The following is a 230686-nucleotide window of genomic DNA, read 5'->3' as shown; positions in this document are numbered from 1 at the left end:
CCATACAAGTATTTGTAATAGTTTGGTTCTCAAATCGAATAAGAAACATATCTTCATTACTATTCATATTAATTTACCCCTCAAATAACAAGGACAATTATAGATAGCATAGTAAATGAAATTAGAAAACATTATAAACAAAAAAAATAATTAGGCATTTATTAAAGGTTTTTATTATAGATTAATAAAAAAAATTTCTTAAAATTTCATACCTAATTTATAAATACTATAAAAATTATTCTCATTTCAAATAATATATTCTAAATAAAATTCAAAATTGAATTAATTTAGAAGAAATGAAGCTTAAAAATAGCAACCATATTTTTTAAGCTTCTTGAACTAAAGTAAGATTATTTTATGCTCAGAAGGCTATTGATTCACTATTTTTCAACACGATATTAATAGCATATAAAGAATTACTAGATTTACTTGAAAAATCAACAGATAATATAATATCATTAAAGATATATATCTGAAATAGCTTTAATATCTCATCGATCTCAATTTTTTTAATTACTTTACCGTGGATATCAAATAAATTTACAATATTATTTTCTTTATCTTTAATACTAAATTTATTGAATATAGAAATAGAAATTTCATCACAAAACAATTCGATATAATTATAAACCATACAAGTTTGTGTAATAGATTGATTCTCAAATGGAGTAAGAAACATTTCTACATTACTTAACATTACCATCCATTCTTTAAATAAAGTCAAAAATTTATGCTTATACCATTAATTCAAAAAATCACTCTATAAGGGAAAATGATTAATTTTATTAGGTATAACTTTTCCAGTTATAGGATCTACTCCTTGCGGTTTAGGCGAAGCATTATTTTGATATTTTACATAACCATTTGGATATCCAGGACTTACACCTTTGGGCTTTGTAGAATCCATAATTCTAACAGCATGTACCTGCCGATTAATACCGCCATTACCTTCAGTATATGTAAACCCAGTAATTTTTTTTGTTATTTCATTATTTTTGCAACAATTATGACAACTTTCAATTGTAACTGAAGATGTGTCCGATATAATTTTAAACTTTAAATCTATGAAATTATCTCTGTATTTTAAAATAAATATAATAACCTTTATATTTTAAATATCATCAAGCTACTAAGTGAACTCCTAGTTCACTTAGCAATCAAAACGAAACTCTGTGTTAATTTACTTTCTACTAATAAAATAGTTATTCGTCCAAAATTTTCCTTTAGCAAATACTTCTATACTTGTGTATTTTTCAGAATTTTTTTTATTCCTATTAGTACTTTCTATTTTTCTTGCTCCTTTTTAAATGTACATTATTCTGATTGATATAATAAGAATACAATAGTTCATTCTATTTTTGTAAATGTATCTTTAAAAATGAATTTATCAGTAATACAAATTTTCTTATTGGAACCTTATATTTTATATTAAATAATTTTTATTTTTGATAAAAAGTGAATAATACATCTCCATTATCTTGATCATAAGTAAAATCAACAGAAAACATTTTGTTTGGAAAATCATTTTTTAGTTTTAAATCAATACTCTTTTTTAGTTTTTCAGCTAAAAACAATGCATGGTCAATAAATTCATCTGATTCTGGAAAATAAGATGAAATTAATACTAAATTCATCCAATATTCAATTTCACTACATGAAGTTTTTTCTTTTAATAATCTATTGAAGTATTCTTCTTTAAAATGATTTTTTAGAAAAATCATTTCATCAATAATTATAAATTCTGGGAAAATAAGGTCACTAAAAAAAATTAAGAAATCCGATGGAATTTTATAGTGATCAATTATAGTAGTTAAATAATCATTTACATCCATAAATTTATTTATACTTTTCCATAAGTCAAAATCTTTAAATTCAATTTTATTTTTCATTACTTAGGGTATTCTCCTGGATTAGGTTTTCTATAAGTAGGCTTATGAAGGTGTAATTCTCCTGTTTTAGGGTTCTGATTAAATTTTAAAGCTTCTTTTATGTTAGGTCTTGGGACATCACCATGATCTTTGCCAGAACCCCTATACTGTTTCCAAGTTCCATCACCAAAATGAGTTGTGTATTGTCCCTGCGCACCTGGTTTTTCAATTATGGAGTGAGGTGCTCCATTTGCTTCTGGTGCTGGATTAGGAGGTGCATTTTTTTGCTTCTTCGGAACTCCTGAACAAGCATTATGAACCAAATACCCATCATTCGATACAAAATAATTATGATGATCTTCAACCTCAAAATTATATACCATTTGTTTTTGGCGTTTAAATTTTGCACCAATAACATAATGAGTACTACCAGAAGTAGTGACTAGTTGCTTCCCGGGGGTAAGAAGAAATGCTGGAGTATAACCTTCACCTACAACATAATATGGATGTTCCGCTGTACTTGTAATATTTGCATAGCCAACATCGACAGTAACTTCATCTTAACTACTAAAATCATTCCGACTATCTATAGTTTACTGAAGATGAATCTGATAAATTTCATATTTTAAGCCTATGAAATTACCTTCTCATTTTGGAATCACTGTTATTACTTCTCCTTCTGTATTTGTAAAAGCTTCAATTTATTTATCTACATCTAAAATTCATTCAAATTTATTCAAAATGAAATGTTCACATTTAAAAATAAAATTATCACCACTTTGCACTTCGATATTAAATTCAATTAATTTATCACTACACTCAAAATATTTAATTTCATTAATTTGATCACTTAATCCCCATTCTAAATTTCTAGAAATTATTAAGTCATTAAAATTTTTGAAAATAATTTGACATTCTTTTGGATTATTTTCAAAAATATTTAAGAATAATATTAATTCCCCTTTTTCCCAAATAATTTCAATCTTATTTAATATTGAATCATGAAAACAACTTAAATCATCCATATTTATTCCAACCCTATAGGTAAGTGAGCCCCAAGTGAATCTTTAGGAACTTTTAAACCATTTATATCTAATCTAATCCCTTTTAAATCATTCACATGCGAATGAGGATTTTTATTATTATGGGTGAAAGCATTCTTTGTATCCTATTTTTGGATCTACGTAAGCCCCTTCCCTTATAAAAGTTTAGATTTCCATTATATTTTTTTCTTCAATATTAAACTTTTTAAATAATTGATTAAAAAAATTTTCATTTTCTAAATTTAAATTAAAAATAAAATTTAAAGTGCATAAATCGTCATCTTCATATGTATCTTCTGGATAACAATTTTTAATAGCGTTAATTAAAATATCATAAAAAATATCTTTATTTTCTTGTGAATCTTTACTTAAAAATTTTTCAATATTAGAAATATAAACAGTGATTTTTTCTTTTTCAAACCAACTTAGGTCTGACATAAAATCAACTAATCCATCCCAATTTTTTCCCATATATACTGGTAAATCAAAAACTTCTTTAAAATATTCAAAAAGATCTAATTTATTATTTACAAAATTTCCATCAATGAAAAATTCAAATTTCTTTTTTTTATAAAGATTATTCTTAACTTTTTCCTTTTTATTATTTTTAAAAAATTTAACTTTTGTTATCATTAATTAACCTCTTTTAATTAATAGGCGTAAAGGAATCATAGTGATCTTTTGTATAATGTGTTTTTCCAGTTTTAGAATCTATAACTATTTTTTCCGAGTCTCTCTTAATTCCATTTGATGGCTTTGGATTTACATCATAAATTTTGTAGTCTCCTTCTGGAAGTTTAGCATCTTTATTTTGAAAATTATGAGATTTATGAATTTTAGGTGGCGCACCATTTTGTTTTTTAACCGTTTCTAATACATCATAAGCTTTATCGGGTACATCAGGATTTCTTTGTGATCCTGGAGCACTACTTTTAGGACCATCTCCCCAGAAGCTTCATTAAACAAAACATTCGCCATACAACCAATTGCAATAGAACTAGTATAAATTCCTATATGTGCTAATTGTAATTCTGGTGTTGCTAAACTTAATTCAAATTAGTTATTTAATATTTAATCAACTACTAAAATTTCAATTTCTACATTAAATTGTTTAGCGTAAATTTTTATTACTTCAAAATCATTTGAATATATTTCATAATATGAACCATCAAAGGGTCTAATTTCAAGAAATCCGTATTCAAGATCTGGAATTAAATTTTCTTCAGAATCAAATAGTCTTGTCCATTTTTCAATTTTTTTATTACTTTCAATACAAATAAAAATTCCAAAAATAAATTGATATCTATCTTCTAATTTTGATATCAAATCACTTGAATTACAAAAATAAATTGGTCCTGTATTTTTAGATATTTCGAGCCAACCTTCAGGATATGTCCGAATATCAAATAAATACCATGAACAATTTTTATTTAAATCATTTATCAAATTAATTAAAATAGTAATTTGATTTTTAGTTCCACATATATCTGACTTATCTATTTCATTAGAATTTATTCTTACAAAATATTTAGCATAATTTTTTCTTATCATGTTGTACTGAATAATTCACTACTTCCACAAAATTATAAGTATTATATTAAAATACAAATGAATTTAAAAAATTACTTGTATATATTAAAAAAAATTTGCTAAAACCTCAATTATATTCAACAATAATTGATCCTAAATCCAAAATTAACTCATATTTAAGCGAAATATTATTATCTATTTCTGATCTGATATAACCAGAACAAATTACCTTATTTGAATTATTTAATTCCATTTTAATTAAAAGAATTTCCTCGAAATTTTTATATGACAAATTAAAAAAATTTGTAGTTAAATTTTTTCTTACATTTGAAATATATTCTAAAAATTCGTTTTTAAAATCATAAAAATACAAAGAACCTTTAAATTCGCAAATTGTAAATTGTAAAAAATATTTTGTTACTTCATCTTCACTAGTAAAATCATTACAACTTTCTATTGTTACCGAAGATGAATCAGATAAAATTTTATATCTTAAGCCCATGAAATTACCTTCTCATTTTGGAATTACTGTAATAACTTTTCCTTCTGTATTTGTAAAAGCTTCAACTTGATCATTAATATTTTGCGTAGCTCCATTTCTAGCTGGTTTTTTAACACCATTTTGAATTACATCTTTAACCACAGATGGAGGAACACCTCTTCCTTGCATTCTATCTAATGCGTGCCCAGAATAATCGATGCCATCTATACTAGTCGGTTTATTAGTACCATCAGCAACTTCAATAGGATTTCCTCTTCTACCCACTGGTGTAGATGCTGGTTTATCTCCAGATGAATTATCAGAAGCACTTCCAGTCGCCGCATTCAGTAATATCCCAGTCATACACCCAAGGCCAAGAGTTGCAGTACCTAACCCTGCACCAGTCATTGAAGCTGTAGAAGGAGTTGCTAATAATGAAATACCCGACGTCGGCGGAGCTGCTAATATCGAACCTCCAGTTAATACCCCCCCTATTACAAATGCTGAGAAACCTCCTACAGTAAGTCCAGCACACAACCCCATCTCAGGACTACTAATGGCAGAATTTAGTCTTTCTGCGATATTTGATAAATCTAATCCATATTTTTTTACAGAATTATTTAAATTGTTAAACAAAGAATTGGATTTTAGGGATGTTCTTTGAGAGCCTTTAAAATTACTACTCGAAAAGTTATTCTTACCTCCAAGCCCGCCTGAATTTCCTGGGTTTTTGGACATATCATGACCACGCCCACTTACTTTTCCGCTTGCCGCATCTTTGAATTTATCTTTTAAATTGTCCCAACTTAATTTCCCACTCGGATCATTAAATGCAATAGGATTGTTTCCAGCATATTGAAATAAATTGGCTTCTTTAACTCTTTCAAACATTAAATCAAAATTTTGGCCAATAAATAAATCAGGAGATAACCACAATCCACGCGCAGGATCGTAAGCACGCACACCCATATTGTGTAATCCAGTAGATGCAGAAAATATCCCTTTTGCAAAGGATTTTGAGCCGCGCATACCTTGTTTATCAATATCATTTAAACTATCTAAATTAATTATTTCATAAGATTTTGTATCCCAATTTTCCCGCATATTACTTTGTGGATTTAAATATAATTGGGTTTCAGCTCTTTTATTATCTGTTTGAAATTGATTTAAAACATTATTCGTTAATAAAGGAATTCCTCTATTCAAACCAAAAGGTTCGCTGGCATTTTTTTCAATAATTTTATGTGAACCGATATCTAAAACCTGAGTAACACTTCCCACTAAATCTTTTAAAACAAGTTCTTTTCTTGTTTGCATTTCTTGTTTACTTAAAGATTCAGGATTTGTTGCATTTAGTGCTGGATATCTTGTAATTAATCTTAATGAAGCAAAACTACCCACTTGGATATCAAAATGAATTTCATCTCGTTCAAAACTAATTCCATTAGAAAATTGAACATTTCTTGGCAACTTCGTAATTTCGGTTTCGTAAGTTTTTTTCTTACTATCTGAAGCAAGAATTTCATTCAACGTAACAGAATCAAACTCTGCAAGTTGATTGCCCTTTTCATCGCTCATTTTTAAATTAAGCAATTCAGCTGCTTCAATCTGATTTTTACTATTTTCAAATGCAGAAAAAACTCCTGATAATTGTCCGCGTCCACTCCAAGCATATTTTTGCATTGGAATTTGTTGTGGATTAGTCCAGTTTTCCTCAGTTTGATTACTATTTTTGCTTTTTGTAAAAACGGCAAGAGTTGGAGAAACACCAAATTCACGATAACCAATGGCATCATGGGAAAATTTTGAAATTGCAGATTGATTTCCTGATCTAGATGTTACTGACTGTAATACACCAAGCTGCTTTTGGTTTGAATAATGATAATTTTCTTCTAGAGTATCAAAACCGTCACTCAATCTATCCTTAACAAAATTTCCAGATCTAACAATTTTCTCTATTTTTCCACCAACGGAATATGCATAATCAATTTTACCCCAACCAATTGAATTATTAGTAAATCCTTCACTTGATTTTAAGCGCCCTTGTTGGTCATAAGTAAACTTTGAATTGCCAGCTAATGAAATAGATTTATCTACAAATGTAGAAAAGTCTTTCGTTTCTATTGGAAATAAATCATTATTATATTTCCAACGGGTATGAAAATATCCGCTGTTAGCTGTATTTGTTTCATTACATAAATTATCTACGTTTTCAGTAGCTTTACCAGCCCAAAACGCAATTGGAATTTCTTTCCTTTTGTGCCAGCAAGATTTTAATTTTAAATTATTTTCTAAATAAACAGTACTTAAGTAGCCTTCAGAATCATAATTTAAACCTTGAATAGGGACACTTTGTTCTTTTCCATCTTTAAGGAAACTTAATTTATCAATTTGTGAAATTCCATTTAAATATTGGACGGCATAACCAGTAAAGTATTTGTCTTCCAATTTATTTAAATGTTCTCTAGAAAAACCACCTCTTGATTTTAACTGTACTACATTTCCAGCAAAATCTGATACTTGATAAGATTGATAAACACTTATACTTTTTCTTTCTTTAATTAAACCAGTTGGAGAGCCTTTTGTTTTATAAAGAAACAATTCTAATTCATCAGTTGAAATTTGACCTTCACTATTATAAGCATAATTTCTTATACTTTCATTTTGCCCTAATTCATTTATTGAATTTATTTTTATTATTATTGGTAAACCAATATCTTCAGCTCTATTTTTATTTTTTAATGATCCATAAGTATATTCAATAACTTCTTTGGCATGCGTTCCTTTTGCTCTTTCAAACCGAGTGTGTTCTTCTTTAACTAAATTTCCTAATCCATCGTAGTTAAATTGTTTGTAAAGAATAGAAGATTCAAGCATATTACAATTGCCAATATTTGTACCAACTGGACAAATTGCATTTTGTGTTAAGCGACCAAAATTGTCATAGAAAAATTGTGACACACCTAAAAAGTTATTTGTTTGTGCAATAACTTTATTATTTGCGGCATAAAGCTGTTCAGCAATTAAACCATCGTTATTAGTAACTTTTATAATTCGACTTAAAGCATCATAGGTTACATTTGTAATCAATGTTTCATTACTTACATTCCCTTGATTGTCTAAACCAATTTGTTTCGTTACAACTTGCCCAATATCATTTAATATTGTTTTTGTTCTTCTTCCTTCAGGAGAGATAGATTCAACATAGTCCACACCTTGGTTGAAACTTTGTTTAATTCCTTCATCAAACTCTTGATTTTTAATTTCCCCATTGGCATAAAATTCGTAAATTGATTTAACTTTAAATGTATTTTTATTTGGCAATTCATTGGCTAAAACATTTTGGAAACTAATTTCAGAATTTAAATATTCTTTATAAACTTTTCCTAAAGAATTTATACTTGCTTTATTTGCTAGAGAAAATCTATCAACACCTATTTTAGATGCTGAATACAAAACTTCATCTGCACCTGAAAGCCAATTTTTTGCAACTAATGTTAGTTCTTGATCTATGCTATTTCTGCGATAAGTATTTATATACCCTGGATTCACCTTATGGTTACTAAACTTTCCAACCGTTTGTTCAGTAAAAGATGAAGCTGTTGTAAATTGCGGCAACAATTTATCAAATTCATTAATGTGTTCTAAATTTTCTTCTAGTGTTAAACCATTTTGAAACTCTAATTTAGGAAATGCATATTCATATTTTTCAAAAATATGCGTTGAATTATCAGTGTTTAATTGATTATTATTACCTGCTCCACCTAATCCAAATACTTTCTTTAACCAATTTATAAAAATATCCCAAGACTTCTGTGCTATATGCACAATTTTTAACTGTGGTTCGCTGGCTTGATTTTTACTATAAGAAACAACTCTTCCAAAACTATCATATATAAACTCTGAAATATTATTTTTAGAATTAGATAATTTAACTATATTACCAAATTCATTATATTGTGCCTCAGTTGTGATATCATTATGTGTTTGGATACTGTTTAAATTTCCATTAGAATTATTCCAATGAAATATAGAATATTCACCTGTTTCTTGTTTTAATTTTGTGAGACGACCAAATTGGTCATAAGTTGCAGATTCTTGTAAAACTAAATCACCAGCTTGATTGGCTTCCCAATTTTCAATCGGCAAGCCTGTTTGAAAATCATATTCAATTTTTTTAGTAATTGTTTTTACATTTCCAAGTGAAGAAGATACCTGTTCTAAAGAAACTTGATCACAATATATTTTTAAATTTTCTGGGTGCGATAGCGGACAAAAATAAGTGTAATTAGTAACTTTATCTTCCCCATTAAGCAATGAAGAATTTTTTTGTTGCGTTGTAATAAGTCTACCAAGTTCATCATAGACATGCGTTACTTTACTATGTATTTTTTGATAAGTTAAATAATTTTCACCACTTTTTTCTGATTCTTCAGTAATATTTAAAACATTTGCCAATTCTGGTTTTTTATCTTGCAAAGAAGGATTACTTGGATATTCACTTGCAGAAAAAAATCTTAAATCAAAATTATTATTTTCTAATGTATAATTTTCTTTGGTATTAATTAACCCTGTCGCAAAAGAAATAGAATCTAAAGCCGCACCAGATTTTTGATAATAAGAAAAACCAGCTAAGTCAGTACACCATTGAGTATTTTCAGCAGTTAAAGATGGATTTAAACATTGCTGCAACATTTCATGTTGAATCACATTTTTTTCAGATTGTAAGCGATAATCAACAAATCCAGAGAATTTTTCAACTTCACTTAAGCGTACACCTGATAAAAATCTTTTTTCTTGTAAGGTACCTAATTGCGTTTCATCACCAACATTTTGTTTTCTTACCAGTGAAAAACCTAGATACTTATTTAAGTAACTATCAAATCTAGGCAAGCGATATGCATAACGAGTCATTCTTGTGGGGTTAATCCCATCTGAGAAACCTATTTGTTTTAGTAAAGGCAAGACAACAGGCATGATAGGTTGTTGCATTTCAAGCTGTTTCACTTCAACATCTTGTTCTGTTGTAATTGCTTCTTGATTTTCTAACACAGAAGATGTGTAGTTAAAGCTTAAAAATCTACCATCTGCACTAACCACTGAGTGCAAATGATTTGGAAAGGAACGACTCGCAAGTTCAATAATTGCGTTACCGTGTGTAGCAGGTGTGGCAGCAAAAATTTGTTGCTTGCCAGTTCCTGTTAACTGGACAACAGCAGCATATTCTGGATTAAATTTTTTAATATTTTCAATGTATATTTCTGTTAAGGGTTTTCCTAAACCGTGATTAATTAAAAAACGGCTATGTTTAAAATTAATACTTGGTAAGCCTGTACCAGTAAAATCACCAATAAGCATTTTTGAAGCTTTGATACCGCCAAGGTAACGGTATAGTCCTAAGTTTACTTTTTCAAAAAAGCTACTTTGATTTTCACCTTTTGCAAAATTACCTGTATTAAGTAATAAATAAATACTATTTCCATGATTAATAAGCAAATCAGAAAGTCCATCGGCATTCCAATCAACAATTGCGTAGTCATCTTGAAGCGTTGATTGCAAGTTATAATCTAATTTAACTTTTAATCTTTTTGTGATTATTTCATACCTATTTTCTTTAGCATCAACTAATTTCATTCCTTTATTTATTAAAATAAAGGCATTTTTATTACCGATACAAAGAAAATCACTCCGCCCTTGTCCAGTTAAATTTAAAGTTTTCCACTTTCTAGGGTCTAAACCACATTGTCTGATAAAATCGTAGTCATCGCGACTGAGTCGCGCATAGCGTTTAAAAATCAATTCGCCTTTTTCATTAAATTTTCGGTCATTTAATAAAATAATAGGATTGGCGCCATTGGAACTATAAATATCAGTCGTTCCTGTTCCCATTAAGTCCACAAACTGCAAATCTTTTAAATTTTTACTGTATTGAGTATATGCTTCTAGTCTTACTTTTATTTTTTGGGTAGTTACCAGTCCTCCATTTGCTTCTGCGGCAAAAACTTTAGTAGGGTCAAATGAAGTTAACCAAAATGAATCACTGCCTGCCTGATATAACATTTGTGATTTACCTGTGCTTAGTAAATCTGCAAATTTAAAATAGTTGTCTGAAAAGCTTGGAAAAGATCTATCAAACTTTTCATTCACGCTGCTTAATTCATTACTAACAGTTGAGTTACTTCCTCGATAGCTAAAAATTGTTTTTGGATAGGCACTTTTTCCATCACTACCGAATTCTTGCATGGAATAAAGTCTAGGAAAGGCGACTTTTGCAGAATCTTCATATTGAAAAACATATTTGCGTAATAAATGAGTATTTTTTAATGCAGAAATTTCAGAAACTCTACCAAATAAAATTTGTGGAATGCCACCATAAAAATGCAAATTTTTAAAAGTATTTTCTTGATATTGAATTTGTAGCTCAACATCATCTGAGTAAATTCTTTTTAACATTGGCTTTGCATACAAATTTGGAATGTTTGTATTACTTAAACCAAATTCAGTAGGTTGGCCTGTTGGCTTTTCGTATTCATAAAATATTTCTTGTTTACCACGGAAAGTAGAGTGTTTACTTATTAACCATTCAATGGCTTCCCCACTCGCAGTCATACTGATAGCTTCTGGAGTCAAACCAAAATGAAAAATATCCCCTGTAGATTTATAAAAAACAAATCCATTTTCATGGCATTTTAATATATCTCTTCCTGAATTTAAAGAAGTCATCCAAACACCTGGAGACTGTGGTATTAATTTTGTCCCATTAATATTTAAATTGTCTGCCATTGACTGCGTACATAAATTACGGGTTAAAAATTGTGTTTGTCCTCTTTTTAAATCTAAAGAAACTTTCATTAAAGAAAAATTCCAAAACGCTCCAGCATCACCATAGGCATGCGTTGGTGAGTAATTGAGACTTAAATTCATGCTTAATTGTTTTAATGCAGGAGCTGCAATAGGAATGCTATAACCAACTTCACCTAAATCGCTAACAGTCCAATCTAATTGCCTCGCCCCAAAAGTACCAGGAGCTGATGGTTTTGATAGAGTAGGTGCTGAAAATACTTCAGCAAATGCTATATTTGAATATAAATGTGAGAATAAAATAAGAATAATAAATTTAATATAATTATTTAATTTTTGCATATTCGTCCTTGAAATTAAAAAAGCCCTTTCTCTAAAAAGGGCGTGTATCGTTGTTATTCTGAATAAATAATATCGATTTCAATTCCTTCAATGGAACTTTGCTTATCTGGTGTTCTTTTTAAATTTTTAATTTTATCTTTTTCATGCTGCGCATATACAAACGTATACTTACCTAACAAAGGAAAGCCTGCAAATGACTTATAAACCGTATTATTTGCTATAGTACAATTTGACGAATCTAATGAAGAAGAATTAATACATTCGTAAATTTGTCTTGTTAAGTTACCAATTTGAAAATTTTGGGTCAAAGTATCAGTCATATGACCTGTTAATGGCTGCCAAAACACTTCACTTGGTGCAGGAGAACTGGTTGGATCATCTTTCAAATTTTCTATCCAATCAAAGCTTGCAACTTTTAAAATTGATTTTGATTGCGAATTAATATCTTTATCTTTATTGAATAAGGAAATTGATGTTAGTTCATTCTTTGCATTAACATATTTCAACTGAGAATTGTCTTTTGTAATTCCTTTTGTGTGAATAGCAAAGACATTTGTGCACATGATATTTTGCAATTGTTCAGCAGAAAATAAATATTTCATTGATCTGCTATAATTTTTTAGTTTATTTGGATTATTATTTAACACATGCATAAACCGATCGTACATTTTTTGTGAAAATGTTGAATAATTGCTATTGCATTGAAATAAATCAGCAGATTTTTCTGCATTTAAACCATCATGTAAGACATAAGCAATGCTCTCTGTTTCATCAAAAGGCATGTCTATATATTTTTTGTTTTTTAGGTTTTTCTGAATAATATTTACTGTCATTCCTAAAATTCTTGCACGATAATATTCATCAACAAACTTTCTTGGGAAGAATCCTTTGTCAATTAAAAACTGCTCATCAATATTAACAAGCATTCTTCCCGATTCGTTTAATTCATTGAGTAACAAATTATCTTTATGTTGTTGCAATTCTGTTACTTCATCATCGTCATCATCTTTAGTTTTTCTCAATTCAGAAGAGTAAATTTTAAAAGTCATGCCCTTTTTAATTTTTGCAAACTTTTTTTCAGTTCTAAAGTCAAAGTTTTCTTTTAAGCTCTTTAAATAATTTAAACAAACCAAACCATCTTCAAAACTAGCAAGATAACTACAAAACACTTTAACTTTTGAAAGGTCGTATAACACGTTAAAGTCTAAGGTATAGTTGGGATTCATTTGTAACAATCTATTTGATGCGACAAATACCATTTGTCTAGATAATTCATTTAAATCTTTTAGATATTCAAGCTCATTTTGAAAGCTATTTGTATTTACTTTTAAAGAAGTAATAAGATATTTTGTTAAATCATGCGATTTAACTTTTTGTTCTGTTTGCAAAATGGAAATATCATTATTTTCAATTTGTTTTTTATTAATTTCTAAATTTTGTTGCGCAATAATGACATTTGTTTTTGCGGCTAAATTTTGTGTTTCTTGTGACTTTATTTTTAAATCAATACTTTTAATTGGATAATAATAAAAAGCATTTAAATTATTAGAATAAAAATTTGCAAAGGCAAATTCGGAAGAAATTAAATCTTGAGCTTTACTTGCAACTAACTGTTCAAAACTTTGGCTTAAGCCTAATTGTTTTGCTAGATTTTTATTTGTTTGCTGTAAACTTTGAATTTGATCGGCTAATTGCACCCGTTTTTCGTTAACAACCCTGTCGAATTCAATTTGATCGTCATTGATAGATTTTGTAATTTGTAATCTTTGCATTTGCAATTGTTCAAACTCAGAACGTACTTGCAACAATCTATCAAATTGTGGACGAATTCCATTTTCCATTTCCGATAAACGATTTGCACAAAAGCCATCTTGCGATTGAATAAGTTGATCTTTGCTGGATTCGGATAATTCTAATACTCGTTCTAACAATATTTTATCCGCATGCATTTTAAGCATTGCTTCAGTTTGAGATGAGTCTACCCTTAACGTTGAAAAGTAAGAATGAATACTTTCAGTGCTATTGTTTTCTGTTAATTTTGATCTATCAAGACCTAGTTCATTTATTAAATCGCGAAATTTTTCAACATTATCTTTGCATTCATCTCTATCATATACGTAACTAGTTCCTCCAGTACAAGCACCTCTATCTCGAACGTCGCAACGCCTACTTACGGTTTTATAAATAGCTTTACATTCTTTCCCTGGTTTAAAATTTCTTAAAAAATCATCTAATTTTTTATTCCGAATTTGAGTACGAGACTCTGCAATTACAGCTGCTTGACAGGTTGGAGTGATATTTGGATTATTTTTTAATCCTGCCTGTAAAGCGTTATAAATTTCATTTTCGCTTTTCCCATGCATATTAGGCATAATATTTTTAATATCACAACCAGTTTTACCAATTTGTCGATAAATATTACTTAATGATTGCGCGTCTTTAAGACATTCGTTTGTCCAATCATTTTTTACAGTAATCATTCTTTCATTAATTAGCCTATTTTGTAGTCCATATCTTCCGCCATGACAAGCATTAACATCAGTCGAACCGCAATATTCTATTTTATAATTGTTAATTGCTGTTGATTTATCGTTTTCGTATCTATCTAAAATTCCTTTTAGCTTTTCTAACGACTTCAAGCTTGAATGTTGCGTGACATAATTTCTAAATAAATTACTTTGCTCTATTTCTAAATTCTTTTTTTCTTCTTTATAAGATTCTGCAATAATTTCTGAAGTTTGTTTATTGAATTCAGCTAAGGTAATTTCTTCTCTGACTTTATTTTGTTGTTTTAATAGCAACTCTTTTTCTGCTTTTAAATTAACAACGGCGTTAGAAAGTTCAACTTGCTTATTTCCAAAATCAATTTTTTCAATAAAACGAATTTGATCGAGCCTTTGTTTGATATTTTGGAATGTTTTTTGAAAAGAATTTAACTTTTCATCTAGCTTTAAGGGATTTAAGTACCCATAATTTAAAGAATGATAAGATTCTCCATTTGCTTTTAAATGCATATTTTTTAAGCTAGGATTTGTTTCTAGATAATCAACGCAAACAGCTTCTTCCCAAAAATAATTATTTAAATAGTCTTCTTTAGTAATTGGTGTTTCAATTTCTTTTCCAGACGTACAGATAAGACGTTTTAAGTCAACATCATAGGCTTTGGCTTGTATTTTTTTTGCTTCTGCACAAACAGGAATTAGGTGGGAAGAAATATTTTTGCCATCACAAAATGAAGTATTTTTATAATCTAGCTCAGTAGCTTCGTTGGCATATTTATTTGCCATAAGTAAATCATAAGCAATGACATACTTTAAAGGAACTAAATTATTAGTACTTGATGAATTTCCTAAATAAATTTTATCAATGATATTTTGCAAATTTTCATTTGGCATATTCACAGGCATGTTTAATTCATTTGCCGAAAAACTTCCATCCCAACGAAAATGAGCGCGTTCATAATAACCTATAGCTAGTAATGAATTAGCAAGTGTTAATGTATTTGCATAATAAGTTTCTTTTTGTTGTATTTCTCCAGTATCAAACAAATAAACATCTGCACCATCTACTTTTGCTTTTAATTTATTTGCACTATTTAAAGTTGCTTTTTCTACTGTAGTTACTTTTCTTGCAATTGTTGCAGAACGAATTAAGCCATTTAGTTTTGCAAAACGACTATTTTTTAGTTGCTCAAGGTCACGCCAGTTTGTTTGTTCAAAAGAATCATCAGCAGAATCATTTGTAATATTTAAATTTTCTTGATTGAAAGGGGTAAATGGAATTTGCTGAAGTACATTCATCATCAGTGCATTGGTTAAATAAATTTCAGGATAGTAACAACCATGAATTGAAGTTATATTTGATGCCTTATCAGAAACTAATGCGCTAGTTTGTTCTAAAATTTTAAAAATAGGAATTGTATTTCTGTTTTCGACACTCAATAAATTTTCTTGCTTAAAGTCTTTAATTAAAGTTCCTAACTCAGAAGTTAAATTAGAGTGTGTGATAGGACAGTTTTTTGTTCTGTAATCAATTTGTTCTTTGCTTATTTTATCTATACTTGAAATATTTTGAAATGAACTATTTGCAGAATAACTGCTAATTGCATTTACTTTATTATTTTCGTACTCTTGAACATTTTGTTCCGAGTTTTTATTACATGATACAAATGCTATCCCTAGCAATAAATGATATATTTTTTTTCGCATTTTCAACTCCTTTGAAAATTAATTTTTAATACCCCAACAATTTATTGTTTTATCTGTTTTTAAAATACCGCATGCCATTTTCTTTCCTAAAGAAATTGAAGTGTAAGAATTATTTTTTTGCACTTGATATGGCATGTGGTTTAAAAAAGCTAAAGATCTTTCTTCAAAGACATTTTCCAAGTCTTTACCAAAACAATAGGTTTCATTATTTTTGTTTAAGAAACAGGTAGTATGCTCACTTGTTGTAACACTAACTACATTCTGAGTTTCGGGTACTTCATAAGGTAAATGGATACTGTTATTTTGATAAGGGTCTGCAATATTTTGTTTTCCTACTTGACCAAAAGAGTTCTCTCCCCAGCAGTATAATTTATTTTTATTTACAGTTTCGTCTAAGGTTACACCACAAAAATGTTTGTTTCCTGCGACTATGGTTTTTAGTTTTAAATCTTTTATTTTATGAAGTGTTGTTTTAGACATAGAAGCTATTAAGGTAGAACCCATCTCACCAAATTCATTGGAGCCAAAACAATAAATTTCATTTGAAACAGACAATCCACAAGTCGTTCTGCCACTTAATGCGAGATCTTTAAATTGAATTTTTAATGGATTTATAATTGGTTTAAATTCTACTGCATATTTTGTAGAGCGAAATGACCCTATTCCTAATTGTCCAAATGCGTTATTTCCTGAGCAATAAATTTGTCCATTATCTTTTTGAATAGCGCAAACATGGCTATCTCCTACTGCTATTTTTAAACTTGAATTTGGTAAATTTACTTTTTTAAATTTAAATTTTTCTGCAAATAATGGAGTTTTTTTATTAAATGCACAGTAAGTATTATTTGCATTTTCACCAGTTATTCCACATACCGCAAATTCACCAGAACTTACTTGAATGAATTCTTCTTTACTTACCCAAGGAAACTGAACTGTTGTGTTCCAAGGATGGGTTAAATGATTATCATTACTTTTTTTAGCACTTCCACAAAGTGCGCGAGTGCCTTTTAAGCTTAATCCACAGTAAAAATCATCACCTAAACTAATTTCTTTAAAGTAATTTTTTTCTGTAAAGCCCCAACATTCTAATTCTTGCTGTTGAGTTAGTCCACATAATGTTCTGGAATTTCCTGCTAAACTTACATAACTTTTATTTATGATATCTGAATTTTTATCAAATTGCTTTGGCAAATATTGAATAGAATAACGAAAACCATTTTCTTCTTTAATGGCTTCATTCCCTAATTTATAGCCAAGTTGGCCAAAAGTATTATCGCCAAAGCAATATGTTTTATTTGTATCTGTTGTCCCACAAGTTGCATTTGGGGTTGTTACTATACTTTTGAATTGACTATTATTAAATTCGCTATCGGTTGGGTGGGTAACTAAAACGGAAACATCAGAATACTTTTTTACATTTGGATTTACGCCTAATTGACCAAACTTATTCTCACCCCAGCATTCAATTTTCCTTTGTTTATTTATGGCGCATGTGTGATTAACTGCGGATGATACCGCATAATAATGGTTTGCACCCATTCCTTTTAAAATTAAGGGATTGTATTCAGGATAATCATCATTTTCTTGTTCTGTAAAATTTTTACCGTAACAATAAATTTGTCCAAACTTTCCAGAGGAATCTTCACCTTCATTTTCAATTGCACAAAAATAATCATTTCCAGCTGAAATGGCAAAATATTCATCTTCATCTGAACTAATTTGTGAAGGATAGTAAGAAGGAAGTTCTAAGTTAGCATAACCAAGTTGTCCAAATTGATTACTGCCCCAACCCCATACCTTACCGCTATTGTCTAAAGCATAGGAATTATTTTTGCCAACTGCTAAGTTAGTAAATAACTCAGAAGAATATACTTTGACTGGGAAGAAAGAATTTTGTTGATCGCCAGTACCAAGCTGCCCTTCTTCATTATTACCCCAACAATAAATAGCGGAATCATTCAAACCAATTGCACAATAATGTTTTTCCCCAGCGGCTGCTGTTTTGTATTGACCTATTAATTTTTGTGTATTGGGTGGTAATTTATTTGGATCAGAATGCAGATTGTAACATAATAAATTATTGTTGTTAGCTATTAAGCATATTGAGCTATTATTTGAAAATAAACTGCTAAATTTTTCTTCATGATTATTCCACACAACACTGCGCTTCGATCTTTTCATGCTTGTTTCATTAGCATTTGTTTCATAAATGCAAAATAGAGATGCAAATGCTAATAAATAATTCAATTTTTGAACCATAAAAACTCACTTTTGAAATGAAAATCAATATAAAATGTGATTTTGCATATTAAATACACATTAATTTATTTTTATATTTAAAATTTATTAATTAGTCAAAAATATTTTTTTATTTTTCTAAATTGACAAAATTTAATTAAATAGTTACTTAAATATTTGTTGGTTATTTATAATTTGCTATAGGTTTAATCATATATGAAAAAATTAGTAAAATTTCTTCTCCCTACCTTCGTCATTATTCCTTGTAGTGTTTTTGCCAATAACGAGTCATTAACTTCGCAAATTAATGAACTTGAAGATGATATTTATACTCTGCAATCAGAAGTTGTTACCTATACAAGCCGAATGAAAATTAAAAAAGAAAGGGAAGAAAAACAAGAAAAAACCTTAAAGTCCCTTGATGACAAAATTAAAGAAATTACTGAAAATGAAAAAAAAGTTGAAGAGGCTTTAAAAGCAATAGAACAAAATAATAACAAAACTAAAAATATGTAAAAGGAGTTCATTATGCAAATAATAAAAAAAGGCTTTGCAACCCTACTAGCAGTTACGGTAACAAGTACTGCAATAGCAAATACACAAGAAACTTGCACAGCTGATGTCAATTTTCTAAAAAACCAAGTTAAACTTTTAGATACTTCTGTTAAAAATTTAACAGGATTTATGGTAAGTGGGAAAGACAAAGCACAGCTAGCTACTATTAACGAACTTAAAATAAAGGTAGAGGCATTAAGTCAAAACTATCAAAACTTACTTAGCAAAGTTCAAAACCATCCTTCAAATGACGCTGATTATATAACTGTAGGCACGAAAAGAATTCCTAATCCTTGTAATTCATTTGGAGTATATAAGGTTAGTAAGGAAGTTACATACTTAGATATAAATGATATATATTGCACAATTAAAATAGAGTCTAAAGATTCAGAAACAAGTGATCGTAATTGTAAGATTGTTGATAAATTTCATTCGAATTTCATCTTATCTCTAGAACATAGTGATAATCCTTATCCGAAAATACATCCTTGCAATAATTATCCACAAACTAGTGTAGAGAAAAAATCGGTTAGTTATTCCAGAATACGAACTTTTCTTCTTAAACCACGTGATTAATTTATAAAAATAGATATTTATAGAAATTTTTGCAAAGAATATAGATATCTAATCTTAAAAATATTCGACTGATTAGCATTAATTTTTTATATATTGCCTTTAAAAAATGAGTAAAATAATTCGCTTATAAAAAGCTTAAATAATGAATTAAATATATAAAAATAAAGCATTTTATAAAATATAACTTCTATTCAATAACTACAAAATTAAGAAAATTTAAAATTAATTTATTTTATTAATAATTAATTTTTCATACCCCAACAATTTATTGTTTTATCTGTTTTTAAAATACCGCACGCCATTTTCTTTCCTAAAGAAATTGAAGTGTAAGAATTATTTTTTTGCACTTGATATGGCATGTGGTTTAAGAACGCTAATGATCTTTCTTCAAGGACATTTTCCAAGTCTTTGCCAAAACAATAGGTTTCATTGTTTTTATTTAAGAAACAGGTTGTGTGCTCACTTGTTGTAACACTAACTACATTCTGAGTATTAGGTACTTCATAAGGTAAATGGATACTGTTATTTTGATAAGGGTCTACAATATTTTGTTTTCCTACTTGACCAAAAGAGTTGTCTCCCCAGCAGTATAATTTATTTTTATTAACTGTTTCATCTAATGTTACACCACAAAAATGTTTATTTCCTGCGACAATAGTTTTTAATTTTAAGTCTTTTATTTTATGAAGTGTTGTTTTAGACATAGAAGCTATTAAGGTAGATCCCATCTCACCAAATTCATTAGAGCCAAAGCAATAAACTTCATTTGTCACTGACAATCCACACGTTGTTCTGCCACTTAATGAGAGATCTTTAAATTGAATTTTTAATGGATTTATAATTGGTTTAAAATCTGCTGCATATTTTGTAGAGCGAAATGACCCTATTCCTAATTGTCCAAATGCATTATTTCCTGAGCAATAAATTTGTCCATTACTTTTTTGAATAGCGCAAACATGACTATCCCCTACAGCTATTTTTAGACTTGAATTGGGTAAATTTACTTTTTTAAATTTAAATTTATCTGCAAAAAATGGAGTTTTTTTATTAAATGCACAGTAAGTATTATTTGCATTTTCCCCAGTTATTCCACATACTGCAAATTCACCAGAACTTACTTGTATGAATTCTTCTTTGCTTACCCAAGGAAACTGAACTGTTGTATTCCAAGGATGGGTTAAATGATTATCATTACTTTTTTTAGCACTTCCACAAAGTGCGCGAGTGCCTTTTAAGCTTAATCCACAGTAAAAATCATCACCTAAACTAATTTCTTTAAAGTAATTTTTTTCTGTAAAGCCCCAACATTCTAATTCTTGCTGTTGAGTTAGTCCACATAATGTTCTGGAATTTCCTGCTAAACTTACATAACTTTTATTTATGATATCTGAATTTTTATCCAATTTCTTTGGAAAATATTGAATAGAATAACGAAAACCATTTTCTTCTTTTATAGCTTCATTCCCTAATTTATAGCCAAGCTGGCCAAAAGTATTATCGCCAAAACAATAGGTTTTATTTGTATCTGTTGTTCCGCAAGTTGCATTTGGGGTTGTTACTATACTTTTAAATTGGCTATTATTAAATTCGTTGTCTGTTGGGTGAGTAACTAATAATGGTCTTAGGACATATGCATTACTTAAAGGATTTAAACCTACTTGTCCATACTTATTTTCACCCCAACACTCAATTTTTCTTTGTTTATTTATGGCACATGTGTGATACATTGAAGAACTTATGGAATAGTAATTATTATTACTTAATTTTATAAATTCGTTTGCTGCTTCTAGTAAAGTTTCGTCGGTTTCAACTTGCGAGTAACCTTTCCCTAAACAATATATTTTTCCATATTTCCCAAAACTATCAGCTCCATCTTCTGAAATACTACAAAAAAAGTCGTCTCCAGCTGTAATTAAAAAATATTTATCGTCATCATTGCTAATTTGATAGGGGTAATAGGCGTTTAAATCATAATTAAAGTAGCCAAGTTGGCCAAATTTATTGCTACCCCAGCCCCAAATTTTTCCAGAGTCATCTAAGGCAAAAGTATTATTAAAACCTAATGCAAAATGTGTGAAGTTAGTGCTAGTAAAAACTTTTGTAGGTTGTGATAAATTTTCAGTACCACCTGTTGCAAGCTGACCATTTTCATTACTACCCCAACAGTAAGTTGAATTATCTTCTGCTCCTAATCCACAAACATGTCTTTCCCCCACAGTTACTTTTTTAAACTTTCCAATATTTTTTTGTTGCTCTGGAGGCAATTTTAATTGATTTGCATATAAACTAAAACATTCAAAATTGTTAGTATCTGTTTTTGTTAAACATAAAGATTGATTATTCATAGTAAGGGTTTTAAAAAACTGATCAGGTAAATTCCATACAACGCTTCGTTTGCTTCTTTTGAATGTCTGCTCCGTACCTTGCGCATGAATTGAAATTGATACTTGAAAACAACACATTGCTAAAAGTGGGAAATATTTTAAGTACATAAAGAATTACTCACCTATAAAATAAGATTACAAAATTAAATTTGCACACTATCAATGCACAGTGTTGTTTATTTATTATTATTATTTAATTTAGTCAAAATTTATTTTTAAATTTTAAAATTGACAAAATTTATATAAATTGATACTTGAAATTTTGATTTTTTTTAAACTTTATATATTAAGGTAATATTATAAATGAAATTATTAAAAATTATTTTTATTTCTTTGGCTGCAAGTGTGGTAATGCCAATTTATGCTGAAGAACAAGACATTATTTACCAATTAAACCAATTGGAAGATGATGTTTATAGACTACAGTCAGAGTATGTTACTGCCAGTGACTTACTCCATAAAGATCGCAAAAAACAAAATACACGATCTATGGAAATTGAAGATTTAAAAGATAAAATTAGAATTCTTCATTTTAAATATAAAAATCTTGAAAAAAAACTGCAAGAACTTGAAGCAAAAAATAATTAATTATTAAAACTAAGTAAGGTACTTATTATGAAAAAATATGGAAAAATATTAACTTATCTAAGCTCACTCGCTGTAATATCCCAAGCAACAGCGACAGACAATAATGCTACTTGTACTGAAGATATTACAAACCTAAAAAAACAAGTTACTTTGTTGCAAAATGGTTTGCATAATTTAAACGCATTTAGAGTTGTCGGGCGCGATTCCGTTTTTAATGAATTAAAAACAAAACTTGAAACTTTAACTATGAACTATGAATTACTTGAAAGAAGAGTAGACAGCTTAGCTAAAAACGATAATTTTACATTGAGTAATCCTTGTGATCAATGGTCTAGAATGCCAGGGGTCACTAAGCTTGAATTCACAAATACTGATTATTTTGTAGGCACAACTAGCTACCATTCTATTCCAATAGATACTACAACCAATTATAATGCTTATGCTGTTTGTTTTTATGATGATGTAAAGTATAAAGGTGGGAATAAATCAAAAATATTTATCAATAACAAGCGTTCCTATGATGTAATACCAAATAGTAATTATGAAAATTTTTCATGTGCAGGTGGTGCTGGAACAGAAATTTCTAGTGGCAGCTATTTATCAATCGTTAAACAAAATGTTACGTTTGATAGTAAGTATTTAGAACGTACAACTGATATTAGAAGTTGTTATCATATGTATTCTGGACTTCGTGGTCCAGCTTGTAAAAAAGATCAAGTCACAACAGAAAAAAACAATGAAAAATTGAAAATAAATCCAAATGCAATTTCTTATTATAAAAATTTAAATAATTATTCTAATTACATTTTTTTAAATGATCCATATAGATATTTTAAAAGTTCTTCTATTTCTAAACAAGGAAGCTCTAACGGCGAAAAATTTAATATAAAATCAGTTAAGAGGTTAGGAAATTTTACCGTTGAACAAGTTGCAATAAATAATTTTAGTTACTTTGATCAACATAGTAGTTATGATGAATTTTCTGATGTAGACTTTCAAGTTGAATTACCAAAAAAATGTTTAGAAAAATTCAAAGCAAATAGTTATAGTATAATTAATCGTTCATCAGAAAATATTTCATTAGATTATTCCCAAATAGGATATTTAGAAACAGGTTCGTCAAATAATATTGATCTAAAAATTTATGTAGATAAATATTCATCTAAATTAAATGTGTATTTAGTACCTTTAAAATATTAATATTATTAGTGGTTAAAAAATTTAATTTGTCTGCTTGTATTTATTATATTTAATTGATATTAAATATTATGCAATATTAAGTAAAAATAGTGAAATTTTCTTAAAAATGTAAATTTAATGAAATAATATACTTAAAAGAAAATTTTAATCACTGATCCTGCCCCATTTGAAGTTGTCACTTTTAAAAATGCAATAATATAAACATTTAAAATCTAAAATTTTTAACTAAATAAAATAATTTACATTCCAAAATAAATCTTTTTTGGCCAGTTTTTTATCAACATTGTTCAGTTTCTGGTCATTACCACACATTCCATTTTTTTTAATTTATGCTCCTTTTCCTTTTACTTGAAAGGAGTCCTAATGGAATTCGAATTGCTTGATATTAAAAATGATTATGTCTTTAAACGCATTTTTGGGGAGAAAGAAGATGTTTTAATCCACTTTTTAAATAGTGTGTTAAATTATCCAGAAGATGAAAAAATTATTTCCTTAACTTACCTAAATACTGAAATAAATAAAGATCAAGAAGACGATAAGGAAACTAGGCTAGATGTATTAGCAAAACTTAATAATGAAAGTTTTGTGAATATTGAAATTCAAGTGCAAAATACCTATGAGTATGAAAAACGTTGTTTATACTACTGGGCCAAACTTTATGAACAACAATTAACTAGTGGAAAAAAATATAAAACTTTAAAGCCAGCTATCTGTATTCATATTTTAAACTTTAATTTTTTTAAAGATAAAGATTATTTTATGACAAAAATTAAACCGTTAGATACCGAAACAAGAAAAGTTTTTTCCCAAGATTTCCAACTTTACTTTTTAGAAGTTCCCAAAATCCCAGATAAGTATTATAATGAACTCGATAAATGGATGCACTTTTTTAAAGGTGCTTCAAAGGAGACCATCATGGCTATGCAAACACCTGAAATTGAAAAAGCTTTTTCTACTCTTGAATATATCAGCCAAGATCCCATTGCTAGAGCTAAATACGAAGCTAGAAGGAAATATGAACTGGACTACAACACCGATATGGATGGAGCTAGGGAAGAGGGAGTAAAGATTGGTTTTACAAAAGGTTTTCAAAATGGGAAAAATGAGGGAGAGCAACTAGGTTTTACTAAAGGAAAAACTGAAGGAGTTCAGATTGGTGAGTACAAAAGAAATAAAGAAATTGTTTTAAACCTTTTAGCAAATGATTTTTCAATTGAAATGATCAGTAAAATAACAGATCTACCCATTTCTGAAATAGAGAAACTAAAGAATAGTTAGTTTCTCTAAATTACTTGCTTTAAAATATTAGAATATAAAGTTATAACTTTTTTAAAGGTGCTTCAAAGGAGACCGTCATGGCTATGCAAACACCTGAAATTGAAAAAGCATTTAGTACACTTGAATATATCAGCCAAGATCCCATTGCTAGGGCTAAGTACGAAGCCAGAAGAAAATATGAGCTAGATTACAACACCGATATGGATGGAGCTAGGGAAGAGGGTTTTACTAAAGGTTTTCAAAATGGAAAAAATGAGGGAGAGCAATTAGGTTTTGTTAAAGGAATTAATAATCGAAATAAAGAAATTGTTTTAAACCTTTTAGCAAATGATTTTTCAATTGAAATGATTAGTAAAATAATAGATCTACCCATTTCTGAAATAGAGAAACTAAAGAATACATAGTTTCTCTACATTATTTACTTTAAAATATTAGAATATAAAGTTATAATTTTTTTAAAGGTATTTCAAAATTCAAACTTTGATTAAAATGTTTCCTAGATAATATCCATTTCTTTATTTAAACTAAAATATATTTTTAATACACGATAATTAAAAAATCCCTAGATAAAAATCTAGGGATTACTTTATAAAATATTTGCTAAAGTTGTAGAAAATACTTATTTAGAAATAATAAAAGAAATTTTAGTTCTAATATCCTTATCTTTACTTTCGTCTTTACTACTTACTACAATATCTTTATTAGCAATTTTTTCAGGTAAAGTGATGTGTCCAATAATAGAATCACCTTTATAGCTGCTGCCAAATGCATTTTCTGCGACAGTAAATTGAATTTTACCATTATTTACTGTCACTAAAACTTTATTTTCCAAATTTTTAGAAAGACCTTGTGATAATGCTGTTTGCACTTCAGAATCAGTGATAGATTCACTTGTTAATTGATATTTTGCATCGTAAATTGCAAATCTATAACTATTTGAACTAGCTTTATCAGATGCTTTTAATCTAATTTCTTCAACGATATTAGAATTGTTATCAACTAATGCAGCTTTATCTATCGTTTTCAACTCACCAATTTTAAAACCAAATTTAGATTGAATAGATGGATCAAATTTTGAACGAATTGTTACAAAGTGAACATTTTCTTGTCCTGATGCTTTACGCGGTGTTGCTTCTTTACTTGCACAAACTTTGTATTCATTATTATCTGATTTAACATCTAAACTATTATCAACACTAACAATTTCAAGAGCATCTTTAAAATTATTTAGTGGTTTAGAAATATCAGCTAATTTAAAGTTAAAAGACATCAAGTAAGCACAATTTGTATTTCCGTCAATAGGTAAAACTTGTTGTCCACTAACTAATTTAGGACCTGTTTTATTATATCTAAAATCTGGAGATTCAATTTCTACAGTTGGTTTATTACCAACATAGAACTTCAGTTCGCCTATTGGGTTATTATTATTTGAGCTTTCGCTTAACTCTAAAGCAACTTTTTTAGGTTCAAATTCAGTAGTAATACCAGTAAGATTAATTTGTAATAAGTTATTAAATGCTAGCGCGCCTTCTGTATTGTCAGATAAACTGAAACCATTTATGCTGCTCTGTGAAGAAGTAAATTCAGTATTTAATATTGATCCTAGGTTTAATTTTCTGTTTTTGTCATAATTAGCAGTAACATTAATTTTTTCGCCATCAAAAAACTCAAATTGAACATTTGTTGATGCAGTGAATAAGTTAGCAGGAAGTACATCTAGTTTATCTGAAGAATAAAGAACATTGCCATTAATCTTGCCGTCAAGTAAAGATACTGCTTTTACTTTTCTTTTTTGAGTCAATTCAATAGTTTTATTAAGTTTTTCATTTAATACTAATTTTAATTTTACATTTTCTGACAATTTAGCAGGAATTGCTACTTTAAAAACAGTTACTTTTGCTTTATCATCTATTCTAGATTCTATTTTAACTTCTTTATTATCAATAAAAGCTTTAATTATCTTAACATCACTTAGGTATTCAGCTTTTTCAGATTTTAATTGATTAGAATTTGCAAATGCAATTACAAATTCATCCGAAAACTCACCTTTAGAAGCTGCAAAAGAAATTTCTTGCTTTAATTTTTGAGTTGGATTATTTGGATCAGACAGTTTATTCATTTCATTTAATTCGCTTACTAATACACCTGGATATTTACTATCTGCAACTTTACTAGAATCATATTTTGTAACATTAAATGCAATTATTTCAGCTTTTTGATCAACCTCTACACTAGCTTGCTGTGAATAACTATGATTTAAAACAGAAACAACTGCTTTATCTCCTGCTTTAGCAGCTATTTTTCTTGTTGGATTATAAGAAGCTATTGCCAATAAATTATTATCTTCATTTTCTTTTACAGCACAAATTTGATTTAAATGTTCATTCAAAGTGAATTTATTTTGTGATTCTTTGTCTAAAGCAATTGAAACATTAGAGCTTGAATGTTGAGCGTGATTAGTAATGTCAGTAACATTACCTTTGTCATCAACTGATGTAATTGCATAGGAAGTACAACCACCTAACGGAATTTTACCATTAAAGACTACTTTAAGGTTATTGATAGGACGTGGTTGTTGCTTATTTTCAGAGGCAGCATTTGGCTTAGCAGATTCATTATTTTTATTATCATTAGTTTTACTTTTGCAAGAAACTAAAGCAAAAGATACAAGACCTAAACCAATTGCAGTAAGTTTTACTGATTTTTTATACATACTTTTCTCCAGAATAAAAAAAAAAGAACGTTAACGAAAACATCATTGCAAGTTCACGAATTGGTAATCTATGCAATTCGGCAAACTATAGATCATATTTTTTCAAATTGTCAAAAAATACAAAATTCAAAACATAACTTAAAACTTCATTATATTTTTAAAAATTTAATAAAATTAATTAGTTAATTTTTTTTATGGGAATGAAAAAACATAAAATTGGTTAGCTAAAAGATTTTTTTTCTATATTTTTAAATTTTACTAAAGTACATAAATTATAATTAAATAGAAAATTTATTTTATTTGTAATCTTATAAGTATTAATATTTTAATTTTTTATTAATAATATCTAAATTTTAAATTACTAAAATACACAGGTATTTTTGAACTAGTTCAGTAAAATTTGTACTTTTTACTTTTTTCTTAAATTTTATGATTTAAATTTCCATTATAATAATGGATAAACTATATAATTAATTTAAATATAAATAATTATAAATATTTTTAACTATTTTATATTAAATTTTGTTATAGTTTTAAATGAATTTAATTATTGAATTTATAAAAAATATAAAATTGTATGGAAATTTTTAAAACAGTAAGCACTTGCTATAAATTTAATCATTTTTTATTTTTTTTTAAACATTAACATTTAAATTGTTAAAATTACTAATTTTTATAAAATTTTAATATATAAATTTAAAAACAGAGGCAAGAAAATAAAAAATACTCTTTATAAATGTATAAAATACAATCCAACCCAATTAGGAGTGTTGGGTTGGAAGCTATTGCTTAAATATTAATTATTTTGTCCAAGAGTTTGGATAGTATCATAGTTATGATAGTGCTCACTTACACCTTGATCTACGCTAAATGCTTCTAATTTACTGCCTACTAAATCAATTTTAGTTTGATTTGGAACTGAATTAAAGTAGCTTTCATATTTGATAATATGATTGAAGGTTGCAGCATCATTTGTTAAATCAAAATTTAAAGCCGCAGAGCTTGCAACAGCAACATCTACTGAAGCTTTTTGATTTAAGTTAGAAGAAGCCATATCAGCTCTATTTAACATTAACTTTCTAAATGTATCAGTCTGTTGAGTAGATGCTGAGTTGTTATCAACTAAGAAGTAATAAGAAGCTGTATTCCCCTCATCAGCATGTGTATATGTAAACTTGCCCTGAATTTTAGCATAATTTAATTGAGCTTTTTCAAATTTACCACTACTCCATTTATAGAATGGCAAAATACTTACTTCACTGTTGTTAGCAAATGTATGTTTATTTTGGCCATTTTCAAAGAGCATAGTTAAAATTGGCATTCTAACATCAATTACATTTAAAGCGACTTCGTTAGACTTTAAGTCCTGGAATTCAGCAACTAATTTTTTAGCACCTAACGCTTCTGTCTCAGAAGGGCAGTAAATATTATTTTGTCTAAGGGTTGTAGATGTTTTTCCATTAATATTAACTATCTTTGGATCAATTCTATTTGTATCAGTCTTTAGATTAGTATGCTCAGAAAGAACAAAATTATTTACTAGTAAAGTTTCATGCTTTCCATCAACAAGCTCTTTTTCTAATTTACCTTTTACTTCTTTATGTCTAAAAACTTTAAATTCAGACACTAATTTAACACAACCATATTTGTAGCGTTCATTAGCATTTTTTGAATCAGCTCCAACAAACAAATCAGGCGTCCAACTATCATTAGTGTTTTTTGTTAGTTTTGGTAATGTATAATCTTTTTCATCAATACTATAAAAATATGGTTTAGTTTCAAGAACCAATTTGAATGGAGAAATTACAAAGTGACGTATAATTTGACCGTTAGCATTTGCACCTTTAATAGTTTTATCAATAGCAACTATGTTGTTATTACCATCAAATTTTACAGTACAGCTTTCATTGTATGCTTTATTTAAACTATCACGTTGCGCTTCAAAGTTAGCTTTATATTCGTTATAGTTAGCTCCATACAAAGCTTTGTCAGCCTCAAAATTTTCAGGTTTATTTAAATTATCTAAAGTTGGTGCTGTGAGAGCTTTTATTCTAATGAACTCAGCAGAATTTATAGCTGTTTTTGAAGTTAAATAAGCAGTGTAATCAGCACTATTACCTATTTTTGATTTTTCTTGATTATATTCGTTATTTTCTCGAGTATATTGATCGAAAGCAGCTTGGTTAGAGCCATCTGCAGCAAGAGTAACAACAGCTGGTGCTGTAAGAGCTTTAATTCTATTAAACTCAACATCAGTAATAGCATTTTTTGAAGTTAAATAAGCAGTGTAATCAGCACTATTTCCTATTTTTGCTTTATCTTTTTCAAAACCATTTTTTGCTTCATTATATTGAGTAAGTGCTAGCTGATAATTGGTAATTTTGTCTTTATTCTTATTATAGTCTTGTTCAGTTAAAAAAGGAGCTAAAGATTTTGTACCGCAAGTATAGTTCAATCTTTTATTTGCTGGAAGATTTTCAATTTCTTCTTTAGTCAATTGATTTTCATTCAAGTTTCTAGTGTACTCAGGTTGTATAATCAAATGATATTTATTTGTTGTTTCTTGATACGCAGGAGCATTTTGGGTATTGATCCAGAATGCACGTTCACTTTTATCTAACTTAGACAATTTAGCTAACGCCTCTGCGTCTAGATCTTCATAATTTGAAATAGAAGTACCATTATATACAGCATTTACAACACTATTTAAAGTTGATGAAATTTTCACTGAACTATCAATATTAGCTTCTAAATTTTTCTTTATATCAAATTTTAATTTAAGATATTTGCGCTCACTTGCAGGTAGATCAGCAATATTCACAAATTCTTTGCTATTTGAATATCTTAACTCTACATGAAAGGATTGTTTACCAAACACGTTAGTGTTTAATTGTGTTACTCTATATTCAACCGGAATTGCTTTTTCAATTTTAATGTAAACAGGAATACGAAGAGTAGTTGTTCCATCAATCAATTTTAGTCTGATTTCATGTTCAATAAAAGTTAATAAACTTGGATCTTTAATATAGTCATGTGGAATTTTTGAAGAATCAATTCTCCAAGTGTGATTTTTTTGATCCGCTACTAGAGCTTCAGGAATTTCTTTTCCAGAATGTTTATCATACAATGCTATGGATTCAACTGAATTTTTATCTATAGTTGTAGCACTATTAAAACTAACACCAGTACGTTGTTCATGTGTTGTATAATCTCTAGTTGCTTTTTTACCAAAAATTCTAAATGCACCAGATTGAGTGCCGGCCGGAATTGGAATATAGTGCTTGTTGCCTTCAATTCCTACAATATTGATTTCAGGATCAATAATTTTAATTTCAGCTTCTGTAGTTTTGTCAAAAACTCCTTCAACAACCAATTTAATTTTATCACCAACTATAGCTGCTTTAAATGTATTAATATCTCTAAAGTCTGCATTATCTGCATTATCTTTATTGTTATTATGAACAGAATGAAGTTTGTTTAGTTCTTCTTTTTTAAGTACACAAATTGTACTGCCTTTGATAATTGCAATTTTTTGTGACTCGCCATCTAATTTATAATGTATTTTTTTATTTATTGAGTTTCCATCTTCGTCATAAAAAGCAGCCGCATTATTTAAAACAATTTCTTTACTATTCAAGTCTTTAACAACTACTTCAAAGGGAACACAGCTGTTTGAAGGAAGACCTGGGCCTAAAATTCTTATTTCAGGTTGTGTATTACGACCAACTTTATACTTAGCTTGGTATACATTTCCGTCTTTATCCTTAACTGTTCCATCAAAACCAATAATAAAATGTGGAACTTCTTTACCATCTGGAGTTGTTATTTTTGTATCATTATTTGTGCTTGGAATAATAGTGCCGTTCTTCCCATCAACACCATTACCACCATCTTTACCTTTACATCCCGTTAATGCAATGCTTGCCATACCCAAGCCAAGTGCAGTGAGTTTTAAAGTTTTTTGAACTGTCATGTATTTTTCTCCTAAAAAAAACAAAATACTTAAAGCAAAAGATATAAATTGCTGTAATTGCAAAGTAACGGATGCGTATATTTGCAATTTTGTATGTATAAGCGAAATGAAATTAATTTGTCAAAAAAAATGCATATAAATTATAATTAATTTTACATATTTTATCATAATTTTTAATTTTAATATCTAAAAAAATAATAGTTTATTAATTTGGTTTCCATTTCAGTCTGTTATCTTAATAATTTTAATATTTTATTTTTAACTTAAATTTAATTTTTTAATAAGATAAAAATTTTTTAAAAATGTATTTTAAATTAATAAAATTAATATTTTAAATATACAAATATTAATTATGAATTATTTTTATGCAATTTTTTAAAATATTGAATTACAAAATTTATAGATAATAATTAGTTTTAAAATATTTTTTTAGATAAAAGGGGTTAAGTAGTTTGCAACTTGTTGATTTTGATTTGCTCCTGGGGAGTTATTAATTCCATTTGTAATATTATTTACGGCTTGACTGACTTGATTATTATTGCTTCCCGAAACAGAATTTATATTGCCAATTGTATTGAATAAAAGAGTTATTTGCGCATTTGTTAAAGTACCGCCAGCACGAAGTATATTAATCAAATCAAGAATTTGCAAAAGTAAATATAAGTCTAAAAACATTTGCTGTTGAAAAGACATTTCACTAGTTAAACTAGTTTGTGGAATTGTTTTCATAGTGTTAATAGCAAGCACCATTTGAGCAAATACAGTTGGAGTTGGTGTTGGTAATACGGAAGAAGCTAAACTAATAGAATTACTATTTGAATTGTTTCCACTTGTTGATTGTACGGCTGATTTAATTAAAATATCAACTAAAATAACTCCACCAATTGCTGCGTAACAAGCTGCTAACATAGAAACAGCAGTATAATTTAACGGATCACCAGCTAAAATTGTTTGTAATTTTGTTTGTGCTGCTGTGTAGTCGCCATTTTGCATGTCGTATTCTGCTTGTTCCTGTAAACTTTTTTGTGTGGAATATCGGGCTAAAATATTGCCTGAACAACCAACTAAATTTACAGAAAAACAAAATATTGTAACAAAAATAATTTTTTGTTTCATAGTTCAAAACCTAAAGAAACAAAGTACACTTTTTGTCCAACTAACCCAGATTGATTAGCTATATCTCTTGTGTAAACCCCTGCTTCTAAACGAAATAAAAATAAATTTAAAACGAATCCGTAACTTGGCCAACCCTGCAAATACCCAACGCCCACTCCGAATATTCTGGTAATCAAAGCTTTGCAGCCCATATATATTTTTTTAGGCAAATCTTCACCATAAACATTAGTAATGTCGCGATAATCAACTGCACAATGAAGAGCATTGGTAAAGTCATGCACGGCAAAACCCAAACCTGCGTTATATGTTTGCAACCAAGGTGGAAGGCCACTATTAAATGTTGTATTTCCTACATCGGCGACAACACCTGCCAACCGAATGTCAAAGTTTTTTGTACGTTGTTGAAGAGTAAAACCTATATCTGTTGCTAAAGCATTTCCTGTTAATAAAGCGTTACTTAATTTTGTAGAAGCAGTAGATGGATTTAAGACATCGTTCACAGAAAGAGTTGTGTTTACTTCTGCATTGTAAATATATTTTGGCCCTATCCCAATTGCGAGGTGATCACCAAATGCAGTGCTCATGGTTGTTGCAACACCAGCAAAACCATTATCTTGAACCACTAATTGCGGTACACCAACTGTCCCAAACCGCTTTCCGTTGGTAAATAATTTATTTGCAGCAAAACCAGCTATTCCAAATTCAGAAGTTATCACCCCTGCTGCGTTACTTAAACCGATATAATTTGGATACTTAAATAAATCGCTTGCTGCATTGTTAATTAAGCTTGATGTTGAACCTGCACTACTTGTTGATTTTAGCAGATCTGCGCCAGTTTTAATTGTTCCCTCAGCAACGCTAAAAGTACTGCGCAAAAAAATCCAACGAAAATGCCCTTCCCCAAATGCAGGTAAACTTGGATTGGAAAACATCACCCCTTCTTGAGTTGCACGGGTTAGCGAAGCTCCGCCGCTAGCCAGATCAAACGGATTTTGATAGATTGGCTCAGATTTTTTTAAACTTGAATTATTTTGACCTATTGCTTTTAAAGGAACAAATAGATAAAAAACAAAAATAATTCCTATGGATATTTGGAAAAAAAAATGCTGTCTTGCAAGTTGTAACGGTTTCATTGTTTTTTCTATTTTCCAATAAACTAAGAATAAAAATGTCACCCAAAAAAGATCGGTTAAAACTTTTAAAACGAAATAAACAAAGGGTTTTTTATGACGCAAACCAAAGGAAAACAAAAAAATAGAAGTCCATTGGCAAGTATTACTGCATATCAAGGCATTCTTCCGAAAATTGCGGATTCAGTTTTTCTAGCTTGTGGTGCAAGGATTTCTGGTGCTGTTACGTTAGAAAACAATTGTAGCGTTTGGTTTAATGCGGTTGTCCGTGGAGATGTGCATACTATTTTTGTTGGAGAAAATACAAATATCCAAGATGGAGCTATCATTCATTGTACCTTTCAAAAATATCCTACTTCTATAGCCAAAAATGTAAGTATAGGTCATTTGGCTACAATCCATGGTTGTACAATTGAAGAAGGATGCCTTATTGGAATGGGTGCTATTGTAATGGATGGTGCGGTTATTGGAGCGCAATCGATAGTTGGTGCGGGCGCCATTGTCACGCAAGGAGTAAAAATTCCTCCCAGAAGTTTGGTTTTAGGTTCTCCTGCAAAAGTTGTTCGTAAAGTAACAGACGAAGAGTTTGAAAAAATATTTGCAACCACCATGCGTTACTTAGATTATGCAAAAGGCTACGATTACTCTCTATCCTAACAAGGTTTTTATTTATGGATAAATTATTACCAAGCAAATTAGGAAAATTAAAAATTATCTGCTCGTTACCTTTATTTTCCGACTCTATTTGCATAAAGAAACAATCCGCAGCAGAACACGGTTACACTCAAATTATTTTAAGTATGATCCTAGCTCCCCATTTAAACTTAACAATACAAGAACAATGTGAATTTATTGAGCTGTCAATTTTTGCAGAACTTCCAAAAACTTTACTTGGTGATCCTAGTTATCATTTGCGAAAAAATCATCCCAAGGTAAAAGAAATATATAATCAAATCCGTGGAAAAATTTGGCAAGAGACAGAGCAGTCACTGGGCATAGAAACAACTCGCAATAGTGAATTATTTGGCTTGCATGAACTTGTCGATGCTTTTGCTTCAAAACTATATATAGAAAAAGAGTGTTTACTTGGCAATCAATACTTTGCAGCAGAAAGACATAAAACTCATTATGATGAAAAACGCAAACAAGTTTTTGCAGGCCAGTCCTTAGCTAAAAAGCATCCTTGTCAGGAAACCATGAACGCACCTGCAAGAAGACTTGAATGGAAAAAAGCGGTGGACTTATTGGATGAGTTATTTTATGAGGCCAATAAAGGATTACAAGAAGATGGTATATCTGGTTTTTCGGGAACTTTTTTAGGAATGGTCGAAAAGCTAAAAGAGCACTATCGTTATAAAGGGTGGAGTTATCATTTTCAGGAAAGTGTTGGAGAGCATACTTTTCAAGTGGTTTTTTTGTGCAGGCTTCTAGCTGCAAAATTAAACATCCCAGAAGCTCAAAGAATTCAATTGTACCATGCAGCGGCTTTGCATGACCTCGCAGAAGCTTATTCAAGTGACCTCATTTACCCAATAAAAATTAGAGAAAAAGAAGTGGATAAGCTGCATAGAGAAATTGAAGAAGATATTCTACAGACCATTTGTAAACGCTTTCAATTAGCTTGGCCAACTGATAGGCATTTGCTGGCTATAGTGGATATTTGTGACAGATTTTCTTCCCAAATTTACTTTGATAGGGAAACTCGCAGTGGAAATACCCACTTCAACGTCCCCAATTCTTCTATGGAATTTGTCCGAGACCTCTATGGCAATGAATTTCCAACCTTATTTCATGAGCTTGATAACTTATGGCTCGAATATGTAAGCAGTTTATCTTAAAGCCTGAAGTAAAATCTCTCTAAAAATTTTAGCATCCCTACTTGCAAAGCCTTTACAGAAGGGATATACGTCTTGCACTCAAGGTGCTGTGGCGGAGCGGCTACGCAAACGATTGCAAATCGTTTATACATCGGTTCAAATCCGATCGGCACCTCCATGTCTATTAAAAATTCCCCAATGTAAAAAATTAAAATAACTCATAAAAAACAAAAAATTATTTTTTTTAAAATTCTTCCTATTGCGTATTTCTTTTTTAAAAAATTTCTATATAAAAAAATGATTTATATTTTTTGCTTAATTACAAAAAATATAAAAATTTTAGAAGAAATAAATAACAATATGGAGGTTGTATATTTATGGTCTTTTTTCAAAGCATGCCTAGAATCAATAAAAATTTAATTAAGAAACATATTCTTACCCTTGAATCGATTAAAAATTCGAAAGGCATTGTTGATGAATTAGTAAAAAACTCTTCTTTTGCACTAGTGTGTTTGTTTTTAAAATTTGTACGTGAAGATTATTTTACTTATGGAGAACTTTCTAGTTTTAAAATATTTTTTGAAGAAAAACGCTTAGATTACATCAATTTTTTAATTAAATGCCAAGAAACAAAGCATAATATTCAGCAATGCCTTCTTCATCAAGAAGACAATTTCATAAAATACAATTCTATTATCGGACATTTATTTGCTGATTTTAAAATAGATCATTCTCTTGAACATGATCATGAAAAAAATAAATTTACAACAATAATTGACCAAGATATTCTTTGTCTCAATCAAGAAAATAAATATAGTAAATTTTACTTTTTTCAAGAAAATAGTAGCGAAAATTTTTATGCTGTTTTTCTTTATAATCAATATCAAAAAATAAATATTATTTTATACAATCCGCGGATTGGTTTAAAGAAATTTATAGGTAATGAACTTGATTTATTTAAAGAAACATTTGATAAACTTCTGAAAAAAGGAAAAAATAATTACACATCTTACAGTATCAAAATTTATAAAGAAGTATTAAAAGAACAAACTGTACCTTCTATAGATTCTCAAACATTTTATAAAATTTTAGAAAACTCGGCTGCTAAATTTACTCAATTTATTGCAGATAAAAATTATATTAATATTGCAAATCATATTAAAGAAGAATTAACTATTTGTGATTCTATAAAGAAGATAAATCATTTAAATACAAAAGACCTTTCAATATTTAATTTTTTTATAAATAAAAAATGTGAGCTTATTCATAAGATTAAAAATAATTTAGATATTATTTATGAAAAAAGTTTTTGGATCATTTTTTTAATCCATTTTTATTCATTAACCCCAGAATTAAAAGAAGAAAAATTATGCAATTTAGACCCATTTTTAGGAAAAGAGAATATCTATGATTTTTTAGTTAATTTTTACAATAAAAAATGTTCAATATCGCATTATCAAAGTAAAAAAATAATTTGTCTAATAATTATTCATACCTATAAAAAAATAATGTTATCTCCAAATAGAATTCCTTATTTTTCTAATTTAGTAAGTATACAGTTAAGTGAAAAACAAATTGAAGAGGAAAAAAGGCGTACAATTAATATACCAAAAAATATTGAAAAAACATTGACAGATTGGCATAAAATTAATGTTATTTTTAATGAACGGCATGTTTCAAAACGTTTTAATGGTACTTTTCAAGCCATGATAGGTTTTGAAAATATTGGAAAAGTTCATATTCCTGTGGGTGCAAAAAAAGTTCCTACAATTCAGCAGTTTGAAAATCACTTTTTAACCTCTACAAATTGTAATGATATAAATTTTATAAAATACGCTAGTGAAATACTTAACCTAAATATATTTGAATACTTTAATCACTTTTTTGATTTCCCAACGGAATCTCTCCAATATTGCTATAACTCAACAAATAGTAATATTTTTCTCCAAAAGTCTTGTCCAAACTTATATGATATTGCTTTGGTGTATTATCTTGACGAAATAAGAACGAGTAATGGACAGAAAAAACTGTATAACCCAATTTTCTTTACTGTCACGTTTGCTATAGAACTAAAAAATATTGAATGTCGAGTTTTAAATTTTCAGGCTGGTTTTTTAAATACTATGATTTTTTCAGAAGAAAGTGAAAAATTTCAAGAATTATTAAGAAGAAAACTGCTCGAAAATAAATGATTTAATATACATATCAGAACGTTTATCGGCTAAAAAATTATAAGCAGTTGCTTCTGTACCAGCGGCATCGGCATTAGTAAACGCATGTGTACTTAGTCCATGTGCTATAAAAGTATAATCAGCATTACAGGCATTCATTTCGTGTTGAAAAGCAACGATATCTTCTTGCGGCACCATAGGATCTCTTGCTCCATGGAGAACAAGAAGTTTTGGCATTTTTTTCTGGGGTTGAACTCTATGTTTAGTAGATAATAACCCATGCACAGATATAGCACCATGTAAATCATCGACCATGCGTGCAAGTTTTAAAGAGCACACACCTCCAAAACAATAACCAATACTAAATAATTTATTTAGATGGATATTTGAATTGCGCTTTAATAACTCAAAAGGAGCAAGCAAACGACTCATAAAAATATCTTCATGGTCAACTACAGCATGCATAAGTTTACCCGACTCTTCAAAAGTGTTACCAATTTGCTGTTCACCATACATATCTGCAACCAATACCACCATTCCCATTTGCGAAAGTTTTTCGGCTACTTTTTTTTGTCTTGGGTTTAATCCCCAAAAATCGGTATACATAACAACACCAGGTAGTTTTAACCCTTGTGCTTTAGGTTCAACTAAATAACCTCGACATGTGACATCTTGCACTCGATATTCAATATCTTGTGTTTTCACCCTACCCTCCCTGGTTCAAAAAACTAAAACAAACTAAAAATCTATTACATCTAATAAAAACCTATACATACTGAAAATCAATTATTTCAAATTCACGCACACCTGCTGGAGCTTCCACTACAACGATTTCACCTCTTGTTTTATTTAATAACTCTTGTCCTAAAGGGGATTTCCAACTTATTTTTTTTAAATTTAAGTCAGCCTCATCTTCCCCAACAATTTGGTAAGTAAACAATTTACCTTCCGCGTTTTCTAATTTTACAGTAGCACCAAATAAAACTTTTTCACCCGTTTGTTCTTTTGGATCAACAACTCTTGCTGCAGATATACGTTTATCTAAGAAACGTAACCGTCTATCAATTTCACGCAAACGTTTTTTACCATATTGGTATTCTGCATTTTCAGAACGATCCCCTAATTTTGCAGCAGCAGATACCTCTTGCACTACTATGGGACGTTCTTTTTTTGCTAGAAGATGAAATTCATCGGTGAGTTTTTTATATCCAGCAGGTGTTATTAAATTAACAGATTTTGTAGAAACTTGTTCAGTATTTTTCTTCATTATAAAAACTTTTATTTCCGAAAATTAGAGACTCCATAAGGAGCATATTCCACAGGAACCCAAGCGAATCCTTTTCCTTCTTTACGAATATGACCTATCCCAGGAAAAGGCAAATGCGCTCCACTTAACCATATTTTATTTTTAGCTGCGTTTGTAAATAATCCAACTCTTTGAGCAATAGCTTTTTTCCCATCGTTATCAAAAACAACACCTATTTTTGGATTGGGAAATTGGGTAGAATAACTATGAATGATATCTCCAATCACAATTAATGAATCATTCCCAGAAGAAATTTGATAGCTTGTATGTCCCGGAGTGTGACCATAAGTTGGCACAGCAGTAAATCCTTTTACCAATGTATCTTTAGGACCAAATGGTTTAAATTTATTATTCTCCCGATAAACTTTGACTGCATCGACAGCCATTTTAATAAAAGACTTAAATTCTTCTGGAGCCGTTTGATACATTTTTTCATTTAACCAAAAATCAGCTTCTGCCTGTGAAGGACTGACAGTGGCATTTGGAAAATTCATCTTCCCATCTGAACTCGTCAAGCCACAAACATGATCACCATGCATATGCGTGATATAAATAGTTTCTATTTGGTCAGGGCTGTAACCTGCTGCTTTAATGCTATCTATTAAATTTCCGCCACCTGGTCCAAAACACTTCGCAGCTCCTGCATCGACTAAAACTAAATTGCTACCTGTATTTACTAAATAAGCACTAATTGGAGTGATTACTTCTGTACCTGTAATAAATACTTTTTCTAACAATTTTCTCAGCTCAGGTGCTGTTACTCCTTTAAAAATTTGTGTGTGTTCTAGTTTTAGATTTCCATCATATAAAGCAGTTACTTCAAAATCACCAATTGCAAGACGAAAGTAGCCTGGTACTTGAGTTTTTATTTGTGCAGGAGCTGCAAAACAATTTTGCCAAAATGATCCAGGAATAGAAAAGAAGGGAGGAAAAAAAAGAAAACAAAGAGCAAAATAACGCACTGAGTGAAGTAGTTTTTTCAATTTCCATAAATTTACTTGCATAAGTTGCCACCTCGATAGAATTATTGAATTTCTTTGGGCTTTTTAACATAAAAAAAGGATTGAATCTAATTTTTTAAATAAAAGTTGAAATATAAAAATAATTCGAAATTTTAAGCAAAAAAAAACTCTCTAGAAAAACTAGAGAGTTTTTTGCATTTAAACTGCTAAGAGTAAAAATTACTCAATGCATTTACCAACTGCACCAGAACCAACTGTACGTCCACCTTCACGTAAGCAAAAAAAAACTCTCTAGAAAAACTAGAGAGTTTTTTGCATTTAAACTGCTAAGAGTAAAAATTACTCAATGCATTTACCAACTGCACCAGAACCAACTGTACGTCCACCTTCACGGATAGCGAAGCGTAGACCTGGTTCCATTGCTACTGGAGTAATGAGTTCAACAGTGATTTCAACGTTATCACCAGGAACAACCATTTCCACGTTTGCTGGCAAGTCAACAACACCAGTCACGTCAGTAGTACGGAAGTAGAATTGAGGACGGTAACCTTTGAAGAAAGGTTTATGGCGTCCACCTTCGTCCTTATTAAGAACGTAGATTTGCGCAGTAAACTTTTTGAAAGGTTTGATAGAACCTGGCTTAGAAAGAACTTGTCCGCGCTCAACGTCTTCACGTTTTGTACCACGAAGAAGAACACCAACGTTGTCACCAGCTTGGCCTTGGTCAAGAACCTTACGGAACATTTCAACACCAGTACAAATAGTCTTAGATGTTGGTTTGATTCCAACGATTTCAAGCTCTTCACCAACACGGCAAATACCTTGTTCAATACGACCAGTACAAACTGTACCACGACCAGAAATTGAGAACACGTCTTCAATTGGCATAAGGAATGGTTTGTCAATTGGACGTGGTGGCTCTTGAATAAAGGAGTCAACAGCAGCCATAAGATCTAGAATGCATTTTGCATTATTAGCATCGCCTGGATTTTGAAGCGCGCCTAAAGCAGAACCGCGAATTACAGGAGTGTCGTCACCTGGGAAATTGTACTTAGTTAAAAGTTCACGAATTTCCATTTCAACAAGATCAGTTAATTCAGGGTCAGCAATGTCGCATTTATTTAAGAATACAACGATGTATGGAACGTTCACCTGACGAGCAAGCAAAATGTGCTCACGAGTTTGTGGCATTGGACCATCTGTCGCAGCACAAACAAGGATAGCACCGTCCATTTGCGCAGCACCAGTAATCATGTTTTTTACATAGTCCGCGTGACCAGGACAGTCCACGTGTGCATAGTGACGGTTTGCAGTTTCATACTCAATGTGGGAAGCGTTAATGGTAATACCACGAGCTTTTTCTTCTGGCGCTTTGTCGATTTCATCAAATTTAGTAGCAGTTTTACCTTGACTTGTAGCGAGAACAGCAGAAATAGCAGCTGTAAGAGTGGTCTTACCGTGGTCAACGTGACCAATGGTACCGATGTTCATATGAGGCTTGGAACGCTCAAATTTTTCCTTTGCCACGGTATAATCCTCCAGTGTAGGCAACAAAAATAAAAACAAACAAAAAAAAATCATGTGTAGGATAAGCACAGAAAGAACAACTTGTAAAGTGGTTCTTGCTCCTGTGAAGGGCATAGATACAAACATTCCAAAAAAAATGCAATCATCTTTTAAGGTCAAAGAATTAAAATTTTCTGAAGAAGTTAGCTACAATTTAAGACAAGTTCTAAAGGTGAGGCAATCCAATGTTTTTATTAATCTAGCATGTTGTTTTCCATTCCAATAAGCTCTTCCAAAATTGTCTCATTGTCTTCTGCCCTTGTTTTCAACAACCTCTCTCTAAACTGATTGTAGCGCAACTCTCCATCCGCATCCTCAAATGAGAAGTCCGCTAAGTCTGAATATCTTTGTTGATTGTGAAAATCACTAAATTCTATTTTTGGAACAGATATAACTGGCAATGTGGAAGGAAAGGTAAATTCCAAAGGTATAATTTTTATAGCTCTAAGTGCTGCTATTATACACACACCTATCACTACAAAACATAATGTATTGGTCTGCAAAGAACGAATCTCTAAAAAAAATGGGACAAGTATAAATAAAAAGCATGCAGAAATACCTTGCAAAGCTATATAAGTAAGAACATAGAGATAGTCATCTTCCCAGTTTTTTAAATTTATTGGTAATAATAAGAAGATAGCCTGGACAATCACGGCAATAAAAACTCCAACATACATTATAATGTAATCAATTGTTTTTATGAGCATAGCATTGTCCTAATAAATGATTTATGTACATATCGGTTTTAACCTTGTGATGTTGGGAGGATTTTTTTTCCGATCCTTGTTCCAGAAAAATGTCATATTAATTTCATTACTTGTTCATAATTACGGAGATTGAAATGAATATTTATACTATTCCGTTTTGTCCCTTTTGCTTTCGTGTTAAATTAACAACGCAAATTAAAAATATTTCTCCAAGCGAAGTAAGTTTCCATGAAATTGAGTTAAAAAACCCACCAGAAAAATTTCACAAGCTGAATCCTAATAAAACAGTGCCCACCGTAGAAATATCTTCTGAACAAGGGCTGGCAGAAAGTCTTGTGATTATGGAATATTTAGATGAAACCTTTGCATCTAAATATCCCATATTTGGGGAAAATTCCACTGAAAAAGCATTGAATAAATATTTGATTGAAAGAGTAAATAACGAAGTTACAGGATACTTAATGGCATGTTTTTTTTCATGTCAAAGTAAAGTTAAATTTACCAAAGCATTAGATAAACTTCATTTAGCTTATGAAAATTTAGAAAAATTATTACCCAAAAATTTAGTGTTCTTTGGTGGAAATCAATTAAATGCAGTTGATATTAGCTTTGCACCTTTTTATTGTTACTTTTTTATTGCCCAAAAAATAAGAAATGAAATATTTTTACCAAAAAAAGATACAAAATCATTCAAATATTTTAATGCCTTAATAAATGATCCCCATATTAAAAAATTAATTTTAGACAACGAGCTTTTTAACAAACATATTGAAGAGTGTGTTTCTGCCAAAGAAGAAATTCAAAAAATTAAAAATTCTTCTAGAGCATTAATATCAGACTTACATACTGCAGTAGAACAATTAAATCATAAACTAAAAACAACTTATCATAAAAATATAACATGGTATTTAGAATCCAATACAAGTGGACCATATATTATTACACATTTTAAATTTTCTAATTATCATCAAGCATTAAATGCAATTGAATACTTATGTGACTTGCAAGAAACTTCAGATCACCATACAAATTTTAGACTTGATAATTTTAGTGAATTAGCTGTAGAGATCTGTACGCATCAACCCAAATGGGGTGTTACTGAAATGGATCTTGCATTTGCAGAAGTTCTTTCAACCCATATTTCTAATTAGGAGTTTTCATGTCTGAAACAAAAAACACATTTTTGGCATTTATTGGAGGAAGCGGTTTATACGACTTACCTGGAATAGAAAATGTCCAAGAAAAAGAAATTGAGACTCCTTTTGGCAAACCATCCGATAATATAATTACAGGTGAAATAGATGGACGCCCTATCGCTTTTTTACCTAGACATGGTAGAGGGCATCGTTTTCTTCCAAGTGAAGTAAATTACCGTGCTAATATTTATGCCTTAAAAAAACTTGGAGTGACGCATATTATTAGTGTTAGTGCTGTGGGAGGGCTTCAAGAAATAACAGCTCCTGGTACTGCTGTGATTCCAACTCAAATACTCGATCAAACAACAGGACTTCGCCAACGCACATTTTTTGGTAATGGTGTTGTTGGGCATGTTAGTTTTGCTGATCCTTATTGCCCTGAATTGCAAAAATATATTCATGCAGCATGTTTAGCTGAAAAAGTTCCTACCCATTTTGGTGGATCATTAGTTTGCATAGAAGGTCCTCGTTTTAGTACACGTGCGGAAAGTCATTACTTTCGTTCCAAAGAAGCAGTTATAATTGGCATGACTGCAATGCCAGAAGCAATATTAGCACGCGAAGCTGAAATTCCATATGCTACTTTAGCTTTTGTAACTGACTACGATTGCTGGAAGGAAGAAGAAGAACCAGTTACCGTTGAAGCTGTTATTGCAATGCTCAATAAAAATGTACAAGCCTCTAAAAAAATTGCTTTGGAAATTCATAAATCTTTACCAAAACAAACAGAAAATCCAATTTTTTCTGCTGCAAAAAATTCAATCATGACAAACATTAAATTAATTCCAGAAGAAACCAAGAAAAAACTAGAGCTACTCTATGGGAAATATTGGAAATAAAAATTGCTTCATGCAGAAAGGTAACAAATGGGAAATTCATTAGAGGCAATTAAATATGCAAATGGTAAATTGGAAATATTAAATCAGTTACTTTTGCCAGAGCAATTTATTTATGAAGATTGTAGCGATAGTGTTAAAGGTTGGAACGCTATACAGCAAATGAAAGTGCGTGGAGCTCCTGCTATTGCTATTACAGCTGCGCTGTGTTTAGCATGTGAAGTTAATCACATAAAACAACAAATGTCTCTACAAAGTTTGAAACAATTTATTTTTGATAAATTAGATTACTTGTGCACAAGTCGTCCTACTGCTGTTAATTTATTTAAAATGGCTGAACAAATGAAGTTTTTAATAAATAAACAAACAGATATGAAATATTCTGAACTTGCAAATTCAGAACAACTTGCGCAATTTTTTATTGATCAAGCAATTGGACTACTTGCCAAAGATATTGCTGATAATAAGGCAATTGGAAACTTTGGAGCTGATTGTTTTTCTCATTTAAATTCTGTTAAAATATTAACTCATTGCAATACAGGTTCTTTAGCCACAGCAGGATACGGAACAGCCCTTGGCGTCATCAGAAGCTTATTTGCCCAAAATAAACTTGCACATGCTTATGCAACAGAAACCAGACCCTATAATCAAGGTGCTCGCCTAACAGCCTTTGAATTAGTATATGAAAAAATTCCTGCTACTTTAATTACTGATTCCATGGCTGCTTTTTTAATGATTGAAAAAGGGGTCGATGCTATAATTGTTGGTGCAGATAGAGTGGTGGCAAATGGTGATACTGCAAACAAAATTGGAACATATCAACTAGCAATTGCCGCTCATTATCATAATATACCATTTTATGTAGCTGCGCCAAGTACATCTATTGATTGTACTAAATTAACAGGAAAAGAAATATTAATCGAACAACGACCTGCGCATGAATTAACTCATCTGCATGGAAAACAAATATCAGCCCCTGGAATTTCAGTTTGGAATCCTTCTTTTGATATTACTCCTGCTAAATTAATTACAGGAATTATTACTGAATTTGGAGTGATACATAAAACAGATCAAGAATTTAAAATCTCGAATTTCTTGAATGCAAAAATTTAAATTTAAAAAGGTAACAAAATGGACTTAAACGTGCAAAACAAAGAACTCCTTTCTCCATTGGGGGATGAGCCACATGCATTTGCTAAATTTGTCATCAATGCAAAACAATATCCAGCTTCTATTATAGAAGAAATTGCAATTGGCCAAACTCTTGGAGCCTGGGAAGAACAATTTGTTAAAAGAAGTGTACTCATTGAAAAAGTTGCCAAAATTGTTACTTATGAGAGAACTGAAAACTCTCATATAGTAACTTTAGCTTTTCCGCATAATATTTGGCACGGAAAATTGTCTTGGCTTTTAACAATTTTGTATGGAAAAATGAGCTTTTATGAAAATATTCAATTGAATTCTGTTTGGTTTTCTAGCGATTGTTTTTCCAAAAATATTTTACAAGGCCCAAAATGGAATGCTAACGCATTAAAAGAAAAAGTTGGAGCAAATTTATTGCATCCATTATTAATGGGAATTTTAAAACCCAATGTCGCAATGGCTGATGAACAAATTTGTTCCTTTTATCAAGAAGCTGCCCAAGCAGGACTGCATATTTTAAAGGATGATGAAATTAGACATGATGAATCTTTTTCAAATACTTTAAAAAGAGTTGAACAAGTTTCTAATGTAGCAGAAAAAAATGGGTTAAAAACCTTGTATGCAGTCCATTTTCAATTTTGTGCATTCAGTTTCAAAGAACAAATCGTGCAATTACATAATGCTGGTGCCCAAGCGCTCCTCATAAATACTTGGACAAGTGGTATTGATTTTCTTCAACAACTCAGAACGTTAACGCATCTTCCAATTTTATCGCATCCTGCTTTAGTTGGAGCATTTGGAATACGTGAATCGTCAAGTACAATTCATCCACGTGTTACTTTAGCTCAATTAATTCGTGCAGCAGGTGCAGATCTAAGTCTATTTCCAAGCCCTTATGGTAAGTTAGGACTAGAAAAATCATTAGCTTTGGATATTGCACATTCTTGTCAATTAAAAAACGAAAATTGGGAAATCAATTCGACAATTCCTGTGCCTAGCGCCGGAATAAAACCTGAGCATGCAAAGGAAGCTAAAAAAGATTTTGGGAAAGATTTTGTTTTAAATGCAGGTACAGGTATATTTGCTAATCACAAGGGAATAACATCCACGATTAAGCTATTTAGAGAAGAGTTAGATAAGCAATGAGACAATATAGGAAAATAATAAAAGATGCTTCTTTTTACCCTTTATCGTTGTTTGAGCACATCGAACTAAATAAAATGTGTGAAGTAGCAAAACGTTTAGATCTTCGCCATGCTATTCCCGCAACAAGCAGTAACTTTAGTATCCGCACAAAACATGTGGAACAATTTTTGATTACCAAATCAGGAATTCATAAAAGAAATTTAAATCCATCACAATTTATTAGAACTCATTTAACAGGCAGTGCTATTCATCCTTTAGCACCAAAACCAAGCGATGAGACATTATTACATGCTTTAATATACAAAAATTTAGAGTATGTTAATGCTGTCATTCATTGTCATGCAATAGAATTTGAACATATTCAATTACAAAAAAACTGCGTCAGTAGTGATGAAAATAATAATTGTGAAAACTTTGGTTTCTATATTTTTCCAGGACATGAATTATTAAAAGCATTAGGTTACAAAGATCATAACACTGCATATTATTTGCCCGTGATAAAAAACAATCAAGATATGGAAAAAATTTCCCAACTTATTGCTGAACAATTTTTTAATCAGCAGAAAAAAATTCCTATCTGTGCATTTTTGCTTGAAAATCATGGAATATATTGTTTTGGCAATTCTGTGCGACAAACCGAATTACGTTTAGAAGCCCTTTTACATTTATCTGCCTACCTAAAGTAGATTATTGGAAAACCGAAAACTGCATAGAACTTTTTTGAAGAATAAATTCATTCAAAGGATTTTATGTCAAATTTAGCAGCAACAAAAATTAAATATCCTCTTACTGCTAAAATTGCGACAGCTTTAATTTTTATAATTCTAGTTGTGATAGGTTCTTTTGCTTATTATGAAATTTCTGAAAATAGAGAGGAAATGGAAGTTTACGAAAAGAAAAATAACTTTTCTTCATTTACCTCTGCTATCCCTGTATTAGAAAATGCCCTTTGGGAAATAGATTTTAAAACAATTAATTCAACATTAAATCAATTAATGAAAAATCCAAACGTTATTTCTGCTTCATTATTTTCTGAACAAGGATATTCTATTTCTTATTTGGTAAGAGGCACAAAAAAAGAGCCTCTTAATGTAGTTATTGAAGATTTAATTCCAAAGGAAGAAAAAGAAAAGTTATTTAAAATTGAGTATAATAATAAAAACAGTATTTTACTGCAAATTGATGATAGAAAAAATGAAAAATTTATTTTAGCGTATCCTCTGTTCTTTAAAAATTCAAAAAAAGAAAAATATGCTAATTTAAAAGTTGGATATTTGGTCATGACTTATTCAACTAAACATATTTCTTTAGCATCAAAAGAATTATTAATAAAATATACAATATTATTCTCTATTTTAGGAATTGTTTTAGTCATAACTAGCTTTTTAGTAGTTAATAATTTAATAATCAGCCCTATAAAAGAACTTGAACGAGCGAGTTTGGAAATTGCAAATAATCGACTATTTGAAACTGAATTTAAAAATAGATTTTTTGGGAATGATGAAATTGAAAGTTTAAAAGTCAATTTTAATTTCATGGTTAAACAAATTATTCAACTTATTAAAGATGAAAAAGAACAGCAAAGAATGGCTAACGAATTAGAAACTACTAAAATAGTACAAAAATCATTTATTCCAAAAGCAAATAATTTAAGAGTAAGCTACTTTGAAATATCAGCATTTTTCCAATCAGCTTCTGAGTGTGGTGGAGACTGGTGGCATTTTTATCCTTTAAGTAACAAAAGAATTTTAATTATGCTTGGAGACGTTACAGGACACGGTACTCCAAGCGCCATGTTAACCGCTGCAGTAAAGGGGTATTGTGATTCCCTTTATTCTCGGGATATCAATGAACCTTCAACCATTTTAGAAGAGCTCGATGTCATTGTAAGAAGTATAGGCGGAGAAGAGAGAATGATGACTATGTTTAGTGCAATCATTGATCCCCTTAAACAAAAATTATTATACTCAAATGCTGCTCAAAACTTCCCTTTTTTAATTAATAAGGATTCGAATACCTCTTCTCCATCTACTCTTTTAGGAAATGGAAAACGTTTAGGATACATTAGTCCCGACAATTCAAATAAGCAGCATCCATTTAAAGTGCATACAATTGATTTTAAAGTAGATAATATTATATTTTTATACTCTGATGGTTTAACAGAAGCTAAAAACTCTAATAAAAGAGAATATTCTGAACGTCGACTTATGAAAAAGTTAAAAAGTATAAATACCTTAAATACCAATGATATTGTGAATACAATTCAGTTGGATTTAATAGAGTTTACACAAGGGAACAGATTTGAAGATGATGTTACTTTTGTGGCCTGCAAATTTTGTGCGACTGAAGCTGCTGGATACTCAAATGAAATTATAAAATATTTTTCCGAACGCAATCAACCATCAGCTGATGCGCAACTGGAAAAAGTTTCCTAGTCTAAAATTTAACATCTGGTAGGTAATTTTTACCAGCAGCGGTAAAAATTTGCCTAATTAAAAAGCATAAATATTTCATAATGAAGAAAACAACCAAAAGGAGTCTTTATGCTTGATGATGCTGAATTTAATTTTGATATTAATGATATCTTAAAAAATCAAATGAACTATTGTGATATAGAAATTAATTCTCCGATTACGGATGAAGATTTACGTTATGCGCAGTTAGAAGATCTTATTTTCAGGGAATATAAAAATGAATTTAGTAACTTCAAAGCAATTCCAGTTTGTCTCAACCCAGAACTTTCCCGGAATTCCACTTTCTGATCCTTTGCACAATATTCAAGGACATTTGTTACCTTCTGCCCCAAACAAATCAATTATTGAGCGCATCATTCAATTAAAAAAAGAAATCGCTAATTTTGAAAATTTTTACTCTTTTGTTACTGGTATTAATGATATACTAGGAAAAGATGAACTTTTAATTATTAAAGAAACTTTTCCAAATATTTCACATATTGGGAATTTTGGGGTGGGATACAATCATCTTGATGTTCCGTTTGCTACTCAAATTGGGATTAGAATTACTAACTCTCCTGGTGTATTAGCTGAAGCTACAGCTGATATTGCAATGACCTTAATTCTATGTGTTTCCCGCAGAATTGGCGAAGGATTTTCAATAATAAAAGAAAGTGGTCAATTTTCTGGTTGGAGTCCAACATTTCTTTTAGGTACCAGCTTAAAAAATAAGAATTTAGGAATTGTAGGATTAGGTCAAATTGGCCAAGCATTAGCAAAACGCGCGCAAGCATTTGGCTTAAATTGTTATGCCCTAAACCATAAAAATACAAAAGCAAACAACTCTGAAAAAAGTAACAATATTAATTTATTGGATGAAGGAGATTTTTTTAAAACTGTAGATATTGTTTCCTTAAATTGCCCTTTAAATTCTCAAACAGTAAACTGGCTAAATAAAGAAAGAATAGCAAAAATAAAACCAAATGGGATTGTGATAAATACAGCCAGAGGAGAGCTTATCGACGAAAAAGCTTTGGCAGAAGCTTTAAATCAAAATCATCTTTTCGGAGCTGGAATTGATGTTTTTTGTAATGAACCTATTTTATCTGAGTCTTTGAAATGTGCAAAAAATCTTTTTGTACTCCCACATTTAGGGAGTGCGACGGTTGAAACCAGAAACGCTATGGGAAATATAGTGTACGAAGCGATTAAAGCACATCAATTAGAAAAAATAGAGCAGCGTCCGCATGGACCGCTACCTTATCAAATCAACTCATTGTTATAATTTCAATGCTAATTCTAAACCAGCCCTTGTTGTATAACGGGTTCTGCCTATCCCAAATCCTATGCTCATACTTTGATTTTCATAGCCAATTCGACCTTCACCACCACCATCATAATCAGCTTGTTGTTTTTGATTGGCTACAATACCAGACAAACCACGCACACCAATAAAAAATCCTTCACTTTTTGAAGTGGTCAAGTAAGCCCCAGCTAATACATATCCTGTGCTAATTGAATAAACATCATCATTTACCAACTGATTGGCATTTAATCCAATTTCATATTTCACATGGTCATGCGGATAGAATTGAACACCTGATACTAAACCATACGAAAAATAGGGGGCAATTTCATCTTTCATGAAAATATCGCGTGCAATTCTAGAACCCACAAAAAAAGAATAATTTGGAATTTCTTTTTTTGCTTCAACAGGTTTATTTATTTCAATATAGACCTTTTTTTCAACAATTTTTTCGACAGGTTTTTCTATTTCAATTGTTCTAATTTCTGGTGATAATTTATTAGTTGTCAGAATTAAAATATGAACTTTTTTACCAAGAACATGGTTTCTACCCATAGATAATTCTTCTGTGACTGCTAATTTAAAGCGATCGGCTTGTGTGTCTAAAAAGGCACGAGCAGCAGCAAGACGTTTTTGTGCCAATATTTCATTCTTTTTGACATCACCAATTTGGTTTGCAGATGAAATGATATATATCAGCTTTATAACATCATTTTCAGGTATTTTTTGTAAACATTTTTCTAAACCTGTTTTTTGTTTTATTTCAAACTTTCCTAAATCAAATTCTATCTCACATTTATATTTCTTAGTTTCATCGACATTTTTTGCGTAAATATTGTTACTTAACAAAGATACAAAAAATAATAAAAATTTCATTTTCATTTTAATCACCATTTCTTTTTATTTATTAGAAAATATTTCAACTTATTTTTAAAACCTTCCTGTAATTTTTTCCTTTAATGGTAAATGTTCTCCAAAGTCTTCATCAAAACATTTTTTTACTAATTTACTATCTATCCTTGAATAAAAACAAGTATTAATTGAAGTCGAATTTCCAAATAATTTTTGGTATTTACTAATTTCTATTTTCATAAACTTTTTTGCATTACGTAACTGATTATTATTTTCAGAATTATTATTATCTACAAGCCAAAATTCATATTTACTATCTGCATTCAATAATGAAAATTTCGTATATACAGAACTATGCCCATGAGTGATTTGATCAGAAAAATATCTTGAAAACAAAATAGCATGCATTTCATTACTTCCATCATTTTCAAGAATATCTTGACTATATTGATCTAATTTAGTGTAAGTTCTTAAATTATCACTACTTATATAGTTACTAATGTAATATCTATTTTTGTAAATTGACTGTTCTGGGAAGTGAAATGAATATTTACTTTTCATATTATCTTCAATATGAATTATAAAAACTTCATTATATGTTGAATCTTTATGTTTAAAAAATTCAATATTAATTATTTTATTATCTACATTTTGTAATTGTTTATTATTAACACACTGATTAATCCTGTTTTTAGATCTTAAAAAATCCCTGCTTTTTATATTCTCATAAATTGAAGATATTTCAACAAGATATGGTTCATTACTAGCTTCTATATAATTAATATATTCTGATTTGTTATTTACATTATTTAGACAATTTATATCATTAGTATTCAATCCGGGAAAAGGTTCTAAAGAAGCATAAATAGATTTTTGCAATGAAATTGATTCAATTTGTTTTTCTTTATTCGTTAATTCTTCATTCAATTTAGTAATTTTATCGGTTTTAATTTTTCTTAATTTTAATAATTCACTAACTATTAATTCGTATAGTTCTATTGACGAATAATTGCTACTAAATTGATATATAGTATCTTGCAAATATTTAAAATCGTCATTTTTATAGATATTTTTGTTTTTATCATCACTAATAATATCATTTTTAATTAAATAATTTATCATAATTTTTTTAAAATCATTTTCAAATTTAGATTTTAGATTCTTTTCAAAATCGGTTAATTTAAAAGTATTATATTCATTGCTTGGAACACCTATTTTGTTTAAGATATCAGTCCTACAATTATCTTTAATTTCCAAAATAATTTCTTTAATTTTATCATTTAAAATAGTTATAAAATTAGTTTCACTAATATCATTTCTAAGTTGATCATCTGTTTTTTCAGGAAATAGTTTCTTTCCATCTATACTTATTTCTTTTAGTATTTTTATAAATTTATTTTTTTCAGCTAGTTTTTCAGCTTCATTCTTCTTTTCTATATTTGTATTTATTTTTTTAATATTCTCATTAATTTCTTCAATAACTTCTGAAATATTACTATTAATAATTTTATCAGTAATATTTTCTTTACTTTTCGTAACTTTATTAGAATCAGCTAATAAATTAGTTGATTCTAATAAGTCATAAATTTTTGGTGTGACTTGAGCGTTTATTTTATTTTTATATGTGACATTAAAGTAATATTGAAAGTAAGAAGTTAATTTAACAAATAAATTATCAAAATTATTATTTTTATCTTCCTCAGATAGATTGTAGTTATTATAACTTTTAGATTCTATAGATTGAATCAAGTCATCTAAAAGAGCAATTAAATCATTAAAACTACTATCATTTTTTAATTCAAAATTATTTTTTAGCATTAATTTCGTTTTATTTATAAATTCTTTAATTTTATCATAGTACTTAGTTTTTAGAGTATTTGAATTTTTAAAATTCTCATTTAACTCCACTATTTTTTTATTTAATTCATCCTTTTCCAGCATAAGTTCAGTTATTTTCTTTTCAAACTCATTAATTTGTTGATTTGGAACTTCTTGCTTAGGAAGATTTACTGTTTCATTAGCTTTAGGCAGCTTTCTTTTATTATCAACAGCGTTTCCACAACTTATAAAAAATGGTACCATTAGTGAAAAAATACTTAAATTACAAATAGTTAGTTTCATATTAATCCTTTTGTTAAATTTTGCTAGTTTTTTAATCAACTAAACTGAGTTTTGATATATATATAAATTATAAAAATCAACAAAATATTTAAAAATAATTAAATTATTATTAAATATTTAAATTTTACTTAATATTATTTTATATTTAAATACTTTAAATATATATCTATCAGAAAATATTAGATTAAATCAATAATTGTTATATTACATTTATTGGTTAGCTATTTATCATCTTCTTTTATTTTTTTACTAGTATGTATATTAAATTTGATAATAATATTTTCATATGAAGTAATAGTATTTAGCTCCTCAAAAGAGGCTTAAATGCTATTGAAAATTTTCGCTTATTAACTTAACTTTTTAATATTGCTTATTTTTTTAAGAATTTAGGCTTTTTTGTTCTTACCAATAAATTCTTTTTTCTTATATAAACCATAATCATATAATTGCCAAATAAACTTACAGACAAAAAAGAGGTTGAACATAAATGGGATCTAAAAGATAAAACCTTCTGGTTATATAAAAGCTTTATTTATGAGCAAACCCTATGGTGCTTCTCAAATAGCTTCTTAAAATTATCTTGAACTTCTATCTGGAAGACTTGGAAGTCTTTCCGCATTTAACTTTTTGGTTGGGTATCCTTAAATAGCAAAATATAATTATTCTTTTTCATTTAAGCTATCATTCAGAAATATCTTAAAAGAAATTGAAAAGGAGCTTTGCATCGATTTGGACTCAATATAAAGAAAGGCTAGGATTATGGCAAAAAGGAGCTTTGCCTTATCAGTTTTATAAAATGAAAATCAAAATGACTTTGTTATTTGTTTCTCTGTTTTTAGTAAATCAATCAACTGCTTTTGCGTACTCTTTTTCTAGTCCAAAAGAATATCCAATAAAATGGAATAACCTTATCGCTGAAAATCCTTCCCCTTTGGCAAAAGAGTTTGTGCGCTCGGCCGAAATCATAAATAAAAGACTTATGCACGGGAATATTCCCTATCCCTCAAAAAAAATATCTTTAAATTGGGAAAAAGGTTACAACCATGCTGAAGATAAATTTGTCTTTATGCGCAAATATGGTGTAGATTGCACTCGCTTACTCCGTTACCTTTATATAAATATGTTGCATTTGCCCTATAATTCAAAATTTAGTACAGCACCAATAATTAGCAAAACTTTTACAAATAATAACCCTGAAAGCACGTCTCAATTAAAAAACTTTGATCAAGTCCCTAAGACCAAGCAAGGCTTTAAACCCCAAACAGGTGATATTTTAGCTTTCCCAGGACACACTATTGCTGTATTAGACCCTGAAAACTGTATTGCTATTCAATCGAGCATATGGCTATGTAAAAAATCAGAAAAAGGATTTTGCGTCGATTATGACTATGGTGAATCTGCAGGAGTTTCTATTTATCATCTAGCTAGTGAACGATTTTGCAAAAACGGAATATGGAAGGGAATGGATAATAATAAGTTAAAGTTTACTATTGGTTGGAGACATAAAGCCTTCAATACATGGATTTTAACCCTTCCAAAAGAAGCCAAACCAGGAGAGACAATTTTAATTTCAGGAAAGAATCTTGCTAACAAATATATTTACTTCACTGGCAGTAAAACTCCTGTAAAAGCAAGGCAGATCAAAAGATCCTCAATTTACTTAAAAGATCATCAAATCCAGACTGTAAAAATAACAGTTCCAAATAATGCAACAACTGGAAAATTAAAAGTTTTTTGGGGTACTGGCAAACCTTCTCCTGAAAAAACTGTAGAATCCCAAGCTGCATTAAATATTTTAAATCGCGATAACCATTTGGTAAGTATCCATTCAGAAACGTTTGTTGATTAAAATTTTGGGACTTGGACTACAATACTGAGACCTTTAGAAGTACTAAAACCATCACGACATGCATAAGCATGTCTTTGGTGCCCATCAAAACAAAGTAAGTCACCTGCTTCTACAATAAAAAATTCACTTTCAACCATTATTTCAAAAGCACCTGTAAAACAATAAAAATACTCTTCTGTTCCAGGAGAATGCGGTGAACCAGGAAAACGTTCTTTTTCATTTAAAGTATACTCTTGCAAAATTAAATATCTAGAACTTTCAGGTGTTAATTGTAAAACATCTACAAATTTAGATACTGTATCATTTTGATCAATTAATTTTTTTGGTACTTTAGCCGCATCACTATTTTTATATAGTACTGCAGTTGGGATAGGTTTTTGCAACAAAGCTGACATTTGCACTCCTAAACCTTGTGCAATACCAACCAAAACTTGCAAAGTTGGATTTCCTTCCCCTCTTTCTAAGCTTGCAATTGTACTTCTTGGAACACCTGAACGTTCAGATAATTGTTCCTGACTCAATCCATATTCCCGCCGAAAGTTTTTCATATGCACAGCAATGTACTGGCCAAAGCTTTCGGGTTTTTCTGGTGTGTCATTTTTATACATAATTAATTACTCCAAAAATATAATTTTCTTATTCATTTGATACGTTTAGAATTTTTTTTAGCCAAATTACATAAATATAAACCTCTTCAGAAAAATAGATAGGCATTTTATGCATGATAAGCCTATACAAAAAACCACTGAAGAAGGTATATATTCAATATGTTTGGAATGACAACAAGGAACGTAGCCATGCTGAAACATAAATCATTTTTTTTCATCAGCCTTTATAGTATTTTATGCATAAGCTGTGTATCTACTTATAAATCTAAAAAAAATCAGGCATCCAAAAATCAAAATTACGTAAATCCAACTAAAATTCAAGTCGATTGGAAAAATTTATATGAGGAAAATCAATCGTCTCAAATTAGATCTTTTCTAACATATTCAAAAGAAACAAAATCAGAACTAACGCAAGATGATATTCCCTATGCAGTTGATGGTATACAAGCAAGCTGGAATTATAAATATGCAAAAGCAAAAGATAAGTATGATTTTATGCGCAAATATGGAGTAGATTGCACAAGGTTTCTTTGGCACTTATATAGTGAAAAAATGAAGCTTCCATTTAATTCGAGCCAAAAAAATGCACCAATATTAAGTCATACTTTTGCAAAAAATAAGAAAACAAAAGAATTAAAATATTTTGTGCCAATAAAAAAAGAAAATGGAAGTTTTATCCCAAGAACGGGTGACATTTTGGCATTCCCAGGACATGCACTCGCAGTATTAGATCCAAAAAAATGTATTGCAATTCAGTCTGCATCTTGGGTTTGTCGGAAAATGTCTTATCATGGTTACTGCTTAGATGCAGCAAAAGGAAAAGATGCTGGAGTCACAATCTATAAACTCATGAATAGAGGTGATTGTGAAAATGGCAAGTGGAAACAACTTGATTCACCAAAAAATAAATTTACAGCTGGTTGGCGACATAAATCTATGAATACTTGGATAGAAGATTTGCCAAAAGAAGCTTCTCCGCAATCAACAATTAAACTTATAGGATATAATATTGCAAATAGATATATTTATTTTCCTGGAGTAACGCATCCACAAAAAACTTCTCATTTATTAGCTTCAACAAAAGATAGTTTAGGTAATAAATTAGATATAGTTAAAATTAAAGTACCAAGTAATGCACGGACAGGATCTTTAAAAATATATTGGGGAAATCATCATAAACCAGACCAACTTCATACAGTATCTACTGAACAAATTTTAAAAATTGATCATAGTAAATATATAAGCTCTAACCATTAATAATACCTTGTTGAAAGAAATTAAATAATGAATATTTTTCGTAAAAAATTTTCTATTGCCTTTACCTCTTTTTCAATTCTAATGAGCAATAATATATACGCAAATGAACAATTTAATTTAAGAGTCATCCTTGCACCAGGCACAGCATTTTTAGCAAAAGTTTGTCATCCTACATGCTCAGGTATTCTCGGTGTTGGAAGCTCTGTAGATTTATCAGTAAAATTAGGTGAAATTATTTGTGTCCAAGTTAAAGGTTTTTTATGGGATCATGATTTTTATTTTAAATTGAAGAATAAAGAATCTACTGAAATCATAGCATGGGGATCAACATTCCATCCGCAACTTATTTATTCACCACAATTAGTAAAAATATTTGATGAAAATAATCTAAGTACAGATATGAATTGTCGAAAATTCTATCTTTATAAAATTTATGAAATGTTCCCAGACTGAATCATATAATTTTTAAAATTTATTTGACAAAGTTTTCTATTTTTTGGTAATCTTTAAATGCAACAGAGAATATTTTCAATAGATAAAGTTTAATTTTCTAGATACTATTTTTGATTTATCATATTTATATTTAAATTAATTAAAATTAACTTATAAGAATTTATTAAAAATTGCATAGACATAATTTCAATTACTAGAAAGGGATTCTGAATGTCTTTTCTACTAACTATTCTTACAGGTTTCAATACTGAAGAATTTACTGAAAATAAACTCCAACTTCTTCTGACAGGAGAAGAATCTTATGTTATCAATAGTCAAGAAGTAGCAAAAGAATTCTATTTAGGACATAATATTACTCGCAGTTCATTAGTTGAAATATATACTGGTAAAAGACCAGACAATACTTTTATTCGATATCACTCTCCTTGGAGTAATTATAATTATCATAGAAACTTATTTAAAGAATATAATTGGAAAGAAGTAACAATTTCTGTTTCAAATAAACAATTAAAGTTGATAAAAGGAAAAGTAGACAATGAATTGTTAGTAGAACATATCCTTGAAAATAAAACGGATAGAATGCAAAAAATGACTCCACGCTTTGTCCATACTTTCGAAAATGTTTTTACTACAAAATGGACTAAAGAGCAGTCACTTGCAAAAGCAATAAATTTAGGTATAACTTTAGGAATAAAAGAATCAAATTTAGCTTCAGAATATTCTTTTACTGAAACTTTTACAGTTGGCAAAGAAGAATCTAAAACAAATTCAGAAAAAGTATCAATAGAATCGGGAGGAATGTTTGAAGTCCCTGCTAAAACGTGTACTAAAATTTCTATGTATGGAAAATCAGCTAAGATTAAAGCAGTTATTGAATACATTGTAACTTTATCAGGAAATATAGTAGTTACCTATGATAAACCTTATTTTGGGCATTATTTTTGGGCTTTCGAAGTAAATAAATTTTTGCATTACTTTAATATCCCTAATAAAAAAATAATAACTCAAGAAATTGAACTGAGTTATTTATTTAATACATATAATAAAATTGAGGATTTACCAGAAAGCAAATGTGCTAAACTCAAAAAAATTAATTGATATCTATTTCACCTTCAGTGGATCTAAATTTAATACCATGTAACCTATCACTAGCATTACTCTTTAAGACTACATTGGTAGTATTTTTCTTAATTCCGTAAGTCAAACCCCAAGTGTTATTAGTAACATTTATAGTAAAATAGCCAATAATTGCTCCATTTGCAGAAATAGAAAAATCCATACCGTCATCATAGTCTGCATTGTTTGCCTTCCACTGACCCCAAAAATTTATTTTTCCATTTGAAGATTTTGCGATTGTTTGATTTGCAGAAGAATCATCATTTGTGTTCATTTGATATGAATGTGTTTTTGTTACTACAATATCATATCCTGTATTATTTACTAATTTGAAAGAAGAACTTAAATGATCCCAAGCGAATGCTGTTTGCATAAGTGCTAATGAGCCACCAAAAGCTACTAACTTCAAACTGAAATTTTTCATTAAAATCCCTCCTGAAATTCATTATATTGCTTAAAATATAATTATATCTTTTTTTTTATTCTATTCTATGAAGTTATTTTGACATTTCAAAATTTTCAATTATGTAATACAATTCGCTCTTCTAATTTCTCCCTCGTTTTATTTTTTGCATTTTAAAAAAGATATATTTAATGTTATTAATTTTTTTTATTTTAAATTAAAAGTTATAAAATAAATTTATAGAAGAATAACAAATTTATTTGGTATTCTATAGGTCACACTTAAAAATATTTTACCATATAATAATTAAATACTTACTAAAATTTTTCTTTTATTTTTTAAAATTCTAAATTTTCATTTTAATTTTCTTTAGAAAAAATATATTTGCATAATTTTATTTTCTTTGTAAAAATAATATTGATCTGCTTCATACAGTTTATTTTGAAAATATACTTTCAATTTTTATTAATTATCAATTTATTAAGAAAAATGTTAGGAGAATTATAATGAAAAATTTAACTATTTTAAAAAATTGTTTTGCTTTTTTTGCCTTAGGATTTTCTTTTTCTACTTTAGCAAACTGCCCTAATATAGAGGATATCAAGCAAAAAAATGATGGAACTCACTATGTTCATAATAAAACAGGCCTTTGGCAACAGTTCATAAATTATCAATCTTTTCATGGGTTAAATAAAGATAAAAAAGCGCTAAGTTTATATTATTTGTTTGGGATGAAAAAAGACACTATAGAAAATAATTTTTATCAAGTGATTTGTATTTATCGTTTAGTAGATGAAGATAATAAATATATAGTATTGATATCACCAAAAAGTAATTTTAAAATTCAGATAAAAAGTAATTCAATGCAGCAAAACGAATGGAAAATGTTACAACCAACGAAAGCTGTTTGTATCCCTAATTATTCGACATCAAATAATCAGGAAAATAATTTCAATCAATGTGAATTTGAAGAGATCCCCTGAGTTGATTCTAATTTTCCTGCATATTTAAACATATCACTAGCTTTGATATAGCTACTATTTTCTGCTACATTATTAAATCTTTCTAGCATTTCATTAATTGTCATACTATAGCTACTATCATTTGTTTTTCTTATCTCATCAAAAATAGATGAAATTTGCTTTAGTTCTTCATTATATTCCGCAAGTGATTTTTTATCACTTGAATTATTTTGCTGCTTTTTTGTTATTTTGTCTAAAATTGTTTGTCGAACATAATTTATACTCATATAAAAAAGAGCAAATGTATTTCTTCTTAATTCAGGTTTTTCTTGATTTATTATATTCAATGCGGTTTTTAGATCAAAATTTTGAACAGTAATAAATAAATCAAATACTTTATCCTTATTAACCTCAAGATGATTATCTTCAGAAGTAGCCTCTAAAATAGATTTTTCTATTTCATCAAAATTCCTTCCTAAATTTAAAGTAACTGATTTTTCATTTTTTAAGAAATAACCATTATTTTTGATAATCATCTGATTTAATTTATTATATTTTTCAAATACATAATCAGCATCTGCAAAATGTTTTCCTCCTGCAGCTCTTAACGAGTTTAGTAATAAGTTGACCCCAACTGTTTTAGGTTGAACTAAAATACCTACTGAAACATAATTAGCTTCTCTAAAACGATTTATTCTTTCTAGAATAGGTTCTGCACCAGCTCCAACTTCATCAAGTAAAATATCTTCATTTAAATAAAGACTCTCCATCATAAAATTTAACTGTAAATAACGATTAATATGAACATTTAAATCCCAAGGTCCAAGTTGTGAAAAAACATAGTTAGACTGAGCCGCAATAGCACGACTTATTCTTCCTATATTTTCTTTAGTTAGTATTGTATTATTAATTCCATTATTAGGAGAATTAATAATAATTTTTTCTCGTTTTGTATCACATTCGATATTAATACCAAATTTCCCGTAATTTTCATTTAAATTTTTATTTAAAAACTTACAAACTTCATCCCTATGATATATTACCCATTTTTGTTTCTTTGCAGTGGCATTAAATAAGTTTAATGCATTAAATACATAAACAAGTTGAACAGATCCAGGTAAGCTAGCTATAAATTCTCTTTCTTCATCCAAATCAACACTTCTTGTTTTTATATTTTTTAACTTTTGGAGTAATTCATAATTAGTAAGACTTCTATTTAATTCTTCTAATGCTTTAGATTTTCCTGAAGCAGGGGCTCCAATAATCTGAATTACCATTTCTTTATTTTTTGCGTAAGATACCGAACTAAAAAAAGACAAACAAATAAATATAAAGAGTGGACAATTTATTTTTATTTTATAATTTTCAATTTTTTTACAAAACACAATACAACCTCTAAATTAAATGAAAAATACAAATTCATATCTCGGTATTATAATAAACATATACATTTGTTTAATAATAATTATTTGACCAATTATTTAAATTAAATTGTTTTGTCAACTAATTTTAGGATAGATTTTTTAAATTATGCAACTATTAAGAAACAATAATTTTATTTTGAATATATTGAAAAATATCATTTAAATTAGAAAAATAAGGATGAATTAAGTTTTTTGCTTCTTCTGGAAGATAATTACCTCTTTTTAACCAAATTCCATGCAAGCCAGCATTTTGCGCTCCCAAAGCATCATCTAACAAGGAATCCCCAATATGAATTGCATGACTTGGATCTACTTTTAAACAAGTACAAGCATAATGATAAATTGAAGGATCGGGCTTTGTTTTTTGCACTGTATCAGAACTAATAATAACGTCAAAACAAGATTCTACTTGCAACGCTCTTAACATTCCATTAATTCTATTTCCCCAATTCGTTATTACTCCTGTTGCAATTGATATTTGATTGATTTTTCTTTCTTTAAATGCATGTAAAATATTTTTTGTATCCAAATATAATTGGACTCCAATCGCATTGGATACGGAACTTTGTAACAAAGTTCCTGACGCATCAAGGAACACAGCATATTTTACTTGCTGTATTTTTGTGGGGATTTGCATATTTTTTATCTCTTTTATAAAATAGTTTCTTGAACTATTTGATTTATAATACTTGCAGAACTTCTATTTTCTGATAACGAACGAAAATTAACGATACAACGATGCCTTAAGACAGGGGGAGCAACTTCAGCAATATGCTCAAACTGAACTTCTGATTTTCCTCTAATTAAAGCAAGTGCTTTTGCTGAAATTAACAATGCTTGAGTCGCACGTGGACTGGCACCAAAATCAAGATAATCTTTTGCAACCGAAAGTTTTGATTCCTGTGGGCGAGTATTTCTTACTATCCTAACAATTCCTTTGAGCAGGGCATCTGTAATTTGTACTTTTTCAACTATTTCTCTTGAGTTTAAAAGGATTTCTGCTACCTCTAAAGAGGGTAAATCTTCCATCCTTTTTGGCAAAGTAGCGACTTTTACCTCTGCATCAAAGTCTGGATAAGGAATTTCTAGATTTAGTAAAAATCTATCTAATTGAGCTTCTGGTAAAGGAAAAGTTCCTTCATTTTCTATAGGATTTTGAGTGGCAAACACATAAAATGGCTTTGGCAATGGACGAGAAATTCCTCCAATAGTTACTTGCCTTTCCTGCATGGCTTCTAACAAAGCGGATTGAGTCCGTGGTGAGGCTCTATTTATTTCATCTGCCAAAATAAAAGGAGAAAAGATTGATCCTGGTGAGAATGCTATTTTTTTTAAGTCAGGATTTTCTTCGTCAAAATGAATTGTATCACCACCTAATATATCAAAAGGCGTTAAATCTGGAGTAAATTGAATTCTTTTGTATTTGTTACCTAATGCTGCAGCTAGATTTCTAACGAGAGTTGTTTTTGCTACTCCAGGGGCTCCAGTTAATAAGGCATGTTCATTGCAAATTACTGCTATAACAACATGCTCTATGATTTCACTTTGCCCAAAAACTTTGTTATTCAGCATTTCTATAAGTTTTTGAGATGCATTCGATGTTTCTTGAAAATCTGGCATGGATAGTAACCTCTTCTTTCATTAAAAGGACTTTTTTAAGCTTATCCTTTCAATCTAAAAAGTGAAAGCCAAGAAAAGTTACAGTAAGCCTTCTAAAAATGAAAGATATTGTTTTTTAAAGGTTAAATGCTTCATTTAAACCTATTAGTCAAAGAAATCATTACTTAAGGAGTGATAAACTATGGTCTTTACGTTAACGGATAAGACTCTTGTTATTGGGGCTGGTGCTTTTGGCACCGCTATAGCTTCTTGTATACATACACCATTAAACCTAGTGACTATTATAGCAAGAGAAGAAGCACACTTTAATCAACTCAAAGCTCACAGCACTCTTAAAAATTGTAAATTTGAAACTTTCGCTGATTTTAAAACACCATTGAGCGAATTTAAACTTATTATTTTAGCTATTCCATGCCAGAGCATTAGAAATGTTAGCGAATGGATGCTTGAGCACTGGAAAAAAACAGAAATAGAACCATCAACTGAAAGAAAAATAAATATCATTTCCGCAGCAAAAGGAATTGAACAATCCAGTTTATTGCTTCCATCACAAATATTAGAATCTATTTGGGGTGATTATGCAGCGATTGGAGCATTAAGTGGACCAAGCTTTGCAAAAGAAATGTTACAAGGTTTACCAACAAGTGTTGTTATAGCTTCAAAAGACAAAAAATTACTTGATATTTCTTCGCAGCTTTTACATAGCCCCTACTTTCGTGTTTATGATTCAAAAGATATCATTGGCGTTGAAATAGCTGGAGCATTAAAAAATGTAATTGCTATGGTGACTGGAGCTGTTGATGGACTAAATTTAGGAAATAATGCACGAGCAGCTGTTATAACTAGAGGATTGGCAGAAATTGTGCATATTGGTGTAAAAATGGGTGCAGACCCAGTTACCTTTTTAGGACTGAGTGGTGTTGGAGATCTTATTCTTACTTGTACGGGAGATCTGTCGCGAAATCGACAAGTTGGACTCAAACTTGCAGAAGGGAAAACAAAAGAAAACATTTTCGCTGAATCAGAGCAGGTTATAGAGGGAATAGCAACAACAATAAGCGCAAATGAATTAAGTAAAAAACTTGGTATAGAAACAACAATTATTAACATTGCATATCGTGTACTGTATGAAAATGTTCCTATTCAATATGCAGTTCGTTTACTTATTGAAAGGCAACAAAGTTCTGAATTTAAATGGTGAAAGTAATTTTAATTCTTAAACGAAAGTTTTCCTTATGCATTTTTTTTCTACTGAAGCCGGATTAGTTGAGAGTGTTTCTGAACTGATAAAAAACCCTAATTTAACTAAAATAATTATTGCAAATTCAGAAGCAGAAGCTCAAGAATATGAATCATACTTAAGATCTCTCACTTTTGATTATTTTAATTATAGGGATATTATTTATATCCCAGGATATTCACAAACAGGAGTATTTCGCTTTGAGTCAGCAAAAAAAATTATTGCAAAAAGAATAGAGTCTTGTTACTCTTTATCCATACATAATCCACGTATAATTATTTGCAGCGTTGCTGGTTTTATTAGAAATTTTCCTTCATTAAATTGGTTAAATAATAACAAATACGAAATTAAAATTGGTGAAGATCTAGATCCAGATTTGTTGGTTGAGCAATTAAACCAATTGGCTTATTTGCAAGTACAGCGAGTTGAAGATGTTGGAGAATTTTGTGTTCGAGGGTCAATTATAGATTTTTGGACACCAGGTGAAAAAACTCCTTCAAGAATTGAAATTTTTGGTGATACGGTTGATAAAATTCGTTCGTTTCGTGCAAATGATCAACGTTCATTTCAAACTTTACAATCAATAACTATTTTACCATCTAGAGAATTTGTTTGGCCTTATCCAAGTCAAATGGAAAAAGCAGTAGAAAAATTTAATTCCGCAATTTTAGCTCAGAAAGTAATGGGTGTAGGAAGAGCTAACTTATTAGAAGATTTAAAAGCTAATGTAACTTTTGCTGGAATAGATGATATTTTTTATATGTTTACTTTAGAGCAGTTTCCTGCATTCCATGAATTTATAACAAAATATTTCGCCGAAAAAAATCAAAATATTTCTTGTGTATTTAATATTTCGCCTCAAATACTACTAAAATCTGTTGCCGAAATTGAAAAATTATATGAAAACTCTTATCAAGCAGCATTTGGAAAAAATTATCCTGTTGGAACAGTTGAACATGTCTTTCCTAACTTATCCCTAGGAAAAAAATATTTTGTTGAAAGTAATCTTATAAAATCAAATTATCTACTTCCTGCTGAACTTCAAAATGAACTACAGTCAATTGAGAAAACAAAATTGTCAGTAAGATTAGATAAAATTCAATATTTACTAAATAATTCAAAGATAAGTAATGTTCTATTTTTAGCAAATAATAATGAAAGTTTTTTAGAATTTTATGGAATTGCAACAAAATATCTAGCAATAAAAGACACTGATGTAACTATTAACTTAACAAATTTTTCATGTAAAAACCTCTTATCAACTAATATAAGCTGGAGTAAGATAGTTGACAATATTTATGCTAGTATTTTAAATGCAAAAGAAGGTTTTTATTTACCAGAAACTAAAACATTAGCTATTTCCGAAACTTGGATAAGAGGAATAGCAGCTACAGAACATTTTGAAACCTTTACTGAAGAAGAAAATTCGAAAAGTTCTAAAGAAAACTCAGAAGCCTTTTTATCTGCTCAATATTCTGATTTTATTGAAGGAGATCTTGTCGTTCATGTTCAACATGGAATTGCACGTTTTCGTGGATTAATGACAATAAAAATCCTCGATATAACAGGTGATTTCCTTGTTTTAGAGTATGCTGAAAACGATAAAATATATGTTCCTGTTCACAAATTAAATTTGATTCAAAAATATATTGGAGCATCTGATAATACTTCTCTTGACAGTCTAAAAGGCTCCTCTTGGGAAAAAAGAAAAGCAAAAGCAAAAGTTGATGTAGAAAAACTTGCGAAAGAATTAATGGAACACCAAGCTAAAAGAGCAATGACACCAGGGCATGCATTTGCAAAAATTGATGAAGACTATATTGCTTTTGAAGATGCTTTTCCGTTTGACGAAACTCCAGATCAAAAGAGAGCAATTAAAGAAATTATGTCTGATATGACAAAACCCAAAGCCATGGATCGTTTGCTTTGTGGAGATGTTGGTTTTGGTAAAACGGAAGTAGCCATGCGTGCAGCTTTTCGCTGTTTATTAGAAGGCAAACAAGTTGCTTGGCTTGTTCCAACTACTGTTCTTGCTCACCAACATTATCGTTCTCTAAAGGAACGGTTTGCTGAATTTGCTGCTAACATAACAATTCTTGATCGTTCTGTTACTTCAGCAAGTAAAGTACTAGAAAAAATAAAATCAGGTGCCATTGATATTTTGATAGGCACACATCGTATTCTTTCTAAGGATATTGAATTTAAAGATCTTGGTTTATTAATTGTTGATGAAGAACAACGTTTTGGAGTCTTGCAAAAAGAAAAAATAAAGGCAATGTCTTATGGGATAGACGTGCTTACTATGACTGCAACACCCATTCCAAGAACTCTTCAAATGGCTATGGTAGGCCTGAGGGATCTTAGTTTGTTAACTACTCCTCCAAAATCTCGCTTGGCAACTAAAACATTTGTGTGTCCTTTTGATGAAAGTATTATTGCTGAGAGCATTCAATTTGAATTGAATAGAGGTGGACAAGTTTTTTATGTCCATAATAGAGTTGAAGAACTTGAATCGGTCCATGAATTTCTAACAAAACTTATTCCAAATGCAAAAATTTGCATTGGACATGGCAAAATGACTCAAAAAGATTTGGAAAAAACAATTATTGATTTTCTTGATGGAAAATATCAAATTCTTCTTTGTACAACAATCATTGAATCAGGCATTGATATGCCAAATGTGAATACTATTATTGTTCAAAATGCGGACTTCTTTGGACTCGCTCAGCTTTATCAATTGCGTGGACGGGTAGGTAGAAGATCAACTAGAGGTTATGCCTATTTCTTAACATCCCTGAATGCTAAAGAAGATCAAGAAGGAATGAAACGCCTTGAAATACTAAAGGAACATCAAGAATTAGGAAGCGGTTTTATTATTGCTAGTCATGATATGGAAATGCGTGGTTCTGGAAACATTTTAGGTGATGAACAAAGTGGAAAAGTTAGTGATATAGGATTAGAAACATATCTACAAATGCTTGACGATGCTATTAAAAATTTAGGCGGTGTTAAAGTAACAACTCAAACAGATGTAGAAATTCAAATTCCATTAGTTGCTCAAATTCCAGAAAATTATATTGAGAATTCGAAAGAACGTTTAAAAACATACCGTCGCTTTTTTGGTGCCCGCCAAGAGAGCGCATTGCAAAACCTTATCATGGAATGCGAAGATCGATTTGGAACGTTACCTGTTGAAGTGAAAAACTTAGCAGAGATTGCTAGAATTAGAAGATGGTTACTTTTACTAGGAGCTACTTCTTTTGCTGTCGGCGATGATGCTACTGAAATTCGTTTAGGCAAAAATGTTTTACAACCTAATGGTGAGGATGAAAACAGTGAATTGCTATTCAAACGAATTCTTGATGTTTGTAATAGGAAGACTAAAGGAATGCGTATCACTCCAGATGGTCGACTATTATTAGCTATTAGAAAAAAGAATTTCCAACAGGATAGCTTCACGACTGTGTCAGAAATTAAAAGAATTTTAAGTCTCCTTGCAGGAGAAGCTTATGAGGAAAAATCTTAATATTGTTAAAATATCAACAATAAAATGTTTCTTTGTCATATTTTTAAGTTTTTCCCTTCCTGTTTTTGCCGAAATACCAAAAAGTCTTTTAGAACCTCAGCTCCCTATTTTGTCTTCAGGACCGCCTTTAAATATTCAAGCAGCTTATGACAAAGAAGTATTGCTTGAAGTCACACCAGGGGATGATTTTTCATCGCAAAATTCCAATATTGTATGGTCTATTAATAATAAAAAAATATGCACTGGATTATACTGCCCTATCATTTTAAAAGAAAATGAGTACCAAGACAAAGCTCCAGTTTTACAAATTATTACCTATAATGAATTTGGAGGAACAACCTATACTTATGAATTTGATATTCGCTCGAAAGAAGGATTTGATCCAAAAGAATTAAATAAATTAATGGATTACGTTAAACCTAAACAAAATAAAAATGATTCATTTTCTTCTCAACAAGTATCAGCAATTTACGGTAAAGGAACACTAATTCAAAGCGATTACATTCTTTATATAGGCTCATTAACAAGAAATTTTACTTGGAATGACGGAATATTCCAAACAGATAATCTAGACACTTTAAAAATTTCTGATTCTGAATCAGGAGTAATATTTTTGTTACCATCATCTAATTTAAGCATAGAAACAACGCAAAGCGACGAACAAATGCGAACAGCGAGATTAAACTATGGTGGGTTAAGAGTTAAAGCTTCGGGGAATAGAAATGATACCGATGCAAATACTGAAAATTTCACAAATAAAATGAATATTTATACTGCAGAAGTAAATATTTTAGTTCCTAGAGGTTCCGATGTTGTTATTACAAGAGATAAAGAAAATGGAAAATTATTTACAAGACTTTTAGTTTTCAGTGGTGATGTCACACTTATTCCAAACATTACTAAATCTGATGAGAATCAAAAAAATAATGACAATAGTATTAAATTAACACCCGGCCTAGAATTTACAATTTTTGAAGATGGCTCTGTGTTACCTTTATCCACTCCAAAAAGTTCAACAATTGATAATTTCATAGCTTTAACTACCACTCAAGAAGAATTAAAACAACGATATGAAATTAAAAATATTGATGGCATGGGGGAAATTTTAGATAGATTAGATAGAGCTGCTAAATTAGCTGATAATGAAGAATATTTTGAACTACTGAACTTACTCACTCCAATTCAAAATCAAATGGATAAAGATATTAGAATTCCATACTATCTAGGTTTTGCTAAAAAAGGATTATATCAAAATCAAGATGCAAAAAAATATTTTCAATATGCAGAAAAAATGGATCCAAATTATCCTATGGCACATTGGCAATTAGGATTGATATATCTGGAAGAAAAAAACTATCAAAAGGCTGAAAATGAATTTTTACTTGCAAAAAAGAATATCCCACCTGAAAGTAAAATTTCCCATGAATATGAATATTATGTTGGTGTCCCATATTATTTTAATAACAAATTAATATTTGCTAAAAATGCATTTCAAACCGCAGTTTGGGATACAGAACTCGATCCTTCATTACGCCAATCTGCAGCAGAATTCTTGAAAAAAATTAATATAGAAAAACCCTGGACTTTAATTGTACCTTTAGGAATTCAATATGATTCTAATGCTTTATCATTAGCTCAAAATCAATCCTTACCTAATCAATATAGTGATAAAAGTGTTATCCGTTCAATTGCTGGTGGTATTTATAGCTATGATACAATAAAAGAATCTAACTCAACAGGTTGGTTTTTAGGTGGTGGTGGAAAATTATTTTATGTTAAAAATTTAACTAACGGTTACAGCAATCTAGATGCTATCGTCATGGAAGGTAGTATTTATGAAAGTTATCGCTGGGAAAAAGATGAAATAAAAAAAGAAACAGATTCAGTACGTATTTATCAAACTGGCGGTGCAATATTTGTTGATAATACTCAAGATACTTTATATTTTTTAGGTGGTGGAGTTTATAAAAATCTAGAATTAAATGCAGGAGTTCAAATAGATGTATCTAGTAGAACCAGTTCCAATCAACGCAGCGGTTTAGTTTATAATCAATATTATTTGATGGGCTTAGGGCAAATTGAAAAATTTGTTCTAGACTTAAATTTACAAGGTCAAGAAATTCTCATGTTTAATACTTCAGATACAGTAGGAAGTTCGCTTGAACTTATAGCTACACCAGCAGCTACATATGCAATTGACTCTAAATTAAGTCTAAAATTTGGAAATACCTTTGATTTTCTCTTTACCTTTATTTCTCCTATCCAAAGTAAATATAAATTTACTCCTACTGCAGCCGCAAATTATTTTATTTTAGATTGGCTAATAGGAACCTTTAGTGCATATTATGAATATACTAGGGTTGTGCCAGATAATTCTGATATCTTTCGCCCAGGATTATCTCTTATGGTTACAGGAATTTTTTAAGGAAAAAATGCTTTTAAAAAATAAATTAAGAACGAATTTTTATTCTCAAGTAGAATCATTTAATTTTGCTGATTATCAAATGACTTCAAGATTACACAAATTAAATACTCAAGTTAATCTTGAATCAAATATTTATGTCAAGAGGGATGATGAATTAGGATTTGGTGTTAGCGGCTCAAAAATAAGGAAATATTTATCATTAATACCATATTTAAAGCAAAATAATTTTGATGAAGTAATTATTTTAGGTGGATTAAATTCTAATAATGTATTAAGTGCCATTCAATTACTCATTGAGAAAAACATTAAACCAATAATTTTTCTTAGTAATAAAATTAAACAAGATTCATTAATTGGAAATGCTTTTTTTACTTCATTATTTTTGAATGAAACCAATATTATATATACTAATAATAAAGAGGAAGAAATTCTTAATTATCAAAAAAATATGCTTAAAAAAGGAAAAAAAGTATTTATTTTACCTGAAGGAGCAAATACGGCAGAGTCCTTACCTGGATCATTAACACTGCCTTATGACATTTTAAAAAATGAAGATAAATATAATATTAATTTTCAGCATATCTTTATAGATTCAGGTACAGGTTTGATGGCAATTTCAATTATTATTGCATTTTTATATATCAAAAAAGACACTCTTGTTCACGTCCTTCTTATTGCTGGCACAGAACCCTATTTTAAAGAATTATTGAATTATTATTTAAAAATTTTTAATAATTTATTTCAACAAAACATTACCTTAAATAGTAATTTTATTCTATACACACCTACTAATGCTAAATCTTTTGGTTCAACAAATAGTAAAATTTTTGAATTTATAACCAAAAATTGTAGACATAATGGGTTCCTTTTAGATCCTATTTATAGCGGAAAACTTTTTTATGAAAGTTTCAAAATTATTAATGAAAAAAATTTAAAAGAAAATATTTTAATTATACACTCTGGTGGTTCACTAACTTTAACAGGATTTCAGAATAAATTATTAAAAAATATTAAGTTATAAAACAAAACGAAACTTAGTAACAGGTTCCTTTTTATTTTGTTTAAAATTACATTTTCTCAACCATGTACAATCGATAGTTGGTTTAAAATATTGCGAAAAAACTTCTTGTTGTGATTGTGATTGTGAAAAATTTGCATAAACTAATTGAAAAAGAAAAACATTAATAAATAAAAAAATATATTTTACATATTTCATAGAATGCCTCTATATTATATAATTGTTATTATTTTAATACAAAGGCAACATAACTTCTTTAAATAAATTTGACAACACTTATTCTTCTATGTCTGCTATTGGGATTTTAACATTATAGGAACAAGCTGTATTATATGCATAAGCAATAGCCTTAATTTGATCATTCGTATATTTTAAATCTTTTGCCGCATTAATAATAGCTTGTGCCGCACCAACTTGATTGGTGGATTCAACAGTTTTTGATAATCCACTTAAAAAAACTTTATCCATAGCTTGCCCGCCTATTTTATCACGTGCAACTAAATTACAAGAAGACCAATATTGTCCAGAAGAATGATTGTCACCTGTATGAGTAACATCTTGAGGATATTTTCTCCCGATATGCCAATTTGATACTCTTCCTGGCCAAAATGGATTGTGACCATCCCAACGCATGACCCAATTGTATTGAGGATCGCTTGGTTTCCATTGATTCTCTGGAATATCGCGCACATATCCTGCAGCTAGATAATCTCCAGTTCCCTCGCCTAATCCATTTTCAGAATCGTTTTCTGTGCTCCCGTGCGTTAACCAATCATGAATGCCGTGCCCTAATTCATGTATAACAACCATAAGATCTTCTGCATCATCTACTCCACCTTGCCCAAACGCTAGTTTTCCAGATGATTCACTATAATGAGAATTATCATCACCACTTAATCCATGCGGATCATAACGAACTCCACCTGAGTATTGATAAGGCATGACACTAACTTTTAAAGTTTCATTAACGTAACGAAGATAATTATCTATATGATAGAAAGCATTTACAGCATCAAAATATTTACTAGTCCTAGTATAATTAAACACATTATCTGTCTTTACAGGACAAGCATTGTCATTAGGTGATTCAAAATCATCGCAAACTGCATATTTACTTACTAATGAATAATTATTATTTGCAAAAGAAACATCTGGTAATGTTACAGTTACTCTTGCATTTGTTAGTTCTGGAGTATCTTTAGGCTGTTGACGTGAATCTTTTGAATTTGGATTGTCATTATTATCCGCATATCCAGAATCTCCATAATTGTGCCTTGTTGCTGACAGAGGATCTACTTTATATACATTTGCAGTCGCACTATAATTTCTAATTTTATTTTCAGCTCTTAATACCCGCCCTTGTGCAGAATCAATTAAAATATCCCAATCCCCAGATGTCTTGGCTGGAATTAATTTAAAATGCCAGGCTTCATGTATATTATTTTGGATATCTTTAAAAATAACATAATTTGCTTTTGTGAATTTAGTTGAATCTATTTTCAAATAATTTAATGCAATTTTTAAAGCTTGTTCTTGAGTTATACTTGTCAAACTATCAAGTAAAATTTTATGCTCTTCCAAGTTACCAGTTACTGTATTACTAGCAACAAAAGTAACCCTTCCTTTATTATTTACTGTAACAGCTATTGAACTTCCATAAACTGGCACATTATGAACTTGTTGAATAAATCTTACGACAGTAAATTCTTTGTCAGTTCTAACAAATTGCAAGGAAAGATTTTCAATAGTATTTTGATCTAGACCAAATTTTGCAGCATTAGATTTTAAATATTCTTTTGCAATCCAAACAAATTCATTTTTATTATTTTCTGCTTTACCATTAATTTTATTACTTATTATAAAATTTGGCTCCGAAATGATTACTGCAACCCCATCATTTCTATATAAACCATCAGCCCCTTGTGATAAAGGTAAGCTTTTTTCTACCCCAATAGTCAAACTTTCATTTAATTCATTTGTGTTTTTATCTTTACTAGCAAATGCATTTAAAGAAAAAACGAGGGCAACTGATAAACTAACAGATCTTAAAGACAGTTTAATATTAGTCAATTGAGAACTCCTTAATAAATTAAGAGAACTTGAATACACAAAGTTTCAAGTAAAAAAGCTATGCATAAACAGAAATTAATTAATTTTCCTAAAATATCATAACCAGAATTTGAACTCAATAGTGTTATAAATATTTATAATTTTAAATTTTAATAATTAATAACAATTTTTTGATAAATTAATAAAAATATATAATTAATATTTTAAACTTTTCTAATATTACTTATAATGAAAATAATATTTATTTTATTTTTTACGAACGATTTTTTAAAATATTTTTTAATTTATTAAAAACATAAAGTTAGATTAAAAAAGTATTTTTTGCATTAGGGCATGAAGTAATTAAATTATTCCACTGAGAAGTCAAAATAAGTTTCAGGAAATGGCTCATTGCGTAATGTAAAATGCCACCATTCTTCTTTATAATTATTAAAACCACACGAATCCATAATATTTTTTAAATAAAAACGTTTTTCTTGTTGCTCTTTGGTAATAAGATTATTTTCATAATGTGAAGCAACATCAAATAAATCAAATGAAGATCCAAAATCTTCAGTTCCATCATTTAAGTAATACATTTTCATTCCATCAGAATATTTTCTTTCTTCAGGAACAATTTTACTTATTTTTTTATCATTTTTAATTAATGAAATATCTACAGTGCTACCACGTGAATGCCCTGATTTAGAAGCAACATAACCCAAATCAAATACCTTAGCTTTGTCTACTCTTGGATAAAACCAAGATTTTTTTTCTTGCTCTTTTAAATCCTTGCTCCATTTAATAAAGAAATTTACTGCGGTTTGAGGTCTATAAGCATCATAAACAACTATCGAATAATTATTATTATTAAACTTTTGTTGAGCACATTTTAATGCTACAGCTGCTTCTTTTGTCAAAATAACTTCAGCTTTTTTATATCCAGGTACTCTTTGATTTGTGAAATTATTTGTCGAAAAATATCTAAGATCACTTTTTATTGTAGGATCAATGTCTTTTAAATAAACAAACCCTTTTTCAAGCGCATTTGTTTGTAAATTTACAAAAAAAAGGTTAAATACTGTAAAAAAACATATTTTCTTTTTCATTCTCATCTCCTTAAAGTAAATACTAGATATCTTAATATTAAAAATAAGATATCTAGTATTTACTTTATAAAAATTAAAAAAGAAATAAAATTTTTATTGACAACTTAAGCTACTTGAATCACCTACAAGTCTAAGTTTCATAAGGCCGGCAATTATTACATTATTAGGACAATTCAATAGTTGAGGAATTAAAAAACCAAAATCTTTTTCAACTTGCCCACTCATTTTTAAGTTGAGTCCTAAATCTAAATGCCAAGGTAATTTAGGATCCGAAGGGGTTTCTACAAACCCATTTAAATCAAATTTAATATCCTCAGATTCAAATTTTGTGGTTGGACTAATTTGTATTTTTTTTCCATTCCAATCAAAATCAACATTTGCAGTTGTAAAGTTTTGTAAAGGTATATTAAGTGCTTCATTAGCTGTATTTAAATAAGATTCCTTTAAACTTAATTTTACAACAGCTCTTCCTTTTTCTTCATAAGTTATAGTACCAAAAAGCCTACCACCAATTTTTGTTTTTGCAATAATTGGAGTGATTAAAGCTAGTTCTGGCTTTTCATTTAATCTAATTACATTAAGTAATTGAGAAAAAATCGAGTCAAGTTTAAAATTTTTAGCTTGCATATCTAGATATTTTAAACTGGCTTCGCCAGATAGAGTAGAAAAAAGAGGAAGTACAACTTTTGCAATTATCGTACCATCTCTTTGTTCAATATTCATATTTAAGGTTATATTACCAATCAAAAGAGGTAACAGAGAAAGTCTAGCCGTGATATTTCTGATAACTAATTCGTCGTTATGATCTAGTTTGTTTTCTAATTCTAAACCTCTAATTTCTACTCCAGTGACCCAATATGGTTTTAAAGAAATCATAGAAAAAGTTAGTGGTATTTTTTGCGTATTTAATTGATTTTGAACTTGTATAACAATATTTTCTTTTAATAAAGAATAGGGAAAAGTATGATAAAGTATCACAATAAAAGCAAATAAACTAACAAAAATATAACTAATTATTTTTTTTTTATTCATATAAGTCAAAACACCTTAAAAAGTTATTTATTTTCTTTATCATTAGGAATTATAGCCTCAACGGTTAATAAAACTTCAAAATATAATTTAGCTTCAGTAATAGAAATTAATCTATATTTAGTAACTTTTAATTTATTTGGAAGCTGTTCAAGCCCATTAATAAACTCCATCATTTTTTTCAAACTAATATTTGATAATTTAAAATCAATGCTTTCTTTTTGGAAATTTTCAGCCAATGGATTTTGATTAGGAAATTTTGTTATTGTTGGTTTAGATGGAAAGCCAGAAACTTGAATTCCAAGATCTTTTGCCTTTTGATCTACAATAGATATCATATTTAAATTAGCATTAGCTGAAGAAATACCACTCGTTATCTCCTCATATTTAGTTTGAACAGATATATAAGCAGGTTTAATTTCTCTTAAAGCATTAGAATTTGTATATGCACTGGAAAGCTTTGATTGCAATGAATATAGTCCTAAAAAATAAAGACATATTAATCCAATAAAAAAGAAAATTGCTACCACTAATGTAGAAACAATAATAAAAGATCTTCTTTCATGATTTAAACGATAAAATTGTTCAATTAAGTAATCTAATCTGGTATTGTTTTCCCCAAATATTAATGTTTTCATTGTTTGAGAAAATTGATTTATGGATTCTGCATATTTTTTACTTGCCATTTTATCCTTCTCCAACATTCACAGCAGCAGAAACCGCAAAATGAATTATTTTTTTATCTGAACCAAGTTTATTGGATTGTGATTTTTTTGTAACTTGGGATAATTCTTTCATTTTAGATAGTTTATCAATAATTTTATTTAAATTCTCAGGACTATTCGTTTCTGCTTCAATATAGAGTTGATCATCTTGTATTCTAAATTCTGAGACTTCGAAATAAAGTTCTTTTGGAATTGCTCTTGATACCTGACTCATTACATTTAACGCTAATGATGGACTTGCAGAGGAATAATTTTCTACAATTTTTTCTTTGTCTTTCATATTTTGTTTTAAAAAATTAATAGCTTCATTACCATAGTTTTTAAAATCCCAATCTTTCTTACTAGAAATAGCTCTTAATGAATATGGTTCACCATTTGCCATAGAAATAACATCTTTTCGAAATTGAGCTTTTAGTGTATCAATTTCTTGATTATATAAAATGGAGCGGATAAAGTAGCTAATAAATAAACAGACAAGAACAATAGCAGCTGCACTTGCATATAAAAATATTTGTTTAATTAATTTATCATAATTACTAATCTGTGCAAATTCACCTTTTCTTAAATTTACTTTTGAAGCAATTCCAATAACAGGTAAACCGCGCATAGATATGGCTAAAGCTTGTGAAAAAGTAGCTAAACTATCTACTCCCCCATAGTCAGAATGCTCATCATCTTCAAACATAAAGTTTTCTTTTTTAATTCTTATATTAGAAACTGGTACTTTTAATATTATATGAAGGTAATCTTTTATTCCTTTTATTTTACTAGATCCTCCAGAAATAAATACTGTTTGAATTTGAATATTCTCTTTTACCTGAAATGATTGAATTGTTCTGAGAATCTCTATCCCCAATTCAGAAATTGCGTCAGCAAGTATTATAGACACCAAGTTTCGTTTACTATTTGCATCTTCGCTAGCAACTGTTTCCATAGAACTAACATAATGTTTAAGAATTTCTGCTTCTGGATATTCAATATTCAGCTTTTGTTTTAAAACCTGATTAAAGTAATCTCCAGCAATACTGATTATTCTGGTATAAAGAACTTTTTTATCAGCTAAAAATGTTAAAGTTGTTTTGCTATGTCCTATATTTATAATTAGACTTGCAGTTATATTAGTTTGTTGTTGGTTGGTATTATCATCTATATGTTCTGGCAATTCAGGATCTTTATCTAAAAAGCTAAGCATATTTAAATATGTTAAATTATCAATATCTAGTACTTTAACTCGAAGATGTTCTTTTTCAATAATTTCTAAAATGTCACGTATGACATCTTTTTTTACTAGAACTGCTAAAACAGATGATCTATTTTTTGTATAATCTATTATTTGATAATCTAGAATAGTTTCTTCAATAGCAAAAGGGCTACTACTTTCTAACTCATTTTCTAAAAAACCGACAATGTCTCGTTTACGAATATTTTGGAAATCTACTTTGCGTATCGAAACATTTTTGGCATCAATAGCAGCAAAAACAAGGTCAAATTCTATATTGTACTCTTTTATTAGCGCGTCAATTGCTTGTGTTTGAGCTTCTTTTTCACTAAGCCCTTCTTTATATTCAATTTTTTTTTCAATCAGCTGATGCACGAGATAATTTTTGTAATCATTAATTATTTTATAATCATTCCATATAATTACAGCCTTAATCGAGTAAGTCCCAATATCTAGGCCAAGAATCTTTTGCATTATTCTGGTATCTCCATAATAGATAACACTTTCAATAAGTTTCAAACTTTTGTCTGAATCTTTAAGTCAAATAACCCATCTTCCATAAAATAACCTTTAGCTCTCCATCAGAAACTCCGATTTCATATTAAGAGTCAAACCTTTGTTGGAGAAATTATGCAGGTTAGAGCAAAGAGCTCAAAAAATAACAAGCCCATAACAAAACAAAAGACTATCTCCCGCATGATTTTTTTAGCAAAATTACGCCGCAAAGCGTCATCTCATCATAATTCCGTTAACGCTTTAAAAAAAGTCAACAAATACATATTTGTCCAAGATTTTGAAAAAGCTGAAAATCTTCTCAAAAAATTGTCCCTTACTTACCCTAATGATTATGAAATTCTTTTCAGAAGAGTAGAAGTTTCATCCAAAAGGGACACCCTTTTGGAACTCTTACACGACTTAAAAAAATTGAGCAAAGATCATCCCAAATCTATGGCTATAGAATTTGCGATCTTATTAGGAAGTATAAGGATTTCTTCAAAAAATGAAATAGAAAAAGAAAAAAGACAATCTTTTAAAGTGCATTATGAGAATTTACAACGCGAAAACGAAATGTATGTGCAAACTAAAACACCTTTAGTAAACATTCTTTCAAATAAAAAAATACGCATTAATAGAAATCTAGACATTCCAGATGATTATATCCCAGAAGAAGAGGATGTTAATAAACAAATATTGTCTAATGATAATAAAGAATTGGATGCAAGTAAAAAGCAAATGAAAGAAGACTACTATCACAAAGCTTTAGAACTTAAGATGAATTATCCAGAAAACTATGCTGCTTGGTATCTTGCTGGTTGTGCTTTAGAGAGCGTAGGTAGAGTAACAGAAGCAATAGAACATTGGAAAAATGCTTTCAAGCTGAATGAGAATTCTATTTGTGTGTTGGCAACTCTAACAGAACTTCAGCAAATGGGTGCTTTATCAGATCAGCATGTAAATTTTGCTGAAAGATTTGAAGCCTTAGATAAAAACTTAGTACACGGACATTTTGAGACACATACAGCACTTTATCATGAATTTATCCAATTAAATGACCATAAAAATGCTATCAATGCTTTAAAAAGTCTCGCCGACTGGTTACAAAGACAATATAATGAAGTTCCTGTAGAGATTGAAATTTTATGTTTGTTAGGGGCTATGCAAGCCTATAAAATGGCAAATAATATTCCAGCTTCAGAGGCATGCCGAGCGGAAGTTGAAAATATAGTAATAGCTTGTAAAAAATCTCCTCGTGATATGAATCAAATTTATTTTATTGCTCAATTGTGTGATGAATATGGATTAAAGGCTGTTGCAAGAATTTGTTACTTTGCCGTCCTGATAACAAAAGACTCGCCTCCAGATCTAGTTATGCAAACTGCTTCTTTGTGCGTTAGCACTTCTCCTTCTGAAGGTTTAATGGAATGCTTAAAAGTTGCATACAAAAATTTAAATGGTAGCCCAGAAATAAGATTTTGTATTTTACTTTGTGGACTTAAAATTGCTAATATTGATATAAATAACTATATGGCATTAAAGAATAAAATAAGGGAAAGCATTGCAAGTGAAATTCCTAAAGAAGAAATTTTATTAAAGTTAGAAGAAATAAATAATATTTATCAATTTGACCCTGAAATTCATTACTATCTTGGAGAAATTTATTCAAGAATAGGTAACAATAAAGAAGCTAAAAAATACTTTCAATATATGTTTAACTCTGACTTTTATAACTCAGACGGAATATTAAGATATATATTTTTCTTACTAAAAATTAAGGATTATAATACTGCAAGAGAAATTGCTCAAGAAAGTTTACAAATTTCATCTTTAACTGAACAACAAACCAATGAAATGCACTGGAGTATTGCTGCTACTTTTTATTCTGAAGGTGAGTATCAAAATTCTTTTGATGAAATACAAAAGTCTTTATCAAGCGATCCATGGAATCATTCTTACTTAATTCTGTTACTTAGATCTTCCCTCAATCTAAGTAACAACGTTTTCATAAAAGAGAGTGATACAATAATTAAAAATCTTGAAGAGATAATTTTACAAACTGCTATTACCTTAAATCCTCAACGTGATCAATTAATTGAAAATATTATAAAATTTGGACTTGATTGTTTACAAAATAATTATTCTGAATACGCTTGGAATTTAGCAAAATGCGCTATATTAATTAGTGAAAAATTTTCAGAATCTCTATTACAATTTATTGCTAAAGCTGGAGCAAGCTATAATTCTCGAATTTCTGTGCAAGAGCTCCTAAACCTTAAACACAAAGGCAATAAAGAATTTAACTTTGGCTTACTTTCTGCATGTATAGCTCAAATTTACAGTCTCACTGGCAATTGGCCTCTTGTTGATGAATGGTTATTAATTGCAAAAAATAACCAAAGCCCTGCTGCAAAATTAACTAAACAAAAGTTATTTGAGTTAGAAGCTTTAAGTATAATAATGAAAGGAACTGACTACAAAAAAGCTCAAACATTATTAGAAGCCGCCATTGACTCATACGATAATATTCAAAAAGTGCCACTCGATACAAAAGTTTTACATGGTTACATTCTTGTGACACAAGGTCAGTTTTCAGCTGGTATTGAAAAAATGCAAAATAATATAAGTACAAACGCTTCTATCCAAAGTCTTTATTTTTTAATAAAAGGTTTAGAGCGCGCTGGACAACTAAACAATGCGACAAAAGAGTCCTTGTCACAAATTTTTCATATTTTCCCTACAAATACCTTTGAACAAAAAATGATTGAAGAAATATTCATTACTGTGGGGTCAAAAAATAATACCAGCCCTGTTGGATTAGCCTGCTAAACATTTGACTTAATGAAATTAAAAAGGAATATTCTAATCTTGTAGTGATTACTGGGTTAATTCATTTTCCGCAGGTAATTTTATAATGAAAAAAAAACAAGAACTTCCTAAAGTTCAAGAAAAATCTTCAGAGATTAAGAGGATCAGAAATAAAATTACAATTTCGGGTGATTGGTGGAACGACAAAACACATGTCTTATTAGATATGGATGGCACTTTAATTAATCAACCAGGAGCTTTATTTCATAATTTATTTGCTCTTGGAGTCCTTTTCAGAATGCGCAGTTTTGGTTCTATTTCACAGTTAATTAAAGCAGCCCAGAAGACGAAAGAAATTCTTTTGTCCTCACATTCTTTTGCTACAAATGAAGAAGCCTTTTTTGAAACTCTTGCTAGTGAATTAAATACAAGTAGACTAAAAATTGAGCGTTTCGTAAGCAAATTTTTTGACTCTGATTATCCATTTATTTGTTTATTTTTACATTCCGATCCCTTTGCTAGAAAATTAGTAGATTTATTACATACATCTAACAGACATATTACTTTAGCAACCAACGCAGTATTTGGTAGAAGAGAAATTGAGTTACGTTTAAAAGCAAGTGATTTATACTTACATGATTTTGACTTGGTAACATCTTGGGATGTAATGAAAACAACTAAACCACATACCAAATTTTTTAATGACACATTAAAAAAAATTGGAGCTATTCCTGAAAGAACGGTTATGATTGGCAACGATCCTTATTATGATCTTCCTGCACATACCTTAGGAATTCAAACGTTACTAGTTGGAAATAAATTAACATTAAAAGATATTGTAGAATCTTTAGAAGAAAATATAAAACAAAATAAAAAATAAAAAAAGCGGTAATAATCATTACCGCTTTTAATAAAATGAGATAAATTTAATTATTTCATTCTAACTACGTCATCACGACGATTTTTTGCCCAAGCTTCTTCTGATTGACCTTGCACAACTGGACGCTCTTTACCATAACTAATTGTCTCAATAGTATTTTGAACACCATTTGCAATTAAGAAATTTTTAAGAGTTTCAGCACGTCTTGCACCTAAAGACATATTGTATTCAGTTGAACCACGATCATCTGTGTTACCCTGAATTTGAATTTGGATATTAGGTGACGCTTTTAAAGCCTCAGCTATTTGCATAGCAGCTTCTTTTTGATCTCCACGAATATCAAACTTATTAAAATCAAAGTAAATTGTTTTAAAGTTGGATTCTGGATTTTCTGTTTTAACTTGTGCAGCAGGCTCAGCAGCAACTTCTACTGGCTTAGGCTTTTCAGCTGGTTCTGCTTTTTTAGTACTGTTACAGCCGACAGTAACAACAGCTAAAGAAAATGCAGCTGTAGCTAGGAAAATCTTGGATACTTTCATTGGAAACTCCACAGTTAACGTTAAACTAACGACCAAATAAACTCTTAGAAATGAAGTTATAAACGAAGAAACTAATAAAAATCAAACCATTTTTTCTTTAATTCAAACATAAAAAAAGTCAATAAAAGGGTTCAGTTTAAATTGTGACTAACTTAATTGTTCTTTGGCTTCGTTGCAATCTTTTTTTTCAAAGTCCAAAAACCTTCTATTGCTCTACTAGATTTTTTGATATATGGAATCTCCTTACCATAAATCCTATGGTATTGACCTTATTAGGAGTAATCCCTATGACAGCCGAAACTATCGTTATCCAAGCTACTAAGCGCGGAGATGCATCTAAAGGAACCGTTCGCAAGCAACGCCATAGCGGGCTTGTACCAGGAATCCTTTACAAAAAAGGCGTTTCAACTAAAATTGAAATTGCTACTTCCAATTTACCTAAAGGACACACTCGTTCTACTGTTCTAAAACTTGTTTTAGACGGAGTTGAAAAAACTGTTCTTATGCGTGAAGTTCAAGTTAACCCATTGAATGACAAACCAATTCACTTTGATTTTCAAGAAGTTGAAGCAAATGACAAGGTTCGCATTCACGTTCCGTTAAACTTCATTGGTTTAACACGTGAACAAGAAAAAGAAGGCGCTTTTAGCATTCGTACTCGGTACTTAGAAGTTAAGGCTCCATTAGCTAAACTTCCAAAAGTAATTGACGTTGATGTTAGTGGCTTAAAAGTAGAGCAATCTGTTCATTTACATGATCTTACTCTTGATAAAGAAGTATCTGTAAGAACAGGTAAAGGCCAAAACCTAGCTCTTGCATCTCTTGTTAAGATCTAATTAAACAGTGTTTATTTTAGTTGGCCTTGGCAATCCTGGCTATCAATATGAACAAACAAGACACAACATCGGCTTTCTGCTGCTAGATCAAATAGCGGCTGAAGCCGGTGTTTTTGTTTCACAGCAAAAATTTGGTTCGCTGACAGCCCGTGCAAACTGGCAAGGATATGATGTTTTCTTAATGAAACCGCAAGAATACATGAATGTTTCGGGCAATAATGTGCAACAAGCACTAGCCTTTTTTAAAGTTCCTCCACAAAATCTCATAGTTATATTTGATGATTTAGATCAGCCCCATGGAGCCGTAAAAACACGCTTTGGGGGTGGACATGGCGGCCATAACGGCATTAGAAGCATCTTAGAACGGACAGGTACAGATCAATTCCACAGAATTAAAGTTGGAATAGGGAAACCTGAGCATAAAAGCGCTGTATCCAATTGGGTGCTAAGTAAATTTTCAACCGATGAGTTCACAATTTTGGATAAAGAAAGCTTTCCGACAGCAAAAAATAGAATTGCTGACATAATGCGCCAAATAACAAAAAAATCTAGTAAGTAAACTTATTAAAAACTTGAATTAGTTTCGCATGCAATAAATATCTTAATAGCATAAGTAAAGAGTTGTAAAAATACTATTTAAATTTTATTTTTGTAACAATTTTATCAAAATTGATTTTATAATTTATTGAATTCATTTAGTAGAATTTTCATTTCTAATAGGGGAATAAATCAATTTACTAAGAAGAAAATAAAGCTTAACTATTTAAAATCTCAATACCTCTTTTATTTGGTGCAACAAGAAGCCCAGAAGTAACAAGATTAAATACCTCTAATTCTCTAACGATAGACCGAATACAAATTAGCTCTGTATTTGTATGATCAAAAAGTTTTTTTACATAAATATTCATATTTTTTTCTGAAAATATTTTTGCTATTTTTTTTAATACAATATCGATATTCATATCAAAAATTGACATTTCTCCAAAATTTTTAATTGTTAAATTTCTTAACAGTCTGTAATCAATAATATCATATAATCCTTTTTCAACTATTTCCTGATAATTTTCTTCCGCTGCTAATCGCATTTTTTCAATTTTAGCAACATGAATATCAATAGAATTCCATTTTTCAATAAACTTTCTTTTGTCTCTTAAGTAACTATGCCAAGTTTGAACTGTCTCTAAAATAGATCTTTCAACAGCATAATCAGCACTTGGCGAACATCCGTAACCTAATAAAGGTCTATTTGTTCCTTCTATTTTCTTACTAAAACAAGCTATAGCAGGAATATTAAAATCTGTAGTCATATCAATTAAAGTAAATGAATTTCCTACTTCGCTTTCGCAATCTGCTAAAATGGATTGTAAATTTTCAGGCAATGTTTCTTTATTAATTATTCTTAAATTACAAGAATTACTCTTACAAAATGTTTTTAAAAGCAAGAGAGAATGTGCGTCTCTTTCTATTAATTCATTGAGGGAGTGTAAAACAGCTTCATTATATGTTGAACCTGCTGCTGTTCCAGAGTTAGAATATGCGCCATCTAACTTAAAAAAGGGAAAATTACCTTTTTGCGCACGATCCCCTCCTGGAGTATCTAAAATGACACTAGGGACAATCAAATTTTCACTTGTATTAAATCCATTAAATATATCCCACAAAAGAGGTTCCTGAATTTCCTTACACTTTTCTACTATATTCTCAGGAAAACAATTCCAATTTTGCATAGCTTCTTGAATTGGAATAAAAACAGTTGTATCACAATTTACAAAAAATCCCTTACTAATTAAATGTTCAAAAGACTCGAACATTGCACTGGCAATACTTTGAATCTCATTTTTTCCTTTACCGTAACCATAAGAATTAAAACTTCTAGATTTTTCAATTAAGCATTCATACGAAATAATCTTTTCACCTAGAGAATTTAATTCTATTTGAAATTTATTATCTTTGAAAAATGTAAACAGATTTTCAACAGCTTTGCTCGGAGCTATTTCTCTTTCAGGTGTTTTTTCAGCAGAATTATTTTCATTAGTATCTGTAAAAAATATTTTAGGTAACACTTCTTCTCTTAAAGTATCAAACATTTTTTCTTTTCTTGTTACTGGGAAATCAGTAAAATAATAACTATTTTCATTCTTAGGAAGATAAAATGCAAGCAATGACGCTCTTGTTTTAGAAAAATCAAATGCACCCAAATCTCCGTGAATCAAATTACCATGCATTAACATGGTATCTCCTTTTCTTGGAAGAAAAATTTTTCTAATGCAAGATTTAAATTTATAATCTTTTAAATCTTCTTCGTAAGCTGATTCATAAAATCTATAATTATTTAAAACACTCATATTTGAATCAGATATTCTTTCAAAAAGAGATGGATAAGTTCTCAAATGCGACTTTGGATAGTAATACATAGGACTACTCAACGGGGTAACATCTTCTAGTGCTATCCAAATACTTACTAATTTATTTTTTGGATGACACGATATCTGCAAAGAATCATAAAAAGGAACTTGTTTATTAGCGCGAATATATAATTTTGAAGAAGCCAAAATCACATCATCATTTATATATTTTTCAACAATATTAATTAATTTACTAGAAGTTAATAATTCTCTAATTTCCGGTAACATCAAATCACCTTGATCCAAAGCCATTAAAGAAGCATATTTATTCTTGGTATGTTCTTTTATTTTAGTAACAATACTATCACATTCATCATTATTAAATAAGGACTTTTGAATAAGATATCCATTTTTCTTCATTTTAAATTACCTTAAAATTTATAATTTTAAAAAATAAATAAACAGCTTCTAAAAAATTAAAAAAATCTATCAAAGAAGTTGTAATTCAAAAAAACTAATGGTACAATACATTTGTCTTAAATAATAATAACTTGAATAAATGAAAGGAATACTATGGGACAAAATCACTTAGAAGAATTTCGCGGTTTAGGTTTAAAAAATGGGACAGAGACTTCATTTACTATTGAAACTATAGAGAAGTTAAAAGAACTTGGTTTTGAAATAGATGATGAATCTGAATCTAAATAAATATAGACAATAACTTATTGCAAAAGAGACTGATACTAAAACTTTAGTTTCAGTCTCTTCTATTAACCAAAAAACAATTTAAAAACTGTTTATTATTTTTTGATTTTATTAGATTTATATTTAAAAATTCAATTTTAAATATAAATTATTTCAAAATTTTGTTACTTTTACGTTTTAAAATAGGAGTCATATAAAGTCTAAATTGTTCAGGGTTCATTCCCGCTCTTTCCCGCTCAAATGCTTTTTTTTGCAAAGGTTTAAGAGATTCATAAAATTCTGAAACTAAGACGATAAAGTCATCGTCAGATAAAGTTTCTTTAATAGACATTTCTTTCTTTTTAACTATCTCTTTTTTCTTAGTTACCTTTTCAATTTTTTCTAAATCGTTTTTTTTATTCTCAATTATTTCAACATCTACATTTTTTTTATATTCTGAGGAATCAAACAAGGTTTCAACAGGAATTCTTTTATTAACCGTTTTTTTCACTACTGTTTCTTTTTTTAGTTCAATTTTTCTCTCTAGTTTATCTAATTTTTCCTGCTTTAAAGCTTTTTCTTTCCTAATTTTTGTCAATTGATCAGGAGGTGGTTCTGGAAATAAAGTTTCAGATTTTCTAGCTTTATATAAAGAATTTATAGTTTTTGCAGCATGTAAATTTTCTTCATGTGTAAGACTCATAAGTTTTTCACTTATTGCTTGTTCTAACTCAAAAGCTTCTTTTGCTTGTTCAGACATTTGCCAACAGTATACGATTGAGCTGGCTTTTGATTCTGATGAATTGCTAGAATTATCTAACATTTTATTTTTTAGCTCAGAAAGTTTGATATTTGGAGGAGCAATATTCCACCCTAAAACTCCATGATCATACAAAGATGGCACACTAGCAAGGATTTCTTTATGAAAACTACTAATATTTTTTGTATCAATAGGAATGGAACCCCAATTACTTATATTAAATTCTATCCCTTCTTGTTTTGAATATTCAAGAAAAAGATAATTTAATATTTTTTTAATACTTGCCTTACGCCCCATAGATTGAATTACAACTGGATTTATACTTATGAATGAAGCTTTCAACGAGTTACTATTAAAATTAGCCTTTTCCATTAAGTATAAAGTTTGTATGGGTTGCGAGAGGGTCATTGATAGCCAAATACCATCTACATCATTTTCAACCTGAGCATGTCTAATAAAAGAAAAACTGCCTGACTTTGCCAAACTTATTTGTTTATTTTTTTTAGCATGCTTTACTTCAAATAAATTATAAGGAGTTACCCAAATTTCTTCTAGCTGCTTGCAGGCTTCAAGCACATCCTTTTGTGTACCGGATAGATACTTATTTATCTGAAACTTAAGTGTTAAATCGTCTTTTTTCAAAGAAAAGATTTTTGACAAGGCTTCATGCCAAATGCCAAATAATAGCACTATATTTTTCGCATTTATTTTGGAGGGAGCTGTTACGACCTTCCCAAGACGTTTAGCTACAAGTGAATCAAACCATGCTTCTTTTGTACCTAAACTCAATAAAAGACCTTCAACCCACCAAGCAGGTGCAAGTAATCTTTTTTTTAACGCATATATTTTAGAATCAGAAATTAATTGTGAATCATCATTAAACTTCACAACTTGAGTTTCTGTACACTCTTCTTTAATCATTTGCGGCAAAACTTTTACCTGTTTCAAATGCGTTTTACCAGACTCAGCATAGAATACTTTTTTGAATTCCGGAGTTAGGCGAGAGGAATGAACCGCAACACTATTTTTTTGCAGATCAAAAGACATAGGTTTACTATTTTCCCAAATTGTTGAAGCCGTTATTTACGTGCTTGAATATAACCTGGTAACATATTTTTCACAACAGAAGCAATAGTCTTAACAGTTTGATCAAATTCAATTTCTATCTCCATATCTGCCTTATATTCTTGCAAAATAGTGTTGCTATATGTATGAGGAATAATCATTATTTCTATTTCAGAATCTCCAGCAGGTAAGCCATTTATATTTGCAATGGTCAGACTAATTCCAGCCACAGCAATACTGCCTTTTAAAATCACCCAATGCGAAAATTCTTGTGGAATATTAATTTTAAGTTTCCAAAATTCATCATCATATTTTTCAAAGAATGTAATCTTACAAAGAGCATCGACATGACCAGAAACATGATGCCCACCTAGTGAATCACCAAGAAGCAAGGCTGGCTCCAAATTTAAAGACGAACCAATTTCTAACTTTCCTAAATTTGTGAGAGCGAGGCTTTGGTATCCAACATCGACAGTAAAGTAACTTGTATTATTTTTTGAATAAGACTCAATCACCGTTAAACAACATCCGTTACAAGCGACACTCGCCCCTTGAGCAAAAAAAGACATCTGCAAACTAGATGAAATAGTTAGTTTTAATGAGTTTTCACTTTTAAAAAGAAATTCTACTTTTCCCAAATCCCGGATAATTCCAGTAAACATAAAAACTCCAAATTTTTTAAAACCATGTACAATTAAAATATTCAGTTCAATTTTCTTTTTCAAGATCAATTTTAAAATTATTCTTATTTTGTGCTTTTTCAGTTAACATTTTTAATTCGCAAACAAAGTCCTCTGGACTGGAAAATGCTCGATATACCGAGGCGAATCTTACGTAAGCAACAGGATCCAGTTTTAACAAAGCTTCTAAAACAAGCTCACCTATTTTGTATGAAGTCACTTCTCTTTCTTCAAATGAATGGCATGTGCTCTCTACCCAATCAGAGATAACATCTAAACTTTTTGAACTAACAGAACGCTTTTGACAAGCAATGCTCATACTCTTTAGAAGCTTTTCGCGATTAAAAAGCTCCCTTGTTCCATCTCTTTTTATAACATACAAAGGCTGTTCTTCAGAACGTTCAAATGTAGTGAAACGATATCCACAAGAGACGCATTCTCTTCGTCTTCTTACCGTTCTTCCATCCCGACTTTCTCTGCTTTCTAAAACTTTGCTTTCAGGATTTTGGCACTGAAGACACTTCATAGAGTAATTATCCTAAATGAGGAGAAACATAACCCTTATGTTGAAGAGAATCACTGTAAAGAGGATACTTTTTACATAGGCCAGTAACCATTTCTTTTGCTTTATCTAATAATGAATCATCATTTTTTAAAGCGTAAGCAATTGCTGTTCCTAATATTCTCATATCTTCTGCAACTAACCCTCTTGTAGTAACAGCAGGTGTTCCAATTCGAATACCGCTAGTAACCATAGGTTTGCGAGGATCATTGGGTACACTATTTTTATTTACCGTTAAATCAATTTTTGCAAGTCTCTCTTCAGCATCTTTTCCACTCAGTGGAGAATTTTTTAAATTAATAAGTATTAAATGGTTATCTGTACCACCAGAAACAAGTTCGACCCCATTTTCAAGTAGTGTATCAGCAAGAACTCTTGCATTTACAACAATTTGTTCAGCATATAATTTAAATGCAGGATTTAAAGCTTCTCCAAACGCTACTGCTTTTGCACCTATTACATGCATTAGAGGACCACCCTGCAACCCTGGGAAAATAGCCTTATCAATTGCTTTTGCAAAAGATTCTTTACAAAGTATAACTCCGCCTCTTGGTCCACGTAAGGTTTTATGTGTTGTTGTCGTTACAAAATCAGCAAAAGGAATAGGACTTTGGTGTTGTCCCCCTGCCACTAATCCAGCAATATGTGCCATATCTACCATAAATAATGCGCCAACTTCGTCAGCAATTTTTTTAAACTTCGCAAAATCAATTGCTCTAGGATAAGCACTCGCACCAGCTATTATTAATTTCGGTTTACATTCATGCGCTTTTTTAGCTACGTCTTCATAGTTAATATACCCGTTCTCATCTACCCCATATGCTTCTGCTTTATAATACATACCAGAAATATTTACTGGAGATCCGTGAGTTAAATGTCCACCATGAGATAAATTCATTCCTAAGAATGTGTCACCCGGCTTTAACACTGCTAAAAAAACTGCTTGGTTTGCTTGTGCTCCACTATGCGGTTGAACATTAGCATGCTCAGCTCCATAGATTTTTTTGATTCTATCAATGGCAATTTGTTCAACTTCATCATTAAATTCACAACCACCATAATATCTTCTTCCAGGATAACCTTCTGCATATTTGTTAGACAAAACGCTACTCAACGCAGCTAAAACGGCTGGACTGGCAACATTTTCTGATGCTATAAGTTCCAAACCATCATTCAAACGTTGACTCTCTTTTCCAAAAAGTTTTGCAATTTCTGGATCAGAGTTTATTAGTTCAGCTCGTTCTAAAGAGAGAAATTGATTCATTGAGATAGCCTCTTTTCTATTGCACTTACTTTACTGATACGACTTCTATGGCGACCTTCTTCACATTCTGTTGCCAGCCAAATTTTAACAAAGTCGATTGCTCTTTGATAATTTACTATTCTGGATCCTAAACACATAACATTAGAATCATTATGTGCTCTACTCATACGTGCTGTAAACTCATCATTGACAACAGCCGCTCTCACACCTGGAAATTTATTTGCCGTAATACACATTCCAATGCCGGTACCACAGATTAAAATTCCACGATCGCATCGACCACTTGAAACTTCAGAAGCCACAATATCCGCATAATCTGGATAATCAACAGAAGCAGAAGAATCTGCAGCTACTCCATAATCAAGAACTTGATGATTAGTGAGAGTCAAGAAATCAATTACATAACTTTTAAGTTCTCTACCAGCATGATCTGCCGCAATAGCTATTTTCATGTTCTTTCCTTTTTCTCTAAATAATTAAGCCAAGAAAATTAGATTTTAAAAACAAAAAAAAAGGCACCAAATAGGTGCCTTTTTTTAGACTTTGCTTTTATAGCTTTGCCACGATAAATTTCACAGCATCGCCAACAGTTTTTAGGCGCTCGGATTCTTCATCAGAAATATTTACACCAAACACTTCTTCAATTTCCATAAGAAGCTCAACGATGTCTAGGGAGTCAGCACCAAGATCTTCTTGAAAGCGAGAAGCTGTAGTTATATTTTTTTCCTCTATATTCAACTTTTCTGCTACGATCTTAATTAACTTCATTTCCATTTGCTTTGCATCAAGCTGCGTATCCATTGTATTACCCCAAAAGAAGAATTTAATCTAAAAAAGAGGAAACTTGTTATGATATTAACAAATACCTCTGCTAAGGCTTCTTTAACAAAGAGGAATGATAAAAGCAATGCACAATTTAGAGTAACTTTTGAACATCACATTTTTTGTTCTATAGTATATTGAGTTATGAATTCTAAGAATCTATTATTGGGCGTAAGGAGCACATCATGAAAATAGTCTTAGCCTTTGATAAATTCAAAGGAACCTTTACGGCTCGCCAAGTTTGTGAATTAGTTGCTGATGGAATTAGAAACCGAAATCCTAAAATAGAAATCATTCAGCGCCCTATGGCTGATGGCGGTGAGGGAAGCGCTGCTTTAATAGCTGGACATATAGGAATGGAATCTCTTAGAATTGAAGTCTCTGATCTTCTCGGAAGACAAACGGAAGCTAACATTTATTGGCAAAATGCAAGACGACTTGCAGTTCTTGAGTCTGCAGAAGTCTTAGGAAATTCTAAATCTCTTGCGACAGAAGAAGTGTTACTTGAATCAAATACATGGGGATTTGGCCGATTATTGCAAAAAACTTTTCCCTTAAGACCTCTAGAAGTTTGGTTATGCATAGGTGGCACTTTGACCGCTGATGCCGGCTGGGGAATAGCTAGTGCATTTGGTTTGTCAGCATATGATGAGCAGGGAAACAGGCTTAGACCTTGTATAAGCAATATGTCCAAAATTCGTTCATTTAAAAAAGAAGAACTTCCTGAATATGTAAAAAAATGTAGAATTCATGCATTATGTGATGTTAATGCCCCTGCTAAAGGACCTGGAGTTACATTAAGCTCATTTTTAAAGCAAAAAGGAGCTAGAGATTCTTCAATTCCTTATATTGAAAAACAAATTTATCACTTTTGGAATGTACTCAAACATGATTGTCCGCATATTCCTAAATTAGAAGATGCTTTTACAGGAGCAGGTGGGGGAATTTGTATAGGAATGTCAGCTGTATTTCCAAATTTAAAAATAGAAATGGGTTCAAAGAAAATAGCGAAAGCAATTGCCCTTGCCCCAAGCTTCTCTGGTTCAGACTTAATTGTTTGTGGTGAAGGCAGTTTGGATGACTTAACTTTATACGGAAAAGCAGTGAGTACAGTTTCTCAACTGGCTTTAAAAAATGATCATAAACTGATTGGTATTTTTGGCAACGTAACAAAAAATAAACTTGAACTTAAATCTAAATTAGGATTGGCAGAAATAATAACTATTGTAGAAGATGGACATAGCGGTTTCACTGCAAATGAATTAATGAAAAATTCTAAGATAAAATTATATCATATAGGCCAAGAAATAGCTGATAAACTGAATTATAAATAATTGGTAAAAAAATATTTGACAATAATTTAATCCTTTCAAATTCAAGATGCAAGAAAAGCTTTTACTGGTTTTCAAGATATGCCAAACATATTAAATACAAAAGATAAAATTTTTTAACTGAAAAACTTATTTCTATAAATAATGAAAATAAAGTCAAAGTAAAAAATTATTCGTCCTGAAAACTCAAAAAAGTTCTTCCTGCATTTGTTTATTTTCATGTTGGAGGTTGGGTATTTGGCGAATTTAAAGGTTATGAAAGATTTATAATAGACCTTGTAAAAAATTCTGAAGCTGTTGGTATTTTTGTTGAATACTCTTTATCACCAGAAGCAAAATTTGGTATTGATATTGATATTGATATTGATATTGATATTGATATTGATATTGAAGAAGCTTATGAAGTTTATGCCTTTGAGACAGAATCTTATCAAAAATATTCATCTGGGTATTTATTGACAAAAGAATTAATACAATGGTTTTGGAATAATTATTAAGATAATTCAGAAAAATTAAAGAGTTTATACGCATCTCCATTACGGGCAAGTAGTAAAGAACTAGAAAATTTACCATTTACATTAATTCAAGCAGCAGAATTTGATTTTTAAGAGATGAAGGCGAGAAATATGAAAGAAAATTAAATTCAGCTAAAGTTCCTGTTGTTACATTTAGATATAATGGAATGATCTTAAATGCTTTGAAAAATATTCCAAGCGCAAATTCAGCACATATACATGGTGCATCAGTATTAAAGAAACACTTGAATTGATTTTCATTCACTGTAATTTGAGAAAAAAACGATCTTTTCTGAAATGAGGCCACATCCCTTTGTCGCCTGTAGAATACGAAATAAGAAAGGCTTTGCCGTAAATATTTTTTTCATCAATCATACCCCAAAATCGACTATCAAAAGAATTATCTCGATTATCTCCAAGAAAAAATAATTTTCCTGGTGGTACAATCCAAGTCTTCTTTTCCATAAATGTCACACCCTCATTTTTTTTCTTTAAAATTAAAAATGATTTTTGGGATAAGTTTGTTTCTTTAATTAGATTATAATCATTAAAATCATCAGCACTACCAGTATCAGTTAGAATTTCTCGATTATTTTCTATTGTTTCCTGAACGGGAATTCCATTAACTTGTAATATTCCTTTAATAAATTCAACTTTATCATTTTCTACCGCAACGATTCTTTTAATTAAAACTTGCCCTCCCTCTTGGGGAGGGCCTTGAAACACAACAATTTCTCCACGCTGTGGTTTGACCCAACTAAATAAGCGTGTTTCCATAAACGGAAGCATGAATCCATAAGCCATTTTATTAACAACAACATGGTCGCCAATTTTTAAGGTAGGAAGCATCGAACCTGAGGGTATAACGTACCAATTTATAAAAGAAGAACGAAAGACAAAGATACAAATCAGAATTATAAATATTTCTTTGAAATCTTTGATATATTTCACTCTAGTTTCGCCAAGGTAAAAGTTATTCTCTGGATTTTAGTTTATCTTCATTATCTTTAATAAAATTACGGATTTCGTCTTGCTTGTCTAGTAAACGAACCCATTGTTCTTTGTACAGCGTTACTGGAAAACGCCCTAGACCATAAACAGATAGTCCTCCCTTTTCAGCTACTTTAAAACTTATTTCTCTGGAAGAAGCTCCTTTTTTTTCGCTTTTTAATGCAGCATTTTCAGCTCTTAATCTTTCAAGCTCAACTCTCAAATCTTCTTGACTTTGCATAACATTTACCCCTTGATAGGAAGACGTTCAAAAACCTAGTTAACATACCATTAGTGAATAATAAAAAAAACCCTCTTGACACCATTAGTATAATACAGTTTAAGGGACTGCTGGCATGGGTTCAGAAAGACTAACTCTTTTGTTGCAAAATGCATTAATAATATTGCTACACTTGCAACCTACTAAAACGCTTGTACTTTTTAAGCTTTGAATGATTCTTTCTCAATTCTCGCCTGAGTGTAATTAGCTTTAAGTAGCTAACCCCTTCTTATCCTTACTTTTTTGGGAAGCAAATGACAAATACCAATACACCCACAGCAGAAGAGTCTTCTATTTTTAACCTATTGCCAGAAGTAGTACGTAAAAACCTTGAATCTCAAGGAATTACTAAGCCTACTCCTATTCAACAAGCGACATATGAACCTGTTCTACAAGGAAAAGATGTTATTGCTCAAAGCCGCACTGGCTCTGGCAAAACCCTTGCCTTTGGATTACCCGCTTTTTCTCGTCTGCAAAAACCACAGACTGGTGGGAAGCCAAGAATTCTTGTTCTTACTCCTACTCGTGAACTTGCTCAACAAGTTGCAGATGTATTCGAAACAAACTTCAAACCCCTAGGATTTAAAGTTTTAGCGGTAACAGGCGGTAAAAGCTACAGATTTCAAACTTCTGTTATCCAAAGAGGCGTAGACGCCATTGTTGCTACTCCAGGTCGTCTGAACGATTTATTAGAACAAGGTATTGTAAGCCTTACAGGCGTTGAAATCCTTGTTTTAGACGAAATGGATGAAATGCTAGATTTTGGTTTTGCTGAAGATATTATAAAAATTAAAACAGCAATTGGAAAAAAAGCTCAAACTCTTTTATTTTCAGCTACTTTCCCACCAAAAGTAACTAATATAGCTAGACAAATGGTTTCTAATCCATTTGAAGTTAAAGTTGCTAGCACTGATACTAGTACCGGACAAATAGATCATGGTTTTATTGAAGTAAAAATGGGTAGAAACCTTGATGCCTTACTTGGACTTCTTATTTATCATGATCCTGAGCATGCAATTATCTTTTGCAAAACAAGAGAAGAAACACGCAATATCCATAATGCCTTGCTTGAAAGAGGTTTTGCCGCTGGTGTTTTAAATGGTGAAATGACACAAAATGACCGTAGCTTGACTATGGATCGTTTTAAAAACAGACAACTTAGAATATTAGTTGCAACTGATGTTGCTGCTCGCGGTATAGATATTTCTGGTTTATCGCACGTCATAAATTATACAGTACCAACCAACGTGGAAACTTATACACACCGCGCGGGTCGCACAGGAAGAGCTGGGGCTACAGGAAAAGCATGGACTATTATTACCCATGTTGAACGTAGAGAATTTCAGTTTGTATGCAGCAAAATTAAAATCAATCCGGTACGTTTAGAATTGCCTAGCGCAAAGAAAATTGCGACTCAATTCTTTAATAATATGCTCTTTCGTATAAACGAAGACTCGGTTGTTATTCCTGATTATATTCACCAATCAGTTAACCAAGTTCTCGAAAGTCTTGAAGAAAACAAATTAAAAGAAGTATTATCAACACTACTAAAATCAGAAGCAGCTAGACAACTTGGAAAAAGCCTACAGGTTGAAGATATCGCTCCTACATTTAAAACTGAGTTTGGTGCTAACGTTGAAGCTCCTAAATTTGGTGGTGATAGAAATCGCTCTGGAAGAGGTGGTTTTGGACGCAATGACAGAGGATCCAGAGGTTCAAGCAAATCAAATGGTCGTCCTTCTGAAAGAGGTGGTAGATTTGGGAATGGCTCTGGACGTTTTGGCGATCAAAAAAAATCAGGTGGTCATAAACCAGAAAGACAAAATGGATTTGGTGGCCGTGGTGCTATAAAAAAATCAGCTGACTCAGGGAATAAAAGAAGTTATCCAATAGCTTAAAATATTGTCTTCCTTTTCTTGGAAAAATCTCATTTTGTTGAGTATATAAACAGAATGAATGTAAGCTTGGGGCTCATTATAAAAAGTTTTCATTTATAATGAGCCCTAAATTATTGGAGATTTCCTTGTGAATGAAAACCAAATTGAAACTAAAAAAGACCTTAGCTTTCTTGCGGATGGCTGGAGGTCTTTACTTTTAGATGAGTTTTCAAAACCTTATATTGAAAATATTAGGCAACTTCTGCGCAGTGAAACTAGTCAAGGTTTTGAATATTTTCCACCAAAAGAAAAAATATTTAGAGCTTTAAAACTTGTAGATTATTGTGAAACTAAAGTCGTAATAATTGGTCAAGACCCATATCATGGCAAAGGACAAGCTAATGGTCTTGCTTTTGCAGTTGAAAAAGGTGTGACTCTTCCACCATCACTAAATAATATATTTAAAGAGATTCAATCTGACATAGGAAAACGTCCAACCGATTCTTGTCTTGAACATTGGGCTAAACAAGGTGTTTTATTATTAAATACTGTTCTAACAGTTAGAGCAAACCAAGCCTTTTCCCACAGAGAAAAAGGTTGGGAAGTATTTACCGATAAAATTATTTCCCTTTTAAATGAAAAAAACTCACCTATTATCTTTCTATTATGGGGTTCAGCAGCTCAAGCAAAAGAAAAAATGATCACAAATAAAATTCATAAAATTTTAAAGTCGGCACATCCTTCCCCGTTATCGGCGCATAGAGGTTTTTTTGGCTGTAAACATTTTTCAACAGTTAATGAAATTTTACGTTCCTTGGGTCAAAATGAGATTAGCTGGACAACTTAGCAGTTTTAACGGAGACTTTGTATGTTTAAAGAAAAAAAGAATAATTTTGATGGGAAAAAATACTATGAAGTTTCCATTAGTGGTAAACAATTATTATTAAATTCTTTTTTAAATAAAGACACAGCTTTTACTCTTGAAGAGAGAAGAGAATTTAAATTAGATGGTCTTATCCCTAATGTCGTAGAAACTTTGGATGAACAGGTAGTTCGAGTTTATGGTCAATATTTAAAAAAAGAAACTGATATTGAAAGAAATATCTTTCTTACACAATTGTATGATAGAAATGAAACTTTATTTTTTCGTTTATTGCAAGAACATTTAATTGAAATGGTTCCTGTTTTTTATACGCCAACTGTTGGAGATGTTGTTCAACAATTCAATCAAAATTTTAGAAGACCTAGAGGGCTATTTATATCTTATCCACAAATGTCTCAAATTGAAGATATACTTAATAATATTCCAGATGCTTATGATGTCCGCGCTGTATGTGTAACAGATTCTGAAGCTATTTTAGGAATAGGAGATCAAGGTGTAGGTGGAATTGTAATTTCTATAGCTAAACTAGCTATGTATACTTTATGTGCTGGTTTTCATCCTACTAAAGTTTTACCAATAGTCCTTGATGTAGGAACAAACAACAAAGAACTTTTACAAAATCCTCTTTATCTTGGTTGGCGACATGAACGCATTAGAGGTGAACAATACGACGATTTTATTGATGCATTTGTTTCAGCATTGCGAAAAAGATTTTCAAATATTTATTTACATTGGGAAGATTTTGGAAGACAAACAGCAAGAAAAAACTTGGATCGTTATAAAGATGAGATGTGCACTTTCAATGATGATATGCAAGGAACTGCCGCAGTTACTTTAGGTGCAATACTAGCCGGTCTAAAAGTAAATGGTACCAAAATGCGTGATCAAAAAGTCGTGATACATGGTGCTGGTACAGCTGGATGTTGTATAGCTGATCAAATTGTTGCAGCTATGGTGTCGGATGGACTTTCTGAACAAGAAGCTCTATCACGCATGTACTTGATTGACATGCACGGAATGCTCCACGCTAATATGGATCATCTTGAGTATTTTCAAAAAAAATATGCGCAACCCGTAGAAGTATATGAAAACTGGGATAGAGTTAAAGGTAAAATTATTTCTCTTTCTGAAGTTGTAAAAAATGTAAAGCCTACAATTTTAATTGGAACATCTACACAGACTGGTGCTTTTACAGAAGAAATTGTAAAAATGATGGCTTCATATTGTGAACGTCCTATTATTTTTCCATTATCTAATCCAACATCGCGTTGTGAAGCTCTACCCGCAAATTTAATAGAATGGACAAATGGAAAAGTTCTAGTTGCAACTGGCAGTCCATTTCAAGATGTGCGTTACAATGGTAAAGTTTTTCCAATAGGACAATGCAATAATGCATTTGTATTTCCCGGCCTTGGTTTAGGAGTTGTTGCTTCAAAAGCCACTCGTGTTAATAATGAAATGCTAGTTGCTTGCGCTAAAGTAATCAGCGAGTGCGCTCAAATAAATCGAGATCCAAACTTATCTTTACTCCCATCTTTAACAGATATTGCTGAAGTTTCGTATAAAATAGCTCATGCAACTTCTTTAGCTGCACAAAACTCAGGGGTTGCACCAAAAACTTCTGAACAAGAGATTCATGAAAATATTCACGCAAATATTTGGAAAACAGGTTATGTGAAATATATTCATAAAGATTCATCAAACTAATACCAACCTAGCTCACAACCTTTAGCTTTTGTAAAAAAGATGTTAACATCAAATATTACTATACTTTAGAGCTAAAGGTAATGAATGTTCATTGATGTATTATTTATATATTTTGCTGCTGCATTATTAGGAGGACTCGTTTCTACTTCACCTCCGGGTCCTTTAAATATTCAGTTGATAATCCTTTATTTAAAAAAACAAAAGAAAAACTTATTTGCCTTTCAATCGGGAATAATTTTGACTGATGCTATAGTTTGTTTTTTTGCATATTTAATGGCAGATCAAACTGTACATGCTGAATTTATTCTTAATTTTCAAAAAAAACATTCCATTTTTTTGAACATCATATTTATAATATTTATCTTAACTCTTGGATTTACTTTTGTAATTAATTCGAGAAGAAATGCTGTTAATTTAGAAAACAATTTATCATCTACTGATAAAATAATAGTAAGTGAGACAAATCTAATTAGCTCCTTTTTTAAGGGAATAGTTGGAACCTTGACGATACCTTCTTTGCTACCATTCTGGTATCTTTGGTGGATAGGACAAGATATTTCAGATGATTATCCGGTAGAATATTTGATACTACCAATATTTTTGGGAGTTTATATTGGTGACATTGCTATTTTTAAACTATATAGACTCCTTGCCTACGGTCTTAATAAAAAATTTATGCAAATTAAAATTCACAAAATTGAAGCTTTTGTTGGGTATTTACTTATCCTTTCTGCTGCAATATTACTTTTTAAAACAATGTACTTTTAAATTGGAAAAAACCAATGAACTTATCAAATGCATTTTTGGTGTTACTATCGAAAGTTTTAATTATATTTTTTAAAAGTAGGACTATAAAGCATATCCTTAAATTGAGTGTAGAGGAAAAAAAGAAGTTTTTACTCAAAATATTAAATGAAAACCAACGTTATATTGATATAGAAAAAGAAGAATATTCAGATAATAACTCATTAAAATTCATTCAAAATTACAATCAATTACCATGTACGATAGAAACTAGAAAGAAACGCGCTGACTTACTTGAGAAAAACGGTTTTAGAGACAAAGAAGTTTTGTTAATGGGGGACGATGATTTAGTTTCTGTGGAGTTGGCTTTACGAAATTTTAAACATGTAACTGTTTTAGATTGTGATAAAAATCTTTTAAACAAACTAAAAATACTTACTAGTGAAGCAAAGTTTCCAATTAACTTTTTTCATATCGATTTAAATCATGGAATTCCTAATTATTTATATAAGTTATTTGATGTTATTTGTTTTGACCCACCCCAAAATAGCAAAGATTTAGATATCTTTCTCCACTCGACATTTAAAGCAATCAAATATAGCAATTCTTCCTTTTTTATGATGGTCAATTCTTCTGCAATAGGAGAAAAAGAACTATCTAAAATTATAAAATTTATAAATAATAGCGGGTTTTATGAGCATAATAAAATAGAATTCTTCAATTGCTATCCTTTAAATAAAGGACAATCCATTTTATTATCTTTTATTTCCTTCTTTTTTAAATCTATTAAAAAAAATAAAAATTTCATAAATTGTAGATACTATTTTACGGACTGCTATGAATTTAAGTCTACGGTTAATCTTGAAATTAGCAAAGATAACTATGATTTAAAAACTCATGATGAAAATATTTCAAGTAAATATATCAAAGACATATCCATTCCTATTTATACTATTTCTAGACCATAATTTGGCATTCTAGATTCAAAAAATATCTTAAAGGAAATTGCAAAACTTTATTAAAATAAATTACAATCATGAAATTCAATTAGAGTTGCTAATTTAGTTTCTCTAGAAAGGAATATACCTTGAATCAAAATTTAAAATCCATCGCTATCATTGTCCAAAGATGTGGACAACAAATTCAAGCTGGTGCGGAAGTATATGCTTTTAACTTAGCGAAGGCATTAGCAGAAAAAGGTTTGCTTGTAGATGTTCTTACTAGCAAAAGTGACGACTATATAAAATGGAACAATAATTTACCAAATATTGAAGAAGTAAAAACGTCAGGGCTAAGTTTTACCATAAAACGCTTTCCAGTAATTCACTCAAGACAAAGATACTTGTTTGCAATAGTTAAGAGAACAATAAAATATTTAAAAAAAATTAATAACAGTTTATATGCATTATTTGCTCCATTACTTGATTATATTTTTTTAAGGTCGCAAGGGCCTTGGTGTCCAGAACTTTGGAATTACTTAAGAAAAAATCAACAAAAGTATAATTTGCTTATAGTAAAATCATATTTGTATGCTCCAAATGTTTATGCATTAAAAGAAAATATTAAGATTAAGAAATTATTTATTGTTACAGCACATAATGAACCAGAATTTAAATTAGCATTTGTAGATAAAATGTTATCTAGTTCTAATATCTTAGCATTTGTTTCAAAAGCAGAAAAAAGTCTTTGTAATGAAATATGGCCTTTAAGTGCAACTAAGAATTCTATAATTTTACCACCTGGATTTCAAAATTTAAATTTACAAACAGAGCAACAAGTGAGATCAGAAATCATTAAATTAATAAATTCTGATTTTTTTCTATACCTAGGCAGAATTGATAAAAATAAAAATATTGATTTTATTTTAAATCATACTCCTCATAATTGTTTAGTAGTATTTGCAGGAGATTTAAAATATCAAATACCAAATGACCCAAGATTTATATACATTGGGAGGGTAAATGAAAAAGAAAAAGAGTTGTTACTAAAAAAAGCAATTGCTCTATTAATTGCATCTAGGTATGAAGCTTATTCTATTGTGACAGCTGAAGCCATAAAATTAAACTGTATAGTTTTAGCTCTTAAAGGATGCCCACCTATTGATGAATTAATTAATGAATATGGTGGAATATTGTGTGAAGAACAAGACTTTTCTAATAAAATGTTGTCACTTTTAAATAAAGATAACAGCGGAATTTTTCTTCAAAGCGATAAAATATCTCATGATAAAAGTTGGAGAAAAAATGCTGATATTGTAGAAAATATATTATTAGAAAGAATTTGAAATGAAAATTTATAAGATATCAAATTATTTTCTTCTTTTAAATATTGCTCTTGCTTTTTTATTTATTAGAATTCCATATATCATAAACATTCCAAGCTTAAAATTTTTTATTTTAGGATGTTTTTTTCTTGGTTTTATTTTTGGTCTATATTATTGCATAATTAAATATACAAAATTTTCATTATCTTTGCTTCTATTATTTTTATGCATTTTTTCTCATGCATTTTGTAATTTTTATCAACCATCACTTAGATCTGAAATTTCAATTCAAAATTACTCATTTACAAATATTATCACATCTGACTTTTTATTTACTCAAACCAGACTTTATCTAATGTATTTTATTTTTTTTATTTTTCCTGTTGCTACATTTTTCAATAGCCAGAAAGAATATCTAAATAATAAATATTTAAATTTTTTCTTTATAGAGTTTTTCATTATAGTTATATTAAATTCAATTGTTTCTATTTATCAAAGTACAGTAAATATTCATTTTCTTGCAGAAGAGAGTTTAACATCAATAGAAGCATTTAGAGCTCCTGCTCTTTTAGATGACTCTGGTGTTGCTTCTTTTTTCTTTGCAATCTTCTCAGGAACATTTTTATCTTTTTTCTTTCTATTAAAATCAAGTAAATTTATAAAATATACTCATTTTATTCTTTTTTTATTAACAGCTATTAGTGGAATTTTAAATAATTCAAGATCTTTTTATTTAGGAATATTAGCAATTATATTTTCTATTTTTATCATTAATTTAATCTATTATATTAAAAATTTCAATTTTAAATCCTTTATAAAAATCGCAATTACATATAGTTTCATTACTTTAATTTTATATCTATTTTATACATTTTCAAATACTACTTCAATAGTCAGAATTAAAAATTTTATTCACAATAATACCAACGATTTAAATTTCAACTCTCTATATAGCGCTTTAGATTTTGAAAGATTTAAACATTTAAAAATCCTAATAGAAAATCTAAAAGATCATATTTATACAGGAACTGGAGTTGGTTCTTTCCTAGGGTATATAGATTTTTATAGCAAAAAACTTAACTTTACTAACGTCACACCTGATGTTCCAACAAATTTGCCTTTTGCTCTTCTATCTGAACTAGGAATCATAGTAGGAGGATCAATTCTTCTAATAACGACAATTACTTTTATTATTGGAGCAAGTTATATATTAAAGAACATTGAATATCCTCAAATAAATAATACGAAATTGAATATTATTTTAAATTTCTCTATCCTAGCCAGTATTCCTTTTTTTGTTCTTTCTTTAACATCATATATGCTGTTTGTCCCGAGTCTAGCCTTTATTGCTTGCTTTTTTCTTAGTTCACCAATCCTGATATTGAATAAAAATCAACAACAAAAATTCTTTGCTATTCTATCTTTTTTATTTTTAATTTTAAGTGTGTATTTGGTTAGTATCTGTTTTTATTTAGGATATACATCGTCTTCTATACCACAATTTAAGTGGCTCGAAAGAGGAATTCCTCAATTTCCTGTAACTATTGGTCAGCTTCCACAAACTAGAGGAGACACTAATAGAAAGAGGACGTATTTCTCTTCAATATTATCACCTTCGCAATATTTATTTGTACCTGCCAATGCTGAACAAGGAAGATGGTTGAAAGAAAATACTGAAATTTTGGTGAAATTTCAAAATTTTAGGATATACATTGGTCCAGAAACTCGTCACTTCCCTGTCACTATAAAAGCAATATTTTATTCAAAAAATGGTTTTTCCTCTTCTAAGATTTATAATATAAACGAAGCTGGATGGGTTTATTTATCTCTACCAGATAATTTGGAAATTAAGTCTTGTTTAGAAAATATAGATGAACATTCTTTTTGTTATGTACGAGTCAATGTATCCCCTAGTTGGAAACCAAATTTTCTAAATTCTATTGGATTTTACCTAGAAGATAGATACACTCAATAAGTTAGATCTGGAGACACTTTGAATAAAAAAATAGTTTTACAAAATTCAATAACTTTACTAGGCAAACGGGGTCTAAAGTATTTGTGCTTTGCTATACTTGCGGCTATCGGAATAGCTGTTGTTGAATTAAGTATTTCAATAATTATACAGCTACTACTTGGTAGCTTTAATTTCATTTCGACTCCAAATAAGATATTTAATTATGAAATTCCCAAAATATCCTTAAATAAAGTTACAATATTGCTCTTAGTAGTAGCAATTGTAAGGTTTGCCGTTCAACTTACAACTACACAAACAGCTGCTTTTTTAAAGGACTATATCCTTTTAAAATTAAAAAGAAATTATGTATATAGAATTTTATTTGATGAAAATATTAAAGACAAAAACCCTTCTACAATCAACTTTACCTTAGCTGAAGTTTTTACTAAATCATCAGAATTTGTTTTAAATTTTACACATTTTATTTTTATGTTCATGCAAAGTCTTTTTATATTTTTTCTACTTTTCTTAGTAGCTTGGAAAGAAGCTATAGTAGCAACAACTGGAATAAGTATAATTGGAATAACAATAATATATATAAATAAAAAAGTTTCTTTATTTGCAAAACAAGTGCCCAATGAGCAAAAAATAGTAAATGAAGGCATTGAAAAAATTGCAAGAAACTTTTTGTTTATCAAACTTATGCGAAAAAGAGAAGATGAGTTTAATGTAACCAGTAATGCACTAAAGAACTATTCTACCAAATCCGTAAGTGCAAATTTCTTTAGTAATCTAAGCGCACAAACTGGTCCTTTCTTAGGAATATTTCTTTTAGTTTTTATAATAATCATAAGTTATAGCGTTTGGCATACTAATTCTGTTGTACTTTTATCATTTATTTATTTACTAGCAAGATTTGTACAAAGTCTTTCAATTTTATCTGGTTACTTTGGAAATGCAGTTATTTATTATCCACAGTATAAATTATCATTAGACTCTATTAATTCAGAAGATTTTTTCCATATTTCAAAAGAAAATAATTCAAAAATTAGTTTTTTTGGGCCTATAAAAAATACAAAATCATCAGAAAATCAAAAACAAAATTCTATTACCGTTTCTGATAAAATTGATTCTCCAGATATTACAATCAAGGAAGTAACATTTTCTTATCCAAACTCAAATCCTTTATTTAAAAATCTTAATTTAAATATATCAAAAGGAGCTCAAATAGGATTAATTGGTTCAAGTGGTACTGGAAAGTCAACTATTTTGATGCTTATGACAGGAATATTAAAACCAAATGAAGGAGAAGTTATCATTGGAGGACTTCCTGCTTGGGAATATATTTCAAGAAATGAAACAAGAATTGGATATGTAGGACCTGAACCTTTCTTAATAAAAGGGACTTTAAAAGAAAATTTAAGTTATGGTCTTTCTAGAAAAGTTTCAGATAATGAAATTATAGAAGCGCTTCAACTTGTTTCATTATCTGATATTTTAAATGAAAAAGGTTTGGATTATATGTTAGACGAAAACTTTGCGGGTTTATCAGCTGGACAAAAGCAAAGGATCTGTCTTGCAAGAAGTATTTTGAATAAACCTTCTTTAATGATATTAGACGAAGCAACAGCAAATTTAGATGAAACTAACGAACTATTAATTGCAAAAGTTCTAAGTAACATTAAAAATTCTTGCACAACAATTATAGTATCTCATCGCTATGGAATACTCACATATGCAGATGAAATTATTGATATCAAAAATATAATTAAATAATTTTTACTTCTACTTCGATTTATTAATATTAAATGTAGTTCTATTTTCATCATCTAAGTTGCTATAAGATCTATTTTGAGTTTTATCTTCATTTATCCAATTCTGGGTATTTGAATTTGAACTAATACTTGCAGAGTTATTACCAAAAATATAAATTTTTTCTAATATATTTTTATACTTTAAATCAACTTCTGAATTCCAAGTATAAGCCACCAAGGCATAAACTCTATCAGACCGCCATTTTGCTTTTGCACTTTGCTGTAATATTTTCTTCGTAAATAGATCATCTTTTTCAGCAATAATGCGACTGTACCAATAATAATTTCTTAATATCAAAGAGACATAGCTTCTTGTTTCTTTAAATGGCATGTAATCACAAAATAACATCATATTATTTTCCGGAACCCTTTCTCTCCATTTATCAAGATTAGATGCTCCAGCATTATAGGAAGCTAAAACGTATTCTATTCTTCCATCATATCTTTTTAATAATCGACTTAAATATGATACACCTATTTCAATATTTGTTTCTGGATCATATAAGTGATTTGATGATATTTTTCTTTTTATTGATTTGGCAGTACTTGGTAAAATTTGCATAAGTCCGCGTGCATTTGCCATTGAACGCGCATAAGTATCAAATGCACTTTCTTGACGTATTAAAGAAAGAACAAATATAGGATCAAGATCTTCAGAATTTTCAGAAATTTCTTTTAGATAAGGTTTTGGAAAATGTAAATTTAAAAGTGTCCTACTTACCGGATAATTTTTAACATTTTTTCCATATCTACCAAGCATAAAAATTGAATAACGGTAATTTCTAACTGAGTTTTGTGCTAAAGCCCAATATAGCAACATATTTGGATTTGAAACTGAACTAGTTCTTCCTACATAACCTGCCCATTCAGTAGCTGCAGAAATGTCATTTCTAGCTTTAAATAAATCAAAAATAAATGCTTCTAAATTATCATCACTCCATCCAGAAGAATCACGAGCTTGTAAAGTAATTTCCTCGTCAGGAACTAAATTATTTATTGGATCGATACCTAATTGTTGAGAAGCAAAGATTGCCGGTAATGAAATGGGATTTTCTTTAATTAAGCGTTGCCAATATGGATTTTCTTTTGGAGTTGATTTTGATTTTTGATAAATAGCACCCAACCAAAATAAGCTCCTTGAACTTTCAATGGGATCTTTTTCTAATAAGGTTTTTTCGAGTGCTTCTTTCGCTAAATTAGGATGGCCTGAAATTAATCTAAGTAATCCAATGCGCAAATGAATTTTTTCAGTTGGATCCATATTTGGAATCAAGCACTTTTGAATTTTTGTATATATTCTTTCAATATCATTATAAACGGATTTATTGGGTAAAAATGCTTCTAAGCGTAATAAAAGTGCTGAATTGGCACCAGCATAAGAACAGTCTTGTAAATAATCTAAAGCAGAAGCAGTTAATTTTTGTGCTTGTGTTAAATTTGCTGGTTCCATTAACGAAAATGCTTCAGAAAAACTCATCCCACGATAATTGGCAATATCAAGTTTTTGCTTATTTAAAAGGGTACGATAATTTTGTTGAATTGGAATTTTGTTAACAGAAGCTGATTCTTCATTATTTTTTCTTTCAATCCACCATGCAGCACATGGTAAAGTTTGCTCATTTAATGGAAATTGAGTTTTAAAATTCCCCACAAGAGCTTCACAATTTCTTGCTAATTGTGTTTTTTCTTTTTGAGATAAATTTCTCATTACCCAATCGGACAATACACGTGCATTTTCATTATAAACAGCTAAATTTTTAAATTGTGCTTCATTAATTAATTGACTTTCTTTTGGCGGTAAATAATCTTTTAAATTAGACAAGTAAAAATTGTCATTTTTTCTTTTAATACTTGAGAGCATTTGTTTTTGTTCTGGTAAAGTTAATTCTAAATTTTCAGTTAAGATTGTGTTACTTGAACAAGAAACCTGAAGTAATGCAAAGGGTACTATAATCAATGCACAAAAAATAAAAATATTCTTTTTTTTTATTTTGATAAACATTTACTAAAACCCCTATCTTGCTGTCTATGTATCGACATTGTTAATTATGACTTGAGAGTAAATTATTGCAAAGGGGTTGTTGAGATTATTCTACTTTATCCCGTAAAACTGGGCAAGTCATACAACGCGGCCCTCCACCACCCCTTGATAATTCACTTCCTTCCACTGTTACTACAATTGGAGAATCGTTTTGCAATAGTGAAGGATGTTTAGTTACATCTTTTGCTGATATAATTTTAAATCCACTTGATTCACAAGCTCTTAAAGTATGCTCATGAATATAACTAATCACTTTACCTGGAGCAAAAGAAAACAAATTCGCACCACTATTCCATTGTTCTCGTTGTTGATGAAGCGGCTCATCTCCTCCACATGGGATAGGATCCATTCTAACTCCCACACTTCTTAATCCCAATAGCAAATCTTCAACTTCTTTAAACTTTTTATCTCCATCGGGTTTAACTCTTATTCTTACTACTCTTGCGCGTTCTCTTCCTAAAACATAAGGAGAATAAACTACAGCTTGTTCTTTGTTTACTACAGTAAAAATCATATCTAAATGAATAGTACTTCTTTCTCTTGGCAAGATGACACATAAAATATTAAAAGGTTCTAAATTACCATCTTCAGCTCTCGCTTTTAGTAAAGATTCTACTAGCGTATCCACTGCTTTTGGGGTTGTTCTTTCACTGATTCCTATCAATAACAAATCTTCATTTATGACAAGAACATCCCCACCTTCTATTGTAAATTCATTATCACTTTGTTTTTCAGTTGCATCTAGTAATAACCCATGTCCCTTTAAATTAGGATGATATTCATAGATAGTACGCATAATGATTGATTCAGCATAGCGTACTGGACTTGCCATTTTTGAGGCAATAACTCTACTTCCTACAACCATACTAGTATCTCGCATGAAATACATATTTGGTAGCGGAACTAATGAAAATGATTTATTAGAAAGCCAAGCTTCTAAGGTGTTCCTTTTTAATGGAATTCCAGTTAATAATGCATGCGATAACTCTTGAATGGGATAATTCATTAATTCATCTTTTAACTCAAGACATCCTTGAAATGATAATATTTTATTTAAAAGTTTGTCTTTTGCTGCTTTATTTTCAAGAATATCTTTTAAATAATCTGAAACCTCTATAACTTCTGCAACAAGATTTAATACTGATTTTAATTGCGTATGTCCTGCAACAATATTTTTATAATAAATAATATCATTATATAATAGTTCATAAGCATTTTTTGGTGTCATCAGCTCAACTTCTTGACCTGGTGAATGCAAAAAAACTTTTCGTAGTTTTCCAATTTCTGAATGGACTCCAATTTTACTTTTAAATTTTGAACTCTGTACTATTTTTTCATTTTTAGACAGAGAATCCCAAAAATGAAAATTACTCCCCTGAAATTCATTCAGCACTTCTTTCACCACTAAACTCCTTGACCAAATGCATTCATAATGACAAAAATACATTCTAACCGTTAACATAGATCACATAGGTATGATCAAGTCACAATTGAAAAATTAGAGGAGTACCTCAATGTCCTTTAAAAAAAATGTAGCCATATTTGGCGCAGGAAAAATAGGCAAATTAGTAGTCAATTTACTCTCCAACTGTAATGATTATGAAATTACAGTTTATGATACAAACAAGGAAAATGCTAAAAAAGCAGCATACAATCAAATATCAGGAAAAATACTTGATAATGTTAACTATGATGCAGCAGACTTTATGGACACCAAAAGTATCGAAAGAGCTTTACAGAATAAAAATTATGTTTTGAGTTGCGCACCATTTTATTGCAATAAAGGAATAGCAGAAGTAGCTCGTAAATTAAAAGTCCATTACTTAGATCTCACTGAAGATGTCAAAACAACAGCAGCAATCAAAGAACTTGCTAAAAACGCCCATAATGCATTTATACCACAGTGCGGTTTAGCTCCAGGATTTATTACAATAGTTGCTCATGACTTAGCTAAAGAATTTGATTTAATAAATAGCGTTAAAATGCGAGTTGGAGCCCTCCCTAAGTTTCCACATAACAAGTTAAAATATAACCTTACTTGGAGCACAGAAGGTCTAATCAATGAATATTGTAATCCATGTGAAGTCTTACATAATGGTAAACTCGAATTAGTTCCTCCACTTGAAGGCTTAGAAACCCTTAGTATTGATGGTGATGAGTATGAAGCTTTTAATACGTCCGGTGGTCTAGGCACATTAGCGGAATCACTTGTTCATAAAGTAAAACATATGGATTACAAATCTATCCGTTATCCAGGGCATAGAGAAATATTGCAAATACTCCTCCACGACTTAAAATTTATCGAAGATAGAGAGGGCTTAAAGAAAATATTTGAAAGAGCATTGCCTCATACAACTCAAGATGTTGTGATTATTTTTGTAACAGTAACTGGTGAAAAAAATAATCAATATAGTCAAAAGAGTTATGCAAAGAAAATTTATCATTCTAACATAGGAGAAGAGCATTGGGGGGCTATACAAATTACCACAGCAGCAGGGATATGTGCCGTTTTAGACTTGCATGCCAATGCTGAGTTACCAAATTCAGGCTTCATAAGACAAGAAGAGATTAGTTATGATAAGTTTATAAAGAACCGTTTTGGAAAATACTATTCTTAACATAGCTTCTTTCATTAGGGTTCATTAATTTTATGGAGTTATGAAAAAATGTTCCCTGATGAATTAAAAGATATTCCAATTTTTGAAAAAATTTTTTGTAATCGTACATTAAATATGAAATCAATTAAAGCAATTGGCTTCGACATGGACTATACCTTAGCTCTATACAAACCTGAAACATTTGAAAAACTTGCTTATAACGAAACATTAAAAAAACTAGTTGAAATAGGATATTCAAAAGAAATTCTGAATTGGGAATTCGATCATAAGTATATGATAAGAGGATTAGTAATTGATAAAATTAAAGGTAATGTGCTAAAAATGGATAGACATAGATATGTGAAAGTTGCATATCATGGTTTTAAAGAACTTACACGCGAAGAACGTAGAAAATTATATGATGTAGAAAATGTTATTACATATGAAGAACCCAATTTTGCGTTAATAGATACACTTTTTTCTTTAGCTGAAGCATTTTTGTTTATTCAATTAGTAGATTTTAAAGACAAAAGTGATAAATTAAATCATAAAAACTATTCTGACATATATCTTGATGTAAGAAAAAGTATTGATTTATGTCACAGAGACGGAAGCATTAAAAATAAAGTATCAGAAAATCCAGGAAAATATATCAAAAAAGATCCAAATTTAGTCCCCATTTTACATGATTTAAAACAATCTGGAAGAAAAATATTTATTGTTACAAATAGTTTATGGGATTACACCAGTACTGTCATGAATTATGTTTGCTCTATTAATAAATCTAATGAAAATAAAAAATGGTTAGATTTATTTGATTTAGTAATTACAGGTTCTCAAAAACCTTCTTTTTTTATGAGTAAAAATCCTATTTACTCTGTTGAACTCGATTCATTTTCTTTAAAAAATATTGACCTTCTAACTTTAAGTAAAAAAGGCGCCATAGAGTGTAAAGTATTTCAAGGCGGACATTTTAAATTACTTTATGATATTTTAGGAATAAAAACTGGATCTGAAATTTTATATATTGGCGACCATATCTATGGAGATATATTAAGAAGTAAAAAAGAAATTGGTTGGAGAACAATGCTTGTAATTGAAGAACTAGAACAAGAGATTAAAGAAATTCAAAATCTAAAAGACCAATATATTCTCTGTGATTCTTTAAATAAAAAAAGAGTTCATCTTGAAAATGAATTTGAACGTCATCAAATATTAGAAAAAGAATCAAACAATGAAAAAAAAGAAGAGATTGCAAAAAAAATAAAAAAAATAGGTTATGATTTACTTAAGCTTAAAGAACTAGAGAAAAAAGAAATTAAAAATTATCATCACAATCTTCATCCAATATGGGGAGAACTGATGAAAACAGGAAGACAAAATTCCCGTTTTGCAGCACAAGTTGAAACATATGCTTGTTTATATACAAGTAAGTTAACAAATCTAGTTCATTATGGACCACATAAAAACTTTAGAGCTGTACGAGATTTTATGCCGCATGATTTAAATGAATAATCTTATTAATTTAATGATGTCAATTTTGAGCCCGTACTTTTTTGGAAAGTTATCCAAGCCAGATCTAAAGATCCTCTTGCATTTGCTAAATTTGCCCTAGCATTCGTTTGATCATTTGCTGCGGTAATTAAATCAGTAGCAGTCACCTGTCCATTATCAAAACGAGCCTTCATTTGCGAATATACATCTTGAGCATATTGCACTGATACTTTTGCTGAATCTAATACCTGAATTGCATTTTGCAGTTGAAGATAACTATTTGTGATATCAATTCTTGCATTTAAATTTAAATTTTCTAAGTTGTATTTTGCTTTTTGCTCAGCTGCAACAGCACCACTTATTTGTGCTTGTCTTACACCCCAATCAAGTAAAACCCAAGAAAGCTGAATGCCATAACTAAATTGATCTTGAATGCTTGAAGCACTGTAAGTCTGTCCTGATATTGTTGCATCTTTTGCCATAAAATTTCTGGTATAGTTTGCAACAAAATTTAAAGATGGTAAGTATGTTGTATATGAATAATTTTTACCTTGCTTTGCAGCTTCAACATTTTCTTTTGCGGCTAAAAGATCATTTCTTCTTGCTAGCCCAGGATACAAAATATTTTCTAATGAAGGTAATTTTTGTGACTTCATTTCCCATACAGATTTTTCACTACTTGTTACTGAAATTGCGCTACTATTTTTTATACCAATAGCTTCAGCAAGGGTAATTAAAGCTACTTTATAAGTTGTTTGAGCTTGTAACACACTTGTTTTTGAGTTTTCAAAATCCAATTTAAATTTAAGTAAATCAGCATTTGTCAATCTTCCAGCATTAAACTGCGCATTTCCGTCATTCAATTGTTTTTCAGAAACTTCCATAGCTGATTTGGCAGCTTTTAATAACTGATCTGCTTTTTGCAGGTTAATAAAAGCTTGTGCTCCATAAAATCTTGCATCGATTCGACTTTGAATTCTACTTTGTAAAGCCGCTCTCGTTAGTGCGGATGCTTGCTGTAAAGAATAGAACATAGGCAATAAACCTATGATAGGTTGAGTAACCGATAATGTACCAGTAGAACTGGTTGTATCAGGAAAACCGTAGGCCATTGCAGCACTATTTCCAACAAGCGGATTTACATCACTACTATTTTGCATATAATTGCCACTAATTGAGACAGTTGGTAACATCCCTCTAAACACAGCATCTTCTTTTGCTTCTGTTGCATAAAACTCTTGTTGTGCCATTTTTGCTGTAAATGAATAAACTTCAGCCATATTCATGGATGCTTCTAAAGTTAATACTGGTTGACTAGTATCATTAGGATTAGTATTTGCTTGAAATTGGATAGTAGAATTTTTTGTCGGGACTGAAGATTCAACTTTTTCTTGTGAAAAAATTTTACTAGAGATACTTACATTAAGTCCCAACAATACTAGGAAAAGGGGATTCGTAATATTAAGATTCTGTACTTTATTTTTTTTCATTTTCACCTTCCAAATTCATAAATAATTACTTGTAACTTAAGAACGCTAGAATTTCAAGTTAACAAAATATACAAAAAATGCAGAACAGTTTTACTGACAACTTACCTTGTTACTTTTTCTAGAGATATAAGATTTTCTTATTATAAATCAAAAAAATAGAGATGAATTATTACTGTACTTCAGATATTTTATTAGCATTTTGCATTGTTTCATCATGCGATTTTACAGTCTTTTGTAAGGCTTCATAACTCCTATGCGCAATAATCATGTTAGTTAAATTTCGCATAGGATTCACATTACTTCCCTCTAAATATCCTTGCGTGACTTCCCCTTCAGGCTTTTTTAAATTTTCAGGTGGACCATTATGAATCCATAAACTTTCACCAAGTCTTTCAAGAAGAGTTGCATCTTTAAAAGCAATCACTTTTAATTTATCAATAAATTTTTTTCCAACATAAATTTCTCCAGTCGGTAAAATACTTATCTCTTTTCCATTCAAACCAGTAATCGCACCATTTTCCCCTTGCACAACTGCGCCACTTTTTGAAATTAAAATACCATCATTACTTACACTAAACCCCCCATCTCGAGTTAACCTTTCCCCGAATGGAGTCATTACTTCAAAAAAACCATCACCTTGAATTGCGACATTCATTGAATTACCCGTTTTTATCATTGGTCCTTGCGAATGTGCTGTTCTAATCTCACTTAAAGTCACATAAGCCATTTCATTTCCTTTTAAAGGCCAAAGCTCTTGCATATTAATTTTAAAAGGTGCAGGAGGATGTGGGGTTGCATAACTTGGCCAAGGATTTGCCTCTTGTGCTTGATAACAAATTTCATCTTCTTTAAATGCAGTTGTATTGGTATTTGCTAAATTATTTGAAATAATTTCCATCATTCTTTCTTGTAAAACCCCTCCAGACAATGGAGAGTATACATTTTTAAGCATAATTTTTTCCTATTAAAAAAGTTATCTAATTAAAATTTTAGCTGATAAAAAAAAAAACTAACACTGAATTTTTTCACCAAAGTTAAAATAATAACATTACAAAATTTGCACTATGTACTAAATTTATCTAGATATAAATTTTTTAATTTTTCCAACGAATGAGGCTCTTTTTTAATTACACCATCAAAAAAATCTAGTTCATTATTTACAAAAATACCATTTGTTGAAACAAAAACAGGTACATTAATCAATAATTTCTTTATTTTTTCTAGGAATTTTAATTGAATAATATCTTTGCATATATTGTCATAATAATAATCTACAACAACACACTTTATGTTTTTAATTAAATAAGGATTTAAAGATACATAATCTATTGCTAATTCAGGATCAGTAAAACATAATACCTTAGCATCGTTTACACTCATCTCCCAAAATTTATGATATATATCCTCATCATCTATAAAAATAATAACATTTTCTTTTTCTGTATTTGAATAATTTTGTTTATTTTCTAGAAAATTATTGCTTATTTGTTCTGAATTTTCAATTTTTTCTTCGTTAGTTGAAAAAAAGGAATTTTCAGTATAATTTGGATTTATTAAAGAATATAAAAACTTTAAAAATTGAAATCTTGACATAGGTTTTGCTATAAAAAAATCAGACTTCACAGATATGGATCTTTCTAAATCACATTTGAAAAATCTATTTGTGTGAATACAAATTTTTGCAAGTGAACCATTTTTCCTTAACTCTGAAACAAAATCAAATCCATTTAAATCATCTAATCCTAAATCAATATCACAAATAATATATTCTGGATTTAATTCAATATAAGCAGAATAAGCTTCCTCATAATTACTATAAGAGTACAATTCAAAATATTGCCTTAAATTTTCATTTGCAATTAATGTATAAAAATTCTTCACATAAACTTCATCATCTTCAAGAATAAGTATTTTATATTTTTTTTCTAAATCAATATAAGATATTTCATTTAAGAGATTATTTTCTATAATATTAGATTTGTTTTCATATTCTATCAAAGAAATATTATAATGTGAATCAAAATTACTTTCAAAGTATTGTGCTTTTGCAGGAAAAAACAAATCATTTTTACAATCAGAAATTAGATTTTTTCTGTGCGGTATTTTTATAAAAAATTTAACTCCTTCTTCTTTTGATGATTGAAAAAAAATGTCCCCTCCATGTTGTTGCACAATTTCTTTTGCTATACCTAGTCCAATTCCTGTTCCTCTTTTTTTTCCTTTAGTAAAAAAAAGATCAAATATCTTGTCTTTGTATTCATCCTCTATATATGAATTGGTATTAGCTATACAAATTTCAATGTATAGTTGGCCTAAATCGAAATACTCACGAGTAGAAAACTGAATAACTCCTTTACCATTCATTGCTTCTATAGCATTAGTAATAATATTTGAAAGAACTCTTTCCATTTTTTGAATATCAACATTAACAAAATATTGATGTTTAAAATCATATAATAGTTCAATATTTGTTTTACATTGTACTTCAAAACAGTTTTTTATTACTGCATAAATTAATTTATAAAAACTTGTTTCTACTATATTTGGTTGACCTTCTGTACGAAAATGAAGAAGATCTGATAACATATTTTCAACTTTTAAAATATCTTTTTCTATAGCTCTGCCTGTATCTTTAATATACTGACGTATTTCATCATAACTAGAAAGTCTTAACATAACATGTAAAGCATTTTTTATATGTGCAAAAGGGTGTCTTAAATCATGTGCTAACATTTGTATTGTATTAGATATTGCCCGCATCATATGCATTTGTTTTAATTGCTCTTGGGCATTATTTAACTCTAAATATACTGAATTAATATTTTTATAAATTAAATCTAACTCTAAATAATTGACAAATTTATCATACTGCTCTTTACTTGAAGAAATACTTTTTAAATTTTCTGAAAGAGTCATTATGGGAATAAACATTTCTTCATAATTTTTTTTGCTTTGTCTTCTAACATATAGAAAAGTTAATACTGGAAAAAGAATTATCAAAAATAAAATAAGAAGATTTAAAAAATAATTAATTTTTTGAATAAAAGTAATACTAAGAATATTTTCAATATCTTTTCCTTGCATTGGTAAAGTAGTCAAAAAATATAGTTCACCATTTCTAAATATAAGTGAATATTTTTTATTAATTACAAATTTGCCTTTAACTGAAAATGCATTTCCATTAAAAATAATAATTCTATCATCTACTTGATCGTAAATATAAATTGAAGAAAAATATAAACTTTTCTCAATAGAAGAAAGCATTTTTTTTACAAATAATACATCTCCAATTATTAGTGCTGATGAAATTTCAGGAACATAACCTCGAACTAATTTTTGAGTTCTTCCAAAATAAACATCATACGCATATAAAGAAAGAATAATTAAAATTATACAAAAAGAAATGATAGAAAAAATTAATCCTTTTCTAGCAGAACGCTTTAGTATTTCTTCTGAAATCGGTCTCAACTTCAATTTTATTTCCTAAAAATAAATATTACTTTTTAACTTCAATATTTTGTAAATATAGAGTTATTCCTCCAAATTGCCTTCCAATAGATTTAATCTTCTCTTTCTTATAGTATACAATACTAGGTATCTCAAAAAGTGGAATTAATATCCTTTGTTCATAAAAGTATCTGGAAATATTTTTTAACCTTTCATTTAAAATATCTCTACTAGGTGCTTCTTTAGTTTCTTCTAATAAGACTTCTATAAGATCATCTTTTAAAAAAGAGTTTTGTGAAGGAGATCCTTTTTTATACTTTGTAAAATTTAAAATAGGATCATAATAATCACCTTCAGTGGAATGAATATAGAACGGTGCATTTAAAAATTCAATAGAAAAGGGATCCCAAATATTTTTGTTGTTTTCAATGAATAAAATATTAATACCAACATTTTCAAGTTGCTTTTTTAAAATATTTCTATATTCAGCTCCTAAATATGATAGATCTTCAGAATATGGAATCAAAAATACATTTTTTTTGTTCTTTGTAATCAATGTTATCACTTTTTTAGCTTCATTTATATTTTGACTTTCTTTTATATTTATCCTTCCTAAACTAGATGATAATAATATTTCATATAAGGGATTTGTCGGAATATAAGTTTTTTTAACTAATTCTTCTCTTGAAATAGCCAAAGCAATTGCACGCCTAAATTCTTTAGAACGACCATATTCAGAATTAAAATTAAATTCTATAACTCTTCTATACATTGGTACTAAAAGTCTTTCTTTAACATACTTATTACTTTTAGATGCTAAAAAATCTTTAATTGTGATATCTGGTTCAATTTTTCTTTCTTGCTGAAACAATACTTCTTCAGCTGCATTTGGATAATTTTTTTTATTATTTAACAACAAAGTAACAGATTTTTCTTTTTTATTAAAATCAACTACTTTATACGCTCCTAACCCAATTGGCCACTCTTTCCATGTTATATAATCTTCTTTTAATTCTTCTTTTGGAACTAATGCAAAAGAAAAATGCGTGAACGTATATAAAAATGAAGGATTAGCTTTTGCTGGTACTAAAGCAATAGTTAAATCATCAATTATTTTTACACCCTCAACAAGACCTGATTCAAATTTTTGCCCTTTTGATATTTTTTTAGTTCCTTTAATATTTAAATGAAAAGTGTTTCCAATACTGGGTTTAAAAACAAAAAAATATCTTAAAATACTAAACTCAAGATCTTTTGCATTAACTTTTCTTTTATTATGAAAATAAAGATTATCCTTTAATTTCAATTTATAGTGTTTATTTTTATAGTCCCAACGAAAAGTATCAAGAATATCTGATTTTAATTCAGCATTATGATCGATATAAAATAAAGAATCTAGAACAGCAGGATAAAAACTGCCACTGCAAGCTAGATCAGAATTTTCATCCCACGGCTTATCTGCCCTATTACCGCAGTAGTAAATGAGTCTTTTTCTGTCATCCTGTTTAGCAATTGCTAAGCAATTAACGAAAGCAAAGCATAAAACAAGTTTAAGATAACACATAGTTTTGCCTTAATTAGATTACTTAAATACACTGCATATGCAGCCAGGTAGAATTTGTTTTAGAATAACAATAAAGTCAAATTTTGATTGCATATCATTTAATAACTAAACAAAAAGTGTTTTTTGTTTTTTAAAATAAATATTTTTATTAAAAAAAATATTTAAATATTCTAAATTATCTATATGTTAATTGATTTATCTGACTGTCTAGAAAGACTAAAAGTGGATAGAAAAATGAGCATGGCAACTGAGGCAATAGCCAAAATAAAAATACCGATTGGTAAAAGGGTACCATTTTCAATTATTCCGATAATTCCAGTGGCAATTCCAGCGGCGGTGAGCTGAATAGATCCAATAGTCCCAGTTACCATTCCTGCATGTTTAGGAAATAAAGAAATTGCATTAGCTGATGAAAAAGGCATAAGCAAACCATTTCCAATTGTTATTATAAAAACCGGAATCATTAAAGCGAGTAAATGTTCCCAATGAATAAAATAATGCAAGATTAGGAGTGATGCTCCTAAAAAATTTAATACCAATCCAATAAAAATAATTTGGAAACTCGTTCTTTTAATTGAAAGTCTTCTTCCTAGTAAAGAAGCAAACATATAAGGAAACGATGCTGCACAAAATGCGTATCCAACAACAGTTGGGGGATATCCAAATTTTTTCAATAAAAATGGACTTGCAGCCAAGAAAGCAAAGTAAGAAGCATTAGAAGCTTTCATAAAAAATGTTAACGCAAAAAATTTTCTATTCGTAATTATTTTCCGAAATATTTTAAAATCAAACGCACTCCCTTCAGCTATGTTACTGTGTTTAGGATAAGAAGGAATAATTGGTAAACAGAGAAGAAAAATTATAAAAACTCCGTAACCAGCTAAAATTAAAAAATTTGATTGCCAATTATAAATAGTCTCAATATGCCCACCTACAACAGGCGCAATTGCTGGTGAAAACGCTACTAAAGGAATTGTGATTGAAAGCACTTTTGCCATTTCTTTTGCATCGAATAAGTCTGCAACAATTGCTTGACCTATTGTCATTCCAGCACAAGCGCCTAATGCCTGAAAAATTCTAAATATAATTAATTGATAAATACTCTGCGAAAAGTAACAACCCAAAGATGATAAAATAAAAATTATCATAAAAATTATTAGAATTTTTTTTCGTCCAAATTTATCTGATAAAGCACCACAAAATATTTGACAAAAAGCCATTGTTATTAAAAAAGCAGTCATTGTATATTGTGCCCAAAAGGCTTCTATTTTAAAGTACTCAGCAATAGCAGGGAGTGATGGCAGATATATATCTGAAGCAACAAAACCAATAGCACAAATAATAATTATTGCAAAAATAAATACTATTTTACGAAATTTACTAAGCTCATTTTTTTTTATTTCAGTATGACTTACTAAAGCCTCATTATTCATATTACTTTCATCCTATAATTGTACTTATAGCACCTTATAGTCAATAAAAATAAAATCACCCAATTGAGCAATACCTTCACATTTTAGTTTCTTTAAAAGAAGGTGCGAAGAAGAAACTAAAGAAGGAAGATCAAATTTTCCAAATAACATTGGACTTAAAGTAAGTAAAAGGTTGTTTACTAAATTTTGCTCCCAAAAAGAGGCATTTAATTTTCCACCACCAAGTAATCCATATTTTGTTTTTTTATTTTTTACAAGATATTCTATTAGGCCAGAAATATTTCCTTTATAGAAAGTAATTTTTTCATTTTTTATAATTATTTCTTTAATAGATAAATCAGGATTAGAGTTTATATTAAAATCTACCACATGAAATAAAGATTTTGGAATTTCTTTTTGGCCCCAAAAAGGATGGGAGAAATTACATGTACCAGAAAGCGTAAAGACTATCCATTCGGGCTCTGTCCCTTTTTCTGAGTTTTTACTAACTCTAAAAGCACCTTTTTCAACTTCAATACTTTTAGAACTAATAAACACACAATCATTTAATGCAACAGCTTGTTTTAGTCTTTCGAAATCAGCAGAACAAAGCATGCCAATTTTATTTCTTTCACTTGTAGATTCAGAAGCATGACTAGCAATTTTTCCGTCAACAGAAATAGCCATAATATTAGTAATATTAATTTGATTAAGTATGGTTTTTTGCAAATTTCTAGACCTTTAATTCAGGCCACAAAACATTTCCACCCATTTTTTTTACTTTGATTGCTATAGGATCATCTTCTAAGGCTGTGAGTATTTCAACTCCATCACCAACAATAGCAATAGTATGTTCAAACTGCGCCGATGCTTTGCCGTCTAATGTTTTTGCAGTCCAACCATCCTTTAACATTTTCATTCGCCAATCACCTGCATTTATCATTGGTTCTATTGTGAAAATCATACCACGGACAATTTTCAAACCAGTTCCAGCCTTTCCATAATGTGGGACTTGTAAATCAGGTTCATGAAAAACTTTGCCTATGCCATGACCAACAAAATCACGTACAACGCTACAACCTTCTTTTTCTGCAAAATTTTGGATTGCACTACCAACATCGCCTAATCTATTTCCATGTTTAGCAGCAATTATACCTCGTACTAAACTTTCTTCAGCCACTTCTGTTACTTTAATTCGCTCAGCTGAAATATGTTCACCTACATAAAAAGTTCTTGAACAATCACCAAAATAACCATCTAAAGTAACAGTAACATCAATATTTACAATATCACCTTCTTGCAATATTTCTTTTTCACTTGGTATTCCATGACAAATAACATCATTAATACTGGTACAGACTGATTTTGGATAACCCTTATAATTTAAAGGACTAGGGTATGCTCCGTTTTCAACAATAAAATTGTGAACAGCCTGATTAATGGCTTCAGTACTAATCCCAGGTTTAACAAGTTCACCTGCATAGCGTAAGGTTTGCGCCGCCAGTCTTCCAGCAGCACGCATTTTTAGAATGTCATCTTGAGATTTTAACTTAGGCACTGAATAGCTTCTCCAAATAAATTAAGATAGATTTTGTATTAAACTTAAAAGTGAATCTAAATCACTTGTTCCAAAACAATGGGATGTGTCCAAAGTTTTTTTAGCTAAACCTTGAAGAACTTTACCTGGACCAATCTCTATCCAATAAGCTTCTGGATATTTAAAATTTATAGCATTTAAGGATTGAGTCCACAGAACAGGATGTGCAATTTGTTTTACTAAAATATCTTTAGAATATGAACTTGCAGAATGCAGTTTAGCATCAACATTTGCAACAATTTCAGTGTTAAATAAATTTAGTTGAATATTTTGTAAAAATATTCGCATTTCTTCAGCAGCTGGCTGCATAAGAGAAGAGTGAAAAGGAGCGCTAACTGGCAAAGCTTTTGCTTTACCCAATTTTTTCTCTGCTATTACTTCGCAAGCTTTTTCTACACCTGTTTTATGCCCACTTAACACTAATTGACCTGGTGAATTAAAATTAACCACTTCAACAATATGTTCTGGTTTGGAAAGTTCTTTACACAAAGCTTCAACTTCGATTCCATTATTTCCAAGGTAAGCAGCCATAGCTCCAACTCCAACTGGAACAGCGCGTTGCATAGCCTGCCCTCTAAAATGAACGGACTTCAGTGCATCTGAAAAAGAAATTGCACCAATACTTACCAACGCAGAATATTCTCCCAAACTGTGGCCAGCAACTATAGCAGGTTTTAATTCCACTCTTTCTTTTAAAGCTTTTAACACACTAGTACTTACAGTTAATATGGCTGGTTGAGTAAATTCAGTTAAATTTAATTTATTTTCTGAATCTTCAAAGCAAAGTTTTTCCATGCTGAACCCAAGAGTATCTGAAGCTTCTTGGAATACCAGTTTAACCTCTTTAAATTCTTGATAAATATCTTTTGCCATCCCAACTATTTGGCTTCCTTGTCCGGGAAACATAAAAATTTTATCCATCATAGTTCCTTTCCTTGAAAATGCTTTAAATTTACAGCACTGCTCTTGAATAGCAAACTCTTTAACATGTCTCTACTACTAAATTTAGAAGTCTTACTCCCAAAAGAGCTCCTGCAGAATATATGTTTTACATTGACCATTCATATATTTGAGAGTTATACAGACTCGTTTAAGGTTGATTTTTTGTGGAAAGGTTACAACATGTTTGACTTAGTCACCCAAGGTTTTAAAGATGCAAGTCTCAAATTAAAAGGACAAGCAAGGCTTACAGACGAAAACATTGCTCCTGCTCTGGACGCAGTCAAAAGATCCTTGCTCGATGCGGACGTTGACCTCAAAGTTACAAAAGAATTCATTGAAAATATTCGTCAAAAAGCTTTAGATGAAGTTGTTTCAGTAAAAACAAAATCAGGCCAAAAAGTATCAGCTGGTGATCATTTTATAAAAACATGCCACGATGAACTCGTGGATTTTTTAGGTGGAAATCAAACTGACATAATAAAAAATACAAAAGGTCCTACAGTAATTTTGTTGGTGGGATTACAAGGGGCTGGTAAAACAACACATGCTGCTAAACTAGCAAAACTTTTAGCTGAAAAACATAAAATGCGTCCCCTACTCGTAGCTGCCGATGTTTATCGCCCTGCTGCAAGAGATCAATTAAAAATACTTGGGGAAAAAATTAATATTCCAGTATTTACTTTAGAATCTAGCAATGCTGTAGAAATCGCACAAAAGGGTATTGAACATGCAAGAAATGAATGGCTCGATTTAGTCATTATCGATACAGCAGGTCGTCTAGCAATTGATAACAATTTAATGAGTGAACTTGAAAATATAAAATCTGCTGTTAATCCACAAAATATCTTGCTTGTCATTGATTCCATGATTGGACAAGATGCTGTAAGAACAGCTTCTGCATTTGATTTACGCTTGCAATTGTCTGGAGTCATCTTAACTAAACTGGATGGAGATACGCGTGGAGGTGCTGCGCTATCTGTAAAAAAAGTCACTGGGAAAAATATTTTATTTGTTGGTACTGGGGAAACTCTTGATAAACTTGAAGAGTTCAGACCAGAAGGAATGGCAGGACGCATATTAGGGATGGGTGATGTTGTTGGGTTGATGGACGACTTCACAAAAGTTTTAGATATGGAAAAAGCCGAAAAAAGCGCGAATCGTTTAATGGAAGGCCATTTTGATTTTAATGATTTTTTAGAAATGATAGGAACGATTGGCAAAATGGGGCCAATTAAAGATGTTTTAGCAAAAACTCCAATCGCTTCCCAAATATCAGATAAAGATATGGATAAGGTAAATGATAGAGATATCGTTCGCAAAGGGGCAATAGTCCAATCCATGACTGCTAAGGAAAGAGAAAATCCAGACTTATTAATTATTCAAAAATCACAAACTGCACGTAGTCGGATAGCCAGAATTGCAAAAGGTTCGGCTCATACTGAAAAAGACGTAAAAGATCTTGTGGATCAGTTCATGCAAATGCGCCAAATGATGCAAATGTTTAGCGGTTTTGGCGGCTTAGGTGGTGGTGGAATGCTATCTAAAATTCCAGGGCTTGGTCAAATCAATCAAATGGCAAAAATGGCTAAAATGGCTAAAATGATGGGCGGCGCTGGTGGCGGAGGCTTAGGGGCTATGGGCGGTGCAGGAATGGGAGGACTCAATAGCCTATTTGGAGGTGGAGGAATGCCTCAAACGGGTGGTGGAGGACTCAGTTCTGCTGACCTAGCAGAATTAAATAGAATGAAAAAAAGAAAAAAAGAAGAAAAATTAAAGAAACAGAAAAAACGTTAATCATATTGTATTAAAAGATAGGAATAGAACCATGTTTGGCTTGAAAAATAAATTTTTATTAAACTCCTCTACACCTATAACTCCGGAAGCTTTATTTGCTAAATATATGCCTAAACCACAGGTAGAATATCCAAATGTTGGTGAAAAAAATGAGGCATTTTTAAAAAAAGTTTATATTCAAACATGGGGCTGCCAAATGAATGTTGCAGACTCAGAAAGAATGTTAGGTTTACTAGGAAGACTCAATTATCGTCCTACCGAAGCTGTTGAGGAAGCTGATTTTGTCCTACTTAATACATGCCATATTCGTGAAAAAGCAAGACACAAGGTTGTTAGCCGACTTGGAGAAATTAAACCTCTTAAAGAAACAAATCCAAATTTAATTATTGCAGTTTCAGGTTGTGTTGCCCAAGCAGAGTCAGATGCGCTAGCTAAAGAAGTACCTTATATTGATATGATTTTTGGTCCAGATCAAATTGAAGATCTTCCTAATCTTCTTGAAAAGGTTATTGAAAAATCAGAGAAAGAAAAAAAAGAAAAAGAAGTCTTTCATAAAACAAAGGAAATTCCTTTTATTTTAACTAAATTTGATAACAAAGAAGAAGGCTATTCTATCCCTATTGATGTTGTTCCTCCTTATTATGATGAAAACAAAAATGAAGTAACTAGATATGTTAACATTATTAAAGGTTGTAATAACTTTTGTACTTTCTGTGTTGTTCCTTATACCAGAGGCAGAGAAAAAAGTAGGCCTGAAAAAGAAATTATTGATGAGGTAAATTATTTAGTTGATAAAGGTGTAAAAGAAATTATTTTATTGGGTCAAAATGTTAATTCATATGGATTAGACTTAATAGGAGCAAAGGATATTCATTCATCAAATGGAAAATTACCTTTTGCCGATCTACTTTATACAGTAAGCGCTGTTCCAGGTGTGGAACGCATTCGCTTCACTACTTCTAATCCGCATGATTTCACACCACAACTAGCTAAAGCTTTTGCCGAATTACCTAAAGTAACAAACTCATTCCATCTAGCAGTCCAATCAGGAAGTGATAGAATTTTAGATAGAATGAATCGCCAATATACTCGTGCAGAATATTTTGAAAGAGTTAAATGGATTCGAGATGTGCGCCCAGAAATTGCTTTTAGCACTGATATTATTGTTGGTTTTCCCGGTGAAACAGAACAAGATTTTGAAGATACCTTAAGTCTTGTTCAAGAAATGCAATTTGCTTTTATTTTTGCTTTTAAATATTCTATTCGCAAGGGAACACCTGCTACTCGATTCAAAGAACAAGTTCCTGAAGATGTTAAAGATAAAAGACTCCAAAAATTATTAGATTTGCAACGCAAAGAAACAGAGAGACAAAATCAAGCAGAAATAAATCGTGTTAGAGAAGTATTGGTATTATATAAAAATAGAAAAGATGAGCATTCTTGGTATGGAAGAACTTATGAAGGTCGGTTGGTAAAAATTCATTCCCCAAGAAATATTGTTGGAAAACTTGTACAAGTTAAAATAACAAATGCCAATATAACTGCCCTAGAAGGTCATTTAATTTAATTATTTAATAAATTTTTATTTGTTCTGATCAGGATACATTATGTCCAGAAAATGTTTTCAACCAAAAGAATTGTTTGCTAGTCAACCTTGGGGATTTTCTCAAGTTGTTGTTGCTGAAAAAAATAAACTTGTTCATATCTCTGGAAAAGTTGCATGGAATTCTGAAGGTCAATGTTTAGCACAAACATTAGAAGGTCAATTTAAGCAAGTAATGCAAAATATTTTTCACGCCTTGCATTCAGTGAATGCCACAGCGGAAAATATTCAAATGCTAAGACTTTATATTCCCAATTTCCAGCCAGGAAAAGATGCAAATTTAATAAGTAAGTTGTTGATAGATACATTTGGACCTGAAAATCAACCCGCGTCCACATGGTTGGGTGTTCAAGCGCTAGCTCAACCAGAATATTTAATTGAAATAGATTGTGTTGCTGCTATTAATTAAATATTTTCCTTTTGCTAAAATATTTTTTATTTTTAATATAAAATTATGTCATTTCTTAAACACGTTCAAAGTTTGTATTTATTGACTCCAACTACTTAAAATTCTAAAATAATATAATAAATTAAGTTTTTTAAAATTTTATTTTTTTTTGTATAAAATAACCTGCTCAGAATTTTTGAGGTAACAAGAATGCTATTTTTTAAAGTAAAAAAAAAATTATATTACTAACATTATTATTCTCTATAATAAATTTTATTTTTAATAATAGATGTTTCTCTGAAGAAATTCATGATTTTAAAATTGTTACTGAAACATTACCCTTCTTAACCTTTATAGGAAAGGATGGAAGAATTGAAGGAATTTTAGCAGATAGAATCAACAAATTAAGAAAAAACCTAAAAATTAAAGCTGAAATAGAATTACTTCCTTGGTCAAGAGCCTACATTATTGCACAAAAAGAAAATGGAACTATGATATATCCCATTGCCAAAACCCCTGAAAGAGAAAAATTATTTAAATTTTGTTGCATTTTGTACAAAGCAAAAACCTTTCTTTTTAAACTAAAAGAAAGAAGTGATATCAATATAAAAACATTAGAAGATGCAAAAAAATATTCTATTGGTGTGATTAGAGATGATATAAAACATAAAATGTTAGAAAATCTAAAATTTTCTAACTTAGAATTATCAGCCTCGCAAGAAGTAAACTTTAAAAAACTAATAGGAAAAAGAGAAGACTTAATTATAGCAAATGAATTTGTTTTAAAGTCTCAACTTCAAGAATTTAATATCAATGAAAATCAATTAGAAAAGGCATATGAAGTAAAAGAAGCAGACCCAAATAGATATATCGCCTTTAATTTAAATGTAGAAGATAATTCAATTGAAAAAATAAGAAGTGCTTTGAAAAAAATATATAACCCTGATTTAGATTGATAATTTAATATACTAAAATAAGATCAGAAACAGAACGCTCATGAATTTTAAAACAATCATTTTCATCTTGAGGATAATTTCTATTTAATACTTTTCCATTAAAATAAAAAACTGATGAATGCCCTCCATCAAGATTTATTGCATTATTACAACCTTTTTGCAGCATAACTGAAGTTAATTCAGGTATACTTAACCCAAAGGATTTTCCAAGTAGCTCATCATTTCCAGAAACAACCAATAACAATATATTATTGTTCTTTAATTGACAAATTGCCGTTCGGGCATAGGAATTTAGATAAAATTTTGTTCTTGGATAATCATCTTGAATTTTTCCAGCTTGAATTAATATTGGATTTCCACTCACAATATAGTCCATTTTTTCTAATTTATCTTCTATCTTTGCAGAAGAAAAGGTTTTTATTTCCAGCTCTAAAGCATCACCAACTTTTATAGGAGGTAATTTAACTGCATCAGAAAGATAAACAACAAAACCATTTTTAGGAATTTTAATACCTATACCTTTAGCAGATATTTTTTCTATTTTAATAATTTTACTATTATCGCTATAAAGTAACATTCCTGATTTATAAATAGGAACAGGATTTTTCCAAATATCTGTGAAAACTGTTATATTGGAATTTAATGGATATCTATTAAAATTATTAAATAAAATATTATTACCCAATAGTTTTATATAATTTAAGTTTTTGATTTTATCAATATAAAAAAAATCTTGATTTTTAGACCAAGCAACTACTCCATTTTCATTAGGATATGTACCAAACCAATTCTTATTTATTTTTAAATTTCTTGCAGGAAAGGCATTATAAGGATCATAAATATTTGGATAACAGGTATTCATGTTATAACTTGGCAATTGTATTCCTTTTGCCTTTTCATAAATAGAAAAAAAACCAGCATTGATTGCTAATATTGCTGATTTTTCTTTTGCCCAATTTGACACTCTATAGCTTGAATCAATAGAATTAAATGGTTTTACAAGTTCTAAATTAAATTTTTTTTGCGGTAATTCTGCCGAAAAAATTTGTGCAGAATTTTGTCCAATAATTTTTTCTTGTGTAATAATTAAGCCATTATAATTTTGCGTATTTATTTTTTCAAGAAAAATTTCAGAATTTCTATTTATAGTATTGCAACTTTGCAGGAAAGAAATTAGAATCAGTAAGTAATAATTTTTTTTCATCATAACCTAACACTACTTAATTTTTATTTTAAACATAAATACTGACGATAAAAAAGTGATTAAAGAAACAATAAAATAAGCTATGGATATTTCTAAGACTGATTTTACTTTTATATAACTTAATAAAATAGTTACTAATCCAGAAAAAGCATAAGATATGATTCCATAATTTGCACTTACTATACCAGCTTTATTTTCAAACGGAGCAAACATTCTACTCACTAAGAAAGGATATAGAAATCCTGATGAAAATGCAAATAAACTTGAAATAAGCATAAGTAGAATAATAGAGAAAGGATACAAAACAGAAAAAATTAAAACAAATATTCCAAAAAATAATAATACTTTAGAAACAAGTTTAATTACTTTATCACCTTCGAAATACTTCACAGCAAAGTTACTTACATAAGCTCCTAATATATAGATAACACCTACAACAAGAGCCAAATATGAAAAATATATTTGAGACTTCTTGGCAATGACTTGAATAAAAAAAGGAGCCATTAGGGTAAAGACAAAAAGCCCTAAATTGGTAGCAGAAACTATTAATGTACTGCCAAGAAAATCTTTATTCCGTAAAATAATAATTGAATTTCTTAGAATTCCATTTATTGAAAAAGGCTCATACTTGTTTAAGGTTTCTTTTATAAAGAAAAGAATAAATATACAACCAATAAAGCCATAAACAGTTAAAAATAAAAAACAAAGTCGCCATCCACCTAATGCATCTAGATAGCCACCAATTACAGGAGCTATAATTGGAGCAACTCCCCAAATTAAGCCAATCCAGGCACTGGCTTTCATCAAAGAAACACCTTCATATAAATCAACAGAAATTGCTTTTGAAAGCACTGCAATAGAAGCAGAACCAAGACCTTGAAAAAAACGACTGATTATTAAAACATAAATATTATCTGCTTTATAGCTAAAATAGCTAGCAACAGTAAAAATAAACATACCAATAAAAAGGGTTTTTTTCCTACCCAAATTATCTGAAATAGCACCATATAAATATTGACCAAGACCTAAAGCAACAAGAAATAATGATATAGTCAACTGAACGTTACTTTCAGTTGTTTGCAAATTTTTCATTATATTTGGTAATGAAGGAGAATAAATATCTATTGCAGCTTGAGAAATAGGTACTAAAAACAGCACAGTAGCAAAAATAAGTCTATGAGAATTTTGCATACTTTTTGTCATAAAAATCCAAATATTAATTCTAAAATATTAATCAATCCTTAAAGAACGAGGGAATATTTCTAAATCATCATCATATAAAGGATTCCCTGATAAACTTAATTCAAATAAGCTTCTTAAATCTTTTAAACATTTTATATTTTTAATTCTGTTTTTTCTTAAATCCAATTTGGTTAAATTTGATAAATATTGCAAAGGTTCTACAGAATAAATTTGATTCTCTGCTAATTCTAATTGCGTTAAATTTTTAAGACTTTCAAATGAATCTATATTATCTAACATATTTTTATTTGCGGATAATTTTTTTAATTGACTTAATTTCTTTAAACAACTCATGTCACTAATATCATTTTCAGAAACATTAAGTTCTTGTAGGTTTTTTAATTCACAAATTTCATCAATTTTACGTATTTTATTCTTTTTCAATGACAATTTTTTCAAATTAGTTAAATTTTCTAAGCCATGTAGAATTATAATTTTATTATCATCTAGTATGACTTCCTCTAAATTAACAAAAGTTGGTAAAAAAGAGATATTGACTAAATTAAAACCCTTCATTGAAATTTTTTTTAATTTAGATAAAAAACAAACATCGTCCAGGTTAGTTAATGGTTGGTAATCTATATTAAGTTCAACAATATTGGGTAAATATTTGAAAAATGAACTTTCTATAACTTGCACCTTAGCTTCAGGAAAAGCGCTTAAATCTAGACTTTTTAATTGTTCTAAAGCACTAGCTACTATATTTATATCTTTTGATCTAGTAATCCTAAAAAGGGATTTTTTACTAAATTCATGTTCTGGTGATATATTTTCTTGCTTCAAATAATCTATTAAACTAACAAATTCCATATCAGCATCTCCACAAAATGCATCAATTAAAATATTTCTTTTTAATGTTTGCATATTGACCATTTTTTTCAATTTGATCAAGAAATTCATTAAACTTTTCTATTAACTTTAAATCTTTTTTTCTTGCAGCCATTGCTAGATCTCCCTTTTCATTTGAGAAAAGAGTATAAAAATCTATTTTCATTTCCTTTTTTGCTTGAGCGATGAAAACATTATCTTCAACAAAAGCAGTTGTTCTTTTTTGGACTACAGCATTCACTTCATCACTTTCCGTATCAAATTGCAAATGTGTAGCCTTCTTTAAATAACTTTTTAAAAATAAAGTTGCAGCACTTCCTGTGTGAGTCGCAATTTTTGTTCCCACTGAATCAAGATCACTAAATGTTTTATATTTTTCTCTATTTTCAGGAGTGTTTAATAATGCTGCTGATACAATAACTGTATAGACAGGTTTTGAAAATAAAACCGCTTTTTGCCGTTCTTCTGTTATAGTCAATCCAGAAGCAATAAAATCACATTTACCTGTTAATAAAGAAGGAATCAATCCATCTAAAGTTGTATCCATCATGACTAATTTAAGCTTATATTTTTTTGCAAATTCTTGCATAATATCTACGTCAAAACCTTTCCAATTTCCTTTATTATCTTTCACTTCAAATGGAATAAAGCCCGCTTGGGAGCAAACTTTTAATACTCCAGATTTTTGAATTTTAGTAAAACTCAAGTCGTTGTCTTGGCCTAAAGCAGTCGTGACATAAATTAATAAAACAAACAAATACATAATTTTATACATAAAAACATCCTATCTAGGCAGTTTGATCAAGCTCTAATTAAAAAGGAAAGTCAATAATATCAGCGTATTAACTAAACTTATAACTATTGATGCAAAAAAATTATAAAAATGAAAAGAGAAAAAGAAATCTATTTATTGATGATGATGATGATGGTAAGAATGATGTGCGGTAGATGTTGCTTTAGGTAAGCTATTAAAATTTAAAGTAGATATTTTAAACACTTGAAATACTTGGCTAATCCTCATCTTTGCACCCTTTAAAAAAGTTTGCTTTAATTGGTAATTATGTTTAAAACAGATATTACCTACGTATGAACCTACCAAACATCATATAATTTTGGCAAGCTGTTTTTACTTAAAAGTTTAGGAATTTTTATGCAAGATACTAAAATTATTCAATTTGCAAGTGATAACTATGTAGGAGCACATCCTGACATTGCAGCAACGATAATGGCCTCATTAGAAAGCACTGAAATCCCTTATGGCTCAGATTCTTATTCAAAAATGGCAAAGACTGAATTCCAAAAGCATTTCAAGCAAGATTGTGAAATATTTTTTGTTGGGACAGGAACAGCAGCAAATGTTGTAGCCTTGAAAAGTGTTTTACGCAGTTTCGAAGCTGTAATTTGTACAGATATAGCACATATAAATACCGCGGAAGGTGGAGCTCTTGAAAACTTTATTGGAGCAAAAATTTTCACTACCCCAACTCATGCAACAGACGGAAAATTAACTGTAAGTAATTTAAAACAAGCATTCCTAAATTTTCGAACCAGCCACTTTAATAAACCCAAAGCAGTCTCAATTACTCAATCTACAGAATTAGGTACAGTTTATACTTGTCAAGAAATTAAAGACATCTGTGATTTTGCGCATGCAAATGGTTTAATTGTACATATGGATGGCGCACGTATTGCTAATGCAGCTGCTTTTTTAAACAAAACGTTTAAAGAAATGGTTGTTGACACTGGGATAGATATTCTCTCTTTTGGTGCAACAAAAAACGGAGCCATTATGGCTGAAGCTATTGTTGTTTTTAATAAACATTTAGCCCTTGATATGCCCTACATTCAAAAGCAGTCAATGCAATTATTTTCTAAAATGCGATTTATTCCAGCCCAGTTTATTCCATATTTTAAAAATAATCTATGGCTAAATAATGCTATTAATGCTAACGAAAAATCTTATTATATAGCTAAAGAATTAAAATCTACTAAGCTCTTCAAAATTCTTAACAAGGTTGAAACAAATCAAATTTTTATCGAATTACCTACAAAACTTAAGGATGAATTGGCTAAAAATTATTTATTTTACATTACTAATGAAAATTTTGAGAAAAACACTTGTACTATTAGAATCATTACTTCATTTAATACTTCAGATACAGATGTCCAAAAACTTGTTGCAGATTTTAAACAAGCTGAATACAACTTTCTTCTCTCTCACTCTTCTTGACTCTTCTATGCTTTCCCAAGTCCTTGAAAAATTGCATTAATTATCTTAAAATAAAGATAAATATATTTTTAAGGTAAAATTTATGCTAGCGGCGCCTAAACTAGAAAATGAAGAAGCAAGAATTAAAGAATTATATGATTATGGAATATTAGATACACCTCCAGAATTTAATTTAGATGAAATAGTTTTTATAGCTTCTTACATTTGTCAAACACCAATAAGCCTAATTAGCATTATTGATAGAGAAAGACAGTGGTTTAAAGCAAATCTTGGATTAAATGCAACAGAAACTTCAAGAGATATTTCTTTTTGTGGCCATGCCATTCACCAAGATGAAGTTTTTATTATAGAAAATACTGAAAACGATGAACGCTTTAAAGATAATCCCTTAGTAACAGCAGATCCTAAAATTAAATTTTATGCTGGTTCTCCCTTAATTACGAGCAAAGGTTACAAACTTGGGACACTTTGTGTAATTGACCATAAACCAAATAAATTAAATAATGATCAAGAACGTATTTTGAAATCCCTTGCAAAACTTGTAATTCAAAATTTTGAAATGAAGAAATTATTTAAAAAAATTCAAACTGATGAAAAAAATCTTATTCAACATGCTAAAATGCTGTCACTAGGAGAAATGGCTTCTGGAATTGCGCATGAGATAAATAATCCTTTAATGATTATTACTGGAAAAACACATCTGATGAAGGAATATATTAGAGAAAATCCAACTTTAGATGGAACTTATTTGTTAAGTGAAATAGATAAAATTGAGATGACAAAAGATAGAATTAAAGAAATTATTACCAATTTAAGACTTTTTGCAAAAAATTCTGAAAAAGAACCTCTTCAACCATATTCTATTTTAGGTTTATTAAATGAAACCTTATTACTTTGTAAGGAAAAAATTAAAAATAGAAGCATAGAAATTAAATTGGATAATGTAGAAAGTATGAAAAACATATATGTAAATTGCAAACCTAATCATATACGCCAAGCATTTTTAAATTTACTTTTAAATGCTTACGATGCTCTTGAATCAGTAGAAAATAAAATAATAAATATTTCTTTTCAAGTCTTACCGGATAGAATTAAAATAAGTTTTATTGATAATGGAGTAGGTATTTCAAAGGAGAACAGAGAAAATTTAATGAAACCATTTTTTACTACCAAAGAAGTAGGCAAAGGAATAGGCTTAGGTTTGTGTTCTACCAAAGGAATAATAGAAGAGCATAAAGGTTTATTTTACTTAGATACCATTGTTCAAAATACCTGTTTTGTTATTGAATTGCCTAGAAAAAATGAAAAACTTTAATTCAATATTTTTAAATATACAGTAACCTCTTCTCTATCGTGATAAAGCTGCTGAGCTTGCAAGGTATAATGAATTCTTTCTGCGTCTAGTTCATTGCGAATTAAATTTAAGCAATTAGTTACTTCAATATATCTTTTTTTCATAGGTAATTTTAAATTAAAAATAAACCTTTTACTTAATTTAAACTTAGCCCAATCTGCAATTAATTGCGCTATTTTTTTAGGTTGTTCAACCATATCACAAACTAACCAATCGACTGGTTTTTTTGCACGAAATTTAAAACCATCTTCTTTTAGATGTTCAACCAAACCCGTCTTCATTAATTTATCTTGCATAGGTCCATTATCAATCGCAAAAACATAAATATTTCTGCGCACAAATTGATAGGTCCATCCCCCTGGACTTGCTCCCAAATCCACCGCTGTCATGCCTGCTTGCAATTCACTTTCCCTTTCTACTGCATTACAGAAAACGTGAAATGCTTCTTCCAACTTTAAAGTAGAACGACTAGGGGCATCGATAGGAAATTTAAATCTAGGGATACCCATAAACCACTGCGAAGCCTTTTTTGGAGCACATAAGCCAATATAACAACTTTGTCCTGTTAAAAATACTAAATGCATGCGTAAAGCACGCTGGGATTTATCATTTATAATAAAGCCATTTTTCTTTAGCTCAGAAAGCATCGGACTTGTAAATTTTTTACAAAAATTCAATAGCTCTTTTTGCGAATCTGTATCGAATGTTTCAATAAAAAGATCATCTAAAATATGTCTTCCATTTAAAACTTCAGCAAAATTTGTAAAAAATAAGTTATATATAGGTTTTGTTCTATTGGATTCAGGTAAATCTGCCACTAAGGGAGCAACTAAAATTATTTGTCGGGCAAAAATAAGATCTTTTAACTGCAAGTCATTCCAAATATGAATTACTTCTTGTGGATTATGCCCTTGAAAAAGGACATGGGCGGTGTTTTCCTTGGCTTTGACAAAGCCAGAAACCGAACGCTCAGACGTATAAGCTAAAATTTCTGCAGCACATTCGCTTTCAAAGCCTGATCTACAATACAGTAATAAGGAATAAGACATGGGATCAAACTTTCATTGATAAATTGGGATAGGGAACTGAATTTCATTAATTTCAGGTATATTAAAATCTATGATTTCAGACTTTTCACCGAGCAGGTCTTTGGATATCGCAGCTTTTCCCTTTATACAAGTAAAACTTGTAGGATCTACTACACAGCTAAATAAATACATATTTTTACTAAAATTAAAAGTAACTTTTCCAGCTAAATTTTTTAAAAATTTCTTGCGAGTTATATCATTTAACACAATAGTTTCAGGATTATTTAGGTTAAACCAATAAGCTAAATTAATTTTATTCCAAGTATAGTTACCTGATTGTTTTCTTTCCGTAATTAAGACAGAATCTTTCGTTGCAGAAACCCCACCTAATTCAAATTGCTGAACATCACCATTTTTTTCTGTTCTTAATATTTCTTTAATAACAATGTTATTACTAGCTACATCAACATAAACTAAATTCGTAATTAAAGACTTATCTTCAGAATATGGATTACAATTTAAAATAACTTTACTTGTATCAAGTACTTTCACATGACTTGCAGGATTAAAACAATTGGTAATTTCTGTTTTCTTAACCACCGTTTTCATATCATCTGCCAATTCAAAAATATATGGCTTATTTTTTTGATACGAATTATAATCATATGTTCCTAAGGAAAGGACATATATTTTATTATTGGCTGTTAATAAATGATTTGTTTTTAATTGTTTTTCTTCGGTAGTTAAAGAAACAGCTTCGGTATCTAATTTAACTTTACTCATAAATGTATTCGATAAATCAGGAGAAGTAGCAATAATTTCTGTTTCATAACCAATTCCAAGAAGTTTATTTTTAACCATAATTAAATTGTGGATATTTATTGGGAAATTAGTATTTTCAACTCCAGAAGCTTTTGTATTTGCAGCTAAATAAGTAATGCGACTAGGTTGTGCAAAAAATCTTTCCACCCAATAAATACCTCCAATATTATTCGAATTATTCATATTTTGATAGACATTAGCATCTCCACTTGGAGTTCTTGAGAGAATAAGTTCCAATTTTTTAGTTTCAAAATCAAAACTATATAAATTACTAAATTGGCCATATTTATTTGCTGTAAAATAAGACTTTTCATTCACTATATTTACATCTGGATTTACATTCTCTTTCTTCCCACAAGCAATAAAAACTAATATGAAAGAAAAATTTATTACTCTAAACTTTAAGTTATTCATTATATTTCTCCAGAAATTGTAAGATAAAATCGTCTTCCAGGGGGAGGGTAACCTATATAACCATTTGTTTGCATTTGTTGAGAAAAACCTGTTGTATTTGATACTTTTGCATAAGTTTCATCAGCTATATTATAAATATCGAAGGAAACAAGAAAGTTTCTTTGCTCTTTCAAATTTTTAAATTGAACTGAAAATCCAGTATTATAAATGGGTGGAATTTCAACCTTATTTATATTCAAATAATCCAAGTAAAATTCACTCTGCCAATTTAAATTAAAATATGAACCAAAATAAGTAGAATATTCATTTAATTTTGTTATAAAAATACTATCAACACTTGTTCCTGAATTAATAGAGTTTTCAGAACTTCTTGGTACATAGTATTCATTATTATTCTTATTCATTAAAGATTTTACATATTGATATGAAAAATAAAATTTCCAGCTCTTATATATATAGATATCAGAATTTAAATATAAACCAATGCGATTAGAATCTTCTATATTTTGATACTGTGATATAAATTGATTTATTTCTTGGAGAAAAATTAAATTTGAATCTTTTGTATAAAAAGTACCTATTTCAAAATAAGGAAATGTAAAACCAAATTCAATTTTTCTACTTTGTTCCTCTTGCAAAGCACTATTTGCTAGAATCCCACTTGGCGATCCATACATTTCAGCTAAGTAAGGTCTACGCATTGCTAAGATATAGCGCAAATAATTTATTATAAATTTATAATTTTGTTGGATTGAAAATGAATAACCATAAATATTTTTTTCAATATTATTATTTTTAGTATTACAAATATTTTGTAAATTTCCTTTATTACAATCAATAGATACCTCAGATTGCGCTCCTGAAAGCCAGCTATTAAAATTCAATGATAAAGAGTATTCTTTTAATAATGGTAAATAAATACTTTCAAATAAGCCTAAACGAATTTCTCGTCTTAGTGACTTACTTTCACTATCACTGGAATTATCTAGCGCTGCAGGAACAGAGGCGGTAGTATTTTGGGTAAAATTAAGATATTCTATAACAATACCTGTTTTCTCTTCGAAAATAAATTGCGTTGGAATTGTCATCCATGATTTAATTTGGGCTGTAGTATTAAAACTTGAATTTGCTTGAGTAGTATATCCTTCTGAAAAATTTGAAATCTCTGATTTATTTAATATAAGGCCTAACTGATTGTTCCAAATTATTCCATTATCAGGATAAAATTTTTCTGCTTGCAGAGTACTAATAAATAGTTTCTTTCTAATTCTTGCATTAGAAGCACTGCTAACAGCACCTGGAATTCCCTTTTCATAATCAGTATATAATGTAGCTGAATTAATATTATTAAATAAACTAGAATTTATATTTAAATGAAAATATCCCGAATATTTTTGAAAATCGTTATTCTGTAAATTTTCATACTGCCCTCTATTTGCATTTAATACAGAATTATTATTGTTAAATACAGGATAATCTTCTTTACTGCTTGTAGCTTCTACTGTAGAAAACACTGAGAAATTCTTATCTAACTGAAGCGCATGACTAATTGAGTTTTGCCAATAATGAAATGAACCTGCTCTAGAATTTACTTTGAATGAATTTTCATCAAATGTTCGTTTTTTAGCAAAACAATTCTCTTTCTGACAACTGAGCACATTTATATCGCCACTAATGCCCATACTGCTTAACCAAAAGGGTGGGCTATCGGGATAAACCATCAGGCTTGCTATTGCTGAAATAGGAATTAAAGAAACTATTTGCTCACTGGAATCAGAGCCTGCCAAGGGAAGTCCATTAAAATAGTAAGTGGGTTCGAAAGCTCGAGCACCTCTGAGACGTACTCTCAAAGCGCCCGCTTCACCTCCAAATTGTTCAACCTGCCCAGATGTTATTCTTTTCGTTAAATCAGAAATACTTTTAGGACTTGGCAAAGTACCAGGCTGTGAATCTGTGAAAATAATCTCTTGATTTATGTTCCCAGAAGATGGATCTTCTATGATTTCTTTTGAATTTTTAAATTTTTCAGCAGACTGCATTTTATCTAAATCAGCTTGATCTGATTTAGGTAACACAATAATTGGAGCCGGATTTTGAGCATGGACTGAAATAGGCAACAAAAAAACTTTTGCTGCAGTAATAAACTTCATGTTATTTTCTTTTTTATAGAAGATCCCCTCGGATCTTGTTCCATAAGCGTCTACAAGGGACGCATGATGGCAGGTCTTCGGACTTAAAAGCTTTTTTTATTCCTACTTTTTGCAGCTTCCCAGTTTAACCAGTGCTTTTTAGCAAATTTCGTTCTTTTTCACCGCTGCGGGACAGTTTTAGATTTTCACTAAATTCCCTTTTAATTTGGTTTTTTAACAATTAAAAAACACAAAACCATCAACTTCAGAAAAGTTACATAGCTTGTTATTTTAGTCAATTCACAAACAATTATTTCTAAAAAGGGAGAGAAAGAAGAAAACCATAAAAATTTGAAAAATTTAAATATTATTTAAAAAACTTTACAATTCTCCTAACAGCACCAGGAATGATGGTTGCTGATTTTTGTATATTTAACTTTAATTTAGTGTTTGATTTTATTTTTTGGTAGTTTGGAATAACTTTTTCAGCATCTTCCCTAGCCTCATGATCATGAACACCTTCAATTCTTTCCCAGTTTTCAATTCCTGTTTCATTTGATTTTAAATAAACAGAATGAATATCATACACGTTTTGCTCTTTCATACCACCCTCACTAAATTTTCCATATAAAAAGATCCAGAAAGTCTCGGCATTAAATTATAATTTTAACAGCTCAATTAATAGGTACAGTTTAAAATAATACCCTTTAACTGTACTGCTAACTTTTTTTTAACTGTACTGGGAAATATTGTCCTCTTTTGCTATAAACATTTCAGTGTAAATTAAATTCTTTTGCGAATAACTATTTGTAAAGGCTAATTTGAATGGCAAAATTTAGAAAAATTACGATTGACTTTGAATCTAGTAAATCTTACTCCCAACAGATATTTGATCATTTTTGTAATGCAATTCAAACCGGTACACTTTTGTTTGGCTCTAAACTCCCTAGTATACGGGACTTATCAGCCGAATTAAAAATTAATAAAATTGGAATTATCACTGCTTACAATAAGTTAAGTGATGGGGGATTTATCAAAGCAAAGTTAGGGAGTGGTTTTTATGTCTCATACAAAAAAAATAAGCTTAACTTATCTAATACGCCTAAAAGGGACAATCACAGCTTAGTTTTGAAAAAACAACAAATGAATTGTCCACTTCCCCACTATTTAGATTTACCCGAAGATTATGCAAATTTAGGTGGAAATCAAGTTTATAAAAGTTTTAGTATCATGGAAGAACTCAGAGCTATTTCAAGAACTTGTTTTTCAAATAATACTTTAATTTATTCAACATTTAAGCACAATTCATTTCAAAGTTTAAAGGAAATTATTGGTTTTGATCTTGAAAATAAAGGGATGCCTATTTCAAACTCGGATCAAATTTTACTTACTTGTGGTGAAAAACATGCAATCGATATTATTTTAAATGGTTTTCTTAATAAAAATGACTATCTTGTTCTTGAATCACCAAGTAGTGATTTTTTTTTCTACTCTGATTTACTAAAAAAATATAATATAATCTCAATAGAACGCTCTTTCGAAAAGTTACATTTAACAGAAGAAAAAATTTCAGAAATAAAAAATAAGAAACCCAAAGCTTTTATAATATATACAAACTGTCATTGTCCTACTGGAGGTTCTCTTACTGCAATAGAAAGACATAGTCTTATAAAAATTGCAAAAGAAATAAATGCAATAATTATAGAAATAGATATTTATAGTGATTTAAATTATGATGAGTTTATTATACCTAATTTAGCAACTATTGAAGGTTTAAATAATTCATTTTACATTTCTGGTTACTCTAAAGTATTTGCTCCTGGTCTAAAAATCGCATATGTTGTTTCAAGTATAGCAAATATTAAATATCTTTATACACTATATATTGCACAATGTATTTCTCCTTCAATTATAGATCAACAAATAATTTATGAACTTATAATTAGAGGAGTTTTAAAAAAACATACTGCAAAACTAAAAAATACTTTTCGTTCTAAACGCGATACCTTAATTGCTATGTTGAAAAAACTTTCCCCGCAAGGTTCAAAATGGAACCAACCGGATTCTGGAATGTATTTGTGGTTTGAATTTCCCCCCGGTGAAAATCTACACGTAGTTGAAGAGCGTGCCTTAGAAAAAAAAATATCAATAGCACCTGGTTATTACTTTTCAAAAGATAGCAAACATTATAATTTTATGCGTATCAATTTTGCAAATTTAGAGCCTGTTTTAATGTATAATTCTTTAGAAACTTTATTTTCAATTTGGCGGAATGCTTCTTCAAGAAAATGGATAATAAAAAATGATCGAAATACCTAATCAAAAAGCAAATATTGGTTTTTATTTTCATATACCTTTTTGCCCGCATATATGTCCTTACTGTGATTTTACTAAAACAGCAAAATTTACAAAAAAAGACATTTCTCTTTACTTTGACGAATTAGAGGAACAGTTAATTTACTTTATTGAGAATCTAAAAGAATATTATCAACAGGATGTAACAATTTATTTTGGAGGAGGAACTCCTGGATTATTTGAAGCTTCAACTTATCAACGCTACTTTAATATTATAAATAAATATTTTAAAATTGAAGAAGCTACATTAGAGACCAATCCATTAACTAATTTTAAAAGGCGTTTAATTGACTACAGAAAAGTTGGTTTTACTAGAATTACTCTTGGTGCACAGTCACTTTGTCCAACTACATTAAAAATATTAGGAAGGAAACATACTCCTCAAAACGTAATCGAAAACTTAGCTTGGGCAAATTCTGCAGGTTTTAACAATATTCAAGTTGATTTAATTTATGGTTTAAGAAAAGAACTTCGTTCTAAAACATTAACACAAGAAATTAATGAACTAATAAAATATGGCACTACTGGTATTTCAGCATATGCATTAACTATTGAACAAAGAACCTTATTCGCAAATACAAACTACTCAGATGAAGAAAATGCAGTAAACGAATATTTAGAAATACTAAAAACTTGTACAGAATTATCCCTACAACAAGTAGAAACAAGCAATTTTTCAATGTTTGCCACAAAACATAATAACTTATATTGGTACGGAAGACCCTATATAGGACTAGGGACAGGTGCGCATGGATTACTTCCACAAACATCTGATTTTCCTTTTGGACTAAGATATAGAATAGGACCTAGTACATTTACCGCCTTAGAAGCTGGAAATGATAAATTAATCTTTACTGACAAAATTGAGAGAGGGAAAAATTTTTCTATTCATTATGAAAATCCACGTACTCAAAGAGAATATATTGATGAAATGATATTTACCTTATTAAGAACTCCAAATGGAATTCCTTTGTCTTGGTTGGATAAATACATTACTAGAAATGATTTTCTTGAAAAAATTAACAAAAATCCTAAATTTTCCAGAGCTATTGAAGAAAAAAATATTTTAATCTTTAGTAATCACATAGCACTTTCGGCTAAGGAAAAAATTCGTGGCGACTTATGGGCAAGTGATTTTATTTCCTTGATTTAATTTTTTTTTACCTTAATATATAAATTAATAATCTTTCTCTTGTGCTTTATATTTGAGGTTTCTCTTTTTATGAAGAGCTCATTGAAAATATTTATTTTTATATTTTTTATTAGCTATTCATTAAAGAGTTTTTCGCAAGTTGATCCAACAATTCCACTTCAACAAAGGAATTTACAAAATAATTTAGTAAATCCTGTGATAAATGAAAATCCCTTTATTGAGCAAAAATTTCCTACACAAAATAATCAAAAAATTTTTAAAAAACCAAGTCAAAAAACAATTAACAGTAATATCAAAGATGAAAATAATAAAAATGAAAATATAAAAGAAGATGAAATTTCTGATGAAGAAAGTAATAATAAAGAGGAAAAAAAAGCTGATAAAGATGATAAAAATTCAGAAAAAAAAGATGCTGATAATGATGAAGGATTATTTGGATCAATACGTATAGGACCAATGGTAGGTTTTGGAATTATTAATGGACCAAATATAAGTATTGAATCTAAATTATGGCGTTATATAGGATTATCTGCAAGTTATAGTTATTTTAATGAATTTGATTTATTTAGATCAAAACAATTAAAGTCTATGTTAAATTCTTCTCAAGATTTTCAATTTGATACTTTGAAATTATCGTATTGGCAATATGAAGGAAAATTAAGCATATTTCCTTTTGGAGGAAGTTTTTTTATAGGAGCTGCATATGGAAAACGACAATTTTTCTTTAAATCTACAGGTAATATAAATTTAACAGTTGCAAATTTTCCTCAGAGATTAAATACCCCATTTGTTGATACGCTCGCTATTAATTCAACTTACTGGACTCCACAAATAGGACTACTTGCCACTTGGAGTGGGAGTTTTGGTTGGTTTGCAATTGGAACAGAAATTGGAGCGCAACTAACCCTAGATGTTTCTGTTGAAAATAATATAAATTTAACAGATCCAACGGTTCAGCAATATATATCTTATGCAGTTCAATCACCTGAATATGCATCCTTAAATGATCAATTAAGGAAAACTATTACTGAAAACTTAAAGGCTTATCCTATAATATATTGGAATATTTTAAAAATTGGTTGGATATTTTAAACTTACGCTAATTTACCTATAAAAACTTTGCGCATTCTTATAAAAAATTTTTTCACAAATATCATTCGCAAATGAATCAGAAATAATTTTAATATCATTTAAAGTAAAAGGTTTTGGCGCTCGTGTTGAAGGAAGATCTGTTCCAAACATAATATTATTTGGATTAACATTTACAAATTCTTTCATGGCCCCAATAGGATCAAAATTTAGTCTTCCAAAGCCAGTCGCTTTCACAAAAACACCTTTTTCAATCAACTTTTTTAATATTGGTAATCCTTCTTTGCTTAAACCCAAATGATCAATAGAACATTTAGGGATTTGCAGAATTTGTTGCTGAATAGAAGATAACTCTTTAGAGTCAATATAAATCTCAGTATGCCAACCGCACAAGGAAAATACTTTTTGGCTAAAATAAACTAAATCTTTTAAAGTTGCTGATCCACCACGTTTAATATTGAATCTTACAGCTTTAATCCCTGAAGCGTTTAAAGCTAAAATTTCATTATCAGGAGTATCAGCAGGTATTTGGGTAACACCAACAAAGTTACTACCTAATGTTTTTAAGGCATCTTGTAAGTAACTCTGATCAAATGCCTGAAATGAACCTGAAACAACAGCTCCTCCCACAAGATCAAAATGTTCTGCTGCACTAAGGTAATTTGTTGCATTAAATTCATCAGGAATAAATCCATTATTAGGAACTAATGGAAACCTTTTATCAATAATATGAAAATGGGCATCAAATATTTTAATAAAATTCTCCTTTTCAAGTCAGGAGAATAATATCATTTTTTTTGTGAAAAGAAATGATTTGTTATCATTCTTTCTACATCATATTTTGCACCACCAGCATTTGGAAACTCCTTATAATTCCAATTTGGGCAAGAAGCTGTTTTTGTCTTTGTATTTTCTAACTCATAACCTAACAAAGGCTCTGTATCACTTTCAGAATCTTTTTGATTTTCAGCTTCGACTTCAGGAGAAAGATATCTAACACTGACCAGTCCCCAACCAGGAACTGCATAACTTGATACACCAACTAATGAATAATCTTCGCCATATTGTGAAGTACAAATGTTTTTTAAATCTTCACAAAAGTTTTTTGCATCATTCGCATTTTGAAATTCATATTTTATATCTAAAACAATATTAAAATGTTTATTTAATGAAGGAGCTCCTTTGAGCCAAGTCCACTCTTCAGTTTGGGTAGTGATTTTTTTTATGCCTTTATATTTATTATTAAAATTTTCATTTTTTGTAGCCCATTTCCATTTATAAGTATTTTTTTCATTAACGCAAAATAAATACGAACCCTTGAATGTCTCTACTAAAGGTGCAAAAATATTTGCATTAGCAGAAAATGTTGTTAATATTGGAAAACTTATTAATGCTATTTTCAATACATTTTTCATAATAATTTAATCCTTATTATATAAAATAATAAATATTACGAATAATTTATATTTTTTTATAAAATAAATTAATCGTAATATTTGTTTAGCAATAATTGTACCAATTTTTTTATTTCTATTTACAATTTTAAGTGTATAATTTAAATTAATATTTTTTTTAAATTGAATTTTATTAAAATTATTTTTAAAAATTAAACTTTATTTTTTTAAATATATTAAAAAATAAAAAATTTAAAATTATATTTATTATTTTTTAATTCTAGAAGAAAAAACCTCATCTTTAAAAAGATGAGGTTGTAATTTTATCTACACAATTTATCAAGTAAATATCTTAGACCGTAAGCTCCCGTCGAAGAATTTTCTAAAGCCCAAGTATTTTTTACAGATGTCCCAAGCTCTATAGTATCTTGTTTTCCTAAATCATTGAAGTAATATGCTTGATAAACAACTGTTCCCAAGTCTGTTGGTACCACATTTCTTTTTATGACAGCATTTTTGGCATCGTTTAGCATTAAATTAATTCCACCACCAAAAGAAATCGGTTTTTCTTGAACAACTGCTGCAAAACCAGCAATATATCTCATTTTCACTTTATTTTGATAAACAGTGCATTCTATTGCTGTATTGTATCCAGCAGCTACCTTACCCGTTGCTGTTACTTTAGATAACAATGGCAATTCATCCGCTGCAAAGACAGAATAAGGTAACAAAATTGAACTTAAAAATAATTTATTAATATTCATTTTTTCCTCTTTTTTCAATGATTAATCATAACAGTAATAACGTACTATTTCATTTTAAAAAAAGATGCAACTAAAATTTGTTTTATTCTATTTTTTTTAAGTAACTTTTTGGACTACTTTTTCAGCAATTTTTGCAAAGGTTTCCATAACTCCTAAACCTTGAATTGCGACAGATTGAACACAATCAGAAGAATCTAGATTATAATTTTTTTGGAGAGTTTCTAATGGAAGAGCATCATAAGAATCAGAATGATTCATTTGATAAATAATAGGAATTTGTTTAAAATCAAGTTGAATAGAATCAAACATTTTTTTAACTTCAGTAATAAAAGAAAGATTTTTATCCAAAAAACGAACTCTGCTATCAATTACATTAACAATACCATCTATACCTAATAATAAGCTAATATTTACTGTAGGCCATAATTGATGTGAAGGAAGTGTATAAAGATGAATTCGAGCATTCCTTTCAGCTATTTTGCCATAACTAACAGGAAGAAAATCAAAAAAATTGTTCCTGGGTAATTCTGCAATTATATCATTTAATTCAATGCTACTATCATTAGCCATTGTTTCACAAAATAGCGCTTGAATATTTGCAGTCTTCCCTGCATTTTTACTCCCAATATATAATACTTTAAAATGAATATCACCCGTTGCTTCGTTAATAAAAGCCATTAAATAACCTCATCATTCAATGCAAAAAAAGCAATTTTAGGTTGTTCTCTATATTTTTCTTTCATACTTAGTGACAGCTCTTTAACTTCAGCAGAAATAAGAAGGCTTTCTCCACCTTGTAGAGTTATGGCCTCTTGAGTTGTTTCCAACTTCACTTCTCCACCCCAGACAGTAGCTAAAGTAAAGCTATCTTTTTCAATAGAAGTATAACCTGTTTTTTGTTGATTATAAAAAATTTGGAGTGAAAAAGGATTATATTGATTTCCATGAAATACTTTTCCATTTTCCATTTTCTGAATCAATAGTTTTTCTAAATCTTTTCCTCTTGGAAGATTCCAATCAATTGCCATTAAAGATTCGTTCACATGCAATTCTCTAGGTTTACCCTGATCAGAACGTATTCCATTTTCATCATACAATCTTTTCCAATCAGAAATTCTCCAAGTTTTACCTGATTTTTTTGGCAAAACATATTGTGGTTCAGCCAAAAATACTCCAGGCCCTACAGCATGAACACAACCTGGAGGGACTGAAATATAATCATACATTTTTGGATAATATTTATTTAGACACTTTTCTAATTCATCATTTAGTAAGTATTCTATAATTTCTTGCTTAGAAAGCTCTTCTTTAAATCCTAAATAAACATAGCCATTTTTTTCAACATTTAAGATTAACCAGCTTTCTGGCTTACCACATTCATTTTCAGAAAGTAACGGATTTCCATTTTTAGGATGTAATTGAACAGATAAATTATCATTAGCATGCAACCACTTTAGCAATAATGGAGAATGAGCTCCATATTTATTTGCTACTTTTTCTCCTAAAATTAAGGATGAATTCTTCTGCAAAATGTCTGTTAATGGAATTTTATCTTGTTCATTTATGCAAACAAAAGATGGATAACTTTTATCGGTTGATATCTCCCAGCTTTCCCCAATAAAATTTGGAATAACTGCATTTGCTTTTGGAAAATAGGTTTTCTTTAGGGCAGATATTTGAGTCCCTCCCCAAGGAGTTTTAACAATAGGAACAAAATTAAAAGGATCAACTTTAAAAAAATGTGAAGTCATTTGGTCAAAAGCTCTCTTAAATTCTCATAATTTTCTCTGGCTTCTCTAAAACGATCTTGAGATCCTCCTTTATCAGGATGAAAATACTTTGCCTTTTCTAAAAATCGTTTTCTAAGCTCTTCCCCGCCTACAATTTTTAATTCTTCTAAAGTTGAAAAGCTATAAAAATTTAAAAGATCTTTAATTTTTTCGGGACTAATTGTTGCTTGTTTTTTTCTCCGAAATGATTCATCAAAATAATGGAAAAAATTATCTAAAATTTTCTTCAAAGATTCTTCATCAATTTCTTTAAAATTATGAATGTTTAGATAAAATTGAGCTATTTTTGCTTGCACCGAACATTCACTATAAATTTCTTCTCCCCAAAATTTTTCTCTCAAATGATTACTACAAAATAATTCACTAGTGACATGGTTACAAAAAGGGAGACTATACGCATCAAATGCTCTGCAATAAGTAACGTCTCTTAACACAAAATGACAACCAACAGCAGAAAATCCTACAATTGGAATGGACTTTGCTTGTCCCCAAAAATTTGGATGCAAATAGTTTTCTAACTCTTGATAATTTAAAGAAAACTCTTTTCCAAAAAGAATATCGTATTCATTTTTTACTGAAAGATAAGATGAACTTCTTAATAATTTAAGCGCAGATAGATGAAATAATGAGTTAAGTTCAACTATTTTATGTCTTAAGGCAAAAATAAACGCAAGTAAATTTAAATTTCCGCTCCCAAACATTTTACTTGAAATTTCTTTAGGCAAAATTTTTCTTAAAATATCTGAGTCGGAAATTTTTGAGATTTCAGCATGCTTTAAAGCTTGTGTTTCATGATGAAATTGAAATTCTTGAAACAAATTTTTTTCTTTGAAAACGAGAATCAAAGACTCTAATGAAATTATTTTAAGCAATTGCTCAAACATTTTCTTCCAGCTCAAATATTTTATGTAGCGCAGCTATATAACCATATGATCCTAGCCCTGAAACCACTCCATTGGCAATAGGACTAATATATGACTTATGACGGAATTCTTCTCTGGCAAAAATGTTACTTAAATGCACTTCAAAAATGGGAATATTTTCCTGCCTGAAAACTTCTAGAGAATCTCTTAGCGCAATACTTGTATGTGTATAACCTGCTGGATTAATAATAATTCCTGCTAATCTTTTATTAATTTTTTCTTTTTTAGAACTGCAATATTCAATATATTTTTCATTGAGAAAGTTAATAATTTCACCTTCCACATTGTGTTGAAAATCATCTACTTTTATCTTCTTTTCTTTTGCAATACTTTTTATTTCGTCAAGAATATTTGCTAATGTCTTAGTCCCATAAAGATGCGGTTGTCGTTTTCCTAAAATTCCTAAATTTGGTCCATTGATAACTAAAATAGTATTCATTTTTTTCCTATATTATATTTTATTAATAATTATTAATACGCATTTTGATTTCAATTTTTTCAAGAATTTTTGTAAGTACTTCTATTTTTTTTAATCTAACTTGCTCTTTATTTTTATAAATATCAACATTTTCTTTTATTTTTAGAAAAGTTTCATCTTCAAAAATAAGCTTATTTTTTTCAAAAGCAAAAAAATCTTTCAATGATTTAATTCTATGAAAAACTTTTAATCTGTCATAGTTTTGATTTAAAAATAAATGATTCATTCAAAACCCTTTAAAATTTATCAAGCATTTTCATCTTAACAATTTAGGAACAAAGGGCAAGATAGATAATTGGTAAAATTTTTCCTACTAAAAAATATATAGAAATATTTGTTACGCTACCTGATTTGAGCCTGATGGTTTTGAAGGGAAATGAGTGGTATAAAGTTCTTGAATTTTTGGATTAAAAATTTTTGCCCAATGATAAATATAGTGTCTGGTTGTATTACTTGTTAAAGGATGAAATACTATTTTATCAATAGTTCCATTTTCAAGACAATTGATAACATCATCAAAATTATAACAAATATTTTTTGCTGCACAAAATATTCTTTGTCCAGATGGAACATTTTCAGGAATAAAATAAATTGTTTTATCCAAAGAAACAGGAACAGGCTCTTCAGATTCTGTTACATTATTTTTTTTAGATTTTTTGGGCATTGCGCCGGGCTCCTGAATCTTTAATGAATTAATGATCTTGCCGCTAGCATCGTTCCGAAAGTTGCTGAAGTTTAACCAATATTGACTAATCAGTCAAGACTTCTTGGGAAAAATCTTTGCTAATTTTTCCCACTGGAGCCAAATCCACCAGCCCCTCTTTCAACTCTTTTGACATGAATTCCAGGCAATTGAAGAACTAAAGCACAAACGCCTTGTGCAATTCTATCTCCAACTTGAACGGAAAAATCGACTTTTGAGTGGTTAATAAGCGTTACCATAATTTCCCCTCTATAATCGGCATCAATGGTACTTGGTGAATTTAATACAGTTATTCCTTGCTTTAATGCTAAACCGCTTCTGGGACGAATTTGAATTTCAGGAATAACTTGATAATCAAGATTTCCCACTTTTAATTTTTGTTCACTTACAGATTCAACTATTCGCAATCCTGTTTTGATTAGTCTCCATTCCCCTGGAGGAATACTTGTATTTTCATTGGCACAGATATCAAATCCTGCTGACTGACTTGTCGCATAAAATATTTCACCAATTCCTGAATGTTCCAATTTTAACATGTATTTACCCTTACTTGATAATCTTAATTTCTAAATGAAGTCACATTCAAAGCTTGACCTCTTACTCTACAACTGATATTCGAAAAGTTCTCAGGTAGGTCAGTAGCTCCAATGGTAGAGCGGCTGATTCCAAATCAGCTTGTTGGGGGTTCGAGTCCCTCCTGGCCTGCCACTTGTTGTCTCTATCAGCACAGCCTGAGCATCTCAATAACACATATCATCATCTTCTATCTCTGTCTTATATGGTTCTATAATAGGTTTACCTTTATTTTCAATTAACTTATCTATAACAGGACCACAACGAGTGGCCTTACAACCACCACTTCCACTCCCTGTTGCGGTATTTACTTTATCTCTTGTATCAGCACCTTTTGTAATTGCTTCGCAAATTTTACCTTGCTTAATACCTTTACAAATACACACAACTTTAATTTTTGCTTTGATTTCTTCAATGGAGAGTTTTTTTTCACTATTCATGCAAAATTACTCATTTTCGCTAATTTTGTTTACTACATCATTACAATAATTATCTAATGAATGAACAATAGATTCTTCTAATTCCAAATAATGTTTTAAAAACTTTGGTTTAAAATTCTTATTCATTCCAAGCATATCTTGTAATACAAGAATATTCCCGTCACAATGATTTCCTGAACCAATCCCTATTGTTGGAATTTTTAATGCTTTTGACAACTCTTCTGCTAGATTTGGAGTTATCAGCTCTAGAACAATTGCAAAGCATCCAGCATTTTGAAGAAGCTTTGCTTCCTTTAAAAGCCTTTTTTTATCGCTTTCATTTTTGCCCTGTATTTTGTACCCACCTAAAGCATGCACACTTTGTGGCATTAATCCTATGTGACCCATAACAGGAATTCCATGCCTTGTTAAATGATTGATTTGTTCACAAATTTCAGATGTTGCCCCCTCAATTTTGACTGCTTCAGCCCCCGACTGCATAAGTAGTCCAGCATTTTCCATCGTTTCCTTGATAGAAATTCCTACACTTAAAAAAGGCATATCACCTATTAAAAGAGGTGTTTGTAATGAATTTCTAACACACTTAATGTGATATGACATTTGTTTTACAGTTACAGGTAAAGTTGAATTTTTACCTTGTATCACATTTCCCAAACTATCTCCCACCAACACAATGTCCATTTTAGAAAGCTCAATTAATCTTGCAAAAGACGCGTCATAACAGGTAATTGCAGAAATTTTAACACCTTTTTTCTTCATTTCGAGAAAATCATGAATACGTACTTTTTTTCTTTTTTTATCAATGATTGACATTTTAGTTTCTGAATACACCATATTAAAGAACCTTTTATGTTGCAAGAAATTCGACCGAAAAACGTTCATATCTTTCGACATCAGGTTTTTTATAGTATATTTGAAACTGGTTTTATAGAGGAGGAAATATCAGCATGTTTAAAAGAATATTTCTTTTCATGATGGTAAATATTTTAGTCATGGTGACAATTTCCATTGTCACATCTTTGCTTGGTGTAAATCATTATATGTCAGCAAGAGGAATTAATTATTCCTCTCTTATGATATTTTGTCTAATTTGGGGCTTTGGTGGAGCCTTTATTAGCCTTGCTATATCACGTTGGATAGCAAAGTTTTCGATGGGAATTAAACCAATAGATCCAGAAAACTGTACGCCAACAGAAAGAAATCTTTACAACAGAGTTGCAAAATTAGCACAAAAAGCTGGATTACCTAATACTCCTGAAGTTGGTATTTATGAAAGTGCAGAATTAAATGCTTTTGCAACTGGTCCTTCGAAAAAAAGATCACTCGTGGCAGTTTCCACAGGTCTTTTAGAAAGAATGGATCAACAAGAAGTAGAAGGGGTACTGGCTCATGAAATTTCACACATTGCTAATGGCGACATGGTCACCATGACTCTTATTCAAGGTGTCGTGAATGCCTTTGTCATGTTTTTTGCTAGAATTATCGCTTTCGCAACCACCCAATTTGTTAAAGATGACATCCGCCCATTAGTAAACATGATAGTGGTAATTGTCCTTGAAATATTGTTTAGTATTTTAGGTTCAATTGTAATAGCTTGGTTTTCAAGAATGCGTGAGTTTAAAGCAGATTTAGGTGGTGCACAATTAGCTGGTAAATCAAGTATGATCGCAGCTTTGGCGGCATTACAAAGAGTATATGAGAATCCCTTACCTGAAGGTGAGGAAACTCCTAAATCAATTGCAGCTTTTAAGATTTCTAATAAATCTTCTTTATTACATATTTTCTCAACTCACCCTCCGCTTGATGTTCGCATTCAAGCTTTGAAACAAAATAATTTAATTATGTGAGTTAGTTTGTCATTTTTTATTCTTAGTAGGAACTTAAGTTAATTAAGTTCCTTTTTTTTGTTCCGAATTTTCAACAACTAGAAATACTATTAAGGAAAATCCATGCTTGGATTTAACGGAACAAAAATTTTTTTTAAATACAGGAAAATAATATTTAATATATTACTCATCAATGTTTTTTTTATGCAAATAAATGGATATGCTCAAGAACTACAACGAGAATTTCGATCAGCCGAATTTCTTGGAAAAGGAGATGTTGGTATTGCAACAGCAAAAGGAATGGATGCTGTTTTTTACAATCCAGCAGGAATAGCACAAGGAAAAGGTATTTTAAGTGAAATTGTTGCTGTAAGCCCTCAACTAGAAGGAACACAAAACTTAAAACAATTGTATGATAGTTATAATGGAGGCAATAAGAGTGCCTTACAAGTTTTAGCTGAAAATCAAAATAGTGTTTTTAGTGCTGCTGCTCAAAACTATTCTGGAGTCATTTTTAGAAAAATTGCCTTAGGTTTTATGGACAGAGCAAATGCAAATGCTTTTGAAGGAATTGATCCAAATACAGGAGTTCCGACCGCAAATATCTATGCAGCAAATAGAACAGGTGTTTATTTAACTCTCGCACATGATTTTTTAAATGAAAGATTGTATTTTGGTATGAATGGCAAGTTCCTACAAAAAAAGGAACTAAATCTATCTATTTCCGCATTAAGTGCTGAATCTCAACTATCAAATAGTGGATTATCAACTGTAATAAATAATAACTTAAATCAAGGTTCTGGCGTAGGAGCTGATTTAGGTACAATGCTTATTTTAAGTAAGGAATACTCAACTCAACTAGGAATTGTTTGTAGAAATATTGGCATGCAATATCGATGGGTTCCTGATGGAAATAATCAACCAACCGCAGAACCCACTGTCTTAGATGCAGGTTTTAGCACTTCTTTTGGTACAAAAAAAAGCAAAGTAACAGTTTCTACTGATTTGAGAGACGTAACAAATAATCAAAATGTTGTAATTTCTAAAAGAATTCACATGGGTCTTGAATATTCATTATTAGAACAATTTGGAATAACAACTGGTATTAATCAGGGCTATCCTACATTTGGAGTATTTTTTAATGCAAAAGTTATTAAAGTAGAAACGGGAATTTACACAGAAGAAATAGGTTCAAGAGCGGGTGAATATCCGAGCCAAAGAATTTATGGACGAATTGTACTTGGGTGGTTGCTATGAGAAAAAAACTTATTGTCATTCGAAATAAAATATTTTTAATATTTATAAATATACTTATTACCAGTTGTGGAAATAATGGAAATTTATTTTCAGACCTACCACAACGTGATACCAAACAAAAAGCTGAAGATGCTATTAATTCAGGTGATTATAATTCTTCAATTAGTTTATTAGAACCTTATGTATCTGCTAATTCTAGCGACCAGCAGGCAATAGGATTACTATCAACGTCTTATTTACTAGCTGCAGGAATAAATATTTTAAATATGGCAGTTTCAATTATAAGTAATAACGGAAGCTATAAAAATAATTTACAAACTGTCTTAGCAATTATGCCATCAGCTTCACAAAACAATATTAGTCTAGTAACAAAAGCCGTAAATACTTTAAGTTTAATTCCCTCAAGTCAAAGAAACTCTAACCAAAATTATATGTTAGCAATTGCCAATGCAAGTTTAGCTATGCTAACTATAAAAGCAGACTGTTTAAATACAGCTGGTTCCATTTCTACTACCTTAACATCGGCTATGAGCACCACAGATGCTACAAATATTTATAATTACTTAAGCTCAGCTCAAACAATCTTTAATAGCGCAGGTATTTCTTCAGGAAATAGCTCTGGTTCAGGAATTTTAGCAAACTTTATAAATCAAATTAATTCTACAACCGGTGGAACAAATTCGGCAAAAGTTATTAATTTCATTAATTCACAGGCTTAACTAAGACAAAATCTACTAGCCTTTTTTATTGAAAAAGTTTACAAATAATTTTCTAAAGGAGGCTTAAAATGTTAATTTCATGTATTCAAACTAATCCACAAAATGACGTTAAAGAAAATGTAAAAAATATAATTTCACAAATTAAAATAGCTGCCAAAGATGGTTCAGAAATAATTGTGTTGCCAGAAATGTTTAGTTATATGGGTGATGAAAAACAAAGGAAACAGACCAAAAGTAAGATTAATGAAGATATCTTTAAAGAACTCCAAGAAGTATCTAAAGAAAATAAAATAATTTTGGTAGCTGGAAGTCACTCAGAAGAAATTGCTGGTAATCCAGAAAAGGTTTTTAACACTTGCGTTACTTACAATAAGTCTGGAGAAATAATTTCAATTTACAGAAAGTTACATTTATTTAATTTAAAAGATACAGATGGGAAACCTCTATATTGCGAAAGTAATTCTTATGAATATGGTTCTATGGCAGAAGACTACACTTTAGTCACTTCTGAAGGTAATTGGAAAGCTTTAAACATAATTTGTTACGATTTAAGGTTCCCTGAAAATATAAGAAATCAAAAAAACTTTCCATTTGATATTATTTTTGTTCCCGCTGCATTTACTTGGCAGACTGGTAAAGAACACTGGGAAATTTTATTACGAGCTAGAGCAATTGAAAATCAATGTTATGTTGTTGCTTGCAATCAAACAGGATTTTTCTATAATAACCAGAAGAGAAACTATGGAAACAGTATGGTAATTGATCCTTGGGGGCAAATAGTTGCAAGAATGGATGAAGAAGTTGGAATTTTATCAGCACAAATAAGTAAAGATAAAATTTTAGAGTCACGTGCAAAATTACCTGCAATAGTTGATAGGAAAATTAAGTAACAATGTCATTTCCATTAAATAAACAAGTAATTATTTGGATTCTTGCTTCTGCTTTGTTTATGGAAATGATGGATGCTACTATTTTAAATACGGCCATACCCAATATTTCACTTGCATTTAATACCAACCCAGTAAATTTAAAATTAGCAATTACAAGCTATCTTATTAGTTTAGCTATTTTTATTCCTATCAGTGGTTGGGCTGCAGATAATTATGGAACAAAAAATGTTTTTTCAACTTCCATAATCGTCTTTTCTATCAGCTCAATTTTTTGCGGACTTTCAAATTCATTACTAGAGTTATCTATCTTTAGAGCATTGCAAGGATTTGGCGCTGCAATGATGACTCCTGTAGCAAGACTTATCATGGTGCGTGTTTTCCCACCATCAGAATTAGTTAAAGCAACAATGTATATTTTTTTACCTGCTTTAACAGGACCAATACTAGGTCCTTTAGTTGGCGGTCTAATTACCACTTATACAACATGGCGTTGGGTATTTTTTATCAATATTCCAATTGGAATTATAACTTTTATTTTAGCACAAAAATATATAATTAATGAACAATCTGAACATAAAATAAAACCAGATTTCCTAGGATTTTTTTTAATAGGAACTTCTCTATCTTGTTTTGCAATTTCTATGGAATTTATAGGTGAATCTATTTTACCTACTTTAATTTTAAAAGTTCTTTTATCAATAGGATTAATAACTTTTATTATGTTCATATTCCATGCAATTCATTATAAAGAAAAATCTATTTTAAATTTGCAATTGTTTAAAATTAGAACTTATCGGATAGGAGTCTTAGGAAACTTTATATCTTATATTGCAACAGGTGGTGTTTCTTTTTTATTACCCTTATTATTTCAATTGCAATTTCAATACTCGCCTATAAAATCTGGTTTACTTATAGCACCAATGGCAATTGGAGCTTTTACAATGCGAGGAATTTCGTCTCGATTTATTAAAAAATTTGGATTTAAAAAAATTATCGCCGCTTCTCCTTTTGGAATTTCTTTTGCATTATTGCTTATAGCTCAAATAGAGCATACTAGTAGCTATTTATATATTTGCATATCCTGTTTTCTTTTAGGGTTTTTTAATATCTTACTATTTTCCAGCAATGGACCTTTAATTTATGTTGATGTCCCAAAAAATAAATCAGCAAACGCAACTAGTTTAGATATTACTATAAGACAATTTACTTCAGGAATTTCTGTTGGTTTTGTTTCTTTTTTACTTTTAACATTTTTAGATTCTCTAAAAACAGATATTTTTAAATTTGATGGCTTAAAAGCATTCCATTACACCTTATATATTTTAGCTGGTATAATATTATTGCAAGTTTTCGTAGGTTTTGGTCTCAAAACCTACGATGGGGAAAATGCATCAAAAAATGCAACTTAAACAACAAACCAAATTCGTACTAATTAAAAAGGGCTTAGTTCACTATAAATTTAAATTCTTACTTACAATTCCTTCATACTCTCCAGAATTTTTCATTGACATAAGAAGATGATCAATTTTTAATTTTAATTGAGTATAATCTCTTTTTTTACTAAATCCAAGATAACTTTTTATCGTTTCTACTTTAGGGCTTAGTTTTTGATAATTTTTCACATCCATGTTTAATTTTTTCATCAGATATTCTATCACTTTTTCACTTCCTACAATCACATCATATCTATCAGATTGTAATTTTAATAGACATTTCTCGTAATCCCAACTCTCTTCTATAGTAAGATTATTTTCTTTTACACCTTTTACAAAACCATCTCCATAATAAGCACCTCTAGTATATCCTATTGTTTTATTTTTTAAATTCTTATACTCACCATTAAAAACTAAATCATTGCTTTTTTTCTTAAAAAATACCATGTTTTGTAAAATTAAAGGTTCTTTATTATAGGTCATAATTTTATCTCTTTCAGGGGACTTATTAACTGTAAAAATAATATCTGCCTTACCTATTTCAATTTCCTTATGTGAACGGTTCCATGGCTGTATAATAATTTCATATTTTATTTTTAATTTGCTAAAAATGTACTTAACTAGTTCAGCAGAAGCACCTTTAATAACATTATTATCCTGATATATATAAGGAGGATAATCTCTGGTTACTATAATTAATTTTTTTTGTTCCGCAAAGGTATTAAAATGAATGAAAAAAAATGTTACAAGAATAATTTTTCTCAAGTATATAGACATGCAAAAACCTCTTTTTTAATTCATGTAAATCACTTAGGAAAATATTATCATTTTTTTTGAAAAAAATTTAAATACTAATGATTCCAACAATTATTAGCTGTAGAGTAATTATTGAAATAAGAGCCCATAAAATACCACCTAGAATAAAAGGTCTAAATCCAACTTTTTTAATAACTTCTTTTGTTAAATTTGTCCCAATTAAAAATAAAGTAAGAACAAGTAACTTTTTAGATATTGAATTTAATTGTGATCCATATTCATTCACAATTGGTATCCATGTAGCCGCTGCAGCTGCCATTAAAAATCCTAAAATAAACCATGGCCTATTCTTTTTTTGTTTTTCAGGTTTGTTTTCTACCGCTTTAAAATTTTTTTTGTCATAAAAGTAAGATATTATAACCGCAAATGGTATTATCCAAAGAGCCCTCCCTAGCTTGACTGTAGTCGCAATTGCTAATGCCTTCTCTCCGTATTGATAACTTGCTCCAATCACCGAACTGGTATCATGAATAGCAAGTGCACTCCATAAGCCAAATTGCTCTTGGGTAAGGTTAAAAAAGCTTCCTATTTGAGGAAATATAAATAAGGCTAAAGCATTATATAAAAACACCACAGCTAATGAAGCACTTATGGCTGTACTAGACGCTTTTATGGATTGAGATAAAACAGCTATTGCACTTCCACCACAAATAGCCGTGCCAAATGAAACAAGTGATGATTGTTCAGAGTTTATTTTTAAATATTTTCCTAAAACATAACCAACTAAAATTGTTAATAAAATACCAATAATAGAATAGAATAACCCTGTCCGCCCCACATTTAATACAGTTATTAAATTCATTCCAAAACCAAGGCCTACAATTGACCAGCTTAAGAACCTTTTACTCCACAATTGAGTCAAAGATTGATACTTATTACCAAAAAATAGGGAATAAAAAATCCCTAAAACAAAGGCAAGAGTTCCATCTAATTTTGAAAAACTTGGAAAAAATTGCGGAAAAAGAAAAACTACAATTATAAATAAGAAAAAAACTATGCTGTTTATCATTAAGACTTCCTAATTTAATATGCAATACAAGTTGACCTTTCAGCTTGCTTGAGGTAGTAAGGCCTTCACTGCGGATGTGGTGAAATTGGTAGACACGCACGTTTGAGGGGCGTGTGCGCAAGCATGGCGGTTCGAGTCCGCCCATCCGCACCATTTTATTTTTCATAAAAAAAGCTTTTATTTTATAAAGCAGTTATTCAGATTAGTCCACTTCAAGTTTTAGTCATTTATCCCTAATTGCAATATTTTTAATAAATTACTTTATTTTTTGTCTAGTCGTAGAATTTTTTGTATTTTTTCTTAATTATATATTTTACGCTGGTTTATTTACTTTTGCCAATTCTATTATTTCAATAATTACCTTATTTTCGGTATTTTCTTTGATATTATTCGCTTTTTCGATTTCACTTTTTACTTTTGAAATACTTATATTTGGTGAAAATTGAATAAAGTAAACTCCAATATTTTTTACTGATTTTGTGACTTTATAATCAGTACTATTAGGTAATATTAAATTTTTGCTTGGTTGAATTTTAACAATAACTGTATGTGTAATAATACCAAAATTACTTGTATTTTTATTATAAACTACTTCATAATTAATCTTTGTTTTATCTTTATTTTCTTCGTCAGAGATTGCATCTTTTTTATGAATTACGAAATTATCTATGACAAGCTGATCATCTTTTATATAAACATCATTTTTATCACTTTGAAAATTAGCTTTTTTTTCCGCCACAATATTATTATAAGTCATAAAAATATTATTATCTTGCGCAATACTTTCTTTTTCATACTGTTTTATAGATTCAGAATAGTTTTTTTGAATAACCGAAGGAGAATCTGTTTGTGCTGAAGAATTTCTATCTAAATTTTTACAACTGGTAATTAATAATAATAGCATCCAAAAAGCAGAAAAATGTAATATATTCATAACTCTATTCCTTAATGGCCAGATATTTTTAATTTTACATCTGTGAATTTTGCATTTTTTGCTTTAGTCCCTAAACAAATAATTTTAACAACCCAAGTTCCATGCGAGTTTTCACCATAAAAGGCATTAGATGCCATTCGTGTATTTAAAAATTTAGCAGAACTACTTGTAGCAGAATTTCCTGCATTCCAAACAATACTTTTTGTTCCTGATGGCGAATAAACTTCGATTGCAATATCAGCTAAATAATCACTAGTCCCTGAAACAGATAAAGTAACAGATTCTATTGTAAGATAATTTGCAACATTAATTTTTATTTGTTGATCTGTTCCGTTCAGTCCCAATGGCACACTAATAGGAAAAGGAATAGTTGGCGAAAGAAAACCTGTTTCAATAAAATTTCCAAGTGAACCTAAGGTGTAGGATTTTGCCATTGCAATGGCTTTTGCAGCATCAACTCTGCCAAACCCATAAGTATTAGAAAAGAAATAATTAGCTGCATTTTTAATCCAGCCCTCATCATAAATATAAAGAACACCACCCCCAATGGAAAAACTTTTTGAAGAGAGAGTTGGATCAATTTGATTAGATGTTTTTGCTAAAATGTGTTTCACATCTCTCCATGTTAAGTTAGGATTCGCCTCTAATATTAAAGCTACTACTCCGGAAACAATTGGGGCAGCTGAAGAAGTTCCATTCATTGTTGCTACATAATCATAATTAGAATTCAACAACTTTCCATCATCATCTAAAGCTAATCCTGCATTAAAAGAATTTTTTATAAATAAAGCTTTATCAAAATTTAATTTACTTGGCACTGGAATACTATTACCTCTATTATTACCAGAGAGATCTGTTGTAATAATTGCCGGAAAAAATAGAGAATCAGAAGAATTTATTGAAAAAGGAGGTAGAGAACTGTCATATTTGCTAACTATCCAATTTTTATCCAAACCGTACTCTCCACCTGGAGCAGACACCCATAGACATGAGCCTGTGCTAGAATAACTAGCATGCTTACCTGAAGCATTGCTACTTCCTACAACTATAATATATGGGAGAGTATTTAACGGATCAGTATTAGCTGGAACACATGTTATATTAATTAAATTTGCTAATGCACAATTGATAGAAGAAAGTGAAGAACTGTAATTTTTAAATGAATTTCCAGCTGATTTTACAAAAATTGCTCCCTTGCCATTTCGCAATAAATTTACACCTTGATAAAAAATTTGATTAGCAACAATTTCGTCAGAATAATCGAACTCAAGTGGTACGTCAGATTTTGAGCCAAAACTCATATTAAAAATATAATTATTTTTTGATTCATCACTTTGCCCTAAAGAGTCTAAATAATTAGAAACGGTTTGAGTCTCTGCACTACTAGTTAAATTGTATCCTGAAAGTAGTACCCTTGGCGCCACTCCACTTCCGCCGTAGCCTAAATTACTTCGCATTCCTAAAATTCCAGCAACCATCGTTCCATGATCTGAAGTCACACTTAGATCAGGTGTAGGATCATTAATACACTCATTATTTTTCTCATTTGCTAAAAAGTTAATCGATTGAACTCTGCCTGAATTGTTAATATTAGGTAACAAAGATGGATGCAGCATTTCTAAACCAGAATCAACAACTGCAACTGGAATATCTTTTCCACTTAAGCATAAAGTTTTCAGGACATCATAAACATTTATATCTTCATTAGCAGTACCACTATTTGATGCAAAAGCATTTTGACCTGTATTTTTTAAATGCCATTCATATTTTCCTAAAGGATTTAAGAAAGAATCATTTAGATCTGTGCAAAAAGGATTGGGCAAGTTTTGATTAAATTTTGAATTCTCAAATGTACAAAATCTATATTTTATTATACTACCATCACTTTTATTATTATTAGATTGTGATTTATTACAAGAAGAAAATAAAATAATAAATAGTATCAAATTTTTTTTAAAAAATGAAAACCTATTTTCTATCATATTTTTCACCATCCCTTATTTAAATTATAAAGGTTTCTGTATTCTTTTCGGAGCATTGAAAGCAAAAATGACCTTTTTTCTTAAAAAATGCTTAAAATTTAATTTTAACATGTTGATATTATATGGATTTAATTATTTTCAATAGAATTCTAATCTCTAACATATCGATAAATTTAAAACTAAAGCCAATATAATTGCATAAATTTATTCAGTACCTCAATAAAAACAAAAACATTCTAATATTAAAGCATTTATAAAAATAAAAAAATTTTGTTGTCTAAGAAAAAATATTCTAATAATGTTATAAAATATTTAATTTTTTATATCAAATTTAATGATATTCAATATTAAATATCTATAAAATAGTATAGGAGAGCAAGGATGCGTCTATTTAAAAAAAAACCTATTTTGAATCCTTATCGATACGAGGAATCAAAGTGCGTAATTTGTAATATTAAATCAGAAATAAAAAGAAATAATATTTCTTATACTTGTGACATTTGTCCATCATGTCATACACTTGGATTTGCAAGCAAAACATCCTATCCTGCAAGATCAATAAATAAGAATATTCTTCATCTCAATAATATTACTGGTGTTTCTTTAAACAAAAAATTACTTCATACTTTCTACTTAGGAAAAGAAATACCAAAAAAAATTCAACTTTATTTTTTATCTAATTTAAAAAAATTAAATGCAGAAGGAATATTCTGGGTTGATGCAGAAAAAATAGAAATAACCAATAGATCTTTAAAAATACTGTCAGAAAATACATTTCCACCCATTAAGTTTACTGTAAAGAGCGTGCCTGATCTATTAAATGAATTTAAAAATACACCCAGTAGTAGTTATCTAAGCACACAGAAACGAAATGAAATCGTTCAAATGATTTATGCTGAAAATAGTGGTTACTTTAAGAAAGCAGCATATAGTACCGATGCTTTAAGACTAATTGCTTTACTTTTATATGGTGGCTTATACGTTGATACAAATACTAGAATCACAGAAAAAATTTCTGCTTTAAGTGAAATTCCTGAATTTGGTGCTAAATATATTGCTATAAAATCATATATGAATAGTTCTGTTTATGAAGAATACTTTGCTCTATCAAATCTTGAACACGGAAGAGTTGCTTCGAGTTTTGCAAATCAAAAACTTAATCTTTCAACAACACCATCAATATATACACAATCCCATGATTCATATTATTTTTCAGTTGCAAATATGTCAGTAAGGCCTGAATGTTCCGCTATCTTAGGAAACAAAGGAGCTTTATTTTTTGATATTGTATTATTTGACATGCTCGAAAGATATCAAAAAAGAAATAAAGTATATAATTACTATCTTAATGAAAAGCATTCAAAAAATTTACAATCTGAGGATTCTGTTTTTTATGACTACATGTCCCAAAATTTGGGTAGTGCAATCAATACCAGAAATCCAATCATAATTAATTCTATGCTTCTTGCACAAAGATTTATCATGCTAAAAGTTGATGTATTTGATGAAAAATATTTCTACTTTGCTAATTGTCATATGAGTGATGCAAAATTAGAAAAAGAATTAAATGCTTTAGGATATAAAGGTGCTGTTTTCTTTGATACCCATGGACATCGCTTTATTAAATATTACTCGCACTCACATAAAAGCTCTGAACTACCTACTCCACATAGTAGTAAATTTGAGAGAGATGTTTATTAATATTTAAGTAAATATTTGGCACGAGGCTTCTTCTTTATAAAGGCGAAACTAAAATTTAAAAAGAAATTAAAAAAGATTATCTTAATGATATACATGTCATTTTATGGCATGTTTTTTGCTCCTATCTTCACATGTGGAAAGTTAAGGAGCAAAGAACATGCCGCTTGTAACAGATATAGAATTAGACGTTGACAATTTATCAAATGATATTTATCTAAAAATAATTGGAAATTCTATAATTAATTTAATTAATTATTCTTTTAGAAAAAACAATAGAGGTTATAATTATGATGATTATTTAAAAAAAGCTCTCTTTCAATATCTACAGACAAGATATTATGGATTTATGGTTGATGATTATGCTTCGCATATAATTTTTTCTATTGATAAATATAAAAAAAGTTATCCAAATATTTTTGAAATTTTGGTTGATCCGGCTCTTATTTTAAAAAAATATTTATTTAATAATTTTTTACTATTTTGTAGGAACAATCCAAATATAGTAGTAACATCAAATAATGATATTTGGATTGCAAGAGCACAATTTAAAAAAACATTAGTTAAAATTTATTATTATAGGGCAATTGGTTTAAATAGTTTAAAAGATTTTCCAGAAATTTTAAATCCTGCCGCTATCCGAAATAATAAAAAAATTGAAATTCCTGAAATAGATATTTTTGAATATTTTGAAAAATATAACAAATTTAATAGCAATTATTTTTTTAAAAGTGATAATATCGAAAGAAAAATAAATGAATTATTTAGTAGAAATAAAATAACATCTTCTGCGTATAAAATTACGGAATTAAATACTAAAATTTTTACTGACAATATAAGAAATCAATTATCTGATATACTTAAATCTTATTTCGAAACAATTTATCTTATAACTCAAAAATCTCCTTTCCAAGAAACAATTTACAAATATTTTCTGCCAATTTCCTTGATGGCAAGATTTCGTATTTCTTCTTCTGCAAATCTTTTAGAACTCTTACTATTTTTAACTGGAATTAAAAACTCACCATTTGTAGATGTCTTTAAAACTTATTTCTTATTTACAGAACCAAGAGGAAAGTCTGAATTAGGAAAATGGGTAAGTAATTTTATTACTAGTAATAAATTAGATCCATATAATATAGGTAGACATAAATCTTTGAAAAATCTAAAACTACTTGATCCTCTTCAATCCGTAAGCAGGTACAGGCAAGTTTCTATGTCAGTAGTCTCAAATCCAGAACAATCTGGCGGCTCTTATCAATTTTTTAAATTATACACTTTATCTCTAACCGCCCTAGATCACTTTACAGAACTTGAAGCAAAAAAATTAGTTTTAATTTCTGAAAATAAAGAGAATACCAATATTCCTCTATCAGATGAACTAAATAGAGAATATACTTACAATAAATTAAAAGATTCCCTAGAAGATTTTGTTTTTGGTCCTATTGGAAAAGATATGATAGCAAAATCAGAAATTATTAATTATGAAAAAATTAATCCAGATGAAAAGTTTGACTTATATACGCGGGTAAAAAAGGCCAAAAATTATCTCTTAGAAACTAACTACTCTGCTTTAACAATACCTGGTGGTCCTTTAAAAAGAACTTCACTTGAAATAGAAGATGAAGAACAATCATTAAAACTACCAAAGAAAATATGATGAAGTAGTGAATGCTTCAGCTCAATGAAAGCGAGAGTGGTGCTTAGTTAATTTAAAACTTTCTCCCTCCTTTCCTTCATCTCCTAAGTAAAACTTTTTTAGCTGCTTCAATTCCTCTATATTGAGCTTCTTCAAATAATGAAATGCCACTCATTTCAGAGTGAGCAAAATCAATATTTCCAAATGGTTCCATTAGTTTTTTCCGTTTCTCACTCCAGAGAAAACCAATCCCTGGTGCTGCCATACCATGCCCCCAAATCCAAAAATCAACATTTTTAATGGAATTTTTAATTTCAGAATGCATTTTATTTAAATCTGATAAAAGAATATTAAGCCAGTCATTATAATTACATTTTAAAGCAAGCATTCTTTCTTCTTTCGCTGATAGAATGTCGAGTGGTAAATAATAAGTTAACACAAGATCATTTTTAGGAATTTTTAAACTTTGATGATTTGCTACAATATATCCTAAAGAATTGCTATAGTAACTGACGTTATCCCAAGCCATTGATGTTGATAGCGATGCCGGAACATTTTGCAAAGAAATATTTGCTATTAGCCAAGGTGAGGTTTCAGGTAAATTCATTTTTTCATAATTTTTTATCACTTTATTTGCAATAAATCTTGGCGCACAAAAAAGTACTTGCTTTGCTTGATATTGAATATAAGTATTATCTTTCGTATTAAAAACATTAACAATACAAAAATCTTTAAAATTTTCGATAGAAGTAACAAAACAATTGTTTACAATACTTTCTGTTGAATACTTTTTAAGATAATTAACCAAAAATCCATTACCTTCTGGCCAAGTAAGCACTGTATTTGCTTCTGCATTCGCAGCTTTCCCATTGCGTGCAGCAAAGTAATGCAAACCAGCCCAAGCAGAAACTTTTTCATATCCCATTCCAAAATCGTCCCGACAGCAGTAATTAATGTACCAAGTTAATGTTTTTGAATTCCAGCCTTTTTGGTGCATAAATTCTGCCATGGAAATATGATCTAAATTTAAATATTCATTATCTTGGGAACTATAATCTATTGGGATAGCAAACAGCGGTTTATTGTCAGATCCTTTTTGGTTTTTTAATTTTTCTACTAGAGTAAAAAATTCTTTATATTGTTGTTTATCTTTATCTGTTACACCCTTATAAGGTAATAAGCCTTCTTGCCACTCTCCTTGGAAAAACAATCTTTCCTGTGGGTCGGCACATAAAGAAAATTCATCATAAATTGGTAAAGAATTTTTATACCCTTTAATAACTCCCATTTCTTCTAATAAACTTTTTAGATAAATAGATTCATTTGTTGGCATGACTAAATAATGCGCACCCCAAGGATATTTCGAAATATTATTTTCAGAAGAAAAAGAATTACCGCCAACTTCTGCATTCATTTCTAAAATTTTAAAATCTTTGTAATTATTTTTTTTTAACCACCAGGCAGCAGATAATCCTGCTACTCCACCACCAATTATTAGTGTACTTATTTTTTCAACTACAGAAAATTTAATATCTTTAATTTCTGTATTTACTTTATGCCCTATTTTTGCATTAGCTCCTAATATAGAACCAGTGATAGTTGTTTCTTTGTTTGGAGAAATAAATTTCCGATAAGCAAATCCACCAGAAGCAGTAAAAGCGGAAGCCAAGAGCACTTTTTTTAAAAATTTTCTGCGCGAAGATATTTTACTGGACATAATCAGACCACTCTTGTTCAAAATATCTAACCAATACTTGGTTGTTTAATTTATTTATTTCATTTACTGTAGCTTTACTATCATTTGGAAAATGAAAAAATGTTTGCGCTAATTCATAATTAATAAATTTTAGCTCTGATGGAAAATTGTTCCTTAGTTGAAAGGAATTTTTTGCAACTAAAATATACCCCCAATCACCGAATGAAGGCACGTAAACATGATACGGATAAGTCCGAAAACCCACTGATTTTAAAGTATTATCCACACACCAAAAACTTTTTTTAGCGACATAAGGCGACGTACTCTGAATTACTGCTATTCCAGTATTTGAAATAGCATTATAAAGTAATCTATAAAATGTATTTGTGTATAATTTGCCAATTGAAAAATTACTTGGATCAGGGAAATCAACTACTATAAAATCAAATTTTTTTTTATTTTCTTTTAGCCATACAAATGCATCATCATTTATTATCTTTACTTTTTCAGAAAGGAGAGATCTTGAATTAATCTTTGATAATAAAGTGTTTTTAGAAAACATATCAGTAATTTCACTATCTAATTCAACTAAAGTTATTTTTTCAATTGAATTATACTTTAGTATTTCTCTTACAGCTAAACCATCACCACCTCCCAAAATTAGAACATTTTTAGGATTGTTTAAACTAGAAAGTCCAATATGCACTAGTGATTCATGATATCTGTATTCATCTTTTGAGTTAAACTGCAAATTGCGATTTAAAAATAGTTTAAATTCATTTGTAGATTTTGTTAAAACTATTTTTTGATATTTTGAAGATTTTGAATATATAATTTTATCCTGATAGTTTCCTTTTTCAGTAATTTCAACCAATTTGTCAGAAAAAATGAGGCCTAATAGTAAAATTCCTAAAACAAAAAAAGCTGTCCCTTGCAATGTTTTTATATTGGAAATTTTATTTTTAAAGATGTAGATAGCCCAAATAGCTATTAAAACGTTAATAATTCCAAAAACAAGAGCTGTTTTTATAAGACCTAAATGTGGTACTAGAATAAGAGGAAACAAAATAGAAGCTATTAATGCACCAACATAATCAAAGGTAAACACCTTTGCTACAAGATCTTTAAAGGCGAAATTATTTTGTAATATACGCATTAAAATTGGGATTTCAAACCCAACGAATGTACCAATTATACCTACTATTAAATACAATAATATTCTAAAATGAACGATATACTCAAATGCAATAAATAAAATAGTTGCAGAAAATCCTCCAACCATTCCAATAATTAATTCAACAGAAATAAAAGTATGTATTAAATTTTTATTTACATGTTTTGATAAGTAAGCACCAATTCCCATTGAGAATAAAAAAGAACCTATCACCGTTGAAAATTGAGTAATAGAGTCACCAAGCAAGTAACTGGCTAAAGCTCCTGCAATAAGTTCATATATAAGACCACATGTTGAAATAATAAATACTGAAAAAAGCAAAACATAAACCATTTTTATTTACTATCCATGTATTGCTGATGCTATAATTTGTGCAATTGCAAGGGTCATTGCTGCTGTTGTAATAGCTAAAGCAATATTTTTATTAACTACAATTTCATGCCATAAATTTCCTGGTGTTAATTTATCAAAAATATAAAAAGAAATTGCTAAAATTATCACTCCTAAAAATGAAAAAACAAGTGCTGATATAATATATTTCAAATTTATGTATTCTAATATAGCTTCCATTTTAAAACCTTTACTTATGATGGTGATCGCTACTGCCAAAATTTGTTGGATTATAAATTAATGGTAATAAAGTATTTATTAGTATCTCTCCTTTATTGGATATTTGAAAAAAATTTCCGCAGACAAAAATTGACGATATTATGTAAATATATTTTATCATTTTATTCCTTTAATTAGGGGCTAAAATTACTATTTTCCCATCGTTTTTTCTCATATCTTTTTTCCAAAATGAGAAAGAAAATTGGAATGATTGATAGAAAAATAATAGACAATATAAAATTCGACCAAATTGTAACATCTCTTAATACAATTACTTTACAAGGTGTATCAACTTTTGCATCAGTCACTCCTTCTAATATAAACTGATATTTTCCATTAGGGATAGAGGAAAAACTTACTGTTTCAATTTGCGAACCAGAACCGTCTTCTGAACTATAATAAATACTTTTAAAAAAATTATAAATTTCTCCATTTTCTTCATTCACTATTTTCCCACTCATATCAAAAAAATTATCATTCACATATGCAATTAATTTTAATTCCAAATTTTTATTACTATCAGTAAGTTCAAATTTTTTAGATATTTGTGATTTTTCATTACTACTGGGCACATGAACAAAAGATTCTTCAAATATTAGCTCATTTTTAGATGAATAAATAATCCAAAGTTGAAAACTAATTAATACAATTAAAAATAAAATCCAAGGTTTTATTAAATTTTTTCTGATATCAATATATTTATTTACTTGGTTAAGATACACGCCAAATCTATAAGGGATTTTTTCTGAAGTCAAAATTTTCTTAACTTCATTTTTATGAAGATATTCACCTTGCAACCAATTTTCTTCTCCCGCATTTTTTTCACAAGTAAGAACATATGGGGGTGCAATATAATCTTCAAACTCAAAAGTATCTCCTATTTTAACTGGCCAAAAAAAATTGCCATTTTTAAATTTAATAACCCCTTTTCCTAAATGAAAAAGTTGATATTGTCTTTCTAAATATACAGGAATATTTTTCGAAGAATACTTCTTCGTATTAGGCTTGAATTCTATATTTTTCTTTTCACAAGGTGAAATAAAATTCCAATGCCCATCAAACTCAGTTAGCCAACGATACCCTAAACTTTTATTCTCTAGTAAATATTCACACCAAACATCCTCTTTACCATCAAACATTTCTGCTACTTCTAAATAACCTAAAACTTCCCATTTATGATCTTTAATTGTAATTAAACTTCCTAAAGGAATTAATTGTTCTTTGATTGAAATCTTTCTTTCATTTTCCTGATAATCTTTGGTGGATTTATTCATTTCATTTTCTGCAGAAAATGAAATTTTATTATTAGAAACCATTTCTGTGTTTTCCGTAGTGAAATTCATATTTACAGTATTTTTAGATAAACATTTGATACATTTTAATTTTTTAGATTTTTTTCTTGTTTTTATGGCTATAATTGCTAAACAATTATAGCAAGTTACTATTCCTCTTTTTTCTTTTAAAGCTTTCTTATTTCTACTTTTCACCAATTAGCCTTAAATTCAAGCAGATAATTATAATTAAAATAAAACTTAAAAACTTATTTTTTACAAAGTTTTTAATTACGAAAGCAAACATTTTATTACTAATTTAACAATAAAAAAAATGCAAGATTGAATGAAAAAACATTTGCCTTTAAACTCATCTTTATTTTACTATTTTAATTCCTACAAATTTATTTATTTTATTTTTTTAGGAGCTGAAAACTCTTTCTGCTAAAAATCCTAAACCTCATTCTTGCCCTACCTTTCGCATTTTCCTAATTCACCGTAATGAAAAAAATGCCATACGATTGACAGAACCTTACCAAACCCTTGGGTAAGCGAATTCTAAAGTTTTATTTTTAATAATAGTCTGTTTCACATTATTCCTATTACTGGTAAAAATCTATACGATGTTCTAAGGTCAAAAACTGTAAATTCCTATCTATGCCCCTAAAAGGACTTGGGATGGGTTTTGAATATAAATTAATTGATAATTGGAGTTTATTAAAAATGGGTGCTTGGGAATATGTATTGATCATAGCTATCGGTCTAGCTGTGGCAGCCCTTGCGTTTTTAGGTGTGCATACGATGAATATGCGTGCTTTAGCGCGAGAACTAAAAATTAAACACGAAGAAGCTGAAAAAAGATTGTCTGAAGCTAGGCAACAAGCCGAGGAACTTGTTAAGAAGGCTTTAAAAGAAGCAAAAGATGTAGCTATAAATGAAGGTAGAGATTTTGAACGCATTCAACGCGAAAAAAACCTTGAAATTAAAAAAATTGAAGCACGCATTCAAAAACGTGAAGAAACCCTTGATAAAAAAGCTCAACAGCTTGAGCAAAAAGAAAAAGATTTAAAACTAAAGCATGAATTATTAGAGTCTGAAGAACAAAAAGTATCATTAGCATTAAAAAAAGCAGAAGAAAATTTAGAAGACAGCAAACATAAATTAGAGTCTGTTGCTAGATTATCGCTTGAAGAAGCTCGTGAACAGTTAAAAAGAACCATTGAAGTTGAAGTAAGAAAATCAGCAAGTGCTGAAATACGTGCTGCTGAAGACGAAGCAAGAAAAATTGCAGAAGAAAGAGCCAGAGGAATTATAGCAACTTCAATCCAAAGAATTGCCAATGAATTTGTTACTGATTCCACAGTTTCAGTAATTAGTCTGCCAACTGATGATATGAAAGGCAGAATTATTGGGAGAGAAGGTAGAAATATTAGAACAATAGAACAAGCAACAGGCGTTGATCTCATTATCGATGACACTCCTGAAGCCGTCATTATTTCTTGTTTTAATCCCATTAGAAGGGAAATTGCAAAAACCGCTATCGAACGCTTAGTTGCTGATGGGCGTATCCACCCTGCTAGAATTGAAGAAGTTGTCCAAAAAACTCGGAGTGAATTTGAACAAATGATACGTGAAGCCGGTGAACGTTCCTCTTTTGATTGCGGGATTACAGGATTGCATCCTGAAGTCATCCAAGCACTTGGAAAATTGAAATACTTATCGACAGGTGGACAATCTGTTCTGCAGCATTCTATTGAAACAGCTCAAATAGCAGGCATTATTGCTGCAGAACTCGATTTAAACGTGCGTTTAGCCAAAAGAGCAGCTTTATTACATGATATTGGCAAAAGCCTTGATGAAGAATCTGAGGGCAGCCATTCTCATGTTGGCGCATTATTTTTACAAAAATATGGGGAATCACAAGAAGTTATTGAAGCAGCAGCCAAACATCATAGCGAAAATTTGCATGGAGTAAATCCAATCACAATTATTGTGCAAACAGCAAATATGTTAAGTAATTTTAGACCAGGCGCGCGAAAAGAATTTTTAGAAAAAGCAATTGACCGTTTGAAAGATATGGAAACCACTGTTGAAGAATTTGATGGCGTTGAACAAGCTTTTGTGATTAAGTCTGGCCGGGAAGTGAGAGCTATGGTCTCTCCAACTGTTATGGATGATGAAGCAGTAACTTTATTAGCAAAAAGTGTCGCTAAAAAGCTACGTAATGATCTTCACCAAGCAAGTAATATCAAAGTAACTATGATTAGAGAACAGCGGGCCACACATCTTGCAAAGTAAAATAATAGTAAATCATTTTTCACATGAAAACTTCTATCCTTCTTTAGTTAATTTAACCAAAACTCAAGAACAAAGCATAAAAATTCTTATGCTTGGAGATGTCCTAGGCAGAGGTGGAAGAAGGATAGTTAAAAAAGTATTGCCTGAAATAAAACAAGCCATTAAATTAGACTTTATAACGATTAATGGTGAAAATTTAGCTGGTGGGTTTGGAATAACTCATAAAATATATGATGAAATGAAACTAGCAGGAGTGGACGCATTTACAATGGGAAATCATTGGAAAGATAAATCCGATGTCCATATCCTGAGAAAAAAGCATCATGATCTTATTCTTCCACAAAATTTAATTGGAATAAGTGATATTGAAAAAGTACCCCAGTTTTTTTTAGAAGGCCGCAATAAAACCCTAAATATAATTAATTTAATGGGCAATTTTGCTATGAAAGAGGAATACAAAGACCCCTTTGAATTCTTAAAACATGAAAAAAACAATTTTCAAGATAAAGTAAATTCAGGTTCACACATTGTCATAGCTGATATACATGCCGAAGCGAGTTCAGAAAAACAAGCTATAGCGTGGTATTATGACGGTATTTTAGCGGCATTAATAGGTACTCACACGCACACACCAACGAGTGATGAAAGAATTACTGAAAATGGAACCGCTTTTTTGACTGACGTTGGAATGACAGGCCCTTATGACAGCGTTATAGGCATGGAAAAAAACAGAGTTATCAGTAAATTTACAAATCCGCAAATCAAGTTACCTTACGAAGTGGCAGAAAAAGATCTCTGGCTTTGTGGGTTTTTAGTAGAAATATGTCCTAAATTAAATAAAACAATCGCTTGTCATAGACTTCAATGTAGAAGCCTAGAAGAAGAAACTTGGTTGGTTAGTAGTATTCTTAAAAATTCACTTTAAATTTTTTTCTAAAATCTACTATTTTTGTCATCTATAATAAAAAGGGGTCTTTTCTTTACTTCATCGTATATTCTGGCAATATATTCACCTAATATACCTATAGAAATCAATTGCACTCCTCCTATAAATAGAATTGTAACCATTATACTTTTCCATCCACGGATAGCATATTCATTAAAAAATGAATAAAATAAAATGTAAATTCCATACAAAAAGGAAAATAGAGCAGTTATTGATCCCAAGTAAAAAGAAAATTTTATTGGAAAATGACTAAACCCTATAAATCCATCAAACGCTAACTTAATCATTTTTCGTAATGGATATTTAGTAGTACCAGCAAATCTTGGGTGTCTCTCATAATAAATAGGTGTTTGTTTTAATCCAATCCAAGGAATTAAACCCCGTATAAAACGGTTCCTCTCTTGCAATGAATTAAAGACATCAACAGCTCTTCTACTTAAAAGACGAAAATCACCAGAATTTAAAGGAATATCACAGTTAGTTATTTTTTTTAGCAAAATATAAAATAATTTTGCAGTAAACAGTTTGAACCAAGTTTCACCTTCTCTGGATGATCTAACTCCATAAACAACATCAAAACCCTTCTCCCAGTAGTCTAACATTTTTTCCATAACTTCAGGAGGATCCTGCAAGTCTGCATCTATTGAGATAACAGCATTCCCCTTTGCGTAGTTTAGACCCGCTGTAAGTGCTACTTGATGCCCAAAATTTTTAGCAAGAGAGATAATTACTACTTTATTATGATTATTCAAGGACTTTAAGGCCTCTTGATAAATATTTTGTAACATTGTTAAAGTACTATCAGAACTTCCGTCATTAACATAAACAATTTCAAATGAAACCTTTCTTTCATGTTCTAATTTAAGCATAGTTTCTAATATTTTTTGATGGGTATGTCTGATAACTAGTTCCTCATTATAGCATGGAACTACAATTGAAACAAAAGTCATTTATGTCCCCTATATGTTTCTTTGTGGCAAAGCTCAAAAAATTGAGCAAATCACTCTCTAAGTGATTTATTTAGTTCCTCCAAATTTTTTTCTCAACTCTAATCGCCTTTTTTAAATTTTAAATATATTGTAATAGGGTTTAATCAACTTTAGAATATTCTCAATAGATTTATGCAAAAACTTTTACTATTAATGTAAGGAATCAATTTTCTCCCAAATAGTAAATTCTCTAATATCTTTTAATTTACTTGTTATTGGTTCTGCATTTTGAGCATAAGCTCCAACTTTTCTCCATCCTACACTTTCTGGATTATTCTGAATTAAAGCATGGATTACTCTACCTGAATTTCCGTTTTTTAATTGAGAATCTAAATTATTATATATATCTAATAATCCTTCTTTGCTTGAAACAATGACATCCAAAGGCATTTTTGGAAGAATTCTATTAGGAAATCCGTATCCTTTACAAAGAAGCCATTTTCTATAATCAGCAGATAGTGGACAAAGCCACTCAGGCCCAGCAAATACGACACCTTTGTCTCTTGGAATACTGGTTAAATAAGTGCGAACTTCTGATTTAAGATTATCTCTATCAACTATTGCTCTAAATGGATAAAGCAAGCTTTTTCTCCATTCCGAAGTATTTAGGAAAAATAAAATCATAAAAAAAGGTATAATTTTTTGTTTATTAAAAACTAATTTTTTAATAAATATTAATTTACTATTTTCTTTTGTTTCAAAAACAACATAGTAAATACCAATAACGGTAAGAAGCCACCAAATTGAACCTATTGATGAAACATAATGAAAGCTAGTTTCCATACCTTGCGAGAGACCGCCTTGAATTAAATATGGCAGACAAGCAGGAGCTAAACAGATAGCAATTACTCTATATTTTCTTGAAAGTACTGCAAAAAAAGCAAATGGACCACAATAAAGAAATATTTTTAATACTGTCTTTATTTTTCCAATAGTGAATAATTGTGACAAGACAAGAAAAGGATCACTTAAAAAAGTTTTTAATATCCCTATTCCATCTCCACCAATAGAAGAATAACGATATGCGAAAGGGAAAGGATCACCAGTAATCCATGGACCAAAATATCTTTGATAAGCTCCAATCAACAGAAATCCAGAACAGAAAATTAAAACTGAAAATATTATTTTAAATTTTGTAATTTTATTTCTAAGAATGCAGTAAATAATAAAAACAGGAGAAATTGCTAAAAATATTTCTCCACACTGCATTAAAATTAATGAAAGCAATATTATTAAATAAGAACTTCTCTTAGTTAGAATAAAATAAAATATCCAAGGTACTATTAGAAGTGTTCCAAAAACTGGAGGATGTGCATCAAACATGAGTGGATTAACATTCAACCATGCAAGTAAATATAGAATAGTTGTAAGATATTTTAATGATTTTAATGCAGCATCTTTAAACAAAAAATTAGAAATTTTCCAAGCAGCTATTGCCCCTCCAATATATGCTAATCCCTGCCATAGTACAATAGATATTGATCCATTAAATAAAAAGGTTAAAGGTATTACACTATATAAGATAGGTTCCCAGTGTTGAACTAAAAGATTTATTTCTCTCTCGGAAGTTACTCTTAAATTTTCCCCAATTGAAGCATTTGTAATTGCTTGCACAAACCAAGATAAGTCATTTCCGGGAGATACGTGCCTAAGATAGGCATGAAAACATGCCGCTATAGTAACTACTATTGTCCAAACAATCATTAAATTTCTAAAGTTATTTGGATTTTTTATCTTATCGAAATATTTATCGTTTTTAGTTCTTGCAATGAACCAGAAAAAACTAAAAGCTGCTCCAACAATAGAAATAGCAAATGAATTTGGTACAATTGCAAAAATAACGAGTATTCCGACAATAATAACAGCAAATTTGAAAAAGGAAGAAAACTTATCCAAATTTAGCCTATAAACATCACTTGAACCCATGGGAGGTATCTCCTGCTTAAAATTAACTCAAAAAAAATTGTATCTTAGATAAAATCGCCTTTTTAAAATGTTTTGTCTCAAATTCATTCAACTTAACACAATTCAATTTTATTTGGATAGTATTTTTTAAAAAAAGTTATTCAATAATTAAAAATATTAAATGCCAAAACAGTTAACAAATAATTTAATTATATAATAAAAAGATTCTAATTAATTATAAAAAGATTTAATGTCATTTTGCAGTAAATCCCTTGAAATAGGGTCTAAGTAAATAAAATGCCCTGAATTATAATTCAATAATTTAATATTTTTATTTACTATAGCATCAGAAAAATATTTTTTTAACTCAATTACATTTTGATAAAATGGGGTAACTGAATCATAAATACCGTTTGCTAGAAATATTTTTATTTCAGAATTTAAATTTAATAACTTAAGAAAATCATCAAAAAAGTTCATTTCAAAAATAGAATTATTAAAAGTATTTAATTTATTTACATGGTGATAATTCCAAATTTTCTCAGCTTTTTCATTACTTGCTATAAATTCACTTGCACTATAGAATTTTAATTCTTTATTAAGAAGCTGATTCCATAAATCTAAAAAATCATCCTGAATAAATAAAAAATCGGAGTCATTATCAACATGAAATATATCTTCTAAATAAATACTTTTATAATTTCCAATCTTTCTTCCATCATAAGCACTTATATTATTATTTTGATTTCCTAAAAGCGTTGTTAGATGAAAATTAAGCAAGTCAAAAAAAGGCTCTGTATTAAATTTTAATTCACTTAAATCTCTAAACACTTGAGGAATTGCATTTGTAAATTTACTAGCTTCATTTGCTAAACTCCAGTCCATAGGTTGTAATAGTTGTATTAAATTTCGTAAATTTTCAGCTAGTTTTTTTTGATATATATTTCCATTTTGGAGAATTAAAATTATTTCTGAATACGATAAAGATGACGGAATAATTTTTGCTATTAATTCAGCAGTTTCTTTATCTGAATTCTTGTAAAGTAAATTTCTAAATTCAGAATAATTATCTCTCCATGAATTAAAAAATGGATAGTATTTATTTTTTGTAAAATTCATTACTTCATCTAAAAAATCATTAATTGATTTATTTCCCAATTCTATTGAAACTTTTTGATGATACCATGCATTTGCAGCTAAAGTTGGAAAAACACCAATAGGATCTAGCCATTTACTATAATTTATTAAAGGAGAAAGCATTATTATTCCTTTAACTTTAATCATATTTTTAAATAAATACTGAGCAGATAGAATAGATCTTACAGAACCATATGTGTCACCCATTAAATAAATTGGTGATTCTTCTCTTAAATTTTTTTGCAAATAACGAGTAATAAACTCCATAGTATTTTTTGCATCAAAATCAACTCCCCAGAAATCTTTATTCACAAATGGAGAAATAGCAGCTGAATAGCCTGTTCCAACAGGACTGATAAAAACCATATCGGTTTGTTCAAAAATTGAATGTTCATTATTTGTTAATGCATTTTTTAAATTATTTACTATTTTGGGGGCAAATGCACCTATTGCAGAGAGAAACTGGGTTTTGCCAGGTCCTCCATTTAACACAAAAGTGATAGGTCTACTTTTTCTTTCATTTTGATTTAAAGTATATGCAAGATAGAAAATTTTTGCATTTGGAATATTCCTATTACTATCTAGAGTTACAATGTGTCCACCAGAAATACTATAATTCAATAATTTTTGTGCATTGTACCATGTACTTGATACTGTAACTAAATCTTCAAATTTATCAGTAATATTATCTTCTTCATTTTTTCCATAAACAACTGGATCAAAATAAAAACTATTTGTTGCACTAATATCACTATCTGTTCCACCATTAGGGAAAGAATAGATAGGTGATTTATCACTAACACCCGAAGAATTTTTTCTACCACAAGCATAAAAAGAAAGTATATTAAATAAAATTAAGAAAATAATCATTCTCTTTTGATAAGTAAAACTTATTTTTTTCACATGTTTTTCCTCTAATACATGTCAATTTTATTATATAATATATTAAAAATATTAACTATGTAAAGGGAAGGAAGTACTTATATAGTCTTAATTTAAACTAATTTATTTTTGCTGTTACATTTGTATTATAGCCGCTAGCTACAGAAAATTCTTGGGCTGAAATAACTGCTCCTGTTACAAGAGATGTTACTGTCAATCTATATTTTCCAGGCAATATCCATAATTTTTTTTGGACATTATTTGACAGTAGCAATTCATTTTCTGAACCTAATGTTTCTTTCTTAAATTGCTCTATTTCCTTATTTACCGCTTTTTCTATACTCAAAGGAACCCTAAAATAAACCTCATTACAGCTTTTTGAGATAGTTGATTTTATAGCAAATTGCCTTGCTACTTCTACCCTCGTTTGAACATCCCATACACCTCTGACAGTATCAGCATTTATTGCAAATTGAGGGGCATCTCCTAAATCAATTCCAACTTTCCCACTATTTAATTTACATATACTATCAATATTAATGTCCATTTTTTTGGCAAATGATTGTCCATTTAAATAAATAACTGAAAATTGAGAATTAAAAGAAGCTGGTATTTCAGTTAAACTTGTTCCACTCATATTAGCAATTTTAGCTGTTTCAACTTTAAAATTAAGAGAAGCATCTATTAATTTTATCTGAGCTCGCACAACAGCTCTTGGTTGTAAATTAGCAATATTTAATTGAATTCCAACTAATGATTTTCTGTTTTTATCTAAGTCAAAATTATTTTCTAATTCATTTAGTGCCGTTTGCGTTATAAGAGAAGTAATTCTTGGCCATAAATAAGATATAGTATCATTATAAAACAAACTTGTATCTGGAGAATAAGCCAAAAAATAGGGCAATTCTTGCGAATTTTCTTTTAATAAATTTTTTATAGAATTTGCAATAATATTTAATTTAACTAAATTTGTTTCATTTTCTTTCTGAGTAATTTCTCTATTTAAATTTAAACAAAAATGCGACATATTTACTATTCTTCTATATGATAGATAAGAGCTCTGCGGTAAAAAATGCAACATTTTATTCTTTAATACAGATGTTCTTTCTGAACAATTATTTAAAGATTTTTTTAATATCTCAAACTCATTTTTCAATGAGTTAAAAGATGAAAACCAACCAAAATCAATTAAAGTATCAGCTACATTTTTTGTATAATCATTATATTTACTTTTTGTCACTCTTGAAAAAGCTAACTCAGCTCCTCCTTCAAGAGGCAAAATGGCTGAATTTAAAAACCCATCTTCATCATATTTAGCATCAATATCCTGTTGTGAAAAAAATTGTCCTAGAAATGGGACAAAAACTTTGCTATTGGCCGTATTTTTTTCTTTTGAGACATAATAAAAGAGTGCGGTTCCATCATCTAGAGGTAATTTTGCTTTCCCTTTTGTAATATTTGCTGGTATAATTCCTAATAAACTTGCTCCTGAGTCTTTAATTAAATTTAATGCATTGTCTTTTGCATCTTGCCGCCAAACGTTTTGTAATTCCCTGAAAGAACCATTTTCAGTTTGTGACATAATTGATTGTTGCAATTTATAACTTTTATTGTCTTCGAAATTTAAGTCTCCTTTTAAAACGGACAATAAGGGAGATGCTCCTATTCTACTTACAAATTGAATTGTGTAGTTAGATGGATAGCCGGAAGTCTGATTTTCTACTCCTATACTAGCTATACCTATTGGTATATTACCCAATTTAATAACGTACCAAGAATTATACTTTAAGTTAGATGTTATGTTGTCAGGAACTGGAAAAGATTTAGTGTCTTGTGAAGCTACGGCAGTTCCTAATTCTGGCAAAGATTTATTTAATTCTAAATTTTCATTTTGTGTAAATATAATTATAATAGCTGTACAAGTGCTAACTACGCCGAGCAGCGATAATATAATGACCTTAACTTGTTTTGACATTGGTTTCCCCATAAGTTTACATTCGGGTATTCGCCAAAAGCTTTTTAAGCTGTTTATTTTATTATTTAATAATATCATGGATCTAATTAAGATGAAAAAAAAGACTGGAGAAAATAATACGAAATTCTTATTAATTTTATTTTGCTCTATTTTTATTCATTTTTTTGTTTTTTATTTTTTAATTCCTCCAATTATCAAAAATGAAAATATGAACAATAGAAATCAAAACAAAATAGTACATTTGCAGATTATTTCTAAAATTCCAACAAAACCAGTTGATATAAATTTTTCTGCAAGCGCACCGGAAAAGCAAACAATTCAGAACTTTAAAAAAATTTCTGCCCCGAAGAAATCAATCTCGCCTCTGGAGTTAAAATCTACAGCATACCCTAAAATCCAAAATAAATTAGATACTAATCAAATACCTAACAACAAAGAAATCTCTGAAAAACAAATAACTGAACAAATTCTTCAGAGTAATCCCATAGAAAGTCTAAAATTACCTAGAAGTCTGTTAGGGAAAAATATTTTTCCTAAACAATATAAAGTGTATTTCCAGTTTCAACGTGAAAAAAATGAAATAATTAATATCGTCATCAATGACTTCCAACCGCTTTCTGGCCAATCTCAATATATTGATAAATTAGTTGAAAAAGCTTTTATGAAAGAAATAAATGATTTAAAAATTTCAGAGATAACAACTTGGTTGAATAATTATCAAAAACATCAATATGCTTCTGAAAACATTGAAAATCTTCCAATTGACAAATTTTATATAGTCCTTGAGTTTCAAGAACCAAACTGATAGTTCAATGAAAAGATGAGAAAATGACTCCTAATAGATGGGGAACGCATTACTATGGCCAGTTATGATCAACATTCAACTCCTGAAGACGCTCTAGCACTCAAAAATACAAGAATTTTTATTGCTGGCGACATTATCCTAGATACTTATATTGAAGGAAAAGTATCAAGAATCTCTCCCGAAGCTCCTGTTCCTGTCGTTTTAGAGACAGGAAGACGTTTTGTACCAGGAGGAGCTGGAAATGTTGCAGCTAACATTGCTAGCGTTGGTGGAGCGGCTTTCTTGTGTGGAAGAGTTGGGAACGACGCTGAAGCCCATATTCTAAAAGGCATTCTAGAAGATTATAATATTGATACCAATTCAATTATTATTTCAAAAGATGCTCCAACTATAGCTAAAATAAGAGTTGTTTCAGGCAGTTTATTGACTTCTGGCTCCCAACAAATTGTTCGTATTGATAAAGAAAAATTTGTCGAATTAGCAAAAAATGATGAAGAAAGAGTTGTTAAACTTTATGAGAAATTTTTACTCCAAGGCGGAAATCGATGTTTAATCATTTCCGATTATGGTAAAGGTTTTTTAACAAAAACTTTAATATCTTCTTTGATACAGTTAAGTAAACAATATCACGTTCCAGTAGTAACAGATCCAAAAAGTGAGGATGTTTTTAGATATCATGGTTCAACGGTTATTAAACCAAATTTAAATGAAGGCCGTTCAGTATTAAAAATACTAAAACCTGGCTTTATATCAAATTCATTTAAGCATGAAATAGAAACCATTGCAGACTGCTATTTAGAAGCTAGTGGTTGTGAAAATCTTGTCATGAGTCTTTCAGAAAATGGTGTCATGACAAAAGGAAAACATATTAATGGAACACTTAATATTGCAACACATGCTTTACAAGTAGCTGATGTTTCAGGAGCAGGAGACACCTTAATCTCATTTTTAGCAATGAGCTTAGCTGCTCAGCTGCCATTATCTAGAGCAACTGAGCTAGGAAATATAGCCGCTGGAATAGCTTGTGGAAAATCAGGAACTGCAACAATTACTTTGGCTGAGTTTCTTGATGCAATAAAAACAAGAAATGAAGCTATTCATCCTGAAAAACTAATGCCAATTCATTCTCTATCCCTTTTAATTTCTGAATTAAAACAACAACACAAAAAAACTGTGTTTACTAATGGTTGTTTTGATATTTTGCATGCAGGCCATGTTGATTATCTTCAAAAAGCAAGAGCGCGAGGCGATCTTTTAGTGGTTGGATTAAATTCTGACAACAGTGTATCAAGATTAAAAGGTCCTTCCAGACCAGTTCAGAATGCTGCTGATCGCGCTGCAATTTTAGCTTCACTTGCGTGTATTGATTATATTGTAATATTTGAAGATGATAATCCACTAGAATTAATAAAAACATTAAAACCTGATGTATTAGTTAAAGGAGCTGATTATAATTTAGAAAATACAATTGGAGCTAAAGAAGTTCTTGAATGGGGTGGAAGTGTTGAACATATTTCTCTTTTACCTGGCAGAAGTACAAGTTCAATTATTCAAAAAGCTCAACTATCTAGGTAGTATCAAAACTTTACTTATTTGTTTTTTTCTTATATGACTTAACAAAGGAAATAAAAAATTCCATTTGTTAAGTTAAAAATACTTAGGGATAGCTCGCTAAAAAATATTGATTAAAATAACATTGGTTTTTAAGTTTTACATAATGAGTTAAGGAAATTCACCATGAAAATTATCGCAACTGAAAATGCACCAAAAGCTATAGGTCCATATTCACAAGCAATTGTATTAGGTAATATGGTTTACTGTTCAGGCTCTATCCCATTAAACCCTACTTCTATGAAAGTAGAAGCGACAACAATTGAGCAACAAACAGAGCAAGTAATTAAAAATATGGAAGCAATATTAACTCATGCAGGATCTGCTTTAGAAAAAGTAATAAAAACTACAGTTTTTTTAAAAAGTATGGATGATTTTCAAAAAATGAATGGAGTTTATGAAAGACTTTTTAAGGGCCATGCACCAGCTAGATCTACAGTACAAGTTGCAAAATTGCCATTAGATGTAATGGTTGAAATAGAGTGTATTGCTACATTGTAAGTTGACTCATTCTAATTAATTTTTAAATGTTTTATAATTTTTCCATAAATTTCATGTTTATAAAGATTATTACTCAGCTTTTTTTGACTGACGACTTTAATAAAGTATAAAATACCTCAGCATGCGATAAGAGGAGGTCTCAATGAACATGAAACCCATGCAAAAATCAGCTATAAAGCCTATTCCCTCAGCAAAAAACTTTCAGCACACTGAAAAGTCCTCATTTTTTAAAAGATTGTTTGGGTTTGAAAGTCAGAAAGTAGTAAATTCACTGCGTGCTGAAAACCAAGAATTAATTTTGATGAATCAAAGAAATATGGAATCAATAAAAACTCTTTCAGATCAATTAGCTGAATGTCTTAGTTTTCAACAAAATAATATTCAAGTCATTACTGAACGTTTAAAAATTATGGAAAATCTTCCTGCAAAACAAGAAGCATTACATGAAAAAATTATGGATTCTTTTGATAGAGCAACTTTTTTCATTCAAAATGCATCTCAAGATCTCATTCAAGCAAAATCTAACTTCACTAGTATAAATCTTGAAACAATTGAAAATTCAGGCACTATTGAAATCGCAGAATTTATGCGCAATTTTTTAATCAATAATCTTTTATCTAAACAAATTCAAACAATTTTATTTAATATTATTGATGAAAAAATGAATTTAAAAGATGCTGAAACTCACACAATAAAATTGCAAAAAAATATTCAAATAGTAAATAGTCAAATTTCACAAATAAATTTTAAATTAGAAAAATATAATTTCAAAATTGAAGATAGTCTTTGGAAGGCATATGCCCCTGAACTACAAACTGCAGATGTAACTGAACATTGTTCGGCAGAAGAATTTCAAAGTATCATAAAACTATCTCAAAAAGCTGGTATTTTTGATGAAAATGATAAAATTAAATCATTGGTTATTTCTGAAACAGTGCCAGCTATTTCAGTATTTAGTAAAGAAAAATCAAGTTGGGTTGTCAAAAGAAGAGCTAAAGTAATTGTTTTAAAACCAGCATAAAATTATTCAATAAATTCTTGCTTTATTTGTTTTTGGGGGGTTGCTCCAAGCTCCTTTAAATTCTCTATTCTTTTAAATATATTCCCACTACCAAGTTTAAGCTTATTAAATGCATCACTATATTGCTTTTGACCCTGTTCAAAAGTTTTTCCTATTTTTTCAAAATCATCCATAAACCCAACAAATTTATCATAAAGTTTTCCTCCTTCTCTAGCAATTTCTAATGCATTTTTATTTTGATTTTCTAATTTCCAAATTGAAGCCACAGTTTTCAAACTTGTCAGTAAAGTTGTTGCAGTAACAAGTGCAATTTTTTTAGACCAAGCAAATTCAGAAAGATCTTTTTGAAAATGCATAGCTAATGAATAAGCATTTTCTATAGGAATAAATAAGAAAACAAACTCCGGTGTTTTTAGATCTCTTAATTCTGTATACGGCTTTTCAGATAAAATTATTATATGTTTTTTAATTGAAAAAATATGCTCTTCAATTGCTTTTTTTCTTTCAACTTCATCACAAGATGTTCGATATTTCTCATAAGCCGTTAGAGATACTTTAGCATCAATAATGATGTGTTTATTTTCTGGCAAATGAATAATGACATCTGGTCTATACATATCCCCTTCGGAATCTTTATAAGAACTTTGGGTTGTATATTCAAACTCTTTTCTTAATCCTGAGATTTCTAAAGTCTTTTCTAAAATAAATTCCCCCCAATCACCTTGAAATTTTGCATCTCCTTTTAACGCCTGAGTTAGAGACTTTGTTTCATCAGACATTTGTTGATTTAGTTTGACTAAACTTTCTATTTCATATTTTAAGGAATTTCTTTCATTTATGTCATTTAAATATTTTTGTTCAATACTTCTTTCAAAATTAATTAATTTTTCCTTAAATGGGTGAAGTAAATTATAAAAATTTTTTTCTGTAACTTCATTTAGAGATTTTGTCTTTTGCTCTAAAATTGAATTTGCTAAATTTTCAAACTCATGTTTAAAATTTGATTTCATATTTTCAAAGTAATCTTTCTGATTATTTAATTCTTTTTTGAAGAAATTATTTTCAGAATCTAAAGAATTTATTCTTAATTTATACTCTAATATAATATTTTCTTGTTTTATCAATTTATTACTTAATTCAACATTTTTATCTTTCAATGAATTTAAATCATCTTGCAGTTCAAGACTTTCTTCTAATAACTTACTAAATTTATTTGAATACTCTGATACTGTTTTTTTATACTTCATAATATACAGAAAAATGAAGAAAGAAAATAAAGAAAAAATTAAGAAATATATTATCATTTTGTTACCCCAATATAACTCCTAAAAAAATGTGCTTAAAAATAAAGTGTACTAAAATTTTATGAACCTATTCCTTTTTTTGCAATAAAATTTTGTCTATAATTATTTTAACTGAGGAATAGAATGAGCAAATTTAATAAAACATTAATTTATTTATCAATTTTTATCCAAATCAAAATTTTTGCAAATTATAATAATGAGAATTCATCCACCAATAATTTTTTGAAAGAATTAAATGTAAAATTTACTGAAAATATTTTTGAAAATTTTAAAAAAATTAAAGTAAACGCTGTTTCTCCTTCTTCACCTTTAGAAACAGAAAAACTACTAGAACTAAAAAAAATTAATTTTTTATACTTCAACAAGAATTTTAGTTTTTCATCTTCTGACACACCATATCTCGCAAGGAGCGACTTAGAAAGATTTAATGAGCTAAAAGAGGCAATTAATAATGATAATAAAATTATTTGGGCAACTCGAGGTGGTTATGGATCTTCAAGACTATTTCAGTATTTAGCAAAACTAGAAAAAAATGGAATCAACAAGATTTTTATTGGGTATAGCGATGTTACATTTCTTCATATATTTTTTATCCAAAAATGGAATTGGATTACGATACATGGAGCAACATTAGGTGATATTTTAGAAGGGAATAAAGATAAAAAAAATTTCATATTGCTTGATAAAATAATTAATACTAATAAAGGAGAAATTACCTATGACAACATCAAAAATGAAAATACTTTAGCCAAAAAATCTAGTTTAATAAAAGGATTAACGATAGGCGGAAATTTAGAAATGATACTTAGTAGTATAGGAACACCATGGGAAATTAAAGCTGAAAATAAAATCGTTTTTTTAGAAGAAACAAATGTAAAAGGATATTCACTTGATCGAGCATTTACTCATCTTTTACAATCTAATATACTTAAAAATGCTAAAGCTATTGTATTAGGAGAATTTATTGGAAATGAAGAGCAAGTTAAGCTGGCAATCAATAGTTTTATTGAAGAAAGTAATATTCCTGTATTTAAATTAAATATTTTTGGTCATGGTAAGAAAAATTATCCAATACTTTTAAATGTAGAAGCTAAAATAGATCCTACATTTAAGAAAATTATATTCGAATTTGACAAAAATGATTTTCATGTAAATGAAATGTCTAAACAGTATGCTAAGCGGGATTAATTTATTTAGGATGGACTTTGTGATTGCTGTCCATTACTATCACCGCCTTTGCCCTTGTCATCACCGCCTTTGCCCTTGTCATCACCGCCTTTGCCCTTGTCATCACCGCCTTTGCCCTTATCATCACCGCCTTTGCCTTTGTCTCCAGCTCTTCCAGCTTCATTTCCTTGTCCGCCAGGTCCGCCAGGTCCGCCAGGTCCGCCTTGCCCGCCTTGTCCGCCACCACCGGAACCTCCTTTACCACCACCTGGTCCGCCGCCACCGCCGCCACCAGAACCTCCTTTACCACCGCCGCCACCGCCGCCACCGCCGCCACCGCCGCCGCCTGGTGCAGCTAACACAGATAGATGTGCAAAAGTGAAAAGGATCGTAGCAAAAATTGCAAAAGTTGATCGAAGCTTCATTTAATACCTCCCTTATTAAGTAAACAAAATGATTATTACATAAATTATTTTTTACAAAAAACCATTTTGTTTCATGTCAATTTGTAGGTCGGCAATTAGTTTATCAATACTTTTTTTTGTCATATGCGGCATTGTAATAATATGCGCTATATTTTGATAAGTTGCTATAGACCACTTTTTTATTATTTTTTCGTTTGGTTTTGGAAACACTACAATTGGTGAAAAATTATTAACCCAAGCATGAATTCCAAATTTTACCATTTTTTGTACTGCATATTCTGCTAGTTTTAGGCAATATTTTACTATGTTCTGAAAATCTTGTTTTGTTTTTTGCTGAATAGCTGTCCATAATATTAATGAAGATAATCCTTCTCTTGATCCTAGTAAGGTACTATCATAAGCTCGCAAGTAATCAATATTTTTTTCAATCATTTTTTTTAATTTAAAATGAGTTAAAAAAATCCCACAAGGTATTGGAGAACCAATAAATTTATGTCCACTTATAGATAAACTATCAATTTTATCGAGTGAAAGATTTAAAGAATGTTTACAAAAAGGTAGAATAAATCCATGTAAAGCTGCATCGCAATGAATATAGTACTTTTCTATATTATGGTTCTGGAGAATAATTTTAACATTTTCCACTCTATCAATTGCACCAGTAATTGTCGTACCAATATTTAAAACTATAATTAATGGTCTTTTTCTATACTTTAAAACATTTCTTTCAAAATCAAAATAATCAATTTCTCCATTTTCTTGGACAGAAATTAATGAATTTTGACTTCTAGTAACGGCTATTGCCTTCATTATGCTATAGTGACTATGTGAACTGTATAAAACAATTCCATTTTGAAATTTTGTTCTTGCTAGGTGAATAGCAAATAAATTACTTTCAGTTCCTCCTGATGTAATATATCCCCAATAATCCTTTTTTTTATTATAAAGTGCCGAAAAATATTTTATTACATCTGCTTCAAATTTAAGAGTATTTAATGGATAATTTGAGGCTTGAAAAGAATCTCCAACATTATTAATTGATAAGCGAAAAAATTTATTTAAAAATTTATAATTAAATCTTTGATTTTCAGGATATCCTGCAATTAAATTTTTTTTTCCAAGTAAATTTCTATATTCATTGATCAATAAATCTTGATAGGTTTTTATTTGCTTTTGAGTCATAGTGGACTCCTAATATATTTTATTTTAAATTTTTTTTATTATATATAATAATATAGAGAAGTCAACAATTTTTAATAATTAAAATAAATAGATTGGATAAAAAAACTCCTCGTTTATAAAAAATATAAAAGAGGAGTTTTAAAAATTTATATAGTATAAAGTTTTAGATTGACCACATAAATAATAAGTTTATTGATTTTTCAAAGTAAGTTAGATCTTTACTTTCTTTTCTAAATTTTTGCTCCATAGTATGCATACCCAAAGTAGCATTAGCACCCATACTAAAAAGGTCTCCAAATTTATATAATCCCATTAAATTAACACTATAGATATAGTGATTAGAAATATCTGTTGTAGTAAATAAATTGCCTGGATATCCAATTGGTCTTTCGTATTCATATTCATCTCTAGTCGTTGTACCTAAGCTACCCAAACCAATAAAATTAAATTTTTCATTAATATTATATTTTATACCTGCATTTGCTAAAATTGCTGAATAATTATATCTAACTTTCCACTTATCTCCTACATCATTCTTATAATCACCTGTAACGTATGTACCCTGTAATGCTAATCCAACAACAGGCTTAATTTTTGTATTTGTTTGGATAGTATACAAACCACCAACAGTAAGATTAGAGCCTGTTAAATTTGGACTTTCTCCATTAATATCTTTATCTTGTAATGACATAGAAGTATATCCAAAATAGCCATAAATATCTAAATTGATTTTTTTGGATTCATTTTTTTCAGATTCTTCAGCACTCGCATTTAACGATAACATTAAAAAACTAATTATTACAGTTATATATAATTTGAACATACAAACTCCTTCAAAAATAAAAAGAACATACTCATTAAATTATTTTTACTTGCTAAACAAGAATTATTTACTTTATTTTTAGTTAATAAAAATTAATAATATCAATATAATACAAAAAAAGTATAAATTTAAATTTCCAATAAATAAAAAAAATTACTAAATATTATTCAATTAATTAAATGATTTAAGCAGTTTTTCCAGCTATAATATCAAACTAGATCAAAGTTAATAAAATATTTCATTTATTCACTAATTTTTTATTTTATGTAACTAATTTAAATAAAATCAGAATTGAAATTTTTTTAATTTTATACTATGTTCTCTATAAAATTATAAGGAAAAATCTAATGAAAAAAATAGCATATTTTTTGTTAAAATTAATATTATTAAATTCTCTTTACGTTCATCCTTCTTTCTCGAAAATTGATTCCTCACAATTTCAAAATACCAATAAAAACACAGAAATATTTAAGCCAATTTTTGGAAAAAACGGAATAGTAGTAAGCGAAGAAGAACTAGCTTCAAAAATAGGAGTAGAAATTCTTCGTCAAGGAGGAAATGCGATAGATGCAGCTGTTGCTGTTGGATATGCTTTAGCAGTGACATTACCTGAGGCTGGAAATATTGGCGGGGGAGGCTTTATGATGATTTGGCTAAATAAAGAAAAAAGAGCTATAAACATCAATTACCGCGAGAAAGCTCCATTTTTAGCTAGTAAGAATATGTTTTTATCAGCTAATGGAAATTTAGACACTGAAAAATTAGATAAAAGCTATTTGTCATCAGGAGTGCCAGGAACTGTTTTAGGTCTCAATTATGCGCTAAAAAAATATGGTAAACTTCCTCTTAATAAAGTTATTCAACCAGCAATTGAATTGGCTGAAAATGGATTTATAGTTTCACATGCCCTTGCTCAGTCATTAATTGAATCTGAAGATCTTCTTTCTACAAGTGAAGAAACTAAAAAAATTTTTTTTAAGAATGGAAAACCTTTAAAAGTTGGTGATAAGTTAATTCAACAAGATTTAGCAAAAACATTAAAATTGATTTCTGAATTAGGTGATGACGGCTTTTATAAAGGAGAAACTGCAAATAAAATAGCAGAAGATATGAAAAATAATGGGGGTATTATTTCGTTAGAAGATTTAACTAAATATAATTTAGAAGAACAAAACCCTGTGCATGGTAAGTATAAAAATTATAATATTTATTCCGTCCCCCCTCCTAGTTCTGGTGGTGTTACTATAATTGAAATGTTAAATATATTAGAAAATTTTGATCTAAAATATTACCCATTAAACAGTGCTAAATATTTTCATTTAATGAATGAAATAATGAGTTATGCTTATTTTGACAGAAATAGTAAGCTAGGAGATCCTAATTTTGTAAAAAATCCTTTAGATAAATTAACTAATAAAGCATATGCAAAACAAATTGCTAAAAAAATCAATCTTTCCAAACATACTCCTTCTATTAGCATAGAAAAATCAAAAGACTCTAAAAAAGAAGAAATTAATACAACTCATTTTTCAATTATTGATAGTGAAGGTAACATGGTATCAAACACCTATACTTTAAACTTTTCTTTTGGGAATGGAAAAGTGGTAAAAGGGGCAGGCTTTTTACTTAACAATGAGATGGGAGATTTTACAGCAAAATTAGGTAGTGCTAATTCTTATGGCTTAGTTCAAGGTGAAAAAAATATTATAGCACCTCAAAAGAGACCTTTAAGTTCTATGAGCCCAACAATTATATTAAATGAGAAATCTGAACCTATTTTGGTTGTAGGAGCGCCAGGTGGGAGCAGAATTATTTCACAAGTTTTTAATTTTATAGTTAGATATATAGATTATCATAAAAATATTGCTACATGTATTGCAACTCCAAAATTTCATAATCAATTATGGCCTGATATTTTTTTCTATGAGGAGGGAACTAGTTCAGATACTTTAGAAAAAATGCTAAAAATGGGTCATAAAATAAAGTTAAGTGAACCTTTTGGGTCTTTGCAAGCAGCAGAAGTAAAAGAAATAAATAAACAGTATTTTGGATTTACTGATCCTCGCACAGAAGGAGGCGCAGCTATTGGCTTTTTCCAGTAACTGCGCCTGTTCTTTAATCATCCTCTAATGCTTATTCTATTAATTAGAATGCAAATAAAAAAACAAAGAAATAAAAAATAAAATCAAAATAAAAAATGTCCTAACATTCATACAATTTCCTTTGTATTTATTAAAAATAAGAATTTTTACTAACAATATATTTAATTACTTTTTTCTCACTTGAAGATTCAGTTATTTTTTTATCTTCTTCTGACTTTAGTAAACTTGTATTTGCTAGAATAAATATTCCACATGCAGAAATTGCGATAGAAACTTTGATGATTGAATATATATTCATGGTGACACCTACTTTATATATATAAGAGATCTGAATTAGGAAGGACATGATTAAAAGAACATTCTATTTATAATTTAGTTTGACTAGATAGTCAATAAGTTTTTTATAAATTAACTAGAAAAAATCTAAAAAATGTTAATAGATAGCTATTATTAAATATTCTATTTAATTAAAAAGAATAAATTGTGTATGATGTTCTTTGAATCAATTTTTTTGTTGAATTTTAACTTTTATTACAAAACAATTCACTTCTTTATCTATCTCAAGAAATAAATCACTATTACACTTTTCTAATAAATTTTTTGTTGTAACCAATGCAAATTTATTTAACTTTATTTTATCATTATTTTCGGAGTGTGGATTAAAAATATTTTCTATAACTTCTGAATCTAATAGCTCACCACTAAATGACAATTTAATTAATCTTTCATCTTTAGCAGTATTTTCTTCCCAATTTATCTCAATCCATGAATCGGATTGATTTTGAATAAAATCACAAATTGTTTTTAACACATTGACTAAAGATAAAAACAAAACTGATCTTGAAGTATAAATATGAATTTGTTTAGAACCTTTTAATTCTCTAATTAATACCTTTTTCGATAAAGCATAATATTTGCATATATCTAAAGCCTCTTTACAACCTTCAAATATTGTAAAACTACTTGGAGCATCTAGCTCTAGTGAATCAAGTAAATGATTATAATTTTTTACTGTAGATTTTATAGAATTTGATGCAGAGTCTATTAAATTTAAGGCTGTTATGACATTCAAATTAGTGGATAAAACTTGCTCATTTTTTAGTGTATTATAAGCCATAAATATTTGTGTTAATGAAGTGTTGATTGCATGAATAAATCCTGACGCGAAGGTATCAACTGCATTTAAACGTTCTACGTTACTTATTAAATTTTCTAACTTCAATATTTTAATTTTATCTTCAAATTGAGAAAAAGCTATTTCTATTACTATTTGTAATTCTCTTTCTTGAAAAGGTTTTAATACATAACCATATGCACCATTCATTTTAGCTCTATTAAATGTTGCGGCATCTTGATTAGCAGTAATAAAAATAATTGGTACAAGTTTTTGCTCTAATATTATTTCAGCAGTTTTTATTCCATCATCTTGTCCTTTTAAATGAATATCCATTAGTATAAGATCTGGATTATGCATAAAAAACTGCATAATTGCTTTCATTGAGTTATCCGCAATACCTACAACTTGATAGTTTAAATCAGTTAGTATATCTTCCAAGTTTTTTGCAAGTATTGCTTCGTCTTCAACAATTAATATTTTTTTCTTTACTATGTTTTCATTTCCAACCATGAACACTTCCTCTTAAAAAATTTTATCTCAATTTTAACTCCATTTTCACCATCCCATTCAAATAATCCGTCTAATTGCTTTATTAACATTTTAATTAATTCAATTCCTATTGATTTCCTTCCTTCTTTAATTAGATCCTTACAACCAATACCATTATCACTTAATGAAAATAGAACATATTGATCTGATTCTTTCCAATCTATAATTATTAATGGCTTTTCAATTGATTTAAAAGCATATTTTATTGAATTAGTTATAAATTCATGAACAATTAAACCAAAAGGAAGTGATTGTTGTAGAGGAATTTTTGTATTATTAGGAATTTTAATATTTATATCTAAATTCTTAGTATCTTTATATATACTTTTCGTGAAAATTGATAAATTTTGGATATACTTTTTTAAATCCAAAACTCCATAATTATTTTCCTGATATAAAGATTCATGAAGTAAACTGATTGAAGTAACTCTGCTTTTCATTTCTTTTAAAGTGCTAGTTACTTCTGAAATCCCAGATTCTCTAATTTTCCAATCAAATAATGCATTAAGTATTGATAAGTTATTTTTCACTCTATGATGTACTTCACTTAATAGTATTTCAATTTGCCTATTTTTTTCTTGAAGAATTTGATTATTTATTTCTAAATTAGAAAGATATTTAGATCTTTCTTCAGAAATCAAGGATTTAATTTTTTCGAAATAAAATATATCAGACTTACTCCAAACTTCACTTTTACTTTTAACTTCTTGATACCATGTATCAAAAGATTTTCTAGGGCCTATTTGACCATTAGACTCACTATAATCATTTGGATTACCACTCCATTTTACTGTTTCTATTTGCTCTTTTCTTACAAGCATAATAAAATCACCAAATTTTTCTTCTATATTAAAAAGCATTACACCAGAAATATCAGATATTCCATTTAAAAAATTATTATATTTTTTAACTTCATTAGTAAAAAAAATTTTTTCTTTATTTAATTCAGTAATTAATTTTTTAATTTCACTTAAAGGAATATTATTTTTTAATTTATCAGATATATTTATCTTATTACTATTCCCAAAAATTATATAATCAAATTTTATTGCATTTTTTAAACATTCAAAATGAGTTTCTCTCATATTTTGTAAATGAAAATTACAATTTACAAAATGGCCTATAAACTCTTTTAAAATGTCATCACGATAAATATTATTTTTTTTTAAATTATTAATTTCAAATTTTGTTGAAATATGCTCTATTAAGTTACTTAACTTATTCATTATAAATAAAGAAATTTCTTTTGGTGTATAATTATGACATCCAATTAACCCAGCTAATCTATTTCCACTAATTACACTAAATGATGCTGAAGAAGAAATTCCCATATTTTTGATATATTGAATATGGGTTTTACCAATAGTTCTAACTAAAGAAAGATCTAATTTAAACTGTTCAATTTCTCCAATAATTTTAAATTCTTTATAATTTGCATTCGGAATAATTCTCATTCTATTTGTTAGATATAAATTTCTGACAGTAAATGGAACGTCTGAAGCTGGAAAATGATGATGAAGAATTGACTCACAAGTATCACTTTTTGCTTCACCAATTACATATCCATGTTCATCTTCTCCGAAATGGCAGTAATAAACTCTGTCATAGTTTGTAATTTCTTTAACTAATTTACAAATATCATGTACTAATTTTTCATTATCATCATATTGAGGTGTAGAAATAAATCTATTAAAATTAGAAACTAATCCTGTTACAATATCATTATCTTTCGCTCTATATTCATTAAAAATTTCGATAATAATTAAGTTTTCATTTTGATAAAAGTAACATTCTTTTAATACACTTGAATTTTCTGAAAAACAAAACTTAATTTCAGCAATATAGTAATTTAAATTATTACTGTTTTCTTGGAAATTTAAAGCTATGTTTTTTATTTTTTCAAAGCTATCATCAATAACATAAGCCGATATATTTTTTCCAATTAGTAATGAAGCTTTTAAGTTTGCTATATTCTCAATATTTTCCGAAAGCGAAACTATTGTAAAATCATGTTTTTTAAATGCTAAAAAAATACCAAATTCTTGGACATATGAAAAATCACTAGTCTTAAGATTTTCACAATAGCTAAATGGATTTGAACTCATCATTTTTCTCTGTTATAGATTGTTCTTTAAGCCTACTGAAAAAGAATGAGAAGTTCAAAAAATAGATGTCAATATTACTTTACTTATTACTATCTAAATATTTCTTATTTTTACACATCTTAGGTTTAATATGGCAACTACAAAATATCCCATTTTCTGCAACAATTGATTTATAAGAGCTTGAGTAAAGCCAAGAACCATCAATAGTAGGTTTAAAATACTGAGCATGTGCAAGTGATGTAAAAAAAATTGGACTAATTGCAACAAACATAGCTATTAAAGTTATTTTTTTCATAATTTTCTCGCTTTTTAAAATTTTATTTTGTTTGTTCACAATATTTAAATTCCATATTTATGTCAAGAAAATATTTGTTACTTTAAAAAATAAATCTTATTTAATAACCTATCACTCAATAGAAAATTAAAAAGGGAAGCGAGAATAGAATAAATTTTAATATAGAAGACTCGCTTTCTAGAAACTTTAATAATTTTTTCAGAAAAAATAATACTATCAGATTTTTGAATTTCGTTGAATGTTGCAATAGCTAAAAGTAAAGGAAAAATACAAAAAAATCTTATTCGAAAATTAGCTAATGGTAATGTTTTAACATACTCTAATGAGTAACTAACATCATTTTTTGCCAACATTAGCATTTCTTTTATTGCTAAGCCAGATTGCTGTTTTTTTTCTGGGAGTAAAAAATTAGAATGATCTAAACCATACTTTTTTAATAAATTTTCGGGTATATAAATTGAATTTTCATTATTAGCGTCCCAAACAATATCTTTTAGAATATTTACTGTTTGTAAAGCTTCACCAAATAATATGGAGTTTTCATTTAATTGTTTTAATTTTTGAACAGTTATGCAACGGCCATGAATAAACCAAAGATCTGTTAATAATACACCAACAGTTCCTGCAACATAGTAACAATATTTTTTATACTCTTCAACGGAAGATATTCTTATTCCTTTTGGATAACGCCTGACAAAATCAGCCATACCATATGCCATCTCAATCACGCACTTCTTTAGAACTTCCTTTGATTCTTCTTTTAGATTTTTAAAAACAACGAAGACTTTATCAAGATTTTCAAGTAAATTAATATGTTGTTTATCTCCTGATAATTTTTTTGCGAGATTTTGATACTCTTTTAAAAGAAAATCATTTTCAAAGCACTTGGGAAACTCTTGTAAAAATTTTTCTTTTAAAGAGACATCTAAATCTTTATCATCTTCTATCGTATCAATTATTCTACAAAGTAGGTATCCAATAAGAACAGAATTTTGTAACTCTCCTGATAAAAACTCAATCCCAATCGCAAAAGATCTCGAAACATTAGGAAGTATGGTTAAGCAATATTTTAACGATTCTTGATATTCAATATCTAGTTTCTGATTAGTCGACAAATCCATTTAAATTTTCTTTCTTAAACCTTTGGAAATGGTATCTGAATAAAGGAATTAAAATTAACCTGATGACCAGGAATAACTCGGGTAGGAGGAGGCTCTAACCCATTTCCAGGCCAAGTAACTTCAATTTTTTCAATAACTGGTTCATTCGGTCCCAATCCAAAATGCGCTACTGGCTCCATTTGACACAAATATCCACTTCCAGAGCATATAAATTTAGTTTGGGTTTTAAAATTTTTTACATGTAGTCTAACTTTTGCCCCTAAGGCTGGAAAACCATTTTTTGTAAGTGGCTGAATTCTTAGCCAGTGATTTCCATTTGGAACTCCAAGAAAGAGTTTATTCTCACCAGGTAGTAAGTCTCCAACTGTAATAAAAATATCTAAAAATCCATTGCCTGTAAGATCACCTACAGCTGCACCTGTGCCATTGATGTGTTTACTTGCCATAGAGCCGATATCCAACTCTTCCCATTCTTTATTTCCTAAATATCTCAACATTTTATTTTTATTTCTGTTTGTATTGATAAAGATTTCTTCATTTCCATCATTATCAAAATCTGCAACGATGATACTTCTAATACTTCTCGGTTCACAAAATAATGCTGGAGAAAGATTTTCAAATTCTCCTTCTTTCGTTTGAAAAAATATAGAATTTTCACCTTCCCATGTTCCTATTACTAAATCTGCGAGTCCATTCCCTTCAAAATCAGCTACAGCAATTCCTCTAGCATGGTTTTCTTTATCTGTTAGCTCATATTTTGAAGCCACTTCAACATATTCTTTTGAATTTTGTTTTGAAAACAAAGCATTAGGATCATTCTCATTGCCGATAAAAATATCAATTGCATTATTATTAGTTATGTATTGCGCTAATACACTTCTTCCACCAGCAAATTGCCTAATTCCAAGTTGCATAGATAATTCTTCAATTTGTTGTTTTTCCTTATCATAGCTATAAAATAGACTTGGAGCATTGTAGTTTACAACATAAAAGGCATGTTTGCCATCCCCATTATAATCAACAGCGGCAACACTACGTCCAGCATATGGATTACTTAATTGGGATTTTTTTCCTAGATAATCTTTTAAAAGTAATTTGTCATCTGAAGCTTGTATAGGTACAAATAAACTATCATATTGAGTTTTCATACCTGCAAAAGTATCAGAATGTAGCATATAAATGGACGGAGTTCCATTTCCCAAAAAATCACCAACACATAAGCTTATTGTTGCATACTTTTTGGCTTGAAAATTTTCAGGAGCTATATTTATAAACGTTTGGGATTCTTGATTATACTTATAGATTATATTACTTCCACTAGCATTTGCGATTAAAATTTCAGGATCATTATCACCATCTATATCAAATATAGCAACTCCAAAGTATTGAGAAGGAAAATTATCTTCTAATACAAACGAAGCATCTTGAAAAAGTATCTTATTTTTCTTATTTTTACTGATCATTATGAACCTATAGTATTTAAGAGAAGTACCCTACATCATCCTTAAACAAGTAACTAATCTTACTTACAGGAGACTGTAAAAAAAGAAAATAATTTAATGATTTAATTTAAATAAAGTGAGTTTGATCACGGATTGGGGGGATTTTCATCTATTTGTTTTACAATTTCAGCATTATTATCATTTTCATCATACTTTAAAAACGCAATAAAAAGAGTAAAAAATGCTGGCCCAAGAACTGCACCAACTATACCAAACTGCGACATACCTCCAAGAATAGCTAAAAACATCCAAAAAAAGTTTAAATTCACCCCGCCTTTCATTAATAAAGGACGCATTAAATTATCAACTATACTTATCAAAACAGAACATAAGATTATCCCAATTGTAGCTCCAAGGCGACCTTGGCTAAAATAACACCAAGCAGCCGCCCCAAGCATAATTGGCGCAGTTCCAATGATTGGGATGAATGATGAAAAAAAGGCAATAATTCCTAGTAAAGCAAATCTCGGTATTCCAAAAAAAGCTAAAGAAGACGTTATTAAAATTGCTTGTAAGGAAGAAACTAAAACATTTGCAACAATTAATGCTTTTAAAACTGCAGAAATACTAGTTCCTATGAGAATTCGTTCTTTTTCCCAAGGAATTATTTTAGGCAAAATAATATTTCTATAATGTTTTCCATAAATTAAAAAGAAAAACCAAGTCAAAATAAATATTATAAATTTTAAAATCATTCCTGGTGTACCAGTGATTGCAGTACCAAACCATGAAACTAAAAAAGTACCAGCTTTCTTTAAAATTTCTGTTCCTTTTAGTAAAAGTTCATCAGATGTGTAGTGAATTGAAAATTTGTCTAAAAATACACTTAAATTATCAGATGATTCTTTTATAAAATTTGGATTTTTTAAATCTGTATCCAAAGAATTTATTAAAGCACTTAATTCTTGAAATCCTGAAGAGATAAGTGTTAAAAAAGGAGCAATAATTGCTGCAAGAGTTAGAACAACTAAAAATAAACTTATAATAATTTTCCAAATTTCTTTTTTTAAATCATATTTGTAAATAATTTTTTCTAATAGAGGTTCATATAAATACGCTAAGGAAATCCCAATTAATATTGGAATTAAATAAGGAGTCAAAATCAATAAACAACCGAGTAAAGCTAATATAAAAAAAATATTTTTCTTTTTAATAGTATTAAGCAAAGCGCACTCCTTTGATAGTAAGTCGCTAAGCTTAACTTTTATGCTTTACTAGATGCGAGATACTTAGCACCAGCGACTTTTAAAACTTCAACTATTTCATCTTTAAATGATAGGTTACTTTGTTGCAACTCAGCTACCATTTTTTCAATGTTACGTTCTGCGTCTATATAATCAAGAGCTACCTTAAAAATTTGTTCTGTTTCCATAGATTCTAGCCAATTAAGTCCTTCTCTATAGATCACATGACTTGCCATATGTGCACTTAAAATAGCTATTTTATGTGCTCTTGGTAGTCTATTAAGAATTCTGTCTTTATATTTTTCAACTAGAACTTTAGGACAGTGTTTCATTAGAACAAATGTAAATTTACCAGCTGATAATTCTTCATCACTAAGTTCATTTAGTTTATTTAACAATATATCTTTTGCTTGATTAATTTCAGCTGATATTTCATAGCTTAACTTAACTAAATCAGTTTCATTTTTATTTTTTAACCATTCTCTAAATAAGAGTTTAGCTTCTAAATCTGCATTTCTTCTTATTATGTCTAAAACTTGCTTAACATATATATCTTTAATTTCAGCAAATTCTTCTGGCAGAATTGTCAAACAGGCAATTATTTCATAAGAAGAACAACTCACACCTGCTTTATTAGCTGAACTGTCTTTTATGACAACAACTCCACTATCAACAATTTTTTGTCTTGCTTCTTTTGTAAAGAAGATGTTTGCACCTTCTACTATTGCAAGTGAACTTGGTCTACCATTCGGTAATAAATACTTATCCCAGTTACTTTCTTTAACAGTATAGGGTCTACCTCCTGCTGGAATAAAAATTTCAGCTTCTGCAGTAGCATATAGGCTGTCTCTAATTCTTGTATTTTCTTTAGTATTAGCCGCAATGACAAATGCTTTAGAATCTCCACTAAGTTTATTAGGATTAAACTCAACAATAGATTTTGATTCTTTAAATAATCTAAGCAATTCTTGCCAATTGAGTCCTTTAGGATCGTATGCCGCTCCAAAGCCATCACCTATAGCTATAACACGGCAACGCTCACCATATTCACGGTACAAAATATTCAACTCGTTCCCAGCAACATCTCCATCTGGTCCGCCTGTCATTTTGACTCTAAAGTTTGAATTTTGTAACCCTAAATAACGTAACACATTGTCAACATAAACATTCACACCTTCTGAGGTAACACCATATGTTTTATGATTGATTCCAAAATCAGGTTTAGATGACATAAATGCATATGCATATTTATATTTTCTATGTAAAGCGTGTTGAATAATCCAAACAATAAGATCATCAGTTAAATTTTCATCTGGTCCAAGATAAATAATTTCATCTTTACCGTAATAATCAATAATACCATCAGCAAGTACACCAGTTTTAGGATCTGTTACTATTAAATCTAACAATCCTGAAATTGCAGCTTTCACAGCTTCATTTTTATCTCCACCAGGACGGACAACCATCACACATTTACTTCCGCCTTCAGGAATGTCTTTATTTTTCAACTGCTGAGCTGATGCAAGGCCATTAACCTCATCAAATATACCTGCCAAAGCATTTTCATAATCGCCAGAATTTCTCGGCATAACAACTCGCATTCCACCGCGTGAAATATCGCGGTAACGCACTTGAAATGCCCTAAAATTTCTACCAATCATATAAAAAATACCATATGGTGTTTCTGGATAATATTGTTTATCTAAAATGGTTGGATCCATGCGGAATGTTAAACCACCTTTTGATATTAAAAAATAATTTGTTTTTAAAATATGTGATAGAAAGTTTAATCCTTCTTTTAGAATATTTTTTTCAACAATATCATTTAAATCAGAATAAATAGCTTTTATATAATCATAAAAAACTGCTGCTTCTTTTTTTCTATCACCTTCAAAACGTGGATCAAATCTAGCTCTAAAGTAACGAATACAATATTCCATATAGTTAAAATTATTTGCAATTACTTTTGAAACTCTATCAGTTGAATAGTAATAAGGGTTCTGCTTAGTTAAGAAAATATGAACCCAATTTGCCATTGCTCTAACTAGGTTTGTTTCATTAAGGCTAAATGGACTGTCACCTAATAATAAATTGGAAAATTCATCTCCATGATCAACATAAGAAAGAGTTTTTAAACTTTTTAAAACTTTTCCCCAAGCTTTCATATTATCGGTGATTACTTCTCCAGTAGGGCTAGCAGCTATCAGATGTAGAACTGTAAACTTTTGATTATTTGGCATATTTATTTCATTAGCAAGAAGTCTTCTTACTTGAAAATTATATCTTGTAAAAATACCGATGATATTTTCCATTGCTGCATGAACAGGAAAATGTTTTAAACAGATATCTACTCGCACACGCGCATCTTTTGTTTGCTCATCTACAATAGTAGTTAAATTTACAAACGTATTTTCATTTTCTATGTTATAATTAACAGCTTCGTATGCAATTGCCATTTGTTTAACAGTCGCTATTTCAACATAGTCCTTGTCCAATGATTGGATAAAGGCATCGACCATCACTCTTGATTTGCTTGCTAGTATTGTTTTTAAAGAATCAAGTTTATCTTTAGCATTTTTAGATTCCCAAGTAGCAGAATTGTTATATGGAGCTTGATAAAGTTCACATAAACCTATTTTTTTATCTAATGTATTAAACAATCTAGCATTTTTTGCATGGTGACGATATAAAAGGGAAGCTATCTTCACTGTTGCGGATGAATGTTCACCTGGGGCAATTAACGTTATAGTTTGGGAAGATGCTGAATATCTTTCTGCAACTTGCTTCTCAGCAAGAACTTTTCCCGATACTATTTCCAATATGTCATCCATTATTGCTTGTTGCGAAGTTGACCATAAATAAAGGGGAGGCATTTGTGACAAAAACCACGATACAGTATTTTCAAGACCCTTAGATATTTCATCCAGAATCCCTCTTTTTGCATTTCCTTGCGCATTTGAATCAGTAATACCCGCAAAAAATTTCTCTATGTTAGCAGGTTTTAAATACTCAGAAGGTTCTAAATCGGAATCTAATAATTCGACTTCACTTAACCACTTTTGACTATGAATCTTGAGCATGGTCATGATACACTCCACGGCGTTAAAAAGTTGAACAAAGTATTTCCTTGTTCATAAAATCTTAAAATGTAATTAACACATCAAAAGCGACTTGCAAATTTCTTCCTATCGATTCTGGCTAGTAAACTTCAGCTATAAATTATACATGAAAGGGGGTTAAAGAGTAAATATCTTTAATTATTAAAATTTTTAAAAATTAAAAATTGTATTTTTTTAAACTTTTAACTAAAAATAAAATCCAGACCTCAATTCTCCCAAAAGTCACAGTTGAATTTGGAATTAAATATTTTATAAGTTTTATTTACTTTTTTATTTCTAATTATTTCAAACTTATTTAAGCCATTGCATTTATTATTTTATTATAATACATTCAGTATTTATAATCACTGCAGTGATTATAAATAAAACTATTTTACCAATTTAATATATTTTTCTGTGAGTTTATTATGCATAGCCCAAAAAAAATTGAACTCATTGCTGAGGTCGATTACTATATTAATGAAGATGGAAATATGGTTTTTACTAAGGAATATCATTTAAAAAGAGGGTTTTGTTGTAAATGCGGGTGCCAACATTGTCCCTATAATCACAACAAAACAAAAGAGGAAAATTAATTATTTAATAACTAAATTTACCTAATTTCACTTTCCCACGAAATACCCAATATATAATTGCAGTATAAGATAAAACAAAAGGCATTCCACAGAAAGCTATTATTTGCATAATAAATAACGTTTTTTCAGATGAAGCGGAATTATAAATTGTTAAACTATAATCTGAAGATATACTTGATGTGATTAAATTAGGAAATAATGCTGCACCAAATAAACTTGTAAATGCAAGAAGAGTAAAAGAAGATGAAAGGAATGCATAGCCAGCTTTTCCTAAAAAAACTGCTCTAGGAATGTTAGCTATTGAAAGAACGTTAATAACAACAATTATCCAAAGCCAAGGATGTTCTTCAAAATTATGCAAAGCTCTTGGTATAAAAACTAATGTGTAGATAGTGGTAAATATATAACAGACTATAAAACAACCAAAGGTATGCCATATCCATCGATGTACTCTCTCCTTTAATTCACCCTCAAGTTTTAAATATAAATAAATAGATCCATGCATAGCAAAAGCAGTTATTGCTAAGATACCTGTGATAATTGAATAAGGATTTAGCAAATCAAATACTGTCCCTGCGTATTCTTTATCAGATCCTACCAGAATGCCACTTAAACAATTTCCAACAGCAACTCCAAACAAAAAAGTCGCCAGCACACTAGCAGCAAAAAAACTCCAGTCCCAAAAACTTTGCCAAATTTGCGATTCATGCTTACTTCTAAATTCAATAGAAACAGCTCTAAATATTAACGCAAAAAGTAACAGCATAAACGGAAGATAAAAACCTGAAAAAGCTGTCGCATATGCATCTGGAAAAGCTGCAAATAAAGCACCTCCAAATGTTACTAACCAAACTTCATTACCATCCCAAAAAGGCCCGATTGAATTAAGAAACAATCTTTTTTCATGATTGGTTTTAGCGAGAGGATGTAAAATTCCAACCCCTAAATCAAAGCCATCTAAAATAGCATATCCAGCTAATAGAATTCCTAATGTTACAAACCAAAAAATATGTAAATCCATTTTAACCTCTTATAACTTATTTATTCCTAATTTTTCTTTTATTTCATTATCAGGACCATGCTTTATTTTGTTATTAATTACAAAAATCCAAACAAACAAAAGTAACAAATAAATAATCGTAAAAAGTATAATTGAAATTAAAATTTCTTCAGCTTTAACAGATTTTGATAACCCATCAGGAGTTCGCATTAAACCATATACAATCCAAGGTTGCCTCCCTACTTCTGTAGCTATCCAACCCGCTTGGTTTGCAATAATTGGTGCTAAAACAGAGATAGTATATATTTTCATTAACCATTTATTTGTATAAAGTTTATTAAACTTAAGAAGTAACATAGAAAGTGATGTAATAAATAACATATACATCCCAAGTGAAATCATGATGTGATATGTTTGAAAAGTAATTCCAATGGGAGGACGATCTTCTGGTTTAAATTGATCCAAGCCTATAACTGGAGTTGAAAAATTGCCATGGAGTAAAAAACTTAAGCCGCCTGGAATTTTGATTCCATATTCAACTGTTTCTTTTTCACTATTAGGAATACCAAATAAATATAATGGAGCTCCACCAGTTCCTGTATGAAAATGACCTTCCATAGCAGCCATTTTTGCTGGCTGAGTTTCTGCTACCCTTTCAGCTAAAAAATGCCCAGAAGTTGCTGCAAGTAAAGAACCCACAAAACCTAAAATTAAAGCAATTTTAAATGATTTTTTAGCAACCTCAAGATGTCTATTTTGTAAAATATACCAGGCACAAATACTCATGACAAAAAATGCGCCCATTAGCCAACAACCAATGATTGCATGAACAAGCATACGCATACTGGAAGGGTTGAAAACCATAGCCCAAAAATCATCTATCACTGCTTTTGTTTGTAACCCCTCACCAATCAAATGATATCCGGCAGGTGTTTGCATCCAGGCGTTGGCAATAATAATCCAAACTGCAGAAAACATTGAACCTAAACAAACCATTACAGTTGAAAAGAAATGCATTTTAGGACTTACACGATCCCAACCAAAAACAAGAATAGCTAAAAAACCTGATTCTAAGAAAAAAGCAAAAATACCTTCTGCAGCTAAGGCAGAACCAAAAATGTCACCTACAAATCTTGAATATGAGGCCCAGTTAGTCCCAAATTGAAATTCCATGACCAAACCTGAAGCAACACCCATTGCAAAATTTACAGCAAAAATTTTAACCCAAAACTTTGTTATGATTTCATAAATAGGATTTTTAGTTTTTAAATACATTCCTTCAGTAAAAACTAATATTAATCCCAAGCCAATTGAAAGTGGAGGAAATAAATAATGAAACATGATGGTTAAAGCAAACTGAATTCTTGCAAGAATTTCAGTAGATAACAGATCAACCATAAATCTCTCCTTACGAAAAATTTACATAGAGATTTACAGCTAACATTGGATATGAAATCACAAATTAAAATAAGGCAGCAAATTGTTGCATAGAGACTACTAGTATAAAATAATTAAGAGTCAATACTATCAAAGTCTGCTTTATTTTCAATAAATGCTTTAATTCTGCCTTTTACACTATCAACAAAATTTGGGCTATTCATTATTTCAACTAAATTAAAATATTTAACAGTTTCTACCTCGGCACAATGGACTCTCTCTGGTTCATCATCCATATAATGTTGATTTTCTGGTATAGCTAAATAAACAATTCCTTTAATAGCACCCATTTTCCATTGTCTTGTGACTTCTTTATATCTAGTAATATTCCAACCAACTTCTTCTTTTACTTCACGAATCATGCCAAACTCAGGATATTCATTAACTTCACAATTGCCACCAATAAAGTCCCATGCAAAATCATGATAATTTCTCTTCATTAATAAGCATTCCCATTTTTCAGGATTATCTCTTGCTAATTTTATAATTTCATCCAAATCAAGTGTAAAAATTTTGCTTCTTAATTCAAGTTCGCATGGTCTTAAAAATAAAGCACAACCAAAATATGGAGAACTTCTATTATTTATTTCAAATAAAGCTTGCGATCTTATTTTTTCATATAAAGAAGTGTCTTCAAATAATGATTCTTCAATTTTTGAATATATTTTTTCTCTTGGAACATTTTCTAATTCCCAAGAACATTTATTGGAATATATTTCATTATGATATCTTGGAATTAAATGCCAATGCAAATGATGACTTATATTTGCAAATTTGACTAAATTTATCCGTTTACAATTTGTTACTTTACGCAATGCTTTTTCTAAACAGACTAATGTATGCAGAGTATCCGGTAAATCTGAAGGCCGGATATCAGATTGTTCATATATATGTCTTTTAAAAATAGGCATTAAAGCCCCTGGCCATTTTTCAGCAAAAGGACTTTTAAATATGTAGAGATTATGACCACCATCAAAAAGAAAGTCTTTATCGCTGTTTGCTAAACGCAACCTAGAACATAACCCACAATTATCATTAAGTTTTATATATGGTGACAACATTTGCCAATTATCCTTCCTTTCCTCTAATTTTCTCATGTATCTTGTCGACAAGTTCATTAAGAAAATTTTGCCGATTTCACAGGCGCAATTGATTTTACGAGGTTCATATGCAGCTTTTTGGATCCTATCTTGTAAAAAAAGGATATGTAACGCCAGGACAAGTTATGACAGCATTAGATATTCAAAAGCAAACATGGTTACCGATCGGGAGAATTGCGCTAAATGAAGGCAAACTAACTGTTGAACAAATCTTCCAAATCCTGAATAAGCAAGCTGAAATGGGCAAACCTTTTGGAGAAATAGCTGTCGCGCTCGGAATGCTAAAAGATGAAGATGTGGCTCAACTGCTATCAATTCAGCAAAAAAACATTCGACCTATTGGACAAATCTTTGTAGAACTGGGATACATAACAAAGACTGATATGGAATCAGCTTTAAGTGCGTTTTTAAAAGATCCAGAGTCATGATGAAAAAATTTAATTTAGAAGAAGAAAATTTGCTGCGACAAAAGGGATATATTCAATTTGCGCAGGTAGGTCGCCCTCACGGTTTGAAGGGCGCATTTTTTTTGAAAACACCAGACAGACGAACCGAGTGGGATGGTTATAAAAAGCTTTTAATTCAAATGTCTGAAGGCTTTTTTGAGACCAAAGTCGCAAAAACTTATAATAGTGGACAAGCGCTGGCAGTACATCTTGAAGGCTTTGCCACTCGTGAAGAAATAGAACCTCTTTATAATAAAAATATTTATGTCCATGAAAGCGAAATTTCATTAGATGAAGGAGAATTTATAGTAGGTAAGCTCATAGGTTTTAAAGTTTACACTGAAAATAAAGGTCTTATTGGCACAATTGAAGGAGTTTCCTCTTTTGGAGCGCAAGATAATCTAGAAATTTATGTTAATAAGTATCGAAAGGTTTTTTTATATCCATTTTTAGATAATTTCGTCACACATATTTCTGAAAGTGAACAAAAAATTGAGATAAAATATGTTCCAGAATTTCTTGAGGAAGACTCCGAGTGAACAGTAATCTCAAATTTTCTGTCATAACTTTATTTCCCGAAATGTTTCTTCCTCTACAAAATGAAGGAATTATTGCACGTGCTATAAAAAACCAACAAGTTTCTCTTAATACAGTATTTTTAAGAGATTTTTCAGATCATCCACGGAAAAATGTGGATAAACAGCCTGCTGGTGGCGGGGATGGAATGGTGCTCAGAGCTGACATTGCGGAAAAGGCCTTATTATCTGTTTTATCTCCAGATGCTTTTGTAATAAATTTAACCCCATCTGGAAAAATATTTGATTCCAACCTTGCTAAAACACTTGCAAAAAAATCTCATTTAATTCTCTTATGTGGAAGATATGCTGGTTTCGATCATCGATTAGAATTAGAATATGCAGATATTAACATCAGTATAGGTGATTTTGTTCTTTCCGGCGGGGAATTACCTGCAATGTGTCTGATTGATTCTGTAACTCGTTTTATACCTGGTGTTTTAGGGAATGAAGAAAGTGCTCTCTTAGACAGTTTTGAAGATGGGCTCCTTGAAGCTCCGCAATACACGCATCCTGAAGAATTTCATGGGCTTTCTATACCCAAAGTTTTACTCTCTGGAGATCACAAAAAAATAAAAGAATTTAATCGCAAAGAGCAATTAAAAGTAACCGCACGTAATCGCCCAGATCTTATTCTTTCTAAGTGGGATGAATTCTCAAAACAAGAAAAAATAATTATCGAAAAAATTTGGAAAAGTGGTTAGATTTCTTTAAATATCTGTTTTTTACTTCACTATGACAGTGAATATATTTATGCTATATAATTTTAGTTATCTTTTATATTATTCGAAAGGTATTTGAAAATGCAGAATCTTCGTTCGCATAATTGCTCTGAACTCAATCTCAATTTTATTCATCAAAAAGTCACTTTAATGGGTTGGGTGCATTCAAAACGAGATTTAGGCGGTCTTATTTTTATAGATATACGAGACAACTTTGGCATTACTCAAATTGTGATTCACCCAAACTCATCTTTTTTTAATGAAGCTAGCCAGGTAAGACAAGAATCAGTTATTCAAATTAAAGGAATTGTAGCAAAACGTGAAGGTGCTATAAATCAAAAAATTCCTACTGGAGAAATTGAAGTCATTGCTGATTTTTTTCAAGTAGAGTCTCCTTCCGATATTTTACCTTTTCCAATTGCGCATAATCCTAAACAAGAAAGTGAAGATACAAGACTTTCATATCGTTTTTTAGATTTACGTACAGAAAAAATGCATAGAAATATTTTATTTCGATGCCAAGTAATTCGATACATTCGTGAAAAAATGCACTCATTAGGATTTAATGAATTCAATACTCCAATTTTAACGAGTAGTTCCCCTGAAGGAGCACGTGACTTTCTTGTACCAAGCCGGTTACACCCAGGCCAATTTTATGCTCTGCCTCAAGCACCTCAGCAATTCAAACAGTTATTAATGTGCTCTGGATTTGACAAATATTTTCAAATTGCTCCATGCTTTCGCGATGAAGACCCCAGAGCTGATAGAGCACCTGGAGAGTTTTACCAATTAGATGTGGAAATGAGCTTTGTCACTCAGGATGATGTCTTTAATGTAATTGAAGAGCTAATGATTGGATTATTTGAGAATAATCAGTTTTCTCAACGAAAAATTCTACCTTTAAGCAAATTTCAAGATAAGTACATTAAAGCAAATAGAAAATTTCCTTGCATCCCTTGGCATGATGCAATGGATAAATACGGTATTGATAAACCAGATTTACGCTATGGTTTAGAAATGCAAAATGTAGAAGAAACTTTTGCTCACACGCAATTTGCAGTTTTTAAAAATATTCTTGAAAGCAAAGGCATTATTAGAGCAATTGTTTTACCAAATTCTGCTCAACAAAGTCGAAAGTTTTTTGATGATGCCGATGCCTATGCAAAAGACGTTGGACTTGGTGGACTTCCTTGGCTTGCAGTAAAAGACGGCGAATGGAAGGGATCAATCGCAAAACAATTAAGTGATGCAGAAAAGAAAGCGCTTGGTAATCAACTTAAGCTTGAACCTAATGACACTGTCATTTTTATTATTGGAAAAGAAAAATTAAAATCCCAAACTGCAGGCGGAAAAATAAGAAATTATTTCGCCGAAAAATTAAATTTAAAAGATGAAAGCAGTTGGGCTTTTGCCTGGATAGTTGACTTTCCTATGTATGAATTCAATGAAGACGAGCAAAAAATAGATTTTTCACACAACCCATTTTCTATGCCACAAGGAGGTATGGAAGCTCTCCAAAATAAAAATCCACTTGATATTTTAGCATTCCAATATGATCTGGTATGTAATGGAATTGAATTATCCTCTGGAGCGATTCGCAATCACAGGCGTGATGTCATGAAAAAAGCTTTTGAAATTGCTGGATATTCAGAATCAGACGTAGAAAATAAATTTGGTGCATTATGGAATGCTTTTGCCTTTGGTGCCCCTCCACATGGTGGAATAGCTCCTGGTATCGATAGAATGATCATGTTACTTTTAAATGAACCAAATATTCGGGAAGTAATAGCTTTTCCATTAAACCAAAAAGCAATGGATCTTTTGATGAAAGCACCAAGCTCTGTATCTGAAAAGCAATTAAAGGAAATTCATATCCAACTTAAACATGAATAACTTTTGAAGACTATCGAGGAAAAAGTGCTTTATCTTTTTAAAAGGCTCGATTTAACAAACCAAGTTCAAAATAGTAACAAAGCTATATTTTTATTTTATATAGTTGTATTGTTAGTTTTCTTACCTTGCAAAATTTATGCAAAAGAAAAAATAACACTTTTAACTCCTCCATCCCCTGGGGAGTTCTATTTTGAAGTTGCACAAGAAGTTTTTAAAATAGGAACGTTAAATATAAAAACTCAAGTGGAAGCTTATCCCAGTATCTATAAAAAAATGAATTCTACTACAGTAGATAGTAAAGAAGTTTATGCCACAATCGCTGTATTAAATGATAGTAACAATAAAAAATATCATAATGTTTTTAATATTATTAGTATTGAAACTTCTTTTTTTACTTTAAAAGAGAATAAAAAGAAATCAGAAACTGTTGATGAAGTAAAAAATTTAAAAAAAGTATGTGTCTGGTTAGATTCAGTACTAAATAAATATTTAATTAATCAAGGATTCCAAAATCTTTTTCCCGTCCCAACTTTGAATCAATGCATAACCATGCTATTCAATGGTGAAGTTGATGCTTTATATTCTTCAGAAGCACCATTGATTAAATCTACTAGAACTCTTGGACAAGATCTGAGAAAACTGAAAAAAGGATACACACCAATGCGAGTAACCTTTTTCTTAGCAGTAACAAAAAACGCTTCCTTAGAAACTATTAAAAACTTAACAAACTCAGGAAAATTGTTAAAATCTTCTGGAAAGTATGATCAAATACTCGATAAATATCGAAAAGATCTTTATTTACCTTAGTTTTATCTAAATAACATTTTCGAGGAAAAAATGCCGAACAACCTTACACTAGAAAATTTATCTTATAATTCTATGCTCAGTTCGCAATCATCATTTGATGACTCATGGCGTTACCCGCTTTCTATTTTACTAGGCATTGGATTAGCAAGTGGAGCTGATTTTATTGAATTTTTTTTACAAAGAGGGAATCACTTAAGTGGATTAGTTGAAAATGGTAAAGTAACTGCAATAAATCCAAGCTTGTCTCTAGGCGCTGGTGTTAGAGTTTTCAAGGGAAAAGAAGATTGTTATGTTTCCACAAATGATGTCAGTTTTAATGGATTAAAAAGAATTCTAGAAAAAGCATTAGATATTCATTCACTGAAAATAATGCAAAATAGAATTATAAGTGAAGTAAATTTAGAGCCACTTAGAGACTATGGCTTATTAAGAAACAAAAATAATTGGCTCAATCAAGGAAGCTCAGTTAAAGAAATTTGTGATGTTTTATTGCAAATAAATAATAGACAAAAAAATATAACTAAATATCTAAACAGCGTAACAACAAATGGTTTTAGAGATTGGCAAGAAGTACTGGTTGCTGCAAGTGACGGAATTTTTGCAAGAGATATTCGTTTAAATCAAAGCTTATCTGTCCAAGCTGTTTGTGTGGATAAAGCACATAGAACTTCTTCGCATAAAAGAATTGGTGATGCTTCTAATCCTGCTTTTTTTAAAAATATCGATGCTGAATTACTTACAAATTCATTAGCTGAAATTGCAGGAAATATGTTGCATGCAGAATATGTTCAATCAGGAACATATCCAGTAGTTTTAGCAAATAAGTTTGGTGGAGTGATTTTCCATGAAGCATGTGGACATTTACTAGAAACAACTGCAGTCCAAAGAAATTCAACTCCTTTTGCTGATAAAAAAGGAGAAAAAATAGCACATGAAAATTTAACTGCTTGGGATGAAGGGTTTTGGGAAAATGGTTTTGGTTCCTTAGATATGGATGATGAAGGAATGCCAGTGCAAAAAACCCTACTCATAGAAAATGGAGTATTGAGAAATTTTTTAAGTGACAGAATGGGGAGTTTATTAACAGGCCATCCAAGAACTGGAAGTGGAAGAAGGCAAAATTATACTTTTGCTCCTGCAAGCAGAATGCGAAATACTTATATTGCACCTGGAAAATATAGTACAAATGATATGATTTCGAGCATTGAAAAAGGAATCTATTGTAAAAACTTAGGTGGCGGAAGTGTTAACGGAACTGGTGACTTTAATTTTGGTGTAGAAGAAGCTTGGTTAATTGAAAATGGAAAAGTTACAAAACCAATTAAAGGGGCTACTTTAATTGGCCAAGCCGAAGATATCATGCATAAAATATCAATGTCTGGAAATGATTTAGATATATCAGCAGGGTTTTGCGGTTCAGTAAGTGGCAGTATTTATGTCACAGTTGGACAACCACATATAAAAGTAGATGCTATAACCGTTGGTGGGCGATAATAAAGGATTCATTTATGTCATTAAATATCGAACAAATAAAATCAGATATAGATTCCATTGCAAGATCTTTGGGTATTAAAAAATATGATGTTTTTGGATCTGCAAAGGAAGAAAGCTCAGCAAGTGCAAAAAATAAAAAACCATTTGGCCTAAATTCTGCAAGCAAATCCTATTTGTTAGTTCGTGTATGGAACGATAAACAGCAAGCAGGAGTAACAAGCACTTCAAATTTAACTTATGCAGGTTTAACCGACGCTCTTATTTTAGCTCATTCAAGTGCAGAATATGCTTCAACAGAAAATATTTATAATTTTAGTGAATATTGCCAAGATTCAACTGAAAATATGCAAATAAGTAATAATCAAGAAAATAAAATTACGATGCAGGATTTAGTAGAAAAATGTATTGCTGCTGAAAGTAAAATTTTAGACCACTCGCCTATTTTCAAAAGTGTTCCTTATAATAAAGTTGGTGATTCATTTTCCAAACGATTTTATTTTAATAGTTTAGGTGCATTTAAAATATCCGAAAATAATATTGCTTACTGCTACTTTTTTCCTTTAGCGCAAGAAACAAATAAAATTGCTAGAGAAGCAGGACATATCTCAATTTCAAAAGGATTTAAAAATTTAAATGTCATTGACTGTGCTGACAAAGCTATTAAAAAAACTGAAAATCATTTAGATTATATCAATATTAAGTCAGGGAAATACAAAACAATATTTTCGCCCGAAGCATTTTTAGACTTGCTTTATGCATTTGGCAATTTCCTTAACGCACAAAATATCTTAGATAAAAAAAGTTTATTGAATATAGAAAATTTAAACACCCAAATTGCTTCTAGCATTTTAAATTTATCAGATTCCCCACTCCATGTGGAAAATCCAGATCCTTGTCATTTTGATGAAGAAGGTACTTTAACAAAAAATATAGATATCATCCAAGAAGGAAAACTTATAACATTCTTACATAGCAGTTTTACAGCTCAAAAATTTAATACTAAATCAACAGGACACTGTCATTTAGGATCAAAACTTACGATTTCCCCATATTTTTTACATGTCAGTAAAAATCATAAAATACACATAGATCAAGAATTTTCTTTAAATCAAGAAAATAATGCAATTTATGTTGAAAACGTCAAAGCTTTACATGCTGGTGTCAATGCTTTACAAGGTTCTTTTTCTTTACCATTTGATGGCTTTTTTATTAAAGATGGAAAAAAAACAAGTATAGAGTCAGCAACTGTTGCTGGTGATTTTTTAACTCTATTGAGTAATATTATTTATATTGATGATAACGAAACTGTCACGCACAAAGGTATATCACCTAACATATGGATTAAAGAATTATCAGTGACTGGAAATAGTTAATTCATTTAAATTGCTTTCAAATATATGCTTCAAAGAATTATCTGTGATTAAAAATAATTATTCATTTAAATTTTTTTCGAATTGAATTCAATTGATCATAACTATATACTTTTTTTTCAATCTTAATTATTCGATATTTATCCAGCATTAAACTGTCTATGTCTTCACTATCTGTTGATAAAAATATAATTCCCTGATACATTTTCCGCAAATCTGAAACAAAATCTTTAAAGCTTAAATTTGAGTTATTCCCAAAATAGTAATCGGAAATAATAAAATCAATCTCATTGGTTAATTTTGACTGCTTATTAAATTGCTGCAACAATTCTTCTGGATAAAGAAAGGAAATTGTATTTACATTTTTTAAAGCTCTTTTCCAACTTCTAATTATAAGGGGATCATCATCTAAAACAATAATACTTTTTTTATTCGCAAAATCAGAATCAAATTGCAAATTTCGATGAAAACTACTTTCCAACTTAAAACTATTTGGCAAATGAAAAATTTTGTTATTATAATGAAATTTTTCTGCTGGCAAATTAAAAATAAATTCTACACCCCTATTTGGAATATTAAAACACTTAATACTTCCGCCGTGTAATGTAATTATTTTTTGCACAATTGCTAAACCTAATCCCGTCCCATTGCTTTTATTTAAGGTAAAAAAAGGTTCAAAAATTTTATCAATAATATTTGAAGGGATAAATGAATTACTATTTCCAATACAGATCTCAAGAAATAACTTATCATTTATCTTTTTTTCTTTACTATAAATCCATATACTTCCTTCATAATTCATTGCTTCATAGGCATTGCTTAGCAAATTTATAAAAACTCTGATAATTCTTTGCCTAGACACTAATAAAACTAAATTAAAATCAATTTTATAATTAAAACTAATATCAACAGCTCTATTTCCAAAAGATATTTGCGATAAAGCAGCTAAAATAATATCCTCTATAGGAACATGCTGGATATTTTCTACTTTTTCAATTGAAGCTTCCATAATTTCATTTAAAAAATGATCTACATAGTCGATAGAATCAAGAAGCGAAACTTCAAATTCATTAATAAAGTTTCTTAATTTTATTAAGCTAGAAAAATTTTTAATTTCACCTACAAAATATCTCAATTTTGAAAATGGCTTTCTTAAATCATGTGCAATAAAATGAGCTAAATTACCTGCAGCAGATAGTTTTGAATTAAGAAGTAATTGATTTTGTAAAAATTTCGAATATCTTAAGTAATAATCAAAGATCAGCGAAAGTGATTCTAATTCATTTTTTACATCAGTTTTATATGTTTTATCAATTTCATTTCCAACTCTAACTTTTAGTGACAAAACCTTATTTATAATATTTTTTGTAAAAATTTTATAGCCAAATAAACTACAAAAAATAATAAATACCAAAATAATAATTGAATATATATATACTAAAATATTACTAGTTCTTTTTTGAAAAGATAAATTTGTTTCAATGTTTAAATTATTAATATCTATCTCATTGCCAATTTTATTAATTTTTATTATTTCTGGAAATTTACTTTTTATGTCTTCAATAGAAATACTTACAGTAATAAAACCATTATTTTTACTTGAACTTTTTTCAATGTAATAAGTAATGGGAGTTATAAAATTTATTTTTTTCTTTTCATTATCTAAGAATAAATAACCGCTATTTTTAGGCAATACGTTAAAAATATTTTCAATAAAATTAATTTTATTTAGATTTGTATATACTAATTTTCCTCTTGAGTTATATATATTCCATTCACTCCATTTAAAGTCTAAATTTGATATTTTTGATTTAATTAGACTATTTAGTTTTTTTCTATTATTTTCCTCATTATCAATAGTAGAATTTAAAAGAAACTTTAACTCTTCTGACTGGAGAATTGATTGAATTGTGTTTTGATACTTATAAAGTGAGTCAACTAATTCTAATTCAATACTTCGTCTTAATTGTGTATTTGCTAAGTCAATTCTTTTATTAGAGCTAGCAACCAAAAATGCTAAGATTCCAATTGAAAAAAGAAAAGGCAATACCAAAGATAAAAATAGAATATAGAAGTAATAGACTTTTAAAGACCATTTGGAATGTAACATTCAGTCAATTGTACCTCAAACACTTTAACTTAACAAAAATTAGTTTCTTTAATAATTTTAAATTTTTATCCAATTTTTTAGTTGTTATATTTTTAATTTATATCAAATTTAAAATTAAATTATGCAATAATATTCATACTTAAAAGCCATTTTGACTTTTCAACAGAAAAAAATTTCCTACTTTAAAGTAACAATTACATTTAATATTTATTCAGTCAAAAAAAATTCATAATCAAATCAATTTTCAACATATTAAATTTACAAGATAATTTTAAGTTCAAAAAAATTTTTAATATTAACAAATAATTCAATAATATTTGTATACTTACAAAAAAAAATTATATATATTTAAATTTATTAAATTTTATAATTTTATTTATAAAAAAAAGTAATTATAACTTATTTCAATATACGAATATATTTTGTTACTTATTAAATTAATTTAATATATTAATTATATTAAATTAATTTATATATTTATTCTATTTTTTAATAATTAAAAGGATTAAACAAGTGATAAAAAATATCTCTTTTTATTTCATGCCTTTAGTTTTTATAATTCAAACTCAAGCATTATCAGTTCAATGCCACATCACAGGTGAACAAATCCCTACGATTAAACAAATACCTTTATCTAAAGAATCGGAAGCTTATAGAGGTTACAAAGTTGCATTAGATAAAATTAAAAACCATGCAAAAAATAAAAATATAATAAGTTTAGCCTATGCAGAATTGATTAATATTAAAAGAAATGAAGTTAAAAAATATTACGCAGTGCAATCTGAAGATGGATTTAACAATGTTAAAAATTCTGGATTTAACGAATTTTATATAAATGAAATGCGGAAAGAAGATCCTGATTTAAAGATCATAAATAGAATTTCAAAAGAAAATCTTCAGAAGAATGAACAATATATTCTTAATATATATTCTTATAATAACAAAAATTTTCCAAATAAAACAAATGATTATTTACAAAATTTTTATAAAAATACGAAACAATATAATATCAAATCTAAAATATATTTAAGCTCAAGTACTGAACTAATTTTAGAAAAATCGCAATACAATACAAACTATGCTATAATTGAAAATGTAACAAAAAATGATGAATTATACACTTTTATAAGTAAGCAAAAAGAATTTATTCCAGTAAAAAGCAATACAAATGGAGTAAATTTATTTCCAGTTAGTGATGCTTTGACTAAATTTGCAGGAGTAGAATCAGTTTATTACTTGCATGTTTTAGTTCCTAATAAAGCCAATCAAGTAAATTCTTGGTTTCATAATAGGGAAACTAGTTCATATAAACTTGAAGCTGATGGATTTATTCAAAATATTGGAGTAAAAAAATATAAAATTAAAGAAGGAGAAATTCATCCAGTTGACGTAGTTTCTATTGATTTGAATGAAGCTAAAAAACAATACAAACTATATAATTCACTTCTCATAAAAAAAGAAGATTTACAAAATAATAAAAGTGCAATTTTTCAGATAAAGTTTGACAAGCCAAGCTCTTTCATAGAGCCAAAAAATATTATAGCTGATACAACTTTAGGAAAGAAACAATTTGATACTTTTAAAGCCGCATTAGATAAAATTCGTGTCAAAATAAAAAATCCAGTTGAAACTACTTTTAATGAAAGTGATAGAACTTCAGTAGAAGATTTAAGAAAGAAATATCTAAACGACTTAACTTTATCAAATAAAGGAAATATAAAAACTGTTGCATATGCTATTCTTGAATTGAGTACAAAGTCAACATCTCTGGTAGGTGAAATACCCACAGAATACTATACAGTAAGCGGTACAAATATTAAATTTAACAATAACGAAAAAACAAAACAATATTTTGCAAATTATTCAGCTGAAAATACAAAACTTCCTGCGTTTAAAGTTGAAGATTCAAATAACTTTTTTTTAAATGAAATAAATAGTCTGCAATCAAATCTTGAAAAGGACAAATTAATTGATGCATCAAATAGAGAATTAAATACTAATCAAAGAGATGCTGATGCAGAAATTAAGATACTTGAAACTTTACTAAACAAAACAGAAAAATCAGGCATAAATACTGAAGGTAAATTAACAATTTATTCATCTTTACCTGTATGTTTATCATGCACAAATGCTTTTCATTACTTTAACAGACTAAGGCCAGATCTAAAAGTAGAAATATACCAAGTACTGCCAAAAAATTTGAAAGACTTATATAATTAAAAGGACAATATATGTTTGTAAAAAATTTAAAAACACATATTACAATACTGGCAAGTATATTATTACTTACTAGTTGTAAAAAAAATGAAGTACTTGAAGAAAAAAAAATTATAACAAGTAATAATTTTAATTCTTGCACTGGTACTGAATTTAATAGTGGTATAGAAAATTTAAAAAAATCACTTAAGAAAATTATTTCTAGTAAAGAATACGATGAAATAGATGAAGCTTTTGATTGGTATTTCATAAAAAAAGATGAAAATATTTATAACTCTCATTTATTATTAAATAAACTGGAAGAAATATATCGAAAATATCTCCCAGAAATTAAAAATTTATCTGAAGAAGAACATTTAAACTTTATTAAGAAAAAACATGAAATATATGAAAATATTAAAATATTAACGGATAAAAACAAATTTATAAATTTTAGTAATGAACCTTCATTTGATAATTTTAACAGACATGACTTTTCTTTTGAAAAATATTATGCAATTTATGAATCAACTTTTATTGCAAAAAAGTTTTCCAATACTGTGAATGAGATAGCAAGAAAAAATAACCTTTCATCAGAATTTTTTCCTCTTCTAGAAGATTTTCATGAGTCGAATAAAACTATTTCCTTTATGAATAAAAAAAGTTATGAAGTAAAATCTATTTCAATTTCTGATAATGAAGAAATTAAAAATATTTCCAAATTTAAAAGTTACTTAGCCGAAAATTATACACGTCTGAAACAATTTCGAAGCATAGATAATAATTATGATATTCATTTATTAAATGTGCATGGAACACAAGGATTAACAGCCGCCTTAATCATTCAAACTTTATTTGATTTATTTGAAAGAAGTAGTATTGATAATAAATTTGAATTTAACAAGAATATGAGTGAATATTTAAAAGCTCATACTTATGTAAATTTGGCAAGTTTAGGCGAACAAGTTGTCAGCGATACTATTCAAATGGCAGAATTAATCAAAGCTCTTACTAAACAAAAAATAAATGCATCTAAATTAATGACTAAAATTAGCAATATTTCATCTACAGCAGGCTCAATTTTAAATGTAGTTAGCGTTGGTCTCAGCATTACTGAATATATTAAATCTGATACAACAGCTGAAAGAATTCAATATGGTACACAATTGGGATTCGATACTGCTGGTTTATTCATGGGAATAACAAATTTAGTTCTCTATAAAACCGGAGCTTTAACTGCTTCTGCAGCAGTTGGTGTGTTAACCATCCCATTCACAGGACTGGCAATTGGTTTCACTGGATTTGCCTCTGCTTCGGCGCAAGCCGTTTCAGAAGCAGAAGAAATTGCAGAACGTTTTAATCACTATAAAATAGATTATCAAACAGTCGGAATTAACAAAAACTTTAAAACATCATTTAGAACTCATACTGAAATTAAAGCAATTAATAATTTTGCCTATAAAGACTACAGTTATAGCGAGGATGATCATGGAAATTTAAAACAAAACGCAAAAAATCATGATATTGTAATTAAAGAATTAGATCTGAGAGAAAAAAATAAAGTAAAAATCTCTTATGGAACCCATTATTTATATGAAACAATTCGCTGGAAAGAATATGGTGGATGGTTATTTAACAGTCCTGTATTGCATCCATTTGGAGAAGATCCCGCTTCAATTGATGACAAACAACAAGTAATTTCTTTAAATAACGCATATTCTTTTATTCCACAAAAAGAAATGCAATTCATCGAAGACGCTCCTATTATTCTACCAATGGTACCCGAATCATATATATCTTATCGCTTTGCTTATACTCCTGGTATAATTGGCAGTTACAGCAATAAACTAGAGGCATTGCGAGAAATTCAAGAAAAAAATTTCAAATTTATGTTTAATTACTTTCGTCCACATCCATTAGAATATGCTATTCGTTCTATGAGATTTGATTTTCAACCAACGACTGTTCAACTCCTTCTTGGTGATAGTGATTATTCATTTTTCTCTCCTATTTACCCGCAAGACTGGAAAAATAAAATTCATTATAATTTTGTCAGTGGCAATGGTAATTATTACTTAAAAATATCGAATGATTCGAATTACAGTATAAATTCAAGTCAAACGGAAAAATGGTTTATAGACGCCCAAGATACAGAGAAAAATATTAGGATTTTAGAAAATGAATTAAAAATAGGAAAAACTTCTATTAAATTTCTAGAAAAAAAGTTTCCAAAAGAATTAATTGTTTTAACTCACGAAGGTGTATATAGAAAATTCGATCAAAATGTAAATGCATTTAAAATTATGTCTATAGATTTTAATGCTAATGACAATATTAAACAAATTGTTCAAGAAAATATCAATTATCAAATTCAACCTTCTGGTTACATTGAAATTGAAAATTACGATAAAGTAAAAGATAAAAAAGCATGGTTTGAAATTGATAATAATAAAATAATTGCACCAAATCCTGTGGAAAATGGAATAAGAAAGTACACTAGGTATACCAGATTAAATCAAAATTTAGTCATTGTTGGGAAATCAACTAAATATTACTATTTCTATAATCCAGTAAGAAAAGAATTATATTCAATGCCCTATGAAGAAAATGCTCTTATTCATAATAATCCGCTAGATCTTGTTGATGATGAAATTAATGAATTTTATTTTGAAAATAATAATTTATATTATAAAACAAAGGAAAACATAGGAATTGCAGTTAAAGAAAATATTAAACATTTAATTTCTATCAAAGCAGCGGAGAATAACCCTCAAATTATTAAGGATATAGCCGCTGAATACAATTTAAATTTGAGCGACGAAATTCTTATTTTTAATGATAATGATATTTTTACCGGATGGTATTTAAAAAATAATGACTCTTTTATGAGTAAAGATCTTAAAAATGAACCAACATTTTTACAAAAAATTTCTGATTTTTTTAAAAATAAAATAGGCTAAAAAGGATATAACAAATGAATAACTCTATTAAAGCATTTCTCCTTACATCTGTGGCATTTTTTAACGTTTATTGCAGTAAAAAAACAGATAAAAACGATAATAAAGAAAATATAATTAAAAATTATATTCATGAAAATAAGCAATTCAAAAATGAACAATTTTCAAAAGAATATTATGATTTAAAATTGCTATCAAAAACTATTGCTACTGATTTTTTAAAAACATATGCAAAATTAGTTAATAAATACAAAATTGAAAATGATCTTTTTCCTATTCTTATTGAAAACGATGAGAGAAAATTAACTTTGATCAGTACTGAACAATTTATTACAATGGATATCAATATTGATGTTGATGAAGATTTAAATTCATTTCTCCAATTACTAAGTGCCATACAAACTAATATTAAAAATCTAAATAAATATTTTATATATTACTCTAACTATGAATTTAAACAAAAAGTAAAAAGTTCGGACTTTCGATCTATTTATATTATTAATCAAATTATTAATGAATTTAAAAATGCTAATAATTCTAATTTGAACAAATACTTATTCGCACATTTTTTAGCTGGATTTAGTCTGATTGACTTTGAAGCTGTCGATAAAAAAAATCTAATTATACAATTAGGAAAAAATTTAACAATTATTCCTGATGAATTAGAAACATTTAGCAAAAATTTTGAGAGTTTTTTAGAAAAGAATTTACTTAATATAGAATTCATAAATTTTGATTTTAATGATTTTTACTCTGAAAGAATAGAAAAAAGAACAAATGCAAATTTTTCTCAATTTTTTTATGACCAATCAAAAAAATTCAGTAATATAAAAAACTCTTTTTTCAATAACGAAAAAACAATTTCATCATCAATTGATAGCATGTTAGATGATATAAAAGATATAGACGTTTATTATGAGCCAATTAATTCACACAGTGTCAATACAATTGAAAGTGTAAAAACTAATAGTGAGAAATTAATTAACTTTTACAACAGTTATCAAGAATTTGGAAAAAATAATATTTATCAAAAATTCATTGAGTTTTCTTACGCTAATTTTTCTTACAACAACTTAGTTCACCTTAGGCCAACTGTAATATCAGGAGAAAAAAAATATCCTGTTCAACATGCCCCAATAAAAAAGATAGATTTATCAGATTCTAGTAAGATAAAAATTAATTTTGGTGACTATTATGTTTATGAAACAGAAAATTGGGAAGAGTATGGTGGAGTATTTTATTCACTTCCTAGGCTAACAGATTCTCCTGCAATTTCAAATAATAAAGAAAAAACTTTTTCTTTGCTTTCAGCATTTAATTTTGAATCAACAAAAGAGTTATCATACAACAACTCAAAACCAATTTTATTACCTACTATGCCTGAAGCCTATGTTGAATATTCTTATGCCGCAGTCCCTGGTATCCACCACGCTAATTCTCCGAGCTTAGAAAAACTTCGGAACATTCAACGTTCAAATAAATTTAAATTTATTTATGAATTTTTTAATTGGAAATTCTATCAGCATGTAGTTAATGATTTTGATATTCGCTTTATTCCAACAGAAATAGATGTAACATTAAGCTCTACTAAAAATATACTTGTAGTTCCCAAAATTCCATACGATCTAGCGAATAAAATTCAATACAAATTTAAAGGCAATGGCGGAGACTACTATTTAAAAATTTCTAATTATGCGGAATATCAATTTGAGGCGAATAGTAAAGACAAATGGTTTATCGATGCAACTGATATTCTAGGTGAGACTACTTACTTTGGAAATACAATTTTTATTGGGAATAAACTCCTGCATTTTGTACCAGGTAGTAAACCAAAAGAAATTATTATAAAGCAAAAAAATGGTGTGTATAAAGTATTTGATGAAAATATAGGAAAAAACTTAATTCCTAGTTACGATTTTAGTAAACAAAATATCTCTAATCCAGAAAATTTTCTGAATGAAATATTGCATAAAAATGACCAAAAGGTAAGTTTTGTTGAGATTGAAAATTATTTAACTCGAAATAATAAAGCTTGGTTTGATACAAAAAATAGTATTTTCATTAATCCATTAAACCCAAATAGAATAAATAAAAATGATCTAATAATTATTGGAAAAAATAAGAGTGGTATATTTTTATATAACCCATTGATAAGAGATTTATATTACATTTCTGAAAGTACAAATACACTAGAATTGATTGAAGCAAATATTTTAAATTTCAAATTTGATAAAGACAAGTTATATTTTATTACGGATTCTGAAGTTGTATTGTGCATAAACGATAATAGTATTATAAAAATTTTCTCTTTTAATGAATCTAAAATTAAATTTGATGATTTAAAAGAAATTGCTAAAAATAAAAAATATCGAATTAATGAAAATGTATTGACTTTTAGTGCTGAAAATAAATTATTAGGCTGGTACCTATCGCAATCAGGAACATTTTTTGCTAAAGAATAATATAATCTTATTTTTTATTACGCTTGGGGAGTTGAAGTGTTAAGACGAATTTTTATAATATTCATTTTTCATTTTATCTTAACTCAAACCGCTTGCTATAAAGGTAACGACTATAATTATGAGCCAAGATATTATGCAAGTTGGTCATGTCAAAACAATTCAAGTTGCATAAATGCATTAGGTTACAATTTGGGCTCTGCAGGTGGATTTTGTTCACTAAGCTCTTGCCAGAATTGGACAGCAGCAAATGTCGCTATATATCCAACAAGCTCATCAAATTGTGCAGAAACAGCAACATATACGATTTTTATTATGCCAAAAGGAAATGTTTCATGCTTTTAAACAGAAACATAATTAGAAATCTTGCTCATAATTTATTCTTAAGGAAAATAATAAATGCGTTTTAACTATGTAGTTATAAAAGTTAAAACATATTGGAAAAATGTTTTATTTCCATTGTGCAGGTTGTCCAGTAGAAGCTAGTACAGAAAGCCAAAGAGGTTCATTGATGTCCAAATGCTTTTTCCCTAATGCTACGGCTGTCAACGGGACATGGGTAAAATGTTCAAAAGCATAACCTATCATACAACCTGTTTTTCCTGCCATTGCTGCATGCACTGCATTTTGACCTAACTTAGCGCAAAAAACAGAATCATCTGCTGATGTAGTTTGAGAACGTAACATATAACTAGGATCAATATATTTTAAAGTAGTTTCAATATTCCTAGCTTTAAATTCTTCAGTAATTTTCTGTTGCAAAAATTTCCCAATATCCTTTAATTTTATATTTCCACTAAGGTCTTTTTGAATTTCCGAAGGTGGGAATAAATCTTGTCCAGCACCTTCTGCTACAGCAATTGTAATATAACCTTTTTCTATCACTCTTCGGACAATTGCATTGAGCAATCCATTTTGTCCATCAAGAACGATTGGAACCTCTGGGACGAGAACAAAATCAATGTCATTCATAGCGACTGCAGCTGTTGCAGTTAATGCACCACAATTTCTTCCCATTATTTTTACCAGACCAATTCCATGGAAAGCAGAACGCGCCTCAGTTTGTGCACAGCGAAGAGCTTCAACAGCTTTTCCAACCGCAGACTCAAATCCAAATGTTTTACTTACCCAAAGAACATCGTTATCAATAGTTTTAGGTATACCTATTAATGCAATAGGTACCTTCCTTCTTTTTATTTCTTCATGAATTGCATTTGCACCAGCTAAAGTGCCATCTCCACCGATAGTAAATAAAATATTAATATCTCTAAGCATTAACGCGTCAACAATAGATACAGGATTTGAATGCCCTCTACCCGTTCCTAAAACACTCCCACCTTCAAAATCAATGTTTTGAACTGAAAGTGCATCTAGACGTCTCCAACCAAAAGCAAATCTTTTTGTTAAAGGATCGTGTGTAAAACCTTGATAGCCATAGGGAACTCCATAGATATTTTTTACACGATACCTTTCAAACAAAAAGGTAACTAAATTTTGTATGACATTGTTTAACCCTGGAGCTAACCCCCCACAAGTTACGATTGCAACTTTTAAATTTTCAGGATTCCAAAAAATTTTTTCTCGTGGACCTGCAAGCTCAAATGTGGGTGGCTGAAACAAAATTTTTCCATTATCTGGGCGGGACGCTTTAAGCAATCCTTCTAAAGAAATATCAACCAAAATTCTATCTTTTCCATCATCAATAAAATTTTCAGTTTGGAAAGAACCTTTTAATGGTGACGAAATATTAGCCTGGCCAAAAGCTGGAATTAGGCTTTCGACTTGAAAAGTTTCTGGTTTAATTTCAATGCCCTTATTCATAAATAACCTCAAGCAAATGCAGCATTTTGTTCATCAAATACTTCTTTTAAAGCATCCGAAGCTAGATCTAACATCTTATTTAACTGTTCACGAGTAAATGGACGTTTTTCTGCAGTGCCTTGAACCTCCAATAATTGTCCTGTGGCCGTCATAACTACATTAAGATCGACATCTGCTTTTAAATCTTCTTGATAATCTAAATCGACAAAAATTTGATCTTCAAAAACTCCTAAAGAAATAGCTGCTACAGCGTCTTTGAGAGGATTATTATTATTTCTAATTTTATTTTGTTTTATGAGAGCTTCTATAGCTAATTTTAACGCTACATAACCACCAGTAATGGATGCTGTTCTAGTTCCACCATCAGCATGTAGAACATCACAGTCAATTATAATTGTTCGTTCACCTAATTGCTTTAAATCTACAACTGAACGCAGAGATCTGCCAATGAGTCTTTGAATTTCTTGTGTTCTTCCAGATAGATACTGTCTTTCTCTTTTTGTACGGTCTAGTGTTGAAGCTGGTAATAAGGCATACTCAGCAGTTATCCAGCCTTGTCCACGAGTCCCACGCATCCAGTTTGGAACTGTTTCTTCAACTGTTGCGGAACATAAAACCTTAGTCTCCCCATATTCAACTAAAACAGAGCCAACAGGATTTTTTAAATATTTTGGAGTTATTTTTATAGCTCTAGGTTGAGAAGGTGAACGACCTTGAGAACGTAATATTGACATGATTTACCTCTATATTTGAATGAGAGCCCAAGCTGAAAGCCCTTAGAAAGATACACCTTAAAAAATTTATTAAAATATGGAAAGAATAACTTCTAAAAAGTTTTAAGGAGTGCTTAAAAAATGGATAATTATTTTAAGATTAGTGATATTAGAGGTTTAAATGATTTAATCCAAATTTTCAGGGAGATGCTTTAAATATTTCTTATATTTTCAGACGAATTCATAATTTGATCTGCAAAAATATGCCATTTAGACTCAGTAATATTAGTTAAAATTTCACTCATAATTTGATCTTTCGTTTGATCGTGTTTCAAGCCCCAAGCACAATGGCCTAATTCATGTGCAATTATTTCAATTTTATACTTAGTATTAAATGTTTCCCACTGGGAAAAATCAATCGTTATTTTTTGAGAATAAACCAAAGTATCTGTATATTTAATATTACAAACACCGGCAACTTTTTCATTCCCATTTTTCCTTTTAATATCACCAAATTCAATAGAAACATTATTAATTTTATTAATTTTATACTCACTTACTTTAAGTTTTCTAAGCTTTTCTTTAACATTATTAAGATAGTAAACAAAAGCATTATCAACGAAAACTTTTTCTTTTTGAATATTTTTTTGATTTTCGTATGTTTTTCCGCAAGATAATATGAGACTTACCAATAAAAAAGAATAAAATAAACTTTTAATCATAAATACCTAAAAAATAAATAGAGCTCAATATTTACAAAAATATTGAAAATAGAAGTCAAAAATTAATATTTTTTTAATCAAAAATCAATAATTAAAAATTAAATCCAGCTCCTAAATATGTAGGTATTTGATATCCATAGATTTCTCCACAAAAATAATTTAATCCAGTTTTAATATTTAAAAAGAAGTGTTCATTGATATTAAATACAGGACCAAAAATCAATTTAAGACCAAAACCATATAAATTTATTGGAGAATATTCATTTTGCAAGATTGCCAAATGCGAGGATAAAGATGTTTCAAAAGATAATTTTTTATAAATTTCAAATAGTTGAATATTATATCCTATCCCAATATCAAAATAATTTCCTGTTGTGGTAAAAATAGCTTTTTTTTCAGTTTTTTCATTGGTATAACTATTAGTAAATTCATACTTTTTTTCGCTTTTAAATTTAACAGATGCATAATCAAATGAAAGAAAATAATTTTTGTATGTTACTTTGGTATCAATAAAGAGTAACTTTCCAGCAGAAAGATTGAGATTATTTAATCCTAATTCTTTAAACTTACCAAAATCATTTAAAATTCCCATTCCAATAAAATAATTAAAGTAAGATTTTTCAGCTAAAGGACTTTCATCATCATAGTCGTTAAGTGCTTGAAAAGGGTTAGGTATTGTACTTGGATATTCTTGTTTTTGTTCCAAATTTTTAAAATCAACTTTATATTCTAATTGAGTTTCGGAAGTAACAATTTTTTTTATTTCAAACATATTTGATGGGCAGTCAATTGCAAAGTAAAACGGTACTCCAGCAGGTGCTGTGAAATATTTATCAAATTCAACAAGATAACCGTTCAAATAATAAAAACATTGATTGTTTTTTTGTACTAGTATTTTAACTTGCTGAGCTATTCTATTTTCTTGAATAGCCAACGATAATTTTTTAATTATGGCCAAACTTAAATGCTTTTTTAATATACTATCGAGTTGTGATATTTCGCGATTTATAATGAGAGATTGTAACGATAAAAGGTCGTTAAAATAAATTCCATGGATAAATAAAAATTCATTCAAGTTAGTATCTATTTTCCCAATTTTTAAATCACTTTGCACTTTTTCTTTTATAAGCTTATAATTTATTTCAATTTTTTCTTTACTTTCGAATTCATTTTCTTTTCCCAAGGACTGCAAAGTTTCTTCAATTATTTCATCATATTTTTCAACATTTAGAGAGTATAATTTTTCCTTATTAAAAATAGATAAAATAATAAGGAAATATATTATAATTTTTATCAACATATTTAGCACCTTCTATAGAGTCATTTTCTGTCTAAAAATTAAACAAAAACAAATAGCAATTTGTCTATATTCTCTACAAAAACATTTCTCTACTGACTTTTATAATCTAGAAAAGAGATAAAACATTTGTAATTACTAGATTTTTTAAACTTGGCACAGATCTTTCTTACACAAATATATTGGACTATTTCTTTATTTTTAATGAGTACTTAAATGAATAAAAACACAAATAATTTAAACAAGATAAGTTATTTTAATATCATAATTCCTTCATTATTTTTTATTGCTATTTTTTACTTTTGTCTTCTAAGCTATTTAGAACAACAAAATTACAAAATTATGCAAACTAAAATGTCTATGGTTGAAGTTATTTATCCAGAAGAAAAGCCATTTATGAGTCAAGAAAATATTGATCTTGCTATGTCTCTATTTTCCATTGATAAAAATGAGAATACAAATTCTCCAATTTTACTAGCTGATTTAAATTTCAGGGGATTAACAGTAGGTGAAAGTTTTGTGCTAAACCGTGAAGTATATATTGGAAATATGGCTTTTGATAGCTGGGGAATTTTAGGTTCCACTCTTGCACACGAAATTGAAATTCATAGCAATCAATCTTTTCTGAAAATAGAAGTATTTAATTATATAGATACATTAAGGAGGATTCCTGCTAAATTATTTGCCAAATCAAAGCATAATAAAAAGAAAATGAGTGAAGATATTATGATTGGTACCTATTTAGCTGAAAAAGAAGCTTATGAATATGAAATAAAATTAAAAGATAGATTCAACTTAACAAGAGATGAAGTAAAGTCTATTAAATACACATTAGATAATGATTTAAACTAAATTTTATAAAATAATTTTAATTAATAAAAATAATTAATCTATTTTTTTTCTAAATTATATTTCTCACATTTCATTATTAAACTAGCTCTACTAATTCCAAGAGTTATTGAAGCTTTACTCTTATTCCAATTTAGCTTTTCTAGATGAGCTAAAATCATTTCTTTTTCTAGTTTTTCTATTGCATCTTTTAAGTTACTTTGCTTATCAATATTATGAAAGCTTTCTTCTTTTTCATCCGTTCCAAAAATCCTGTCAGATAAAAGTTCTTCAGATATATCTGGATTTTCTCCTGACAATACACAAAGTCTTTCGACTTCATTTTCTAACTCTCTAACATTTCCTGGCCAATGATATTTTTCCATTCTTTGCAAACAAGATGATGAAATTTTTTTTGCTTGAATCTTGTTACTTTTTGCATAATTTTCTAAAAATTTTTTTATAAGTAATGGTATGTCTTCTGATCTTTCTCTTAAAGCTGGTAATCTTACATTTATAACATTTAGTCGATAGTATAAGTCTTCTCTAAAAGTTCCGTTTTTTACCATTTGCTCTAAATTTTTATTTGTTGCAGCTAAAATACGAACATCAACTTTTTTCTGCTCTGAACCACCAACAGGTATGAATGTTCCTTCTTGAAGTAATCTTAATAATTTTACTTGCATTGTGGCAGAAGTATCACCTATTTCGTCGAGAAAAAGAGTCCCTTTATCAGCTAATTCAAATAAACCTTTTTTATCTTTAATAGCATTTGTAAAAGATCCTTTTACATGTCCAAATAATTCTGATTCTAACAAATTATCATTTAAAGCACCGCAATTTTGCACAATAAAATTTTTATTTTTCCTTTTTGAATTCACATGAATTGCTTTAGCAATTCCCTCTTTTCCAGTTCCATTTTCGCCAGTAATTAAAATAGTTGCTTCACTTTCACTTACTTTTCCAAGCAAATTAAAAACATCCTGCATTGCTTTACTTTTTCCAACTATATTTTCAAAATTCCAATCTCTCTTTAAACTTGAATTTATAGCATTTAGTTCTTCTTGATTGTCAGAAATTGATTTTCTTAATTGCAAAATTTCATCAAGAACTAATTGCAGTAATTCCTCTAAATAACCAACTTCTTTCATAGATAAAATAGGGAGTGTGTTTATATATTCCTCAACTTCAAGCGCATTTTTATTTTGCGTTTTTTGCAAATATTTTCTTAATTTTTCTTTTTGTTCATTTACTGTTTCTTCTATAATAAAGCCATCAGCAAATATACAGCCCAAATATTTTTCTTCAATTTTTAAAGGCAAAGATATTGTGCTAAATCCTGCATGACAAGTAGATATTAATTGCTCGTTTGCTTCTTCTGATTCTATTGTTGTTACTCTAGCTACTTTTACACAATCTTTAAAAGTCTCATTATTTTCTGTAATAAATTTGCAAATAGGATTTTTAGGATTAAAAAAACGCCCTTGCGGCACTCCTCTTAAGTACCCCTTTTCATCTGTAAAATTTAACTGAATATTCCACCAGTTACCAATAATTTGTCTTAATTTATTGACAATATTAAGGTTTTCAAAATGTTCAAAATTGAGTTCTATTTCATCACTCACAAATTTACTCCGATGTCATAAAACTTATATCTTTTTGTAATCATTTCGGCTGATAGTGAAAAAACTTTATGCAAATTGAAAAAAAAATAAACAGTTTGAAAAAAACTAAAAGGAAAATTCCCAATATTGACTTGACTCAAAATATTTTTCTGCGCATAATTATTTTAGCCTCTAGTAGTTTTTGTTGAATAATATGGCAGAACCTACAAATAATGTAATAGGAAGCTAACGGTTTTTTGGTGTGCACGCCCTCCGACTTTGTGCGATTGAGGGAAGCCTAAAGAATAATCACAAAGCTACCACTTTTTTGGAAGTGGGTTTCTCCTATCTTAAAAAATTACAAGAGGCCTCTTTTTTTCTTCCAATTTTATTCCAACCATAATACATTTTTTTCTTTTCGCTAAAATAAAATTACTTTCTCTTGGAGTTCAGCTCATGACGAATGAATTTTTTGGAGTAGCAAATATTAATGGAAAAATTTGCCCATTAAGTGAAGCAAAAATTCCTATATCTGATCGTGGTTTTTTATTTGGACATTCCATATTTGAAACTGTACTTGTTAAAAAGGGTGAAATTAAACATTGGGATGAGCATTTTGCGCGTTTACTTTCTAGCTGTAAGGAAGCATTTATTCTTGCTCCTGATAAAGAAACACTTTTTTCTAATGTAAAAGAAACTATTCAGAAAAATATTCAACAAACTGGAGAAGTAAGCGACAAATGCCAGCTAAGAATTATTGTTTCTGGAGGAAATTCTTTTGATTTAGGTATAAAAAAAACTAATAATGTTTTACCTAGCTCAAATTTTATTATTATTTGCAGAAACGTAACAGGACCCACACAGGAGCAATACCTAGATGGTATTTCATTATTATGTGTTAAAGATTTACGTTCTCAAGGATTAATAGATATTAAATCATGCTCATATCTTTATAATCTAATTGCCTTAGAAAGTGCAAAAAATGCTGGATATGATGATGCATTATTTTTTAATACAGAAAATAATATTTCTGAATCAACCACTGCAAATTTTATTTGGTTTGATAAAAATTTAACCGTTTACTCAACGCCATTTAAAGGCCTCTGCTTAGCTGGTGTTACTTTAAGTCAATTAATTGCAGGTCTAAAAAAAATGCAAATATCATTTGACTGGAGTGTATTAAATCGGGCAAATATGAGCGATGTGAAAGGTTGTGGAATAATTTCTTCAATACGTGGAATTGTTCCAGTTAGAAAAATTGATGAACATGTATTTGATGTCCATTCTTCCCACAACTTTTTTTTAAAATTAAATCAAGCTTTATTCAATCATTAAGGTAATTAAATGCGGGTTATTGCAGGTAAATATAAACGTAGAAGTCTTTCAACTTTATCAGGAAGTGATATTACCCGCCCTACAGCAGATAGAGTGAAAGAAAGTCTTTTTAATATTCTTTCTGACTCTATTGAAGAAGCCGTTGTTCTTGATCTCTTTGCTGGTAGTGGTGCTTTGGGAATTGAAGCTCTCAGTAGAGGGGCAAAAAAAGCCGTTTTTGTTGAAAAAAACAT

190 protein-coding genes, 3 tRNA genes, 1 other RNA gene, 2 pseudogenes and 1 riboswitch (2 of these 197 cut by a window edge) are annotated in these 230686 nt (G+C 29.5%); of the genes and pseudogenes, 86 read left to right on the top strand and 110 right to left on the bottom strand.

Features of this window, described 5'->3' with window-relative positions; all coding sequences use genetic code 11:
• The 13 genes and pseudogenes from GOY08_RS01730 to GOY08_RS01670 all read right to left on the bottom strand — a co-directional run.
• Window positions 1–67: the beginning of a hypothetical protein gene (locus GOY08_RS01730; RefSeq protein ID WP_158996835.1), read on the bottom strand. Its footprint begins 269 nt before the window's first position; 67 of the gene's 336 nt are visible here — the first part of the coding sequence; it begins with the start codon at window positions 65–67; its stop codon lies off the left edge, out of view.
• A 294-nt stretch (window positions 68–361) separates the two neighbouring features.
• Window positions 362–697, bottom strand: coding sequence for a hypothetical protein (locus GOY08_RS01725; protein ID WP_158996834.1), 336 nt, complete (start codon window positions 695–697; stop codon window positions 362–364).
• Window positions 698–760: 63 nt separating this feature from the next.
• Window positions 761–907, bottom strand: a complete 147-nt coding sequence (locus tag GOY08_RS01720) for a hypothetical protein (protein WP_158996833.1) — start codon at window positions 905–907, stop codon at window positions 761–763.
• A gap of 532 nt (window positions 908–1439) precedes the next feature.
• A complete protein-coding gene (locus GOY08_RS01715) occupies window positions 1440–1889 on the bottom strand; it encodes a hypothetical protein (protein WP_158996832.1) in 450 nt (149 codons plus the stop codon).
• Window positions 1889–2395 (bottom strand): polymorphic toxin-type HINT domain-containing protein, encoded by a 507-nt coding sequence (locus GOY08_RS01710; RefSeq protein WP_235899652.1) that lies wholly within the window; start codon window positions 2393–2395, stop codon window positions 1889–1891. Before GOY08_RS01710 ends, GOY08_RS01715 begins: the two co-directional genes overlap by 1 nt.
• Window positions 2396–2590: 195 nt before the next feature.
• Entirely contained in the window at window positions 2591–2893 is a 303-nt protein-coding gene (locus GOY08_RS01705) for a hypothetical protein (protein WP_158996831.1), read from the bottom strand.
• Between the two features lie 183 nt (window positions 2894–3076).
• Entirely contained in the window at window positions 3077–3544 is a 468-nt protein-coding gene (locus tag GOY08_RS01700) for a barstar family protein (RefSeq protein WP_158996830.1), read from the bottom strand.
• Between the two features lie 13 nt (window positions 3545–3557).
• Window positions 3558–3806, bottom strand: a pseudogene (locus GOY08_RS15705) (ribonuclease domain-containing protein); the annotation flags it as partial.
• Window positions 3807–3982: 176 nt separating this feature from the next.
• The gene (locus GOY08_RS01690; RefSeq protein ID WP_158996829.1) at window positions 3983–4462 is read right to left on the bottom strand and encodes a hypothetical protein; all 480 of its coding nucleotides are present in this window, start codon (window positions 4460–4462) and stop codon (window positions 3983–3985) included.
• A 106-nt stretch (window positions 4463–4568) separates the two neighbouring features.
• The gene (locus GOY08_RS01685; protein ID WP_158996828.1) at window positions 4569–4943 is read right to left on the bottom strand and encodes a hypothetical protein; all 375 of its coding nucleotides are present in this window, start codon (window positions 4941–4943) and stop codon (window positions 4569–4571) included.
• Window positions 4944–4955: 12 nt separating this feature from the next.
• Entirely contained in the window at window positions 4956–12065 is a 7110-nt protein-coding gene (locus GOY08_RS01680) for an RHS repeat-associated core domain-containing protein (RefSeq protein WP_158996827.1), read from the bottom strand.
• A 53-nt stretch (window positions 12066–12118) separates the two neighbouring features.
• Window positions 12119–16273, bottom strand: coding sequence for a hypothetical protein (locus tag GOY08_RS01675; protein ID WP_158996826.1), 4155 nt, complete (start codon window positions 16271–16273; stop codon window positions 12119–12121).
• Between the two features lie 18 nt (window positions 16274–16291).
• Window positions 16292–18532: an RCC1 domain-containing protein gene (locus GOY08_RS01670; protein WP_158996825.1), complete on the bottom strand. Its 2241-nt coding sequence runs from the start codon at window positions 18530–18532 to the stop codon at window positions 16292–16294.
• Window positions 18533–18727: 195 nt separating this feature from the next.
• Here GOY08_RS01670 and GOY08_RS01665 point away from each other — a divergent pair, with 195 nt between their 5' ends.
• Together GOY08_RS01665 and GOY08_RS01660 are read left to right on the top strand one after the other, a co-directional pair.
• Window positions 18728–19027 (top strand): hypothetical protein, encoded by a 300-nt coding sequence (locus tag GOY08_RS01665; RefSeq protein WP_158996824.1) that lies wholly within the window; start codon window positions 18728–18730, stop codon window positions 19025–19027.
• A 12-nt stretch (window positions 19028–19039) separates the two neighbouring features.
• Window positions 19040–19642, top strand: a complete 603-nt coding sequence (locus GOY08_RS01660) for a hypothetical protein (protein ID WP_158996823.1) — start codon at window positions 19040–19042, stop codon at window positions 19640–19642.
• 242 nt (window positions 19643–19884) lie between these two features.
• On the opposite strand, the gene GOY08_RS01655 is transcribed toward GOY08_RS01660, so the two are convergent.
• Complete coding sequence (locus GOY08_RS01655) at window positions 19885–22134, bottom strand: RCC1 domain-containing protein (protein WP_158996822.1); 2250 nt, start codon at window positions 22132–22134, stop codon at window positions 19885–19887.
• A gap of 195 nt (window positions 22135–22329) precedes the next feature.
• On the opposite strand from GOY08_RS01655, the gene GOY08_RS01650 reads away from it, so the two are divergent.
• The 4 genes from GOY08_RS01650 (at window position 22330) to GOY08_RS01635 (ending at window position 25496) form a co-directional block, all read left to right on the top strand.
• A complete protein-coding gene (locus GOY08_RS01650) occupies window positions 22330–22614 on the top strand; it encodes a hypothetical protein (protein WP_158996821.1) in 285 nt (94 codons plus the stop codon).
• Window positions 22615–22641: 27 nt separating this feature from the next.
• Window positions 22642–23814, top strand: coding sequence for a hypothetical protein (locus GOY08_RS01645; RefSeq protein ID WP_158996820.1), 1173 nt, complete (start codon window positions 22642–22644; stop codon window positions 23812–23814).
• Window positions 23815–24177: 363 nt separating this feature from the next.
• Entirely contained in the window at window positions 24178–25092 is a 915-nt protein-coding gene (locus GOY08_RS01640; protein WP_158996819.1) for an Rpn family recombination-promoting nuclease/putative transposase, read from the top strand.
• A 77-nt stretch (window positions 25093–25169) separates the two neighbouring features.
• On the top strand, window positions 25170–25496 hold the full coding sequence (locus tag GOY08_RS01635; RefSeq protein ID WP_158996818.1) for a hypothetical protein: 327 nt from the start codon (window positions 25170–25172) through the stop codon (window positions 25494–25496).
• 215 nt (window positions 25497–25711) lie between these two features.
• Here GOY08_RS01635 and GOY08_RS01630 read toward each other — a convergent pair whose 3' ends face one another.
• From GOY08_RS01630 to GOY08_RS01615, 4 genes are all read right to left on the bottom strand, one after another.
• A complete protein-coding gene (locus GOY08_RS01630; protein ID WP_158996817.1) occupies window positions 25712–27805 on the bottom strand; it encodes a hypothetical protein in 2094 nt (697 codons plus the stop codon).
• A 796-nt stretch (window positions 27806–28601) separates the two neighbouring features.
• Window positions 28602–31778 (bottom strand): hypothetical protein, encoded by a 3177-nt coding sequence (locus GOY08_RS01625; protein ID WP_158996816.1) that lies wholly within the window; start codon window positions 31776–31778, stop codon window positions 28602–28604.
• A 429-nt stretch (window positions 31779–32207) separates the two neighbouring features.
• Complete coding sequence (locus GOY08_RS01620; protein WP_158996815.1) at window positions 32208–32894, bottom strand: bacterial transcriptional activator domain-containing protein; 687 nt, start codon at window positions 32892–32894, stop codon at window positions 32208–32210.
• Window positions 32891–34027: a hypothetical protein gene (locus GOY08_RS01615; protein ID WP_158996814.1), complete on the bottom strand. Its 1137-nt coding sequence runs from the start codon at window positions 34025–34027 to the stop codon at window positions 32891–32893. The genes GOY08_RS01620 and GOY08_RS01615 overlap by 4 nt, the downstream gene beginning before the upstream one ends.
• A gap of 93 nt (window positions 34028–34120) precedes the next feature.
• Between GOY08_RS01615 and GOY08_RS01610 the strand changes: the two genes are divergently transcribed.
• The 4 genes from GOY08_RS01610 (at window position 34121) to GOY08_RS01595 (ending at window position 38033) form a co-directional block, all read left to right on the top strand.
• Window positions 34121–34681 (top strand): gamma carbonic anhydrase family protein, encoded by a 561-nt coding sequence (locus tag GOY08_RS01610; RefSeq protein WP_158996813.1) that lies wholly within the window; start codon window positions 34121–34123, stop codon window positions 34679–34681.
• Between the two features lie 14 nt (window positions 34682–34695).
• A complete protein-coding gene (locus GOY08_RS01605) occupies window positions 34696–35862 on the top strand; it encodes an HD domain-containing protein (RefSeq protein WP_158996812.1) in 1167 nt (388 codons plus the stop codon).
• Window positions 35863–35944: 82 nt separating this feature from the next.
• Window positions 35945–36019, top strand: a tRNA-Cys gene (locus tag GOY08_RS01600).
• 199 nt (window positions 36020–36218) lie between these two features.
• Window positions 36219–38033 carry a hypothetical protein gene (locus GOY08_RS01595; protein ID WP_158996811.1) on the top strand — a complete coding sequence of 605 codons (1815 nt, stop codon included), beginning with the start codon at window positions 36219–36221 and terminating at the stop codon, window positions 38031–38033.
• Here the strand turns inward: GOY08_RS01595 and GOY08_RS01590 are convergent.
• The 5 genes from GOY08_RS01590 to GOY08_RS01570 form a co-directional block, all read right to left on the bottom strand.
• Window positions 38004–38717 (bottom strand): dienelactone hydrolase family protein, encoded by a 714-nt coding sequence (locus GOY08_RS01590; RefSeq protein WP_158996810.1) that lies wholly within the window; start codon window positions 38715–38717, stop codon window positions 38004–38006. The two genes, GOY08_RS01595 and GOY08_RS01590, sit on opposite strands and share 30 nt — an antisense overlap.
• A 61-nt stretch (window positions 38718–38778) precedes the next feature.
• The gene (gene greB / locus GOY08_RS01585; RefSeq protein ID WP_158996809.1) at window positions 38779–39279 is read right to left on the bottom strand and encodes a transcription elongation factor GreB; all 501 of its coding nucleotides are present in this window, start codon (window positions 39277–39279) and stop codon (window positions 38779–38781) included.
• Between the two features lie 11 nt (window positions 39280–39290).
• Window positions 39291–40322, bottom strand: a complete 1032-nt coding sequence (locus GOY08_RS01580) for an MBL fold metallo-hydrolase (RefSeq protein ID WP_158996808.1) — start codon at window positions 40320–40322, stop codon at window positions 39291–39293.
• A 297-nt stretch (window positions 40323–40619) separates the two neighbouring features.
• The gene (gene tuf, locus GOY08_RS01575) at window positions 40620–41807 is read right to left on the bottom strand and encodes an elongation factor Tu (protein ID WP_158998049.1); all 1188 of its coding nucleotides are present in this window, start codon (window positions 41805–41807) and stop codon (window positions 40620–40622) included.
• Window positions 41808–42040: 233 nt separating this feature from the next.
• Window positions 42041–42553: a hypothetical protein gene (locus GOY08_RS01570; RefSeq protein ID WP_158996807.1), complete on the bottom strand. Its 513-nt coding sequence runs from the start codon at window positions 42551–42553 to the stop codon at window positions 42041–42043.
• Between the two features lie 134 nt (window positions 42554–42687).
• On the opposite strand from GOY08_RS01570, the gene GOY08_RS01565 reads away from it, so the two are divergent.
• The 8 genes from GOY08_RS01565 to GOY08_RS01530 all read left to right on the top strand — a co-directional run bounded on the left by GOY08_RS01565 (window position 42688) and on the right by GOY08_RS01530 (window position 50612).
• Window positions 42688–43704 carry a glutathione S-transferase N-terminal domain-containing protein gene (locus GOY08_RS01565; protein WP_158996806.1) on the top strand — a complete coding sequence of 339 codons (1017 nt, stop codon included), beginning with the start codon at window positions 42688–42690 and terminating at the stop codon, window positions 43702–43704.
• Window positions 43705–43712: 8 nt separating this feature from the next.
• The gene (mtnP, locus tag GOY08_RS01560; protein ID WP_158996805.1) at window positions 43713–44588 is read left to right on the top strand and encodes an S-methyl-5'-thioadenosine phosphorylase; all 876 of its coding nucleotides are present in this window, start codon (window positions 43713–43715) and stop codon (window positions 44586–44588) included.
• Between the two features lie 27 nt (window positions 44589–44615).
• A complete protein-coding gene (gene mtnA, locus GOY08_RS01555) occupies window positions 44616–45698 on the top strand; it encodes an S-methyl-5-thioribose-1-phosphate isomerase (RefSeq protein ID WP_158996804.1) in 1083 nt (360 codons plus the stop codon).
• Window positions 45699–45716: 18 nt separating this feature from the next.
• Window positions 45717–46874, top strand: coding sequence for a RuBisCO large subunit C-terminal-like domain-containing protein (locus GOY08_RS01550; protein ID WP_158996803.1), 1158 nt, complete (start codon window positions 45717–45719; stop codon window positions 46872–46874).
• Window positions 46871–47560, top strand: coding sequence for a class II aldolase/adducin family protein (locus tag GOY08_RS01545; RefSeq protein WP_158996802.1), 690 nt, complete (start codon window positions 46871–46873; stop codon window positions 47558–47560). The genes GOY08_RS01550 and GOY08_RS01545 overlap by 4 nt, the downstream gene beginning before the upstream one ends.
• Window positions 47561–47623: 63 nt before the next feature.
• On the top strand, window positions 47624–49309 hold the full coding sequence (locus GOY08_RS01540; protein ID WP_158996801.1) for a SpoIIE family protein phosphatase: 1686 nt from the start codon (window positions 47624–47626) through the stop codon (window positions 49307–49309).
• Between the two features lie 108 nt (window positions 49310–49417).
• Window positions 49418–49636, top strand: a complete 219-nt coding sequence (locus GOY08_RS01535; RefSeq protein ID WP_158996800.1) for a hypothetical protein — start codon at window positions 49418–49420, stop codon at window positions 49634–49636.
• On the top strand, window positions 49566–50612 hold the full coding sequence (locus GOY08_RS01530) for an NAD(P)-dependent oxidoreductase (RefSeq protein WP_158996799.1): 1047 nt from the start codon (window positions 49566–49568) through the stop codon (window positions 50610–50612). Before GOY08_RS01535 ends, GOY08_RS01530 begins: the two co-directional genes overlap by 71 nt.
• Here the strand turns inward: GOY08_RS01530 and GOY08_RS01525 are convergent.
• Window positions 50607–51515, bottom strand: a complete 909-nt coding sequence (locus GOY08_RS01525; protein ID WP_158996798.1) for a hypothetical protein — start codon at window positions 51513–51515, stop codon at window positions 50607–50609. The genes GOY08_RS01530 and GOY08_RS01525 overlap by 6 nt on opposite strands.
• A 48-nt stretch (window positions 51516–51563) precedes the next feature.
• A complete protein-coding gene (locus GOY08_RS01520) occupies window positions 51564–53606 on the bottom strand; it encodes a hypothetical protein (RefSeq protein WP_158996797.1) in 2043 nt (680 codons plus the stop codon).
• Window positions 53607–54414: 808 nt separating this feature from the next.
• Between GOY08_RS01520 and GOY08_RS01515 the strand changes: the two genes are divergently transcribed.
• Entirely contained in the window at window positions 54415–55455 is a 1041-nt protein-coding gene (locus tag GOY08_RS01515) for a hypothetical protein (RefSeq protein WP_158996796.1), read from the top strand.
• Here GOY08_RS01515 and GOY08_RS01510 read toward each other — a convergent pair.
• Window positions 55452–56063, bottom strand: a complete 612-nt coding sequence (locus GOY08_RS01510; protein WP_158996795.1) for a helix-turn-helix domain-containing protein — start codon at window positions 56061–56063, stop codon at window positions 55452–55454. The genes GOY08_RS01515 and GOY08_RS01510 overlap by 4 nt on opposite strands.
• A gap of 189 nt (window positions 56064–56252) precedes the next feature.
• Here GOY08_RS01510 and GOY08_RS01505 point away from each other — a divergent pair, with 189 nt between their 5' ends.
• From GOY08_RS01505 to GOY08_RS01495, 3 genes are all read left to right on the top strand, one after another.
• Entirely contained in the window at window positions 56253–57320 is a 1068-nt protein-coding gene (locus tag GOY08_RS01505; RefSeq protein ID WP_158996794.1) for a hypothetical protein, read from the top strand.
• A 27-nt stretch (window positions 57321–57347) separates the two neighbouring features.
• Window positions 57348–57773 carry a hypothetical protein gene (locus GOY08_RS01500; RefSeq protein WP_158996793.1) on the top strand — a complete coding sequence of 142 codons (426 nt, stop codon included), beginning with the start codon at window positions 57348–57350 and terminating at the stop codon, window positions 57771–57773.
• A 210-nt stretch (window positions 57774–57983) separates the two neighbouring features.
• Window positions 57984–58871, top strand: coding sequence for a hypothetical protein (locus GOY08_RS01495; RefSeq protein ID WP_158996792.1), 888 nt, complete (start codon window positions 57984–57986; stop codon window positions 58869–58871).
• On the opposite strand, the gene GOY08_RS01490 is transcribed toward GOY08_RS01495, so the two are convergent.
• Window positions 58864–59313, bottom strand: a complete 450-nt coding sequence (locus tag GOY08_RS01490; protein ID WP_158996791.1) for a hypothetical protein — start codon at window positions 59311–59313, stop codon at window positions 58864–58866. The genes GOY08_RS01495 and GOY08_RS01490 overlap by 8 nt on opposite strands.
• A 485-nt stretch (window positions 59314–59798) precedes the next feature.
• On the opposite strand from GOY08_RS01490, the gene GOY08_RS01485 reads away from it, so the two are divergent.
• A complete protein-coding gene (locus tag GOY08_RS01485; protein ID WP_158996790.1) occupies window positions 59799–60275 on the top strand; it encodes a hypothetical protein in 477 nt (158 codons plus the stop codon).
• Here the strand turns inward: GOY08_RS01485 and GOY08_RS01480 are convergent.
• The 3 genes from GOY08_RS01480 to GOY08_RS01470 form a co-directional block, all read right to left on the bottom strand.
• The gene (locus GOY08_RS01480) at window positions 60248–61639 is read right to left on the bottom strand and encodes a hypothetical protein (protein WP_158996789.1); all 1392 of its coding nucleotides are present in this window, start codon (window positions 61637–61639) and stop codon (window positions 60248–60250) included. The genes GOY08_RS01485 and GOY08_RS01480 overlap by 28 nt on opposite strands.
• Window positions 61640–61793: 154 nt before the next feature.
• Window positions 61794–62315: an HAD family hydrolase gene (locus tag GOY08_RS01475; RefSeq protein ID WP_158996788.1), complete on the bottom strand. Its 522-nt coding sequence runs from the start codon at window positions 62313–62315 to the stop codon at window positions 61794–61796.
• Between the two features lie 14 nt (window positions 62316–62329).
• Window positions 62330–63298, bottom strand: coding sequence for an AAA family ATPase (locus tag GOY08_RS01470; RefSeq protein ID WP_158996787.1), 969 nt, complete (start codon window positions 63296–63298; stop codon window positions 62330–62332).
• Between the two features lie 181 nt (window positions 63299–63479).
• Between GOY08_RS01470 and GOY08_RS01465 the strand changes: the two genes are divergently transcribed.
• The 4 genes from GOY08_RS01465 to GOY08_RS01450 are packed head-to-tail and all read left to right on the top strand — an operon-like array spanning window position 63480 to window position 71510.
• On the top strand, window positions 63480–64499 hold the full coding sequence (locus GOY08_RS01465; RefSeq protein WP_158996786.1) for an NAD(P)H-dependent glycerol-3-phosphate dehydrogenase: 1020 nt from the start codon (window positions 63480–63482) through the stop codon (window positions 64497–64499).
• A 34-nt stretch (window positions 64500–64533) separates the two neighbouring features.
• Complete coding sequence (mfd, locus tag GOY08_RS01460; protein WP_158996785.1) at window positions 64534–68064, top strand: transcription-repair coupling factor; 3531 nt, start codon at window positions 64534–64536, stop codon at window positions 68062–68064.
• Window positions 68048–70489, top strand: coding sequence for a tetratricopeptide repeat protein (locus tag GOY08_RS01455; RefSeq protein WP_158996784.1), 2442 nt, complete (start codon window positions 68048–68050; stop codon window positions 70487–70489). The genes mfd and GOY08_RS01455 overlap by 17 nt, the downstream gene beginning before the upstream one ends.
• A 7-nt stretch (window positions 70490–70496) precedes the next feature.
• Window positions 70497–71510, top strand: coding sequence for a pyridoxal-phosphate dependent enzyme (locus GOY08_RS01450; protein ID WP_158996783.1), 1014 nt, complete (start codon window positions 70497–70499; stop codon window positions 71508–71510).
• On the opposite strand, the gene GOY08_RS01445 is transcribed toward GOY08_RS01450, so the two are convergent.
• The 6 genes from GOY08_RS01445 to pilM form a co-directional block, all read right to left on the bottom strand.
• Window positions 71505–71705, bottom strand: a complete 201-nt coding sequence (locus tag GOY08_RS01445) for a hypothetical protein (RefSeq protein ID WP_158996782.1) — start codon at window positions 71703–71705, stop codon at window positions 71505–71507. The genes GOY08_RS01450 and GOY08_RS01445 overlap by 6 nt on opposite strands.
• A 78-nt stretch (window positions 71706–71783) precedes the next feature.
• Complete coding sequence (locus GOY08_RS01440; protein ID WP_202914006.1) at window positions 71784–73577, bottom strand: hypothetical protein; 1794 nt, start codon at window positions 73575–73577, stop codon at window positions 71784–71786.
• Window positions 73578–73924: 347 nt separating this feature from the next.
• On the bottom strand, window positions 73925–74665 hold the full coding sequence (locus tag GOY08_RS01435; RefSeq protein ID WP_158996781.1) for a M15 family metallopeptidase: 741 nt from the start codon (window positions 74663–74665) through the stop codon (window positions 73925–73927).
• A 93-nt stretch (window positions 74666–74758) separates the two neighbouring features.
• Window positions 74759–75697, bottom strand: coding sequence for a type II secretion system protein GspN (gene gspN / locus GOY08_RS01430; RefSeq protein WP_158996780.1), 939 nt, complete (start codon window positions 75695–75697; stop codon window positions 74759–74761).
• Between the two features lie 23 nt (window positions 75698–75720).
• Window positions 75721–76380: a hypothetical protein gene (locus GOY08_RS01425; RefSeq protein WP_158996779.1), complete on the bottom strand. Its 660-nt coding sequence runs from the start codon at window positions 76378–76380 to the stop codon at window positions 75721–75723.
• A 1-nt stretch (window position 76381) separates the two neighbouring features.
• Window positions 76382–78112, bottom strand: coding sequence for a pilus assembly protein PilM (gene pilM / locus GOY08_RS01420; RefSeq protein ID WP_158996778.1), 1731 nt, complete (start codon window positions 78110–78112; stop codon window positions 76382–76384).
• Between the two features lie 156 nt (window positions 78113–78268).
• On the opposite strand from pilM, the gene GOY08_RS01415 reads away from it, so the two are divergent.
• Both GOY08_RS01415 and GOY08_RS01410 read left to right on the top strand, forming a co-directional pair.
• Entirely contained in the window at window positions 78269–80962 is a 2694-nt protein-coding gene (locus tag GOY08_RS01415; protein WP_158996777.1) for a tetratricopeptide repeat protein, read from the top strand.
• Window positions 80963–81047: 85 nt separating this feature from the next.
• Window positions 81048–81821, top strand: coding sequence for an HAD family hydrolase (locus GOY08_RS01410; protein WP_158996776.1), 774 nt, complete (start codon window positions 81048–81050; stop codon window positions 81819–81821).
• Between the two features lie 50 nt (window positions 81822–81871).
• Here the strand turns inward: GOY08_RS01410 and GOY08_RS01405 are convergent, their stop codons facing one another.
• Complete coding sequence (locus GOY08_RS01405) at window positions 81872–82360, bottom strand: OmpA family protein (RefSeq protein WP_158996775.1); 489 nt, start codon at window positions 82358–82360, stop codon at window positions 81872–81874.
• A gap of 287 nt (window positions 82361–82647) precedes the next feature.
• On the opposite strand from GOY08_RS01405, the gene GOY08_RS01400 reads away from it, so the two are divergent.
• Window positions 82648–83196: a 50S ribosomal protein L25 gene (locus GOY08_RS01400; RefSeq protein WP_158996774.1), complete on the top strand. Its 549-nt coding sequence runs from the start codon at window positions 82648–82650 to the stop codon at window positions 83194–83196.
• Window positions 83197–83203: 7 nt separating this feature from the next.
• Complete coding sequence (gene pth, locus GOY08_RS01395) at window positions 83204–83755, top strand: aminoacyl-tRNA hydrolase (RefSeq protein ID WP_158996773.1); 552 nt, start codon at window positions 83204–83206, stop codon at window positions 83753–83755.
• A gap of 196 nt (window positions 83756–83951) precedes the next feature.
• Here pth and GOY08_RS01390 read toward each other — a convergent pair whose 3' ends face one another.
• Complete coding sequence (locus tag GOY08_RS01390; protein WP_158996772.1) at window positions 83952–85961, bottom strand: YcaO-like family protein; 2010 nt, start codon at window positions 85959–85961, stop codon at window positions 83952–83954.
• A 153-nt stretch (window positions 85962–86114) separates the two neighbouring features.
• Here GOY08_RS01390 and GOY08_RS15590 point away from each other — a divergent pair, with 153 nt between their 5' ends.
• Complete coding sequence (locus tag GOY08_RS15590) at window positions 86115–86249, top strand: hypothetical protein (RefSeq protein ID WP_268892485.1); 135 nt, start codon at window positions 86115–86117, stop codon at window positions 86247–86249.
• A 145-nt stretch (window positions 86250–86394) separates the two neighbouring features.
• Here the strand turns inward: GOY08_RS15590 and GOY08_RS01385 are convergent, their stop codons facing one another.
• The 6 genes from GOY08_RS01385 to acpP form a co-directional block, all read right to left on the bottom strand.
• Entirely contained in the window at window positions 86395–88032 is a 1638-nt protein-coding gene (locus GOY08_RS01385; protein ID WP_158996771.1) for a hypothetical protein, read from the bottom strand.
• 32 nt (window positions 88033–88064) lie between these two features.
• Complete coding sequence (locus tag GOY08_RS01380) at window positions 88065–88712, bottom strand: riboflavin synthase (RefSeq protein WP_158996770.1); 648 nt, start codon at window positions 88710–88712, stop codon at window positions 88065–88067.
• 46 nt (window positions 88713–88758) lie between these two features.
• Entirely contained in the window at window positions 88759–89256 is a 498-nt protein-coding gene (gene nrdR, locus GOY08_RS01375; protein ID WP_158996769.1) for a transcriptional regulator NrdR, read from the bottom strand.
• A 7-nt stretch (window positions 89257–89263) separates the two neighbouring features.
• Window positions 89264–90556: a serine hydroxymethyltransferase gene (locus GOY08_RS01370; RefSeq protein ID WP_158996768.1), complete on the bottom strand. Its 1293-nt coding sequence runs from the start codon at window positions 90554–90556 to the stop codon at window positions 89264–89266.
• Window positions 90553–91008, bottom strand: a complete 456-nt coding sequence (gene rpiB / locus GOY08_RS01365; RefSeq protein WP_158996767.1) for a ribose 5-phosphate isomerase B — start codon at window positions 91006–91008, stop codon at window positions 90553–90555. The genes GOY08_RS01370 and rpiB overlap by 4 nt, the downstream gene beginning before the upstream one ends.
• A gap of 97 nt (window positions 91009–91105) precedes the next feature.
• A complete protein-coding gene (acpP, locus tag GOY08_RS01360; RefSeq protein ID WP_280589996.1) occupies window positions 91106–91357 on the bottom strand; it encodes an acyl carrier protein in 252 nt (83 codons plus the stop codon).
• Window positions 91358–91563: 206 nt separating this feature from the next.
• On the opposite strand from acpP, the gene GOY08_RS01355 reads away from it, so the two are divergent.
• On the top strand, window positions 91564–92712 hold the full coding sequence (locus tag GOY08_RS01355; RefSeq protein ID WP_158996766.1) for a glycerate kinase: 1149 nt from the start codon (window positions 91564–91566) through the stop codon (window positions 92710–92712).
• Window positions 92713–92927: 215 nt separating this feature from the next.
• Window positions 92928–93206, top strand: a pseudogene (locus GOY08_RS15700) (alpha/beta hydrolase fold domain-containing protein); the annotation flags it as partial.
• 76 nt (window positions 93207–93282) lie between these two features.
• Here the strand turns inward: GOY08_RS15700 and GOY08_RS01345 are convergent.
• From GOY08_RS01345 to GOY08_RS01335, 3 genes are read right to left on the bottom strand one after another with little or no spacing between them, the layout of a single operon-like run.
• On the bottom strand, window positions 93283–93531 hold the full coding sequence (locus tag GOY08_RS01345; RefSeq protein ID WP_158996765.1) for a hypothetical protein: 249 nt from the start codon (window positions 93529–93531) through the stop codon (window positions 93283–93285).
• Window positions 93486–94175 (bottom strand): signal peptidase I, encoded by a 690-nt coding sequence (lepB, locus tag GOY08_RS01340; protein WP_158996764.1) that lies wholly within the window; start codon window positions 94173–94175, stop codon window positions 93486–93488. Before lepB ends, GOY08_RS01345 begins: the two co-directional genes overlap by 46 nt.
• Before the next feature lie 22 nt (window positions 94176–94197).
• Window positions 94198–94455, bottom strand: a complete 258-nt coding sequence (locus GOY08_RS01335; RefSeq protein WP_158996763.1) for a hypothetical protein — start codon at window positions 94453–94455, stop codon at window positions 94198–94200.
• Window positions 94456–94748: 293 nt separating this feature from the next.
• Between GOY08_RS01335 and GOY08_RS01330 the strand changes: the two genes are divergently transcribed.
• From GOY08_RS01330 to GOY08_RS01295, 8 genes are all read left to right on the top strand, one after another.
• Window positions 94749–96392, top strand: a complete 1644-nt coding sequence (locus tag GOY08_RS01330) for a DEAD/DEAH box helicase (protein ID WP_158996762.1) — start codon at window positions 94749–94751, stop codon at window positions 96390–96392.
• A gap of 127 nt (window positions 96393–96519) precedes the next feature.
• Window positions 96520–97218 carry a uracil-DNA glycosylase gene (gene ung, locus GOY08_RS01325; RefSeq protein ID WP_235899645.1) on the top strand — a complete coding sequence of 233 codons (699 nt, stop codon included), beginning with the start codon at window positions 96520–96522 and terminating at the stop codon, window positions 97216–97218.
• Between the two features lie 21 nt (window positions 97219–97239).
• Window positions 97240–98961, top strand: coding sequence for an NAD-dependent malic enzyme (locus GOY08_RS01320; protein ID WP_158996761.1), 1722 nt, complete (start codon window positions 97240–97242; stop codon window positions 98959–98961).
• 84 nt (window positions 98962–99045) lie between these two features.
• On the top strand, window positions 99046–99729 hold the full coding sequence (locus GOY08_RS01315; RefSeq protein ID WP_158996760.1) for a hypothetical protein: 684 nt from the start codon (window positions 99046–99048) through the stop codon (window positions 99727–99729).
• Window positions 99730–99743: 14 nt separating this feature from the next.
• Window positions 99744–100673 carry a bis-aminopropyl spermidine synthase family protein gene (locus GOY08_RS01310; protein ID WP_158996759.1) on the top strand — a complete coding sequence of 310 codons (930 nt, stop codon included), beginning with the start codon at window positions 99744–99746 and terminating at the stop codon, window positions 100671–100673.
• A 119-nt stretch (window positions 100674–100792) separates the two neighbouring features.
• Window positions 100793–101989: a glycosyltransferase gene (locus GOY08_RS01305; protein ID WP_158996758.1), complete on the top strand. Its 1197-nt coding sequence runs from the start codon at window positions 100793–100795 to the stop codon at window positions 101987–101989.
• A gap of 1 nt (window position 101990) precedes the next feature.
• Window positions 101991–103943, top strand: a complete 1953-nt coding sequence (locus GOY08_RS01300) for an O-antigen ligase family protein (protein WP_158996757.1) — start codon at window positions 101991–101993, stop codon at window positions 103941–103943.
• Between the two features lie 18 nt (window positions 103944–103961).
• On the top strand, window positions 103962–105698 hold the full coding sequence (locus GOY08_RS01295) for an ATP-binding cassette domain-containing protein (protein WP_158996756.1): 1737 nt from the start codon (window positions 103962–103964) through the stop codon (window positions 105696–105698).
• A gap of 9 nt (window positions 105699–105707) precedes the next feature.
• On the opposite strand, the gene GOY08_RS01290 is transcribed toward GOY08_RS01295, so the two are convergent.
• Both GOY08_RS01290 and GOY08_RS01285 read right to left on the bottom strand, forming a co-directional pair.
• Window positions 105708–107738 (bottom strand): lytic transglycosylase domain-containing protein, encoded by a 2031-nt coding sequence (locus GOY08_RS01290; protein WP_158996755.1) that lies wholly within the window; start codon window positions 107736–107738, stop codon window positions 105708–105710.
• Window positions 107739–107823: 85 nt separating this feature from the next.
• Entirely contained in the window at window positions 107824–109179 is a 1356-nt protein-coding gene (locus tag GOY08_RS01285; RefSeq protein WP_158996754.1) for an arginine deiminase, read from the bottom strand.
• Window positions 109180–109291: 112 nt separating this feature from the next.
• Between GOY08_RS01285 and GOY08_RS01280 the strand changes: the two genes are divergently transcribed.
• Together GOY08_RS01280 and GOY08_RS01275 are read left to right on the top strand one after the other, a co-directional pair.
• Window positions 109292–110395, top strand: a complete 1104-nt coding sequence (locus GOY08_RS01280) for a saccharopine dehydrogenase family protein (protein ID WP_158996753.1) — start codon at window positions 109292–109294, stop codon at window positions 110393–110395.
• A gap of 48 nt (window positions 110396–110443) precedes the next feature.
• Complete coding sequence (locus GOY08_RS01275; protein WP_158996752.1) at window positions 110444–111889, top strand: HAD-IG family 5'-nucleotidase; 1446 nt, start codon at window positions 110444–110446, stop codon at window positions 111887–111889.
• 5 nt (window positions 111890–111894) lie between these two features.
• Here GOY08_RS01275 and GOY08_RS01270 read toward each other — a convergent pair whose 3' ends face one another.
• The 8 genes from GOY08_RS01270 to fabD all read right to left on the bottom strand — a co-directional run bounded on the left by GOY08_RS01270 (window position 111895) and on the right by fabD (window position 122302).
• Window positions 111895–113358: a TolC family protein gene (locus GOY08_RS01270; RefSeq protein ID WP_158996751.1), complete on the bottom strand. Its 1464-nt coding sequence runs from the start codon at window positions 113356–113358 to the stop codon at window positions 111895–111897.
• Between the two features lie 169 nt (window positions 113359–113527).
• Window positions 113528–114310: a flagellar hook-basal body protein gene (locus GOY08_RS01265; protein ID WP_158996750.1), complete on the bottom strand. Its 783-nt coding sequence runs from the start codon at window positions 114308–114310 to the stop codon at window positions 113528–113530.
• A 110-nt stretch (window positions 114311–114420) separates the two neighbouring features.
• Entirely contained in the window at window positions 114421–116832 is a 2412-nt protein-coding gene (locus tag GOY08_RS01260; RefSeq protein ID WP_158996749.1) for a hybrid sensor histidine kinase/response regulator, read from the bottom strand.
• 22 nt (window positions 116833–116854) lie between these two features.
• Window positions 116855–118369, bottom strand: coding sequence for an ABC transporter substrate-binding protein (locus GOY08_RS01255; RefSeq protein WP_158996748.1), 1515 nt, complete (start codon window positions 118367–118369; stop codon window positions 116855–116857).
• A 179-nt stretch (window positions 118370–118548) separates the two neighbouring features.
• Window positions 118549–119802: a multidrug effflux MFS transporter gene (locus GOY08_RS01250; protein ID WP_158996747.1), complete on the bottom strand. Its 1254-nt coding sequence runs from the start codon at window positions 119800–119802 to the stop codon at window positions 118549–118551.
• Window positions 119803–119826: 24 nt separating this feature from the next.
• The gene (locus GOY08_RS01245; protein WP_158996746.1) at window positions 119827–120510 is read right to left on the bottom strand and encodes a dihydrofolate reductase family protein; all 684 of its coding nucleotides are present in this window, start codon (window positions 120508–120510) and stop codon (window positions 119827–119829) included.
• Between the two features lie 4 nt (window positions 120511–120514).
• Window positions 120515–121339: a type I methionyl aminopeptidase gene (map, locus tag GOY08_RS01240; protein WP_235899644.1), complete on the bottom strand. Its 825-nt coding sequence runs from the start codon at window positions 121337–121339 to the stop codon at window positions 120515–120517.
• A gap of 21 nt (window positions 121340–121360) precedes the next feature.
• Window positions 121361–122302: an ACP S-malonyltransferase gene (fabD, locus tag GOY08_RS01235; protein WP_158996745.1), complete on the bottom strand. Its 942-nt coding sequence runs from the start codon at window positions 122300–122302 to the stop codon at window positions 121361–121363.
• 198 nt (window positions 122303–122500) lie between these two features.
• Between fabD and ffh the strand changes: the two genes are divergently transcribed.
• From ffh to GOY08_RS01215, 4 genes are all read left to right on the top strand, one after another.
• Window positions 122501–124114 (top strand): signal recognition particle protein, encoded by a 1614-nt coding sequence (ffh, locus tag GOY08_RS01230; RefSeq protein ID WP_158996744.1) that lies wholly within the window; start codon window positions 122501–122503, stop codon window positions 124112–124114.
• Window positions 124115–124145: 31 nt separating this feature from the next.
• Window positions 124146–125681, top strand: coding sequence for a tRNA (N6-isopentenyl adenosine(37)-C2)-methylthiotransferase MiaB (gene miaB, locus GOY08_RS01225; protein ID WP_158996743.1), 1536 nt, complete (start codon window positions 124146–124148; stop codon window positions 125679–125681).
• A gap of 40 nt (window positions 125682–125721) precedes the next feature.
• Window positions 125722–126126, top strand: a complete 405-nt coding sequence (locus tag GOY08_RS01220) for a RidA family protein (RefSeq protein ID WP_158996742.1) — start codon at window positions 125722–125724, stop codon at window positions 126124–126126.
• Window positions 126127–126341: 215 nt separating this feature from the next.
• Window positions 126342–127061 carry a substrate-binding periplasmic protein gene (locus tag GOY08_RS01215; protein WP_158998045.1) on the top strand — a complete coding sequence of 240 codons (720 nt, stop codon included), beginning with the start codon at window positions 126342–126344 and terminating at the stop codon, window positions 127059–127061.
• Between the two features lie 4 nt (window positions 127062–127065).
• Here GOY08_RS01215 and GOY08_RS01210 read toward each other — a convergent pair whose 3' ends face one another.
• Genes GOY08_RS01210 through GOY08_RS01195 form a run of 4 tightly spaced genes read right to left on the bottom strand, consistent with a single transcriptional unit; the run spans window position 127066 to window position 131110 of the window.
• A complete protein-coding gene (locus GOY08_RS01210) occupies window positions 127066–128268 on the bottom strand; it encodes a phosphodiester glycosidase family protein (protein WP_158996741.1) in 1203 nt (400 codons plus the stop codon).
• A 9-nt stretch (window positions 128269–128277) separates the two neighbouring features.
• Window positions 128278–129468 carry a multidrug effflux MFS transporter gene (locus GOY08_RS01205; RefSeq protein WP_158996740.1) on the bottom strand — a complete coding sequence of 397 codons (1191 nt, stop codon included), beginning with the start codon at window positions 129466–129468 and terminating at the stop codon, window positions 128278–128280.
• 27 nt (window positions 129469–129495) lie between these two features.
• Window positions 129496–130371 (bottom strand): leucine-rich repeat domain-containing protein, encoded by an 876-nt coding sequence (locus tag GOY08_RS01200; RefSeq protein ID WP_158996739.1) that lies wholly within the window; start codon window positions 130369–130371, stop codon window positions 129496–129498.
• Entirely contained in the window at window positions 130340–131110 is a 771-nt protein-coding gene (locus tag GOY08_RS01195; protein WP_158996738.1) for a substrate-binding periplasmic protein, read from the bottom strand. The genes GOY08_RS01200 and GOY08_RS01195 overlap by 32 nt, the downstream gene beginning before the upstream one ends.
• A gap of 375 nt (window positions 131111–131485) precedes the next feature.
• On the opposite strand from GOY08_RS01195, the gene GOY08_RS01190 reads away from it, so the two are divergent.
• Window positions 131486–132565 carry a threonine aldolase family protein gene (locus GOY08_RS01190; protein ID WP_158996737.1) on the top strand — a complete coding sequence of 360 codons (1080 nt, stop codon included), beginning with the start codon at window positions 131486–131488 and terminating at the stop codon, window positions 132563–132565.
• An 82-nt stretch (window positions 132566–132647) separates the two neighbouring features.
• Entirely contained in the window at window positions 132648–133880 is a 1233-nt protein-coding gene (locus GOY08_RS01185; RefSeq protein WP_158996736.1) for a GAF domain-containing sensor histidine kinase, read from the top strand.
• Here the strand turns inward: GOY08_RS01185 and rlmM are convergent.
• The 4 genes from rlmM to GOY08_RS01165 form a co-directional block, all read right to left on the bottom strand.
• Window positions 133877–134968 (bottom strand): 23S rRNA (cytidine(2498)-2'-O)-methyltransferase RlmM, encoded by a 1092-nt coding sequence (gene rlmM, locus GOY08_RS01180; protein ID WP_158996735.1) that lies wholly within the window; start codon window positions 134966–134968, stop codon window positions 133877–133879. The two genes, GOY08_RS01185 and rlmM, sit on opposite strands and share 4 nt — an antisense overlap.
• Window positions 134969–134980: 12 nt before the next feature.
• Complete coding sequence (locus tag GOY08_RS01175) at window positions 134981–136183, bottom strand: hypothetical protein (protein WP_158996734.1); 1203 nt, start codon at window positions 136181–136183, stop codon at window positions 134981–134983.
• Window positions 136183–138333, bottom strand: coding sequence for a TonB-dependent receptor plug domain-containing protein (locus tag GOY08_RS01170; protein WP_158996733.1), 2151 nt, complete (start codon window positions 138331–138333; stop codon window positions 136183–136185). The genes GOY08_RS01175 and GOY08_RS01170 overlap by 1 nt, the downstream gene beginning before the upstream one ends.
• A 51-nt stretch (window positions 138334–138384) precedes the next feature.
• A riboswitch (cobalamin riboswitch) is annotated at window positions 138385–138588 on the bottom strand.
• Window positions 138589–138679: 91 nt separating this feature from the next.
• Entirely contained in the window at window positions 138680–138916 is a 237-nt protein-coding gene (locus tag GOY08_RS01165) for a hypothetical protein (protein WP_158996732.1), read from the bottom strand.
• A 221-nt stretch (window positions 138917–139137) separates the two neighbouring features.
• Between GOY08_RS01165 and GOY08_RS01160 the strand changes: the two genes are divergently transcribed.
• The 3 genes from GOY08_RS01160 to GOY08_RS01150 all read left to right on the top strand — a co-directional run bounded on the left by GOY08_RS01160 (window position 139138) and on the right by GOY08_RS01150 (window position 142912).
• Window positions 139138–140631, top strand: coding sequence for an aminotransferase-like domain-containing protein (locus GOY08_RS01160; protein ID WP_158996731.1), 1494 nt, complete (start codon window positions 139138–139140; stop codon window positions 140629–140631).
• The gene (locus tag GOY08_RS01155; RefSeq protein ID WP_158996730.1) at window positions 140615–141820 is read left to right on the top strand and encodes a coproporphyrinogen-III oxidase family protein; all 1206 of its coding nucleotides are present in this window, start codon (window positions 140615–140617) and stop codon (window positions 141818–141820) included. The genes GOY08_RS01160 and GOY08_RS01155 overlap by 17 nt, the downstream gene beginning before the upstream one ends.
• Before the next feature lie 69 nt (window positions 141821–141889).
• Window positions 141890–142912 carry a hypothetical protein gene (locus GOY08_RS01150; protein ID WP_158996729.1) on the top strand — a complete coding sequence of 341 codons (1023 nt, stop codon included), beginning with the start codon at window positions 141890–141892 and terminating at the stop codon, window positions 142910–142912.
• 12 nt (window positions 142913–142924) lie between these two features.
• Here the strand turns inward: GOY08_RS01150 and GOY08_RS01145 are convergent, their stop codons facing one another.
• The 10 genes from GOY08_RS01145 to dut form a co-directional block, all read right to left on the bottom strand.
• On the bottom strand, window positions 142925–143665 hold the full coding sequence (locus GOY08_RS01145) for an amidohydrolase family protein (RefSeq protein ID WP_158998044.1): 741 nt from the start codon (window positions 143663–143665) through the stop codon (window positions 142925–142927).
• 32 nt (window positions 143666–143697) lie between these two features.
• Window positions 143698–144324: a hypothetical protein gene (locus GOY08_RS01140; protein WP_158996728.1), complete on the bottom strand. Its 627-nt coding sequence runs from the start codon at window positions 144322–144324 to the stop codon at window positions 143698–143700.
• Window positions 144325–144626: 302 nt separating this feature from the next.
• Window positions 144627–145067: a hypothetical protein gene (locus GOY08_RS01135; RefSeq protein ID WP_158996727.1), complete on the bottom strand. Its 441-nt coding sequence runs from the start codon at window positions 145065–145067 to the stop codon at window positions 144627–144629.
• A gap of 96 nt (window positions 145068–145163) precedes the next feature.
• A complete protein-coding gene (locus GOY08_RS01130) occupies window positions 145164–145745 on the bottom strand; it encodes a hypothetical protein (RefSeq protein ID WP_158996726.1) in 582 nt (193 codons plus the stop codon).
• Complete coding sequence (locus GOY08_RS01125) at window positions 145745–146818, bottom strand: type I phosphomannose isomerase catalytic subunit (protein WP_158996725.1); 1074 nt, start codon at window positions 146816–146818, stop codon at window positions 145745–145747. The genes GOY08_RS01130 and GOY08_RS01125 overlap by 1 nt, the downstream gene beginning before the upstream one ends.
• A complete protein-coding gene (locus tag GOY08_RS01120) occupies window positions 146815–147741 on the bottom strand; it encodes a hypothetical protein (protein ID WP_158996724.1) in 927 nt (308 codons plus the stop codon). Before GOY08_RS01120 ends, GOY08_RS01125 begins: the two co-directional genes overlap by 4 nt.
• Entirely contained in the window at window positions 147734–148219 is a 486-nt protein-coding gene (locus GOY08_RS01115) for a type II 3-dehydroquinate dehydratase (protein WP_158996723.1), read from the bottom strand. Before GOY08_RS01115 ends, GOY08_RS01120 begins: the two co-directional genes overlap by 8 nt.
• A 22-nt stretch (window positions 148220–148241) precedes the next feature.
• Window positions 148242–148484 carry a hypothetical protein gene (locus GOY08_RS01110; protein WP_158996722.1) on the bottom strand — a complete coding sequence of 81 codons (243 nt, stop codon included), beginning with the start codon at window positions 148482–148484 and terminating at the stop codon, window positions 148242–148244.
• A 111-nt stretch (window positions 148485–148595) separates the two neighbouring features.
• A complete protein-coding gene (locus GOY08_RS01105; protein ID WP_158996721.1) occupies window positions 148596–148922 on the bottom strand; it encodes a hypothetical protein in 327 nt (108 codons plus the stop codon).
• A gap of 119 nt (window positions 148923–149041) precedes the next feature.
• Window positions 149042–149497 carry a dUTP diphosphatase gene (gene dut / locus GOY08_RS01100; protein ID WP_158996720.1) on the bottom strand — a complete coding sequence of 152 codons (456 nt, stop codon included), beginning with the start codon at window positions 149495–149497 and terminating at the stop codon, window positions 149042–149044.
• Between the two features lie 96 nt (window positions 149498–149593).
• On the opposite strand from dut, the gene GOY08_RS01095 reads away from it, so the two are divergent.
• Window positions 149594–149669: transfer RNA gene (locus GOY08_RS01095), tRNA-Trp, on the top strand.
• Window positions 149670–149701: 32 nt separating this feature from the next.
• On the opposite strand, the gene GOY08_RS01090 is transcribed toward GOY08_RS01095, so the two are convergent.
• Window positions 149702–149974, bottom strand: a complete 273-nt coding sequence (locus tag GOY08_RS01090; protein WP_158996719.1) for a (2Fe-2S)-binding protein — start codon at window positions 149972–149974, stop codon at window positions 149702–149704.
• 6 nt (window positions 149975–149980) lie between these two features.
• Window positions 149981–150787, bottom strand: coding sequence for a 3-methyl-2-oxobutanoate hydroxymethyltransferase (gene panB / locus GOY08_RS01085; RefSeq protein WP_158996718.1), 807 nt, complete (start codon window positions 150785–150787; stop codon window positions 149981–149983).
• A 134-nt stretch (window positions 150788–150921) separates the two neighbouring features.
• Between panB and htpX the strand changes: the two genes are divergently transcribed.
• From htpX to GOY08_RS01060, 5 genes are all read left to right on the top strand, one after another.
• Window positions 150922–151821 carry a protease HtpX gene (gene htpX, locus GOY08_RS01080; RefSeq protein ID WP_158996717.1) on the top strand — a complete coding sequence of 300 codons (900 nt, stop codon included), beginning with the start codon at window positions 150922–150924 and terminating at the stop codon, window positions 151819–151821.
• Window positions 151822–151923: 102 nt separating this feature from the next.
• Window positions 151924–153057, top strand: a complete 1134-nt coding sequence (locus GOY08_RS01075; protein WP_158996716.1) for a hypothetical protein — start codon at window positions 151924–151926, stop codon at window positions 153055–153057.
• On the top strand, window positions 153054–153776 hold the full coding sequence (locus GOY08_RS01070; RefSeq protein ID WP_158996715.1) for a hypothetical protein: 723 nt from the start codon (window positions 153054–153056) through the stop codon (window positions 153774–153776). Before GOY08_RS01075 ends, GOY08_RS01070 begins: the two co-directional genes overlap by 4 nt.
• Window positions 153777–153844: 68 nt before the next feature.
• On the top strand, window positions 153845–154666 hold the full coding sequence (locus GOY08_RS01065; protein ID WP_158996714.1) for a nitrilase-related carbon-nitrogen hydrolase: 822 nt from the start codon (window positions 153845–153847) through the stop codon (window positions 154664–154666).
• 2 nt (window positions 154667–154668) lie between these two features.
• Complete coding sequence (locus tag GOY08_RS01060; RefSeq protein ID WP_158996713.1) at window positions 154669–156075, top strand: DHA2 family efflux MFS transporter permease subunit; 1407 nt, start codon at window positions 154669–154671, stop codon at window positions 156073–156075.
• Window positions 156076–156117: 42 nt separating this feature from the next.
• Here the strand turns inward: GOY08_RS01060 and GOY08_RS01055 are convergent, their stop codons facing one another.
• Both GOY08_RS01055 and GOY08_RS01050 read right to left on the bottom strand, forming a co-directional pair.
• Window positions 156118–156876 carry a substrate-binding periplasmic protein gene (locus GOY08_RS01055; RefSeq protein ID WP_158996712.1) on the bottom strand — a complete coding sequence of 253 codons (759 nt, stop codon included), beginning with the start codon at window positions 156874–156876 and terminating at the stop codon, window positions 156118–156120.
• 67 nt (window positions 156877–156943) lie between these two features.
• Entirely contained in the window at window positions 156944–157924 is a 981-nt protein-coding gene (locus tag GOY08_RS01050; RefSeq protein ID WP_158996711.1) for a YeiH family protein, read from the bottom strand.
• A gap of 70 nt (window positions 157925–157994) precedes the next feature.
• On the opposite strand from GOY08_RS01050, the gene GOY08_RS01045 reads away from it, so the two are divergent.
• Window positions 157995–158077: transfer RNA gene (locus GOY08_RS01045), tRNA-Leu, on the top strand.
• A 160-nt stretch (window positions 158078–158237) separates the two neighbouring features.
• Here GOY08_RS01045 and GOY08_RS01040 read toward each other — a convergent pair.
• Together GOY08_RS01040 and GOY08_RS01035 are read right to left on the bottom strand one after the other, a co-directional pair.
• Window positions 158238–158858: a hypothetical protein gene (locus GOY08_RS01040; RefSeq protein WP_158996710.1), complete on the bottom strand. Its 621-nt coding sequence runs from the start codon at window positions 158856–158858 to the stop codon at window positions 158238–158240.
• An 11-nt stretch (window positions 158859–158869) separates the two neighbouring features.
• A complete protein-coding gene (locus GOY08_RS01035) occupies window positions 158870–160840 on the bottom strand; it encodes a S8 family serine peptidase (RefSeq protein WP_158996709.1) in 1971 nt (656 codons plus the stop codon).
• A 381-nt stretch (window positions 160841–161221) separates the two neighbouring features.
• Between GOY08_RS01035 and GOY08_RS01030 the strand changes: the two genes are divergently transcribed.
• Both GOY08_RS01030 and GOY08_RS01025 read left to right on the top strand, forming a co-directional pair.
• Window positions 161222–162541 carry a glycosyltransferase gene (locus GOY08_RS01030; RefSeq protein WP_158996708.1) on the top strand — a complete coding sequence of 440 codons (1320 nt, stop codon included), beginning with the start codon at window positions 161222–161224 and terminating at the stop codon, window positions 162539–162541.
• A 157-nt stretch (window positions 162542–162698) separates the two neighbouring features.
• Window positions 162699–164198, top strand: coding sequence for a hypothetical protein (locus tag GOY08_RS01025; protein ID WP_158996707.1), 1500 nt, complete (start codon window positions 162699–162701; stop codon window positions 164196–164198).
• A 76-nt stretch (window positions 164199–164274) separates the two neighbouring features.
• Here GOY08_RS01025 and GOY08_RS01020 read toward each other — a convergent pair whose 3' ends face one another.
• From GOY08_RS01020 to GOY08_RS01005, 4 genes are all read right to left on the bottom strand, one after another.
• Window positions 164275–165894 carry an NAD(P)-binding protein gene (locus GOY08_RS01020; protein ID WP_158996706.1) on the bottom strand — a complete coding sequence of 540 codons (1620 nt, stop codon included), beginning with the start codon at window positions 165892–165894 and terminating at the stop codon, window positions 164275–164277.
• Window positions 165884–167380, bottom strand: a complete 1497-nt coding sequence (locus GOY08_RS01015) for a polyamine aminopropyltransferase (protein ID WP_158996705.1) — start codon at window positions 167378–167380, stop codon at window positions 165884–165886. Before GOY08_RS01015 ends, GOY08_RS01020 begins: the two co-directional genes overlap by 11 nt.
• A 9-nt stretch (window positions 167381–167389) precedes the next feature.
• Window positions 167390–167617, bottom strand: a complete 228-nt coding sequence (locus tag GOY08_RS01010) for a DUF350 domain-containing protein (RefSeq protein ID WP_158996704.1) — start codon at window positions 167615–167617, stop codon at window positions 167390–167392.
• A gap of 173 nt (window positions 167618–167790) precedes the next feature.
• Complete coding sequence (locus GOY08_RS01005; protein ID WP_158996703.1) at window positions 167791–169143, bottom strand: DUF4178 domain-containing protein; 1353 nt, start codon at window positions 169141–169143, stop codon at window positions 167791–167793.
• A 462-nt stretch (window positions 169144–169605) separates the two neighbouring features.
• Between GOY08_RS01005 and rny the strand changes: the two genes are divergently transcribed.
• On the top strand, window positions 169606–171225 hold the full coding sequence (gene rny, locus GOY08_RS01000; protein ID WP_158996702.1) for a ribonuclease Y: 1620 nt from the start codon (window positions 169606–169608) through the stop codon (window positions 171223–171225).
• A complete protein-coding gene (locus GOY08_RS00995; protein ID WP_158996701.1) occupies window positions 171215–172150 on the top strand; it encodes a TIGR00282 family metallophosphoesterase in 936 nt (311 codons plus the stop codon). The genes rny and GOY08_RS00995 overlap by 11 nt, the downstream gene beginning before the upstream one ends.
• Before the next feature lie 8 nt (window positions 172151–172158).
• Here GOY08_RS00995 and GOY08_RS00990 read toward each other — a convergent pair whose 3' ends face one another.
• The 4 genes from GOY08_RS00990 to GOY08_RS00975 all read right to left on the bottom strand — a co-directional run bounded on the left by GOY08_RS00990 (window position 172159) and on the right by GOY08_RS00975 (window position 179059).
• Window positions 172159–173121, bottom strand: a complete 963-nt coding sequence (locus GOY08_RS00990; protein WP_158996700.1) for a glycosyltransferase family 2 protein — start codon at window positions 173119–173121, stop codon at window positions 172159–172161.
• Window positions 173122–173310: 189 nt separating this feature from the next.
• Window positions 173311–175086, bottom strand: a complete 1776-nt coding sequence (locus tag GOY08_RS00985) for a glycosyltransferase family protein (protein WP_158996699.1) — start codon at window positions 175084–175086, stop codon at window positions 173311–173313.
• Window positions 175087–175296: 210 nt separating this feature from the next.
• A complete protein-coding gene (locus tag GOY08_RS00980; protein WP_158996698.1) occupies window positions 175297–177105 on the bottom strand; it encodes a S10 family serine carboxypeptidase-like protein in 1809 nt (602 codons plus the stop codon).
• A gap of 97 nt (window positions 177106–177202) precedes the next feature.
• Window positions 177203–179059: a hypothetical protein gene (locus tag GOY08_RS00975; RefSeq protein ID WP_158996697.1), complete on the bottom strand. Its 1857-nt coding sequence runs from the start codon at window positions 179057–179059 to the stop codon at window positions 177203–177205.
• 91 nt (window positions 179060–179150) lie between these two features.
• Here GOY08_RS00975 and GOY08_RS00970 point away from each other — a divergent pair, with 91 nt between their 5' ends.
• The 4 genes from GOY08_RS00970 to GOY08_RS00955 all read left to right on the top strand — a co-directional run bounded on the left by GOY08_RS00970 (window position 179151) and on the right by GOY08_RS00955 (window position 182997).
• Window positions 179151–179864 (top strand): hypothetical protein, encoded by a 714-nt coding sequence (locus GOY08_RS00970; RefSeq protein ID WP_158996696.1) that lies wholly within the window; start codon window positions 179151–179153, stop codon window positions 179862–179864.
• Between the two features lie 54 nt (window positions 179865–179918).
• Window positions 179919–181439, top strand: a complete 1521-nt coding sequence (gene rfaE2 / locus GOY08_RS00965; RefSeq protein ID WP_158996695.1) for a D-glycero-beta-D-manno-heptose 1-phosphate adenylyltransferase — start codon at window positions 179919–179921, stop codon at window positions 181437–181439.
• A 162-nt stretch (window positions 181440–181601) separates the two neighbouring features.
• Complete coding sequence (locus GOY08_RS00960) at window positions 181602–181976, top strand: RidA family protein (protein WP_158996694.1); 375 nt, start codon at window positions 181602–181604, stop codon at window positions 181974–181976.
• 142 nt (window positions 181977–182118) lie between these two features.
• The gene (locus GOY08_RS00955; RefSeq protein WP_158996693.1) at window positions 182119–182997 is read left to right on the top strand and encodes a hypothetical protein; all 879 of its coding nucleotides are present in this window, start codon (window positions 182119–182121) and stop codon (window positions 182995–182997) included.
• Between the two features lie 2 nt (window positions 182998–182999).
• Here GOY08_RS00955 and GOY08_RS00950 read toward each other — a convergent pair whose 3' ends face one another.
• Complete coding sequence (locus GOY08_RS00950; protein ID WP_158996692.1) at window positions 183000–184301, bottom strand: DNA recombination protein RmuC; 1302 nt, start codon at window positions 184299–184301, stop codon at window positions 183000–183002.
• A 123-nt stretch (window positions 184302–184424) separates the two neighbouring features.
• Here GOY08_RS00950 and GOY08_RS00945 point away from each other — a divergent pair, with 123 nt between their 5' ends.
• Window positions 184425–185489 (top strand): LD-carboxypeptidase, encoded by a 1065-nt coding sequence (locus GOY08_RS00945; protein ID WP_158996691.1) that lies wholly within the window; start codon window positions 184425–184427, stop codon window positions 185487–185489.
• A gap of 5 nt (window positions 185490–185494) precedes the next feature.
• On the opposite strand, the gene GOY08_RS00940 is transcribed toward GOY08_RS00945, so the two are convergent.
• From GOY08_RS00940 to GOY08_RS00930, 3 genes are all read right to left on the bottom strand, one after another.
• Window positions 185495–185893, bottom strand: a complete 399-nt coding sequence (locus GOY08_RS00940) for a hypothetical protein (RefSeq protein WP_158996690.1) — start codon at window positions 185891–185893, stop codon at window positions 185495–185497.
• A 51-nt stretch (window positions 185894–185944) separates the two neighbouring features.
• On the bottom strand, window positions 185945–187075 hold the full coding sequence (locus GOY08_RS00935) for a histidine decarboxylase (protein ID WP_158996689.1): 1131 nt from the start codon (window positions 187073–187075) through the stop codon (window positions 185945–185947).
• Between the two features lie 163 nt (window positions 187076–187238).
• A complete protein-coding gene (locus GOY08_RS00930; RefSeq protein ID WP_158996688.1) occupies window positions 187239–187898 on the bottom strand; it encodes a transporter in 660 nt (219 codons plus the stop codon).
• Between the two features lie 347 nt (window positions 187899–188245).
• Here GOY08_RS00930 and ggt point away from each other — a divergent pair, with 347 nt between their 5' ends.
• Window positions 188246–190000, top strand: a complete 1755-nt coding sequence (gene ggt, locus GOY08_RS00925; protein ID WP_202914005.1) for a gamma-glutamyltransferase — start codon at window positions 188246–188248, stop codon at window positions 189998–190000.
• Between the two features lie 130 nt (window positions 190001–190130).
• Here the strand turns inward: ggt and GOY08_RS00920 are convergent, their stop codons facing one another.
• From GOY08_RS00920 to GOY08_RS00885, 8 genes are all read right to left on the bottom strand, one after another.
• Window positions 190131–190298 (bottom strand): hypothetical protein, encoded by a 168-nt coding sequence (locus GOY08_RS00920; RefSeq protein WP_158996687.1) that lies wholly within the window; start codon window positions 190296–190298, stop codon window positions 190131–190133.
• A gap of 204 nt (window positions 190299–190502) precedes the next feature.
• A complete protein-coding gene (locus tag GOY08_RS00915) occupies window positions 190503–191627 on the bottom strand; it encodes a response regulator (protein WP_158996686.1) in 1125 nt (374 codons plus the stop codon).
• A complete protein-coding gene (locus GOY08_RS00910; protein ID WP_158996685.1) occupies window positions 191606–193774 on the bottom strand; it encodes a histidine kinase dimerization/phosphoacceptor domain -containing protein in 2169 nt (722 codons plus the stop codon). The genes GOY08_RS00915 and GOY08_RS00910 overlap by 22 nt, the downstream gene beginning before the upstream one ends.
• Before the next feature lie 76 nt (window positions 193775–193850).
• The gene (locus tag GOY08_RS00905) at window positions 193851–194066 is read right to left on the bottom strand and encodes a hypothetical protein (RefSeq protein WP_158996684.1); all 216 of its coding nucleotides are present in this window, start codon (window positions 194064–194066) and stop codon (window positions 193851–193853) included.
• Between the two features lie 77 nt (window positions 194067–194143).
• On the bottom strand, window positions 194144–195187 hold the full coding sequence (locus tag GOY08_RS00900; RefSeq protein ID WP_158996683.1) for a squalene/phytoene synthase family protein: 1044 nt from the start codon (window positions 195185–195187) through the stop codon (window positions 194144–194146).
• A gap of 14 nt (window positions 195188–195201) precedes the next feature.
• Entirely contained in the window at window positions 195202–196650 is a 1449-nt protein-coding gene (locus tag GOY08_RS00895) for a CRTAC1 family protein (RefSeq protein ID WP_158996682.1), read from the bottom strand.
• A 125-nt stretch (window positions 196651–196775) separates the two neighbouring features.
• Window positions 196776–197855 carry an AI-2E family transporter gene (locus tag GOY08_RS00890; RefSeq protein ID WP_158996681.1) on the bottom strand — a complete coding sequence of 360 codons (1080 nt, stop codon included), beginning with the start codon at window positions 197853–197855 and terminating at the stop codon, window positions 196776–196778.
• Between the two features lie 38 nt (window positions 197856–197893).
• The gene (locus GOY08_RS00885) at window positions 197894–200959 is read right to left on the bottom strand and encodes an NAD-glutamate dehydrogenase domain-containing protein (RefSeq protein ID WP_158996680.1); all 3066 of its coding nucleotides are present in this window, start codon (window positions 200957–200959) and stop codon (window positions 197894–197896) included.
• 440 nt (window positions 200960–201399) lie between these two features.
• Between GOY08_RS00885 and GOY08_RS00880 the strand changes: the two genes are divergently transcribed.
• Window positions 201400–201567, top strand: coding sequence for a DUF5522 domain-containing protein (locus GOY08_RS00880; RefSeq protein ID WP_158996679.1), 168 nt, complete (start codon window positions 201400–201402; stop codon window positions 201565–201567).
• A 4-nt stretch (window positions 201568–201571) separates the two neighbouring features.
• Here the strand turns inward: GOY08_RS00880 and cydB are convergent, their stop codons facing one another.
• The 3 genes from cydB to GOY08_RS00865 form a co-directional block, all read right to left on the bottom strand.
• Entirely contained in the window at window positions 201572–202588 is a 1017-nt protein-coding gene (gene cydB / locus GOY08_RS00875) for a cytochrome d ubiquinol oxidase subunit II (protein ID WP_158996678.1), read from the bottom strand.
• 9 nt (window positions 202589–202597) lie between these two features.
• On the bottom strand, window positions 202598–203965 hold the full coding sequence (locus GOY08_RS00870) for a cytochrome ubiquinol oxidase subunit I (protein ID WP_158996677.1): 1368 nt from the start codon (window positions 203963–203965) through the stop codon (window positions 202598–202600).
• A gap of 113 nt (window positions 203966–204078) precedes the next feature.
• Window positions 204079–205065 (bottom strand): NUDIX domain-containing protein, encoded by a 987-nt coding sequence (locus GOY08_RS00865; RefSeq protein ID WP_158996676.1) that lies wholly within the window; start codon window positions 205063–205065, stop codon window positions 204079–204081.
• A 107-nt stretch (window positions 205066–205172) separates the two neighbouring features.
• Between GOY08_RS00865 and GOY08_RS00860 the strand changes: the two genes are divergently transcribed.
• From GOY08_RS00860 to GOY08_RS00830, 7 genes are all read left to right on the top strand, one after another.
• Complete coding sequence (locus GOY08_RS00860; protein ID WP_158996675.1) at window positions 205173–205532, top strand: hypothetical protein; 360 nt, start codon at window positions 205173–205175, stop codon at window positions 205530–205532.
• On the top strand, window positions 205529–206089 hold the full coding sequence (rimM, locus tag GOY08_RS00855) for a ribosome maturation factor RimM (RefSeq protein ID WP_158996674.1): 561 nt from the start codon (window positions 205529–205531) through the stop codon (window positions 206087–206089). The genes GOY08_RS00860 and rimM overlap by 4 nt, the downstream gene beginning before the upstream one ends.
• Window positions 206086–206829, top strand: a complete 744-nt coding sequence (trmD, locus tag GOY08_RS00850) for a tRNA (guanosine(37)-N1)-methyltransferase TrmD (RefSeq protein WP_202914004.1) — start codon at window positions 206086–206088, stop codon at window positions 206827–206829. The genes rimM and trmD overlap by 4 nt, the downstream gene beginning before the upstream one ends.
• Window positions 206830–206928: 99 nt before the next feature.
• Window positions 206929–208740, top strand: a complete 1812-nt coding sequence (gene aspS, locus GOY08_RS00845; RefSeq protein WP_158996673.1) for an aspartate--tRNA ligase — start codon at window positions 206929–206931, stop codon at window positions 208738–208740.
• A gap of 24 nt (window positions 208741–208764) precedes the next feature.
• Window positions 208765–209547, top strand: a complete 783-nt coding sequence (locus GOY08_RS00840) for a substrate-binding periplasmic protein (protein WP_158996672.1) — start codon at window positions 208765–208767, stop codon at window positions 209545–209547.
• 30 nt (window positions 209548–209577) lie between these two features.
• Entirely contained in the window at window positions 209578–211041 is a 1464-nt protein-coding gene (locus tag GOY08_RS00835; protein ID WP_158996671.1) for a TldD/PmbA family protein, read from the top strand.
• Window positions 211042–211055: 14 nt separating this feature from the next.
• The gene (locus GOY08_RS00830; RefSeq protein WP_158996670.1) at window positions 211056–212414 is read left to right on the top strand and encodes a TldD/PmbA family protein; all 1359 of its coding nucleotides are present in this window, start codon (window positions 211056–211058) and stop codon (window positions 212412–212414) included.
• Window positions 212415–212475: 61 nt separating this feature from the next.
• Here the strand turns inward: GOY08_RS00830 and GOY08_RS00825 are convergent, their stop codons facing one another.
• Window positions 212476–214521: a sensor histidine kinase gene (locus tag GOY08_RS00825; RefSeq protein WP_158996669.1), complete on the bottom strand. Its 2046-nt coding sequence runs from the start codon at window positions 214519–214521 to the stop codon at window positions 212476–212478.
• A 513-nt stretch (window positions 214522–215034) separates the two neighbouring features.
• Here GOY08_RS00825 and GOY08_RS00820 point away from each other — a divergent pair.
• From GOY08_RS00820 to GOY08_RS00805, 4 genes are read left to right on the top strand one after another with little or no spacing between them, the layout of a single operon-like run.
• The gene (locus GOY08_RS00820) at window positions 215035–216741 is read left to right on the top strand and encodes a deaminase domain-containing protein (RefSeq protein WP_158996668.1); all 1707 of its coding nucleotides are present in this window, start codon (window positions 215035–215037) and stop codon (window positions 216739–216741) included.
• 11 nt (window positions 216742–216752) lie between these two features.
• Entirely contained in the window at window positions 216753–219677 is a 2925-nt protein-coding gene (locus GOY08_RS00815) for a TcdA/TcdB pore-forming domain-containing protein (RefSeq protein WP_158996667.1), read from the top strand.
• A gap of 14 nt (window positions 219678–219691) precedes the next feature.
• Complete coding sequence (locus GOY08_RS00810; RefSeq protein WP_158996666.1) at window positions 219692–222136, top strand: TcdA/TcdB pore-forming domain-containing protein; 2445 nt, start codon at window positions 219692–219694, stop codon at window positions 222134–222136.
• A gap of 36 nt (window positions 222137–222172) precedes the next feature.
• The gene (locus tag GOY08_RS00805; protein WP_158996665.1) at window positions 222173–222478 is read left to right on the top strand and encodes a hypothetical protein; all 306 of its coding nucleotides are present in this window, start codon (window positions 222173–222175) and stop codon (window positions 222476–222478) included.
• Between the two features lie 105 nt (window positions 222479–222583).
• Here GOY08_RS00805 and GOY08_RS00800 read toward each other — a convergent pair whose 3' ends face one another.
• The 4 genes from GOY08_RS00800 to GOY08_RS00785 form a co-directional block, all read right to left on the bottom strand.
• On the bottom strand, window positions 222584–223954 hold the full coding sequence (locus GOY08_RS00800; protein ID WP_158996664.1) for an ATP-dependent 6-phosphofructokinase: 1371 nt from the start codon (window positions 223952–223954) through the stop codon (window positions 222584–222586).
• Window positions 223955–223962: 8 nt separating this feature from the next.
• The gene (rph, locus tag GOY08_RS00795) at window positions 223963–224688 is read right to left on the bottom strand and encodes a ribonuclease PH (RefSeq protein WP_158996663.1); all 726 of its coding nucleotides are present in this window, start codon (window positions 224686–224688) and stop codon (window positions 223963–223965) included.
• Window positions 224689–224879: 191 nt separating this feature from the next.
• Entirely contained in the window at window positions 224880–225389 is a 510-nt protein-coding gene (locus GOY08_RS00790) for a matrixin family metalloprotease (RefSeq protein ID WP_158996662.1), read from the bottom strand.
• Window positions 225390–225480: 91 nt separating this feature from the next.
• Entirely contained in the window at window positions 225481–226689 is a 1209-nt protein-coding gene (locus tag GOY08_RS00785) for a hypothetical protein (protein WP_158996661.1), read from the bottom strand.
• Between the two features lie 213 nt (window positions 226690–226902).
• Here GOY08_RS00785 and GOY08_RS00780 point away from each other — a divergent pair, with 213 nt between their 5' ends.
• Window positions 226903–227538 carry a hypothetical protein gene (locus GOY08_RS00780; RefSeq protein WP_158996660.1) on the top strand — a complete coding sequence of 212 codons (636 nt, stop codon included), beginning with the start codon at window positions 226903–226905 and terminating at the stop codon, window positions 227536–227538.
• 38 nt (window positions 227539–227576) lie between these two features.
• On the opposite strand, the gene GOY08_RS00775 is transcribed toward GOY08_RS00780, so the two are convergent.
• The gene (locus GOY08_RS00775) at window positions 227577–229139 is read right to left on the bottom strand and encodes a sigma 54-interacting transcriptional regulator (protein ID WP_158996659.1); all 1563 of its coding nucleotides are present in this window, start codon (window positions 229137–229139) and stop codon (window positions 227577–227579) included.
• Between the two features lie 163 nt (window positions 229140–229302).
• On the opposite strand from GOY08_RS00775, the gene ssrS reads away from it, so the two are divergent.
• The 3 genes from ssrS to rsmD all read left to right on the top strand — a co-directional run.
• Window positions 229303–229492, top strand: a non-coding RNA gene (gene ssrS / locus GOY08_RS00770) — 6S RNA.
• A gap of 82 nt (window positions 229493–229574) precedes the next feature.
• Window positions 229575–230453, top strand: a complete 879-nt coding sequence (locus GOY08_RS00765; RefSeq protein WP_158996658.1) for an aminotransferase class IV — start codon at window positions 229575–229577, stop codon at window positions 230451–230453.
• Window positions 230454–230462: 9 nt separating this feature from the next.
• Window positions 230463–230686 carry the start of a 16S rRNA (guanine(966)-N(2))-methyltransferase RsmD gene (gene rsmD, locus GOY08_RS00760; protein ID WP_158996657.1) on the top strand. Its footprint extends 346 nt past the window's final position, so 224 of the gene's 570 nt are visible here — the first part of the coding sequence; its start codon is at window positions 230463–230465; its stop codon lies off the right edge, out of view.

The sequence above is a fragment of the Pigmentibacter ruber genome, assembly GCF_009792895.1.
Lineage (GTDB): Bacteria > Bdellovibrionota_B > Oligoflexia > Silvanigrellales > Silvanigrellaceae > Silvanigrella > Silvanigrella rubra.
This window is presented reverse-complemented; position numbering and strand designations above follow the sequence as displayed.

What these genes read in the sequence shown, in the direction of transcription:
- GOY08_RS01255 (WP_158996748.1), bottom strand. Translation starts at nt 118,369, where the DNA reads ATGTGTTATCTTAAACTTGTTTTATGCTTTGCTTTCGTTAATTGCTTA.
- rpiB (WP_158996767.1), bottom strand. Translation starts at nt 91,008, where the DNA reads ATGAAAATAGCTATTGCGGCAGATCATGCTGGTAGAGAACTTAAAAGT.
- rny (WP_158996702.1), top strand. Translation starts at nt 169,606, where the DNA reads ATGGGTTTTGAATATAAATTAATTGATAATTGGAGTTTATTAAAAATG.
- mtnP (WP_158996805.1), top strand. Translation starts at nt 43,713, where the DNA reads ATGTCTGAAACAAAAAACACATTTTTGGCATTTATTGGAGGAAGCGGT.
- GOY08_RS00765 (WP_158996658.1), top strand. Translation starts at nt 229,575, where the DNA reads ATGACGAATGAATTTTTTGGAGTAGCAAATATTAATGGAAAAATTTGC.
- GOY08_RS01675 (WP_158996826.1), bottom strand. Translation starts at nt 16,273, where the DNA reads ATGCGAAAAAAAATATATCATTTATTGCTAGGGATAGCATTTGTATCA.
- GOY08_RS01380 (WP_158996770.1), bottom strand. Translation starts at nt 88,712, where the DNA reads ATGTTTACTGGAATTATCCGGGATTTGGGAAAAGTAGAATTTCTTTTT.
- GOY08_RS00950 (WP_158996692.1), bottom strand. Translation starts at nt 184,301, where the DNA reads ATGATAATATATTTCTTAATTTTTTCTTTATTTTCTTTCTTCATTTTT.
- GOY08_RS01090 (WP_158996719.1), bottom strand. Translation starts at nt 149,974, where the DNA reads ATGAATAGTGAAAAAAAACTCTCCATTGAAGAAATCAAAGCAAAAATT.
- GOY08_RS01500 (WP_158996793.1), top strand. Translation starts at nt 57,348, where the DNA reads ATGAATATTTTTCGTAAAAAATTTTCTATTGCCTTTACCTCTTTTTCA.
- greB (WP_158996809.1), bottom strand. Translation starts at nt 39,279, where the DNA reads ATGAAGAAAAATACTGAACAAGTTTCTACAAAATCTGTTAATTTAATA.
- GOY08_RS01015 (WP_158996705.1), bottom strand. Translation starts at nt 167,380, where the DNA reads ATGGTTTATGTTTTGCTTTTTTCAGTATTTATTATTTCAACATGTGGT.
- GOY08_RS00910 (WP_158996685.1), bottom strand. Translation starts at nt 193,774, where the DNA reads ATGATGAGTTCAAATCCATTTAGCTATTGTGAAAATCTTAAGACTAGT.
- GOY08_RS00815 (WP_158996667.1), top strand. Translation starts at nt 216,753, where the DNA reads ATGTTTGTAAAAAATTTAAAAACACATATTACAATACTGGCAAGTATA.
- GOY08_RS01580 (WP_158996808.1), bottom strand. Translation starts at nt 40,322, where the DNA reads ATGCAAGTAAATTTATGGAAATTGAAAAAACTACTTCACTCAGTGCGT.
- GOY08_RS01505 (WP_158996794.1), top strand. Translation starts at nt 56,253, where the DNA reads ATGCTGAAACATAAATCATTTTTTTTCATCAGCCTTTATAGTATTTTA.
- htpX (WP_158996717.1), top strand. Translation starts at nt 150,922, where the DNA reads ATGTTTAAAAGAATATTTCTTTTCATGATGGTAAATATTTTAGTCATG.
- GOY08_RS01655 (WP_158996822.1), bottom strand. Translation starts at nt 22,134, where the DNA reads ATGTACTTAAAATATTTCCCACTTTTAGCAATGTGTTGTTTTCAAGTA.
- GOY08_RS01690 (WP_158996829.1), bottom strand. Translation starts at nt 4,462, where the DNA reads ATGATAAGAAAAAATTATGCTAAATATTTTGTAAGAATAAATTCTAAT.
- GOY08_RS01280 (WP_158996753.1), top strand. Translation starts at nt 109,292, where the DNA reads ATGTCCTTTAAAAAAAATGTAGCCATATTTGGCGCAGGAAAAATAGGC.
- GOY08_RS01315 (WP_158996760.1), top strand. Translation starts at nt 99,046, where the DNA reads ATGTTCATTGATGTATTATTTATATATTTTGCTGCTGCATTATTAGGA.
- GOY08_RS01595 (WP_158996811.1), top strand. Translation starts at nt 36,219, where the DNA reads ATGGTCTTTTTTCAAAGCATGCCTAGAATCAATAAAAATTTAATTAAG.
- GOY08_RS01075 (WP_158996716.1), top strand. Translation starts at nt 151,924, where the DNA reads ATGCTTGGATTTAACGGAACAAAAATTTTTTTTAAATACAGGAAAATA.
- GOY08_RS01640 (WP_158996819.1), top strand. Translation starts at nt 24,178, where the DNA reads ATGGAATTCGAATTGCTTGATATTAAAAATGATTATGTCTTTAAACGC.
- GOY08_RS01300 (WP_158996757.1), top strand. Translation starts at nt 101,991, where the DNA reads ATGAAAATTTATAAGATATCAAATTATTTTCTTCTTTTAAATATTGCT.
- GOY08_RS01465 (WP_158996786.1), top strand. Translation starts at nt 63,480, where the DNA reads ATGGTCTTTACGTTAACGGATAAGACTCTTGTTATTGGGGCTGGTGCT.
- GOY08_RS01515 (WP_158996796.1), top strand. Translation starts at nt 54,415, where the DNA reads ATGACTTTGTTATTTGTTTCTCTGTTTTTAGTAAATCAATCAACTGCT.
- GOY08_RS01550 (WP_158996803.1), top strand. Translation starts at nt 45,717, where the DNA reads ATGGACTTAAACGTGCAAAACAAAGAACTCCTTTCTCCATTGGGGGAT.
- GOY08_RS01615 (WP_158996814.1), bottom strand. Translation starts at nt 34,027, where the DNA reads ATGAAACCGTTACAACTTGCAAGACAGCATTTTTTTTTCCAAATATCC.
- GOY08_RS01205 (WP_158996740.1), bottom strand. Translation starts at nt 129,468, where the DNA reads ATGACAAAAAGTATGCAAAATTCTCATAGACTTATTTTTGCTACTGTG.
- GOY08_RS00935 (WP_158996689.1), bottom strand. Translation starts at nt 187,075, where the DNA reads ATGACTCAAAAGCAAATAAAAACCTATCAAGATTTATTGATCAATGAA.
- GOY08_RS01530 (WP_158996799.1), top strand. Translation starts at nt 49,566, where the DNA reads ATGAATTTAGTAACTTCAAAGCAATTCCAGTTTGTCTCAACCCAGAAC.
- GOY08_RS01335 (WP_158996763.1), bottom strand. Translation starts at nt 94,455, where the DNA reads ATGCAAAGTCAAGAAGATTTGAGAGTTGAGCTTGAAAGATTAAGAGCT.
- GOY08_RS01040 (WP_158996710.1), bottom strand. Translation starts at nt 158,858, where the DNA reads ATGAATATATTACATTTTTCTGCTTTTTGGATGCTATTATTATTAATT.
- GOY08_RS01250 (WP_158996747.1), bottom strand. Translation starts at nt 119,802, where the DNA reads ATGAATAATGAGGCTTTAGTAAGTCATACTGAAATAAAAAAAAATGAG.
- GOY08_RS00860 (WP_158996675.1), top strand. Translation starts at nt 205,173, where the DNA reads ATGCAGCTTTTTGGATCCTATCTTGTAAAAAAAGGATATGTAACGCCA.
- GOY08_RS01060 (WP_158996713.1), top strand. Translation starts at nt 154,669, where the DNA reads ATGTCATTTCCATTAAATAAACAAGTAATTATTTGGATTCTTGCTTCT.
- GOY08_RS01485 (WP_158996790.1), top strand. Translation starts at nt 59,799, where the DNA reads ATGAAAAATTTAACTATTTTAAAAAATTGTTTTGCTTTTTTTGCCTTA.
- GOY08_RS00865 (WP_158996676.1), bottom strand. Translation starts at nt 205,065, where the DNA reads ATGTTGTCACCATATATAAAACTTAATGATAATTGTGGGTTATGTTCT.
- GOY08_RS01055 (WP_158996712.1), bottom strand. Translation starts at nt 156,876, where the DNA reads ATGTCTATATACTTGAGAAAAATTATTCTTGTAACATTTTTTTTCATT.
- pilM (WP_158996778.1), bottom strand. Translation starts at nt 78,112, where the DNA reads ATGCAAAAGATTCTTGGCCTAGATATTGGGACTTACTCGATTAAGGCT.
- GOY08_RS01020 (WP_158996706.1), bottom strand. Translation starts at nt 165,894, where the DNA reads ATGTCCAGTAAAATATCTTCGCGCAGAAAATTTTTAAAAAAAGTGCTC.
- fabD (WP_158996745.1), bottom strand. Translation starts at nt 122,302, where the DNA reads ATGATGGATAAAATTTTTATGTTTCCCGGACAAGGAAGCCAAATAGTT.
- GOY08_RS01115 (WP_158996723.1), bottom strand. Translation starts at nt 148,219, where the DNA reads ATGAATACTATTTTAGTTATCAATGGACCAAATTTAGGAATTTTAGGA.
- GOY08_RS01455 (WP_158996784.1), top strand. Translation starts at nt 68,048, where the DNA reads ATGAGGAAAAATCTTAATATTGTTAAAATATCAACAATAAAATGTTTC.
- nrdR (WP_158996769.1), bottom strand. Translation starts at nt 89,256, where the DNA reads ATGAAGTGTCTTCAGTGCCAAAATCCTGAAAGCAAAGTTTTAGAAAGC.
- dut (WP_158996720.1), bottom strand. Translation starts at nt 149,497, where the DNA reads ATGTTAAAATTGGAACATTCAGGAATTGGTGAAATATTTTATGCGACA.
- GOY08_RS01565 (WP_158996806.1), top strand. Translation starts at nt 42,688, where the DNA reads ATGAATATTTATACTATTCCGTTTTGTCCCTTTTGCTTTCGTGTTAAA.
- GOY08_RS00885 (WP_158996680.1), bottom strand. Translation starts at nt 200,959, where the DNA reads ATGACCATGCTCAAGATTCATAGTCAAAAGTGGTTAAGTGAAGTCGAA.
- GOY08_RS01620 (WP_158996815.1), bottom strand. Translation starts at nt 32,894, where the DNA reads ATGAAACAAAAAATTATTTTTGTTACAATATTTTGTTTTTCTGTAAAT.
- GOY08_RS00880 (WP_158996679.1), top strand. Translation starts at nt 201,400, where the DNA reads ATGCATAGCCCAAAAAAAATTGAACTCATTGCTGAGGTCGATTACTAT.
- GOY08_RS00780 (WP_158996660.1), top strand. Translation starts at nt 226,903, where the DNA reads ATGAATAAAAACACAAATAATTTAAACAAGATAAGTTATTTTAATATC.
- GOY08_RS01140 (WP_158996728.1), bottom strand. Translation starts at nt 144,324, where the DNA reads ATGAAAAATGTATTGAAAATAGCATTAATAAGTTTTCCAATATTAACA.
- GOY08_RS01525 (WP_158996798.1), bottom strand. Translation starts at nt 51,515, where the DNA reads ATGAAAATGAAATTTTTATTATTTTTTGTATCTTTGTTAAGTAACAAT.
- GOY08_RS01720 (WP_158996833.1), bottom strand. Translation starts at nt 907, where the DNA reads ATGGATTCTACAAAGCCCAAAGGTGTAAGTCCTGGATATCCAAATGGT.
- GOY08_RS01070 (WP_158996715.1), top strand. Translation starts at nt 153,054, where the DNA reads ATGAGAAAAAAACTTATTGTCATTCGAAATAAAATATTTTTAATATTT.
- GOY08_RS01630 (WP_158996817.1), bottom strand. Translation starts at nt 27,805, where the DNA reads ATGTATAAAAAATCAGTAAAACTTACTGCAATTGGTTTAGGTCTTGTA.
- GOY08_RS01170 (WP_158996733.1), bottom strand. Translation starts at nt 138,333, where the DNA reads ATGAAGTTTATTACTGCAGCAAAAGTTTTTTTGTTGCCTATTTCAGTC.
- GOY08_RS01320 (WP_158996761.1), top strand. Translation starts at nt 97,240, where the DNA reads ATGTTTAAAGAAAAAAAGAATAATTTTGATGGGAAAAAATACTATGAA.
- GOY08_RS01475 (WP_158996788.1), bottom strand. Translation starts at nt 62,315, where the DNA reads ATGCAAATCCCCACAAAAATACAGCAAGTAAAATATGCTGTGTTCCTT.
- GOY08_RS15590 (WP_268892485.1), top strand. Translation starts at nt 86,115, where the DNA reads ATGGGACAAAATCACTTAGAAGAATTTCGCGGTTTAGGTTTAAAAAAT.
- GOY08_RS01160 (WP_158996731.1), top strand. Translation starts at nt 139,138, where the DNA reads ATGGCAAAATTTAGAAAAATTACGATTGACTTTGAATCTAGTAAATCT.
- GOY08_RS01450 (WP_158996783.1), top strand. Translation starts at nt 70,497, where the DNA reads ATGCTTTTAAAAAATAAATTAAGAACGAATTTTTATTCTCAAGTAGAA.
- GOY08_RS01150 (WP_158996729.1), top strand. Translation starts at nt 141,890, where the DNA reads ATGAAGAGCTCATTGAAAATATTTATTTTTATATTTTTTATTAGCTAT.
- GOY08_RS01030 (WP_158996708.1), top strand. Translation starts at nt 161,222, where the DNA reads ATGCGTCTATTTAAAAAAAAACCTATTTTGAATCCTTATCGATACGAG.
- GOY08_RS00905 (WP_158996684.1), bottom strand. Translation starts at nt 194,066, where the DNA reads ATGAAAAAAATAACTTTAATAGCTATGTTTGTTGCAATTAGTCCAATT.
- GOY08_RS01665 (WP_158996824.1), top strand. Translation starts at nt 18,728, where the DNA reads ATGAAAAAATTAGTAAAATTTCTTCTCCCTACCTTCGTCATTATTCCT.
- GOY08_RS00975 (WP_158996697.1), bottom strand. Translation starts at nt 179,059, where the DNA reads ATGTCAAAACAAGTTAAGGTCATTATATTATCGCTGCTCGGCGTAGTT.
- GOY08_RS01135 (WP_158996727.1), bottom strand. Translation starts at nt 145,067, where the DNA reads ATGAATATTAATAAATTATTTTTAAGTTCAATTTTGTTACCTTATTCT.
- GOY08_RS00785 (WP_158996661.1), bottom strand. Translation starts at nt 226,689, where the DNA reads ATGTTGATAAAAATTATAATATATTTCCTTATTATTTTATCTATTTTT.
- mfd (WP_158996785.1), top strand. Translation starts at nt 64,534, where the DNA reads ATGCATTTTTTTTCTACTGAAGCCGGATTAGTTGAGAGTGTTTCTGAA.
- GOY08_RS01625 (WP_158996816.1), bottom strand. Translation starts at nt 31,778, where the DNA reads ATGACAGTTCAAAAAACTTTAAAACTCACTGCACTTGGCTTGGGTATG.
- GOY08_RS00940 (WP_158996690.1), bottom strand. Translation starts at nt 185,893, where the DNA reads ATGAAGCTTCGATCAACTTTTGCAATTTTTGCTACGATCCTTTTCACT.
- GOY08_RS01185 (WP_158996736.1), top strand. Translation starts at nt 132,648, where the DNA reads ATGCTAGCGGCGCCTAAACTAGAAAATGAAGAAGCAAGAATTAAAGAA.
- GOY08_RS01400 (WP_158996774.1), top strand. Translation starts at nt 82,648, where the DNA reads ATGACAGCCGAAACTATCGTTATCCAAGCTACTAAGCGCGGAGATGCA.
- miaB (WP_158996743.1), top strand. Translation starts at nt 124,146, where the DNA reads ATGTTTGGCTTGAAAAATAAATTTTTATTAAACTCCTCTACACCTATA.
- GOY08_RS01410 (WP_158996776.1), top strand. Translation starts at nt 81,048, where the DNA reads ATGAAAAAAAAACAAGAACTTCCTAAAGTTCAAGAAAAATCTTCAGAG.
- GOY08_RS01405 (WP_158996775.1), bottom strand. Translation starts at nt 82,360, where the DNA reads ATGAAAGTATCCAAGATTTTCCTAGCTACAGCTGCATTTTCTTTAGCT.
- GOY08_RS01065 (WP_158996714.1), top strand. Translation starts at nt 153,845, where the DNA reads ATGTTAATTTCATGTATTCAAACTAATCCACAAAATGACGTTAAAGAA.
- rlmM (WP_158996735.1), bottom strand. Translation starts at nt 134,968, where the DNA reads ATGTCTTATTCCTTATTACTGTATTGTAGATCAGGCTTTGAAAGCGAA.
- GOY08_RS00970 (WP_158996696.1), top strand. Translation starts at nt 179,151, where the DNA reads ATGAAAAAAAAGACTGGAGAAAATAATACGAAATTCTTATTAATTTTA.
- GOY08_RS01540 (WP_158996801.1), top strand. Translation starts at nt 47,624, where the DNA reads ATGTCAAATTTAGCAGCAACAAAAATTAAATATCCTCTTACTGCTAAA.
- GOY08_RS01155 (WP_158996730.1), top strand. Translation starts at nt 140,615, where the DNA reads ATGATCGAAATACCTAATCAAAAAGCAAATATTGGTTTTTATTTTCAT.
- GOY08_RS00800 (WP_158996664.1), bottom strand. Translation starts at nt 223,954, where the DNA reads ATGAATAAGGGCATTGAAATTAAACCAGAAACTTTTCAAGTCGAAAGC.
- GOY08_RS01310 (WP_158996759.1), top strand. Translation starts at nt 99,744, where the DNA reads ATGAACTTATCAAATGCATTTTTGGTGTTACTATCGAAAGTTTTAATT.
- GOY08_RS01390 (WP_158996772.1), bottom strand. Translation starts at nt 85,961, where the DNA reads ATGAAGAAAAATGGATATCTTATTCAAAAGTCCTTATTTAATAATGAT.
- GOY08_RS00990 (WP_158996700.1), bottom strand. Translation starts at nt 173,121, where the DNA reads ATGACTTTTGTTTCAATTGTAGTTCCATGCTATAATGAGGAACTAGTT.
- ggt (WP_202914005.1), top strand. Translation starts at nt 188,246, where the DNA reads ATGAAAAAAATAGCATATTTTTTGTTAAAATTAATATTATTAAATTCT.
- GOY08_RS00930 (WP_158996688.1), bottom strand. Translation starts at nt 187,898, where the DNA reads ATGTTCAAATTATATATAACTGTAATAATTAGTTTTTTAATGTTATCG.
- GOY08_RS00945 (WP_158996691.1), top strand. Translation starts at nt 184,425, where the DNA reads ATGAGCAAATTTAATAAAACATTAATTTATTTATCAATTTTTATCCAA.
- GOY08_RS01670 (WP_158996825.1), bottom strand. Translation starts at nt 18,532, where the DNA reads ATGGTTCAAAAATTGAATTATTTATTAGCATTTGCATCTCTATTTTGC.
- GOY08_RS01725 (WP_158996834.1), bottom strand. Translation starts at nt 697, where the DNA reads ATGTTAAGTAATGTAGAAATGTTTCTTACTCCATTTGAGAATCAATCT.
- GOY08_RS01645 (WP_158996820.1), top strand. Translation starts at nt 22,642, where the DNA reads ATGAAAAAATATGGAAAAATATTAACTTATCTAAGCTCACTCGCTGTA.
- GOY08_RS01685 (WP_158996828.1), bottom strand. Translation starts at nt 4,943, where the DNA reads ATGGGCTTAAGATATAAAATTTTATCTGATTCATCTTCGGTAACAATA.
- GOY08_RS01275 (WP_158996752.1), top strand. Translation starts at nt 110,444, where the DNA reads ATGTTCCCTGATGAATTAAAAGATATTCCAATTTTTGAAAAAATTTTT.
- GOY08_RS00915 (WP_158996686.1), bottom strand. Translation starts at nt 191,627, where the DNA reads ATGGTTGGAAATGAAAACATAGTAAAGAAAAAAATATTAATTGTTGAA.
- GOY08_RS01605 (WP_158996812.1), top strand. Translation starts at nt 34,696, where the DNA reads ATGGATAAATTATTACCAAGCAAATTAGGAAAATTAAAAATTATCTGC.
- GOY08_RS01510 (WP_158996795.1), bottom strand. Translation starts at nt 56,063, where the DNA reads ATGTATAAAAATGACACACCAGAAAAACCCGAAAGCTTTGGCCAGTAC.
- GOY08_RS00985 (WP_158996699.1), bottom strand. Translation starts at nt 175,086, where the DNA reads ATGGGTTCAAGTGATGTTTATAGGCTAAATTTGGATAAGTTTTCTTCC.
- GOY08_RS01650 (WP_158996821.1), top strand. Translation starts at nt 22,330, where the DNA reads ATGAAATTATTAAAAATTATTTTTATTTCTTTGGCTGCAAGTGTGGTA.
- GOY08_RS01125 (WP_158996725.1), bottom strand. Translation starts at nt 146,818, where the DNA reads ATGACTTCACATTTTTTTAAAGTTGATCCTTTTAATTTTGTTCCTATT.
- GOY08_RS01415 (WP_158996777.1), top strand. Translation starts at nt 78,269, where the DNA reads ATGCAGGTTAGAGCAAAGAGCTCAAAAAATAACAAGCCCATAACAAAA.
- GOY08_RS01545 (WP_158996802.1), top strand. Translation starts at nt 46,871, where the DNA reads ATGAGACAATATAGGAAAATAATAAAAGATGCTTCTTTTTACCCTTTA.
- GOY08_RS00825 (WP_158996669.1), bottom strand. Translation starts at nt 214,521, where the DNA reads ATGTTACATTCCAAATGGTCTTTAAAAGTCTATTACTTCTATATTCTA.
- GOY08_RS01220 (WP_158996742.1), top strand. Translation starts at nt 125,722, where the DNA reads ATGTCCAGAAAATGTTTTCAACCAAAAGAATTGTTTGCTAGTCAACCT.
- GOY08_RS00900 (WP_158996683.1), bottom strand. Translation starts at nt 195,187, where the DNA reads ATGGATTTGTCGACTAATCAGAAACTAGATATTGAATATCAAGAATCG.
- GOY08_RS00790 (WP_158996662.1), bottom strand. Translation starts at nt 225,389, where the DNA reads ATGATTAAAAGTTTATTTTATTCTTTTTTATTGGTAAGTCTCATATTA.
- GOY08_RS01105 (WP_158996721.1), bottom strand. Translation starts at nt 148,922, where the DNA reads ATGCCCAAAAAATCTAAAAAAAATAATGTAACAGAATCTGAAGAGCCT.
- GOY08_RS01110 (WP_158996722.1), bottom strand. Translation starts at nt 148,484, where the DNA reads ATGAATCATTTATTTTTAAATCAAAACTATGACAGATTAAAAGTTTTT.
- GOY08_RS01705 (WP_158996831.1), bottom strand. Translation starts at nt 2,893, where the DNA reads ATGGATGATTTAAGTTGTTTTCATGATTCAATATTAAATAAGATTGAA.
- GOY08_RS01050 (WP_158996711.1), bottom strand. Translation starts at nt 157,924, where the DNA reads ATGATAAACAGCATAGTTTTTTTCTTATTTATAATTGTAGTTTTTCTT.
- GOY08_RS01025 (WP_158996707.1), top strand. Translation starts at nt 162,699, where the DNA reads ATGCCGCTTGTAACAGATATAGAATTAGACGTTGACAATTTATCAAAT.
- GOY08_RS01445 (WP_158996782.1), bottom strand. Translation starts at nt 71,705, where the DNA reads ATGAAATATGTAAAATATATTTTTTTATTTATTAATGTTTTTCTTTTT.
- aspS (WP_158996673.1), top strand. Translation starts at nt 206,929, where the DNA reads ATGCAGAATCTTCGTTCGCATAATTGCTCTGAACTCAATCTCAATTTT.
- GOY08_RS01175 (WP_158996734.1), bottom strand. Translation starts at nt 136,183, where the DNA reads ATGAATAACTTAAAGTTTAGAGTAATAAATTTTTCTTTCATATTAGTT.
- GOY08_RS01210 (WP_158996741.1), bottom strand. Translation starts at nt 128,268, where the DNA reads ATGATGAAAAAAAATTATTACTTACTGATTCTAATTTCTTTCCTGCAA.
- gspN (WP_158996780.1), bottom strand. Translation starts at nt 75,697, where the DNA reads ATGAATAAAAAAAAAATAATTAGTTATATTTTTGTTAGTTTATTTGCT.
- GOY08_RS01425 (WP_158996779.1), bottom strand. Translation starts at nt 76,380, where the DNA reads ATGGCAAGTAAAAAATATGCAGAATCCATAAATCAATTTTCTCAAACA.
- panB (WP_158996718.1), bottom strand. Translation starts at nt 150,787, where the DNA reads ATGTCAATCATTGATAAAAAAAGAAAAAAAGTACGTATTCATGATTTT.
- GOY08_RS01355 (WP_158996766.1), top strand. Translation starts at nt 91,564, where the DNA reads ATGAAAATAGTCTTAGCCTTTGATAAATTCAAAGGAACCTTTACGGCT.
- GOY08_RS01610 (WP_158996813.1), top strand. Translation starts at nt 34,121, where the DNA reads ATGACGCAAACCAAAGGAAAACAAAAAAATAGAAGTCCATTGGCAAGT.
- rfaE2 (WP_158996695.1), top strand. Translation starts at nt 179,919, where the DNA reads ATGGCCAGTTATGATCAACATTCAACTCCTGAAGACGCTCTAGCACTC.
- GOY08_RS01270 (WP_158996751.1), bottom strand. Translation starts at nt 113,358, where the DNA reads ATGAAAAAAAATAAAGTACAGAATCTTAATATTACGAATCCCCTTTTC.
- GOY08_RS01435 (WP_158996781.1), bottom strand. Translation starts at nt 74,665, where the DNA reads ATGAAAAAGAAAATATGTTTTTTTACAGTATTTAACCTTTTTTTTGTA.
- GOY08_RS00835 (WP_158996671.1), top strand. Translation starts at nt 209,578, where the DNA reads ATGCCGAACAACCTTACACTAGAAAATTTATCTTATAATTCTATGCTC.
- GOY08_RS01635 (WP_158996818.1), top strand. Translation starts at nt 25,170, where the DNA reads ATGGCTATGCAAACACCTGAAATTGAAAAAGCATTTAGTACACTTGAA.
- GOY08_RS01370 (WP_158996768.1), bottom strand. Translation starts at nt 90,556, where the DNA reads ATGAATCAATTTCTCTCTTTAGAACGAGCTGAACTAATAAACTCTGAT.
- GOY08_RS00895 (WP_158996682.1), bottom strand. Translation starts at nt 196,650, where the DNA reads ATGATCAGTAAAAATAAGAAAAATAAGATACTTTTTCAAGATGCTTCG.
- GOY08_RS01680 (WP_158996827.1), bottom strand. Translation starts at nt 12,065, where the DNA reads ATGCAAAAATTAAATAATTATATTAAATTTATTATTCTTATTTTATTC.
- GOY08_RS01520 (WP_158996797.1), bottom strand. Translation starts at nt 53,606, where the DNA reads ATGAAACTAACTATTTGTAATTTAAGTATTTTTTCACTAATGGTACCA.
- GOY08_RS01570 (WP_158996807.1), bottom strand. Translation starts at nt 42,553, where the DNA reads ATGCTCATAAAAACAATTGATTACATTATAATGTATGTTGGAGTTTTT.
- GOY08_RS01660 (WP_158996823.1), top strand. Translation starts at nt 19,040, where the DNA reads ATGCAAATAATAAAAAAAGGCTTTGCAACCCTACTAGCAGTTACGGTA.
- cydB (WP_158996678.1), bottom strand. Translation starts at nt 202,588, where the DNA reads ATGGATTTACATATTTTTTGGTTTGTAACATTAGGAATTCTATTAGCT.
- acpP (WP_280589996.1), bottom strand. Translation starts at nt 91,357, where the DNA reads ATGGATACGCAGCTTGATGCAAAGCAAATGGAAATGAAGTTAATTAAG.
- GOY08_RS00830 (WP_158996670.1), top strand. Translation starts at nt 211,056, where the DNA reads ATGTCATTAAATATCGAACAAATAAAATCAGATATAGATTCCATTGCA.
- GOY08_RS01130 (WP_158996726.1), bottom strand. Translation starts at nt 145,745, where the DNA reads ATGGCTTTTATTAACGAAGCAACGGGTGATATTCATTTTAAAGTATTA.
- GOY08_RS01265 (WP_158996750.1), bottom strand. Translation starts at nt 114,310, where the DNA reads ATGCTTAAAAATGTATACTCTCCATTGTCTGGAGGGGTTTTACAAGAA.
- GOY08_RS01200 (WP_158996739.1), bottom strand. Translation starts at nt 130,371, where the DNA reads ATGCAAACATTAAAAAGAAATATTTTAATTGATGCATTTTGTGGAGAT.
- GOY08_RS01330 (WP_158996762.1), top strand. Translation starts at nt 94,749, where the DNA reads ATGACAAATACCAATACACCCACAGCAGAAGAGTCTTCTATTTTTAAC.
- GOY08_RS00870 (WP_158996677.1), bottom strand. Translation starts at nt 203,965, where the DNA reads ATGGTTGATCTGTTATCTACTGAAATTCTTGCAAGAATTCAGTTTGCT.
- GOY08_RS01700 (WP_158996830.1), bottom strand. Translation starts at nt 3,544, where the DNA reads ATGATAACAAAAGTTAAATTTTTTAAAAATAATAAAAAGGAAAAAGTT.
- mtnA (WP_158996804.1), top strand. Translation starts at nt 44,616, where the DNA reads ATGGGAAATTCATTAGAGGCAATTAAATATGCAAATGGTAAATTGGAA.
- GOY08_RS00960 (WP_158996694.1), top strand. Translation starts at nt 181,602, where the DNA reads ATGAAAATTATCGCAACTGAAAATGCACCAAAAGCTATAGGTCCATAT.
- GOY08_RS00810 (WP_158996666.1), top strand. Translation starts at nt 219,692, where the DNA reads ATGAATAACTCTATTAAAGCATTTCTCCTTACATCTGTGGCATTTTTT.
- GOY08_RS01470 (WP_158996787.1), bottom strand. Translation starts at nt 63,298, where the DNA reads ATGCCAGATTTTCAAGAAACATCGAATGCATCTCAAAAACTTATAGAA.
- GOY08_RS01490 (WP_158996791.1), bottom strand. Translation starts at nt 59,313, where the DNA reads ATGAAAAATTTCAGTTTGAAGTTAGTAGCTTTTGGTGGCTCATTAGCA.
- GOY08_RS01010 (WP_158996704.1), bottom strand. Translation starts at nt 167,617, where the DNA reads ATGGAAGCTATATTAGAATACATAAATTTGAAATATATTATATCAGCA.
- GOY08_RS01290 (WP_158996755.1), bottom strand. Translation starts at nt 107,738, where the DNA reads ATGTTTATCAAAATAAAAAAAAAGAATATTTTTATTTTTTGTGCATTG.
- GOY08_RS01715 (WP_158996832.1), bottom strand. Translation starts at nt 1,889, where the DNA reads ATGAAAAATAAAATTGAATTTAAAGATTTTGACTTATGGAAAAGTATA.
- GOY08_RS01190 (WP_158996737.1), top strand. Translation starts at nt 131,486, where the DNA reads ATGCAAGATACTAAAATTATTCAATTTGCAAGTGATAACTATGTAGGA.
- GOY08_RS01035 (WP_158996709.1), bottom strand. Translation starts at nt 160,840, where the DNA reads ATGATAGAAAATAGGTTTTCATTTTTTAAAAAAAATTTGATACTATTT.
- GOY08_RS00920 (WP_158996687.1), bottom strand. Translation starts at nt 190,298, where the DNA reads ATGAATATATATTCAATCATCAAAGTTTCTATCGCAATTTCTGCATGT.
- ffh (WP_158996744.1), top strand. Translation starts at nt 122,501, where the DNA reads ATGTTTGACTTAGTCACCCAAGGTTTTAAAGATGCAAGTCTCAAATTA.
- rimM (WP_158996674.1), top strand. Translation starts at nt 205,529, where the DNA reads ATGATGAAAAAATTTAATTTAGAAGAAGAAAATTTGCTGCGACAAAAG.
- rph (WP_158996663.1), bottom strand. Translation starts at nt 224,688, where the DNA reads ATGTCAATATTACGTTCTCAAGGTCGTTCACCTTCTCAACCTAGAGCT.
- GOY08_RS00955 (WP_158996693.1), top strand. Translation starts at nt 182,119, where the DNA reads ATGAACATGAAACCCATGCAAAAATCAGCTATAAAGCCTATTCCCTCA.
- GOY08_RS01195 (WP_158996738.1), bottom strand. Translation starts at nt 131,110, where the DNA reads ATGTATAAAATTATGTATTTGTTTGTTTTATTAATTTATGTCACGACT.
- GOY08_RS01535 (WP_158996800.1), top strand. Translation starts at nt 49,418, where the DNA reads ATGCTTGATGATGCTGAATTTAATTTTGATATTAATGATATCTTAAAA.
- GOY08_RS01165 (WP_158996732.1), bottom strand. Translation starts at nt 138,916, where the DNA reads ATGAAAGAGCAAAACGTGTATGATATTCATTCTGTTTATTTAAAATCA.
- GOY08_RS01495 (WP_158996792.1), top strand. Translation starts at nt 57,984, where the DNA reads ATGTCTTTTCTACTAACTATTCTTACAGGTTTCAATACTGAAGAATTT.
- GOY08_RS01120 (WP_158996724.1), bottom strand. Translation starts at nt 147,741, where the DNA reads ATGTTTGAGCAATTGCTTAAAATAATTTCATTAGAGTCTTTGATTCTC.
- GOY08_RS01385 (WP_158996771.1), bottom strand. Translation starts at nt 88,032, where the DNA reads ATGTCTTTTGATCTGCAAAAAAATAGTGTTGCGGTTCATTCCTCTCGC.